This window comes from Pseudoflavonifractor sp. AF19-9AC, assembly GCF_003478995.1.
In the GTDB taxonomy this organism is placed as follows: Bacteria; Bacillota; Clostridia; order Oscillospirales; family Oscillospiraceae; genus Lawsonibacter.
This window is the reverse complement of the sequence record NZ_QUGI01000001.1, coordinates 294,207-467,851: the sequence shown is the minus strand read 5'-3', so window position 1 is coordinate 467,851 and position 173,645 is coordinate 294,207. Positions and strand designations below refer to the sequence as shown.

The 173,645-nt window shown below is 59.3% G+C and carries 144 protein-coding genes, 7 tRNA genes, 1 riboswitch and 1 other annotated feature; of the genes, 68 read left to right on the top strand and 83 right to left on the bottom strand.

Annotated features, from left to right (window positions below; genetic code table 11):
* The first annotated feature begins 211 nt into the window (after window positions 1-211).
* Complete coding sequence (locus DWX58_RS02230) at window positions 212-565, top strand: sporulation initiation factor Spo0A C-terminal domain-containing protein (RefSeq protein WP_243093216.1); 354 nt, start codon at window positions 212-214, stop codon at window positions 563-565.
* 92 nt (window positions 566-657) lie between these two features.
* On the opposite strand, the gene DWX58_RS02225 is transcribed toward DWX58_RS02230, so the two are convergent.
* The 3 genes from DWX58_RS02225 to DWX58_RS02215 are packed head-to-tail and all read right to left on the bottom strand — an operon-like array spanning window position 658 to window position 4,186.
* The gene (locus tag DWX58_RS02225) at window positions 658-2,940 is read right to left on the bottom strand and encodes a molybdopterin cofactor-binding domain-containing protein (protein WP_118641369.1); all 2,283 of its coding nucleotides are present in this window, start codon (window positions 2,938-2,940) and stop codon (window positions 658-660) included.
* Entirely contained in the window at window positions 2,937-3,404 is a 468-nt protein-coding gene (locus DWX58_RS02220; RefSeq protein WP_118641368.1) for a 2Fe-2S iron-sulfur cluster-binding protein, read from the bottom strand. The genes DWX58_RS02225 and DWX58_RS02220 overlap by 4 nt, the downstream gene beginning before the upstream one ends.
* Window positions 3,401-4,186, bottom strand: coding sequence for an FAD binding domain-containing protein (locus DWX58_RS02215; RefSeq protein WP_243093227.1), 786 nt, complete (start codon window positions 4,184-4,186; stop codon window positions 3,401-3,403). The genes DWX58_RS02220 and DWX58_RS02215 overlap by 4 nt, the downstream gene beginning before the upstream one ends.
* A 296-nt stretch (window positions 4,187-4,482) precedes the next feature.
* Here DWX58_RS02215 and bilQ point away from each other — a divergent pair, with 296 nt between their 5' ends.
* Genes bilQ through bilS form a run of 3 tightly spaced genes read left to right on the top strand, consistent with a single transcriptional unit; the run spans window position 4,483 to window position 6,493 of the window.
* Window positions 4,483-4,938: a bilirubin utilization transcriptional regulator BilQ gene (gene bilQ, locus DWX58_RS02210; protein ID WP_118641367.1), complete on the top strand. Its 456-nt coding sequence runs from the start codon at window positions 4,483-4,485 to the stop codon at window positions 4,936-4,938.
* Window positions 4,896-6,011, top strand: a complete 1,116-nt coding sequence (gene bilR / locus DWX58_RS02205) for a bilirubin reductase (RefSeq protein WP_118641366.1) — start codon at window positions 4,896-4,898, stop codon at window positions 6,009-6,011. The genes bilQ and bilR overlap by 43 nt, the downstream gene beginning before the upstream one ends.
* Entirely contained in the window at window positions 6,008-6,493 is a 486-nt protein-coding gene (gene bilS / locus DWX58_RS02200; RefSeq protein WP_118641365.1) for a flavodoxin family protein BilS, read from the top strand. Before bilR ends, bilS begins: the two co-directional genes overlap by 4 nt.
* A gap of 556 nt (window positions 6,494-7,049) precedes the next feature.
* On the opposite strand, the gene era is transcribed toward bilS, so the two are convergent.
* The 4 genes from era to nth all read right to left on the bottom strand — a co-directional run bounded on the left by era (window position 7,050) and on the right by nth (window position 10,486).
* Complete coding sequence (era, locus tag DWX58_RS02195) at window positions 7,050-7,949, bottom strand: GTPase Era (RefSeq protein WP_118641364.1); 900 nt, start codon at window positions 7,947-7,949, stop codon at window positions 7,050-7,052.
* A 75-nt stretch (window positions 7,950-8,024) separates the two neighbouring features.
* A complete protein-coding gene (gene ybeY, locus DWX58_RS02190; RefSeq protein ID WP_118641363.1) occupies window positions 8,025-8,519 on the bottom strand; it encodes an rRNA maturation RNase YbeY in 495 nt (164 codons plus the stop codon).
* Window positions 8,520-8,525: 6 nt separating this feature from the next.
* Window positions 8,526-9,803, bottom strand: a complete 1,278-nt coding sequence (locus DWX58_RS02185) for a replication-associated recombination protein A (protein WP_118641362.1) — start codon at window positions 9,801-9,803, stop codon at window positions 8,526-8,528.
* Between the two features lie 26 nt (window positions 9,804-9,829).
* On the bottom strand, window positions 9,830-10,486 hold the full coding sequence (nth, locus tag DWX58_RS02180) for an endonuclease III (protein ID WP_118641361.1): 657 nt from the start codon (window positions 10,484-10,486) through the stop codon (window positions 9,830-9,832).
* 206 nt (window positions 10,487-10,692) lie between these two features.
* Between nth and glyA the strand changes: the two genes are divergently transcribed.
* From glyA to DWX58_RS02165, 3 genes are all read left to right on the top strand, one after another.
* Window positions 10,693-11,943, top strand: a complete 1,251-nt coding sequence (gene glyA / locus DWX58_RS02175; RefSeq protein WP_118641360.1) for a serine hydroxymethyltransferase — start codon at window positions 10,693-10,695, stop codon at window positions 11,941-11,943.
* 111 nt (window positions 11,944-12,054) lie between these two features.
* Window positions 12,055-12,885, top strand: coding sequence for a putative RNA methyltransferase (locus tag DWX58_RS02170; RefSeq protein WP_118641359.1), 831 nt, complete (start codon window positions 12,055-12,057; stop codon window positions 12,883-12,885).
* A gap of 8 nt (window positions 12,886-12,893) precedes the next feature.
* Complete coding sequence (locus DWX58_RS02165; protein ID WP_118641358.1) at window positions 12,894-13,682, top strand: ZIP family metal transporter; 789 nt, start codon at window positions 12,894-12,896, stop codon at window positions 13,680-13,682.
* Between the two features lie 37 nt (window positions 13,683-13,719).
* Here the strand turns inward: DWX58_RS02165 and DWX58_RS02160 are convergent, their stop codons facing one another.
* From DWX58_RS02160 to DWX58_RS02085, 16 genes are all read right to left on the bottom strand, one after another.
* Window positions 13,720-15,048, bottom strand: coding sequence for a cytochrome c biogenesis protein/redoxin (locus DWX58_RS02160; protein WP_118641357.1), 1,329 nt, complete (start codon window positions 15,046-15,048; stop codon window positions 13,720-13,722).
* Window positions 15,049-15,117: 69 nt separating this feature from the next.
* Window positions 15,118-16,368, bottom strand: coding sequence for a peptidoglycan DD-metalloendopeptidase family protein (locus DWX58_RS02155; RefSeq protein WP_118641356.1), 1,251 nt, complete (start codon window positions 16,366-16,368; stop codon window positions 15,118-15,120).
* A 141-nt stretch (window positions 16,369-16,509) separates the two neighbouring features.
* Window positions 16,510-17,748, bottom strand: a complete 1,239-nt coding sequence (locus DWX58_RS02150) for a peptidoglycan DD-metalloendopeptidase family protein (protein WP_118641355.1) — start codon at window positions 17,746-17,748, stop codon at window positions 16,510-16,512.
* 147 nt (window positions 17,749-17,895) lie between these two features.
* Entirely contained in the window at window positions 17,896-18,786 is an 891-nt protein-coding gene (ftsX, locus tag DWX58_RS02145; protein WP_118641354.1) for a permease-like cell division protein FtsX, read from the bottom strand.
* On the bottom strand, window positions 18,770-19,459 hold the full coding sequence (ftsE, locus tag DWX58_RS02140; protein WP_118641353.1) for a cell division ATP-binding protein FtsE: 690 nt from the start codon (window positions 19,457-19,459) through the stop codon (window positions 18,770-18,772). The genes ftsX and ftsE overlap by 17 nt, the downstream gene beginning before the upstream one ends.
* 262 nt (window positions 19,460-19,721) lie before the next feature.
* The gene (locus tag DWX58_RS02135) at window positions 19,722-20,813 is read right to left on the bottom strand and encodes a helix-turn-helix domain-containing protein (RefSeq protein ID WP_118641508.1); all 1,092 of its coding nucleotides are present in this window, start codon (window positions 20,811-20,813) and stop codon (window positions 19,722-19,724) included.
* Window positions 20,814-20,918: 105 nt separating this feature from the next.
* Window positions 20,919-21,644, bottom strand: a complete 726-nt coding sequence (locus DWX58_RS02130) for a 16S rRNA pseudouridine(516) synthase (protein ID WP_118641352.1) — start codon at window positions 21,642-21,644, stop codon at window positions 20,919-20,921.
* Between the two features lie 65 nt (window positions 21,645-21,709).
* Entirely contained in the window at window positions 21,710-22,510 is an 801-nt protein-coding gene (locus DWX58_RS02125) for an ATP-binding cassette domain-containing protein (RefSeq protein WP_118641507.1), read from the bottom strand.
* Between the two features lie 7 nt (window positions 22,511-22,517).
* Window positions 22,518-23,426 (bottom strand): ABC transporter permease, encoded by a 909-nt coding sequence (locus DWX58_RS02120; RefSeq protein ID WP_118641351.1) that lies wholly within the window; start codon window positions 23,424-23,426, stop codon window positions 22,518-22,520.
* 83 nt (window positions 23,427-23,509) lie between these two features.
* Window positions 23,510-24,559 carry an ABC transporter substrate-binding protein gene (locus DWX58_RS02115; protein ID WP_199648636.1) on the bottom strand — a complete coding sequence of 350 codons (1,050 nt, stop codon included), beginning with the start codon at window positions 24,557-24,559 and terminating at the stop codon, window positions 23,510-23,512.
* A 110-nt stretch (window positions 24,560-24,669) separates the two neighbouring features.
* Window positions 24,670-24,912 (bottom strand) — a binding site (T-box leader).
* A gap of 115 nt (window positions 24,913-25,027) precedes the next feature.
* Window positions 25,028-25,723, bottom strand: a complete 696-nt coding sequence (locus tag DWX58_RS02110) for a hypothetical protein (RefSeq protein ID WP_118641350.1) — start codon at window positions 25,721-25,723, stop codon at window positions 25,028-25,030.
* Between the two features lie 303 nt (window positions 25,724-26,026).
* A complete protein-coding gene (tuf, locus tag DWX58_RS02105) occupies window positions 26,027-27,229 on the bottom strand; it encodes an elongation factor Tu (RefSeq protein ID WP_118641349.1) in 1,203 nt (400 codons plus the stop codon).
* Window positions 27,230-27,343: 114 nt separating this feature from the next.
* Complete coding sequence (fusA, locus tag DWX58_RS02100) at window positions 27,344-29,449, bottom strand: elongation factor G (RefSeq protein WP_118641348.1); 2,106 nt, start codon at window positions 29,447-29,449, stop codon at window positions 27,344-27,346.
* 18 nt (window positions 29,450-29,467) lie between these two features.
* On the bottom strand, window positions 29,468-29,938 hold the full coding sequence (rpsG, locus tag DWX58_RS02095; protein ID WP_118641347.1) for a 30S ribosomal protein S7: 471 nt from the start codon (window positions 29,936-29,938) through the stop codon (window positions 29,468-29,470).
* Window positions 29,939-30,135: 197 nt separating this feature from the next.
* Window positions 30,136-30,558, bottom strand: a complete 423-nt coding sequence (gene rpsL, locus DWX58_RS02090) for a 30S ribosomal protein S12 (RefSeq protein ID WP_118641346.1) — start codon at window positions 30,556-30,558, stop codon at window positions 30,136-30,138.
* 110 nt (window positions 30,559-30,668) lie between these two features.
* A complete protein-coding gene (locus DWX58_RS02085) occupies window positions 30,669-30,911 on the bottom strand; it encodes a ribosomal L7Ae/L30e/S12e/Gadd45 family protein (RefSeq protein WP_118641345.1) in 243 nt (80 codons plus the stop codon).
* A gap of 275 nt (window positions 30,912-31,186) precedes the next feature.
* Here DWX58_RS02085 and DWX58_RS02080 point away from each other — a divergent pair, with 275 nt between their 5' ends.
* Complete coding sequence (locus DWX58_RS02080; protein WP_118641344.1) at window positions 31,187-32,428, top strand: serpin family protein; 1,242 nt, start codon at window positions 31,187-31,189, stop codon at window positions 32,426-32,428.
* 875 nt (window positions 32,429-33,303) lie between these two features.
* The gene (locus tag DWX58_RS02075) at window positions 33,304-33,489 is read left to right on the top strand and encodes a ferredoxin (RefSeq protein ID WP_118641343.1); all 186 of its coding nucleotides are present in this window, start codon (window positions 33,304-33,306) and stop codon (window positions 33,487-33,489) included.
* Between the two features lie 65 nt (window positions 33,490-33,554).
* Here DWX58_RS02075 and rpoC read toward each other — a convergent pair whose 3' ends face one another.
* Together rpoC and rpoB are read right to left on the bottom strand one after the other, a co-directional pair.
* Window positions 33,555-37,235, bottom strand: a complete 3,681-nt coding sequence (rpoC, locus tag DWX58_RS02070; protein WP_118641342.1) for a DNA-directed RNA polymerase subunit beta' — start codon at window positions 37,233-37,235, stop codon at window positions 33,555-33,557.
* A 21-nt stretch (window positions 37,236-37,256) separates the two neighbouring features.
* Complete coding sequence (gene rpoB / locus DWX58_RS02065; RefSeq protein ID WP_118641341.1) at window positions 37,257-41,105, bottom strand: DNA-directed RNA polymerase subunit beta; 3,849 nt, start codon at window positions 41,103-41,105, stop codon at window positions 37,257-37,259.
* Between the two features lie 478 nt (window positions 41,106-41,583).
* Here rpoB and DWX58_RS02060 point away from each other — a divergent pair, with 478 nt between their 5' ends.
* Window positions 41,584-41,874 carry a hypothetical protein gene (locus DWX58_RS02060; protein ID WP_118641340.1) on the top strand — a complete coding sequence of 97 codons (291 nt, stop codon included), beginning with the start codon at window positions 41,584-41,586 and terminating at the stop codon, window positions 41,872-41,874.
* 73 nt (window positions 41,875-41,947) lie between these two features.
* Window positions 41,948-42,883 carry an SH3 domain-containing C40 family peptidase gene (locus DWX58_RS02055; protein WP_118641339.1) on the top strand — a complete coding sequence of 312 codons (936 nt, stop codon included), beginning with the start codon at window positions 41,948-41,950 and terminating at the stop codon, window positions 42,881-42,883.
* Between the two features lie 51 nt (window positions 42,884-42,934).
* Here the strand turns inward: DWX58_RS02055 and DWX58_RS02050 are convergent, their stop codons facing one another.
* The 4 genes from DWX58_RS02050 to DWX58_RS02035 all read right to left on the bottom strand — a co-directional run bounded on the left by DWX58_RS02050 (window position 42,935) and on the right by DWX58_RS02035 (window position 48,863).
* Window positions 42,935-44,353: an MATE family efflux transporter gene (locus DWX58_RS02050; protein ID WP_243093215.1), complete on the bottom strand. Its 1,419-nt coding sequence runs from the start codon at window positions 44,351-44,353 to the stop codon at window positions 42,935-42,937.
* A gap of 70 nt (window positions 44,354-44,423) precedes the next feature.
* A complete protein-coding gene (locus DWX58_RS02045; RefSeq protein WP_118641338.1) occupies window positions 44,424-45,752 on the bottom strand; it encodes a sodium-dependent transporter in 1,329 nt (442 codons plus the stop codon).
* 201 nt (window positions 45,753-45,953) lie between these two features.
* A complete protein-coding gene (gene rlmD, locus DWX58_RS02040; protein WP_118641337.1) occupies window positions 45,954-47,342 on the bottom strand; it encodes a 23S rRNA (uracil(1939)-C(5))-methyltransferase RlmD in 1,389 nt (462 codons plus the stop codon).
* Between the two features lie 114 nt (window positions 47,343-47,456).
* On the bottom strand, window positions 47,457-48,863 hold the full coding sequence (locus tag DWX58_RS02035; RefSeq protein ID WP_118641336.1) for a sodium:alanine symporter family protein: 1,407 nt from the start codon (window positions 48,861-48,863) through the stop codon (window positions 47,457-47,459).
* A 118-nt stretch (window positions 48,864-48,981) separates the two neighbouring features.
* A riboswitch (glycine riboswitch) is annotated at window positions 48,982-49,077 on the bottom strand.
* 330 nt (window positions 49,078-49,407) lie between these two features.
* Here DWX58_RS02035 and secA point away from each other — a divergent pair.
* Complete coding sequence (gene secA / locus DWX58_RS02030; RefSeq protein ID WP_118641335.1) at window positions 49,408-52,164, top strand: preprotein translocase subunit SecA; 2,757 nt, start codon at window positions 49,408-49,410, stop codon at window positions 52,162-52,164.
* Between the two features lie 61 nt (window positions 52,165-52,225).
* Here secA and DWX58_RS02025 read toward each other — a convergent pair whose 3' ends face one another.
* From DWX58_RS02025 to DWX58_RS02010, 4 genes are all read right to left on the bottom strand, one after another.
* Window positions 52,226-53,266 (bottom strand): acyltransferase family protein, encoded by a 1,041-nt coding sequence (locus DWX58_RS02025; RefSeq protein WP_118641334.1) that lies wholly within the window; start codon window positions 53,264-53,266, stop codon window positions 52,226-52,228.
* Entirely contained in the window at window positions 53,266-53,640 is a 375-nt protein-coding gene (locus DWX58_RS02020; protein ID WP_118641333.1) for a VOC family protein, read from the bottom strand. The genes DWX58_RS02025 and DWX58_RS02020 overlap by 1 nt, the downstream gene beginning before the upstream one ends.
* A 155-nt stretch (window positions 53,641-53,795) precedes the next feature.
* The gene (locus tag DWX58_RS02015; protein WP_118641332.1) at window positions 53,796-54,746 is read right to left on the bottom strand and encodes an agmatinase; all 951 of its coding nucleotides are present in this window, start codon (window positions 54,744-54,746) and stop codon (window positions 53,796-53,798) included.
* A 212-nt stretch (window positions 54,747-54,958) separates the two neighbouring features.
* Window positions 54,959-56,218, bottom strand: coding sequence for a chloride channel protein (locus DWX58_RS02010; protein WP_118641331.1), 1,260 nt, complete (start codon window positions 56,216-56,218; stop codon window positions 54,959-54,961).
* Window positions 56,219-56,534: 316 nt separating this feature from the next.
* Between DWX58_RS02010 and DWX58_RS02005 the strand changes: the two genes are divergently transcribed.
* Entirely contained in the window at window positions 56,535-58,268 is a 1,734-nt protein-coding gene (locus DWX58_RS02005) for a CvpA family protein (RefSeq protein ID WP_118641504.1), read from the top strand.
* A gap of 42 nt (window positions 58,269-58,310) precedes the next feature.
* On the opposite strand, the gene DWX58_RS02000 is transcribed toward DWX58_RS02005, so the two are convergent.
* Window positions 58,311-58,568 carry a GIY-YIG nuclease family protein gene (locus tag DWX58_RS02000; RefSeq protein ID WP_118641330.1) on the bottom strand — a complete coding sequence of 86 codons (258 nt, stop codon included), beginning with the start codon at window positions 58,566-58,568 and terminating at the stop codon, window positions 58,311-58,313.
* Window positions 58,569-58,723: 155 nt separating this feature from the next.
* Between DWX58_RS02000 and yaaA the strand changes: the two genes are divergently transcribed.
* The 7 genes from yaaA (at window position 58,724) to DWX58_RS15825 (ending at window position 63,389) form a co-directional block, all read left to right on the top strand.
* Window positions 58,724-59,473, top strand: a complete 750-nt coding sequence (gene yaaA / locus DWX58_RS01995; RefSeq protein ID WP_118641329.1) for a peroxide stress protein YaaA — start codon at window positions 58,724-58,726, stop codon at window positions 59,471-59,473.
* Window position 59,474: 1 nt separating this feature from the next.
* Window positions 59,475-59,939 (top strand): thioredoxin-dependent thiol peroxidase, encoded by a 465-nt coding sequence (bcp, locus tag DWX58_RS01990; protein WP_118641328.1) that lies wholly within the window; start codon window positions 59,475-59,477, stop codon window positions 59,937-59,939.
* A gap of 2 nt (window positions 59,940-59,941) precedes the next feature.
* Window positions 59,942-60,169 carry a hypothetical protein gene (locus tag DWX58_RS01985; RefSeq protein ID WP_118641327.1) on the top strand — a complete coding sequence of 76 codons (228 nt, stop codon included), beginning with the start codon at window positions 59,942-59,944 and terminating at the stop codon, window positions 60,167-60,169.
* On the top strand, window positions 60,169-60,507 hold the full coding sequence (locus DWX58_RS01980; protein WP_118641326.1) for a cytochrome C biogenesis protein: 339 nt from the start codon (window positions 60,169-60,171) through the stop codon (window positions 60,505-60,507). The genes DWX58_RS01985 and DWX58_RS01980 overlap by 1 nt, the downstream gene beginning before the upstream one ends.
* Window positions 60,508-60,524: 17 nt before the next feature.
* Window positions 60,525-61,565 (top strand): alcohol dehydrogenase, encoded by a 1,041-nt coding sequence (locus DWX58_RS01975; protein WP_118641325.1) that lies wholly within the window; start codon window positions 60,525-60,527, stop codon window positions 61,563-61,565.
* 148 nt (window positions 61,566-61,713) lie between these two features.
* Window positions 61,714-62,037, top strand: a complete 324-nt coding sequence (locus DWX58_RS01970) for a PadR family transcriptional regulator (RefSeq protein ID WP_118641324.1) — start codon at window positions 61,714-61,716, stop codon at window positions 62,035-62,037.
* A complete protein-coding gene (locus DWX58_RS15825; RefSeq protein WP_118641323.1) occupies window positions 62,034-63,389 on the top strand; it encodes a DUF2812 domain-containing protein in 1,356 nt (451 codons plus the stop codon). The genes DWX58_RS01970 and DWX58_RS15825 overlap by 4 nt, the downstream gene beginning before the upstream one ends.
* A gap of 6 nt (window positions 63,390-63,395) precedes the next feature.
* Here the strand turns inward: DWX58_RS15825 and DWX58_RS01960 are convergent, their stop codons facing one another.
* Window positions 63,396-64,064, bottom strand: a complete 669-nt coding sequence (locus tag DWX58_RS01960; protein WP_118641322.1) for a hypothetical protein — start codon at window positions 64,062-64,064, stop codon at window positions 63,396-63,398.
* Window positions 64,065-64,267: 203 nt separating this feature from the next.
* Here DWX58_RS01960 and DWX58_RS01955 point away from each other — a divergent pair, with 203 nt between their 5' ends.
* The 3 genes from DWX58_RS01955 to hslO are packed head-to-tail and all read left to right on the top strand — an operon-like array spanning window position 64,268 to window position 66,205.
* A complete protein-coding gene (locus DWX58_RS01955; protein ID WP_118641321.1) occupies window positions 64,268-64,564 on the top strand; it encodes a YerC/YecD family TrpR-related protein in 297 nt (98 codons plus the stop codon).
* A complete protein-coding gene (locus DWX58_RS01950) occupies window positions 64,561-65,313 on the top strand; it encodes a class I SAM-dependent methyltransferase (RefSeq protein ID WP_118641320.1) in 753 nt (250 codons plus the stop codon). The genes DWX58_RS01955 and DWX58_RS01950 overlap by 4 nt, the downstream gene beginning before the upstream one ends.
* Window positions 65,314-65,317: 4 nt before the next feature.
* Complete coding sequence (hslO, locus tag DWX58_RS01945) at window positions 65,318-66,205, top strand: Hsp33 family molecular chaperone HslO (RefSeq protein ID WP_118641319.1); 888 nt, start codon at window positions 65,318-65,320, stop codon at window positions 66,203-66,205.
* Window positions 66,206-66,260: 55 nt separating this feature from the next.
* On the opposite strand, the gene pfkA is transcribed toward hslO, so the two are convergent.
* Window positions 66,261-67,262, bottom strand: coding sequence for a 6-phosphofructokinase (pfkA, locus tag DWX58_RS01940; RefSeq protein ID WP_118641318.1), 1,002 nt, complete (start codon window positions 67,260-67,262; stop codon window positions 66,261-66,263).
* A 245-nt stretch (window positions 67,263-67,507) separates the two neighbouring features.
* On the opposite strand from pfkA, the gene DWX58_RS01935 reads away from it, so the two are divergent.
* From DWX58_RS01935 to DWX58_RS01915, 5 genes are all read left to right on the top strand, one after another.
* Window positions 67,508-67,583, top strand: a tRNA-Val gene (locus DWX58_RS01935).
* Window positions 67,584-67,602: 19 nt separating this feature from the next.
* Window positions 67,603-67,679: transfer RNA gene (locus tag DWX58_RS01930), tRNA-Asp, on the top strand.
* Window positions 67,680-67,682: 3 nt separating this feature from the next.
* Window positions 67,683-67,758: transfer RNA gene (locus tag DWX58_RS01925), tRNA-Phe, on the top strand.
* A 38-nt stretch (window positions 67,759-67,796) separates the two neighbouring features.
* Window positions 67,797-67,872, top strand: a tRNA-Gly gene (locus tag DWX58_RS01920).
* Between the two features lie 38 nt (window positions 67,873-67,910).
* Window positions 67,911-67,985 (top strand) — tRNA-Cys (locus tag DWX58_RS01915).
* Between the two features lie 468 nt (window positions 67,986-68,453).
* Here DWX58_RS01915 and DWX58_RS01910 read toward each other — a convergent pair.
* Both DWX58_RS01910 and gltX read right to left on the bottom strand, forming a co-directional pair.
* Window positions 68,454-70,211: an ABC transporter ATP-binding protein gene (locus DWX58_RS01910; RefSeq protein ID WP_118641317.1), complete on the bottom strand. Its 1,758-nt coding sequence runs from the start codon at window positions 70,209-70,211 to the stop codon at window positions 68,454-68,456.
* A 229-nt stretch (window positions 70,212-70,440) separates the two neighbouring features.
* Window positions 70,441-71,934 (bottom strand): glutamate--tRNA ligase, encoded by a 1,494-nt coding sequence (gene gltX, locus DWX58_RS01905; protein WP_118641316.1) that lies wholly within the window; start codon window positions 71,932-71,934, stop codon window positions 70,441-70,443.
* A gap of 245 nt (window positions 71,935-72,179) precedes the next feature.
* Between gltX and DWX58_RS01900 the strand changes: the two genes are divergently transcribed.
* Window positions 72,180-73,091: a hemolysin family protein gene (locus tag DWX58_RS01900; protein WP_243093214.1), complete on the top strand. Its 912-nt coding sequence runs from the start codon at window positions 72,180-72,182 to the stop codon at window positions 73,089-73,091.
* A 56-nt stretch (window positions 73,092-73,147) separates the two neighbouring features.
* Here the strand turns inward: DWX58_RS01900 and DWX58_RS01895 are convergent, their stop codons facing one another.
* On the bottom strand, window positions 73,148-73,849 hold the full coding sequence (locus tag DWX58_RS01895) for a 4Fe-4S binding protein (protein WP_118641314.1): 702 nt from the start codon (window positions 73,847-73,849) through the stop codon (window positions 73,148-73,150).
* A gap of 89 nt (window positions 73,850-73,938) precedes the next feature.
* Between DWX58_RS01895 and DWX58_RS01890 the strand changes: the two genes are divergently transcribed.
* The 4 genes from DWX58_RS01890 (at window position 73,939) to DWX58_RS01875 (ending at window position 76,314) form a co-directional block, all read left to right on the top strand.
* Window positions 73,939-74,616 (top strand): Crp/Fnr family transcriptional regulator, encoded by a 678-nt coding sequence (locus DWX58_RS01890; RefSeq protein ID WP_118641312.1) that lies wholly within the window; start codon window positions 73,939-73,941, stop codon window positions 74,614-74,616.
* Window positions 74,617-74,705: 89 nt separating this feature from the next.
* The gene (locus DWX58_RS01885; RefSeq protein ID WP_118641310.1) at window positions 74,706-75,020 is read left to right on the top strand and encodes a hypothetical protein; all 315 of its coding nucleotides are present in this window, start codon (window positions 74,706-74,708) and stop codon (window positions 75,018-75,020) included.
* Window positions 75,021-75,038: 18 nt separating this feature from the next.
* Window positions 75,039-75,515 carry a sigma-70 family RNA polymerase sigma factor gene (locus DWX58_RS01880; protein WP_118641308.1) on the top strand — a complete coding sequence of 159 codons (477 nt, stop codon included), beginning with the start codon at window positions 75,039-75,041 and terminating at the stop codon, window positions 75,513-75,515.
* Window positions 75,508-76,314, top strand: coding sequence for a hypothetical protein (locus DWX58_RS01875; RefSeq protein ID WP_118641306.1), 807 nt, complete (start codon window positions 75,508-75,510; stop codon window positions 76,312-76,314). The genes DWX58_RS01880 and DWX58_RS01875 overlap by 8 nt, the downstream gene beginning before the upstream one ends.
* A gap of 103 nt (window positions 76,315-76,417) precedes the next feature.
* Here DWX58_RS01875 and DWX58_RS01870 read toward each other — a convergent pair whose 3' ends face one another.
* Window positions 76,418-76,837, bottom strand: coding sequence for a MarR family transcriptional regulator (locus DWX58_RS01870; protein WP_243093226.1), 420 nt, complete (start codon window positions 76,835-76,837; stop codon window positions 76,418-76,420).
* 441 nt (window positions 76,838-77,278) lie between these two features.
* On the opposite strand from DWX58_RS01870, the gene DWX58_RS01865 reads away from it, so the two are divergent.
* Window positions 77,279-78,490 carry an aminotransferase class I/II-fold pyridoxal phosphate-dependent enzyme gene (locus DWX58_RS01865; RefSeq protein ID WP_118641302.1) on the top strand — a complete coding sequence of 404 codons (1,212 nt, stop codon included), beginning with the start codon at window positions 77,279-77,281 and terminating at the stop codon, window positions 78,488-78,490.
* Window positions 78,491-78,891: 401 nt separating this feature from the next.
* Here DWX58_RS01865 and eno read toward each other — a convergent pair whose 3' ends face one another.
* From eno to DWX58_RS01840, 5 genes are all read right to left on the bottom strand, one after another.
* Entirely contained in the window at window positions 78,892-80,193 is a 1,302-nt protein-coding gene (gene eno / locus DWX58_RS01860) for a phosphopyruvate hydratase (protein ID WP_118641300.1), read from the bottom strand.
* A gap of 102 nt (window positions 80,194-80,295) precedes the next feature.
* Window positions 80,296-81,810 carry a 2,3-bisphosphoglycerate-independent phosphoglycerate mutase gene (gpmI, locus tag DWX58_RS01855; protein ID WP_118641298.1) on the bottom strand — a complete coding sequence of 505 codons (1,515 nt, stop codon included), beginning with the start codon at window positions 81,808-81,810 and terminating at the stop codon, window positions 80,296-80,298.
* Window positions 81,811-82,155: 345 nt separating this feature from the next.
* Window positions 82,156-82,929 (bottom strand): triose-phosphate isomerase, encoded by a 774-nt coding sequence (gene tpiA / locus DWX58_RS01850; RefSeq protein ID WP_118641296.1) that lies wholly within the window; start codon window positions 82,927-82,929, stop codon window positions 82,156-82,158.
* 101 nt (window positions 82,930-83,030) lie between these two features.
* Window positions 83,031-84,227 carry a phosphoglycerate kinase gene (locus DWX58_RS01845; protein ID WP_118641294.1) on the bottom strand — a complete coding sequence of 399 codons (1,197 nt, stop codon included), beginning with the start codon at window positions 84,225-84,227 and terminating at the stop codon, window positions 83,031-83,033.
* A 56-nt stretch (window positions 84,228-84,283) separates the two neighbouring features.
* Entirely contained in the window at window positions 84,284-84,778 is a 495-nt protein-coding gene (locus tag DWX58_RS01840; RefSeq protein WP_118641292.1) for a tRNA (cytidine(34)-2'-O)-methyltransferase, read from the bottom strand.
* A 401-nt stretch (window positions 84,779-85,179) separates the two neighbouring features.
* Here DWX58_RS01840 and DWX58_RS01835 point away from each other — a divergent pair, with 401 nt between their 5' ends.
* Both DWX58_RS01835 and DWX58_RS01830 read left to right on the top strand, forming a co-directional pair.
* The gene (locus tag DWX58_RS01835; protein WP_118641290.1) at window positions 85,180-85,791 is read left to right on the top strand and encodes an MBL fold metallo-hydrolase; all 612 of its coding nucleotides are present in this window, start codon (window positions 85,180-85,182) and stop codon (window positions 85,789-85,791) included.
* Window positions 85,792-85,815: 24 nt separating this feature from the next.
* Window positions 85,816-87,084 carry a competence/damage-inducible protein A gene (locus DWX58_RS01830; RefSeq protein WP_118641288.1) on the top strand — a complete coding sequence of 423 codons (1,269 nt, stop codon included), beginning with the start codon at window positions 85,816-85,818 and terminating at the stop codon, window positions 87,082-87,084.
* Between the two features lie 70 nt (window positions 87,085-87,154).
* Here the strand turns inward: DWX58_RS01830 and DWX58_RS01825 are convergent, their stop codons facing one another.
* The 3 genes from DWX58_RS01825 to DWX58_RS01815 form a co-directional block, all read right to left on the bottom strand.
* A complete protein-coding gene (locus DWX58_RS01825) occupies window positions 87,155-88,969 on the bottom strand; it encodes a PepSY domain-containing protein (RefSeq protein WP_158579187.1) in 1,815 nt (604 codons plus the stop codon).
* A complete protein-coding gene (locus tag DWX58_RS01820; protein ID WP_243093213.1) occupies window positions 88,966-89,547 on the bottom strand; it encodes an RNA polymerase sigma factor in 582 nt (193 codons plus the stop codon). The genes DWX58_RS01825 and DWX58_RS01820 overlap by 4 nt, the downstream gene beginning before the upstream one ends.
* A gap of 226 nt (window positions 89,548-89,773) precedes the next feature.
* Window positions 89,774-90,352 carry a biotin transporter BioY gene (locus tag DWX58_RS01815; RefSeq protein WP_118641286.1) on the bottom strand — a complete coding sequence of 193 codons (579 nt, stop codon included), beginning with the start codon at window positions 90,350-90,352 and terminating at the stop codon, window positions 89,774-89,776.
* A gap of 231 nt (window positions 90,353-90,583) precedes the next feature.
* On the opposite strand from DWX58_RS01815, the gene DWX58_RS01810 reads away from it, so the two are divergent.
* The 7 genes from DWX58_RS01810 to DWX58_RS01780 all read left to right on the top strand — a co-directional run bounded on the left by DWX58_RS01810 (window position 90,584) and on the right by DWX58_RS01780 (window position 97,516).
* Window positions 90,584-91,732 (top strand): S-layer homology domain-containing protein, encoded by a 1,149-nt coding sequence (locus DWX58_RS01810; RefSeq protein ID WP_158579186.1) that lies wholly within the window; start codon window positions 90,584-90,586, stop codon window positions 91,730-91,732.
* A gap of 415 nt (window positions 91,733-92,147) precedes the next feature.
* A complete protein-coding gene (locus tag DWX58_RS01805; RefSeq protein WP_118641282.1) occupies window positions 92,148-92,387 on the top strand; it encodes a YaaL family protein in 240 nt (79 codons plus the stop codon).
* Complete coding sequence (locus DWX58_RS01800; protein WP_118641280.1) at window positions 92,384-92,650, top strand: pro-sigmaK processing inhibitor BofA family protein; 267 nt, start codon at window positions 92,384-92,386, stop codon at window positions 92,648-92,650. Before DWX58_RS01805 ends, DWX58_RS01800 begins: the two co-directional genes overlap by 4 nt.
* A gap of 165 nt (window positions 92,651-92,815) precedes the next feature.
* Window positions 92,816-94,321 carry a MerR family transcriptional regulator gene (locus DWX58_RS01795; protein ID WP_118641278.1) on the top strand — a complete coding sequence of 502 codons (1,506 nt, stop codon included), beginning with the start codon at window positions 92,816-92,818 and terminating at the stop codon, window positions 94,319-94,321.
* A gap of 108 nt (window positions 94,322-94,429) precedes the next feature.
* On the top strand, window positions 94,430-95,515 hold the full coding sequence (gene serC, locus DWX58_RS01790) for a 3-phosphoserine/phosphohydroxythreonine transaminase (RefSeq protein ID WP_118641276.1): 1,086 nt from the start codon (window positions 94,430-94,432) through the stop codon (window positions 95,513-95,515).
* Window positions 95,516-95,780: 265 nt separating this feature from the next.
* A complete protein-coding gene (locus DWX58_RS01785; RefSeq protein ID WP_118641274.1) occupies window positions 95,781-96,953 on the top strand; it encodes a phosphoglycerate dehydrogenase in 1,173 nt (390 codons plus the stop codon).
* Complete coding sequence (locus tag DWX58_RS01780) at window positions 96,953-97,516, top strand: rhomboid family intramembrane serine protease (protein ID WP_118641272.1); 564 nt, start codon at window positions 96,953-96,955, stop codon at window positions 97,514-97,516. The genes DWX58_RS01785 and DWX58_RS01780 overlap by 1 nt, the downstream gene beginning before the upstream one ends.
* Before the next feature lie 486 nt (window positions 97,517-98,002).
* Here the strand turns inward: DWX58_RS01780 and DWX58_RS01775 are convergent, their stop codons facing one another.
* Both DWX58_RS01775 and DWX58_RS01770 read right to left on the bottom strand, forming a co-directional pair.
* Entirely contained in the window at window positions 98,003-98,863 is an 861-nt protein-coding gene (locus DWX58_RS01775) for a carboxypeptidase regulatory-like domain-containing protein (RefSeq protein WP_118641270.1), read from the bottom strand.
* A 26-nt stretch (window positions 98,864-98,889) separates the two neighbouring features.
* Window positions 98,890-99,435 carry a hypothetical protein gene (locus DWX58_RS01770; protein WP_118641502.1) on the bottom strand — a complete coding sequence of 182 codons (546 nt, stop codon included), beginning with the start codon at window positions 99,433-99,435 and terminating at the stop codon, window positions 98,890-98,892.
* Between the two features lie 464 nt (window positions 99,436-99,899).
* Here DWX58_RS01770 and DWX58_RS01765 point away from each other — a divergent pair, with 464 nt between their 5' ends.
* From DWX58_RS01765 to DWX58_RS01720, 10 genes are all read left to right on the top strand, one after another.
* Window positions 99,900-100,160 carry a hypothetical protein gene (locus tag DWX58_RS01765; RefSeq protein ID WP_118641268.1) on the top strand — a complete coding sequence of 87 codons (261 nt, stop codon included), beginning with the start codon at window positions 99,900-99,902 and terminating at the stop codon, window positions 100,158-100,160.
* Between the two features lie 107 nt (window positions 100,161-100,267).
* A complete protein-coding gene (locus tag DWX58_RS01760) occupies window positions 100,268-101,479 on the top strand; it encodes an ABC transporter substrate-binding protein (protein WP_118641266.1) in 1,212 nt (403 codons plus the stop codon).
* Window positions 101,480-101,647: 168 nt separating this feature from the next.
* A complete protein-coding gene (locus DWX58_RS01755; protein ID WP_118641264.1) occupies window positions 101,648-102,538 on the top strand; it encodes a branched-chain amino acid ABC transporter permease in 891 nt (296 codons plus the stop codon).
* Between the two features lie 10 nt (window positions 102,539-102,548).
* Entirely contained in the window at window positions 102,549-103,625 is a 1,077-nt protein-coding gene (locus DWX58_RS01750) for a branched-chain amino acid ABC transporter permease (RefSeq protein WP_118641262.1), read from the top strand.
* Window positions 103,622-104,473, top strand: coding sequence for an ABC transporter ATP-binding protein (locus DWX58_RS01745; protein WP_118641260.1), 852 nt, complete (start codon window positions 103,622-103,624; stop codon window positions 104,471-104,473). Before DWX58_RS01750 ends, DWX58_RS01745 begins: the two co-directional genes overlap by 4 nt.
* Before the next feature lie 16 nt (window positions 104,474-104,489).
* A complete protein-coding gene (locus DWX58_RS01740) occupies window positions 104,490-105,191 on the top strand; it encodes an ABC transporter ATP-binding protein (RefSeq protein WP_199648653.1) in 702 nt (233 codons plus the stop codon).
* A 233-nt stretch (window positions 105,192-105,424) separates the two neighbouring features.
* Complete coding sequence (locus DWX58_RS01735) at window positions 105,425-106,717, top strand: adenylosuccinate synthase (protein WP_118641256.1); 1,293 nt, start codon at window positions 105,425-105,427, stop codon at window positions 106,715-106,717.
* Between the two features lie 83 nt (window positions 106,718-106,800).
* Window positions 106,801-108,672, top strand: coding sequence for a S41 family peptidase (locus DWX58_RS01730; RefSeq protein WP_118641254.1), 1,872 nt, complete (start codon window positions 106,801-106,803; stop codon window positions 108,670-108,672).
* A gap of 49 nt (window positions 108,673-108,721) precedes the next feature.
* Window positions 108,722-109,921 (top strand): CobW family GTP-binding protein, encoded by a 1,200-nt coding sequence (locus DWX58_RS01725; protein ID WP_118641252.1) that lies wholly within the window; start codon window positions 108,722-108,724, stop codon window positions 109,919-109,921.
* Between the two features lie 15 nt (window positions 109,922-109,936).
* A complete protein-coding gene (locus tag DWX58_RS01720; protein ID WP_118641250.1) occupies window positions 109,937-110,884 on the top strand; it encodes a GTP-binding protein in 948 nt (315 codons plus the stop codon).
* A 76-nt stretch (window positions 110,885-110,960) separates the two neighbouring features.
* On the opposite strand, the gene DWX58_RS01715 is transcribed toward DWX58_RS01720, so the two are convergent.
* The 12 genes from DWX58_RS01715 to DWX58_RS01660 all read right to left on the bottom strand — a co-directional run bounded on the left by DWX58_RS01715 (window position 110,961) and on the right by DWX58_RS01660 (window position 123,845).
* Window positions 110,961-111,485, bottom strand: coding sequence for a hypothetical protein (locus DWX58_RS01715; protein WP_147382221.1), 525 nt, complete (start codon window positions 111,483-111,485; stop codon window positions 110,961-110,963).
* Window positions 111,486-111,568: 83 nt separating this feature from the next.
* Window positions 111,569-111,934, bottom strand: a complete 366-nt coding sequence (locus DWX58_RS01710) for a type II toxin-antitoxin system PemK/MazF family toxin (RefSeq protein WP_118641246.1) — start codon at window positions 111,932-111,934, stop codon at window positions 111,569-111,571.
* Between the two features lie 257 nt (window positions 111,935-112,191).
* Window positions 112,192-113,334 (bottom strand): alanine racemase, encoded by a 1,143-nt coding sequence (gene alr / locus DWX58_RS01705; protein ID WP_118641244.1) that lies wholly within the window; start codon window positions 113,332-113,334, stop codon window positions 112,192-112,194.
* Window positions 113,294-113,899 (bottom strand): hypothetical protein, encoded by a 606-nt coding sequence (locus tag DWX58_RS01700; protein WP_199648635.1) that lies wholly within the window; start codon window positions 113,897-113,899, stop codon window positions 113,294-113,296. The genes alr and DWX58_RS01700 overlap by 41 nt, the downstream gene beginning before the upstream one ends.
* Window positions 113,900-113,952: 53 nt before the next feature.
* Entirely contained in the window at window positions 113,953-115,650 is a 1,698-nt protein-coding gene (locus DWX58_RS01695; protein ID WP_118641242.1) for an NAD(P)H-hydrate dehydratase, read from the bottom strand.
* A 161-nt stretch (window positions 115,651-115,811) separates the two neighbouring features.
* Window positions 115,812-116,489: a ribonuclease III gene (gene rnc, locus DWX58_RS01690; RefSeq protein WP_118641240.1), complete on the bottom strand. Its 678-nt coding sequence runs from the start codon at window positions 116,487-116,489 to the stop codon at window positions 115,812-115,814.
* Between the two features lie 55 nt (window positions 116,490-116,544).
* Window positions 116,545-116,778 (bottom strand): acyl carrier protein, encoded by a 234-nt coding sequence (gene acpP, locus DWX58_RS01685; RefSeq protein ID WP_118641238.1) that lies wholly within the window; start codon window positions 116,776-116,778, stop codon window positions 116,545-116,547.
* A 230-nt stretch (window positions 116,779-117,008) separates the two neighbouring features.
* Window positions 117,009-118,220 (bottom strand): RNA polymerase sigma factor RpoD, encoded by a 1,212-nt coding sequence (gene rpoD, locus DWX58_RS01680; protein ID WP_243093225.1) that lies wholly within the window; start codon window positions 118,218-118,220, stop codon window positions 117,009-117,011.
* Window positions 118,221-118,330: 110 nt separating this feature from the next.
* A complete protein-coding gene (gene dnaG, locus DWX58_RS01675; RefSeq protein ID WP_118641234.1) occupies window positions 118,331-120,097 on the bottom strand; it encodes a DNA primase in 1,767 nt (588 codons plus the stop codon).
* A gap of 743 nt (window positions 120,098-120,840) precedes the next feature.
* Window positions 120,841-121,842: a deoxyguanosinetriphosphate triphosphohydrolase gene (locus DWX58_RS01670; protein ID WP_118641232.1), complete on the bottom strand. Its 1,002-nt coding sequence runs from the start codon at window positions 121,840-121,842 to the stop codon at window positions 120,841-120,843.
* A gap of 160 nt (window positions 121,843-122,002) precedes the next feature.
* The gene (locus DWX58_RS01665; RefSeq protein ID WP_118641230.1) at window positions 122,003-123,337 is read right to left on the bottom strand and encodes a Na+/H+ antiporter NhaC family protein; all 1,335 of its coding nucleotides are present in this window, start codon (window positions 123,335-123,337) and stop codon (window positions 122,003-122,005) included.
* Window positions 123,338-123,476: 139 nt separating this feature from the next.
* Entirely contained in the window at window positions 123,477-123,845 is a 369-nt protein-coding gene (locus DWX58_RS01660) for a desulfoferrodoxin family protein (RefSeq protein ID WP_118641228.1), read from the bottom strand.
* Between the two features lie 166 nt (window positions 123,846-124,011).
* Here DWX58_RS01660 and DWX58_RS01655 point away from each other — a divergent pair.
* A tRNA-Gly gene (locus DWX58_RS01655) sits at window positions 124,012-124,085 on the top strand.
* Window positions 124,086-124,275: 190 nt separating this feature from the next.
* Here the strand turns inward: DWX58_RS01655 and DWX58_RS01650 are convergent.
* Both DWX58_RS01650 and DWX58_RS01645 read right to left on the bottom strand, forming a co-directional pair.
* Window positions 124,276-124,860, bottom strand: a complete 585-nt coding sequence (locus DWX58_RS01650; RefSeq protein WP_118641226.1) for a cytidylate kinase-like family protein — start codon at window positions 124,858-124,860, stop codon at window positions 124,276-124,278.
* Window positions 124,861-124,969: 109 nt separating this feature from the next.
* A complete protein-coding gene (locus tag DWX58_RS01645; RefSeq protein WP_118641224.1) occupies window positions 124,970-125,434 on the bottom strand; it encodes a low molecular weight protein-tyrosine-phosphatase in 465 nt (154 codons plus the stop codon).
* A gap of 798 nt (window positions 125,435-126,232) precedes the next feature.
* On the opposite strand from DWX58_RS01645, the gene DWX58_RS01635 reads away from it, so the two are divergent.
* Complete coding sequence (locus DWX58_RS01635; protein ID WP_118641220.1) at window positions 126,233-126,892, top strand: Crp/Fnr family transcriptional regulator; 660 nt, start codon at window positions 126,233-126,235, stop codon at window positions 126,890-126,892.
* Between the two features lie 9 nt (window positions 126,893-126,901).
* On the opposite strand, the gene DWX58_RS01630 is transcribed toward DWX58_RS01635, so the two are convergent.
* Both DWX58_RS01630 and DWX58_RS01625 read right to left on the bottom strand, forming a co-directional pair.
* Window positions 126,902-127,477 carry a 4Fe-4S binding protein gene (locus DWX58_RS01630; RefSeq protein ID WP_118641218.1) on the bottom strand — a complete coding sequence of 192 codons (576 nt, stop codon included), beginning with the start codon at window positions 127,475-127,477 and terminating at the stop codon, window positions 126,902-126,904.
* Window positions 127,474-127,686: a 4Fe-4S binding protein gene (locus tag DWX58_RS01625; protein WP_118641216.1), complete on the bottom strand. Its 213-nt coding sequence runs from the start codon at window positions 127,684-127,686 to the stop codon at window positions 127,474-127,476. The genes DWX58_RS01630 and DWX58_RS01625 overlap by 4 nt, the downstream gene beginning before the upstream one ends.
* A 300-nt stretch (window positions 127,687-127,986) precedes the next feature.
* Here DWX58_RS01625 and DWX58_RS01620 point away from each other — a divergent pair.
* A tRNA-Ser gene (locus DWX58_RS01620) sits at window positions 127,987-128,075 on the top strand.
* A 340-nt stretch (window positions 128,076-128,415) separates the two neighbouring features.
* Here the strand turns inward: DWX58_RS01620 and DWX58_RS01615 are convergent.
* Window positions 128,416-128,748 (bottom strand): tyrosine-type recombinase/integrase, encoded by a 333-nt coding sequence (locus tag DWX58_RS01615; RefSeq protein ID WP_158579185.1) that lies wholly within the window; start codon window positions 128,746-128,748, stop codon window positions 128,416-128,418.
* A 935-nt stretch (window positions 128,749-129,683) separates the two neighbouring features.
* Here DWX58_RS01615 and DWX58_RS01610 point away from each other — a divergent pair.
* The 4 genes from DWX58_RS01610 (at window position 129,684) to DWX58_RS01590 (ending at window position 135,265) form a co-directional block, all read left to right on the top strand.
* Window positions 129,684-130,106 (top strand): hypothetical protein, encoded by a 423-nt coding sequence (locus tag DWX58_RS01610; protein ID WP_147382219.1) that lies wholly within the window; start codon window positions 129,684-129,686, stop codon window positions 130,104-130,106.
* Window positions 130,106-130,252, top strand: coding sequence for a hypothetical protein (locus DWX58_RS15175; protein WP_158579184.1), 147 nt, complete (start codon window positions 130,106-130,108; stop codon window positions 130,250-130,252). The genes DWX58_RS01610 and DWX58_RS15175 overlap by 1 nt, the downstream gene beginning before the upstream one ends.
* Window positions 130,253-130,293: 41 nt before the next feature.
* Window positions 130,294-130,749: a hypothetical protein gene (locus DWX58_RS01605; RefSeq protein WP_118641210.1), complete on the top strand. Its 456-nt coding sequence runs from the start codon at window positions 130,294-130,296 to the stop codon at window positions 130,747-130,749.
* Window positions 130,750-131,602: 853 nt separating this feature from the next.
* Complete coding sequence (locus tag DWX58_RS01590; protein WP_118641204.1) at window positions 131,603-135,265, top strand: InlB B-repeat-containing protein; 3,663 nt, start codon at window positions 131,603-131,605, stop codon at window positions 135,263-135,265.
* Window positions 135,266-135,514: 249 nt separating this feature from the next.
* On the opposite strand, the gene DWX58_RS01585 is transcribed toward DWX58_RS01590, so the two are convergent.
* Complete coding sequence (locus DWX58_RS01585; protein WP_118641202.1) at window positions 135,515-143,260, bottom strand: S-layer homology domain-containing protein; 7,746 nt, start codon at window positions 143,258-143,260, stop codon at window positions 135,515-135,517.
* A 407-nt stretch (window positions 143,261-143,667) separates the two neighbouring features.
* Here DWX58_RS01585 and DWX58_RS01580 point away from each other — a divergent pair, with 407 nt between their 5' ends.
* Window positions 143,668-144,927 (top strand): GHKL domain-containing protein, encoded by a 1,260-nt coding sequence (locus DWX58_RS01580; RefSeq protein WP_147382217.1) that lies wholly within the window; start codon window positions 143,668-143,670, stop codon window positions 144,925-144,927.
* 1,622 nt (window positions 144,928-146,549) lie between these two features.
* A complete protein-coding gene (locus DWX58_RS15485) occupies window positions 146,550-146,951 on the top strand; it encodes a hypothetical protein (RefSeq protein ID WP_243093212.1) in 402 nt (133 codons plus the stop codon).
* A gap of 408 nt (window positions 146,952-147,359) precedes the next feature.
* On the opposite strand, the gene DWX58_RS01565 is transcribed toward DWX58_RS15485, so the two are convergent.
* The 3 genes from DWX58_RS01565 to DWX58_RS15065 all read right to left on the bottom strand — a co-directional run bounded on the left by DWX58_RS01565 (window position 147,360) and on the right by DWX58_RS15065 (window position 149,003).
* Window positions 147,360-148,031, bottom strand: a complete 672-nt coding sequence (locus tag DWX58_RS01565) for a metallophosphoesterase (protein ID WP_118641194.1) — start codon at window positions 148,029-148,031, stop codon at window positions 147,360-147,362.
* Complete coding sequence (locus tag DWX58_RS15070) at window positions 147,926-148,399, bottom strand: hypothetical protein (RefSeq protein WP_147382216.1); 474 nt, start codon at window positions 148,397-148,399, stop codon at window positions 147,926-147,928. Before DWX58_RS15070 ends, DWX58_RS01565 begins: the two co-directional genes overlap by 106 nt.
* A 334-nt stretch (window positions 148,400-148,733) precedes the next feature.
* Window positions 148,734-149,003 (bottom strand): hypothetical protein, encoded by a 270-nt coding sequence (locus DWX58_RS15065; protein WP_147382215.1) that lies wholly within the window; start codon window positions 149,001-149,003, stop codon window positions 148,734-148,736.
* Window positions 149,004-149,502: 499 nt separating this feature from the next.
* Between DWX58_RS15065 and DWX58_RS01550 the strand changes: the two genes are divergently transcribed.
* A complete protein-coding gene (locus DWX58_RS01550) occupies window positions 149,503-150,891 on the top strand; it encodes an S-layer homology domain-containing protein (RefSeq protein ID WP_118641188.1) in 1,389 nt (462 codons plus the stop codon).
* Between the two features lie 54 nt (window positions 150,892-150,945).
* Here the strand turns inward: DWX58_RS01550 and dapF are convergent, their stop codons facing one another.
* The 3 genes from dapF to glnA all read right to left on the bottom strand — a co-directional run bounded on the left by dapF (window position 150,946) and on the right by glnA (window position 153,794).
* Window positions 150,946-151,737, bottom strand: a complete 792-nt coding sequence (dapF, locus tag DWX58_RS01545; RefSeq protein WP_118641186.1) for a diaminopimelate epimerase — start codon at window positions 151,735-151,737, stop codon at window positions 150,946-150,948.
* Between the two features lie 147 nt (window positions 151,738-151,884).
* On the bottom strand, window positions 151,885-152,427 hold the full coding sequence (locus DWX58_RS01540) for an ANTAR domain-containing protein (protein ID WP_118641184.1): 543 nt from the start codon (window positions 152,425-152,427) through the stop codon (window positions 151,885-151,887).
* Window positions 152,428-152,462: 35 nt separating this feature from the next.
* Window positions 152,463-153,794: a type I glutamate--ammonia ligase gene (gene glnA, locus DWX58_RS01535; RefSeq protein ID WP_118641182.1), complete on the bottom strand. Its 1,332-nt coding sequence runs from the start codon at window positions 153,792-153,794 to the stop codon at window positions 152,463-152,465.
* Between the two features lie 362 nt (window positions 153,795-154,156).
* Between glnA and DWX58_RS01530 the strand changes: the two genes are divergently transcribed.
* Together DWX58_RS01530 and DWX58_RS01525 are read left to right on the top strand one after the other, a co-directional pair.
* Window positions 154,157-156,265, top strand: coding sequence for a glutamine synthetase III (locus tag DWX58_RS01530; RefSeq protein WP_118641180.1), 2,109 nt, complete (start codon window positions 154,157-154,159; stop codon window positions 156,263-156,265).
* A gap of 161 nt (window positions 156,266-156,426) precedes the next feature.
* Window positions 156,427-157,845, top strand: coding sequence for a glycoside hydrolase family 3 N-terminal domain-containing protein (locus DWX58_RS01525; protein WP_243093211.1), 1,419 nt, complete (start codon window positions 156,427-156,429; stop codon window positions 157,843-157,845).
* A 124-nt stretch (window positions 157,846-157,969) separates the two neighbouring features.
* On the opposite strand, the gene DWX58_RS01520 is transcribed toward DWX58_RS01525, so the two are convergent.
* Both DWX58_RS01520 and DWX58_RS01515 read right to left on the bottom strand, forming a co-directional pair.
* A complete protein-coding gene (locus DWX58_RS01520; protein WP_118641178.1) occupies window positions 157,970-158,887 on the bottom strand; it encodes a SufD family Fe-S cluster assembly protein in 918 nt (305 codons plus the stop codon).
* Between the two features lie 46 nt (window positions 158,888-158,933).
* Entirely contained in the window at window positions 158,934-159,662 is a 729-nt protein-coding gene (locus tag DWX58_RS01515; protein WP_118641176.1) for an ATP-binding cassette domain-containing protein, read from the bottom strand.
* Window positions 159,663-160,251: 589 nt separating this feature from the next.
* Between DWX58_RS01515 and DWX58_RS01510 the strand changes: the two genes are divergently transcribed.
* From DWX58_RS01510 to pheT, 3 genes are all read left to right on the top strand, one after another.
* On the top strand, window positions 160,252-161,259 hold the full coding sequence (locus DWX58_RS01510) for a polysaccharide deacetylase family protein (protein ID WP_199648634.1): 1,008 nt from the start codon (window positions 160,252-160,254) through the stop codon (window positions 161,257-161,259).
* 17 nt (window positions 161,260-161,276) lie between these two features.
* Complete coding sequence (pheS, locus tag DWX58_RS01505; protein WP_118641172.1) at window positions 161,277-162,302, top strand: phenylalanine--tRNA ligase subunit alpha; 1,026 nt, start codon at window positions 161,277-161,279, stop codon at window positions 162,300-162,302.
* Window positions 162,303-162,392: 90 nt separating this feature from the next.
* A complete protein-coding gene (pheT, locus tag DWX58_RS01500) occupies window positions 162,393-165,113 on the top strand; it encodes a phenylalanine--tRNA ligase subunit beta (RefSeq protein WP_118641170.1) in 2,721 nt (906 codons plus the stop codon).
* Window positions 165,114-165,196: 83 nt separating this feature from the next.
* Here the strand turns inward: pheT and argF are convergent, their stop codons facing one another.
* The 7 genes from argF to DWX58_RS01465 all read right to left on the bottom strand — a co-directional run bounded on the left by argF (window position 165,197) and on the right by DWX58_RS01465 (window position 173,379).
* Window positions 165,197-166,120, bottom strand: coding sequence for an ornithine carbamoyltransferase (argF, locus tag DWX58_RS01495; protein WP_118641168.1), 924 nt, complete (start codon window positions 166,118-166,120; stop codon window positions 165,197-165,199).
* 94 nt (window positions 166,121-166,214) lie between these two features.
* Window positions 166,215-167,393, bottom strand: coding sequence for an aspartate aminotransferase family protein (locus tag DWX58_RS01490; RefSeq protein WP_118641166.1), 1,179 nt, complete (start codon window positions 167,391-167,393; stop codon window positions 166,215-166,217).
* A 16-nt stretch (window positions 167,394-167,409) separates the two neighbouring features.
* Window positions 167,410-168,267, bottom strand: coding sequence for an acetylglutamate kinase (gene argB, locus DWX58_RS01485; RefSeq protein WP_118641164.1), 858 nt, complete (start codon window positions 168,265-168,267; stop codon window positions 167,410-167,412).
* A 98-nt stretch (window positions 168,268-168,365) separates the two neighbouring features.
* Window positions 168,366-169,586, bottom strand: a complete 1,221-nt coding sequence (gene argJ, locus DWX58_RS01480; protein ID WP_118641162.1) for a bifunctional ornithine acetyltransferase/N-acetylglutamate synthase — start codon at window positions 169,584-169,586, stop codon at window positions 168,366-168,368.
* Between the two features lie 37 nt (window positions 169,587-169,623).
* Window positions 169,624-170,565: an N-acetyl-gamma-glutamyl-phosphate reductase gene (argC, locus tag DWX58_RS01475; protein WP_118641160.1), complete on the bottom strand. Its 942-nt coding sequence runs from the start codon at window positions 170,563-170,565 to the stop codon at window positions 169,624-169,626.
* Window positions 170,566-170,683: 118 nt separating this feature from the next.
* Entirely contained in the window at window positions 170,684-172,063 is a 1,380-nt protein-coding gene (gene argH / locus DWX58_RS01470) for an argininosuccinate lyase (RefSeq protein ID WP_118641158.1), read from the bottom strand.
* A 98-nt stretch (window positions 172,064-172,161) separates the two neighbouring features.
* The gene (locus DWX58_RS01465; protein ID WP_118641156.1) at window positions 172,162-173,379 is read right to left on the bottom strand and encodes an argininosuccinate synthase; all 1,218 of its coding nucleotides are present in this window, start codon (window positions 173,377-173,379) and stop codon (window positions 172,162-172,164) included.
* Window positions 173,380-173,645 lie beyond the last annotated feature (266 nt).

The window sequence follows — 173,645 nt, the reverse complement described above, 5'->3', positions numbered from 1 at the left end:
GCACATTGTGCGGGGGGCCGTTTCCACGTCTTATGTACTGTCTGCCACGAAATTGCGCCGTCGCCCCCTCCGTTTCTCCGGCTGCTATCCCATTTTCTCCTATTTCCGGAATATCGGCCCATCTTTCCGCTTTTTCAGCCTTCCCTTTTATGGGACAATTGAGTATGATTTTTTTAGGGAACCCTGTCGACAGGAGGCATGACGGGTTCCTTTGATACACAAACTGGGAGTGGTTGTCATGACTGCTTACTATCCGCTGCTGATGAAGCTGGGTATTACGCCCAATTATGTGGCATTTTCTCAGACCGCCTGTGCCTTGAAGCTGATTCGGGGCAACCCGGACGCGCTGCAGCTGGTGACCAAGTGTTTGTACCCGGACGTTGCCAAGCAGTTCGGAACCAACTGGAAGGCGGTAGAGCGCAACATCCGCTCCGCCGCAGACATTGCTTGGCGCTGTAATCCCCAGCTGGTCACCAATCTGGCGGGCTATCCACTGATGGAGCGGCCCAAGGCTGCCCAGTTCATTGCTATTCTCTCCCGGGCAGATGTGTCCTCCCTCTCCTAAAATCCGGCCTATACGGAGCCGCTGCGATAAAAAAAGTGCCGTTCCCTTGTGTGGAACGGCACTTTCTTCTATCCTCGTCGGATGCAGCAGGATCAATGTTTCTCCCCGCCCAGCAGAATCTGCTCCGGGGTGATGGGCAGGCTGCGCACCCGCACGCCGGTGGCGTTGTAGATGGCCTGGGCCACCGCGGGGGCGGGGGTGTTGATGACCACCTCGCCGATGGACTTGGCGCCAAAAGGCCCGCTGGGCTCATGGCTCTCCTCAAAGTCCACCCGAATCTGAGGCAGATCGGTGCGGCAGGGAATCTTATACTGCATGAAGGAGTGGTTGAGCATCTGGCCCCGGCTGTCATACTGAATGTCCTCGTAGAGGGCCATGCCGATGCCCTGGGCGATGCCGCCCTCCGCCTGGACCCGGGCCAGGTTTTTGTTGACCACCGTGCCGCAGTCCACCACGCCCACGTAGTCCGTCACCTTGGCTTCTCCGGTCTCCAGGTCCACCTCCACCTCTGCAAAGCCCGCCATCAGAGGCGGGGGCGAGGTGGGGCTGCAGTGGCTGGCCGTGGCGGTAAGCCACTGGGTGCCCTCTCCCACCACCAGGGCCTGGGCCAGCTGGCTGAGGGTAGTGCTGCGGGAGGGCTCCGCACAGTCAAAGACCTGTTCGCCGTCAAATTCCGCCTGCTCCGCCGGAATGCCCAGGCGGATCGCTCCCTGGGCCGTAATGGCCTCTCTGAGCTGCGTGCAGGCTTTCACCACCGCGTTGCCGGTGACATAGGTGGTGCTGGAGGCGTAGGATCCGGTATCGAAGGGGGAGTGATCGGTGTCCACCCCGTCCACCGTGATGCGCTCCAGGGGGCAGTCCAATGTCTCCGCCGCCATCTGGGCCAGAATGGTGTCGCACCCCGTGCCCATATCGGTGGCTCCGATCATCAGGGTATAGTAGCCGTCGTCGTTGAGCTTGATGGTGGCGGTGGCGGTATCCAACGCGGAAATGCCAGAGCCCTGCATGGTGATGGACATGCCCAGGCCCCGGACCTTGTGGTCGGAGACCTGCACCCTGGGGTACTTCTCCTCCCAGCCGATGAGCTTCATGCCGGTGCGGATGCACTCCTCCAGCTTGGAGCTGCTGAGGGGCTCATTGTAGTAGGCGGGCATGGTCTCCCCGGGCTGAGGAATGTTCTGTAGGCGCAGCTGAGCAGGGTTCAGTCCCAGCTCCATCGCCAGCTCGTTGATGGCGGATTCCAGGGCAAAGCAGCCCTGGGTAGCTCCGTAGCCCCGGAAGGCTCCCGCCGCCATGGTGTTGGTATACACCACGTCCCAGGAGAAACGGAAGGCCTTGGCCTTGGCGTAGAGAGGGATGCTCTTGTGGCCCACCAGGCCCACGGTGGTGGAGGCGTGCTCCCCGTAGGCTCCGGCGTTGGACAGGGCGTGCATATCGATGGCCCGCACGGTGCCGTCCTTCATGGCACCCACCCGCACCCGCACCCGCATCTGGTGGCGGCTGTTGGAGGCCTGGAAGGACTCCGCACGGGTATAGACAATCTTGGCCGGACGGCCGGTGCGCAGGGTGACCAGGGCGGGGAAAAGCTCGCTGACCAGGGTCTGCTTTGCCCCAAAGCCGCCGCCAATCCGGGGCTTGATGACCCGTACGGCGGTCTTGGGCAGGTCCAGCGCCCGGGCAATGGTGCGCCGGCAGTGGAAGGGCACCTGGGTGGAGGTCACCATAGTGAGGCGGCCGTTATAGTCCAGATAGGTGTAGGTGCGGAAGGTCTCCATCATGGCCTGGGCGTTGGCCTTGGTGTAGTAGGTGCGGTCCAGCACCACGTCGCACTTCTCAAGCTCCGCCTCCACGTCCCCCTCCCCCTCGCAGCCGCTGGCCACCAGGTTGCGGGCGGGGTCGCCGCCGATGTCAAAGTTGTTGAAGTAGTCCTCCTCCTGGTGGACCTGCACCGGGTTGTCCAGGGCGTGCTCAAAGTCCAGCACCGGCTCCAGCACCTCGTAGTCCACCTTGAGGATCCGCATGGCCTTGTCTACGCAGGCCTCGTCCACGCCGGCCACAATGGCCACCGGGTCGCCCACATAGCGCACGGTCTGCTCCAGAATATATCGATCGTAGGGACTGGGCTCCGGGTAGGACTGCCCCGCCAGGGTGTAGCGGATTTTGGGCACATCCTCCCAGGTGAGCACGACCACCACACCCGGCACCTTACTGGCCGCGGTCTTTTTAATCTCCCGAATCCGGGCGTGGGCGTGAGGGCTGCGCAGCACCTTCACCACCAGGCAGTCGGCGGGGGCGATGTCATCGGTATAGACGCCCTTGCCGCCGGTCAGCGCCCCGCTGTCCAGCTTGGGAATTGCCTCATTGACCAGCTTCATGCCTGCTCCTCCCTCCGTCTCTCCTTCAGCCAGGCCTGAATGGCCCGCATCTGGCTCACATAGCCGGTGCAGCGGCACAGATTACCCGCCAGATAATGGGCAATCTCCTCCTCAGTGGGATCGGTGAGCTCCCGGGCCATGGCCAGCACGGTCATAATAAAGCCGGGGCTGCAGTAGCCGCACTGCTCTGCACCCTGCTGGGCCATGCACGCTCCAAAGGCCTCCGCCTCCTCCTGCACGCCCTCCAGGGTAGTCACACGCTTGCCGTCCGCCCGGACCGCAGGATAGGAGCAGGACAGCACCGGAGTGCCCTCCACCCAGACGGTGCAAAGTCCGCAGTTGCTGGTGTCACAGCCCCGCTTCACGCTGAGGCAGCCGCAGGAGCGCACAAAATCCAGCAGCATCAAATCCCCGGCAACCTCCCTGGTATAGGGGGTGCCGTTCAGTATTATGGTAACCTTCATCCTTGCTCCTCCTCCAGCTGCTGGGCCGCCCGGCGCACCAGCACCTCGGCCATACGGCGGCGGTATTCCTCGCTGCCACGCAGGTTGCTTCCAAAGCGCAGCTGAGCCGCCGCAGCTTCGCCTGCGGCCTGGGCTCCACGTCTCTGGGCCAGGCAGGCTTCCGCCTCAGAGGACCGCTGGGCCGCATAGGGCCGGGCGCCCACAGACACCCGCCAGTCATCTCCTTGGCGGCTCACCGCCACGGCCAGCACCGGGAAATCGGTGCTGCTGCGCCGCACGCTCTCATAGGCCGCCCGCCGGCCGTCGTCCGGGATACGAATCTCAACAAGCACATCTCCGGGGCAGCCGTCCGAGGACAAAAACGCCTCCAGGGACATCTCCCCCGCCCGATGGAACACCACCCGGGCGTCCAGGGCCAGCAGGGCGGTAATCACATCGGAAAATCCAAACCGGGCATACACCGACCCGCCCACGGTGGCCAGGTTCCGGAACTGCACCCCCACAATGGAGGACACCGCCCGGCCCAGCAGGCCGTCAAAGCGCCCGGTCACGGCCGGATGGATCTCCATCTGGCGCAGAGGGACACTCGCCCCCAGCACCAGCCAGCCTTCCTCTTCCCGAATGTAGTCCAGGCCCAGCCGGCTCAGATCCACCGCCTTGCGAATCCGACGGCTGCCCAGCCGAAGCCAGCAGCAGCCGCCCAGGGCCACATGATTTCTGGGGTCGCTGCTCAGCAGCTGGCACGCCTCCTCCAGAGAAGTGGGCATGCAGTACTCCTCCACGCGATACAAAAAAACGCCTCCCTATCTGCGCCCCCGCCGGGGGGCGGTCAAGCCCATTGCTTTCCAATTCATTCCAGTGAAAATCCCCTCCGGCATACACCGCGGGGATGGTCAATTTATTATATCGGAATTTTCCCCTTATGTATAGGGTTTTTCGCTATTTTTTGCAGCTCCGGGCCCGTTTCTTTTCCCATGCCGTTCCGATTTTCGGTTTAGGATCAAACTCTTATTTTTTACTTGACTTTGTCAAGTTTATCTGCTACACTTGACAAAGTCAAGTGATTGGAGGCGCCTGTATGTTCGGAACCTTTTCCTACTATTCCTCACTCTTCTACCGTGGCTTTACCGCCTATACCACCCGGCAGCTTCAAACGCTGGGTCTCAACTTCGGCTCGCTGTTTCCGGTCCTCTATGTGGGGAAGCACCCGGGCTGCAGCCCCAGCCGGCTCACCCAGACCCTGGGTCTGGACTGGGGGTACTCCCAGCGCAGCATTGCCAAGCTGGTGGAGGACGGCTTCCTCACCAAGGAGAAGTCTGGAAGGACCTACCGGCTTGATTTGACGGAGAAAGGGCAGCAGGCCTTCTCCGTCAGTCACCAGGTCTTCTTTGACTGGGACGAACAAGTCCTTGCTCCTCTCACAGGGGAGGAGCGCCAGCAGCTGCTGGCCCTTCTGTCCAAGGCTGCGCGGAACCATGAAAAGGAGCTTCTATGTACGAACACATCAACAGCCCCGTTAACTACGGCGGAGTAACTTTGAAGAACCCCATTGTCTTTGCCCCCACTTCCCTGGGCGTGTCCCAGGAGGAGATGACCCAGCGGCTGGTACGCATTGCCCATGGCGGCTGCGCCATGATCATTTTGGGGGATGTGCCGGTGGGGCGGCACGGCTTCGGCCCCAGCCTCTACACTAAAAAGGGCTTTGCATTTTACCGTTCTCTGGCTGAGGCGGTCCACAAGTACGACTGCAAGCTGTGCGCCCAGCTGCACCAGTCCGACTCCGACCTGAAAGCCATGCTGAAATACGTGCCCGGCGTGCTCACGAAGAAAATTACCCCTCAGGAGCTGCGCCCCCTCCTCAACGAGCAGGTGGGCCCGTACATCACCGGGCTTTCCCGTGAAAAAATCCATCACATCATCGACTCCTTCGGCCAGGCGGCCGTGCTGGCCCAAAAGGCCGGCTTTGATCTCATCCAGATCCACGGAGACCGGATGTGCGGCAGCTTCAGCTCCGCTCTCTTCAACCACCGCACCGACGAGTACGGCGGAAGCGCGGAAAACCGGGCCCGCTTTGCTGTTGAGGCGGTACAGGCGGTGCGCCGCCGTCTGCCCGACATCCCCATTGACTACAAGCTGCCCGTCCGCCAGGAGAACCCCGCCTACGGCAAGGCGGGGGTGGTGGAATCGGAGCTGTCCGTCTTTGTCCCCCTGCTGGAGCATGCCGGGGTGACCAGCTTCCACGTGACCCTGGCCAACCACTCCGACCTCAGCGACACCATTCCCCCGGCCAACCACCCGGAGTTTGGTCAGGAGGGTTGCTTTCTGAAGTTCTGCGACCAGGTGCGGCGCTACACCTCCCTCCCCATCTGCGGCGTCGGCGGACTGACCCGCCCGGATTTTGTGGAGGAGCAGCTGGCCTCCGGCCGCATCCAGTGCGCCGCCATGAGCCGCCAGCTGATTGCCGACCCGGACTGGCCCGAGAAGGTCCGTTCCGGCCGGGTGTCGGAGCTTCACCGCTGTGTCCGCTGCAACAAGGAGTGCCTGGGGGGTATGATGGCCCACCGGGGTGTCCACTGTATTTATGAAAAAAAGGAGAATGTGTCATGAAGTACGCCATCGTGTACAGCAGCAAGACCGGAAACACCAAACTGCTGGCCCAGGCCATCGGGTCTGCCCTCCCCCCGGAGGATTGCCTCTACTTTGGCCCGCCCAGTCCGGAGGCTCTGACGGCCCAGCGGGTGTATGTGGGCTTCTGGACGGACAAGGGCACCTGTGACGGGGAGACCCAGTCCTTCCTGTCTTCTCTCACGAATCAGGAGGTCTTTCTCTTCGGCACCGCCGGCTTCGGCGGCGCGCCGGCCTACTTCGAGAAGATTCTCTCCTCTGTTCAGGCCCATGTGCCCGCCTCCGCCCATGTTCTGGGCGGCTACATGTGCCAGGGCAAGATGCCCCAGGCCGTCCGCCAGCGCTATGAGGCCATGGAGGACAGTCCCCGCCGTACGGCCATGCTGGAAAATTTTGACCGGGCCCTCTCTCACCCGGACCATGAGGATTTGGATGGGGTCAAGAAGGCCGTCCAGGTACTGTAAAATCATTTTACTTTACAAAATAAGCTGTGGGACCGACCATCTGGTCGACCCCACAGCTTTCTTTTTCAATGGCTTGTCCGGTGCTCAGACACCCTTGTCGGCGCTGTTGTCCCAGTAACACGGAAAACCGTCACGCAGTCTCACGTATCCTGGCAGGGACGAAACAACACGCACCTGGCAGCCGTAGTAATATTTTACCCGGGAGCGCACCCGCACTCCGCGGTGTAATCCTATATCCATTTTCCCCTCTCCCTCTTCCCCTCGCACACCCCATCACCCTCACCCCAAACATGGAGCGTACCAGGGTGCGGCAACATTTGCTTCATATTCCGGCACAAATACTGCCGTTTTCCGCACATTTAGCGGCAAAATGGGCACGTACACCGGAGCAGGATTCCTGTCTCAGAATGGCCGTTCCAGAGGTCTGCGGCAAGAGTGGAATGGGTGTCAAGGGTACGAAAAAAGGGCCTCGGATTGCTCCAAGACCCTTAAAAATCCTATGCGATGCCGCCCACCTGTGCGTCAGGATTGGTGCGACAGGCGGGACGTTTTTCAACTAATTGTCACAGCTGTATCCGAAATTCTGGATGGCCGCCGGGTTGTCCCGCCAGTTCTCCTTCACCTTCACCCAGGTCTGGAGGTACACCTTGGTACCCATGAACCGCTCCATATCCTGCCGGGCCAGGGTGGACACCTTCTTCAGCATAGATCCGCCCTTACCGATGATGATGCCCTTGTGACTGCTCTTCTCGCAGTAGATGGTGGCCTCCACCTCGATGACCTCGTCATCCCGCTCGGCAAAGCGGGTGATCTCCACCGCGGTGCCGTGGGGGATTTCCTTGTCCAGGCACAGCAGCAGCTTTTCCCGCAGAATTTCCGCCATCATCTGCCGCTCCGGCTGGTCGGAGGTCATATCCTCCGGGAAGAGCTGGGGGCCTTCAGGCAGGTAGCCCTCCAGCACCTGCAGCAGTTCCTCCACACCTTCCTTGTTCCGGGCGGACATAGGAACCACTGCGTCGAAGGGGCAGGCCTGGCTGTAAAGGGAAATCACTTCCAGAAGCTGTTCTTTGTGTTCCAGCGTGTCCGTCTTGTTAATGACCAGCACGGCGGGGCATTGCAGGGTCTTGATGCGGTCCATCAGCTGCCGCTCCGGCTCCCCGATGTGGGCAATGGGCTCCACCAGCAGCACCACCGCATCCACATCGGACACTGACTCCCGCACCACATTGACCATATAATCTCCCAGGCGGGTACGGGCCTTATGGAGGCCCGGAGTGTCCACAAACACAAACTGGCTCTCACCCCGGGTGAGCACGCCGCAGATGCGGTTACGGGTGGTCTGGGGCTTATTGGTGACGATGGCCACCTTCTCCCCCACCAGGGCGTTGATGAGGGTAGACTTTCCCACGTTGGGACGGCCGCAGAGGGTAATGATTCCGGATTTTACAATGGACATAGAGATGATCCTCAACTTTCTTTGAGCATATGATAAGTTGCGGCTCCGCAGCCGCCGTTTTCAGATTAAATCTGCTTATTCCTTCTCCCGGGTGATTCCAAGCCCGCCCAGGATGGCCTCCTCCCGGGCCCGCATCTGGCGCTTCATGGGGCCTTCGTCCAGGTGGTCGTAGCCCAGCAGGTGGAGCACCGAATGGACAGCCAGGTAACACAGCTCCCGCTCCAGAGAATGGCCATACTCCTTAGCCTGCTCCTCGGCCCGCTCCAGGGAGATGCACATATCCCCCAGAGGGCACAGGCCGGTCTCCGGGTCCAGATAGTCCTCGTCCTCCGGCGGGACGCCCGGCTCCAGCTCGAACATGGGGAAGGACAGCACGTCGGTGGGGCGGTCTGTATCTCGCATTTCCCGATTCACTTCCTGAATCCCTGCATCATTGGTGAACAGCACATTTACTTCACAGGGCAGCTCCACGCCTTCTGCCTTCAGCGCCGCTTCAATGACCCGGGTCACCTGGCCGGCCAGTTCCGGCTGGGCCTCCACTTCCGATTCTACAATGATCTGGTGCTCCATGCTCCCTTATTCCTTTCCCGCGCCGCCCTTGATGGCATCCCAGTAATGCCGGGCGGCCTGCTCATTCTTATTGTCTCCGTACTGGTAGTAGTGTACGCCCTTCAGCTCATTGGGCAGGTACTGCTGCTCCACCCAGTGGTGGGCGAAATTATGGGGATACTTGTATCCCTGCTCCCGCTCCATCCCCTTGGAATCGGCATGCACATTCTGCAGCTCCCGGGGTATATCCCCCGCTTTCCCCGCCCGTACATCCGCCATGGCCCGGTCAATGGCCATGCAGGCAGAGTTGGACTTGGGGGAGGTGGCCAGAAGAATTACCGCCTGGGCCAGGGGCAGCTTGGCCTCCGGCAGACCCAGCTGGAGGGCGCTGTCCACGCAGGCCTTTACAATAAAAGCGGCCTGGGGGTAGGCAAGCCCCACGTCCTCGCTGGCGGAGCAGAGGATGCGGCGGATAGCGGTGATCATGTCCCCCGCCTCCAGCAGCCGGGCCAGATAGTGCAGCGCCGCGTCCGGGTCAGAGCCCCGCATGGACTTCATCAGTGCAGAGGCGATGTCAAAGTGAGCATCCCCCTCCCGGTCGTAGCGCATAGCAGAGCGCTGGGCCACCGTCTGGGCGTCCTCCAGGGTGACCCGCAGCTTGCCCTTGTCCCGCCGCCCGGCGTTGAGCAGCAGCTCCAGGGCGTTCATGGCCTTGCGGATGTCTCCGCCGCAGGCCCAGGCCAAATGCTCCCGCACCCCATCCTCACACTCCACCTGGACCGCCAGCCGCTTTTCCATAATGGCAATGCCCCGGTCGATGGCGGGCAAGGCGTCCTCGGCGGTAATCTGCTTGAACTCAAACACGGTGGACCGGGACAACACCGCTCCAAACACAGCGAAAAAGGGATTCTCCGTGGTGGAGGCAATGAGGGTAATCCGGCCATCCTCCATAAACTCCAGCAGGGACTGTTGCTGCTTCTTGTTAAAATACTGGATCTCATCCAGATAGAGCAGCACACCCTCCGGGGCCATCAGCGTTCCGATGTCCGCCATAATCTCCTTGATGTCGGCGATGGATGCGGTGGTGGCGTTGAGGCGGTGGAGGGGACGGTTGGTCTTCTTGGCGATGATGTTGGCCACCGTGGTCTTTCCGGTCCCCGATGGGCCATAGAAAATCAAATTTGGGATGGTTCCTCCCTCAATAATCCGGCGGAGCAGACCGTCTGGGCCCAGAATATGCTTCTGTCCCACCACCTCATCCAGGGTCTGAGGCCGGATTTCATCGGCCAGCGGCCGGTATGCCATACGAACACTTCCTTTGTCGAACCTGATTATGACTCCTTGTCCCCGTTTTTGGCAAAGTGGTCACACCAGGGACGCAGGGTACAGCTCTGGCACTGGGGCCGGCGGGCAATGCACACCGCCCGTCCGTGGAGGACCAGCCGGTGACAGAAGTCGTTGGACTCCTCGGGGGGCAGAATGGCCCGGAGCTGCTGCTCCACCTTCCCCGGGTCCTTGGTGCCGTCGGTGAGCCCCAGCAGGCCGGAAATTCGGATGCAGTGGGTATCCGCCACCACCACGCCGGGGGTGTGGTACACATCGCCTAAAATCAGGTTGGCCGTCTTCCGACCCACGCCGGGCAGGCGCAGCAGGTCCTCCATATTGTCCGGAACCTTTCCGCCATATTCCCGGAGCAGCATCTGGGAGGCCAGCACAATATCCCGGGCCTTGGCCCGGAAAAAGCCGGTGGAGTGAATGTACTGCTCCACCTCCGTCACGTCCGCCTGGGCCAGGGCCTCCAGGGTGGGGAACCGGGCATACAGCGCCGGAGTCACCTGATTGACCCGTTCATCGGTGCACTGAGCCGCCAAACGAACGGAGAACAGCAGCTCGTAGTCCTTTTGATACTCCAGGGAGCAGATCCCCTCCGGATAAATCCGCTTTAATTCTTCCACAATGGCCAGAACGGCTTCCCTTTGCTTTGCCATATTGTCTCACCTCTTGGTTGTTGATGCTTCGATAACTGATGTATTATAGCATATCTGTTCTATTATTTCGATGCCTTTTTCTGATTTGCACATTGTTTTTTCAAAAAATTCTGCTATAATGTGTACCAATACGCCGCTCTTTCTCTTCACTGAATTAAATCGTCAAATAGATGGAGCCGCTTTTGTGTCTGGAAAGGAGCTTTTACATGGTCAAAGAAGGTATGGATTTTCTTCAGTCTTATGACCCGGAGGTGGGCAATGCCATCCGGGCCGAATACGACCGGCAGCAGCAGAATATTGAGCTGATTGCCTCCGAAAATATTGTCAGTCCTGCGGTACTGGCGGCAGCCGGAACCGTTTTGACCAATAAATACGCCGAGGGGTACCCCGGCAAACGCTACTACGGCGGCTGTCAGTGCGTGGACGTGGTGGAGAACATTGCCATCGAGCGGGCCAAAAAGCTCTTTGGCGCCGCCTACGCCAACGTGCAGCCCCACTCCGGCGCTCAGGCCAACTACGCCGTCTACCAGGCTCTGTGCCAGCTGGGCGACACGGTCATGGGCATGAGCCTGGACAACGGCGGACATCTGACCCACGGTTCCCCGGTAAACTTCTCCGGCCGCAACTACCACATGGTGCCCTACGGAGTGGATGATAAGGGTTACATCGACTACGACCAGGTGCGGGATCTGGCCCGCAAGCACAAGCCCCGCATGATTCTGGCCGGCGCCTCCGCCTATCCCCGCACCATTGATTTCAAGGCCTTTGCCGACATTGCCCACGAGGTGGGGGCCTACCTCTTCGTGGACATGGCCCACATCGCCGGTCTGGTGGCCGCCGGTGAGCATCCCTCCCCCGTTCCCTACGCCGACGTGGTGTCCACCACCACCCACAAGACCCTCCGCGGGCCCCGGGGCGGCATGCTGCTGTGCAACGACCCGGAGATCGCCAAAAAGCTCAACTCCGCCATCTTCCCCGGCTCCCAGGGCGGCCCTCTGGAGCACATCATCGCCGCCAAGGCGGTGGCTCTGGGCGAGGCTCTGAAGCCGGAATTCAAGGAATATCAGCACCAGATCGTGAAGAACGCCAAGGTGCTGGCCCAGTCCATTCTGGAGGGCGGCCTGGATCTGGTGTCCGGTGGCACGGACAACCATTTGATGCTGGTGGACCTCCGTCCCGCCCGCCTCACCGGCAAGGAAATGGAACACCGGCTAGACGAGGTGTATATCACCGCCAACAAGAACGCCATTCCCAACGACCCGGAGAAGCCCTTTATTACCTCCGGCATCCGGGTGGGCACCCCTGCCATCACCGCCCGGGGCTTCCGGGAGGCGGAGTCCCAGCAGGTGGGCAAGCTCATCTGCCAGGTGGCTCGCGACGACTACGCCCAGCATGTGGAGGAACTGCGGGCCCAGGTCAAGGAGCTCACAGGACGCTTCCCCCTGTACGAAGGCTAATTCATTCCCTTTCGTTCCGGAGGCTGCATATGCGGCCTCCGGTTTTTTAGCGAAAATTTGCCTTGCTATTTTCCCGCCCCTTCGGCATAATGGGAGATGAGGTGAACCAATTTGTCCAGCTTATTCTGCTGTCCTCTGTGCGCCGCCCCCCTGGAGGTCCAGGAGGGCCGCTACGTATGTCCCTCCGGTCACAGCTTTGACCGGGCCGCGGCGGGTTATGTCCATCTGCTGCCCGCCAATCGAAAGCACTCCAAAAATCCCGGCGATGATAAGGAGATGGTGGCTGCCCGCTCTGCGTTCCTGGATCAGGGACACTACGCCCCCCTGCTGGAGGCATTGAGCCAGGCGGTCACCGAGTCCGTATCCCACCTGCCCCGCCCCGTCCTGCTGGACAGCGGCTGTGGCGAGGGCTACTACACCCAGGGGCTCTTCCGGGCTCTGGAGGCGTCCGGGCACCAGCCCCGGGCGGCGGGAGTGGATCTCTCCAAATTTGCCCTGCGCCGGGCGGCCAAGCGGCTGCCGGAGGGGGAGTTTGCCGTGGCCTCGGTGTACCATCTCCCGGTGGGAGATGAAAGCGTGGACGTGCTGACCAACGTCTTCTCCCCCCTGGCTGTGGAGGAATTTGCCCGTGTCCTGCGTCCGGGCGGACTGTTCGTCTATGTGGTGCCCTCCGCCCTCCACCTGTGGGAGATGAAGGAGGTCCTGTACCCCCAGCCCTATGAAAACCCGGTGAAGCGGGAGGACTATCCCGGCTTTGCGTGGCAGGAGGCCCGGCCGGTGCGCTACACCCTCTCCCTCACCGATTCCGCCGACATTATGGCCCTCTTCCACATGACCCCCTATGCCTGGAAGACCCCAAAAGAGGGGATTGCCCGGTTGGAGGCTTTGCCCGCCCTGGACTGTCAGATTGGCTTTGACCTGCACCTCTATCGAAAACTTTAGGAGGTTTTATGAATCACCCGATCCTTTGGGCCGCAGTAGGTACCGGCTTTACTTTTCTCATGACCGCCCTGGGTGCGGCCACCGTGCTGGTGTTCCGGGGCCGAACCACCCCCTCCCTGCAGCGCATCTTTCTGGGCTTTGCCGCCGGCGTGATGGTGGCCGCCTCGGTGTTCAGTTTGCTGCTCCCCGCCATTGAGGAGACGGAAGCTCTGGGCGGCATCGGCTGGCTGCCCGCCGCGGGCGGGTTCCTACTGGGAGTTCTCTTTCTGTGGGGCGTGGACAGTCTGCTGCCCCATCTGCATCCCGAGGCCGAAGCCCCGGAGGGTCTGCCCTCCTCCTGGCGGCGCACCACCCTGATGGTGCTGGCCGTCACCCTGCACAACATCCCCGAGGGAATGGCCGTGGGCCTCTCCTTCGCCCTGGCCGCCCAGCACAGCGGCGGCGGTCTGTCGGCCGCAATGGCCTTGGCCATCGGCATTGGCCTTCAGAACTTCCCTGAGGGTGCCGCCATCTCCCTGCCCCTGCGGCAGGAGGGGGTGAGCACCGGCCGCTCCTTTCTGTACGGAGCCCTGTCCGGACTGGTGGAGCCTATTTTCGGCATTCTGGTGGTGCTGGCTGCCGGAGCCATTGAGCCTTTCATGCCCTGGCTTTTGTCCTTCGCCGCAGGCACCATGATGTATGTGGTCACCGAGGAGCTGATCCCCGAGGCCCATCTGGGGGAGCACTCCAACGCGGGCACCCTGAGCGTCATGGCGGGCTTTGTAATCATGATGATTCTGGACGTGGCTCTGGGATAAAAAGAAGGCCGGATCTCGTATGAGATCCGGTCTTTGTTCATCCTTCTGCCCGCTGGCCGGTCATGGTCTGATGCACGATGCTCTCCATCATGTCCCGGGTGAGGGCACTGGCTACATAGCCGAAGACGTTGCCGTCCGTGTCAATCATAAAGGTGGTGGGGAAAGCCCAGATGCCGTACATGGCAAATACCTCGCCTGCAGAGTCCATAAGCACCGGGAAGGTGTAGCCGTTGTCGGTCAAGAACTGCTCCACTTCCTCCTGGCTCACGTCCTGGCTGGTGGGGTAGTCTGCCGACTTGGGGTTAGCCACCCCCAGCACCACCAGGTCCCCCTGATTCTCCCCGTAGTCCTCATACATGGCCTGGATCTCGGGCATCTCGCTCTGGCAGGGGCCGCACCAGGTGGCCCAGAAGTTCAGGAAGACGGTCTCGCCCTTATAGTCCGAGAGGGTGTGGGTGTTGCCGTACTGGTCGGTGAGGGTAAAGTCCGGGGCGGGAACCAAGTTGGTCTCCTCTCCCCCGGAGGAAGCACTTCCCTCGGTCTGGGAGGAATCGGTATTCTGCTCCTTCTCGTCCTCCTGACTCTGGCTTCCGCTCTGACTCGAAGTGTCTGTCTGGCTCTGGGTGGTGCCGCCGCCCACGGTGGAGAGGTAGCTGGTGATGCCGTTCATATAGCCGGTGATGGTCATGACACCCATGAGGATGAGCAGCACTGCCCCTACCTTCACCGTATAGCGCACTACCTTCTGGTGGCGCTTGAAGAAGCCCAGCACCGCCCCGGTAAAGAGGCCCACTGCCAGGAAGGGAATGACAAAGCCCAGGGTATATACCCCGATGAGAAGGAAGCCCGCTCCGGCGGTACCTGCCGACGAGGCCATGAGCAGCACGCTGCCCAGGGTGGGCCCCACACAGGGGGTCCAGGCAAAGCTGAAGGTAAAGCCCAGCACCAGGGCTGTGATGGGGGTCATGGCCCATTTGTCCAGGCGCAGGGGCAGGCGGTGCTCCTGTTCCACCGCCTTGGATTTGCCGAACACCCCCAGCTGGTAAAGTCCGAAGAGGATCATAATGGCGCCGCTCACCCGGGCAAACCACACCCGGTTTCCACTGAAGAACTGGCCCAGGGCGGTAAAGCCCAGGCCCAGTGCCACAAAGGTAAAGCTGACACCCAGGACAAAAAACAGAGTATTCACCATCACCTTGCCCCGGGGATAGCGGATGGTTCCGTCCTCCGCCACGGTGCGCGCACCTCCCGCCAGGTAGCTGACGTAGAGGGGCACCAAAGGCAGGACACAGGGGGAAAAGAAGCTGAGCAGGCCCTGCACAAAGACGGTGAGGACCGGGACGCTGGTTTCCAGGGAAAAGCCCATATCAATCATTCTCCTTTAGGGGACAAAAAACCGGCGCGGCAAAGCCGTGTCGGTTTTTTGAATTTTTCATCAATGTGGGAGCAGGACGGTCTTACCGCCCGAGCGGTAGTAGAGGGTCTTGTCTCCAAAGTAGTCCACAGGATCTTTCCGGGTTCCATGCACCCGCACCTCAAAGTGGAGGTGGTTGCCGGTGGACCGGCCTGTGGTACCCACATAGCCAACCACCTGCCCCTGGGAGACGGTCTCCCCCTTGGACACCGCCCGGCTGTTCATGTGGGCGTAGAGGGTGGAGGTTCCGTCGCTGTGGGAGACTACCACGTAGTTGCCATAGGACCAGGAGGATCCTGAGCCGTAGACCGAGGTAGTGACCACGCCGCTTTTAGCAGCGTAGATGGGGGTATTCTTGGGAGCGGGAACGTCAATTCCGGTGTGGTTGCCCGGCCTGCCGGTGAACGGGTCCTTCCGGGTCCCAAACAGGGAGGACAGGGTGTTCCGGCTGGAGGGCAGAGGCCAGAGGAAGCCCGATTCGCTGGGAACATTGCCGATCTGGTCGGCCATCTCCTGCTCCAGGCGCTTGATCTCATCGTCCACAGCGTTGGCCGCTGCCCTCAACTCCGCCTCCGCCTCCTTCACCAGTTCCTCCTGGCCGTTGATCTCTTCCAGGAGGGCGTCCACCTGGGACTCCTGGTCCTTCAAGGCCTCCTGGGCGGCTACCTGTTTGACCTTGGCCGCCTCCTGCTCCGCTTTGGAGTTCTCCAGGTCGGCCTTGTCTGCTTTGATCTGTTCCTGGAGCGCCAGAAGCTCCTCCATGACGCTGTTGTCGTAGTCGATGATCTCCTCCACCATCATGAAGTTATCCAGCAGGTCCGAAAAATCGCTGGAGGAAAAGAGAATAGACCAGTAGGAGACCTCTCCCTCCTCCTCCATGTACCGTACCCGCTGGCAGAATTCCTCATAAAGCTGCTGCTCCTGTTCCTCTGCCTGAGCCAGCTCCCCCTCTTTCTGGGTGATGAGCTCACTGTACTTCTGGATTTGGGTCTGAATGTTATTGATCTCCGCCTGAGTGGCGTTCATCTGCTGCTCCAACAGGCGTTTCTTTTCCAGCGCCTTGCTTTTGTCCGCCTGGATGGCCTTCAGCTGCTGCTGAAGCTCCGCCCGCTGACTGTCCAGATCCGCCGCCTGGTCCTTCAGGTCATCGATCTCCGCCTGAGTGACCGCGGAGGCGGGCATGACTGCCACCTCCCCCGCCAGTGGTACCAGCAAAGTCAGCACCACCAGAAGAGAAATTACCTTTCGCACCACGTTCATTCCAGTTTTCATGAAAGCCGCCCCTTCTCAGTCACAGAACAAATGCACGTTCGTACCGGAGACGGATCTGCGTCTCTGCCGCAGATAGCCGCTTCCCTCCAGTTTTGAAAAAACCGGCACAGCAGAGGCCGTGTCGGTTTTTCTGAGATTCGCTCAGTGCTCCAAAAGCACTTTCTTGCCTCCAGAGGTCACATATAGAGTCTTGTCTTTGAAGTAGTTCACCGGGTCGGTACGATTACCATTGACACGGACCTCGAAATGGAGGTGGTTACCGGTGGAAGAACCCGTGGTACCCACATAGCCAATGACCTGTCCCTGAGATACAGTCTGTCCCTTGGACACGGCCCGCTTATTCATGTGGGCGTACAGGGTGGAGGTTCCGTCGCTGTGGGAGATCACCACATAGTTGCCGTAAGAGCTGTTATACGTAGAGGTCGTGACCACGCCGCTCTTAGCTGCGTAGATGTTGGTATTCTTGGAGGCGGGGATGTCAATGCCGGTATGGTTGTTGGGCTTACCGGTAATGGGGTGGATTCGGCTTCCGTACAGGGAAGACAGGGTATTCCAACTGGAGGGCAGAGGCCAAAGGAACCCTGACTCACTGGGCACATTGGCAATCTGGTCGGCCATCTCCTTTTCCAGACGCTTGATCTCTGCGTCCATGGCGTTGGCGGCCGCCTTCAACTGAGCTTCCGCAGCCTCCAGCTGGTCTTCCTTGCCGCTGATCTCCTGAATCAGGGCATCCACCTGGGATTCCTGTTCCTTCAGGGCCGCCTTGGCCTCTTCCTGCTTGACCTTGGCCGCCTCCTGTTCCGACTTGGAGGTCTCCAGATCCGCCTTATCTGCTTCAATCTGTTCCTGCAGGGCCAGGAGTTCCTCCATGACGCTGTTGTCGTAGTCGATGATCTCTTCCACCATCATGAAGTTATCCAATAGGTCGGAAAAATCACTGGAGGAAAAGAGGATGGACCAGTAAGAGACCTCTCCCTCCTCCTCCATGTACCGCACCCGCTCGCAAAAGAGCTCATAGAGCTGCTGCTCCTGCTCCTCCGCCTGGGCCAGCTCGCTCTCTTTCTGGGTGATGAGCTCACTGTACTTCTGGATTTGAGACTGGATATTATTGATCTCCGCCTGAGTGGCATCAATCTGCTGCTCCAGCAAGCTCTTCTGCTCCAGAGCCTTGCTCTTGTCCGCCTGAATGGCCTTCAGCTGCTGCTGAAGCTCCGCCCGCTGGCTGTCCAGGTCTGCCGCCTGATCCTTCAAATCGTCAATCTCCGCCTGGGTGACGGCCGCAGCCGGCATCACAGAAACCTCTCCCGTAAGGGGTACCAGCAGCGCCAGCGCCACCAGCAGAGAAATTATTTTTCGGAATCCTTTCGCTGTGTATTTCATTGCTTGCTCCTCATCCGTCGCGATGGTCAGTGAATCATAATATTGGCCAGGATAGGCAGCAGCAGTACCACCACCATCAATCCGGCCAGAATAGCCATCATCATACGCTGTCTCTTTTGCCGCTTCATGGTATCTCTCCTTTTAGAATCAGACCTGAAGGAACTTCCGGATGGCCAGCAGAGAACCGCCCACACCGATGAGTGCACCCGTTCCGCAGAACACCATCAGAATGTTGGGGGCCATGGAGGTATAGCTGGTCACCGTGACCAGAGACAGGCCATTGCCCTGAATAATCAGCTTGGCCACCAGCTGATAAATGCCCCACTGGGCAAAAAAGGCAATGAGTGCGCCGGTCAGACCCAGCAGCATGCCCTCCACCACGAAGGGCCACTGAACAAAGGCGTTGGTGGCACCGCACATCTTCATGATGGCGATTTCCTCCCGGCGATAGAAGGTGGCCAGCTTAATGGTGTTGGCGATGATAAAGAGGGACACCACCAGCAGGATGCCGATGAGCACCGCCGCCACGCCGGTGGCAATGTTGCGCACCAGCACAAAGCCCTGAGCAATTTCCAGCGCCACACTGGTATCTGCCACTCCGCCAATCTGTTCCACCTGATCCACGGTCTGGCCCAGCTGTTCAATATCCGCCACATGAATGCGGTAACGGTCCCGAAGCACTTCCGGCTGAAGGGAATTCAGCAGATCGTTCTCTGCACGCCCTTCTTTCCAGTCCTCCAGCGCCTCTGCACGGGTAACAAAGGTCACATTGGACACATTGGGCACGGCCTCGATCTGACTTTGAAGGGCCCGGGCCTCCTCCTCCGTGTAATTCTCATCTATGTAGGCCAAAAACTCGTTTTCTGCCTCCAGATCTCCCAGCATGTGGTCCAAGTTCACCGCCAGCAGGGAAAAGGAGCCCATAATCAGAAGGCAGGCCACAATCATACACACAGCGGCAAAGGACATAAAGCCGTGGGTAAAAATGGAGTGGAAGCCTTCACTGAAATAATATCCTGCGTCAAATTTTCTCGCCATTGTAGTACCCACCTGTCTCGTCGCTGATGATCCGTCCGTTTTCAATGGCCACCACCCGCTTAGAAAAGCGGTTGACCAGATTTTTCTCGTGGGTGACCACCAGCATGGTGGTGCCCAGCTCGTTGATCCGCTCCAGCAGCATCATGATCTCCAGGGAACGCTGGGGGTCCAGGTTACCCGTAGGCTCGTCGGCAATGATCATGCTGGGGTTGTTCACCAGCGCCCGGGCAATGGCCACACGCTGCTGCTCGCCGCCGGACAGCTGTCCGGGATACCGGTCCGCCTTCTGCTCCAGCCCTACCAGCTGCAGCACATAGGGGATGCGCCGGCGAACCTCCCGGGGGGAGGCTCCGATGGCCCGCATGGCGAAGGACAGGTTTTCGTACACTGTCTTCTTCTCAATGAGCCGGAAATCCTGGAAGATAATGCCCAAAGTGCGCCGCATATAGGGGATCTGCCGGGGTGCAATGTTGTTCAGGCTGTAGCCGTTGACCATCAGTTTCCCCTCAGTGGCTGCAATCTCTCCGGTAATCAGCTTGATTACCGTGGACTTTCCCGATCCGGAAGGTCCCACCAGAAAGACGAACTCTCCGTCGTCGATACGCATATTGACCCCTTTCAGGGCCTTGGTTCCGTTGTCATATTCCTTATATACATCTATGAGCCGTATCATGTGCTCCTCCGTAAATCTCTTTCAATTTCAACCCTCGCGCTGAAAAGCGCTTATGGAAAGTGTACCACAGATCCTGCGTTATGTAAATGACTAAATCAGCTCCGTTCCCCCATTTTCCGTCTTTCCGAAAATAATGTTTTGTAATTATTTTGTCATTTTTGTTACTTTATTGTAACTCATAACCCAAGTGAATGCAAGCCCCATTTCCCTGCGTACAAACAAAAAAGCCGTCTGCAATAGCAGACGGCTTTTTCTTCTAAAATCAGGATTCAATTCCCCGGGAAATGAGGTACTTCTTTACCATCAAAGCAACCTTGAAGGTAATGGCATCGTCAAACTCCCGCAGATCGAGGCCGGTGAGCTTCTTGATTTTCTCCAGGCGGTACACCAGAGTGTTCCGGTGGACAAACAGCTTCCGGGCAGTCTCAGACACATTCAGATTGTTCTCAAAGAACTTATTGATGGTGAGCAGGGTCTCCTGATCCAGGGCATCAATGGGGTTCTTCTTAAACACTTCCTGGAGGAACATCTGGCACAGGATGGTGGGCAGCTGATAAATCAGACGGCCAATACCCAGGTTCTCATAGTTGATGACGGTCTTCTCCGTCTCAAACACCTTACCCACGTCAATGGCCACGCCGGCTTCCTTATAGGCCCGGGCCAGGTCGCGGATGTGGTTGACCACGGTACCAATGCCGATGACCACCTTGATGCCCAGCTCCTGGGAAACGGCGGTGGAGATCTGCTTGGCAATCTTTTGCAGCTCCTTGATATCCGCACCCTCGGACAGCTGCTTGATGAGGGCCACGTCGGTCTCATTGATGGAGATGACAAAGTCCGTCTGCTCATCCGGGAACAGGCCGCGGATCACATCAATGGTGCTCACGTCTGCGGGGCCCAGCTGGCGCACCAGGAAGGCGGCCCGGGGCGCCTCAGAGACAAAATGGAGCTCCTTGGCCTGGGTATAAATATCCCCCAGCAGAATGTTATCCGAAATAATATTCTTTACAAAGGTGGCCTTGTCATGCTTCTCCTCATAGTAGGTCTTGGCACCATTAAAGGCAACCACGGCCACCGCACAGAGGGACACGGCCAGCTCGTCCTCGCCCTTGACAAAGGCGGCATAGTCAAACTGAGCACCCCAGCCAGCCAGGGGCTTGAACACTTTTCCTTCAAAATAGGCCTCAGTATTTTCCGCCGCATTGATGGCAGAAACTGCACCGGCCCAATGCTCCCCAATACAGGTCAGCTCACTGCAAGCCACCACAATCCCGTCAGAATCAATCACGCCCACCATGCGGTTGACGCTGTCCTTCATCTGGAGGACGACTCCTTGGAACATCCTGCTAGACACATCCATCCCTCCTATTACGCTCAAAGCATATCCTTATTATAACGGGTCCCCCCCGCCTTTGGCAAGAGGTTTTCTCTATTTTTTTGTGGAAAACGACCAAAAACCTCAGGTGCGTGATACCGCCCTTTGAAGAGAAACCCGCTCATTTGGTGTCAAAAAGCGCCAATTTCCGGGATTTAAGCCGTCATCCAGCACCAATGGGCCCATGGATAACCGCTTCAAAGTCAGCACCGGTTTTCCTCGGGCGGCCAGCATTCGCTTCACCTGGTGATACTTTCCCTCCCGCAACGTGACCAGACAGCGGCTTCCATCCTCCAGAGGTTTCAGCCCTGCCGGGAGGCACCGGGTTCCATCCCCCAGCACCATTCCTTCTGCCAGAACGTCCACATCCTCCTGGTTTACCTGCCCCTCTACTTGCGCAAGGTACACCTTGTCCACATGCTTCTTGGGAGAGAGCAGCTCATGGGCCAGTGCCCCGTCATCAGTAATGAGCAGAAGCCCCGTGGTATCTTTGTCGAGCCTCCCCACCGGAAACAGCCCCCGCCGCCGCAGGTACTCCGGCAGCAGGCCCAGTACGGTCTTCTGACGCTTGTCCTCGGTGGCAGACAGAAGGCCCGCCGGCTTGTGGAGCATGATGTAGACAAAGGGAGCGCAGTCCACCAGTTCTCCGTCCACCTGAATGGCGGTGGTTTCCGGATCATATTTGTCCTCCGGCCGGGCCACGAGCACTTCATTGGCCCGCACCCGTCCATGGCGCACCAGCTCCTTGACCTCCTTCCGGGACCAGCGTCCCGTGGAGGAGAGCAGCTTATCCAAACGCTCCTGTGCCATACGGCATACCTCCTCAGAAAAGGACCGCCGCGCACTTGCCGCGGCGGCCCATGTGGATGTTTTGCTCAGGACAGCAGAATCCGGTCGTTGTCCAGTGCCTTTCCGGCTCCCGTACGGAACCGCTCCAGCAGACCGTCCACTGTCATACCGGCGCGCTCCTCCCCACGGATGTCCAGCACCACACTGCCCCCGTCCATCATCAGGGTCCGGTTGCCCAGCCCCAGGGCCTGATGCATGTTATGGGTCACCATCAGCGTGGTGATGTGGTGCTCTGCCACAATCTCCTTTGTCAGCTTCAGCACCTTTTCTGCGGTGCCTGGGTCCAGGGCCGCGGTGTGCTCGTCCAGCAGCAGCACCTTTGGGGGCACCAAAGTGGACATAAGCAGAGTCAGAGCCTGACGCTGACCGCCGGACAGCAACCCCACCGGCTGGCGCATCCGGTCCTCCAGGCCCATATCCAGCCGTGCCAGCTGCTCCCGGAAAAACGCCCGGTCCGCCTTGCTGGTGCGGCTGAAAAAGGCGTGCTGGTGCTTGGCCGTGCGGAGATAGGCCAAAGCCAGATTCTCCTCAATGGTCATGTTGGGGGCGGTCCCCCGCATAGGGTCCTGGAACAGGCGGCCCATCTCCCGGCTGCGCTTATACTCCGGTTTATAGGTGATGTCCTCCCCCGCCAGCACAATGGAGCCCTCGTCCACATAGAATACACCGGCAATGGCGTTGAAGAGGGTGGATTTGCCCGCCCCGTTGGAGCCTACAATGGTAATGAAATCCCCATCTTCCACCGTCAGATTCAGGTGAGACAGAGCGGTTTTCTCATTCACCGTCCCAGGGTTAAAGGTCTTGGAAAGGTTTCTTAATTCCAGCATTGCCATTTCACCTCTCCTCCTTTCTGGCCGCCAGGGCACGGCGCTTTTTCATCTGGAAGGCGGCCCAGCGGCGGACCGCCGGGGCAGCAATGGCCACGCCCACAATCACGGCGGACACCAACTTCATATAATCGGCCGGGATATTGAACCGCAGGGCGGCGGCATAGATGCAGCGGTAGATGATGCTGCCCACCACCACGCCCAGCACCCGCCGGACCATGGAGCCCTTGCCGATCAGGGTCTCGCCAATCACCAGGGCGGCCAGGGCCAGCACCACCATGCCGGTGCCGTTATTGACATCGGCCACTGTGGTGGACTGGGCGGCCAAAGCACCGGACAGGCCGGTCATGGCGTTGGATACACACAGGCCCACTGTGATGGTAAAGGTGGGATTGATAGAGGAGGCCCGGACCATATCCGCATTATCGCCGGTGGCCCGGATAGACAGGCCCAGCCGGGTGCCCAGAAACAGCACCAGCAGTGCGCACAGCACCAGCACAATGAGGACGGCCACAATTACCTTGCTCCAGCTCCCCCCAATTCCGGCCTCCTGAGCCAGGGTGTAGACGGTGGGCACCATAAACAGGGACTGGTTGCTCTTGCCCATCACCATCAGGTTGATGCTGTAAAGGCCGATGTTCGTGATAATGCCTGCCAGAATGGAAGGCACAGACAGTTTGGTCTGAAGAAAGGCCGTGATAAAACCGGCGGCCGCGGCGGCCAGCATTCCTGCGGGCAGAGCCAGAATGGGGTGGCCGGACAGGCACATCATGGCGGACACAGCGCTGCCCAGTACGAACGCCCCATCTGTGGTCATATCGGCAATATTCAAAATGGAAAAGCTGAGAAACAGAGCCAGCGCCACAGGGGCATAGAGAAAGCCTGTCTCCAGAGCCGTTTGAATGACATAAACCAAGGAAAATCGCTCCTCTCAATGGACAGGCCATCCCTCCGCTCAAGCGGAGGGATGGCTGTGATCCTGGGTTTTCGGTGCTTGGGTTAATCCTGGGTCGTCTGGACCTCCACCAGCTGGGCGCTCATGTCAGCGAACATGGAGTAGTCCGCGCCCAGAGCAGCGGCGGTCTCGGTGTTGACGGTGATGATATCGCCGGAGACGGTGATATAGTCGGGGAACTCGCCGGTCTGAAGCACCTGGAGGGCCAGGTCAGCGGTCTGAGTGCCCAAATCGGTGTAATTGACGCCGCAGGTGGCGAAGGCACCGTTGCGGACGAAGGAGTCGGCACCGGCGTAGTGGGGAATGCCCGCCTGAATCAGAGTGGGGGCAATGGCCAGCTCGGCAGCCTGAACCACGTTATCGGTGGGGGTGAATACCGCATCCACCTGGCCCACCAGGGAGCTGACGGCGGCGATGATCTCGTCGGAGGTGTTGCCGGTCTTCTCAATGTAGGAGATGTTCTTGCTGTCCAGATAGGCCTTGGCGTCCTCAATGGCGGGGGCGCTGTTGAGCTCAGAGGTGGAGTACAGAAGGCCAACGGTCTTCACGTCAGGGTTCTGCGCCAGCATCATATCCAGAATAAGCTCCACGTTCAGGGCGTCGCTGGTGCCGGTGACATAGGGAATTCCGGTGAGCTTGGCTACCTCGGGGTAGCTGACGGTGCCGTAGATGACAGGGGTCTGGGTCTGCTGGGCGGAAACGGCCATCTGCTGGGCAGCCAGGGTGCCGATGGGGATGATGGCGTCATAACCGCCGGCAATAATCTCCGCACCAATCTGCTGAAGAGCAGACGTATCATTGTTGCCGCTGAAGTCCCGGTATTCAATGCTCACACCCAGCTCATCCGCCTTGACATCCAGTTCGGCGGTGATGGCATCCCGGATTTCATTCATGGAAGGGTGGTCCAGCTGGCGGACCACAGCAATCTTATACCCATCGCCGGAGGCCCCGGAGGAAGATCCGCCGGAAGAAGGCGTTCCGGAAGAGGCAGAACCAGAAGAGGAGCTGCCGGACGAACAGGCCGCCAGAGTCATTGCCATGGCAAGGGACAGGGTCAGAGCAGTGAGTTTCTTTACGATGTTGTGCTTTTTCATAAGAAATACCTCCATAATTGGCCTTTGGGCCGATATTTGTTTGGGTGGGTGATGGAGGGGCCGGTGCCGGCGGCCTTTCTTGGGAGTATAAAAAAACGCCCCTGTCCCCCACATGGGACAAGAGCCTTACTCCTGCGATACCACCCAAATTGACGTAAACACGTCCGCTCGCTTCACGCGCCATCACGCGTGCCCGACGGATAACGGGTGGGTACCCGTCGGCATCTACTTGGTTGCCCGTTCAAGCCGCCCTCAAAAGTCCATTCACTCAGGCGCTCCCCGCCCTGATTCCACCACCCAGGGTTCTCTGAAGGTTTGCTGCACCGGCTACTAATCTTCTTCATAGGTTTTTGGGATTTACTTGTTGGTGCTATTATATGCATCCCATACTCACTTGTCAACCCCTTTTTTCACTTCCTACAAAAAGGGAGCAGCGGAACACCGCTGCTCCCTGGCTATGTACCAACACTACGCCTGCTCGTTATTCACAGAGAATACCATTTGCTCCAAGGCTCTCGCAGCCTGCCCTAGGTATCCTATATAGTCGATTGCGGCCACGATGCCCAGAATGGCAATCACCACCGCAAAAGCCAGAAAGGTAATGGTTACGGTGCCAAATTCCACTGGCACAGGAATAAAAATCAGGATTACACTGATCAGCTCTGACAGGACATACAGCTTCCACACTCTTTTACCCCGCCGCAGGACTGCCTCTTGCTCCAGGCCGTCCAACAAGCACCGCGTCCCCTGGAGCACCAACCAAAGGACCACCAACACCCCCAGGTTTCGGATTGCATCCACTGTCTCAGCCAGAACCCCCTCCTGGCCCAGCATATTGTAAACAATTCCCAGAATAAGTAAAACAATTTCAATCAGAAATGCCTTTTGATACTCCGGACGGACCCGGCCCATTCCATACAGTCCTACCAAATACATGATGCTGCCTACCGCCATAGCGACCACACCGATGATCATAAAGACCACCATCGTCCCTATGCCTCCCTGCACAAGTGCAATCGGATTGTTCCATGCAAGGACCAGGTTGAGAATTGCATTTGCCAAAATCGCTGCCAGAGAAATCAGAATTACAATGTTGCCTTTTTGCATCAGCCGGAGCTTCTGTGCAGAAAACATCGCCGTTTCGTGATCCAGTGTCATACTCATCCCAACCTTTCGTCCTTTTTATTATTTTATCGCAACGTTCTTAATCTATTCGGCCAATTCTGCTCATCCGAATGTCAGATCGAATTCAAGGATTTACTTCTTGCAGCAAACCGGCTTTCATGTCTCTTTTCGCTTCGCCAACATAAGTTCCTTTGGTTTATTCAATTAAACCTTTAATCTGTCTTGAGTTTATCACAATAAACCTATTGTGTCAAGAAAAATGCCGGTCAGCCCAGAGAAACCTGCAATAAAAAAGAGCGGGCTTCCTTAGAAGCCCGCTCTTTGAGAAACGGCAACGTAAAATTACTCGTCGATCTCGATAACCACGCCGGAACCCACGGTACGGCCACCCTCACGGATAGCGAAACGCAGGCCCTTCTCAATGGCGATGGGGGTGATCAGCTCGACCTTCATGTCGACGTTATCGCCAGGCATGCACATCTCGGTGCCCTCGGGCAGGGTGATGATGCCGGTCACGTCGGTGGTACGGAAGTAGAACTGAGGACGATAGTTGTTGAAGAAGGGGGTGTGACGGCCGCCCTCGTCCTTGGACAGGACGTACACCTGGCCCACGAACTTGGTGTGGGGGTGAATGGAGCCGGGCTTGCACAGAACCTGGCCGCGCTCGATGTCGGTCTTGGCAATACCACGGAGCAGAGCGCCCACGTTGTCGCCAGCCTCAGCGTAATCCAGGGTCTTGCGGAACATCTCCAGACCGGTCACGACGGTGGACTTCTTCTCGTCGGTCAGGCCAACGATCTCGACAGTCTCGCCAGTCTTGATCATGCCACGCTCCACACGGCCGGTAGCCACGGTGCCACGGCCAGAGATGGTGAACACGTCCTCGACGGGCATCAGGAAGGGCAGGTCGTCGTTACGGGCGGGAGTGGGGATATACTCGTCAACAGCGTCCATCAGCTCCTTGATGCAGGCATACTCGGGAGCGTTGGGATCCTGAGACTCGCAAACAAGAGCGTTCAGAGCGGAACCCTTGATGATGGGGATGTCGTCGCCGGGGAACTCGTAGTTGGACAGGGTCTCGCGGACCTCCATCTCCACCAGCTCCAGCAGCTCCTCGTCGTCAACCTGATCGCACTTGTTCAGGAAGACCACGATGGCGGGCACGCCCACCTGACGGGCCAGCAGGATGTGCTCCTTGGTCTGAGCCATGGGGCCGTCGGTAGCAGCGATAACCAGGATGGCGCCGTCCATCTGAGCAGCACCGGTGATCATGTTCTTGATATAGTCAGCGTGGCCCGGGCAGTCAACGTGGGCATAGTGACGCTTGTCGGTCTCATACTCCACGTGGGCGGTGTTGATGGTGATGCCGCGCTCGCGCTCCTCGGGAGCCTTGTCGATGGAGCTGTAGTCGGTGTAGTCGGCCTTGCCCTGCATAGCCAGATACTTGGTGATGGCGGCAGTCAGAGTGGTCTTGCCGTGGTCGACGTGACCGATGGTGCCGATGTTAACATGGGGCTTAGTACGCTCGAATTTTGCCTTAGCCATTGGGATTTCCTCCTTATATTACAATTATAAACCATTTTTGCCGGGATGCGTCATATCAGGAACATTTTATCCTATTCCCGATGGAATTGCAACCCTATTTTTCCGCAGGGAGTCTTACTCCTGATTGCGGCCACGCTGGGCGATGATCTTATCCGCAATGCTCTTGGGAATCTCCACATAGCTGTGGGGCTCCATGGAGTACTGGCCGCGGCCCTGGGTGCTGGAACGCAGGTCGGTGGCATAGCCAAACATGTTGGCCAGAGGCACCAGCGCGTCGATCTGGGTGGCACCAGGACGGCTCTCCTGACCCTGGATCTGTCCGCGGCGGCTGTTCAGGTCGCCGATGACGTTGCCCAGGTACTCGTCGGGAGCAATGACAGACACCTTCATCATGGGCTCCAGCAGGACGGGATCAGCCTTGCGCATAGCCTCCTTGAAGGCCATGGAACCGGCGATCTTAAAGGCCATCTCAGAGGAGTCAACCTCGTGGTAGGAACCGAAGGTCAGATGGACCTTCACGTCCACAACGGGGTAGCCAGCCAGAACACCGGCCTGCATGGCACCCTGAATACCGGCATCAACCGCAGGGATATACTCCTTGGGAATGACGCCGCCGGTGATCTCGTTGATGAACTCGTAGCCCTTGCCGGACTCGTTGGGCTCAACGGTGATGCGGCAGTGGCCGTACTGGCCCTTACCACCGGACTGACGGGCATACTTGGTATCCTGCTCAACGGACTTCTTGATGGTCTCCTTGTAAGCAACCTGGGGAGCGCCCACGTTGGCCTCCACCTTGTACTCACGGAGCAGACGGTCCACGATGATCTCCAGGTGCAGCTCGCCCATGCCGGCGATGATGGTCTGACCAGTCTCCTCATCGGTGTAGGTCTTGAAAGTGGGATCCTCCTCAGCCAGCTTCATCAGGGCGATGCCCATCTTCTCCTGGCCGGCCTTGGTCTTGGGCTCAATGGCCACGCGGATTACGGGCTCGGGGAAGTCCATGGACTCCAGAATGATGGGATGCTTCTCATCACACAGAGTGTCACCGGTGGTGGTGTTCTTCAGGCCGATGACGGCACAGATGTCACCGGAATAGCAGCACTCGATGTCCTCGCGGTGGTTGGCGTGCATCTGCAGAATACGGCCGATGCGCTCCTTCTGCTTCTTGGTGGAGTTGAGCACGGAGGTACCGGTGTTCAGAACACCGGAATACACACGCACGAAGGACAGACGGCCCACGAAGGGGTCGGTGGCAATCTTGAAGGCCAGAGCGGAGAAGGGACCCTCATCCTCTGAGTGACGCTCCTCCTCTTCCTCGGTATCGGGATTTACACCCTTGATGGCGGGAATATCAATGGGAGAGGGCATATAGTCCACGATGGCATCCAGCAGCTTCTGCACACCCTTGTTCTTGTAAGAGGTGCCGCAGGTCACGGGAACCATCAGGTTCTCGATGGTAGCCTTACGGATGGCGCGGCGGATCATATCCTGGGGAACTTCCTGCTCCTCCAGAACCAGCATCATGATCTCCTCGTCGATGTCAGCGCAGGCGTCCAGCAGCTTAGTGCGGTACTCCTGAGCCAGCTCCATCATGTCCTCGGGAATGGCTTCCACGCGCATGTCCTTGCCCAGGTCATCGTAGTAGATGTCCGCGTCCATCTCCACCAGGTCGATGATGCCCTTGAAGGTCTCTTCCTTGCCGATGGGCAACTGGATGGGCACCGCATTACACTTCAGACGGTCATGGATCATGTTCAGAACATTGTAGAAGTCAGCACCCATGATGTCCATCTTGTTGACGTAAATCATGCGGGGGACCTTGTAGTCATCAGCCTGACGCCACACGGTCTCGGACTGGGGCTCCACACCGCCCTTAGCGCACATGACGGTCACAGAGCCGTCCAGCACGCGCAGGGAACGCTGGACCTCAACGGTGAAGTCCACGTGGCCCGGGGTGTCGATGATGTTCAGACGGGTCTGGGGGAACTGGTTCTTGGTTCCCTGCCAGTAGCAGGTGGTAGCAGCGGAGGTGATGGTGATACCACGCTCCTGCTCCTGAGCCATCCAGTCCATGGTGGCGGTACCCTCGTGGGTCTCGCCGATCTTGTAGTTGACGCCGGTATAATAGAGGATACGCTCGGTAGTGGTGGTCTTACCCGCGTCGATGTGGGCCATGATACCAATGTTGCGCGTATTCTCCAAAGAAACTTTTCTTGCCATACTTCGTCTCCTTTTGGATTACCAGCGGTAGTGAGCGAAGGCCTTGTTGGACTCGGCCATCTTATGGGTGTCCTCGCGCTTCTTCACGGCAGAGCCGGTGTTATTGGCGGCATCCATAATCTCGCCGGCCAGGCGCTCCTTCATGGTCTTCTCGCCGCGGCTGCGGGCATAAGTGGTCAGCCAGCGCAGACCCAGGGTCTGACGCCGCTCGGGGCGGACCTCGATAGGCACCTGATAGGTGGCGCCGCCCACACGGCGGGCCTTAACCTCCAGGGAGGGCATGATGTTCTCAAGAGCCTGGGTGTAAACCTCCATGGGCTCCTTGCCGGTCTTCTCCTTGATGATGTCAAAGGCGCCGTAGACAACCTTCTGCGCCACGCCCTTCTTGCCATCCAGCATGATGCTGTTGGTGAGCTTGGTAACCAGGACGGAGTTGTAAAGCGGATCGGGCAGAACCTCCCGCTTGGGTACATTTCCTCTTCTGGGCACTTTGCTTCCCTCCTTCTTATAAAATTAGAAATCATAGGTACTCGAAGCAACTGCTTGCTCCGTGTAATGCCTGTCCGAGGTTTACCCATATATATGGAATAAACGCTCGGCAAGGCGGGGCTGCCTTGCGCAAACGCACAATGCAATTCAGAGTTCAGACATTTTGTCTGAGTGCCGGGAGAAATAACTTCGAAAAATTACTTCTTGCCAGCCTTGGGCCGCTTGGCGCCGTACTTGGAACGAGCCTGCATACGGCCGTTGACGCCCTGGGTATCCAGAGTGCCGCGGATGATGTGGTAACGAACGCCGGGCAGGTCCTTAACACGGCCGCCACGAATCATGACCACAGAGTGCTCCTGCAGGTTGTGTCCGACACCGGGGATATAGGCGGTGACCTCGTAGCCGTTGGTCAGACGAACACGGGCGATCTTACGCAGAGCGGAGTTCGGCTTCTTAGGAGTGGAAGTACGAACGGCGGTGCACACACCTCTCTTCTGGGGAGAGGGCAGATCGGTGTTCTTGTTCTTCAGGGTGTTCAGACCGTGCTGGAGGGCGGGAGAGGTGGACTTGTAGGTCACCTGCTGACGACCTTTGCGGACCAGCTGATTAAAAGTAGGCATGGTTTTCCTCCTTTCCGAAAAGCTGCCCCAAGTGGGGCATGATCTATATTTTAACAGAATCAGGCATGCCTTATTCTGCTAAAACCAAAATTGAGCAGCGATTTGTGGGGTTATCCCACCAGAGCAGCCACTGCGCTGCCCACGGCGATGCCGCAGGCCGCACCCAGCTCCTTCATGGAGGGGACCTCTTCCACCGAGGCACCTGCCTCCTGGGCCAGTCGGGCCAGAGGCTCAGTCACACGGGGATCTGCATCGGCGGCCAGAAAGACCTTTGTGGCGCGGCCGTCGCTGAGGGCACGCTTGGTCTGCTTGGCTCCGACCACCTTGCTTGCTGTGTTCAGTTCTGAAAGCATTTCGGTGCCCTCCTCTCCCCGGTTCCGGGGTGTTTCATCGGGTAAAAGGACAGACTTGCCCCTACCACCGCAATTTGGAATTATATCATTTTGTCAAGCCCTCGTCAAGCATGAATCACTCAGAAATCCACAAAGTTTTCCACGTTCTCCTCTCCCCTTTCCACAAAAACAAAAAATCAGAACGATGCGCAACCGGACACGCGTCTTTGCGTCTGGATCATTAGAGAAACATTCCTTGGTTCCGCTTCACACTTTATATAAAGGAGGACTGCTTTATGAAACGTATGCTTGCTCTGCTGCTTTGTGTCTGTCTGCCTCTTCTTCCTGGCTGCACCGCCGCCTCCGCAGCCAAAGAGCTCACCGCCCAGAACGTCTATGCCACCAACTATGACGGCCCGCCGGAGTTGGCAGAAAACGTGGACACGGCTCTATCCGCCTTCGGGCTGGAACTGCTCCGGGACACCCGGGCGGCTCAGGATGGAAGTGTCCTTCTCTCCCCTCTGTCTGTGGCTCTGGCTCTGTCCATGGCGGCCAACGGAGCAGAGGGTGAGACATTGGCTCAGTTTGAGGCCCTGCTCTCCGGCGGGAGCGGCCTGGACGTACTCAACGCCCGGTGCGCCCAGCTGATGGAGGAATACCAGAGCCTGGACGGTTCCACCCAGTGTTCCATCGCCAACAGCATCTGGGTGGACCCGGAGGGACAGATCCGGGAGGACTTTATTGGCAAATGCTCCGGCATCTTTGGCGCTCAAGTGTTCCAGGGCGACCTGTCCGCCCCGGGCATCGTGGGCGATCTCAACGGCTGGGTGTCCAGACACACTAACAAGATGATTCCTCAGATTATTTCCGAGCCCTTTGACGGGAACACCGCCGCCCTGTTGATCAACGCCCTGTACCTGAAAAACACCTGGGCCAGCGAATTTGACCCCAACAACACCTATAAACGTGAGTTTTCCCACGCCAGCGGCAACACCGAGTCCATGGACTTTTTAAACAAAGGCTCCTGCACCCTCTCCTACCTCCAGGGTGACGGGGTGCATGGCGTGGTGCTGCCCTACGACGACGGACGGCTGGGCTTTTTCGCTCTCCTTCCCGACGGAGATCTGGACAGCTGGCTGGCCGGACTGGAAGGGAATGAACTGTCTGAACTCCTGACCGGGCGGGAGGACACGCTGTTTCTCCGTCTGGCTCTGCCAAAGTTTGAGGCGGAGTGGAAGGGAGAATTGAAGGATATTCTAGCCGTCCTGGGCCTGGAGGATGCCTTTACCCCGGGCGCGGCAGACTTCTCCCCGCTGGGGGACAATCCGGAGGGTTACTACCTCTCCCAGGTCATCCATGCGGCCAAGATCAAAGTAAATGAGAAGGGCACCGAGGCTGCCGCCGCCACCGTGGTTGCCGCCAATGGCGCCGGTGCTCCGCCTGAGGATGGCATCACACTGGTATTTGACCGGCCCTTCCTCTATGGCATCGTGGACTTGGAGACGGGCATTCCCTTATTCCTGGGCACGTTTGAATAAATAGTGTCCGAGCCGTCGCGAACCGCGCGGATGGACCGGAGCGAGGGCGAGAAACCAAGGGAAAATTCCCTGTTTCGAGCACGAGTCGGAGGGAAGCCGCGCGTCGTGAGCAGGCGAGGCATTGATTCAAATGATGTCCGAGCCGTCGCGAGCAGCGCGGATGGACCGGAGCGAGGGCGAGAAACCAAGGGAAAATTCCCTGTTTCGAGCACGAGTCGGAGGGAAGCCGCGCGTCGTGAGCAGGCGAGGCATTGATTCAAATGATGTCCGAGCCGTCGCGAGCAGCGCGGATGGACCGGAGCGAGGGCGAGAAACCAAGGGAAAATTCCCTGTTTCGAGCACGAGTCGGAGGGAAGCCGCGCGTCGTGAGCAGGCGAGGCATTGATTCAAATGATGTCCGAGCCGTCGCGAGCAGCGCGGATGGACCGGAGCGAGGGCGAGAAACCAAGGGAAAATTCCCTGTTTCGAGCACGAGTCGGAGGGAAGCCGCGCGTCGTGAGCAGGCGAGGCATTGATTCAAATGATGTCCGAGCCGTCGCGAGCAGCGCGGATGGACCGGAGCGAGGGCGAGAAACCAAGGGAAAATTCCCTGTTTCGAGCACGAGTCGGAGGGAAGCCGCGCGTCGTGAGCAGGCGAGGCATTGATTCAAATGATGTCCGAGCCGTCGCGAGCAGCGCGGATGGACCGGAGCGAGGGCGAGAAACCAAGGGAAAATTCCCTGTTTCGAGCACGAGTCGGAGGGAAGCCGCGCGTCGTGAGCAGGCGAGGCATTGATTCAAACGGTGTCCGAGCCGCCGCGAACGAAGCGGGCAAGTGTATAAATTGGCCCAAAAGGACCATGCTACCTCCATCCATAGAAGGAGGAGAAGCATTCATGACCATTCATGTCAATGAGTCCTGCGTGGGCTGCGGCCTGTGCGTCAGCATGTGCCCCGGGGTGTTTACCATGACCGACGAGGGGGTAGCCGCCGCCCGGGACGAAATTTTCCCAGAGCAGGAGGCCCAGGCCCGGGAAGCCGCGGAAAGCTGTCCGGCGAACGCCATTGAAGTTACCCTTTGACCGCAAAAAGGCGGCCGTCCCAATGGGACGGCCGCTTTTTTATTCAGATGGTTGAAGGGGGTTCCTTACAGAGGAGCATCCTCCGTGGAAGCCTGGGCGGGAGTATCCAGCTCAATGGTGCCGGTCTCCAGGAAGAGATCGTCCTCCTCCACACTCTCCTCAGGCTCAGCCAGGGCATCGGCCACAATGGCGCCACCCTCATTGGCCGTGGGCATATTGCCCTCGTCATCAATGGGGTCCTCCTTGCGGTACTGAGCCAGGCCGGAACCGGCGGGGATCAGCTTACCGATGATGACGTTCTCCTTCAGGCCCAGCAGGTGGTCTACCTTACCCTTGATGGCCGCCTCGGTAAGCACCTTGGTGGTCTCCTGGAAGGAGGCGGCGGACAGGAAGGACTCGGTGGCCAGAGAGGCCTTGGTGATACCCATGAGCAGACGGGTGCAGGTGGGCAGGCGCAGCTCCTCGCCCATCTCGTTCTTCTCCCCGGCGTCGATGCGGGCCTTCACAGCCTCCTCGGCGTCCAGGAACTCCACGATGTCGATGGTGGAACCGGACAGCAGGTCGGAATCGCCGGCGTCCTCCACACGGACCTTCCGCATCATCTGACGGACAATAACCTCGATGTGCTTATCGTTGGTATCAACGCCCTGCTGACGGTACACCTTCTGCACCTCGCGGATGAGGTAGTTGTGACAGTCGGACAGGCCGCGGATGCGCAGCACCTCGTGGGGAGACAGAGCACCCTCGGTGAGCTCAAGGCCCTTGGGCACAATGTCGCCGTCCTTCACCTTGATGCCGGCGGAGTAAGGCAGGGCGTAGGTCACGACCTCGCCGTCGTCGGCGGTGATGGTCAGGTTGCACATGACGTTGCGCTTGGTCTCCTCGATGCTTACCCGGCCGCCAATCTCAGCCAGCTGGGCCATCTTCTTGGGCTTGCGGGCCTCGAACAATTCCTCAACTCGGGGAAGACCCTGGGTGATGTCGCCGCCGGCTACGCCGCCGGTGTGGAAGGTACGCATAGTCAGCTGGGTGCCGGGCTCGCCGATGGACTGAGCGGCAATGATACCAACGGCCTCGCCGGCGCCCACAGGCTCGCCGATGGCCAGGTTGATGCCGTAGCACTTGGAACACACACCGCTGCGGGCGCGGCAGGTCAGCACGGAACGGATCTTGACGGAGTGGATGCCGTGCTCCTCCAGGACTGCCGCGTCATCCTTGCGCAGCATGGTGTCCCGGGTAAAGAGCAGCTCGCCGGTAGTGGGATCCACAATGTCCTCGGCGGGATAGCGGCCGTGGACACGCTCGGCGAAGGTCTCGATGACCTGGCCGTACTCTTCGATCTCGCTGACCTCGATGCCGTCGGTGGTGCCGCAGTCGTCCTCACGGATGATGACCTCCTGGGACACGTCCACCAGACGACGGGTCAGGTAACCAGAGTCGGCGGTACGCAGAGCGGTATCGGCCATGCCCTTTCGAGCGCCTCTGGAGGAGATGAAGTACTCCAATACGGAAAGGCCTTCACGGAAGTTGGCCTTGATGGGGATTTCGATGGTACGGCCGGCGGTATCGGCCATCAGGCCACGCATACCGGCCAGCTGACGGATCTGAGCCATAGAACCACGGGCGCCGGAGTCGGCCATCATGAAGATGGGGTTGTAGCGGTCCATGGAGGCCTGGAGGGCCTGGGTCACGTCGGCGGTGGTCTTCTCCCAGGCGGCCACGGTGAGGCGGTAGCGCTCGTCGTTGGTGATCAAACCGCGGCGGTACTGCCGGTCGATCTTCACGATCTCCTTCTCGGTCTCGGCAATGAGCTCATACTTCTTCTGGGGGACGGTCATGTCCGCAATGGCTACGGTCAGAGATCCCACAGTGGAGTAGTGATAGCCCAGGTCCTTGATGGCGTCCAGAACACCGGCGGAGACGGTGAAGCCGTGCTTGGTGATGCACTTGTCGATGATCTTGCCCAGCTGCTTCTTGCCAACCACGAAGTTGATCTCGGGCTCGAACATGTTCTCGGGGTTGCTGCGGTCCACAAAGCCCAGGTCCTGAGGCACGGCCTCGTTGTAGATGAGGCGGCCCACGGTGGTCTCCACCAGCTTGTGGCGCATCTCGCCGTCGATCTCCCGGTACATACGCACCTTGATGGGAGAGTGGAGGGTGACCACGCCGGCGTCGTAGGCCAGCATGGCCTCGTCCTTGTCGGCGAAGATGTGGCCGGTACCCTCCTCGTCCCGGGTGTAGGTCAGGTAGTAGGAACCCAGCACCATGTCCTGAGTGGGGATGGTGACGGGGCCGCCGTCCTGAGGACGGAGCAGGTTGTTGGCGGAAAGCATCAGGATGCGGGCCTCCGTCTGGGCCTCGGCGGACAGGGGGACGTGAACGGCCATCTGGTCGCCGTCGAAGTCGGCGTTAAAGGCGGTACACACCAGGGGGTGCAGCTTGATGGCGCGGCCCTCCACCAGCACGGGCTCGAAGGCCTGGATGCCCAGACGGTGCAGCGTAGGTGCACGGTTCAGCATGACGGGATGGTCCTTGATGACGAACTCCAGGGCGTCCCAAACGGCGCCCTCGCCCTTCTCCACCATCTTCTTGGCGGCCTTGATGTTGTTGGCCAGGCCGTCGTCCACCAGCTTCTTCATGACGAAGGGGCGGAACAGCTCGATGGCCATCTCCTTGGGCAGGCCGCACTGATAGATCTTCAGGCTGGGGCCGACCACGATAACGGAACGGCCGGAGTAGTCGACACGCTTACCCAGCAGGTTCTGACGGAAACGGCCCTGCTTACCCTTCAGCATGTCGGACAGAGACTTCAGGGCGCGGTTGTTGGCGCCGGTGACGGCGCGACCGCGGCGGCCGTTGTCGATCAGAGCGTCCACCGCCTCCTGGAGCATGCGCTTCTCGTTGCGGACAATGATGTCGGGGGCGTTGAGCTGGATGAGCCGCTTCAGGCGGTTATTGCGGTTGATGACCCGGCGATAGAGGTCGTTCAGGTCGGAGGAGGCGTAACGGCCGCCGTCCAGGGGAACCATGGGCCGGATCTCGGGGGGAATGACAGGCAGGACGTCGATGATCATCCACTCGGGCTTGTTGCCGGAGAGACGGAAGGCGTCCACAACCTCCAGACGCTTGACGATGCGGGCCTTCTTCTGGCCGGAGGCGTCCTTCAGCTCGGCACGCAGCTGGACGGAGAGCTCCTCCAGGTCGATCTGCTGCAGCAGCTTCTTCACGGCCTCGGCGCCCATGCCGGCGTCAAAGTCGTCCTCATACTTCTCCCGCATGTCCCGGTATTCCTTCTCGGAGAGAATCTGGTTCTTGGACAGAGGGGAGAAACCGGGGTCAATAACAATATAGGCGGCGAAGTACAGCACCTTCTCCAGGATACGGGGGCTGATATCCAGCAGCAGGCCCATCCGGGAGGGGATGCCCTTGAAATACCAGATGTGGGAGACAGGGGCGGCCAGCTCAATGTGGCCCATGCGCTCACGGCGGACCTTGGCCTTGGTGATCTCCACGCCGCAGCGGTCGCAGATCTTGCCCTTGTAGCGGATCTTCTTATACTTGCCGCAGTTACACTCCCAGTCCTTGGTGGGGCCAAAAATCTTCTCGCAGAACAGTCCGTCCTTCTCCGGCTTCAGGGTGCGGTAGTTGATGGTCTCAGGGCGCTTGACCTCGCCGTAGGACCACTCACGGATCTGCTCGGGGGAGGCGATGCCAATGCGGATGGCGTCAAATTCAGCGTAACTCATGTTTCAATCTCCTCCCGTTCCTTAAAATTCCTCGTCGGAGAACAGGCCCTCGTCGGAACCCTCCTCCTCGCTGTCAGCGGCTTCCAGGGTCAGATCGTCGTCGTCGCTGTCACCCTTGAAGGTGAAGCCGCCGGCGGAGGCGAAATCGGCATCCTTCTGGTAGCCGAAGTCGTCGTCCCGATCATAGTAGTCGTCCCGGACAGGCTGGTAGTTGTCCTCGTCGTCGTCCTTGAGCTCAATCTCGTTGCCGTCAGCGTCCAGCACCCGCATATCGAGACACAGGGACTGTAGCTCCTTGATCAGAACCTTGAAGGACTCGGGCACGCCGGGCTTGGGCACGTTCATACCCTTGACAATGGCCTCGTAGGTCTTCACACGGCCGGTGACGTCGTCGGACTTGACGGTCAGAATTTCCTGCAGGGTGTAGGCGGCGCCGTAAGCCTCCAGAGCCCACACCTCCATCTCGCCGAAGCGCTGGCCGCCGAACTGGGCCTTGCCGCCCAGAGGCTGCTGGGTGACCAGGGAGTAGGGGCCGGTGGCACGGGCGTGAATCTTATCGTCCACCAGGTGGTGCAGCTTCAGGAAGTAGACGTAGCCGACGGTGACCGGGTTATCAAAGCGCCGGCCGGTACGGCCGTCATAGAGCCAGTTCTTGCCGTCCACCAGGCGCAGCTTACCGGCCTTCTGCCAGATGCGCACCTGCTCGGCGTTGGCCATCTCCTCGGCGGTGAGCTCCCGCATGCCGTCGCCCTCCTCGTCAGCCAGGTAGAGCTGCTTGCCGATGAGGGGCTCGTCGTAGCCCACCTGACGGGCCAGGCCGGCCATTTTCAGGCACTCCTGGATGTCCGCCTCGGTGGCGCCGTTAAAGATGGGGGTGGCGACCTTCCAGCCCAGGGTCTTGGCGGCGTAGCCCAGATGGACCTCCAGCACCTGACCGATGTTCATACGGGAAGGCACGCCCAGGGGGTTCAGCACGATGTCCAGAGGGGTGCCGTCAGGCAGGAAGGGCATATCCTCCTGAGGCATGATGCGGGACACAACACCCTTGTTACCGTGACGACCGGCCATCTTATCGCCCACAGAGATCTTACGCTTCTGGGCGATGTAGACTCGGACCACCTGGTTGACACCGGGGGACAGCTCGTCGCCGTTCTCGCGGGTGAAGATCTTTACATCCACCACGATACCGGCCTCGCCGTGGGGCACCTTCAGGGAGGTGTCACGGACCTCACGGGCCTTCTCGCCGAAGATGGCCCGCAGCAGCTTCTCCTCCGCGGTGGCCTCGGCCTCGCCCTTGGGGGTAACCTTACCCACCAGATAGTCGCCGGCCCGGATCTCCGCGCCCACGCGGATGATGCCGTGCTCGTCCAGGTCCTTCAGGGCGTCCTCGCCCACGTTGGGAATGTCGCGGGTGATGGTCTCGGGACCCAACTTGGTGTCACGGGCCTCGGTCTCATACTCCTCGATGTGAATGGAGGTGAACACGTCGTCCTTCACCATGCGCTCGTTGAGCAGGATGGCGTCCTCGTAGTTGTAACCTTCCCAGGTCATGAAGCCCATGAGAATGTTCCGGCCCAGAGCGATCTCGCCGTGGTCGGTGGAGGGGCCGTCCGCCAGCACGTCGTGGTACTCCACCCGCTGGCCCGCGTCCACGATGGGCCGCTGGTTGATACAGGTGGTGTGGTTGGAGCGCAGGTACTTGGTCAGGCGGTACTCCTTGGTCTCACCGTTGTCGTAGGCCACGGTGATGTACCGGGCGGACACGCGGGTGACGGTACCGGGGCCCTCCGCCAGGATGGCCACCTCGGAGTCGATGCAGTTCTTGTGCTCCTGGCCGGTGGCCACAATGGGGGCCTCGGGCCGCAGCAGAGGCACGGCCTGCCGCTGCATGTTAGCGCCCATCAGGGCGCGGTTGGCGTCGTCGTTCTGGAGGAAGGGGATCATGGCGGTAGCCACGGACACCATCATCTTGGGGGACACGTCCACGTAGTCCACCTGATGCTTATCCACGGAGATGGTCTCGTTGCGGTGGCGGCAGGTGATACGCTCGTTGATGAAGCAGCCGTTCTCGTCCAGAGGCTCGGTGGCCTGGCCCACGGTGTACTCGTCCTCCACGTCGGCGGTCATATACTCGATCTCGTCGGTAACCCGGCCGCTCTCCTTGTCCACCTTGCGGTAGGGGGCCTCAATGAAGCCGAAGCGGTTGATGCGGGCGTAGGAGGCCAGGTAGGAAATCAGGCCGATGTTGGGACCTTCGGGAGTCTCAATGGGGCACAGACGGCCGTAGTGGGAGTAGTGAACGTCACGGACGTCGAAGGAGGCGCGGTCACGGGACAGACCGCCGGGGCCCAGAGCGGACAGACGGCGCTTGTGGGTCAGCTCGGCCAGGGGATTGGTCTGGTCCATGAACTGGCTCAGAGGGCTGCTGCCGAAGAACTCCTTGATGGCGGCGGTGACCGGGCGGATATTGATCAGGCTCTGGGGGGTGACCACGTCCAGGTCCTGGGTGGTCATGCGCTCCCGGATGACACGCTCCATACGGCTGAAGCCGATGCGGAACTGGTTCTGAATCAGCTCGCCCACGCAGCGCAGGCGGCGGTTGCCCAGATGGTCGATGTCATCGGGAGTACCCACGCCGTGAGCCAGGCAGTTGAGGTAGTTGATGGAGGCCATGATGTCCTCCACGGTGATGTGCTTGGGAATGAGGTCATCCAGGTGCTCCCGGATGGCGTCCTTCAGATCCTCGCCGGAGAACTGGTCCAGCAGTTGGCACAGGGCGGGGAAGAACACCATCTCGTCCACGCCAACCTCGGCGGGATCGAAGTCCACGAAGTCCTCCAGGTGAACCATGTTGTTGGAGAACACCTTCACCAGCTTGCCGTCCATGTCCAGAATGGCCTCGTTCACGCCGCGGTTGTCCAACTCCTTGGCGCGTTCCCGGCTGAGCACCTCGCCGGCCTCGGCAATGATCTCGCCGGTGCGGGGGTCGGCCACGGGCAGGGCCAGCTTGTGGCCGGACAGACGGGTCCACAGGGCCATCTTCTTGTTAAACTTGTAGCGGCCCACGGTGGACAGGTCATAGCGGCGGGGATCAAAGAAGGTGGCGGAGAGCAGGCTCTCGGCGGAGTCCAGCGTGGGGGGCTCGCCGGGACGCAGCTTGCGGTAGATCTCCAGCATGGCCTCCTCGTAGGTCTTGCAGGCGTCCTTCTCCATGGTGGCCTTGATGCGCTCGTCCTCGCCAAAGAGCTCCAGGATCTCCGCATCGGTCTTGATGCCCAGGGCGCGGATGAGGCAGGTGATGGGCAGCTTGCGGTTCTTATCGATGCGGACATAGAAGATGTCGGAGAGGTCGGTCTCGTACTCCAGCCAGGCGCCGCGGTAGGGGATCACGGTGGTGGTAAAGGTCAGGTTATCGGCCTTGTCCGCCGTGCGGGTGTAGTACATGCCGGGGGAACGGACGATCTGGGAGACGATGACACGCTCGGCACCATTGATAACAAAGGTACCGGCCTGAGTCATGATGGGGAAGTCCCCCATGAAAATCTCCTGCTCGTTGATCTGGTTGTTCTGGGTGTTGCGCAGGTGAACCTTCACCTTGATGGGGGCGGCATAGGTGGCGTCCCGGGCCTTACACTCCTCCACGTCGTACTTGGGAGCCTCGTCCATGGAGTAATCCACGAAGCTCAGCTCCAGGTTGCCGGCGTAGTCGGTGATGGCACCCACGTCCTTGAACACTTCCCGCAGGCCGGTGTCCAGGAACCACTGATAGGAGGTCTTCTGCACCTCCAACAGGTTGGGCATCTCCAGGATCTCTTCGTACCGGGCAAAGCTCTTGCGCAGGGTCTTGCCGTATTGCACGTCCTTAACCATTCTAAAAAATCAACTCGCTTTCTTTTGACTCAACGGTTGGTTCTCACGGGTTTCTGCCCCGGATGCAGGGAAAAACGGTTCTTTTGCCGTCATGTTGCACAATTTCGGCCCCGCCCCGCTTTTCCGCGCACCCGGATGCGTTGTTTGTTTCCTGCCCCTCTCCCTTGTCTTTTCTCCCGCGGTGTGGTACACTACGGTCAGAGCATGGGGAACCAGGCTCTTTTTATTTTGGGATATAGAAGCATTTTATTGTACCATGAAGAAAGCCGGACTGTCAAGCCCTGCTTTCTTTTTTTATTTTCCACGCCCCAATCCCACAAGCAATACAAAGACAGATTTCTGGTCCTTCTTTTTCCTGCCTTTTGTGAAATTTTCTTTTTTCCCCGGATTTTTCCTGAAAAAAGCCCGCCAAAGGATTTGACAGACGGTAACAAATATGTTACAATTCGGTTACAAGTTTTCATTCAGGAGGATTTTCATGGAACAGCAATCCATTCCTCTTTCCTATAAAGGGCATCCCCTGCGTCGGAAAGACAACTTAATTTACTATGGAACCATGGCCGAAAAGTATATCATCATGCTGCAGATCCTCTCCACCAAAAATGTGGACGGTCTGGACATGGCGGACCGGGTATCGGTTCAGCTTCAGCTTACTGACCCCGACCTGAAGAGCCGGGACCGTGTGGTCAAGAAGAGTGAAAAGGACAGCCTGTACGCCGCCATGGACGTGGCCAGCGTGTGGCTGGAGCGGGCGCTGAGCTCCAAGTGAGCCTCTGCCCCGCCGCCCCTTCCCCGTTTCATCCGCTGCAATTACAGAAATAGAAAATAGGAGGACATCAGCCATGCACTTCAGAAACCAAGCTGCCGTTCGACTCACTGCCGGACTTTTGCTGGTCAGCACCTGCGTCGTTCCCGCTTTGGCCGTTACCGGCACCGTCAATACCGGCAGCAGTACGCTGCGTGTCCGTTCCGAGGCCAACACCAGCAGCACTGTGCTGGACAAGCTGTCTCACGGAACCAAGGTCGATGTCATCTCCACCGCCAACGGCTGGTACAAGATTAGCTATGAGGATCTCACCGGCTACGTCTCCAGCGACTATCTGATTCTGGACGACGCTCAGGATGCCGTCTCCGCCGTAGCGGCCAGCTCTCCCGCTGATGCCGCTGCCGCTCAGTCCACTCCCCAGCCTGTAACGGAGGCCACCTACGGCAAGGTGACCGCCAGCGCCCTCAATGTCCGCTCTGAGCCCAACACCGACAGCGCCAAGGTTGGCAGCCTGAAGTGCGGCAAGATTGTGGAAATTCTGGGCAAGACCCAGAGCGGCTGGTATCAGATCGAGAACGGCTATATCAGCGCCGAGTATGTGGTTCTGGTGGACGCCGCTGAGGCCCAGAAGTCCAGCAAGGGCCAGGAGATTGCCGATTACGCGCTGCAGTTCGTCGGTTACCCCTACGTGTATGGCGGCAGCTCCCCCAGCGGTTTTGACTGCTCCGGCTTTACCAGCTATGTCTACCGCCAGTTTGGCTACTCCCTCAACCGCTCCGCCGCTGGCCAGCTGAGCAACGGCACTCCCGTTTCCATGAGTGAGCTGCAGCCCGGCGACCTGGTGCTCTTCAAGAAATCCGGTACCGGCAGCAAAGCCGCTTCCCATGTGGGTCTCTACATCGGCAACAACCAGTTTGTGCATGCCTCCACCTCTACGGTCGGCGTCATCGTCAGCAGTCTGAGCGAAGCCTACTACACCACCGGTTTTGTGGGCGGCCGCCGCATCGTGTAAGTAAAAATTGATTACATAAAAAATCCCGGACCGAAAGGTCCGGGATTTTTGTTATGCACTTTTCGTTTTTACCGGAGGATGTCTGCCCTCGGACTGTCTCAGATAATCACTGCCCTGAACCTTGGCATAGGCCCGCTTCCGAACCACAAAGAAGAAGATAATCTGCACCGCGCCAGTGATGGTCCAGGTCACCGGATAAGAGAGATACAGCGTCGCCGGTGTCCGGTAAAGGGGAAATACGGTAGCCACCCACACAAGGCGCAGGCCGCAGGCTCCCACCAGGGAAACGAGCATGGGGATAATGGAATAGCCGATTCCCCGCAGCATACCCACCGTGACATCCATGATGCCGCACAGGAAATACGGGCAGCAGATCAGGCTCATACGAACAATGGCCTGTGCAATCACGTCCGGCTCACCCGGCGCATAGATTCCAGCCAAGGTCTGTCCAAATAAGTACGCCAGATTTCCCAACACAAGTCCTGTGATCACGGTAAAGGACTCACACCAGAGCATCACCCGGTCCACCCGGTGACATTTTCCGGCGCCGTAATTCTGCCCGGTAAAGGTCATGGCCGTCTGATAGAAGGAGTTCATGCCTGCATAGACAAATCCTTCGATATTAGCTGCGGCGGAAGAGCCGGCTACAATCACAGCATCATCAAAGGAATTCAGAGAGGACTGAATCACCACGTTGGACAGGGCGAACACCACGCCCTGGAACCCGGCGGGCAGGCCCACCTGAAGGATACGCTTGACCACGCTCCACTCCATCCTCAGCTTCTTCAGATCCAGGCGGAGCGCCCCCTCCTCCCGCATCAGGCATCGCATGACCAACGCAGCGGAGATATACTGGGCTGTAATGGTAGCCAGCGCCACGCCGGCCACGCCCAGGCCGAACACAATCACCAGCAACAGGTTCAAAATTACATTGACCACACCGGCCACGGTCAGATAGTACAGCGGCCGCTGGGTATCGCCCTGCGCTCTCAGGATGGCCGCGCCGAAGTTGTACAAAAGGTTGGCCGGCATACCAAGGAAATAAATCCGGAGATAGACCGTAGCCAGGTCAATCACGTCCGTGGGTGAGGACATCCACACCAGCAGCTGCCGGGCCATGATCACACCGAACACCAGCATGATGACACCGCTGACCAGGGAGAGGGCCACCGAAGTATGGATGCTGCGGCTGACGTTGTCATGTCGGCCGGCGCCCAGGTCCCGCGCCACCACCACATTGGTACCTACGGACAATCCTACGAACAGATTGACCATCAGATTGATGAGAGAGGTGTTGGAACCTACGGCTGCCAGTGCTTCTTTTCCTACAAACTGTCCTACCACCACTACGTCAGCAGCATTGAACAGCAGCTGCAGAATGCTGGAGGCCATCAGAGGCAGGGCAAACAACAGGATCTTACTCCACAGAGGTCCGCTGCACATGTCGATTTGATACTGCCGCTTCTGCACGTAAAAACACCACCCCTTCTCAATCACACATTTTCAAACAAATCAGAGACGAACTGCCCTTCTCTCACACTCAGCCAATTCCGCCATACGCGATGCCCAGCACCACCACCAGGATGGTCAGAGGCACATAGATATAGCGGCCTACCACGCCGAAGATCTCCGAAACCGGCTTCTCCCGGCCCAGCTGCAGCTCCTGCTTCAGCCTGGGCCAGCCCAGGACGTAGTAAATGGAGATAGCACCCAGCACCGCGCCAATGGGTACCACGTCGATGGTGATAAAGTCCATCCACTTGCCCACCCGGGCCTCGCTCTCCATAAACAGACCCACGCCTAGAGTCAGAGCAGAGCAGATGAGCACCGCCGCCTTGCGGCTGAGCTTGAAGTAGCGCTGCCAGCTCTCGGTCACGGCCTCGAACATGTTGATAAGGGAGGTGATGCCGGCAAAGAAGACCGACACAAAGAAGAAGACAGCAAACAGCTGGCCCATGGGCATCTTCTGGAACACGGTGGGTACCGTGATAAACATCAGAGAGGGGCCGCTGGCCACGTCCAGACCGTAGGCAAACACCGCAGGCATGATGGCCAGAGCGGACAGCAGCGCCGCCATGGTGTCAAAAAGGGCCGTACGCAGGGAGGCCTTGGGAATGTCCGCCTTCTTGTCCAGATAGGCGCCGTACACAATCATGCCAGAACCGGTGATGGACAGAGAGAAGAAGGCCTGTCCCATGGCCATGACCCAGGTGTCCCGCTCCAGTAGCTTGGACCAGTCAGGGACAAAGAGGAAGCGGTAGCCCTCCCCTGCCCCGGGCTGCATGGCAACCCAAATAGCCAGAGCCAGGAACAGAACATAGAACAAAGGCATGAGCACCCGGCTCACCCGCTCGATGCCCGTAGTCACGCCGAACAGCAGGACCAGGCAGGCCACGACCACCACCACGGAGTGCCACAGGGGGTTGCCGAAGTCCACAGCGGCCTGCTGGAAAAACTCCGCGGGCTGAGCCGTCATCAGGGTGCCGGTGAGGGCCCCGAACAGGCTGTTCAGCACCCAGCCCATGATGACTGCGTAGCCAATGGCAATGCCCAGGGAGCCCATCAGGGGGATCCAGCCCAGCACCTTGCCCAAAGTTCCCTTTTCCCGGGTACGGAAGCAATACTCGTAAGCACCGATGGTGCCCGTCCCGGCCAGTCGGCCAATGCCGAACTCAGCGGAGAGGCCCACCCATCCAAACAGAATAATAAAGAAAATATAGGGAATCAGGAAGGCAGCCCCTCCATACTGTCCCAGACGGTAGGGGAACAGCCAGATGTTTCCCAGTCCCACAGCCGATCCTACGCAGGCAATTACAAAGCCCAGCGAAGAACTAAAGCCCCCATTGCGGTGGCCGTTATCTCCCGGCATATTGTCGCGCTCCTTTCAAAACAAACAATACAAAATACATGCCATGCTCCTGCAAAGCATACCCTCCGGCGTTTCCGTCTCAGTGGACGTTCTCCCCGTTCTCCCAACAGGCAGCTGGCAAAAGGGCAGAGTTTATTATAACATCCTTACCTTTAAATACAAGCATAAACCCGGGATTTCCCCAGGGTATTTTCCGTTTCCTTATATTTCTCCAAGTCCGGCCGTTTCCTTCCCCTGGCGGACAAGCAAAACGACTGTCTCCACATGGGCGGTCCGTGGGAAGAGATCCACGCTCTGGGCCCTCTGGGCGCAATAGCCCAGCTCCTCCAGCCGCTTTACATCCCGGGCCAGGGTAGCCGGGTCACAGGAGACATAGACGATGCGCTCCGGCGCCATACCGGCCAAAATGGCGGGCACCTCCGGCCCCAGTCCCTTCCGGGGCGGGTCCACGCAGATCACATCCGGACGGACACCCTCCTCCGCCAGACGGGCAGCCACCGCCCCAGCGTCTCCGCAGAAAAACTCCGCGTTCTCCACGCCGCTGCGTGCAGCGTTGGCCCGGGCATCCTCCACCGCCTGAGGCACGATCTCCGCTCCAATCACCCGTCCGGCCCGGCGAGCCAGGCACAGGGAGATGGTTCCGATGCCGCAGTACAAATCCAGCACGGTCTCCCGGCCGGTGAGGCCGGCAAAATCCAGGGCAAGGCCGTAAAGCCGCTGAGTCTGGGCCCGGTTCACCTGGAAAAAGGAAGGAATGGACAGACGGAAGGTATGTCCGCACAGCTCCTCCTCCAAATAGTCCTGCCCCCACAGCAGCTTATAGTCCGGTCCAAGGATCACATTGGTATCCCGGGTATTGACATTCAGCACCACACCCATCAGCTTGGGCTCACAGCTCCGCAGGGCCTCCACCATCCGGTCTGCCTCGGGCAGATCTGTCCCGTTGGCCACAATGCAGCACAGGGCTTCTCCCCTGTGGTTGGTTCGGATGTAGAAGTGGCGCAGAAGCCCTTCGCCCGTCCCTTCGTTATAGGCGGTGAGCCCCAGCTCCACTGCCGACTGGACAAATGCCCGGCGGAGCCTCGTCACCGTCTCCGGCTGAAGGAGGCAGTCCTCCACCGGAAAAACCTGGTGGCTCCTGGCGCGGTAGTAGCCCACCGCAGCGCCGCCCTCGGGGGCAGGCGCAATGGGAAACTGCACCTTGTTGCGGTAGCGCTCCGGCGCCTCCGCTCCCAGCACAGGGGGCAGCTCCAGGTGAACGCCGCCCACCCGTTCCAGGGCGTCCGCCACCCGCTGACGCTTGGCCCGCAGCTCCTCAGCATAGGTCATATGCCGGAACTGACAGCCCCCGCACTTTCCAAACAGGGGGCAATCGGGTTCCACCCGCTCCGGCGAGGCCTCCAGCAGCTCTACCCCCCTGCCCCAGGCCATCTTTTTATTTACCTTCTCCAGCCGCACCTTCCAACGCTCTCCCGCAATGGTCCGGGGTACAAAGACCACCCGTCCCTCCAGGCGGGCTACGCCCAAGCCTTCCGCCGTATAGCCGGTAATATCCAGCGTATGCACGCTGTTCTTCTTCCACGCCTCCATGCATCTTCCTCGCATTTCCAGTTTCCTTGCCCTTATCATAGCATGCCCCGCTGTCTCCGTAAAGATAAAATGCCCGGTCCCTGAGAAAGAGACCGGGCATTTCAGCATCTGTACTTACTTTTTCTTTCCCATGCCGTGGGTGGAAGCCACCACGACACTGGTAAGAGCAAAGAGGCCGATGGCGTTGGGAATCACCATGAGGTTATTGAACATGTCGGTCATCTCCCACACCAGATCGTTGGACATCAGGGTGCCCAGGAAGATGAACACCAGAGCAAGGGCGGAGTAAACAGGCACAGACTTCTTGCCGAAGAGGTAAATCACATTGATCTTACCAAACAGGTTCCAGCCGAGGATGGTGGAGAAAGCAAAGAAGAACAGGCACACCGCCACAAACATGGCACCGGCATCGGCTCCCATGACGCTGCCGAAAGCGGTCTGGGCCAGATTGGTCTTGTTGAGGGTGGTGCTGGCTGCCGCCGCGCCGCAACCGGCCAGAGGTCCGTCGGGGGTGTACAGGGTGGAGATGATCACCAGCGCATTGAGGGTCAGCACCACGAAGGTGTCCATGAACACACCAACCATGGCTACCACACCCTGGTCGTGGGGATCGGTGACGTTGGCCTGAGCGTGAGCGTGGGGGGTGGAGCCCATACCGGCCTCATTGGAGAAGAGGCCGCGCTTGGCACCCTGGCTGATAGCCTCCTTCAGGGCGTAGCCGAAGCTGCCGCCGATGATGGCCTGGGGCTGGAAGGCATACTTGAAGATCATGGCGAAGGTAGCGGGGATATAGGAGGCCCGCATCACCAGCACCACCAGGCCGCCGGCCAGGAAGATGACAGCCATGATGGGAACAATCTTCTCGGTGACGGCTGCCAGACGCTGCACGCCGCCCAGGAAGATGAAGCCGCAGATAATGACCAGCACGATGCCCACAATCCAGGAGGGGACACCAAAGGCGGTCTGGAAGGTGGAGCCGATGGAGTTGGACTGCACCATGCAGCCCATGAAGCCCAGAGCCAGGATGATGGCCACAGCGAAGAAGCCGGCCAGGAACTTACCGAAAGCACCCTTGAAGGCAGTGGTGATGTAATAGACGGGGCCGCCGTGGTAGGAGCCGTCAGGATCCTTGCGGCGGGTCTTGATGGCCAGGGTGGCCTCGGCGTAGATAGTGGCCATGCCAAAGAAGGCAATGATCCACATCCAGAAGATAGCACCGGGGCCGCCGGCCAGAATGGCGCCGGAGGAGCCCACGATATTGCCGGTGCCCACCTGGGCGGCGATGGCGGTGGCCAGAGCCTGGAAGGAGCTCATACCGTGCTCCTGCTTTCCGCCCCGAAGAGACAGGTTGCCGAACACCTTCTTCATACCCTCACCGAAGCAGCGAACCTGCACGAAGTGGGTGCGGATGGAGTACCACAGGCCCACGCCGATGAGCAGGAAGACCAGAATATAGTTGGATAAGTAGACGTTAATCTTGGATACAATGGGATAGAGTACTGCTTCCAGATCTGCTAACATGACGTATTTCTCCTCTCTCCTTGAAACAAAAATCGGACCGCGGAGAAGTTCCGCGATCCGAAAAACATGGCGACAAAATACCGCCCTCCCTGCACGCAAAAGCGCACCCATGGGGCGTTTGTCCTCCTCTGTCCTTTTGCCTGAGAGATTGGCGGCCTAAAAAAACCGCGTTGCACCTTCGGCACTCGAATCGAGCTTCTCCAGAGTTACATCCGCGCACAGTCCTCGTCCCGGATGGGACACCTGAGAGTGTTACTCCTTCGGTAAGCCGGATGGCTGTTTTCCTGCACGCTTCGTCTGTCCTATTCAGTTGCGAGAGATACCTTACCACACCTCCGCCCCTTTGTCAATCCCTGGCGGACATTAATTCGCCAGAGACGGATTTTTAGGGAATATTCCCCATTCCCTACCGCTCACAACCATGAAATGTTTACAATTTGCTCTTTTTTCTTGGTATGGAGTATGATATACTGCATAGGATGACTGATTATAGGGGGGAAGTATGCCTTGACGGTCCCCCACAGCCAAGAGGTGTTTTACTGCTATGAGTTTGTTTACCAAAATTTTCGGCACCTCCTCCCAGCGGGAACTGAAGTCCATCTATCCCATCGCGGACAAGGTGGACGCCCTGGAGGAGGAGTACAAGGCCCTGACTGACCAGCAGCTTCAGGCCAAGACCCCGGAGTTCAAAGAGCGCCTTCAGAACGGCGAGACTCTGGACGACATTCTCCCCGAGGCCTTCGCCGCCTGCCGCGAGGCCGCCTGGCGTGTGCTGGGCATGCGCCCCTACCGGGTTCAGGTGGTGGGCGGCATCGTACTGCACCAGGGCCGCATCGCCGAGATGAAGACCGGCGAAGGCAAGACCCTGGTGGCCACCCTCCCCGCCTACCTCAACGCCCTGGCGGGCAAGGGCGTGCACATCGTCACCGTCAACGACTACCTGGCCAAGCGCGACAGCGAGTGGATGGGCAAGGTCTACCGCTTCATGGGCCTCACCGTGGGCCTAGTGATCCACGGGGTCACCGGCCAGGACAAGAAGGACGCCTATGCCGCCGACATTACCTACGGCACCAACAACGAGTTCGGCTTTGACTACCTGCGGGACAACATGGCCATCTACTCCTCCGAGCTGGTGCAGCGGGGCCATGCCTTCGCCATCGTGGATGAGGTGGACTCCATCCTCATCGACGAGGCCAGAACCCCTCTGATCATTTCCGGCCAGGGCGAGAAATCCACCCAGCTCTACACCATCGTGGACCAGTTCGTCTCCCGCCTGCGCTGCCAGCGCATTGCCAAGGTGGACGAGAAGGAAGAGGAGGATGTGGACATCGACGCCGACTACATCGTCGACGAGAAGGCCCGCACCGCCACCCTCACCGCCCCCGGCATCAAGAAGGCCGAGCAGTTCTTCAACATTGAGAACCTGGCCGACCCGGAGAACACCACTCTCTCCCACCACATCAACCAGGCCATCAAGGCCCGTGGCGTGATGAAGCGGGACATCGACTACGTGGTGAAGGACGGACAGGTCATCATCGTGGACGAGTTCACCGGCCGTCTCATGTTCGGCCGCCGCTATAACGAGGGCCTCCACCAGGCCATCGAGGCCAAGGAGCACGTGGAAGTGGCCAACGAGTCCAAGACCCTGGCTACCATCACCTTCCAGAACTACTTCCGTCTCTACGACAAGCTCTCCGGCATGACCGGTACCGCCATGACCGAGCAGGAGGAGTTCGGCACCATCTACGAGCTGGACATCGTGGAGATCCCCACCAACAAGCCCCTGGCCCGAATCGACCGCCCCGACGTGGTGTACAAGAACACCAACGGCAAGCTGCGGGCCATCGTCAGCCAGATCGAGGAGTGCCACGCCAAGGGCCAGCCCGTACTGGTAGGCACCATCTCCATCGAGAAGTCGGAGGAGCTGTCCGCCATCCTCAAGCGCAAGGGCATCCCCCACAACGTTCTGAACGCCAAGAACCACGAGAAGGAAGCCGAAATCGTGGCCCAGGCCGGTAAGTTCGGCGCCGTCACCGTGGCCACCAACATGGCCGGCCGTGGTACCGATATTATGCTGGGCGGCAACGCAGAGTATCTGGCCAAGGCCGACCTGCGCAAGGCTGGGCTCACCGATGAGCTCATCGCTGAGGCCACCGGCTTTGCCGAGACCGACAATGAGGAAATCCTCAACGCCCGGAAGATGTTTACCGAGGCGGAGGCCAAGTACAAGGAGGCCATCCGCGAGGAGGCGGACAAGGTCCGCGACGTGGGCGGCCTGTTCATCCTGGGCACCGAGCGCCACGAGTCCCGCCGCATCGATAACCAGCTGCGCGGCCGTGCCGGCCGTCAGGGCGACCCCGGCGAGACCCGCTTCTACCTGTCCCTGGAGGACGACATCATGCGTCTCTTCGGCTCTGAGCGAGTCATGGGCATGATGGAGAAGCTGGGCGTGGACGAGGACACCCCCATCGACGCCAAGATGCTTTCCGGCGCCATCGAGAACGCCCAGAAGCAGGTGGAGTCCCGGAACTTCCAGGCCCGGAAGAACGTGCTGCAGTACGACGACGTGATGAACACCCAGCGTGAGGTCATCTACAAGCAGCGCCGCCAGGTGCTGGACGGCGAGGACCTCCAGGGTTCCATCCAGAACATGCTCCACTCCATGGTGGAGAGCGCCATCCTCGGCCACATGGGTGAGCAGAAGCACATGGATGCCGAGTCCTTCCGGGAGGCCGTGGCTCCCTTCCGCACCATGTTCCTGGCCCCCGACGAGTTGAATCTCACCGACGAGGAGCTGCAGCAATATGATACCGAGGCTCTGGTGGAGATGGTCAGCAGCAAGGCCAAGGAGATCTACGCCAAGAAGGAAGAGGAGTTTGGCTCTCCCCTCATGCGGGAGCTGGAGCGCGTGATCATGCTCCGGGTGGTGGACGAGTACTGGATGGACCAGATCGACGCCATGAACGACCTGAAGCAGGGCATCGGCCTGCGGGCTTACGCCCAGACCGACCCCGTGGTGGCCTACAAGAAGGAAGGCTACGAGATGTTCGAGCAGATGGTGGCCGCCATTCAGGAGGAGACCCTGCGCCGGCTGTTCCTGGTTCGTCTGAAGAAGAACGAGGAGGTCAAGCGGGAGCGCGTGGCCAAGATCACCTCCGAGTCCGGCGCCAGCGACGGCACCGTCCAAAAGCAGCCGGTGAAAAAGGTCATCAAGATCGGCCGCAACGACCCCTGCCCCTGCGGCTCTGGCCTGAAGTGGAAAAAATGTACCTGCAAGCAGTACCATCCTGATTTGAAGTAAATGGCATGAAAAAAGCCCCGGAACCTCAGGTTCCGGGGCTTTTTCTTATATTCTGAGTTCTTTAAGTGAGATAATTCCCAACGCCTGGGATTTTGAACAGCAGCCAGGCAAAGGGAGCGGAGAGCAGGAAAAAGACCAGGGCAAAAAAGGGCACGGACAGGACGGGAGAAAAGGCCGTCATGGACACTCCCAGCCACTGGAAGATCAGCACCCACAGCTGGTGGATGAGGTAGATTCCAAAGGCAAAGCTCCCCAGGGAATAGACGGAGCGGCGGCGGGAGCGCTCCTCACTGATGCCCAGCACATAGCGGAACAGCACGCACAGGGCCACCGCTGTCAGTACCACGTTGGGAGAGGTGTACTGGTACCAAAGTGCCCTTCCACCGCCCATCAGCCGGTCTCCCATGAGGGTAAGTACCAGCCCCAGGATGCCCAGGATGTACAAAACAAACTCCGAAACACGGCTGATGGTGTAATGGCGCAGGTACCACCCGGCCACATAGCAGCCCACCCAGCCCAGCACCAGATGGACCCGCAGCCGCTCCAGCAGTGCGGCCACCACGCTCTCCGGATGAAACACACTCCACATGGGCAGCAGGCTGGCAAACAGCAGGCACAGAAGAAGGAAATAGCGCACCTCCCCCCGGCTGGCGGAGAAAGTGAAGCGGTGGATCACCGGATGGACCAGATAAAGCCCGATGAGGGGATAGAGCACCCACAGATGGAAGTAGGTGTTGCCCTTGGCGGCAGACACCAGAGCGTTCCAGATGCCGCCCCAGCTCAAAGCCCCGCCCCCCAGCAGATGGGCCGCCACAGCGTACACCGCGCCCCAGAACACCAGCAGGCAGAAGGCCGGCAGAGCCAGCCCCAGCAGGGATGAGGAGACGTTGGGCTTCCCCTCCTCCAGGGCAAACATGCCCCACAGGAGGAAGAGGGCGGGCACCGTCCATGAGGTCAGCCCCTCATACACCGACAGGACCTGCCAGTCTCCGCCGGAGGCAGAGGCCTGTCCGCTCTGAGCCAGCAGCAGAATAATGGCACACAGCACGGTGAAGGCCCGGAAAAAGCCGTGCCAGCCCGGATTTCGGTCACCTTTAGCCATCAGTCATGCTCCGGCACAATCTCAATCCAGTAGCCGTCCGGGTCAGTGATAAAGTAGACGCCCATCTCCAGATTTTCAAAGCAGATGCAGCCCATCTCCTTGTGCCGGGCGTGGAGGGCATCAAACTCATCGGTGCGGAAGGCCAGGTGGAATTCGCACTCGCCCAGGTTGTAGGGCTTGTCCCCCCGGTCCCGCAGCCAGGTCAGCTCCAGCTGGAAGTCACTGCCCGTCTCATCCCCCAGAAACACCAGCTTGAAGGAGCCGTCTTCCGCCTCCTTGGTGCGCACGGGAGAGAGGTTCAGGGCCTTGTGGTAGAACTCCAGGCTCCGGTCCAGATCCACCACGTTAAAATTAAAGTGATAAAACTTTGTCATGCGTATGATTCTCCTTTCCGCGAAGGCCCACTCCCAATGTGGAGAAGGCTCACGGAGTTATTATATCGACAAAGTGCCCTTTTTTCAACAAGAAACCCCGGCCCCGGCGGATTTTCTCCGCTGGGGCCGGGGTCCGATGTTCCGTCAAAGACCACTCAGTCCTTCTCGTGGAGCTTCTTGCCCACATGGGCAATGACCTGGAGCATGGTCAGGGCCGCCAGGCGGGCGGTGCAGCCGGTGGGATCATAGGCGGGGGCCACCTCCACCAGGTCCATAGCCACCACCTTGCCGGTCTCGCAGATGGCCTTCAGCATGTCCATGCTCTCATCGTAGGTGATGCCGCCGGGCAGCGGGGAGGCCGCGCCGGGGGCCAGGGGCATGTCATAGCCGTCAATGTCAAAGGTGATATAGTAGGCCTCGGCGTCGGGAATCTGGTCCAGAACGTACTGGACACCCTTGTCGTGGAGCTCCCGGGCAGAGATGAGGCGGCTGCCGTAGGCCCGGGCATCGTCGTAGTCGGACTTCTTGCCGCTGCCCATGCCGCGCAGGCCGATCTGCACCATGTCGCCGATGTGGTCCATCTCAGACATGCGGCGCATGGGGCTGCCGTTGCCCTGAACCAGGGGACCCACGTTGCTGGTCCAGTCCAGGTGGGCGTCAAACTGGATGACGCAGATCTTCTTACCATACTCCTCCAGGGCCCGGCCCACGGGGATGCTGATGGAGTGGTCACCGCCCATGACGATGGGAATGGCGCCCGCCCGGATGATGCGGCGGACGGCCCGCTCAATGCACTTGAAGGAGTAGTCCCGGTCGCCCTGGAGCACGTCGGCATCGCCGCAGTCGGAGATGGTGATGGGGGCGGCCAGCATCTGCTCATCCGCCTCGTAGTCGTAGTAGCCCACCTCGCCCCGGCCATACTGGGTGGAAGCCTCACGAATACGGCGAGGGCCCATGCGGGACCCGCTCAAGAAGCCCACATCCATGTCAAAGGGGACACCCAGCACGCCGAAGTCGGTCTTCAGCTCATCCAGGTCCAGACAGATGGGGTACCGGCCAAAGGAACAAATGCCCGTAATGGGCTGGCTAATCAATTCAGGACGCATAAACACTCACCTTTCTTTACGTTCTGGTTTTCTTGCGTACAACTGGTTGTTTTTATCCCGCAGCGGGCAGGCATGGGGGCACTCTCCCGCTGACAGTCCACATTATAAGCAGGGCGGCTTTCTTTTTCAACGGTGCAAAAAAAGCCTCTTCTCCCTCCCGGCAAATAAAGGAAAGCGCTAAGGGGCAATGAGCCCTGTTTTGAAAAGAGGGGTCATTTGGCCTTCTTGTCAATCCACTCGGTGCGGAATTTGGAGTAGACAATTTTCTGTTCGCTGTACAGCCCGTAGTAGCCCGAGAGCATATAGGCTACCCCGCAGCACAGGGCGTACAACGGAAGCCCCGCTCCACCAAAGAGCTCATAGGCCAGGAGAATGGAGGTCAACGGACAGTTAGTGGCCCCGCAGAACACCGCCGCCATCCCCAGCGCCCCGGAGAAGGCGTGGGGCAGCCCCAGCATGGGCCCCACCCAGGTGCCAAAGGCGCAGCCGGTAAAGAGCACGGGGACAATTTCGCCGCCCCGGAAGCCCGCGCCTAGGGTGAGGGCGGTAAAGAGGATCTTCAGCAGGAAGGCCTCCGGAATGGTCTCCCCCGCCAGCATGCGGCGGATGACCGCGTCCCCTGCCCCATTGTAATCCTGGGTCCCCACCGCCAGGGTCAGGGCCAGCACCAGCACTCCCCCCACGGCCGCCCGCACCAAGGTGCTGGGGATGTATTTCTCATAGAGGTGGGGCGCGGCGTGCATGACTTTACAAAACAAAATGGACACCAGGGCGCACAGCACCCCCAGGGCGGCCGCCTGGACCATGGACAGCGGCGTCAGCCCGGCCGCCTCCGTCACCGGATACCCGTCCTCCACATGGAGGCCGCAGGCCCGGGCCAGCTGCAGCGCGGTGAGAGAGGCCACCAGGCAGGGCACCATGGCCGCATAGTACATGACCCCCACGCTCACCACTTCCATGGCAAAGACAGCGGCGGTGAGCGGGGTACCAAAGAGGGCGGAAAAGGCGGCCGCCATGCCGCACATGACCAGCATCCGGCTGTCCTTGGCGTCCAGCCGGATGCGCTGGCCCATGTAGGCGGACAGGGCTCCCCCCAGCTGGAGGGCCGCCCCCTCCCGTCCTGCAGAGCCCCCCACCAGGTGGGTAATGACGGTGGCCAGGAAGATCAAGGGCGCCGTGCGCAGCTTCAAAGGCAGTGCCTCCCGCACCGCCACCAGCACCAGGTTGGTGCCCCGGTCCCCCTCCATATGGCAGATGCGGTAGAGCAGCACAATCACCACGCCGCCCACCGGCAGCAGGAGAAGAAGCCGTGGATGGACCGACCGCACATGGGAGGCCCATTCAATGCCCCCGTGGAAAGCCACGCCTACCGCCCCCACCAGCAATCCTGTCACGCAGGCATACAGCAGCCACTTGGTAAAGGCCAGCCCCTCCAGGGCATGCTCCTGCCAACGCCGCTTTGGCTGTTCCATCCTGTTCTCCCCTTCCGGCCGTCCTCTCCTTTGGTTTACACACAACGTATGTGGTTTCATTATAGCATACCGTTTTCTCCTTTGCACCCTGCCCGTTCTGCGGCCCGGAGAAAATTTCAACCACAGTGCGCGTGCTGCTCCGGTCCGCAGTTCCCTACCTCGCCCCTGCCTTTCATCCAACTTTAATCTTTCCACCGTTGATTTTTTGTGCAAAATAGGATATGCTGATGGGTAACCCCGGTTCCTCAAAACACTTTGACCGATGAGAAAAAGGAGAATAACCTTGAACCCAAACAAACCGACCAAACAATCCAAAATGCCCAAAGGACGTCTGAGCCGCACACTGCTCAGCATTGTGATTACGGCCATCGTCGGCTTCCTCTATTTCTACGTTTCCCTGCCTGCCCTGAATTTCCAGGCCAGCGAATTTTACGGTTTCCTTGCCTTCCTCTGCATCGTCTATGTGATCTGCATTTTTGTGCTCTCCGGCGGAAACCCCGATAATGTGGTCCGCACCCCCAAGGAGAAGGCACGGGAGTGGCTGCGCTTTGTAAAGAGCCGCTGCCTGCCGGTAGGGGTACTGTTTGTGGCTATTGTAGTGGTTGCCATTGTGGGACAGATCATCTCCCTGCCTATCTTCCGGGCCGGCTCCTACCGGAATCTGCTGACGGTGGAAGAAGGCAACTTCACCCAGGACATCGCCCAGATCTCCTTCGACAAGATTCCCACCCTGGACCGGGACAGCGCCGAGTACCTGGGCGACCGGCAGATGGGTACCCTCAGCGACATGGTGAGCCAGTTTGAGTATTCCAACGACTCCACCCAGATCAACTACCAGGGCCGGCCTGTGCGGGTGGCTCCCATTGACTACGCCGACCTCATTAAGTGGTTCACCAACCGGGGCGAGGGTCTGCCTGCCTATGTGGTGGTGGACATGGTCACCCAGGAAGCCAACGTGGTGCGCCTTACCGAGGGGATGAAGTACTCCTTCTCCGAGCCTCTCAACCGCAACGTCATGCGCCACCTCCGCTTCCAGTACCCCACTTATATGTTTGATACCCCCCAGTTCGAGATCAACGAGGAGGGCCACCCCTTCTGGATTGCCCCCCGCGTGGTCAAGACCATCGGCCTGTTCGGCGGCCGTGACATCCAGGGCGCGGTGCTCATGGACGCCATCACCGGTGAGAGCACCTACTACGACATTGCCGATGTGCCCTCCTGGGTGGACAATGTGTACACCCCCGCTCTCATCATGGAGCAGTACGACTACTACGGCACGCTCATCAACGGCTTCCTTAACTCCATTCTGGGCCAGCGGGACGTGAGGGTGACCACCGACGGGTACAACTACATCGCCCTCAACGACGATGTGTACATGTACACCGGCGTCACCTCCGCCAATGCCGACCAGTCCAACCTGGGCTTCCTGCTCTCCAACCAGCGCACCAAGGAGACCAAGTTCTACACCGCCCCCGGCGCCACGGAAAATGCCGCCAAGGGCTCCGCCCAGGGCGAGGTGCAGGACCTGGGCTACACCGCCACCTTCCCTTTGCTTCTGAACATTGCCGGGGAGCCCACCTATTTCATCCCCCTGAAGGACGCCAACAACCTGGTGAAGAGCTACGCCATGGTAAACGTGGCCCAGTATCAGGTGGTTACCGTGGCCTCCACCGTGTCCCAGTGTGAGCAGGAGTATATCCGCCAGCTCGCCGACAAGGGCATCACCCAGACTGAGGAGCTGCCCCAGACTCAGGCCAGCGGCACCGTGGCGGAAATCCGCTCCGCTGTGCTGGAGGGCAACACCTACTACTTTATCCGCCTGGAGGGCGAGGAGATCTTCTATTCCCTCTCCGCCGCCCAGAACCGGGAAGTGGTCACCCTGAACGTGGGCGACCGGATCACCGTGGACCACGCCGTGGCCGCGGAGGGGAGCACCTCCTCCATTCTGGACGCCTACTCCCTTACCGTGGACGGGCGGGCACCCCAGAACCAGACCGACCAGGTCCCTCAGACGACCCAGCCTGAGCCCCAGCCGGACTCTGCCGCCTGACACCAAAAAGCCATCCGCGTTATAGGAAACGCGGATGGCTTTTTACTTGCTTGGCTCCCAGCCCTGACAGAGGGCCAGCTTCTTCTGCCGGGACAGCCTCTTGATCTGAACTTCCCGGCGGAGGGCGGAGGATTTGTCCGGCTGCTCCTCCCGGTAGACCAGCTCCAGAGGGCCCCGCCCCCGGGTGTACTTGGCCCCCCGGCCCGCCCGGTGGGCCGCCAGCCGGCGCTCCACGTCGTCGGTAATTCCGGTGTACAGGGTATCGTCCCCGCACCGGAGGATATAGACATACCAGGCCATGGCCCCGCCTCCTTTTTCCCCAGTATAACCCGCCCAGGCCCCGGCTGGCAAGGGGTGCTTTTTCCGGGAGAAGCATTTGAATCTGTGGTTCCTTTGTGGTATTCTGGGAGGGAACCGGCCGCGCAAGCGCGCGGCAGAACAGGGAGGCGCTGCCCATGCGTATGATCATTTCACCGGCCAAGAAAATGCGGGAGGACCCGGACAGCTTTGCCCCGGAAGGGCTGCCCCCCTTTCTCCCGGAGGCGGAGCGCTTGAAACAGCAGCTGCAGGCCATGTCCTACGATCAGCTCAAGGCCCTGTGGCGGTGCAGCGACGCCATCGCCCAGCAGAATGTGGAGCGGCTGGAGGGCATGGACCTGAACAAGCGCCTCACCCCTGCCCTTCTGGCCTACGAGGGCATCCAGTACCGGTATATGGCCCCCGGCGTCTTCGAGAGAGAACAGCTCGACTACATCCGGGAGCACCTGCGCATTCTCTCCGGCTTTTATGGGCTGCTGCGCCCCTTTGACGGGGTAGTACCCTACCGTCTGGAGATGCAGGCCCCCCTGGCGGTAGACGACTGCCGGGACCTGTACGCCTTCTGGGGGGACAAGCTGGCCAAGGCCCTGGCGGAGGAGACGGACACGGTGCTGAACCTGGCCTCCCGGGAGTATAGCCGTGCCGTGGAGCCCCATCTCCCCGCCTCCGCCTCCTTTGTCACCTGCACCTTCGGGGAATTGCAGGGCGGCAAGGTGGTGGAGAAGGGCACCCTGTGCAAGATGGCCCGGGGCGAGATGGTGCGGTGGATGGCGGTCCACCAAATTGAGCGCACCGGGGATCTCACCGCCTTCCAGGCCCTGGGCTACCGCTTCTCCCCCGCCCACTCCAACCAAACCCATCTGGTCTTTTTGAAAGGAGAATTTTAATATGCTGGAAATCGGCACCAAGGCCCCTGACTTTACCCTGTCCGACAAGGACGGAAACCAAGTCTCCCTGTCCCAGTTTCTGGGGAAAAAGGTGATTCTCTACTTCTACCCCAAGGACAGCACCCCCGGCTGCACCCGGCAGGCCTGCGCCTTTGCCGCCCTCTATGGCCAGTTTGAGGCTCTGGGCGCGGTGGTCATCGGCGTGAGCAAGGACTCCGCCGCCTCCCACCAGCGCTTTGCCCAGAAGAACGACCTCCCCTTCCTGCTCCTCTCCGACCCGGAGCTCCAGGCCATTCAGGCCTACGGAGTGTGGCAGGAGAAGAAGCTTTACGGCAAGGTAAGCATGGGCGTGGTGCGCACCACCTACGTCATTGACGAACAGGGCATGATTGAGAAGGTCATGCCCAAGGTAAAGCCGGACACCAACGCCGGGGAGTTGCTGGCCTACCTGCGCGGGGAGGGCTGAGCATGGACAGTGACCTGTTTACCGCCTTCCTGGCCCGGCAGCCCGACCTGGGTGCCATGGGCCGGGAGGAGCTGGAGGACTATCTGGACACCGTCCGGGGTTGGATTGACCGCCTGGACGAGGAGGAACCGGAGGACATGGAGAGCGAGGAATACGAGGCCTGGGGCGACCGCCACGAGGCCCTGGAGGACCTGGCCGACGACATTGTGGACCGGCTGGAGGAGCTGTGATGGAGTTTCCCTTCTGCAAGCTGGAAATCTTTCTGCCCCAAACCCATCTGGACGTCCTGCGTGAGGCCCTCCGGAAGGTGGATGCCGGACACATCGGACGGTATGACAGCTGTCTGTCCTATTCTCCGGTCACCAGCTGCTGGCGGCCCCTGGATGGGGCCGAGCCCTATTTGGGGGAGGTTGGGGCACTGTGCACCCAGCCGGAGCTGAAGGTGGAGGTCACCTGCTCCACCGCCCGGCTGGAGGAGACCTTAGCCGCCGTGAAGGCGGTCCACCCCTACGAAGAGCCGGTGATCAACGTCATTCCCCTCTGGCGCACCGGACTGCAATTTGAGTGATTTGGGAGGAATCATCTATGCTGGCCTATACCTATGTGTCCAAAGGTATGTTTGAGCTGCGGGAGAAGCCCCGTCCCGTGCTCCAGGACCCCCGGGACGCCATTGTCCGGGTGACTCTCTCCAGCATCTGCACCAGCGACCTGCACATCAAGCACGGCTCCGTACCCCGGGCGGTGCCCGGCATCACCGTGGGCCATGAGATGGTAGGCGTGGTGGAGGATCTGGGCTCTGACGTCCACGGGCTCCGCCCCGGCGACCGGGTGGCGGTGAATGTGGAGACCTTCTGCGGCCACTGCTACTTCTGCCGCCACGGCTGGGTGAACAACTGCACCGCCCCCAACGGCGGCTGGGCTCTAGGCTGCCGCATCGACGGCGGCCAGGCGGAATATGTGCGGGTGCCCTACGCTGACCAGGGACTGAGCAAAATCCCGGAAGCGGTCACTGACCGGCAGGCCCTCTTTGTGGGGGACATTCTGGCCACCGGCTACTGGGCGGCGGACATCTCAGAGATCTCCCCGGAGGACACGGTACTTATCCTGGGCGCGGGTCCCACGGGCATCTGCACTCTCCAGTGCGTGCTGCTGAAGAACCCCCGCCAGGTGGTGGTGTGCGAGCGGGACCCGGTCCGTCTGGACTTCGTCCGCCGGCATTATCCCCAGGTGCTTACCCTCCGCCCGGAGGAGGCCTCCGCCTTCCTGGCGGCCCACAGCCCTCACGGCGGAGCCGACCGGGTACTGGAGGTGGCGGGGGGCGAGGACACCTTCTCCCTGGCCTGGCAGTGCGCCCGGCCCAACGCCATCGTCACCGTGGTGGCCCTGTACGACGCTCCCCAGGTGCTCCCTCTGCCCGATATGTACGGTAAAAATCTTACCTTCAAGACCGGAGGCGTGGACGGCTGCAAATGCGGCGAGATTCTGGATCTCATTGCTGCTGGAAAGCTGGACACCACCCCTCTCATCACCCACACCTATCCCCTCTCCCGCATTGAGGAGGCTTACGACCTCTTTGAGCACCGCCGGGACAACGTCATCAAGGTGGCCATTGAGAATCATGCGTGATCCTTTGCCTCCATTCTCCCATACCGATACGCACCCCCTTCGGCTCTGCCGGAGGGGGCTTTTTTCTGTTCCCCTCTTGACAATATCGATATTCGAGATTATACTGCAAGTAGAAATATCGATATTCGAGATTAAGGAGGTGTTGACTGTGCCCCGGGCAAAATTTCAGACGCTGACCGAACAGATGTTCTACATCCTCCTGTGCCTGAGCCAGGAGTGCTGCGGCATCGACATCATGGACCAGGTGCCTGCTATGACGAGGGGCCGGGTCCGGGTGGGCTCGGGCACCCTCTATAACCTGTTGGAACAGTTCGTCCAGGCGGAGATGATCCGGGAAACCCGGGCGGAGGGCCGGAAACGCAGCTACATCCTCACCGAAAAGGGGCGGGAAGCCCTGGAGGAGGAGTACCGCCGCCTGTGCACCCAGACCGCTGACTACCGCCGGATCTTTGGAGAGGAGGCTCCCCAATGAAAGATAGCAAGCGCGATTTCATCCCCTTTTCCCTCTATGACCGCACCGGTATGGCGGCCCACCTGGAAAAACGGGCGGCCCAGGGCTGGCTTTTGGACCGGGTGTCCCCCTGGGGCTGGCGCTACCGCCGGATTCAGCCCCAAAGGCTTCACTATGCGGTCACCTACTACCCCAAAAACTCTGAGTATGCTCCGGCGCCCTCGGAGGAGCAGCTCACCTTCCAGGACTTCTGCGCCCACACCGGCTGGAAGCTGGCCGCCGCCTTCGGGCCTCATCAGTTCTACTACAATGCCGAAGAGGACCCCGTCCCCATTCAGACGGATCCGGGGATCGAGCTGGTCCAAATTGGGAAGGCCTTCCGCCGGGCGCTGCCCATCTACATTGTCTTCCTGCTGCTGGGCCTCTATATGGGGTGCTCCTGGCTGTGGACCCTGGTAAACCGGCCCATCGATCTGTTGTCCAGTACCGGGAACCTCTTCACCGGCGTTTGCTGGCTGCTCCTGTTTGTCTACTTCGCTGCCGATCTTACCGCCTATTTGCTGTGGCGTCGAAAGGCCAAGGCAGCAGCCCAGCTGGGAGAATTTGTCCCCACCTGTGGCTGCCACCGGGTAATGCAGGTGGGAGTGGTTTTAATGCTGCTGTCCCTTGCAGGCTGGCTGCTTACCGACCGGACCCCGGTCCTGTGGTATGTCCTGGTACCCTTTGTACTGGTTACGCTACTGCTGTATGTGGTAGCAGACCGGACCAAGGAACTGCTCAAGCGGCGGAAGACCCCGGCGGGACTCAATCTCTCGGTCACTTGGGCGCTCACCCTGGTACTCTCCTTCCTTCTTATGGGAACCGTCATGTACGGCATGGTCCGGGGGGTGCGCAGCGGTGCCTTCTCCCTGGACGACGGCCCGCCGCCGGTCACGCTCTCCGACCTGGACGCCATTCCGGCGGAGGACTGCCAGGTGACCTCCAGCGTCTCCCGCTCCGCTTTTCTCTCCCACGCCCAGTACTGGATGCACACCCAGCCTGCCACGGAGGATTACAGCTCCCTGACCTACACCGTGGTGGACGTGCACCTCCCCTGGCTCTATGATGCCTGCCTCAACCAGCTGCTCCATGAGAAGGACGATCTGGGCGTCTTTGAAGAGGACGAGGAGCCGGTCTCCCGCTATGGCTACCGCGCCGCCGATCCCGCTTCCTGGGGCGCGGAACAGGCCTGGCAGCTATATACCCCCGAGGGCCGGGCGCTGGAGAACTACATCCTCTGCTGGGACAACCGACTGGTGGTCTTTGAGTCCAACCCGGACGGCCTGACGGCGGAGCAGATGGTCCTGGTGGGGGAACTGCTGGCCCCGACGTAACGGGTTCTAAGCTCCCTCCGCCCTGCCCGGCCGGGGTACCCATAGAACGGGAGTGCCCTCCACCGCCGGAGCCAGGGTACACTGTGGGAAAGGAAACTCCACACGGTCCTCATAGAGACAGTACTCCTCTGTTGGCAGAAGGGCCTTAAGCCTGCTCTGCCAGTTGGAATCCAGAACGCATCCCCCGGCCCTCTGCAGCTGCTCGCCCTGCTCTGCGAGCTGATGGCAGAGGGCCTTTTTCCATCCCCGCTTCCGGGGCAGTACCTCCCCCAGGGGCAGAGGGGTTCCCTCCTTTACCTTCCACACATCTCCCCAGCACACCCGGAAGGGCCGCCCATCTCCCCAGGTCTCCCACGCCTGCAGCTTCAGTCCCAGGCAGTTCTCCTCCTCCAGGGTCACTTCCCCCTCCAGAGCGCACCGCCAGGGCGTAAAGGGCCGGGCCTGCGCCCGGCATTCGGCCAGCTGCAGGCAGGCCCGGCAGTACACCTCCCGCCGCCACCGCTCCCGCCAGCGCTCGGCCATGGCACCGTAGCCCCGGCTCAGCCTCCTGCCTCCCGCTCCGCCCCCCTCCACCTGCGGCCAGCGGAGGCTATATTCCAGCACCGGCTCACCGTCCAGGGTCAGTGTCTTCTCCTCCTCCCGCCAAACAACCGTCCAAGCGCCTGTTTCTCCCATGAAACTGCCCCCTCCTCTTCGTTTTTCCAGCCTATGCCTCCTGGCGCTCTCAGGTGCCGCCGTCTCCCGCGCCTTCAAAATTTCAACTGAATTTTTTAATTTTTTATGTATTTCTCCTTTTCTGTTTACTTTCGTATTTTAGTCTGTTAAAATAAGGAAAACGGGGCCGCTGCGCCGCCCCAAACGTACGGAAGGAGACTACTATGTCTAAATTTTTGGATAAGCCGTCCAGCGATACTCTGTATCGCGCCATTGTTTCCCTGCAGGATGAGGACGAGTGCCGCAAGTTTCTTCAGGATCTGTGCACCGTTTCCGAGCTGAAGGCCATGGAACAGCGGATGGAAGTAGCGATGCTGCTGGATGACGGGCTGATTTACAGCGAGATTCTGGAGCGCACCGGAGCCTCCAGCGCCACCATCAGCCGCGTCAACCGCTGCCTTCATTACGGCGCCGACGGTTATCGCACGATCATTCCCCGCCTGAAGGAGGAGGGCCAGTGAGCAGCTACGGCTTTTTGGCCGGCTGCTATGACGAGCTGACCTACGACGTGGACTACGCCGCCTGGGCAGACTATGTGGAAAAGCACTTTACCCGCCATGGTCTGCCCGGACAGACGGTGCTGGACCTGGCCTGCGGCACCGGCTCCCTCACCTGGGAGCTGGCAAAACGGGGCTACGAGATGATCGGTGTGGACCGCTCTCCTGAGATGCTGGCCCAGGCCGCAGAAAAGGACGGGACCGACGTCCCCATCGCCCCCATGTTCCTGTGCCAGAGCATGGAGGACTTGGACTTATACGGCACCATTGACGCCTGCGTCTGCTGTCTGGACAGCGTCAATTATGTTACCGACCCCAAGAAACTGCGTCGGGCCTTTCAGCGGGTCCACTTGTTCCTCATGCCCGGGGGGCTGTTCCTCTTTGACATCAACACGCCAGAAAAGCTGATGGGCCTGGACGGCCAGGTGTTTCTGGATGAGACAGAGGACAGCTACTGTGTCTGGCGGGCTGAGTACTCCAAGCGCAGCCGGCTGTGCTCCTACTTTATGGACATTTTCCGGCTGGATCCGGACTCGGGGCAGTGGGATCGGGGCGAGGAGCTCCATCAGGAGCGCGCCTACTCGGTGGAGGAGCTCACAGAGTTCCTGCGCCAGGCTGGGTTTGGCCAAATTCAGGTCTACGGAAATTTAAGACTGCGCCCCCCGCGCCCCGGGGAGGAGCGGATCTTCTTTGTTGCACGAAAGGATTCTTAACCCTATGCAGGATGAAATTGTCAGAGCAATGACACGGGACGGCCTTGTAAAGGCCGTCTCTGTCACGGGCACCGCCCTGGTGGAGCGGGCCCGTCAGATTCACACCACCCTTCCCACCGCCACCGCCGCCCTGGGCCGTGCCCTTCTGGGCGCCTCTATGATGGGAGACATGCTGAAGGAGGAACAGGGTGCCCTCACCCTTCAGATCAAGGGCGGCGGCCCCCTGGGCACCGTGCTGGCCGTCTCCGACTGTGAGGGCAACGTGCGGGGCTATGTCCAGAATCCCCATGTGGAGCTGATGGAAAAACGACCGGGCAAACTGGACGTGGGCGCGGCCGTGGGCACCGACGGAACCCTGACCGTCATCAAGGACATCGGTCTCAAGGAGCCCTACGTGGGGTCCATCGGCCTGTTCTCCGGGGAAATTGCCGACGATCTGGCCATGTATTTCGTGGAGAGCGAGCAGATTCCCACTGCCTGCGCCCTGGGCGTGCTCATCGGTACCGACCAGAGCGTCACGGCTGCCGGCGGCTATCTCATTCAGCTGCTGCCCGGCGCCGGAGAGGACATTATCTCCCGCATTGAGGCGGGCGTGCAGCGGGTGGGCTCCGTAAGCCACATACTGGCGGAGGGGACCGACGGCCAGGGTCTTCTGGAGGCAGTGCTCTCTGACTTCGATCTGGAGATTCTGGAGAAGCACCCGGTGGAGTACCGCTGCTACTGTTCCCGGGATCGGGTGACCCGTGCCCTCATCAGTATGGGCCGGGAGGAGCTGTCCTCCCTCATCGCAGAGCAGGGTCAGGCCGATCTGACCTGCCAGTTCTGTGACAAGGTCTACCACTACACCAAAGAAGAGCTGGAGGCACTGCTGGAAGGCATGGGCCCAGCGTGATCGTTCTTCACAACAAAAAACCGGGAGGCCCTCAAGCCTCCCGGTCTTTTTTTCGTTACCGCTCGCTGTTGGTCAGTGCCTCCAGCACCGCGTAGCGCTCCATTTCAAACTGCTTGCTCATGGCCAGCGCCGCCTCCATGTCCAGATCCACAATCCGTCCATCCTGGGTGGCAATGATGCGGTTGCCACGGCCTTCCTCCAGGGAAATGACCGCCTCGTAGCCCATGCGGCTGGCCGTCTCACGGTCCCGGGCCGTGGGGGAACCGCCGCGCTGGATATGGCCCAGCACAGTGACCCGGGGATCGATGCCCGTCTCCTCATGAATGCGCTTGGCAATGTCAAAGGCGCTGCCGGCACCCTCAGCCACCACCACCATATAGTGGGTGGTGCCCGCCAGACGGGCCCGGCGAATCTTCTCCACCACGTCCTGCTCAAAATCCACAGGCCGCTCCGGAATGAGGACCGCCGTGGCACCCACCGCAATGCCCACATACAGGGCCAGATAGCCGGCGTGACGGCCCATCACCTCCACCACGGAGCAGCGCTCGTGGGACTGCATGGTGTCTCTCAGCTTATCGATACACTCCACAGCTGTGTTGCAGGCGGTATCAAAGCCGATGGTATAATGGGAGCAGCCGATGTCGTTGTCGATGGTGGCGGGGATTCCCACCACCTCCAGCTTGTGCCCGGTCTCGGCCACCTGACGGGACAGAGCCAGGGCGCCCCGGAAAGTACCGTCGCCGCCAATGGCCACAATACCGTCCAGTCCCAGCAGCTTGCAGGTCGCGATCGCCTTTTCCCGGCCTTCAGGCTGCATGAACTCCTTGCTTCGGGCAGTATAGAGGATGGTTCCTCCCTTATTGATGATATGACTGACGCTGGAGGCATTCATCGGAACAAAGTCGCTGTTGATGAGTCCGCTCCAGCCCCTTCGGATGCCGACACATTCGATTCCCCGGCTCACCGCCGTACGGACCACTGCACGTACCGCAGCATTCATGCCGGGGGCGTCACCGCCGCTGGTCAGGACTCCCAGTCGTTTTACCTTGCTTTCCATGGTTTGGAACCCTCCTTTATATGCCTGGCACTGCCAGGGCCTTTGGAAACGTTTTATCGCCTTATTATGTCATTACACGGGTCGATTGTCAAGAAATCTCACGCGCTTCCAATGTCCCATTTAGCCTTCCCAGACCCCAGCCGATACCGCCGGAAATTTTTTTGGAAATTTTTCGTTTTCCTGTTGACAACTCCCTCATGGTTTAGTATAATAACGAAGCCGTCGCGAGAGCAGGCAACTTTCCCGGGAGCATAGCTCAGCTGGTAGAGCACATGCCTTACAAGCATGGGGTCACAGGTTCGAGCCCTGTTGTTCCCACCACTTCCCCCCATGACTACCTGGCTCGGTAGTTCAGTTGGTTAGAACGCCGGCCTGTCACGCCGGAGGTCGAGGGTTCAAGTCCCTTCCGAGTCGCCATTTGCCTCTGTAGCTCAGTTGGTAGAGCAGAGGACTGAAAATCCTCGTGTCGTTGGTTCGATTCCGACCGGAGGCACCATCCCCTGCAAGGGAAACCTTGCGGGGGACCCCAAAAATGCGAGTGTAGCTCATCTGGTAGAGCGCCACCTTGCCAAGGTGGAGGTAGCGAGTTCGAGCCTCGTCACTCGCTCCAATTACGGAGCAAAGAATCCTTTGCTCCGTCTTTAATAAGGTGCCATAGCCAAGTGGTAAGGCAGAGCTCTGCAAAAGCTCCACTCCCCAGTTCAAATCTGGGTGGCACCTCCAAAAAGAAACACCAGCCTGTTGGCTGGTGTTTCTTTTTGGATTCCTGAAGATTTTAAAATGCTCGGGGTCGGCAAAGCCGCCCCTGCGCAATTCTTCGCTACACTCCGAATTTGCGCCGCACTCGCGGCGCGGCCCAGAAGGGCCGTTTGATGATTGGGCAGCGGCATCTAAATTGTTCGGACAAGACAAAAAGAAAGACACGCTGAAAAGCGTGTCTTTCTTTTTGTCTTTCAGCATCCAAGGCCGTCTTCCCTCTTCGGAGATTGAACTGCTCGGAGTCGACGAAGCTGCCTCTGCGTTCTGAATTTATGCCGCACTCGCGTCGTGCCCCAGGAGGGCCCTTCGATGATTTAGCAGCGGCATCTAACGTATTCAGACAAGGCAAAAGAAACACCAGCCGACAGGCTGGTGTTTCTTTTTGTCTTCCGGGAAACTTTAAACCACGTGTGGGTCACTCGGGGCTGGCATCTAAACGGACGCCAGTTGTTGGGCCTGATATAACTTCGCATATTCGCCGTCCTTTGCCATTAACTCCGCGTGGGTGCCCTCCTCGGCGATACCGCAGCCGTCGATGACCACGATACGCCCGGCAGATCGTATGGTGGACAGCCGGTGAGCAATGATGAGGGTAGTACGGCCCTGGGCAAGAGCATCAAAGGCAGACTGGATGCGGGCCTCAGTGACGGTATCCAGGGCGGAGGTGGCCTCGTCCAGGATCAGGATGGGCGGGTTTTTCAGGAAGATGCGGGCAATGGACACCCGCTGTTTCTGGCCGCCGGAAAGCATGGCCCCCCGCTCCCCCACCTGGGTCTGGAAGCCGTCTGGCATCTCCAGGATGTCGTCATAGATCTCAGCCTTCTTGGCCGCCTCGATGATCTCAGCCTCTGTGGCATCGGGCCGGCCGTAACGGATGTTATCGTAGATGGTGCCGGCAAAGAGGAACACGTCCTGCTGGACGATGCCGATGTGCTCCCGCAGGTCGTGCTGCTTCAGTTCCCGCACATCCTGACCATCGATCAGCACCCGGCCTTCGGTGACATCGTAGAATCGAGGGATCAGCTGGCACAGGGTGGACTTTCCGCTGCCGGAAGGTCCCACCACCGCTACCGTCTCCCCGGGGCGGACGTGAAGGGTGATATGCTCCAGTACCGGTTCGGCGGAGGCCTCGTACCGGAACGTCACATCGTCCACCAGGATATCGCCCTGCACGTCGGTGAGGGCGCAGGCATCCGGTGCATCCTGAATGTCGGGTTCCACCCGCATCAGCTCGGTGAACCGTTTGAAGCCCGCCATGCCCTGCATAAACTGCTCCACGAAGGCGGACAGCTTGCGGATGGGGGTAATAAAGGTGGTGACATACAGGGTAAAGGTAGTGAGATCGATAAAGTTCATCTTCTCCTTCATGATGAGAAAACCACCGAAGGCAATGACCACCACCGACAGGATGCCCATAAAGAACTCCATGCCTGACTGATAGAAGGCCATGGTCCGGTAGTAATCCCGCTTAGCACCCCGGAACTGGTCGTTGGCCGCGTTGAACTTGGCACTCTCAGCGTCCTCGTTGGCAAAGGCCTTGGCGGTGCGCATGCCGGAGATGGAGGATTCCACCTCCCCGTTGATGCCGGCCAGCTTGGCCTTGACCTCGATGGATGCTTTCATCATCTTTTTCCGGGCCAGCGCGGTAAAAAGAACGAAGACGGGGATGACGGTGAACACCACCAGGGCCAGCTGCCACTGGATGGTAAGCATGATGCAGAACGCACCCAAAATGGTCACCGAGGAGATGAACAGATCTTCCGGACCGTGGTGGGCAAGCTCAGTAATCTCGAAGAGGTCGCCGGTGACCCGGCTCATCAGCTGGCCGGTGCGGTTCTTGTCGTAGAAGGAAAAGGACAGATCCTGCATGTGGGAGAACAGGTCCCGGCGGATGTCAGCCTCCATCCGCGCCCCCAGCAGGTGGCCCCAGTTGGTAACGACAAAGTAAAACACGCCCTTGAGGACGTAGGCCAGGGCCAGGGCGGCCATGACAGCAAAGAATGCGGTGAAGAGCTGATTGGGCAGAAGGGTCTGCATGGACCAGCGGGAGACCATTGGAAAGAGCAGGTCCACGATACAGATCAGCAGGGCGCACACCATATCCAGCAGAAACAGCTTCCAGTGAGGCTTATAATAGGAGACAAATATCCGCAGATAGCCCCAGTTTTTAAAATCTTTTTGGTCAGCCATAACGCTCTCCTCTCAAAAATCCACTGTTTTACAGTATAATCCGCTGTTATTGGCTTTGTCAACGGAAGGAGCAGAGTGAACCCCGGCCTATGCTTGATACATGGGCCAATTTTCTCAATAAACTAAGAGGCACCTGCAAAGCAGGTGCCTCTTTTGATTCGATTCCAGCGTTCAATACGAAAATCCGCCGCTATCAGACAAGCTCAAGGGATATTTGATTGCGTATGATTTACTGAATGTTCAGCTTATCCAGGCCCATACGGAGCCGCCGCAGCGTCTCCTCCCGGCCCAGAATCTGACAGATCTCCACGGCGCCGCCGGGCGTGACCGCCTTACCGGCCGCCGCAATCCGCACCGGCCACATGAGGGTGGCGTTCTTGACCTCCAGCTGCTCCGCCAGAGCCACCAGCCCGTCATGAATCTGCTCGGTGGTCCAGTCTTCCAGCCCCTCCAGCATGGGAATGGCCGCCTGCAGCATCCGGGCGGACACCTCGGGGTTGGTCTTGGACTTCTTGTTGGTGAAGAGCTCGGCGTCATAGTCAGGCAGGCTCTGGAAAAAGTCCACCTTCTCCGGAATATCCGTCAGCTTCTCGCACCGGGCCTGGAGCAGCCCTGCAATGGCCTCCACAGAAATGGCGGGGTTCTGGACGCTCTGGCGGATATAGGGCTCGGCCACCTTGGCAAAGTCCTCGGGCGCCATGGCACGGAGATAGAGGGCATTGAAGTGGGTCAGCTTCTCAATGTCAAAGATGGCAGGAGACTTGGACATGCCCACCAGGTCAAAGGCACGGGCCAGCTCCTCCAGCGAGAAGACCTCCTGCTCCGCCAGCTCTCCTCTGGGCGACCAGCCCAGCAGGGCCACATAGTTCAAAATCGCCTCCGTCAGGAAGCCCTGGGCCTTCAGATCCTCATAGGAGGGATCGCCGTGGCGCTTGGACATCTTGTTCTGAGCGTCCCGCATCACCGGGGAGCAGTGGACGTAGGTGGGCACCTCCCAGCCGAAGGCCTGGTAGAGAAGGTTATACTTGGGGGCGGAGGAGAGATACTCACTGCCCCGGACCACGTGGGTAATGCCCATCAGGTGATCGTCCACCACGTTGGCAAAGTTATAGGTGGGCAGACCGTCACGCTTCATCAGCACCTGGTCGTCCAGAGTATCGTTCTCCACGGTGATGTCGCCAAAAATGGCGTCGTGGAAGGTGGTGGTGCCGCCGTGGGGGATCTTCTGGCGGATGACGTAGGGCTCCCCGGCATCCACCCGGGCCTGGGCCTCCTCCAGAGTCAGGCTGCGGCAGGGATCATCTCCCCGGTTAAACTCGCCGGACTCCTCCTCGGACTCCGTCTTCTCGCAGAAGCAGTAGTAGGCATGTCCCTTCTCCACCAGCAGCTGGGCATACTTTCCATAGGTATCCCGGCGCTGGGACTGGATGTAAGGCGCCACAGGGCCCCCTACGTCGGGACCCTCGTCGTGGTCCAGATGGCACTCGGCCAGGGTGCGGTAAATGACCTCCGTGGCTCCCTTGACCTCCCGCACCTGGTCGGTATCCTCGATGCGCAGAATAAAGGTGCCCCCCGCGTTGCGGGCAATGAGCCAGGTGTACAGGGCGGTGCGCAGGTTGCCCACATGCATATAACCCGTGGGAGAGGGGGCAAAGCGGGTTCGTACCTTCCCCTTGGGGATTTTGGCCTCCATCTCCTCAAAATACTTCATGTCCAGTGCCATGTTATTCCCTCCGTTGCTGCCGCAGGAGCCGTTGGAAGGTCCGCCCTCCCTTTGGCCGCGGCTGTCGTTCGCAGAGCCTATTATATTGAATTTCCGTTGATTTGGCAAGGAAAATCTCCCTTTTCCTCTCTTCCCTGCCCTCTCGCTCTTTTCTCCCCCCGCTTTTCTCTCTCCCCCTTGCAGAAACATTCGTTTCGTGCTATCATGCAAGATGTATTGTTCTACATGATTAAGGGGGAATTTCCGTGTCTGGGGACCAAATATGGCCCATTCTGTTTTGTGCCAGCCTGGCGGGCAACATCGCTCTGCTGCGGCGTCCGGTGCTCAAGCTGCTGCGCCGGGAAAAAGAAGTGTCGGAAGACAACATCATGGCTATGGTGGAGGAGGGCGAGGAGTCCGGCACCATCCAGAGCAATGAGAAGGAACTCATTGAGAACGTCTTTGAGTTTGATACCATGACCGCCAAGGACGTGATGGTCCACCGCACTGATATGGTGACCCTGGCTCTGGACGAGGACGAGGAGACCATTGTGGACACCATCCGCCAGTCCGGCCTGTCCCGTTTCCCGGTGTACCAGGAGGATGTGGATGACATCATCGGCATTCTGTCCACCCGGGAGTATCTGCTCAATTTCCGTCTGCCTGATCCAAAGCCCATCAAAGAGCTGCTGCGTCCGGCCTACTTCGTGCCGGAGACCGTGCCCGCCGACGTGCTGTTCCGGGATATGCAGGGCAAGAAAACCCACATGGCCCTGGTGGTGGACGAGTACGGCGGCACCAGCGGTCTGGTCACTCTGGAGGACCTGCTGGAGGAGCTGGTGGGCAACATCTATGACGAGTTTGATCCCCAGGAGGAGCAGGACATCATCCGCCTGGAGGACAACAAGTGGCGGGTGTCCGGCTCTGCCGACCTGGAGGAGCTGGCCGAGGCTATGGAATTGGAACTGCCCGAGGACGAGGAACGGGATTATGACACCCTGGGCGGTCTGGTGTTCTCCCAGTTGTCCGTCATTCCCAAGGACGGCAGCCGTCCGGTGGTGGAGGCCATGGGCCTGCGCATCCGGGTGGAGGAGCTGTGTGACCGCCGGGTGGAGTGGGCACTGGTGGAGAAGCTCTCTCCTGTCACCCAGGAGGCCAAGTCCGACGTACACGCATAACGATCAACCCGGCGCATCCCAACAAAGGGACGCGCCGGGTTTTGTTTTTTACGAGATTACTCCTCCAGAATACGGCCATCGGTGGACAGGGTGACAACCTGCCAGGGGATCATCTTCCCGCTGTTCTGCAGCGCGGTCATGACCGCCCGCTCCAGTCCGCCGCAGCAAGGCACCTCCATGCGGACCACCGTGACGCTCTTGATGGCGTTCCGCTTCAGGATCTCCGTGAGCTTTTCGCTGTAATCCACACCGTCCAGCTTGGGACAGCCGATGAGGGTTACCTTGCCCCGGATGAAATCCTGGTGGAAGGAGCCGTAGGCGTAGGCCGCACAGTCCGCCGCCACCAGCAGCCTGGCCCCGTCAAAGTAGGGGGCATTGATCGGGGCCAACTTGATCTGCACCGGCCACTGGCGAAGCTGGGAAGAGACCGGAGCGGCGACAGAAGCCGGAGCCTCACAGGCCTCCCGGGCCAGGGAACGGGACTGGCTGCCCGGACAGCCGCAGGGCAGCACGGTTTCCTCTGCCGCTTTTTTCGCCTTGACCGCGGCCTCATCGTAGGCCGCCGCCTCCCGCTCCACAAAAGTGATGGCTCCCGTGGGACAGACCGGCAGGCAGTCCCCCAGCCCGTCGCAGTAGTCGTCCCGCAGCAGCCGGGCCTTTCCGTCCACCATGCCGATGGCCCCTTCATGACAGGCCTGGGCACACAGCCCGCAGCCGTTGCACTTCTCCTGATCAATTTCAATCACTCTGCGAATCATAGCAGTACCTCCGTGTTCTTGACGTTGTGGCATCAGTATAGTACAATAGCTCACACTTGTATGTTGTTATTCCAACAAACGGAGGATTTATGGACATCCAATTTTTAGCCGCCACCCCCCTGTTCCACGGCGCCTCCCCGGAGGAAATTCAGCTTCTGCTGTCCGCTCTGGACGCGCGGTGCAGCCGATACGCCCGGGGAGACGTGATTCTGGCGGCCGGCACCCACACCAGCCGGCTCTGGGTGGTGCTCTCCGGAGGCGTCACCATTGAGAATCACGACGCCTGGGGCAACCGCTCCATTCTGGGGCACGTGGCTCCGGGGGAGGTCTTTGCCGAGACCTACGCCTGTCTCCCCCTGCAGCCCCTGCTGGTCAGCGCAGCGGCCTCTGAGGATGCACAGCTGCTTTCGTTGGATTTGAGCGGACTGTTTACCCGCAGCTGCCCCCACTCCGACATTCTGCTGCGCAATCTGCTGGCCATCACTGCCGGGAAAAATCTGGCCCTGTCCCGGCGCATCTTTTATACCTCCTCCAAAACCATCCGGGGGCGGCTGCTGTCCTACCTGTCCGACCAGGCCATGCTCCAGGGGAGCCGTACCTTCACCATTCCCTTCGACCGTCAGCAGCTGGCCGACTACCTGGGAGTGGACCGCAGCGCCCTGTCCAACGAGCTGAGCAAGCTGCGCCGGGAGGGGGTACTCACCGCCCGGAAGAATCGCTTTTCCCTCCTGGGCGGACAAGCGGATGCAGATGTCTCCCTCTGGTAAAATTTTTCTGTCCGGGTGAATGGTTTCCCCGTGGCCGCTCGTATTATAGATGAAACCACAATGGGAACACCAACAAGGAGGAATACCAAATGAATCAATGGCTGAAGAGAGGCGCTGCCGCTGTACTGGCACTGGGTCTGCTCACCATCGGCGCAGGCGCGGTTGGAATGGGTCCGGGCACCGGAGAAGGAAAGGGGCTTCGTTGCTCCGCCCAGTCCTGCCGCTGCACCAATGTCGGCGTATGCGACCCTTTGGGCCGGGGCACGGGTTTTGTAGACACCGACGGTGACGGAGTATGCGACAACCGCGCCCAGGGCACAGGCTTTATGGATGCCGACGGCGACGGGGTGTGCGACAACCGTACCGGTACCGGAGGCGGCTGGCGGGGAGGCCGCTGGAAGTAACTCAGATGGGGGTTGGCCATGCGCAGCGAGGAAGAGGTAAACGCGGCCATTGAACGCTACGGGGACACCGTGCGCAGGCTCTGCATGGTACATTTGAAGAACGAGGCAGACACCCAGGACATTTTTCAGACTGTGTTTCTGAAGTATGTCCTCAGCTCGGTGCGCTTTGAAAGTCCGGAGCACGAAAAGGCCTGGCTCATTCGGGTCACCATCAACGCCTGCCGAGACCTGCTGAAAAGCTTTTTCCACAGCCGCGTGGTCCCTCTGGAGGCGGCCGCCGCATGTACCTCGGACCCGGAGGACAGCGGCGTCCTCCAGGCTGTCCTCGCTCTGCCCCCCAAATACAAGGACGTCATTTACCTTCATTACTACGAAGATTACACCGCCCCGGAGATTGGACAGATTTTGGGGAAGAACCTAAACACCGTCTATACCCTTCTCAACCGTGCCAAGAAGCTGCTCCGGGAAACGCTGGGAGGTGAGGCCGATGCGTGAACAGCTGAAACGGGCTCTGGACAACGTCCATGCGGAGGAAGCTCTGAAGGAACAGACCCGGGACTTTCTGGCCCGGAAGACCAGGGGCTATACCGTCCGGGACGGCGTCCGTCCGGGACGGCTGGCCGCTGCGGCCGCCTGTATCTTGCTCCTGCTCACCGGCGCAGGAGGCTGGGCCTGCTTCACTCCAACCTCCACGGTGAGCATTGACGTCAATCCCTCGCTGGAGCTGAACGTGAACCGCTTTGACCGGGTGGTTTCGGTCACCGGGGTCAACCATGAGGGACAGGCGCTGGCCGAAACTCTGAATCTCACCTTCCTCCCCTGCACCAGCGCGGTGGAACAGGTGCTGGACAGTCCCGGCCTGGCCGACTATCTGGGGGATGATCCGGCCGTGGCCATCACGGTGGTGGGAGATAACGAAGTCCAGCGGGATCGGCTGCTGTCCGGGGTTGAGAATGCCACCGCCCAGCGGCAGGGCGCCTACTGCTGCGCTCTGGACATCGGCGAGGCAGAGCAGGCCAACGCCCTGGGGCTCTCCTACGGAAAATACCGCGCTTATCTGGATCTCTGTGAGCTGGGCTCCGGCCTGCCCCCGGAGGAGGTGAAACAGATGAGCATGCGGGAAATCCGCACCCTGCTAGCCAGCCTCTCCCAGTCCGATGTGGATGCTCAAAGCGGGAATGTCAGCGGCTCCGGGAAGGGCAATGGGAACGGAGCGGGCAACGGCTTTGGAAGCAGCGGAGGTTCAGGCACCGGAAATGGACAGGGCCACCGCCATGGGCAGAGTGCATCTTAAATACAATGAAGCGATGAAACGGCGCCGCCTGGTGGGCGGTGCCGTTTCATTGCTTTCCTATGATGTTCTCCTATACACCGCGGCGATTCCGCAGCATTTCCTTTCACTCGGTTACACTAACCTTGCTGCGATCAATATCGCCCCGATACGCCTGATTGATTCTCTCCTGAACCGCGATATGATGAGCAATTTCTTCGTCGGAAAATTCCTGAAGCATTCGAAACAGAATATTCTGGCACTCAAGATTCAAGCTCAACCGGTCCAAATAGATCTGCTTTCCCGCGTCTGTCAGCCGCAGATTCAGCTGCCGGTTGTTGCTCTCGTTTCGAACCTGTTCCACCAACCCTTTACTTTTCAGTTTCCGCACGATCTGGGAACAGGCACTGGCCGTCTTTTTCAAAATACTCCCCAACTCGGTAATGGTAATATCGCTATGCTCACCAATCAAATTTACCACGAGGGCTTCTGCCTGATATAAAACTACACTTCCATATGTGTGAGGCAGCGAATCATACTCCGCCATCAATTCATAGGCCTCGTCTTGTGCTGCCCACAGTTTCTGCAGCAGTTCTTTTCTCCCGTGCTCCATGGATCTTGTCTCCTTATACAAATAACCGTTAACCGCTGTCGTTATCCCCAATTATATTTCTGTGGAAAATTCCCTGCAGCGTCGGTCACAAAACATCATACCTGGCAACAACTGCTTTGTTCGTGTAAAATTATATCATCTTTTCCAGGAAAATGAAAGTTCATCCGCATATCGTATTCCCATTTCTCCAAATTAACTTTCCATATACAAGTTGTATGCCAGAATCTTTAACCTCGTTTTATAGGTGTTTTTATGATTTTCTGTTGACATTTTTCTCCTCACCTTATATATTAAAGATGCTTAATATTGAAGCACCTAAATAATTATTGAATGAAATATTGTACACACATTTCACTTTCGAGAGGAGTTCCAAGCATGAAATATGATTTTACAAGCATCATGGAACGGAAGGGTATGGATGCCTTTGCGGTAGATTCTCTGGGCCGGGCACCCGGTCTGGCCCCTGAGGCACCGGAAAATGGAATGGATGTCATCCCCATGTGGGTGGCGGATATGAATTTCCCCGCCTGCCCCACAATCCCCCAAGCCATTATGAATCGGGTAAAAGAGCCCCACTACGGATACTTTGAACCACGGAAGGAGTATTATGACTCCATCATTCGCTGGCAAGAAACGCGAAACGGTGTAACCGGCCTGAAGAAAGAACACATCCGGTATGAGAACGGCGTATTGGGCGGCGTGATCAGCGCACTGAATGTATTTTGCTCCAAAGGCGACAAGGTGCTGGTCCACTCCCCCACCTATATCGGTTTTACAAAATCACTGAGCAATAACGGCTATCACATTGTCCACAGCCAGCTGGTACAGGATGACGCCGGGATCTGGCGGATGAATTTTGCCGATATGGAACAAAAGTTGAAAGAGGAACGAATTCACGCCGCAATCTTCTGTTCCCCCCACAACCCGTGTGGCCGGGTGTGGGAACGCTGGGAAATTGAGCAGTTCATGGAACTGTGCAAAAAATATGATGTATTTGTGGTTTCAGATGAGATCTGGTCGGATATCATTCTGACCGGACATAAGCACATCCCTACCCAGTCCGTCAGCGAGGATGCCCGGATGCGGACGGCAGCCTTTTACGCCCCCTCAAAAACCTTTAATCTGGCTGGCTTGGTTGGGAGCTACCATATCGTATACAACAAGTGGATTCAGGATCGAATGGATAAGGAATCTTCTCTCTCTCACTATAACGATATGAATCTGTTGTCCATGTACGGACTGATCGGCGCATACCAGCCCGAAGGCTATGAGTGGGCGGATGAGCTGTGTCAGGTTCTCACAGAGAATGTAAACTATGCCTGTCAGTATATCTCAGAGCATTTCCGGGGCGTTTCTGTCGCACAGCCCCAGGGAACCTACTTGCTCTTCCTTGACTGCTCCCAGTGGTGCAAGCTTCATGAATGTGATATTGAACATGTAGAGCGGGCAGCTTGGAAGGTCGGTGTTGCGGTTCAGGATGGAAGGATGTTCCATGGCCCCTGTCATCTGCGTATGAATCTGGCCTTGCCGCTCAGTCGTGTCCAGGAGGCAATGCATCGACTGGATCAATATGTATTCAATGCCTGAGGCTCTGTTTATATCCCTGCACTTCCAAGTGCCCATTTTTAATACGATATCTTAAACACAACACGGCGCTGCTTGATATGCAGCGCCGTGTTGTATTTTTTGGTACGTCAAAAAACAAAGCCGCCCCGAAGGGCGGCTTTGTCATAGAAGCTTCAACTTAGCACAGGTTGAAGAAGGCCTTCATGCCTCGTCGGAGCAAAGTCCGCTCCATTCGGAACGGTCTTGCGACCATTCTTCACTCCGCTCCCTTGCTCCTCCTCTCCAGGTCACAACCGCTTCGCTGGGTTGTGACCTGGTACGGCGGCTTCGCCGCCGGGATAGCCGACAACGTGCCTGCGAGGAGCTGGGCGCTGGAAAAACAAAGCCGCCCCGAAGGGCGGCTTTGTCACAGAAGCTTTAACTTAGCGCAGGTTGAAGAAAGCCTTCATGCCGGGATACTCGGCGATGTCGCCCAGCTCCTCCTCGATGCGGAGCAGCTGGTTGTACTTGGCCACACGGTCAGTACGGCTGGGAGCACCAGTCTTGATCTGGCCGGCGTTGAGGGCCACAGCGATGTCGGCAATGGTGGCATCCTCAGTCTCGCCGGAGCGGTGAGACACGATGGCGGTGTAGCCGGCGCGGTTGGCCATCTGGATGGCGTCCAGAGTCTCAGTCAGGGTGCCGATCTGGTTGACCTTGATGAGGATGGCGTTGGCAACCTTCTTCTCAATACCAGTGGACAGACGCTCCACGTTGGTGACGAACAGGTCGTCGCCAACCAGCTGGACGCGGTCGCCGATGGCCTTGGTCAGCATAGCCCAGCCTTCCCAGTCGGTCTCGGCCATGCCGTCCTCCAGGGAGATGATGGGGTAGTTGTCGGCGAACTTCTTCCACATGTTCACCAGCTGCTGCTGGGTCAGCTTCTTGCCGGACTTGGGCTGGACATAGATCTTCTGCTCCTCGTCCCACCACTCGGAGGAAGCGGCGTCGATGGCGATCTTGAAGTCCTCGCCGGGCTTGTAGCCGGCCTTCTCGATGGCGGCCACGATGACCTTCAGGGCGTCCTCATCCTTCTTCAGGTTGGGAGCATAGCCGCCCTCGTCGCCCACGCCGGCGGCGGGAGTGCCGTTCTCCTTCAGGACGGTCTTCAGGGTGTGGAAGACCTCAGCGCAGCGGCGCAGAGCCTCGCGGAAGGAGGGAGCGGAGACAGGCATAATCATGAACTCCTGGATCTCCACGTTGTTGGTGGCGTGAGCGCCGCCGTTCAGGATGTTCATCATGGGCACGGGCAGCTGCTTGGCGTTGACACCGCCAATGTAGTTGTAGAGGCTGGTGCCCAGGCTCTCGGCAGCGGCCTTGGCGCAGGCCAGGGAAGCGCCCAGAATGGCGTTGGCGCCCAGGCGGCTCTTGTTGGGAGTGCCGTCCAGGTCGATGAGCATCTTGTCGATGGCCACCTGGTCCAGAACGTTGGTGCCGATGAGGGCCTCAGCGATCTCGGTGTTCACGTTCTTCACGGCGTTCTCCACGCCCTTGCCCATATAGCGGCTCTTGTCGCCGTCGCGCAGCTCGCAAGCCTCATAGATACCAGTGGAAGCGCCGGAGGGAACGGCGGCACGGCCCATGGTGCCGTCCTCCAGGTACACCTCGACCTCAACGGTGGGGTTGCCGCGGCTGTCCAGGATCTCGCGGCCGACGACATCAACAATCTCGATCATCTGCTTCATAGGATTTCAAACTCCTTTCAATATTATGGCGGAACCCGCTCCGCCCTTCAGGGGTATATGGTCTGCACGGTGCGCATCCGCGAAGCCGTACCAGAACGCAAATCAGTTGGTAATCAGGGTCTGGCCATCCATCTCGGCGGGCTTCTCAATGCCCATCAGATCCAGCATGGTGGGGGCAATGTCAGCCAGACGGCCGTCCCGCAGCTTGACGTTGGCGCCCACAATATAGAAGGGCACCAGGTTGGTGGTGTGGGCGGTGAAGGGCTCACCGTCGGTGTCCACCATGCGCTCGGCGTTGCCGTGGTCGGCGGTGATGAGGGACACGCCGCCCATCTTGGAGGTGGCCTCCACCACCTTGCCCACGCACTCGTCCACGGTGGTCACAGCCTTGCAGGCCGCCTCATACACGCCGGTATGACCCACCATGTCGCAGTTGGCAAAGTTCAGGATGATGACGTCATAGGCGCCGCTGAGGATGCGCTTGACCGCCTCCTCGGTGACGGCATAGGCGGACATCTCAGGCTGCAGGTCGTAGGTGGCCACCTTGGGGGAAGGAATCAGGCAGCGGTCCTCACCGGGGAACACCTGCTCCACGCCGCCGTTGAAGAAGAAGGTCACATGGGCGTACTTCTCGGTCTCGGCGATGCGCAGCTGGGTCATGCCCAGCTTGGAGATATACTCACCAAAGATGTTCTCCAGCTTCTGCCGGGGATAGGCCACAGTGACGTTGGGCATGGTGGCATCATACTCGGTGGTGCACACGAAGAACACGGGCACAAAGCCGGTGGGACGCTTGATGTCCTTCAGGTCCTCATCCACCAGGCAGCGGGTGATCTCGCGGGCCCGGTCAGGACGGAAGTTGAAGAAAATCACAGAGTCGTTGTCCTGAACCTGCACGTTCTTCAGGCAGGTCACAGGCTCCACAAACTCGTCGGTCACGCCCTTGTCATAGGACTCCTGCACGGCCTGGGCCGCGTCCTCCACATAGGGGGCCTGGCCGCAGACAATGGCGTCATAGGCACGCTGCACACGGTCCCAGCGCTTGTCCCGGTCCATGGCGTAGTAGCGGCCCATAACGGTGGCAATCTTACCCACGCCCAGCTGCTGCATCTTGGCCTGCAGCTGCTCCACATAGTGCTTGCCGGAGCTGGGGGGCACGTCACGGCCGTCCAGGAAGCAGTGGACATAGACCTTCTCAATGCCCTGGTCCTTGGCCATCTTCAGCAGAGCAAACAGGTGGGTGATATGGCTGTGGACACCGCCGTCGGACAGAAGGCCCATCAGGTGCAGGGCGGAGCCCCACTCCCGGCAGTTGGCCATAGCCTCCACATAGGCGGGGTTCTCAAAGAACGCACCGGTGTCAATGTCGCGGCTGATGTGGGGCAGGTCCTGGAACACCACACGGCCGGCGCCGATGTTGGTGTGGCCCACCTCACTGTTGCCCATCTGGCCCTCGGGCAGGCCCACGTCCAGTCCGGAGGCGGACAGGCGGCAGCCGGGGCACTCGGCAAAAATTTTATCCAGATTGGGGGTAGGAGCATTGGCGACAGCGTTGCCAGGGGCATCCGCTGCCATGCCGAAGCCATCCATAATAATCAAAGTGGTTGGTGTCTTCATAGAAACCCTTTCTTATCAAAACAAAATAAAGGGATTTGCGGAATATTCTCCGCGCCTCAGGCTGTCACGCTGTGGATTGGACGCGCGGCCGGGTCGCTTTCGCTGCGACTTCCGACACAAACAGTCGGACGATGGTCCGCCTTGGTTTGTGTCGGCTGCTCCGCTCCAAGCTCTCCCTGCGCGTCTATCCTTCACGCTTCTAGCTGTCACGCTGTGGGCTGGGCGCATGGACGGGTTGACAACTCCTCCGACTTCGGGCAGACCCGGTTCAGCCCTTGGCTGCCCCTGGGCTCTGCCCATCCGCTCCGGAGTCTGTCACCCCTATGCGCCCGCCCTTCGCGCTTCTTACTCCTGGTTGGCGGCGTTGATGATCTGGACAAAGTCCGCGGGCTTCAGGCTGGCGCCGCCGATGAGGCCGCCGTCCACGTCGGGCTGAGCCAGCAGCTCAGCGGCGTTCTTGGCGTTCATGGAGCCACCGTACTGGATGGTGACGGAGCGGGCCACATGGGCACCATACAGCTTGCGGATGACGGTACGGATGGCCTGGCACACCTCGCCGGCCTGCTCGGCAGTGGCGGTCTTGCCGGTGCCGATGGCCCACAGGGGCTCGTAGGCGATGACGATGTGACGCATCTTCTCAGCGGGCACGTTGGCCAGGGCGCACTTCACCTGATAGGCAATGAGCTCCATGGTGACGCCCAGCTCACGCTGCTCCAGGCTCTCGCCCACGCAGATGATGGGAATGAGGCCGGCGTTGATGGCGGCGTGGACCTTCTTGTTGACGGTGAAGTCGGTCTCGTTGTAGTACTGACGGCGCTCAGAGTGGCCGATGATCACGTACTTGGCACCGGCCTCCTTGATCATCTCAGCGGTGATCTCGCCGGTGTAGGCGCCGTGGTCCTCGTAGTGGCAGGTCTCGGCGCCGATGGCGATGTGGCAGTCCTTAAAGAGACGCACGGCGGACTGGATGTTGGTGGCGGGCACACACAGCACCACACTGCACCACTTGCCCTTGGGCATGATGGGCTTGAGCTCCTCGGCAAAAGCCTTGGTCTGGGACAGGGTGTTGTTCATCTTCCAGTTGCCGGCGATGATGGTCTTGCGATAGCGACGGTTCATTGTTAATCTCTCCCTAAAACTTGTTTATATTTCTCATTCTCCGCGCCGGTCCATATCGTCCCGGCGCAAGCAGGGTATCAAAATTGATCGTTCAAATCCAATCAGGCGTCCAGCAGGCAGGCCACGCCGGGCAGCTCCTTGCCCTCCATAAACTCCAGGCTGGCGCCGCCGCCGGTGGAGATGTGGGTCATCTTGTCGGCATAGCCCAGCTGCTGCACGGCAGCCGCGCTGTCGCCGCCGCCGATGATGGTGATGGCCTCCGTCTTGCTCAGGGCCTCGGCCACAGCCTCGGTGCCCTTGGCGAAGGCGGGGAACTCAAAGACGCCCATGGGGCCGTTCCAAATGACGGTGCCGGCATCCTTCACGGCATCGCAGTAAAGCTTCACGGTCTCGGGACCGATGTCCAGGCCCTCCCAGCCGTCGGGAATCTCACCGGTCTTGACGATCTGGATGTTGGCATCGGGAGCAAACTTGTCGCCGCACACGGTGTCCACGGGCAGGAGCAGCTTCACGCCCTTCTCCTGGGCCTTCTTCACCATGTCGTTGGCGTAGTCCATCCAATCCGCCTCCAGCAGGCTGTCGCCCACCTTGCCGCCCTGAGCAGCAGAGAAGGTATAGGCCATACCGCCGCCGATGATAATGGTATCGGCAATCTCCAGCAGGTTGTTGATGACGCCGATCTTGGAGGAGACCTTAGATCCGCCCAGGATGGCCACCAGGGGACGCTTGGGGTTGGCCAGAGCGCCGCCGATGAAGTCCAGCTCCTTCTGGATCAGGAAGCCGCTGACGGCGGGCAGGTAATCAGCCACACCGGCGGTGGAAGCGTGGGCGCGGTGAACGGCGCCGAAAGCATCGGAGACGTAGATCTCCGCCATATCAGCCATGGCCTTGGCCAGAGCGGGATCATTCTTGGTCTCGCCGGGCTCAAAACGGGTGTTCTCCAGCAGCATGATCTGGCCGGGCTGCAGAGCCTTGGCCTTGGCCTGAGCGTCGGGGCCCACCACGTCCTCAGCCATGATGACCTCCTTGCCCAGCAACTCGCTCAGACGCTGAGCCACCGGCTTCAGGGACAGTTCGGGCTTTACCTCACCCTTGGGCTTGCCCATGTGGGAGCAGGCAATGACCGCGGCGCCCTGGTCCAGCAGATACTGGATGGTGGGCAGAGCCGCGCGGATGCGCTTGTCATCGGTGATCACGCCGCTGCCGTCCTTGGCCATGGGGACGTTGAAGTCGCAGCGCAGCAGGACCTTCTTGCCCTTGACGTCCACGTCCTTGACGGTTTTCTTATGATAGTTCATACTCTACGAACTCCTCTCTGTGTGAAATCGGTTCAAGCGGGAACAAACGGCTTTTGCTATGGGTGCTGGATTCCGCCCATCTCTCCCACGCCGGAGAGTTCCGGAAACCCCTGCTGCCGCAGGGCCTCATAGGTCAGAATGGCCACGGAATTTGCCAGATTCAGACTGCGGGCGTCCGCCCGCATGGGGATTCGGATGCACCGGTCAAAATAGCGCCGGCGCAGCTGCTCCGGAAGACCGGCCGTCTCCTTGCCGAACATCAGCCAGCAGTCCGGCTGAAACCGGACCTGGGAATAGTCCCGGGGGGCTTTGGTGGTGGCCAGCCACAGATCCGGGTCCGGATTCTGGGTGAAGAAATCATCCAGTCCCTCATAAACCCGCAAATCCACCATGGGCCAGTAATCCAGTCCCGCCCGCTTTACCGCCTTGTCGCTGATGTCAAAGCCCAGGGGCTTGACCAGATGCAGACGACTGCGCGTTGCGGCACAGGTTCTGGCAATGTTACCGGTATTCATAGGGATTTCCGGCTCCACCAGTACAATGTTCAGCACGACCGTTCCTCCTTGTTTGCGCGGCTATCATTGTATTCCAAATCGGGAAGAATTTCAACTATAAAATGGTCGAAATATTGCAAAAAAATTATAAAACAAGCCAAAACGGCAATCTGCTGTCCCTTTTTTTGGCATTTTTCATGTCTGAGTGGCAGTTAAACCCCGTTTTTTCGGCGTTGTGACTGACTTAAACCTTTTTCCCGGGGCGCTGCTGCAGCTTTTGTTGCTTGCTCCCCCGCAGTCAAAGGGTTTATTCTTCCCTTGCTGTCGGTGTGCCTTCGTCTTTTTTCCAAATTTCCCGCTGCGGTCGGCTTTTCTTCCCTCCAGTCCCATGCTATAATATGCATATTCACCAAAAACATGAGATTTCCGGCCCATCTGACCGGGAAAGGAGTCTTTCTATGAAGCTGATCTGGCACGGACATTCCTGCTTCACCCTGGAAACCAGTCAGGGTACCGTGGTCTTTGATCCCTATGCCGACGGCTCGGTGCCCGGGCTGCCCCCTCTGGCCCTTCAGGCCGATCTGGTCCTGTGCAGCCACGAGCATCACGACCACAACGCCCGAAGCAACGTACATCTCAGCGGCCGCGCCCCCTCGTTCCAGGTGGAACGTCTGAACACCTTCCATGACCCGGAGCAGGGCGCCCTCCGTGGACCCAATACCATTCATATGATTTCTGCCGACGGGCTGCGGGTGGCCCACCTGGGCGACCTGGGCTGCGCCCTCACCCCGGAGCAGCTGGAGTGCCTCCAGGGACTGGACGCCGTCCTGATTCCGGTGGGCGGCTACTACACCATTGACGCCGCCCAGGCCGATGAGATCGCCCGGCAGCTCCAGGCCCGGGTGGTGGTGCCCATGCACTACCGGGGCGAGGGGTTCGGCTACGACGTCATCGCCCCCCTGGACCGCTTCCTCGCCCTGCGGACGGACGTGGTCCGCTATCCCGGCTCTTCCCTTACCCTGGAAGCAAACATGCCGGTCCAGACCGCGGTTCTGGACCGCTTTGACTGATAGTTTAGTTTGGAGGTCCTTCCCATGTCCCACACTGTGGAAATTCTGTCCGTTGGCACCGAGCTGCTGCTGGGAAATATTGCCAACACCGACGCCCAAATTCTCTCCCAGGGGCTCAGCGAGCTGGGCCTGAATGTCTACTACCATACGGTGGTGGGCGACAACCCCCAGCGTGCCCGCCAGGCCGTGGCCATTGCCAAGGAGCGGGCTGACATTATTATTACCACCGGCGGTCTCGGTCCCACCTGCGACGATCTGACCAAAAACGTACTGGCCGAGGCCTTTGGCAAGAAGCTGGTTTTTGACGAGCCCTCCGCCCAGCGCATCCGCAGCTACTTCACCCGCACCGGCCGGCCCATGACGGAAAACAACCTGCAACAGGCCATGCTCCCGGAGGGCTGCACCATCCTGGACAACGACTGGGGCACCGCCCCCGGCTGCGCCTTCTTCGCCGACGGGGTCCACGTCATTATGCTCCCCGGTCCCCCCAGCGAGTGCCGCCCCATGTTCCAGTACCGGGCCAAGCCCTATCTGCTCAGCCTGTCCGAGGGCGTGATTGCCTCCCACACGCTGAAGCTCTTCGGCATCGGGGAGTCCTCCATGGAGGCCCAGCTGCGGGAGCAGATGAACACCATGTCCAATCCCACCCTGGCCCCCTACGCCAAGGAGGGAGAGTGCGAGCTGCGGGTCACCGCCAAGGCTCCCACCGACCAGGAGGCCCAGGCCCTGCTCCAGCCCACGGTGGAACAGGTAAAAGCTCTCTTCGGCTCCAAGGTCTACGGCGTGGACGTGTCCTCTCTGGAAGAGGTTGTGGAGCGGCTGCTGGGAGAGCAAGGGCTCACCCTTGGTGTAGCCGAGAGCTGCACCGGCGGCCTGATGGCCAAGCGGCTGACCGACGTACCCGGAGCCTCCAAGGTGTTCAAGGGCGGCATCGTGTCCTACACCAACGAGATCAAGGCAGGCGTTCTTGGGGTGCCCCAGGAGCTGCTGGACCAGTACGGCGCCGTCTCCTCCCAGGTGGCACAGGCCATGGCGGAGGGTGCCCGCCGGGTGCTGGGCTGCGACATCGCCCTCTCCTCCACCGGTGTGGCCGGCCCGGACAAGGACGACCGCGGCAACGAAGTGGGCACCATGTTTGTGGGCATCGCCACCCCGAAGGGTTCCTTTGTCCGCTCCCTCTCCCTGGGCAACCGCCCCGTGCGGGAGCGGCTGCGCATCCAGACTGCCAGCCATGCCTTCGACCTGGCCCGGCGGTATCTCTCCGGACTGCCCTACTCCGATTCCAAAGCATAAATGAAAAAACACCGGGCGGCGCCTGTTGCGCCGCCCGGTGTTTTGCTTGGTTCTATTTCCTTATTTTAACTCAGTCGTCCCGGTCGGACTCATGGGAGAGGATGGTACCGTCGGAGGCCAGGATGGTGTACTCATACTCCAAGCCGTTGGCCCTGAACTCCACCTCATACTCCAGACGGCCATCGTCGTAGTCCTGCTGGACCTTCAGCCCGGAGGTGCTGGACTCACTGACTCCGGCATGGTTCAGGGCAATGCTTTTTGCCTTGTCACCGCCGATATCAGAGGAGGTGCTGCTGCCGGTGCTGCCGTGGCGCTCGGTGTCCCGCTTCAGGATGGCGCCGGTGGTGCCGTCCACGGTGTAGTCATACTCGGTGCTGTCCACCCAGAACTCAATCTCGTATTCCAGGCGGCCGTCGTCCCAGTCCCGCTCCACCTTCATGCCGGTGGCAGAGGAAGCGGAGACACCCGCGTCCTTCAGGGCCGCGCTCTTGGCCGCCTCACTGCCGATGTCGGAGGAGGTGCCGCCGCCGTTGCCGGCCTGAGTTCCGGTGGTGCTGCCGCCGGAGGCGGGCTGGGAGTAGGTCTTGACCTCGTGCTTGATGACGCTGCCGCTGGTCAGGGCGATCTCATACTCATAGCGGCTGGAGCCCACCATGAACTCCACCTCGTAGCACTCGGCCCGTCCGTCGTCGTACTCCAGCCAGGCGTTGCAGTAGGTGGTGTCGCTCTCCTTCACCCCTGCATGGCTGAGGGCGGCCGTTTTAGCGGCGCTCTCTCCGATGTAGGAGGAAGTGTTGGCAGAACCGGTGCTGGGAGCCGTGCCAGTGGCCTCCGTCTCGTACTTCACCACCTGACCGTTGGAGGCGTCAATCTCATACTCATACTTCTTGCTGTTTGCGTGGAAATCCACCTCATAGATCATACGGCCGTCGTCGTAGTCGAACTCCGCCTTCAGGAAGGTGACCTGGTTGGGGGAGAGACCGGCGTGCTTCAGCGCCGCGCTCTTGGCGGCATCTGCGCCGATGTAGGCGCTCTGGCTGGCCGTTCCCGAGGTCTGGATGGTGTTGGAAACCAGGATCTCCGTGGGGCCGTCGGCTCCGCCGATGACGGTGCTCCCCTCCTGCGCCTGGGTACCGGTGGTATTCTGGGCGGAGTAGAGCAGGTTCAGCTCATTGACGGTCAGACCCACCAGACTTTCAAAGGTCTTGGTGTTGTTGCTGCCCTCCACGATGGCCTGAATGAGGGCGGCCTTACCGGCGGAAATGCCGTATTCCTCGGCCTTCCGGCTCAGCTCCTCATTATACTGGAGGGTCTGGGAAAGGATGGCGCCGTTGATCTGGGCGCTGGCCAGGGCGGCATCCGCCTGGGCGGTGAGCTCCTGCTGGAGCTTCTCGCCCCGCTGTACGTCATCGTCCTCCACGGTGATGAGAATGGAGTTGGCCAGCTCATCCACATAGCCGTGCTGGAGCAGAGAGCCGATGACCGCGTTCATTGCCACATCCACCGGCACACCCTTCAGATCCAGCCCTTCCAGAATTACCTTGCCGTCCTCGTTCTGAGGCGTGGCGGAGATGACCTTCTCATTCTTGTTGACCTTCAGCTCCACACTGGGATTGACGTCCAGGGAGACCACCGAGGCCACTGCGTTGTTGCTCTGGTAATAATAGCCGGCTCCGCCGCCCACCACCACCAGGGCCAGACAGGCAGCCACAGCCAGGGACATCCACTTTTTCTTGCCGGTGCTCTGCTTGGAAGAATTCTTTTCCGTCATGGGAATCACAATTCCTTTCTGTGTCTCACAGCGGGCAAGGATTCCCTCTAAGTCATTGGGCGCGGCATGGGACACTGCCTGCTCCAGGCGCCGCTCCAGCTCCTTGTCGTTCATCGAGGGTCATCTCCTTCCAGCTGGACTCGTAATTTTTTCAGTGCGCGATGATACTTGGACAGGACGGTAGCCAGAGGCATCTCCAGCAAATGGGCGATTTCCCGGTGCTTCAGGCCGGTGACTGCGTGGAGCATCACCACCTGCCGCTCCTCGTCCGTGAGGGCGGCCATGGCCTGCTGCAGGACCTGCCGGTCCTCCGGGGTGACAGAGGGGCTGTCCGCGGGAATGGCGTCCCATTCCTCGTCTTCCAGCTGTTCCTGCCGGGAACTCTGGCGCAGCTTCATCAGCGCCAGGCTCCGGGCCACCGCCAGCAGCCACCCCATGGGCGAGCCCTGGGGCTTATACTGGTATGCGCTGTCCCACACCCGAACAAAGGTATCCTGGGTCACATCCTGAGCATCGTGGGCGTTTTTGACATAGGACAAGGCCAGTCCGTAAACCGCCGTACGGGTGCGGCGGTACAGCTGGGCCAGAGCCTCCCGGTTCCCGGCAGCCACCCCCGAAAGCAGCTCGTCCAGTTCCCTTCGTTCCTCCACGCCGTGTTGCTGTGTTGTCTGCGCGGTCAATAGCATCAGCATGTGCCATTTCTCCTGTCATCCAAGTAATGCGCGGGTTCCTTCTTTTATTGCACAGAAAAGAAAAAAATTTTTCCCGCTGCCGGTTACTTTGTTTTCCGCCCCTTATTATAAAGAGCAGAGGGCGAAAAAACAAGAGCAGAGAAAGAGAGCGCCAGGCCAAGCGCATGACGCGCTCAGCCCGGCGCTTTCATTTTCAGCCGGATGGTTTCCGTGATGTAAGCCTTTCTCACAGTTCGCTGCGGGAAGCCGCACTGACCTGTTCCAGCAGTCCCGCCTGGACCAGCCGTTCCCGAAGCACAGGGCCCACCACCATGGCGGCCACCATTTTTCCAAGGTCAAAGGGAATAAAAGGAATCACGCAGGTCCACAAGGCCGCCTGAAGGGTGCTCCGGGTGATAAAGCAGAACCAGGCCGTCCCCAGGGCGTAGCACAGGGCGGTGCCCACAATCATACCGCCCAGCTGAAGCACCCGGCTCCGGGTGTGGTCGATCACCCAGCCCGAAACCAAGGCAATGACCAAAAAGCCCAGAATATACCCTCCTGTGGGCCCGGCCAGCTTGCCCAGTCCGCCGGAGAATCCGGAAAAGACCGGCAGTCCCATCATACCAATTAAAATATAGACCAGCACGCTGAGACTTCCCCGCTTCCACCCCAGCAGATACAGGGAAAAGTACACCACCAAGTTGGTCAGCGTGATGGGGACCGCCCCAATGGCGATGGACATGGGGGCCAGCACACAGGTGACGGCCGTCATCACAGCCACCATAGCCATCATATAGGTACGGGATTTTGTTTTGGTTTCCATTGCTGTCGCTCCTTTGCATGACAGGGCTCCGTCTCAGACGTAAACCTTTTTCTGATGTATAGTTTACAATCCTTTTCTTCAATTGTCAACCTTTAATTTTTTTAGTTTACATTCCATTCTGCCGCCACATTTGTCCAATTCGCGGAATATGACCGCTTTCCCTTGCCATTTCCTCGTTTTTTTAGTATAATAGCCTGCGTATTCATGAACGTCCAGCGAAAGGAGACAAACATGACACCCTTAAAACGATGGTTTTGTCTGGCTCTGAGCCTGGCTTTGGCCGTCACTCTGGCTCTCCCGGCCCACGCCGTGGAGGCTGCGGCGGACAGCTTTGCCTCGTTCCTCATTGACGCCGACACTGCAGATTTCCCCGAAAAGTCCCTCAACGTGGTTTTGTACCGGCGCAACGGCTCAGGAGCCTTTGTTTCTGACGATTCCGTGCGCTACTCCTGCCAGATTAACCGGGTGGCAGGGGACGCCACCTTTTATATCCAGCCCCGTACCGAGGGCGTGTGGGTAGAGGTGGACTACCTCAGCGACCTGAACGGCGACGGCACCTACGAGATGTTGGATGGCGAGTCCGCTCCCGTATGCGACAGCATGACCTCCGCTGGAACCCTGGAGGCCTGGAACGGCACCGACCACCCCCTGTCCAATGGCCAGATCTACCTGCTCTCCGCCCAGACTCTCCGTGAGCGGGCTCAGGCCATTCTCCAGGAGCGGGTATCTTCCGGCAGCAGCCAGTATCTGGGTCTGGGCAGCACCACGCCCAATCTGGATTCCATGCTGTACTTTGTGACCCTCCACTATGTCTCTCCCACCACTAAGGAGGAGTACTCCCTTTCCTATTACCTGCAGCTGTTTGATTCCGTGATCGTTCCCTCCGACGTTCCCTTCAATGCCTGGTACTACAGCTCGGTGGAATATGCTCTGGAGAACGGTCTCTTCTCCGGAACCGGCAAAGACAGCTTTTCCCCCAACAGCGCCATGACCCGCTCCATGCTGTGGGTGGTGCTGGCCAATGTGGAGGGAGCCACCCTCACCCCCGGCGAGTACTGGTACAGCGGCGCTCAGAGCTGGGTGGCCCAGGAGGGCATCTCCGACGGCAGCGACCCCAACGGCGCCATCACCCGGGAACAGCTGGCTCTGATGCTCTATAACCTGGCCGGCATCCGGGAGACCGACCCCATCGATCACCTGTCCGGTTTCTCTGATCGAAGCTCCATCTCCCCCTGGGCCGAGCACGCTCTCAACTGGGCTGTGGGACAGGGACTGTTCTCCGGCGGCGACGGCGGAATCCTGAACCCCAGAGGCACCGCAACCCGCGCCGAGGTTGCCACCGTTCTGCGTCAGTATGAACAGCTAGTTGTGGAAAAGTAAACTTCCATAAATAACACAACGGGCCGCCCCAGATGGGGCGGCCCGTTTGCGTGGGTGCGTAAACCCAAAGGGCACAAGTGCCCTTGCCTTGGACAGCTGGGCCGGAAAGCCTTTCCCGTTCGAAAGCGCTGCTTCCCTGTCCGGGCTCCATCCCTGCATAGGCGGACCTTGCTGCGTCCTTCCGCTGCATCGCTTCCGGCCAGCTGTACCCCGGCACCGGCTTAGAGGGGGATTGTCCCCGCTCCGCCTTTCGCCAAAGGGGTTGTGCCTTTCGCGTATGGATGAAACCTTCTCTTGCCGTCCGAGGGTAGTTTGTCCCGCTGCACTGGTTCTATTCCTGTTTAAAGGCTGGAATATTTGTCCAAACTAACCATACAATGGTTGCAGAAAAACAGCCGCGAAAGGAGCCACGACTATGCCAGAATCCGCCCGCATCTTTTTCCCACGCCGCTCCCCCGGCCCCCGCGAGGCCGAACGCCGGGAGCTGATGGCCGCCCTGGCCCAGACCCGTGGCCTCATCAGCCAGGCCTATGGCAGCTTCAACAGCGTCAGCGACAGCGACCTCATTGAATCCTATGTCTTTGAAATCAATTCTCTCCAGGCCCGGTACAATTACCTGCTGCGCCGGGTGAAGGAACTGGAGGCGGATTCATGAATCTATTGCCTGACTATGCGGCCTGGGCGCTGGCCGGTCTTTTGCTGTGCGCAGCCCTGTTTCTGCTGCGCTGGCCCCTGGTGCAGCTGGTGCGGCTCATTGTGCGCTCCTCCGTGGGACTGGCCGCCCTGGCCCTCTTTTCCCAGGTGGGGCAGGCGATTGGAGTGTCTCTGGGCGTCAACCTGGTCAACGCCCTGGTGCTTGGTCTGCTGGGTGTGCCGGGCTTTGGGCTGCTGCTGATGCTCCAGTGGGTGCTGCGCTGATCTGTCCCCACACACGCTTCCGTCTGGCTTTGCCGGGCGGTTTTTTCTTGTCTTTTTCTCCCCTCACATTTATGATAAAATTAAAAATATTCAAATTTCTCTTGACTGTGCAGTCACTTTACCCCTTACACTGAGCCTAGGATCCTTTGGAAAGGGGGCCCTTTTATGACCATTAAGGAAATCGAAGCTGCCACCGGACTGCCCCGGGCCAACATCCGCTATTATGAATCGGAGGGTTTTCTCCACCCAGAGCGGGGAGAGAACGGCTATCGCAATTTCACGCAGAGCGACGTGGACACCCTGTTGAAAATCAAGCTGCTGCGGCAGCTTGGCTTTTCCCTGGAGGACATTCGCGCCTGTCAGAAGGGTGAGGAGGAGCTGTCCGCCGCCCTCACCCGGCGGCTCGCTGAGTTGGAGCAGACCCGGGGTGCCCTGGAAGAGACGGTGGAGCTGTGCCGGGCTATGCTCCATGACAGCGTCCGCTTCCAGAGTCTGGACGCGAACCGATATCTGCAGCGCGCATCCTCCTCTGTCTCCATTCCCGCGCCCATTCAAGCCCCCTGGGAAAAGGACACCGCCGCGCCCCCCTCCCCCTGGCGGCGCTTTCTGGCCCGGACTTTGGACCTGGCCCTGTATCTCTTCCTCTGCCGCGCCTTTTTGCAGGTGGTTTTCCGGGTGAACCTCTCCCATCATGAGGGGCCGGTGGAGATCCTGGACCTGCTGGCTGCCATGGGGCTGATGCTGGTGCTGGAGCCTTTGTGCATCCACTTCTGGGGTGCCACGCCGGGCAAGGCCCTGTTCGGTCTGCGTCTCACCCAGCGCGACGGAAGCCCCCTAGGCTATCTGGACGCTCTCCGGCGCACCTTCCTGGCCATGGCCGTGGGTACGGGCTTCTGGGGGCTGGGGATTCAAATTCCCCTTCTCTCCCTGGTATCCCTGGGGCTTATGGCCTACTCCTTCTGGCGGGTCGTCAAGGGCCGGAGCCTGTACTGGGAGACAGACTGGAACGAGCGCTACACCGACGGGAACCGCCCGGGCAGTCGGTATTGGAGCCGCCCCTTCAGCTATGTGCGTCTGGGGGGTGCAGCGGCGCTGGTTGCCGCCATTCTGCTGCTACCCGGTCTCCTGCATATCTGGGCCATGTCCCCCCGGTATCAGGGGGAAGGGCTGACGACGGAGCAGTTTGTCCAAAACTACAATCAGTTCAGCCGTTTTCTGTCCTGGCCTGGAACGCCCATCAACCAGCTCACCCCGGACGGCACCTTCCAGGAGTCTCAGAACTCTTCCAACGTTATCTCCATCTCCCTTTTTGACAGTGCTCCGGTGGAACTGGAGTTTACCCAGGAAGAAGGAGTCCTCACCGCCGTGTCCTGCGCCTATCGCTTTGAAGACAGCGTCGGTACCACCGCCGCTCTTCCCACCCAGGTACTCACCAAGACACTGTGGAGCTTTCTCTACGGCCGCCCCGGTCTGTCCCGGGACGAGCTGGTAAACCTGATTACTCAGCTGGAGGAGCACCCGGCCGAGCCTCTCTCCTGGTCCCAGGACGGGATGCAGGTGAGTTATCAGCCTGCTCTCCAGGGATATCAAAGCTACGGCTCCTCCGCGCTGGTCGCGGAAGGCAGTGGTCCCCACCGGGTCCAGGTGGATTTTACCGTTTTAGTGGGATAATCTGGAGAAACTGAGGATTGACACTTCATTTTGCCAACACTATAATTAGAGAATGCCCCGGTCCATTCTGGAGCGGGGCAATTTTTTGTTTGAAAGGGGTTCTCCCAAATGAGCGACCAGCGTGTTTACAACTTCTCCGCCGGCCCTTCCATGCTCCCTCTGCCTGTTCTGGAGCGTGCCGGGTCAGAAATCACCAACTACCGGGGCTCCGGCATGTCAGTGATGGAGATGAGTCACCGCTCAAAGGTCTTTCTTCAGATCTTCCAGGAGACCCAGGATAAGCTGCGCCGGATTATGCGTGTCCCTGAGGGCTATAAGATTCTTCTCCTTCAGACCGGCGCCTCCGGCCAGTTCTCTATGATTCCCCTCAACCTCATCGGCAAGACCGGAAAGGCCGACTATGCGGTAACGGGTAATTTCTCCAACCTGGCCTATAAGGAGGCTTGCAAATTCGGCCAGATCAACCTGGTCGCCTCCTCTGAGGACCGCAACCACTCCTACATCCCCGCCCAGGACCAGCTGAAGCTGGATCTCCAGGCCAGCTACTTCTATTACTGCGCCAACAACACCATCTACGGCACCGAGTGGCAGTACATCCCCGAGACGGGCGATGTGCCCCTGGTGTGCGACATGTCCTCCGACATTCTGTCCATGCCCGTGGATGTGTCCAAGTTCGGCATCATCTACGCCGGAGCCCAGAAGAACATGGCCCCCGCCGGCCTGACGGTGGTCATCATCCGGGAGGATCTGGCCGGCCACGAGCTGCCCTACACCCCCCTCATGATGAACTACAAGACCATGATCGACAAGGACTCCATGTACAATACTCCTCCCTGCTGGTGCATCTACATGCTGGGCCTCAACCTGGACTGGGTGGAGGAGCAGGGCGGCGTGGAAGGCATGGAAAAGCTGAAAAAGCTGCGCTCCTCCATGCTGTACGACACCATCGACAATTCCCGCCTGTTCCACTGCCACGCCGAGCCCGGCTCCCGCTCCGGCATGAACGTCACCTTCCGCACCGGCAACGAGGAGCTGGACGCCAAGTTTATCGCGGAGGCCACCCAGGCCGGATTCGTCAACCTGAAGGGCCACCGGAAGACCGGCGGCATGCGGGCTTCTATCTACAACGCCATGCCTGTGGAGGGCGTTGAGAAGCTGTGTGACTTCATCAAGGCATTTGATAAGGCCAACTGACGTTTCCCCCATGTGAGCCCAGCGAAGCGGGTCACATGGGGAGAGGAGACGCAAGGGAGCGCAGTCCGGAATACCCGCCAGGGTGTTTCGGACAAAGCGGACTTTGCGTCGACGACAATGCGATGCCCGTGGAGGGTGTGGAGAAGCTGTGTGACTTCATCCGCGCCTTTGACAAAAACAACTGATTTGCCCCCGCGCTCCGTCGCCGGGCTTCCATAACCTGCAGATCCTGCAGATGAGTTTTGAGTTTAAAGAGGGAATTATTATGTACCGCATCAAAACCATGAATAAAATTTCCGCCGCCGGCCTGGCCCATCTGGACAAGAGCCGCTTTCAGGTCAGCGACGAGGTAGAAAATGAGGACGGTATCCTGGTGCGCTCCGCCCCCATGCATGACTATGTCTTCCCTGACGCCCTGCGGGCCATCGCCCGGGCCGGCGCCGGCACCAACAACATCCCCATTGACCGCTGCTCGGAAAGCGGCATCGTGGTCTTCAACACCCCCGGTGCCAACGCCAACGCCGTGAAGGAGCTGGTCCTGGCCGCCATGCTCATCGCCTCCCGTGACATTCTGGGCGGCGCTGAGTGGGTGCAGGAGCAGGCCCACACCCCCAACGTAGACCTGGCCCCCGCCGTGGAGAAGGGCAAGTCCGCCTTCGCCGGCCCCGAGCTCTACCGCAAGACGGTGGGCGTCATCGGCCTGGGTGCTATCGGCGCTCTGGTGTGCAACGCCGCCCTGGAGCTGGGCATGGATGTCTACGGCTTTGACCCCTTCCTGTCCGTGGACGCCGCTCTCCGTCTGGACCGCCACGTCCACGTGGTCCACGACGTCAACGAGCTCTACAAGGTGGCCGACTACGTCACCATCCACGTTCCCTACAACAGCTCCACCAAGGACTTCATCAACGCTGAGGCCATCTCCAAGATGAAGGGCCAGGTGCGGGTGCTGAATCTGGCCCGGGGCGAGCTGGTCAACGATGACGATATGATCGCCGCTCTGGAGTCCGGCCGTGTGGCCCGCTACGTCACCGACTTCCCCAATGAGAAGATCGCCTGCATCCCCCACGTCATCGCCCTGCCCCACCTGGGCGCCTCCACCCCCGAGAGCGAGGAGAACTGCGCCGTCATGGCCGTCCGCCAGCTGCAGGACTACCTGGTCAACGGCAACATTATCAATTCCGTCAACATGCCCAACGTAGCCCAGGACTGGAGCGGCATCTCCCGCCTGTGCCTCATCCACCGCAACGTCCCCGCCATGCTGACCAAAATCATGACCACCCTGTCTGACGACGGCATCAACGTGGAGAACATGACCAACAAGTCCAAGAAGGACTACGCCTACACCATCGTGGACGTGAACACCCGCATCACCGATCAGGTGGCCGGCGAGCTGCGGGCCATTGACGGCGTCATCCGGGTACGGGTGCTCAACCACTGATGCGTCTTCGGATTCAGTACAACTCCCCCGTGGTGCTCACCTTCGCGCTGATCTCCCTGGGGGTGTTGGGGCTGGATGTCCTCACCAACGGCTGGACCACCATGCACCTCTTCTGCGTCTACCGAGCCCCTCTCTCTGACCCGCTGACCTATGTGCGTATGGTGGGACATGTGCTGGGGCACTCCGGTTACGCCCATTATATGGGCAACATGATGCTTCTGCTGGTAGTTGGGCCTCCTTTGGAGGAGAAGTACGGCTCCAAACGGCTTTTGTCCTGCATCCTGATTACCGCCCTGGTCTCCGGACTAGTGCAGTTTCTCTTCTTTCCCGGCGTTGCCCTGCTGGGGGCCAGCGGCATCGTATTCATGATGATCGTGCTCTCCTCCCTGGCGGGAATGCGCAATGGTGCCATCCCCCTTACCCTGATTCTGGTGGCAGTGCTCTACCTGGGCGGCGAGGTGGTCACCGCAGTGACCGCCCAGGACGATGTGTCCCAGCTGACTCACGTGGTGGGCGGGCTGTGCGGCGGCGCACTGGGCTTTGCCATGAGCCGCTCCCACTGAATAACACGTTTTTTCTGCTGCAAAGGGCGGCGGAGCTCCGGAACGATTTCCTGGAACTCCGCCGCCCTCTCCGTTTTTATCCGATTCCACCGAAATGCGGACGGCAGCCCGTTCAGCCGACATGGCACAGGCTGCGCGCCTGCCGCCACGCATAGCTGCGGTGCTCTGGATCCAACCACACATCCACACGGCTTCCCGGTACAAGCCGCACCAACAGGCGGCACAGACTTCGTCCGCATCGGCACAGCGTCAGCCGGTACTCTCCGGCGTTCAGAAAGGCAAATACCGCCTTCCCGGTACTGCGGGGGATTCGTCCCCAACAGCTATATCCGCATTGTGGCTGCAGAAACAGGCAATCTGTATCTTGAATACCCGTTACCTCCACGCGCAGGACACAGAAAAACTGGTCGGGAACACCCCGCAGTCTGCAGTCCGCCTCCTCCCCCGTGCAGAGGCAAAAGGGGGCAGACTGGGTCAAGCTGGCACTTACCGCTCCAGTTTCGCCTTTACCATATACTGGCCGCCGGTGACTCCGCCGAACAGATACTTTCCCTCTCCATTGGTCTTCGTAGTGGCCACCAGGGTCTCTACCTTGGTTTCCCCTGCTTTGGTAATCCGATACAGGCCCACAAAGCATCCGGCCACAGCGGCCCCGCCGGCATTGCGGATCACACCGCTGACCGTTCCGTTGTAGGTCCGGGCATCCACTTCCATGGACATGGTGACGTTGGCAATGGCCCCGTTTGCAATGGTAACGGCCGTGGGTCCGCCTGTGAGATAACCATCCGCCGTGGCCAGCAGGGAGTAGGCACCGTCGGCCACATCGTAGAACAGGAACTCACCGTCACCGGCGGTGTAGGTGGTGGCTACCACCTCACCTGCGGAATCCCGAAGGGTAATTTTTGCCCCCGACAGAGGCACAGTACCCTCTGCCGTCACGGTGGTGAGCACACCGGCAATGGCCCCCAGAGCCAGTGTGGTATCCGCGGTGCATACCAGTCCGGCCTGAACACTGCTGCCCTCCGTCAGGGTGACGCTCACTGCGGCACTCATGGAGTAGCCGGGCAATACGGCACCCAGGCTGTAGGTGCCCGCGGGCACATCACTGAAGGAATAGGTGCCCTCCCCATCGGTCAGCGTGTGTCGGAAGGGTACACCCATGCTGTCAAAGAGCTTGACGGTGGCATTGGGCAGCGGTTTGGTGCCGTCTGTGACGGTGCCAAACACTGTGGCAGCGGGCGGCAGGGCAGGCGCCAGACTCAGGTTAATGTCCGCCTCCTGCATCCCCTGCAGCTCAAACCCGGTACTATAATTCAGGCTGAGCAGATCCTGCTTCATATCGGCCATAACAATCTCCTCCTAAACGATCATGGTTAAACGGAATCGTCCTTCCGTGTGGGGCTGCCAATTAAAAATCCCACACAGCCGGACACAAAATCCCGGAACTGCGCCGCGGTGGCGGTAGCAGCTGGGTCCTCCGGCATTCCCTTCCAGCGCAGCAGCAGCAGAACAATAAGGCTGAACAGACCGATACCCGCTGCAGTTAGAATCTGCAGACTGTCCCCGGTGTCCCCTTCGCTGGGAGGGGAAACGGACGGAGTCTCCGCTCTTTGGAGCGTTTCCTCCCCGCCATCCGAGGCCTGAAACCCAATCTGCGCCACCGGCCCCTCTCCCGTCCAGGATGCCACCTCCTGCTGGGGCAGGCTGGTCTGACCGGTCCCGGGGGCTGCCGTGCGGCGGTTAAAGTTCCCGCTGAGGAAATAGCCAAAAATGGCAGCCAGGGAGGTGCGCACGATAATATCGATGCTGCCGCTTTCACCTGCCCCCTCACTCTGCAGGAAGAGGCTGCAGGCCGACTGGACCAGCAGCACAAGCATGAACAGCAGCAGGCACCGATCCACCAGATAAATACTCGCCATCGGCTTTTTGGTCCTGGAATCCCGCGGGTGTTTCTGCAACAGTGGTTTTCTCTCCTTTCCCGGCCGGTTTTCTGCCCCGCAAGCGCCGGGGCTGGGCTGGGAGGGGCCGGCCGCCTCCCAATCCCATTTCAGTGTATGCACCCGGCTGCTCCTCGGTGACCGTCGGGGGCTCTCCGTCCCTCTATGCACGTCCCAAACCAGAATTTTGCAAAATGTGGCCGCAGGCGCTCTCCTGATCCCCGCATGTTCCCGGGTTTTACCCGCCTTTTCCTCCTTTACCGGCATTCCAGGACCGGACCCCCTGGCAACAGCTTCGATTTTTCGTGAATATCCCCAAATAATTCGAAAAATAATCCCATTTCTTCTGTGATTCTCGTGCGGAACAGGCCTTGACTTTTCCTACACATTCTCTTAGAATGGTTGCATGTATCTTCTGGTACGCTTGCAAGGAGGAGGGGTTTGAAATGAGCAGCATGGCCTGTTTTCAGACTCAGAACAATATGCCGCAAGCGCCCTTCGCCGTCCAGCGGGAGAAGGGCAAGGATTTCTGCGCGCATTTTGCTTCTTCTTGCAATCACAATGTATTCGCTATTATTATGGACACCATTCTGATGGTGTCCATTTTTGTCATTCTGGCATTTGCCTTGCTGCACACGGTACTGTGCCTGGCCCTGCTAGCCGTCATTTTAACCTCCCTGATGATTCTTGTACCCATAGTTTCATAATGCCAAAGGAACAACCGTAATTTCCCCGTTTTCGATACAAAAGCGGCTTCGTTCTTTTGGAACCGAAGCCGCTTTTTTGTATAAGTATTTGTAAAGGAGCAATCAGAATGAAAAAGAAGTTACTCTCTCTTGCGCTGGCTCTGGCCATGACCCTGAGCCTGGCCGCCTGCGGCAGCAGCGGCGGCGACAACACCAGCGGAAGCGGCAGCCAGGCCTCCTCCGACGGCAGCATCACCATCCGCATCGGCGGCATCGGCCCCCTGACCGGCGGCAATGCTACCTACGGCCTGGCCACCGAGTATGGCGCCCAGATCGCCGTGGATGAGATCAACGCCCTGGGCGGCAACATCAAGCTGGAGTACCGCTTTGAGGACGACACCGGCGTCAACGAGACCGCCGTTTCCGCCTACAGCATCCTGAAGGACTGGGACGTGGACGTCATCTACGGTTGCACCACCACCGGTCCCTGCGTGGCTGTGGCCGCCGAGACCTTCGCCGATCGCTACTTCCAGATCACTCCCTCTGCTTCCTCCACCGACGTCACCGACGGTAAGGACAACGTCTTCCAGATGTGCTTCACTGACCCCAACCAGGGTATTACCGCCGCCAACTATGTGAAGGACAACAACCTGGCCACCAAGGTTGCCGTTATCTACAACAACGGTGACTCCTACTCCACCGGCATTGCCCAGGGCTTCATCGCTGCGGCCAAGGAGCTGGGCCTGGAGGTTGTGGCGGAGCAGACCTTCCCCGCCGACACCAACACCGACTTTAACGTTCAGCTCACCGCCTGCAAGAACGGCGGCGCCGAGCTGGTGTTCATGCCCATCTACTACGGCCCCGCCTCCCTGGTGCTGACTCAGGCCAACCAGATGGGTTATGATCCCATCTTCTTCGGCGGCGACGGCATGGACGGCATCCTCACCAGCATCGAGGGCTTTGACGCCTCTCTGGCCGAGGGCCTGATGCTCATGACCCCCTTCAACGCCGCTTCCGAGGACGAGCGCACCGCCGCCTTCGTGGAGAAGTATCAGTCCGCCTACAAGGACATCCCCAACCAGTTCGCCGCTGACGGCTATGACTGTGTCTACGCCATCTACGACGCCCTGCAGAAGATCGACAACCTCTCCGAGATTGCTGCCATGGAGCCCGCTGAGCGCCATGAGGCCCTGTGTGACGCCCTCATCGGTGTGTTCACCTCCTCCGACTTTAAGGTGGACGGCCTCACCGGCTCCGGCATGACCTGGCAGGCCAACGGCGAAGTCTCCAAGGACCCCATGGTGGTGGTCATTGAGAACGGCGCTTATGTGACCCAGTAAGCACTCCAGTTCGCCTTGCCCGCCGAAGGGGCTGCCGGCATCGTCCGGCGGCCCCCCGGCTTCGGCGGAAAAGCCCACAGCCCAGGCTGCGGGCTTTTCCGCCGAAGCTGACCTCCCGGTCCCCCGGCAGACCGGACCATTCCAATGAGAGAAAGAAGTGGGAATAATATGACCTTTCTCAGCCATCTGATTACCGGCCTGAGCCTGGGCAGCATCTACGCCATTATCGCCCTGGGCTACACTATGGTTTACGGTATCGCGAAAATGCTGAACTTTGCCCATGGCGACGTCATCATGGTAGGCGCCTACGTCTGCTTTTTTGCCGTCACCAGCTACCAGCTCCCCGCCATCCTGGCGGTGCCCCTGGCCATGGTTGTGTGTACCATCCTGGGCATCGTCATCGAGCGGCTGGCCTATAAGCCTCTGCGGCAGGCTCCCTCTCTGGCGGTGCTGATTACCGCCATCGGCGTAAGCTATTTCCTGCAGAACAGCGCCCAGATCCTCTGGACCGCCTCCCCCAAGTCCTTCCCCAACCTGTTTGTCTTCGGGGGGCAGAACAGCTTCAGCCTCTTCGGCGGCCAGCTAAACATCTCCTACGTGGCCATCGCCACGGTGCTGGCCTGCATTGTGATCATGCTGGCCCTCACCTGGTTCACCAAGAGCACCAAGCTGGGCAAGGCCATGCGGGCCTGCTCTGAGGACAAGGCCGCCGCTCAGCTCATGGGCATCAACGTGAACTTCACCATCTCCATGACCTTCGCCATCGGCTCTGCCCTGGCGGCGGTGGCAGGCGTGCTGATGTGCTCGGCCTACTCCTACCTGCTGCCCACCACCGGCTCCCTGCCCGGCATCAAGGCCTTTACCGCTGCCGTCTTCGGCGGCATCGGCTCCATCCCCGGTGCCTTCCTGGGCGGCGTGCTGCTGGGTCTCATTGAGACCTTCACCAAGGCTTACATCTCCACCGACCTGTCCGACGCAGTGGTCTTTGCCGTACTGATCGTGGTGCTGCTGGCCAAGCCCGCCGGTCTGCTGGGCCGGTATGTGCCTGAGAAAGTGTGAGGTGGGAACGATGAGCAAGTTATCTTTGGGCTCCATGAAGGGCCGCAGCGCCCTCAGCCCCTTCCTCAATTACGCCATTGTCATTGTGGCCTTTATCGCCCTTCAGGTGGCCATCGGCATGGACGCCATGAGCAACTCCATGCAGTCCCTGCTGGTGCCGGTGTGCTGCTACATTGTCATGGCCATCTCCCTGAACCTGACCGTTGGCGTACTGGGTGAGCTGTCCCTGGGCCACGGCGGCTTTATGAGTCTTGGTGCCTTCTCCGGCATCATTGTCTCCATCGCCCTGAAAAACCTGGTACCCCTCTCTCCCCTGCGCCTGGCCATCGCCCTGGTGGTGGGTGCCATCTTCGGGGCCATCGGCGGCGTCATCGTGGGCGTCCCCGTTCTTCGTCTGCGGGGCGACTATCTGGCCATCGTCACCCTGGCCTTCGGCGAGATCATCAAGAACGTCATGCAGGTGCTGTACATCGGCGTGGACGAGCACGGCCTGCACATGTCCACCTCTGAGGCCGGCCTGCTGCTCTCTGAGAACGGCACCGCCATTGTCAAGGGTCCCATGGGTGCCGTGGGTGTGACCAAGCTGGCTTCCTTCACCGCCGGGTTCATTCTGATCCTCATCACTCTGGTGATTGTCCAGAACCTGGTGCACAGCCGGGCCGGCCGGGCCATCCAGGCCCTGCGGGACAACCGCATCGCTGCGGAAAGCATCGGCATCTCCGCCACCAAGTATAAACTCATGGCCTTCGTCACCTCCGCCGCTCTGGCCGGTGCCGCAGGTGCTCTGTACGGCCTGAACTACTCCTCCACCCTGGCCTCCAAGTTTGACTTCAACACCTCCATTCTGGTCCTGGTGTTTGTAGTTCTGGGCGGTCTGGGCAGCATCCGCGGCTCTATCATTGCCGCCGCCGTGCTTACCGTCCTGCCTGAGCTGCTGCGCAACTTCGACGTGAAAGAATACCGCATGCTCATCTACGCCATCGTGCTGATTCTGGTCATGCTGGTCACCAACAATCCCACCATCTGGGGCTGGATTTCCCGGTTCCAGAGAAGAAAGGCTGAGGAGAAGGGAGAGGCGGAACAATGAGCAAATTTCAGAAAGATCCGGTGAAGCTGGTCCCGGTGCCCAGCACCAACAAGATTCCCGAGCGCGACATTGATAAGAGCCCCATTCTGGAGTGCCGTCACCTGGGCATCGATTTCGGCGGCCTGTCCGCCGTGAAGGACTTCAACATGGCCATTGGCCGCACCGAAATTGCCGGCCTCATCGGCCCCAACGGTGCAGGCAAGACCACGGTCTTCAACCTTCTCACCAAGGTGTATCAGCCCACCCGGGGCACCATCCTGCTGGACGGCATGGACACCAACAGCATGTCCACCGTCCAGGTCAACAAGGCGGGCATCGCCCGTACCTTCCAGAACATCCGTCTTTTTAACAACCTGACGGTGGAGGACAACGTAAAGCTGGGCCTTCACAACCAGGTGCGCTACAATATGTGGAGCGGTATTCTCCGTCTGCCCCAGTACTGGAAGTCGGAGAAGCAGTCCCACGAGCGGGCCATGGAGCTGCTGTCCCTCTTTGACATGGGCTATCTGGCCCAGTTCAAGGCGGGCAACCTGCCCTACGGCGCTCAGCGCCGGCTGGAGATCGTCCGGGCCCTGGCTACCAACCCCAGCCTGCTGCTGCTGGACGAGCCGGCCGCCGGCATGAACCCCTCGGAGACTGCCGAGCTGATGGAAACCATCGTGAAAATCCGGGACACCTTCGGCATCGCCATTCTGCTCATCGAGCACGACATGAATCTGGTCATGGGCATCTGCGAGGGCATCGCGGTGCTCAACTTCGGCCAGATCATTGCCAAGGGCACCCCCGACGAAATCAAGAACGACCCGGTGGTCATCGAGGCCTACCTGGGCAAGAAGAAGGAGGCGTAAGGGCGTGGCAACGACACTGCTGAATGTGGAAAATATCAACGTCTACTATGGCGCCATCCACGCCATCAAGGACGTATCCTTCCACGTGGACGAGGGGGAGATCGTCACCCTCATCGGTGCCAACGGCGCCGGCAAAACCACCACCCTCCAGACCGTCTCCGGCCTGCTGCGCTCCAAAACGGGCAGCATCACCTTTGAGGGCAAGAACATCAGCGCCATCAGCCCCGACAAGCTGGTCTCCCACGGCCTGGCCCAGGTACCCGAGGGACGGCGCATCTTCCTGCAGATGTCCGTGGAGGAAAATCTGGAGATGGGCGCTTACACCCAGTCCCCTGCTGGAATCCCCAAGGACCTGGAAATGGTGTTTGAGCTGTTCCCCCGACTGAAGGAGCGCCGCCGCCAGGTGGCGGGCACCCTCTCCGGCGGCGAGCAGCAGATGCTGGCCATGGGACGGGCCCTCATGTCCCACCCCAAGCTGCTGATGCTGGACGAGCCCTCCATGGGTCTGGCCCCCATTCTGGTGGAGCAGATCTTTGAGATCATCCAGAACCTGAACCACCACGGTTCCACCATTCTTCTGGTGGAGCAGAACGCTCAGATGGCCCTGTCCATTGCCCACCGCGGCTACGTACTGGAGACGGGTAAGATCGTCACCACCGGTACCGGCACGGAGCTCATCGAGAGCCCGGAGATCAAGCGCGCCTATCTGGGCGGCTGAGCGCCTCAATTTTCCCTGTTTTTTCCACCGCGGCCGTCTGTCTCCCAGACGGCCGCGGCTTTGTTTTTGTCTCTTTCCTGCCGCCTGCGTTTTTCCGGGAAAATGTTCCCCTCTCCGCTGCTTTTCCCCTTGCCAGAGGCAAAAAAAAGAAGTATAATGTTTTTGTTGCGTTATGAGTCGGATAAGGCAAATCCGCACCGCGGTTGCGAATCCCGACCCACGGAGGTAACACTATGGTAAAAGCAATTGTAGGCGCCAACTGGGGCGACGAGGGCAAGGGCAAAATCACCGACATGCTGGCTGAGCAGTCCGATGTGGTCATCCGCTTTCAGGGCGGTGCCAACGCCGGACACACCATCATCAACGATTACGGCCGGTTTGCTCTGCACATTCTCCCCTCCGGCACATTCTATCCCCACATCACCAACATCATCGGCAACGGTGTGGCTCTGGATGCCAAGAAGCTGGTCAACGAGGTGAAAAGCATCACCGACCAGGGCGTCCCCGCCCCCAACCTCATTGTCTCGGAGCGGGCTCAGCTTCTGATGCCCTACCACGTGCTTCAGGACACCTATGAGGAAGAGCGGCTGGGCGGCAAGGCCTTTGGCTCCACCAAGAGCGGCATCGCCCCCTTCTATTCCGACAAGTATGCCAAGATCGGCATTCAGGTGTGCGACCTCTTTGATGAGGACCGCCTCCGCGAGCGGCTCACTGCCGCCCTGTCCATCAAGAACGTGCTCTTTGAGCACCTCTACCACAAGCCCGCTCTGGATGTGGACGAGCTGATGGCCCAGCTTCTGGAGCTCCGTGAGGACATCCGCCCCTACGTCGGCGACGCGGTGGGCTTTGTTCACGACGCCCTGAAGGCCGGCAAGACCGTCCTGCTGGAGGGTCAGCTGGGCTCCATGAAGGACCCCGACCTGGGTATCTTCCCCCTGACCACCTCCTCCCACACTCTGGCCGGCTTCGGCTGTGTGGGCGGCGCGGTGCCTCCCACCGCCATCGAGGACGTCATCTGCGTCACCAAGGCCTACTCCTCCTCCGTGGGTTCCAGCAAGGAGCCCTTCGTCAGCGAGGTCACCGGCGAGGCCGGAGACGAGCTGCGCCGCCGCGGCGGTGACAAGGGTGAGTTCGGCGCCACCACCGGCCGTCCCCGCCGTGTGGGCTGGTTCGACGCCGTGGCCACCAAGTACGGCTGCATGGTCCAGGGCGCCACTCAGGTGGCTCTGACCTGTCTGGACGTGCTGGGCTATCTGGACGAGATCAAGGTGTGCACCGGCTATGAGATTGACGGTCAGATCACCGACCGCTTCCCCACCACTCCCGCCCTCATGAAGGCCAAGCCCGTCTTCACCACTCTCCCCGGCTGGAAGTGCGACATCCGGGGCTGCACCGATTACGAGGCGCTCCCGGACAACGCCAAGGCCTATGTGGACTTCCTGGAGGCCCACATCGATGCCCCCATCACCCTGGTGTCCACCGGCCCCAAGCGCCATGAGATTACCCACCGCACCCCCAAGCTGTAATCTTATCTTTTTTCACGCCGGATGCCACCTGGTGGCATCCGGCGTGTGTACACCCCAACCGATTCCGGTACAAGGAGAACACCATGAGAAAAGTACTTGCTTCCCTGCTGGCTCTGTGCCTGTCCCTCTCCCTGTGCGTGGCCCCCGCGGCCGCTCTGGAGCTGGAGGACGCCAAGGAGCTGCTGAAAACCTACTACGTGGACCCCATCTCCGATGATGTGCTGGCCAAGGAGTCTCTGGATGAGATGCTGGAGGCCCTGGGCGACCCCTACACCGTCTACCTCACCGCTGAGGATTACCAGAAATTCCTCTCCTCCGTCAACGGAGACACCGTGGTGGGCATCGGCGTGTCCATCCAGAACGTGTACGAGGACGGCTTCCAGATCATGTCCATCCTCCCCTCCTCCCCCGCCCTGGAGGCCGGTCTGGAGGCCGGAGACCGGATCATTGCGGTCAATGGGGAGACCCTGACCGCCTCCTCCAACATCAGTGCCCTCATTACCGGCGAGGAGGGCACTCAGGTGACCATTACCGTCATCCGCCTCTCCGACGGCCAGCAGGTGGACTACACTCTCACCCGCCGCTCGGTCCAGATTCCCATCGTCACCTATGAGCAGGTGGGGGATGCCGGGTACATCGACTGCACCAGCTTCGGCGGGAGCACCGTGTCCACCGTGGAGGAGGCCCTCACGGAGCTGAACGACGACGTCTCGGTGTGGATCATGGACCTGCGCAGCAATCCCGGTGGCACCACCGAGGCCGCGGCCGGCTCCGCCGGCCTCTTCGTGGGCAGCGACATCATGGTTTATTTCCGGGACGCCCAGGGAAACTATACTTACACCTACACCACTGAGGCCTGCCCCGACCTGACGGACAAGCCCCTCATCATACTCACCAGCCCCTACTCCGCCAGCGGCTCGGAACTCTTTGCCTCCGACGCCCGGGACCACGGCTTCGGCATTGCCATCGGTCAGCGCACCTTCGGCAAGGGCATTGCCCAGTCGGTCTTTGACGAGAACAACCGCCCCGACCTCTTTGACGGGGACGCTTTGAAGGTCACCACCTACCGCTTCTACTCCCCCGACGGCGCCACCAACCATGTTGTGGGCATTCTCCCCACGCTGCTCATCTCCATGGAAAACACCCCCGCCGCGTCCCTGCTACTCTCCACCCCCAAGCCCACTCGTGCAGAGGGACACCTGAAGCTGGAGCTGGCCGGCTTTACCTTCTACCTGGACCAGGAGGAGGCCGTGAGCGAGACCTACAAGGACGCCTTTACCGAGCTTCTGGAGGCCCTGCCTCCCTCCGCCGTGCTCTATCAGGGCTCCGGCTCCTCCACCTGGAAGGAGATCGAGCCTGCTGACCTGGCCGCGAAGCTGGAGCTGGACTACACCGGCCGCACCTTCCCCGACATCGCGGACAGCCCCTTCCGGGAGGAAATTGAGACCCTGACCGCCTATCAGCTGCTCAGCGGCTATGAGGACGGCGGCTTCCACCCGGAAAACACCGTCACCCGGGCGGAGTTCTGCGCCATGATCGCCACTGCGCTGCACCTGTCTCCCACCGGCTCCGCGCCCACCTTCACCGACGTCAGCTCCTCCGCCTGGTACGCCCAGAGTGTGGCGGCCATGGCCTCCCGGGGCTTCGTAGCCGGCTGCGGAAACGGCACCTTCCTGCCCAACGCCACCATCACCTATCAGGAGATGGTCACCATTCTCTCCGCCGTGGCCGCCTGGTGCAGCATGGAGGGTTACTCCCTGAACCAGACCGAGCTGAGTGCCCCGGAATGGGCCGAATACCACGAGTATGCCGACTGGGCCCAGGTGCCTGCCCGCAACCTCAACGAGCTGGGCGCCCTGGTGGGCGACCTGGCCCCCACCGATCTGGGCACCCGCGAGGTGGCTGCCGGTATGCTGTGCTCCCTCATGGAGGGCATCCACCTGCTGTGGAACTAATCTGTTTTCCCGCATTTATGCTTAATTTTTGAAAGGATCTGACCACTGTATGACCAAGATTGACATTATCTCCGGCTTCCTGGGGGCCGGCAAGACCACCCTCATCAAGAAGCTGCTGGACGAGGCCTTCAAGGGCGAAAAGATTGTCCTCATCGAGAACGAGTTCGGCGAGATCGGCATCGACGGCGGCTTTCTGAAGGACGCCGGGGTGGAGATCACCGAGATGAACTCCGGCTGCATCTGCTGCTCCCTGGTAGGTGATTTCGGCGCCGCCTTGAAGAAGGTTTTGACCGACTACGCCCCCGACCGCATCATCATTGAGCCCTCCGGCGTGGGCAAGCTCTCCGACGTCATTGCCGCCGTGGAGCGTGTTCAGCAGGAGGAGCCCAACCTCCACCTCAACAGCTTTGTCACCGTGGTGGACGCCACCAAAGCCAAGGTGTATATGAAGAACTTCGGCGAATTCTTCAACAACCAGGTGGAGCACGCCTGCGCCATCCTCCTCTCCCGCACCCAGAAGATGGACGAGGGCAAGCTGAACGCCGCCCTCCACCTGCTGCGGGAAAAGAACCCCAAGGCCGCCATCCTCACCACCCCCTGGGACCAGCTCACCGGCGCCCAGATTCTCTCCGCCATGGAGGGCGGACACTCCCTGGCCGAGGAGCTGATGGAGGAGATTGAGCACGAGCATCACCACGATCACGACCACGATGACCACTGTGACTGCGGCTGCCACGACCACGACCACCATCATCACGATCATGACCATGAGCATGAGCACGAGCATCATCACCATGATCACGATCACGAGCATCACCACGACCACGAGGGCTGCTCCTGCGGCCACCACCACACCCAGGAGGAGCTGGACGCCATCCACGCCGAGCTGGGCTGCGAAGGCGCCTGCAACAGCTGCGACCTGTGCGACAGCTGCATCCACTCCACCGCCCACCATCACCATCACGCCGACGAGGTATTCACCTCCTGGGGCCGTGAGACGCCCCGGAAGTACAGCCGCGAGGAGCTGCAGGACGCCCTGGCCTCTCTGGCCATGAGCGAGGACTACGGCTATGTTCTCCGTGCCAAGGGCATGGTCCCCTGCGACGATGGGCAGACCTGGCTCCACTTCGACCTGGTGCCCGAGGAGTTCCAGATCCGTGAGGGTGCGGCCGACTACACCGGCCGGCTGTGCGTCATCGGCTCCGATTTGAAGGAGGACCAGCTGGAGAAGCTGTTCCTGCTGGCCTGATGGGAGGACGTTTCCATGCCTGATTCCCGTATTCCCCTTTATGTCATCACCGGCTTTCTGGACAGCGGAAAGACCACCCTGCTCACCGACACCCTGAACATGGACTACTTCAACGACGGCCAGCGCACCGTCCTGCTCATGTGCGAGGACGGCGAGGAGGAGTATGACCAGCAGCAGCTGTCCCACCGCAACTGCCGTCTCATTCCTGTGGAGGACCAGGAGCAGTTGACCACCTCCTTCCTCCAGGAGATCGACCGGCGCTACCAGCCTGAGCGGGTGCTGCTGGAGTTCAATGGCATGTGGCCCATGGACATCCTGCGGGATCTGAAGCTGCCCAAGGGCTGGGGTCTCTATCAGTCCATCCACGTCATTGACGGTACCACTTTTGAGATGTACCTCAACAACATGCAGTCCATGATCATTGACCAGGTCTCCGAGGCTGACATAGTTCTGTTCAACCGCTGCACCCCGGACATGCCCATGTCCGGCTGGAAGCGCTCCATCCGGGCTGTGAACCGCATGTGTGAAATCGTCTTTGAAGACGAGAAGGGAGAGGAGCTGGAGGTGGAGGATATCCTCCCCTACTCCCTGGAAGAGCCCCACATCACCCTGGAGGACCCGGACTATGGCATCTGGTACCTGGACATCCAGGAGCACCCGGAGCGCTATGTGGGCAAGACCATCACCTACAAGGCCCAGGCCATGACCGGCATGCGTCTGCCCAAGGGTACCTTTGTGCCCGGGCGCAACGCCATGACCTGCTGTGAAGAGGACATCCGTTTCTTCGGCTTCCTGTGTAAGTATGATAAATCCCGCTCCCTGAAAAAGGGGGAGTGGATCACCGTCACCGCTGAAATCCGCTGGGAGGAGGCCTCTGTCTACGACGGCGAGGGAGTTGTGCTCTACGCTCAGAGCGTGGAGAAGGCCTCCCGACCGGAGGACCCCCTGGTTTACTTCCGCTAAGCTGAGACAAACAAAAAAGAAGGACTGTGCTGATTGCACAGTCCTTCTTTTTTATTGTTCATATAATCTCCCGGAATCAGGAGACCTTATATCCGCCCCGCACCAACAGCTTGACCGTATCCGCCGTAGGCTTAATGGTCCGGTCGGCGATGGTGGCCATATAGAGGTGGTTTTTGGTCAGGGACGCGCCATTATTGATGGTTCCGCCCGTGGACACGTCAATAAGAGCAGGGCTGGTGCCGGCAGTCACCGTGGCGGTGCCCACCCGCAGCATCACTTCGCAGCCCACCTCCAGGGCCATGGTCTGACCTTTGCTCAGGGTGACCAGGGTGTAGGAAGCGCTGCTCCCGCCGCCCGTTCCCATGGCGGCAATGTCCTTTTTGTACTGTTCGATCTGGGCGGAGAAGGTGTTTTTCAGCTCATTCTGCCGGGCAGCGGCCTTGGTCTCCACCTGGCTCACCACGTCGGGGATAACGGTCTGGTCCAGATAGCTCTTGGTCACCAGAGGATCGCTCTGATCTCCCGCCGCGGCCAGGGCCGCGCCTCCGCACAGGGTGGTCAGGGCCAGGGCCGCGCACAGAGCGGTCCACTTCTTGCTCATTTTCATCATATGTACTCCTTTGCTCCGGGCTTGGCCCTGATTCTCCTATGTAGGAGCCGCCCTGGGGCGGCTCCCTGACTCTGCTACACCATGGTTTCCGGGTGCAGTCCAAAACTGACGGCAATGGCGGTGTCCACCTGCTTCATCACGGCTTCGTCCACACGCCCCATTTTCTCCCGCAGCCGGCGCTTATCCAGGGTCCGCACCTGCTCCAGCAGGATAATGGACTCCTTGGGCAGGCCGCAGTTCATCGGGGAGATGGAGATGTGAGTGGGCAGGCGGGCTTTCCCCGTCTGGGAGGTGATGGCTGCGGCGATGACCGTGGGACTGTGGCGGTTTCCGGTGTCGTTCTGCACGATGAGCACCGGCCGCACGCCCCCCTGCTCGCTGCCCACCACCGGGCTTAAATCGGCGTAGAAGATGTCGCCTCGTTTCACACTGTTGTCCACGTACGTTCACACTCCGCTGGAAGATAGTACGCGTTACAGGCCGAAGAAGGGTCTATGTAACGCTGTACTATGAGTCTCCCACGCGGCGGCGGGGTTTATACCTGCTTTTCCAAAAACCCGCCGCCTCTTCGCCCCCGGAGAAGGGCACTTCTCCGCGGCTCCGACTTATCCTATGTAGGACGGCGGCGGTCGGTCACGGCCATGGACGGGCTTCCGGCGGTCTTGTCCCCGGCTTTTGGGGGCGCGGAGCCGCCCATTCAACCCTGGTTTTCCAGATAGACCCGGGAAACTCTGGGTGAGACGTCGCACAACAATTCGTACACAATGGTCCCGCACAGCTTGGCGGCTTGCTCGGTGAGGCCGGGACCGTACACCGTGGCCACATCCCCCGCCTCCACCTGGGGCAGGTCGGTGACATCCACCATGCACATATCCATGCAGATGCGGCCCACAATGGGACACTGCGTTCCGCGGATCTCCATGACCATCTGGTTGGACAGCTGCCGGGGATAACCGTCCCCGTAGCCGATGGGCACCACGGCCAGGCGGCTGTCCCGGGCCAGAGTTGCGGTGCAGCCATAGCTGACGCAGGTGCCGGCCGGCAGGCTGCGCACGGCGGCGATGCGGCTTTTTACCGTCATCACCGGCTGCAGGCCCGGCCCGTCCAGCCCCTCTAGCTCCGGGGCGGGATAGTAGCCGTAAAGCACGATACCGGGACGGATCATGTCCATATGGGTACAGGGGTATTGTAACACAGCAGCGCTGGCGCCACAATGGCAAATTTTAAAGGCCACGCCCCGGGCCTCCAGAGCCGCCTTGGCGTCCAGAAACTTCTCCAGCTGGGCCATGGTGTAGCCTTCGTTTCCATCGGCATCGGCGAAGTGGGTGAACATCCCCTCCGCCTCCAGTCCGGGCAGAGCACACAGGGTCTGAATGTCATCCAGAAGGGTGGCATTGTCCTCCCCTGCTCTCCAGAGAAAGCCCAGACGGCTCATGCCTGTATCCAGCTTGACATGGATCTTCAGGGTCTTTCCCGCCTTCTGGGCTGCCTCAGACAGGGCCCGGCCGGTGGCCAGGTCCTCCACCATCTGGGTGATGTCCCACTCCAGAAGCTCCCCGGCCATCTGGGGCGGGGTCTGCCCCAGGCACAGGATGGGCAGGGTGATGCCCGCCCGGCGCAGCTCCTCTCCCTCGTCCACGGTAGCCACCGCCAGCATATCTGCTCCCAGGGCCTGGAGCTTCCGGGCCACCGGCACCGCTCCATGGCCATAGGCGTTGGCCTTTACCAGACCCAGAAATTTACACCCCGCCGGGGCCATGGCCCGCAGGGTATGGTAGTTGTGGGCCAGAGCGTCCAGATCAATCTCCGCCCAAGTTCTCCACAGATTCTTCTCCTCCATGGGTATCCCTCGATTCCTTTGTAAAATCGGTAAATTCACATTGTATCACCCGGAACCCGTCCAGGCTGATCTCCCCCTGTACCAGAGCGTGGCTGTCCGCGTCAAACCACAGGGAGGTCTCAGTTCCTTCCCCCGGTTCTCCCTCCGGGTCACTGCAGTCCACACGCAGCATGCCCTCTTCCTGATCCAGGAAGACGGCGGTGATATAGCCGCTGCGGACTGTCTCCAGCAGCACCGGGATGGCGGACACAGGGGTCAGGCCGTCCCCATTGAGAGGGCCAGTCTCCAGCATCACGCCGTCGTACTCCAGCAGGCTCTCCCCGTCCTGCAGCCGGGCCGTCACGCCCGCCACCGTCTCCGGGGCAGTGAGGGTCAGGGTCGTCTCAGCGCCGTCCCAGGCGGCCTCCAGCTCATACTGGTACACCCGCTGCCCGTAGTCGGCAGTGATGACAGCTGATGTGCTCCAGGGCGCTTTCTCCAGGTATTCCCCCCGGATGACCAGGGCCAGTTCCTCTCCCTCGCTTGACTGTGCCGGGCCGCAGCCCGAAAGCAGCAGGATCATCATTGGTACGCAAAGCAGCAGCCTGCGCACAACACATACCTCCGTATTCCTTTGGTTCAGGGTTCCTTCATCTGGTTTTCCTTCAACACTTCCGGAAGGGTTTCCACCAGGTCACCGGGCAGCATGGCGTACTCCCCCAGCCGCTGGGCGCACCGGTCCCCCGTTTTTCCGTGGAACCACACCGCCCAGGCAGTCATCTCCGGGATGCCCTCCGGCTCCGGCCCCACCAGGTGCTTCTGGCCCAGTATAGCGGCAATCATGCCGGCGAGTACATCCCCCGAGCCTCCCTTGGCCATGCCGGGGTTGCCCGTTCCGCAAATCCAGCACCGGCCGTCCGGCCCGGCGGTCACTGTTCCCCGACCCTTCAGTACCAACGTACAGCCGTGGGCCCCGGCAAAGTCCCGGGCGGCAGCCAGCCGATCCCGCACCGGCAGGGAACCCCCCGTCAACCGGGCAAACTCCCCAGCGTGGGGGGTAAGAATGGTGGGAGCACGCCGTTTGTCCAAAACATCTATATGCCCGCACAGGGCATTTATGCCATCGGCATCCAGCACCACCGGAATATCCAGATCCTCCAGCAGCCGAAGCACCCGTTCTTTGGCCTCCGGTGCCTGACCCAGACCGGGACCGACGAGGGCCACATCACAAGAGGCGGCTTTGGTAAGAATGTCTTCATAGCGCTCCGGCAGCGGGAAGGGCATGGCCTCGTCACACTTGACGGCCACAATGGGGTAGATGCTCCGGGGCACCCCCAGGAACACCAGCCCCGCCCCAGTGCGCAGGGCAGCCCGGGCGGCCAGCACCGGCGCACCGGTATAGCCCTCGCTGCCGGCCAGCAGAAACAGCTTTCCAAAATCTCCCTTGTGGGCGGCGGCCGGGCGGTGGGGCAGCATGCAGTGCATGTAGTCGGGCATGATCGCCGTCACGCTAAGCCGGTTTCCCACTGTAGACCACACCAACTCATCGGGAATGCCAATGTCCTCCACCCAGATCTTCCCGGCCAGGGCGGCTCCCTCTCCCATATAGAGCCCGGGCTTGGGGCAGGTGAAGGTAACGGTGGCTGTGGCCCGGACCGCCGCGCCCAGTACCTCTCCCGTATCCCCGTCCACCCCGGAGGGAAGGTCGCAGGCCACCACAGGGTGTCCGCCCCGGTTCATCCACTCCACGGCAGTGCGGAAGATCCCCTCCAGGGGGCGCTTCAGCCCCACGCCGAACAGAGCATCCACCAGGCAGTCGCAGGTGGACAGCCAGAAGTTTATCCTCTGGTCCTCCGGCTCAAAGGTCTCCAGACTGCCTCCCGCAGCCAGCAGCTTCTCCTCCATGGCCCGCTCGTCCGGGGTCATCTTGGCCCGGTCCCCCACCAGGAAGGCCCGCACCCGGTAGCCCGCCTCCAGCAAAATGCGGGCGGCAGCTACGCCGTCACCCCCGTTGTTGCCGGGGCCGCAGAACACGCCGATGCGCTGGGTGGGGTCGGTGTTTCGGGACTCCACAATCTGCCGCAGTTTCTCCGCCTCCTGCTGCTCCTCCGAAGTAAGCTCCTCGCCCTCCGCTTTCAGCACACAGCAGGAAACGGCACCGCCAATGGCGCCTGCCGCTCCCTGTTGGGACTTCTTTGGCAGGCCCACCCGGTTGACCACTTCCTGGGCCACCGCCCGGGCGGCGTTCTCCATCAGCTCCAGAGAGGGGATTCCCCGCTCCTGGATGGCAATGCGGTCCAGTTCCTTCATCTCTGCCGTTGTTGCGGCGTAATGCACAGCACTCACCCTCCCGTTCCGGCCATTTGTTTTCTGCTATTGTACCACTTGCCGCGCCATTCTTGTACCCCTGAAACGCAAAAAATAATGTTCCGCCGCGGCCCTTTCCCGGGAAAAGAGAAACGCCCCTCAGGCCGCAGCCTGAGGGGCGCCATTGCCCGTTATCCCTTGTTTTTCAGCAGTTCAATGGCCGCCTTGGCTGCCATCTGCTCGGCTTCCTTCTTGCTTCTACCGGAACCAGAGCCCACGGCCTTGCCGTTCAGGTCCACTTCCACAAAGAAGCGCTTGTCGTGGTCGGGACCGGACTCACCGGTGAGGCGGTAGCCAAGCACCTGTCCGCTCTCCCGCTGGACCAGCTCCTGAAGGGCGGTCTTGTAGTCCCGGGGCTTGGTCAGTCCGGCGACCTCCCGGCTGAGAATATACTTCTGGATGATCTTTCGGGCCGATCCAATGCCGCCGTCCAGATACACCGCCGCCAGCACGGCCTCCACCGCGTCAGCCCGGATGGAGGGACGGTTTCGGCCGCCGCCGGCCTCCTCCCCTTTTCCAAGGCGCAGGTACTCTCCCAGGTTCAGCTCCTGGGCCACTTCCACCAGGCTCTCCTCACAGACCAGAGCCGCACGGGTGCGGGTCAGCTCCCCTTCCGGCAGGTCCGGGTGGTTGCGATAGAGGTGGTCGGCCACTACCATACCCAGGACGGCGTCACCCAAAAACTCCAGCCGCTCATTGCTCTGCAGTCTGCCCTGGCTCTCGTTGGCGCAGGAGCTGTGGGTCAGTGCATTTTCCAACAGGCTGATGTCCGCAAAGGTATAGCCCAGTTTGCTTTCCAATGTTTTCATTCGTATCTCCCTCGGGCAAGGCAAAGCTCCGCTCAAGGCGGAGCTTTCCGTGTAATCAGTCAATTTTATTCTGAAGGAAACGAACCAGGTCACCCACCGTGGAAATGGAGGACGCCTCTTCCTCGCTCAGCTCGTCGATATCGAATTCCTCCTCCAAGGCCATGGACAGGTCAACAATATCAACCGAATCGGCATTCAGGTCATCGGTAAAGGAGGTCTCCATGGTGATGGAATCCTCATCCACGTTGAATTGCTCTGCGATGAGCTCTTTCAATTTCTCAAAGATCATACCTCGCTGCTCCTTTTGCTTGTGCTGTAGTAGACTTCTTTCCTTACTATATGCAGAAACTCTCTGACTGTCAATAGGATTTTCCATTTTTTACGCTTTGACAAATGGTCACTTTCCCGCCTCAAAGCAAAACGTCCCGTTCACCTCGCAGGCGGCCTGTTTTCCGGTTTTCCTTTGCCTATAGCCCAAACCGCACAGGGCTTCCCGACCATTTAGCAGGCCCGGCGATATCAGTTCAAAAAGTCCTTCAGCTTTTTGCTCCGGCTGGGATGTCTCAGCTTGCGGAGGGCCTTGGCCTCGATCTGACGGATACGCTCCCGGGTAACGTTGAATTCCTTGCCCACTTCCTCCAGGGTACGGGTGCGGCCATCCTCGATGCCGAAACGCAGCTTGAGCACCTTCTCCTCCCGGGGGGTCAGGGTGGACAGCACCTCCACCAGCTGCTCCTTGAGCAAGGTGAAGGAGGCGGCCTCCGCAGGCTCGGAGGCGTCCTCGTCGGGGATGAAGTCGCCCAGATGGCTGTCCTCCTCCTCGCCGATGGGGGTCTCCAGAGAGACGGGCTCCTGGGCGATCTTCAGAATCTCCCGCACCCGCTCCACAGGCATGGACATCTCGGCGGCAATTTCCTCGGGGGTGGGGTCGTGGCCCAGTTCCTGAAGGAGCTGACGGGAGACTCGGATCACCTTATTGATGGTCTCCACCATGTGTACAGGGATGCGGATGGTACGGGCCTGGTCGGCAATGGCACGGGTAATGGCCTGACGGATCCACCAAGTGGCGTAGGTGGAGAACTTATAGCCCTTGGTGTAGTCGAACTTCTCCACCGCCTTGATAAGGCCCAGGTTGCCCTCCTGGATGAGGTCCAAAAACTGCATGCCGCGGCCCACATACCGCTTGGCAATGGACACCACCAGACGCAGGTTGGCCTCGGCCAGGCGCTGCTTGGCCCGCTCGCCCCGCTTGATGGCGCGGTTCAGCTCCGTGCGCACCTCGTCGGGGATCTCCTCGCCGGACTTCTCCAGCTCCTCCATCTGCTCCTTGGCAGCCGCGCCGGAGACCATGTCCTGGGCCAGCTGAATCTCCTCATCGGAGGAGAGCAGGTTCACCTTGCCGATCTCCTTGAGGTACATGCGCACCGGGTCGTCGGTGCCGAAGGAGTCCACCATGGAGTTGGGGTCCACGATCTCCTCCTCGGAGATCTCCTCCATGGCCTCCAGAGGGGGCTCCACATCGTCGGGCAGCTCGGGCATATAGTCCTCGCCCACGGTGTCGATGCCCAGATTCTCCAGGGTGTCGTAGATCTTGTCCATCTGCTCGGCGCCCAGGTCCATATCCTCCAGCACATCCAGCAGCTCAGAGGAGGAGAGGTTCCCCTTCTTCTTGCCCCGCTCGATGAGTTCAGCCAGCTTTTCCGCACCGGCCACACCCTCGACCACCTTCATAATCTCGACCTTACCGGTCTCCATCCGGGCCTGCATCTCCGCCTGCTTGTCCATTTTTTCCTTCTGTTCGGCGGTGATGGTGTGTACAACTCCGGTTTTCTTTGTCGTGCTCATGGTTTTTCCTCCATATATGCTTTCTTCTCTTGATATCGTCTTTGTGCAGCCCGAAGCAGGTCATCTCCGCTCCCCGCGCTACTGCGCAGGAGCGCCTCTCGGCGGATGACGGCTATGTAGTCCGCCATGGCCTGCCGGGCGTTGGCTGCCGATTCCGGCTGGGCGGCCACCTGGGCCAGATGGTCCATCTCGTCGCCGGTGAATTCCTCCGCCAGCGCCGCCAGATGGAGGGACAATCCCTCCTCCGCCCGGGCTTTCAGCCGGTCATAGGCCCTGCCCAGCAGAGGCGAGGAAAATTCCGCCCCGGTCAGCCCCTGGGCCTCCCTCAGAAGGTCCGGGTCCAGCAGAAGCAGCCGCAAAACGCCCTCCTCCGCCCGGGCAGAACGGATATTTTCATAGCGCAGACCTCTGGAGCGAGGCTGCATCTGGCTGGCGGGAGACAGGTCCCGCCGTTCCTGCTGTTTTTTCTCCCTGCGCAGGCGGACCTTCAGGGCGCGGTTAATTTCCTGGGCCATGGTCTCCGGGGAAACCCCTGCCGTCTGGGCCGCATGGCCGCCGTAGATTTCCCGCTCCACTGCGCTGTGCAGCCCCGCCAGCATCTGGGCGGCCTCCTGGAGAAAGGCCACTTTCTGGGTGTCATCCTCCAGGTCAAATTTCTGCCGCAGCTGGTCCAGACGGTAATCCACCTGGTTTTCACTCTTGTCCAGCAGACGTGCAAAGGCATCCCGGCCATATTTTTTAATAAACTCGTCCGGGTCCTTGGCCCCTGTCACCCGCAGCACCCGTACCTTCAGCCCGGCCTTCTCCAAAATGGGAATGGCCCGCTGAGCGGCTGCCACACCGGCTCCATCCCCGTCGTAGGAGATGATAGCCTGTTTGAAGTACCGGGAGAGGAGCTGGGCGTGCTCCTCGGTGAGTGCAGTCCCCAGGGAGGCCACCGCACTGTCAAAGCCCGCCTGGTGAAGGGAAATGGTATCCATATACCCCTCCGTCAGGATGACCCGGTCTGCCTTGGTCTTCTTGGCAATGTTCAGGGCAAAGATGTTCCGGCTTTTGTTGTACACCGGCGTATCGGGGGAGTTGAGGTACTTGGGGGTGGAATCATCCATCACCCGCCCGCCAAATCCAATCACATTGCCCCGCACATCGATAATGGGGAACATCACCCGATTTCGGAAACGGTCGTAAATCCGGCCGTCCTTATTGTTCACCGCCAGACCCGCATCCAGCAGGTCCCGCTTGTCATATCCCTGCTTGCCTAGCTCCCGAATGAGGGCATCCCAGCTGTTGGGCGCAAACCCCAGCCCGAACCGGGTCAGGGTAGCCTTGGACAGCCCCCGCTTTTGCAGGTAGGAAAGTCCCTGGGCCCCCTCCGGGGAATAGAGCCAGCTGTGGAAGGCCCGGGCCGCCTGGCGGTTGAGCTCCAGCAGCTTCTCCCTCCGCTGCCGGGCATCGGCAGAGGGACCCACCGACTCGGGCATCTGCATCCCCGCCCGCTTGGCCAGCACCTCCACTGCCTCCCGGAAGGAGAGGTTCTCCAGCTCCATCACAAAGTTGATGGCGCCGCCGCCCTTTCCGCAGCCGAAACACTTGTAAATCTGTCGATCCGGAACCACATGGAAGGAGGGAGTCTTTTCACTGTGGAAGGGACAGCAGCCCCAATAGCTGCTCCCCTTTTTGGTCAAGCGCACCGACTCGGACACCAGGTCCACCAGGTCCGTGCGGGCAATCACTTCATCCAAAAACCGCTCAGGTATGGCCAAAAAGCCTCCTCCTCTCCCCAAAAACAGGGTTTACCTCCCTATTTTTAGCCATTTTTTCCGGAAATTATCCGACTCTCTCCCTATTTCACCGTTCAGCCCATGGGGATAAACAGCTCCTTGAACCGCTCCACAGCAAAGGGATCGGTCATGCCGTATCCCACGGGGCGCAGGCCCCGCGGGGGCCCTTTTGATTTTAATCCTCGGGGCGGAGTGAATCCGCCCCTCCGGAATCCGCGCCTGAGGCGCGGATTTCCGGCGCTTATCGCGCCGCCCCACTGTGTGGGGGCCCACATCGCCGGCCTTACTTCACCGTCCAGCCCATGGGGATAAACAGCTCCTTGAACCGCTCCACAGCAAAGGGATCGGTCATGCCGTATCCCACGGGGCGCAGGCCCCGCGGGAGCCCTTTTGATTTTAATCCTCGGGGCGGAGTGAATCCGCCCCTCCGGAATCCGCGCCTGAGGCGCGGATTTACGGCGCTTATCGCGCCGCCCCACTGTGTGGGGCCCCACATCGCCGGCCTTACTTCACCGTCCAGCCCATGGGGATAAACAGCTCCTTGAACCGCTCCACAGCAAAGGGATCGGTCATGCCGTATCCCACGGGGCGCAGGCCCCGCGGGAGCCCTTTTGATTTTAATCCTCGGGGCGGAGTGAACCCGCCCCTCCGGAATCCGCGCCTGAGGCGCGGATTTACGGCGCTTATCGCGCCGCCCCACTGTGTGGGGCCCCACATCGCCGGCCTTACTTCACCGTCCAGCCCATGGGGATAAACAGCTCCTTGAACCGCTCCACGGCAAAGGGATCGGTCATGCCGGCGATGTAGTCACACACCGCACGGTCCACGCCCTCCTCCGCCCGGATGAACTGGAAATCGTCGGGCAGCTCATCGGGATTGTTTCGATAATACTCAAAGAGCATCCGAAGCATGTCCTGAGCCTTGCCCTCCTCCCCCTTGGCCAGGGGATTGGTGTACACGCTTTCAAACATGAAATCCTTCAGAGTCTGCATGGCCTCGCCCACCTGGGGGGACTGACGGATTTCCTTCTGTCCCATACTGGCCTGGATGGCGTCCTGGACCAGGGTGTCGATGCGTACACCGTGGGTGAAGCCCAGGATATTGGAGGCCTCCAGGGGGATGTCAATAGGGTAAATGATTCCCCCCCGCAGGGCGTCCTCAATGTCGTGATTGATGTATGCGATGTGGTCCGCCAGCCGGACCACCTGTCCTTCCAGGGTAGCGGCGGGCGTTCCCTTGGTATGGCAGAGGATGCCGTTGCGCACCTCCCAGGTGAGGTTCAGTCCCTCGCCGTTCTTCTCCAGGCGCTCCACCACCCGCACCGACTGCTGATAGTGGGCAAAGCCACCGGGCATGAGGCTGTTCAGCGCCCGCTCTCCCGCGTGGCCGAAGGGGGTGTGGCCCAGGTCGTGCCCCAGGGCGATGGCCTCGGTCAGGTCCTCGTTGAGCTCCAGCGCCCGGGCAATGGTCCGGGCAATGCGGGTGACCTCCAGGGTATGGGTCATACGGGTGCGGTAGTGGTCCCCCTCCGGCTGAAGAAAAACCTGAGTCTTGTGCTTCAGCCGCCGGAAGGCCTTGGAGTAGACAATGCGGTCCACGTCCCGCTGAAAGGGGGTCCGAACCGGGCATTCCTCCTCTGGGCGCTGCCTTCCCTTGGTCTGTGCCGACCGGCAGGCGTACGGAGACAACTGCTCCTCCCGTTTTTGAATCTGTTCGCGCAGTGTCATGTCCGCGTCCTCCTTTCCCGCAGTACAAGCTATTTATCTTATACGCAATCGAGGGGGGAATTCCTTCTTTTACAGAAAATTTTTTTTCTGTTTTCCACGCAAAAGGACTGCCGCGGAACAGGGACCGCGGCAGTCCTGTGGATTTGCTTCAGCGGATCGCTTACTTTCCCTTCTTACGGCTGCCCAGCAACACGATGTACACCAGAGAGCTGACGGCCAGCAGGAAGGGATAAAACAGATTGGGGATGATCTCAAAGGCGGACACGCCGCTGCCCAGCTCGGTAGCGGTGGACACCGCAATGAGCATCTGAGCACCGTAGGGGATAATCCCCTGGAAGACGCAGGAGAAGGTATCCAGCAGAGAGGCCGACTCCTTGGGAGTGATGCCATACTCCTGGCTGATCTCCTTGGCGATGGGACCGGCCATCACGATGGCCACCGTATTGTTGGCAGTGGCGATGTCCATGGCGCCCACCAGCAGGCCCACGCCCAGCCGTCCGCCCACACCGCCCTTGAACACCCGGCGGATAAAGGCCAGCAGAGCGGCAAAGCCGCCGTTCTCCCGGATGAGACCGCACATGGCAGAGACCAGGACGGTAACCATAATAGTCTCAAACATGCCGGAGGCGCCGGAGCCCATGCTGCTCAGCAGGCTCATGGCGTCCACGGTCCCGGTGGACAGAGTGATGAGCACCCCGGAAATCACGCCCACCAGCAGCACCACAAACACGTTCAGTCCGAAAACGCCGCCCACCAGCACCAGCACATAGGGAATGAGCAACAGCAAGTTATACTCGGGAATTTCCAAATGGCCCACACCTGCGTTGAAGGAGACAGCCAGAATCAGCACCAGCGTCACCAGAGCCGCCGGGAGGGCGATCTTGAAGTTGGCACGGAACTTGTCCCGCATCTCACAGCCCTGGGTGTTGCAGGCGGCAATGGTGGTGTCGGAAATAAAGGACAGGTTGTCGCCGAACATGGCGCCGCCCATCACCGAGCCGATGCACAGAGGCAGGGAAAAGCCGGAAACGTTGGCCACAGCCACGGCAATGGGAGTAATCAGGGTGATGGTACCCACCGAGGTACCCATAGCCACCGACACAAAGCAGGCCGCCACAAACAGCACCGCCACCGAGGCCCAGGCCGGGGTAATGGACAGCAGGAAATAGGCCACCGCCTCGGCGCTGTCCCGGCCAGTCACGCCCACGAACACGCCGGCCACCAGGAAGATGAGAATCATGGTCATGATGTTTTTGTCGCCTACGCCCCGGGCCATCACAGCCAGCTTATCATCAAAGCTCAGCTTCCAGTTCTGCAGGCAGGCCACCAGCAGAGCCACCATAAACACAACGACAATGGGAATGCTGTAAAAGCCCATCCCGATCTTCAATACATATTCAAATACAATACCCATCCCTAAATACAACACCAAAAATACCAGGATGGGCAGCAAAGCTGCGGGATTGCTGCGCTTTGCACTTCCCTTGGAATCCATAACAGGACCTCCCCTTTCTTTTTAACACGTGGTCTATTGTAGGGACATTTCTCCTCCGTGTCAATGTATCTTTCCGCGAAAAAGCGAAAAAAAGGCCGGCTTTTTTCCAAAGCCGGCCTTTTTCGTTATTTCCTGGCGCTCAGGCTTTCCAAAGCCCATGGAGGTTGCAGTACTCATACACTGCCTTGACCTCCTCGCCCTCCGCCAGCGCAAAGCTGGCCTGGGGCGCCTGTCCGGGCTGCAGATATTTGATCTGGCTTCCCTGATTGGTCTCTAGGGCAATCCACTGGATATAGTGCTCCGCCATCATGGGGTGCTCCACAGAGCCCACCTTCACCAGCACAGTGCTGCCGGTACGCTCCACCACAGGGACGTGCTTCTCCAGCGCGGCATCCACCGTGCCGGGTACCAGCTCGGTCATCTTCTGGCCGCAGCACATCACAGGCACACCGGTATTCTTAATCATGGTAATAATATTTCCGCAATGCTCACATACATAGAATTTCATATTATCAGTAACTCCTCTCATTACTTTTATTTTATTATACTACATCTCTACCGCAAGTGCAAGCCATTTCTTTTCAATTTCATGGGTTTTCTTCCCCTTTTTTCCTGTTATTTTTTGCTTGCAAAGGCATTTGGTTTATGGTATAGTATAAAAGCTAATTTGATTTGCAGGTGTAGTTCAATGGCAGAATGTCAGCTTCCCAAGCTGAACACGGGGGTTCGATTCCCCTCACCTGCTCCACGTCGGAGTAAGCGTCGCATCGCTTGCTCCGACTTATTTTGTCTTTCAGCGCACACTGACAATCAAAACTCCCCGGGAATCTCGAACACAAGGATTTCCGGGGAGCTTTTTTCGTTCATCGCGACGCCCGTCTTAAAAAATAAGCAAACTGTTGTTGACAATCTTTATGCCCGCGCCAGCTTATTTCCGCTTAATATACCTTCTCAATCAAATCCACACAGGTCTCAATGCCCAGCACACCGCTGTCCAGTGCCAGATGGTAATTGCGCACATCGCCCCACTCACAGTCGGTATAGCATTTATAATAGGCCGCCCGGCGCTTATCCTTATCCTTCAGGCGCTTTACCGGCGCCTCGTCCGTCTCTCCGTAGAGACGAACAATGCGTTCCGCCCGCTTCTCCATATCCGCATGAACAAAAACCTTCAGGCAGTCGGCCGCATCCTTTAAAATATAGTCTGCACAACGCCCCACAATGACACACGGCCCCTGCTTCGCCAGATCTAAAATGATCTCTCTCTGACACATCCAGAGATAGTCCTGGGTGGACATGCCTTTGGCCGATCGGTCCGCAAAAGCATTGAAGAACCAGCTCCCGTGGGCCGTGTACTCCCCCTTCTCCTGAATGAACTCTTTGGTGAAGCCGCTCTGTTCGGCAATTTTTTCCACCAGAGTCTGGTCATAGCAGGGGATATTCAGCCGCTGAGCCACTTGCTTTCCAATGGTTCTTCCCCCGCTGCCAAATTCCCGGCTGATGGTAATAATGCGATTCTTCATTTCCAGCCCTCCCTTACACCTTCCTGTAATATGGAAATCGGTACGCGTCTGTGGTCCGCCAAACCAGCCGCAGGCCGCGCACGAAGCAGCGCATACTGCCAAGTTTCTCTTATGATCGGCACCGGGTCAGGTAGGACAGCAGTCCCTCGCAGCCCTCCAACACATCCCGATAAGTGGTCTCAAAATCTCCCGTGTACCAGGGGTCGGCAACCTCTCGCCCGGGATGCTGGGAATAGTCCATGAGCAGGTGGATTTTTTCCTCCGGGTCTCCCCCCAGCATCCGCTTCATGTTCTGCAGATTCCACCGGTCCATGCCCAGAAGGAGATCGTAGTCCGCGTAATCCTCCCTTTTCAACCGAACGGAGCGCTTTCCCTCACAGGAAATGCCATGGCGGGCAAGCTCCCGCCGGGCCGGCGAGTAAACCGGATTGCCGATCTCCTCCGTGCTAGTAGCCGCAGAGGCAATCTGAAACTGCCCCTCCAGCCCTGCTTCCCGCACCAGATTTTTCATCACAAACTCCGCCATGGGAGAGCGGCAGATATTGCCGTGACATACAAACAGCAGTTTTGGCATCCGCAGAAAACCCCTTAAATTCATACATTTTGTCTGTTACATTCATGATAACGTCCCACCAAGTTTTTGTCAACGCGCCCCCAGCAGTTGCCTGCTTTCCTGTTCTCTCTTGCTGCCTGAACGGAGGTCTATGTTGTAAACGTGGTTCCGCCACCGTCCAGGCAAAAGAACATAACGTGTTCCCCCAAGCAACCGACTTTTTTCAGAATCCCTTTACAAGGACATAGTCCTCATCCCGAGCCACCCAGACCAACCTCCCTCGGGTCTCCAGATCCCCCGGTCCGCTCTGTTCCGTTTGTCTGAGGTATTTTTCCCGGTTCAGTTTCACCCAGCACCGCTTCCACATGCTCCAGCACTTGCTCCGGTGGGGAGCATCTCTCCGCATCCCGCAGAAGGCATCGGCGAATGAATTGAAAAAACGTAATGTATGACATGTATAGGACCTCCTCTCACTGCGGCTTACATAAATATAGTGCCAAAGAGAGTCCGTTTGGTTTTATAAAATGATTCTTTCTAAAATCCCGCTCTCCACTGAGGTGTATTCATGAGACGCGTTTAGCTCTGTATTGCTTTTCCATCCCAACCATAGGTGTCTCCTTTATCATGTATCCAAATCCATCTTTGGGGCGTCCCTTCCAGCGATCCTTTGATTCTGTTTTCATAGCGAAAGAGGCACCGTAGAAACGATGCCTCTCCCCGAACTTTATCACGCTATATAATCTGCTCCGCCTGAAATTGACAGTGGAAACAAATCCATTTATACTCAAACATGAATCACAAGGAAGGGAGGACATAAGAATGTCTGTTTCCGATTACATCCCGTTTTGGAATAAGCTGACTCCGTCTCAGCAGGATCGCCTTACCGCAGCGGCGATCAAGCGCCAGGTCCGGGCAGATACAGTGGTGCACAACGGCTCGGCCGACTGTCTGGGCCTTCTGCTCCTGGAATCCGGTCAGCTGAGAGTCTTCATTCTCTCCCCCGAGGGGCGGGAGATCACCCTCTATCGTCTTTTTGAACGGGATATGTGCCTGTTCTCCTCTTCCTGCATGATGTCCAGCATCCAGTTCGACGTCACCATCCAGGCGGAAAAGGACACCAGCTTCTGGGTCATCCCCCCCGATGTGTACAAGGCCCTGATGGAGGAATCTGCCCCCGTGGCCAACTACACCAATGAGCTGATCAGCAGCCGCTTTTCCGACGTCATGTGGCTGATGGAGCAGATTCTATGGAAGAGCTTTGACCGGCGCCTGGCGGGATTCCTGCTGGAAGAAAGTGTCCTGGAACAGTCGGATCTGCTCCATCTGACCCACGAGAAGATTGCAAACCATCTGGGTACTGCCCGGGAGGTGGTCACCCGCATGCTCCGCTATTTTCAGAGCGAGGGCATGGTCACCCTGTCCCGGGGGACCGTGGAGCTGACCGACAAAAAGCGTCTCATGCAGCTGAGCAACCCTTAAAGTGCCCGCTCACTCTTTTCCGCTGTTTCTCGCCTTGCAGATCAGCCGCGTCATGGTGCCCATGGGACAGAACACGCACCAGGCCCTGGGCTTAAAGAGGACCATAACCAACAGGCCAAGCACCGTGGAGGTCAGCATGACGCTGTAAAAGCCCAGCGCAAACTGAGCCACCCACGGGGTGACAGCGGCAGGCACCGCCCAGTGCCAGGGCAGCTTGAAGGTCCACAGCAGAGTTACTGCGCCGCCCAGTTCCCTGGCTCCCGAGAATACCAGCCAGGTAACCCACAGCATCTGGAAAAACATCACGAAAAAGAACACCAAAAAGCCGTAGCGGAACCACTTTTGCTTCATCCAACGGGGGATATCCCGCTTCCGAGACAGCCCAAAGCGGCCGCCCAGAAGAGAAAACAGCTGTCCCCGTCCGCAGTATCGGTTGCAGTAGGCCTTATTGCCCCCCACCACCGCAATAATCAGAGGGATGAAGAAACACAGCAGCCCCAGCCAGGCAAAGAGGATGTTGAAAAAGCCGAGGGTCAGATAGAGCGCGGATGCAATCCACAAATAATCATACCAGCGTTTCTTCATTGTTCCGCCTCCCTCAATTCAATGATCGATGCGGGGCATCCCTTTACACATCGGCCGCAGCCCACGCACTTTGCCTCGTCTACCCGGGCCGCGATTCCCCGGAACACCTGAATCGCTCCCAGGGGACAGGCCTTGACACAGCATCCGCAGGCCACACAGTATGACGGATCTACATAGGCCTTTGGCCGTGCTCTCCGTACCACTTCCATGTTCGTTCCCTCCTGATACCATAGTGCGCTCATCTTACCACACTTCCCCCTCCCTTACTGTAACCTTGTCACACAACGCCACGGCTGGACGCGGAAAAGAAAATACGGAAATCTTGCGGAGAAATCTTGATTTTCACCCCGGTGTCTGGTATTCTTAATTTTAGCCGCTTTCCGTACACCGGTTATCGGAAGCGGAAGGGTTCTCTCGCGCAAACCATATGGAGCGGCATCGAAGTGGTCATAACGGGGCTGACTCGAAATCGTGTGACATTCTCCCCAATCACCCCAACAATTTTATATGGAAGCGTATCGAAGTGGTCGTAACGAGCCGCACTCGAAATGCGGTTGTCCGCAAGGGCACGTGGGTTCGAATCCCACCGCTTCCGCCAGAAAAGCCCCAGAAACGGTTGTTTTTGGGGCTTTTTTCTATCCTTTTGCACGGGGTACCGCTGGTGTGTTGCCCGGCTGCTTTGTTGCCCGGTGCAGGAAGTTATGCCCCAGATCGCGACTGGTTTTTGACCCTGAAAACGCCGTTTGTTGCCTGAATTGTTGCCCGGTTGTGCTAAAACCGGGTGAAAACGAATGGGAACTTATAAAAAGTTACGGGGAATTCGGGTCGGGATTTTCTGAGACCTCGGCAGGCAACAGCACTGTTTCGTGGTACAATTTCAGCACCGCCAGCTTGCGTTCCCGGCGTACCTCCACATAACGGGCGGTAACAATGTTGACCTATGTGGTAAAGCCCAGACTTTTTGCGATTCCTTCCAGCGTGTGGCCCAGAATCTCACTGACGGTATAGTAATCGCCGGTGAGCTGGTGCATATTGGTTGCCGCTGCGTGTCTGAGATCGTGGAAACGGTTGTGGGGCAGCCCGGAACGACGCACCACCTGTCCGAACTCATTGGACAGCTTGTCCCGCCGGTAGGGGCTTCCGTCCGGCTTGGCATACACCAGATCGTTGTTATAGTAAGGGGTGCCGCTGCTGCGGCACGGGGCCTTCTGCTGCTCCTGTATCTCCTTCTGACGCAGGAAGAACCGCAGAGAGACCTCCGTAATGGGCAATGTGCGGCCCTGGCTCGCCTCCTTGGATTTTCCCCAAACCTCGTGTACCCCCTTCTCCAGCCCATATGGATACAGTGGGTGATCGGCTGCGGAAAATACGCAAAGCCAGGGGCTATACGCAAAAATATGTCGCAAAGCAAGCATGAATGCACGAGGCACTCTATCGCCGTTACGCGCATGGAGATCGAAATTCAAAGGAATCTACACTGATAAAAATTGCTCAAGTGCTAGAGGTTGATCCAATGGTTTTTCAAAATGTTTCAACTAGCATTTTCGACTCTCTACCAGCACTTCTGTATAATTTTTCCGATCAATGCAGAGAAAATCTTTAAATCATAGAATCAGATAGCTCTTACCATATTGTAATTAAAAGTGGTGGGCCATATGCAGATAAAAGGAATGACACCTTGAAGGTAATAAAAAACAAGCAGAAAACACTTCCACCAGAAGAATTTCAGACATGGTTGTTGTTGAGCACGCAGGTTTCTATTTTCTTTCAAGCAATCAAGGAAAGGCGGAAATCAGCGAAGCAAGACGGCAACTAGTTTCCAGTTGTTGTCTCAGTCACTATGTAAAATAAAACAGCAGAGATAGTATACCCTTTTTGCCTAGGAAAAGCACGAGGGCCCCTGGGGCAGGGATGCAGCCCACTCCCGATCCTTTTGAGAACACCGTGTAGGCCCGCCCTGCACAGTGTTTTATTTTCCCAATACAGAGCCAACAGCCCTAAAGAAAGGATCTGTACTTATGAAAGAAAACCAGTTTGCCATCCACAATAACCCCAAGGGTCAGGAACTCTGTCGTTCCATCTCCGGCAACTTCCAGCGCTTCCCCGAGATCATCAATAAGTTTGTAGACGACGCCCTCTCCAACTTCCAGGCCACCAGGCCTGAACAACGCCGAGTGGAGATCCGGCTACGTCAGTGGGAGGATTTGTGGATGTCTCGGTGGTGGACATGGGCACTGGCATCCGGGACATCCACGCCGCCCTCATCCTGGGCAGCCGCTCGGGCGGCGAGACGGCCCTGAACGAGCTTAAGCACGCCTTGGCCAGCGTCTGTGAGGACGGCAGCTGGAGCATCCAGACCCGCACGCCGGAGGACAACGCCCAGGACCGCCACCTGGTAGTACAGGGTCCCTACCGCCTGAGAGATGCCCCCATAACTGGCCGTTATCTGTCGGGATACGGAATCCTGATGGGCCCTACCGGCACCGTCGTTTTTCTTACCTGCACCCGGGACTTCTTTGCTACCATCCGCGCCGCCGGCGACCGGACGTGCAAGACTTTTGAGGCCCTGGTGGACATTCTTCTGGAGGAACTGGGACATACTTATGCCCTATTCTGGATGACGGCGTGATGGAAGTGGCTGTGGTGGTTGGGGACCAAGTTTCCCCTGTAGAGCCCGTCTTCCCTTACTGGGAGCTGAACAGCATCCACGATATCCTGCCCACCGACCTGGACCTGAACAGTGGACCGGTGAGCGTTCGCGCTGCTGGGGCCTAATCCATCCGGTCAAGGACAACCATCTCTACTACCGGGACAACATGGAATTCAGCGGTGTGGAGATCCGGTGCAACGGCCGGTTGATGGAGCGCGGCCTGGACAAGCGCATTTGGAGCAAGCAGCTCCACCTCAGCCGCAACCACTTCCTGATGGTGGTGGAGCTGACGGCGGATCAGCCCAGATCCCTTCCCCCCACCTGGCCCACCAAGACCGGTTTCCGGGATGGAGATCCCCGGCTGGAAAAGCTCTTTGCCTGGCTGCGGGCCAATGTGACCCCGATGGCTCCCAGGGAGAGCGTGGAGAAGCGGCTGACCCGTGCCTTGGCACAGCAGAAGCAGGCGGAGCCCGATGTGCTCCGGGTGGCGTTGGAGGAGAGCACCTATTGCTCTCTCGACCTGCGGGTAAAGATCTGTTTGTCAGCCGGGATCAGACGAAGGTGTATGAGTCCAAGAAGGGGCCCGGCAAGACCGCGGCCGGACTCAGGCAGTTCTGGCTGAGCGGACTCGACTGTCTGCCACCTACCTTAGTCATATAGAACATGGGCGCAAGCAGATAAGCCTGGAAGCCCTGGTTCAGATTGCGACAGCTTTGGATCTTCCGCTAAACCAGCTTCTGGAGCTTCCTGACAGTAGGAAAGGCGCATTGGCACAACAGAAAGCAATTTTCCGGATCGGCGCTGTCGTCCGGCAGATTCTGAACGAAAACGGTTGGCAATCAGGAAAAAGATGGGAGAGCGCCACAACAACGCCAATACATTGACCATAGGGCCAGAAATGATTAACCTCAATTGGGACGAGCGCACTGTGCAGGTTTTCCTGACCACGGATTTTGACGGCCAATCTGATTACTAAACACTAGTGAAATAACTATGGACACTTGTCCTTTCGCCGTCGTGCCCGGCACATACTCTGTTTTCAGATTGAATATTTTCACCCTTTTCAAAAAATCCAGCAAAATTCTTTTGCTCCGTCCAAATTACAAGGGAGTGCAGAAATTCAGATCGTAAATGAGCAAAACGTTTATGACGTGAGTTGTGCCATTCAAAAAAATGGAAACTCCTTGTTTTTTTTGTGGGCGATTGCTATAATTCTACTATGCAATGATCTAGCAAGGACAGCTTTTAGGTCCACATGTTAATTCTGTGACATGGCCTATTTCTACAACACAGAGGCAATCATACCATACCGCAACAATCTCCTCTGGGTTTTGCGCATAGACAGATGAGATGCAGCTGCCTGTTTGACTGGTGCGACGTCAGAACAGCCCTGGTCAGACTATTGCTTCGTTGAGGCAGCCTTTTGAGCATCAAGGTAAAATACATGGTCAAAGACCAGTTTAGGAGGAAGAGAAATGCAAAGTAACTTACGAAAACGTATTGGGAGCGCGCTGCTTGCGGTTGTGCTGCTTCTGGGCCTTCTTCCGGCAACGGCGTGGGCGGAAGATCCCTGGCAAGAAGTCTCAGACAGCACAGCTCTGACTCTGACCGAGGCGTTGAAGAACGGCGGAAACATCCGGGTAACTGCATCTACCAATGTGGCCACTACGGAGACAGTGAACATTACTAAACCCGTTGTGTTGGACCTCAATGGCCAGACCGTGACTTGGAAAAGTTCCGCAAAGGAAATCATCAAGATCCAGAATGGCGGTAGTCTGATTATTCAAGATAGTAAAACCAACGGTACCCTAAACTTTACGAACACCTATGATGGCACATCCAACAGCGGAATTTATCTCTATACAGGCGGAAGTCTGACAATCAACAGCGGAACGGTTACTTACTGTCACGACAGCAAATCCGGCCGTGCGATTTATACGCTGGGTTCCGGTGCCTTTGCTATGAACGGCGGCACAGTAAAGATTTCCGGTGCAACCAGCCACGCTCTGTATTTGAGCGGTACAGCTCCCAGTGAAATCACCGGCGGCAGGATTGTGCTTGACGGTCAGCTGTCTGCCTCTATGGTCTACGGCCTTTGCGCGTATGGGAGTGGTGCCGTAAATATCACAGGCCTTGAAGTAGATGGAAGCAATGTACCTGAAATAAAAACCGTTTACTGCGTATACGGAGCCAATAATCATATTTCGGGTGGTACATACAAAACCAATAGCCGAAACACAAGCTACGCTGTAAGCGGCCCTTCTTCCAAAAACACTTCTTCTATCTCCGGCGGTACCTTTAACGGCGCGGTTAAGGCGGCCGCCGGTAAGATTACCGGCGGTATGTTCTCCAAACAGCCTTCCGTGGACTATCTGTCTGAGGGCAAGATCTATGAGAGGAAGGATGACGGCTACTACCATGTGGTGGACGGCACCTACGTGGCCTGCATCGACGGAGTAGGCTATACATCCTGGGACGATCTCTTTTTCGATGTTCCCGCTAACAGCAGTTCCGCAAAAATCGTGGATGTCATGTCTGATTCAGATATGATAACAATTCCCGCAGAGAAAAATGTTACGTTCCGCAGCACTGCTGACTATAAGATCGGCAAGGTTGTAAACAACGGAAGCCTTCGCGTGATCTCCCAAATGACTGACACGGTCATCGAAAACCATGGAACACTTTCGCTTGCGCATGAAGTCGGTTCTATTGTAAATGCGGAAAATGCCAGCGTAACCGTCACTGATAGCAACGCCAAGGTTACGGATTCGATTGTAAACAGCGGTACCCTGAATATTGCCAGTGGTACCTACCCTTGTGACATCCAGAACTCCGGCGCTCTGAATATCACCGGCGGCACGTTCCAGGGCAGCGTTACCAGCACAACCGAAACAAACATCACCGGCGGAACCTTCTCGGCGGATATAAAAGATCTTTGCGCCAGCGGCTATACTACCAGGAAGAACCGAGAGGGCACCTGGGAAGTTGTGACAGATGATCGAGTTGCCCAGAATGGTGAATACTGGTACAGCTCCCTGGCCGATGCGCTGAAAGATGTAAGAACTGGTGAGACTGTAACATTGCTGAAAGATGCCTCCCTCAAAAATGAAATTACGATCACTGATAAAAATATTACGATCGATACCAATGGCCGTACTATAACCTATACGGGGGAGAGATTTTACAGATACGCGGTCATCAATCTCTCGGGTACATCTAATGTGGTTGTAACCGGAAACGGAACATTTACGTTTGATCCGGATTATGTTACATATAACACAATCGGTTACATCTTTAGTTTGGCCGGCAATTCCAGGTTGACGATCGAAAACGGCACCTATCATGCCGGTTTTACATGTGTCCAGCTGGAAGAAAGTGCTGTTGCTTACATTAAGGATGGCATATTCAGCACGGATTCGGATCTGGGGCTGTATGACGAAAAATACTGGGCGTTAAACCGAGTTGATAACTCCGATACAAAGTTCTATGTTTACGGCGGCACTTTTGAAAATTACGACCCATCGAACAGTGTCACTGAAAGCCCGGCTGAAAACTTCTGCGCCGATGGATACAAGGTGACCAGCCGGGAAGAGGGCGGTAAGACCTACTATACCGTAGAGCCAGACGAAACTGCAACATTTGCAGCAGAAGTAGATGGCCTGAAATATATCTCTATTTCCGCCGCCATGGACGCTGCTGCGGACGGCGATACCGTGACCCTGCTGTCCAAATATGAAGGCGAAGAAGTTGTCACGGTTTCCAAGGCTATTACCGTTGATCTGGCTGAAACCGGCACATCCTTCGACAAATTTGTGCCTGCAGAAGCCTATCAAATGACCACTGACGGCACAAAGCTTGTCTTTGCGCTGAAGACATTTACAGTCACATTCAACAGCAACGGCGGCAGTGCTGTGGCGTCCCAGACCGTGACCTACAACACCGTGGCTACAGAGCCCGCCGCACCCACCCGCAGCGGTTACACCTTTGACGGCTGGTACAGCGATGAAGGACTGACCACTGTCTATGACTTCAGCGCGCCTGTCACCAGCGACATTACCCTGTATGCCAAGTGGACCTATATCGGCGGCGGCTCCTCCAGCGGCGGCTCCGGCTCCTCCGGCAACAAGACCGAGACCGTCACCAATCCTGACGGTTCCACCACCACTACCGTAACCAAGCCCGACGGTACCGTCACCGAGACCACCACTGACAAGGCCGGCAACAAAACCGAGGTCGTGGAGAAGCCCGACGGCTCCAGCAAGACCACCGTTACCAACAAGGACGGCTCCTCCTCCACCACCACCGTCTCCAAGGACGGCCAGGTCGAGGCCGAGGTCAAGCTGCCCACCACCGTCGTGGACAACGCCCAGGAAGAGGGCGAGTCCGTGGTCCTGCCCATGCCCGAGGTTCCCGTGACCACCGACGAGGACGACGCCCCCACCGTTACCGTAGACCTGCCCGCCGGCCGCTCCGCCCGCGTGCTGATTCCTGTAGATGACGTCACCCCCGGCACCGTGGCCATTCTGGTCCATGAGAACGGCACCAAGGAGATCGCCAAGACCTCCATCACCACCGAGGAGGGCGTAGTCGTCACCCTCAGCGACGGCGACACCGTGAAGATCATGGACAACTCCATTGATTTTGTGGACGTGCCCGACAGCTACTGGGGCTCCGCCTTCGTGGACTTCGTCACCAGCCGCGGCCTCTTCGCCGGCACCAGCGCCACCACCTTCTCCCCCGATCTGCCCATGACCCGGGCCATGATCGTCACCGTTCTGGCCGCCTATGACGGCGTGGACACCACCGCCCCTGTGGGCGACCACTGGTACTCCGCCGGCCAGCAGTGGGCTATGAAGAAGGGCGTGTCTGACGGCACCAACATGGAGGGTGTCCTCACCCGTGAGCAGCTGGCAGTCATGCTGTGGAGCTACGCCAGCCGGCCCGAGGCCTCCATCAGCCTCAACGGCTACTCCGACGCCGGCTCCGTCAGCGCCTGGGCCGTGGATGCCATGACCTGGGCCGTGGAGAACGGCCTGATCTCCGGCAGCGACAAGGGTGAGCTGCTGCCCCGGGGTCAGGCCACCCGCGTTCAGGTTGCCACCATTCTCATGCACTTCGTGGAAGTCATCAACCGCTAAAAGCCCGAAGCGAAAGGCAGGCAGTACGCCTTTTTGAGAACGGAACGGTTTTAACAAAAGGAACAAAGAACACAAGCGCCCCCTGCACGAAAAAACTGTGCAGGGGGCGCTTGTGTGTTCCGAAGATCTGCAATCGGGCCGTCTACTTTAAATATACTAAAACACGAAAAAAGTCACCGGGAAGCTCCGAGGCAGGAGCCTCCCGGTGACTTTTGGTTGTATTTGGACCGGGTTCTGAGCGAAGAGAGATTATGACGCCATGGCCTGGGCAAATCGCATCAGAATGGTGGCGGCCTGGGCTCTGGAAGCCTCTCCGCCCGGCCACAGTTGGTTATCCCCAATTCCGGAGATCAAACCTTGCTTTACCGCCCAAGACATAGCAGGCCTTGCCCAATCACTGGTCTGGGCCTCGTCTGCGAAGGACGAGAGGCTATCCTCCACGTCGGGGCTTCCCGCATAGCGCCACAGCATGACAGCCATCTGCTCCCGGGTGATGGGGTCATTGGGACCAAATTGATGGTTGCCGTAGCCGGTGACCACGCCTGCGCCTTCCGCCCAGCGGACTGCTGCTTCATACCAATCACCCGGCTTTACATCGCTATAGTGTACAGAACCGTCCACCACCGGGCTGCCTTCCAGCCGCCAGAGAATGGTGACGATCATGCCGCGGGTGGTGGCAATGTCAGGGGAGAAGGCGGCTTCGCCGGTACCTGTCATCAGGCCATGCTCCAGGCAGTAGTGGATGCCGTCATGGTACCAAGCGTTTCGATTTACGTCGGTGAAAGCAGCCATAGGGCAGCTTTCATCCCGGGGACAGTCGGCTGCGCCTGTGTCCTTCCGGAAGGTGACCGTGATGGTCACGCTGCCGCTGGGCTGGGTGAAGGTATAGGTGCCGTTGGCGTTGGGAGTGACCGTTACATCCTTGCCGCTCTTGTCGGTAACGGTGACGCGGTCCACCACATAGCCCTCGTCCGGCTTGGGGGTGATGGTTACCTTCTGACCGGAGGAAGGAGTGCTGGGACTGACGGTGAAGCTGCCATTTTCGCTCTCATGTTTCACCGGCGGATAGGTGGGTCTGGACGGGGAAGGGGCGTTGCGATAGCCCACGGCGTAGGTGGAGAAGTTCTTGACATGGAGAATGAGAGCGGTCTTGTCCTCGCTGACGGTAAAATACTCCCCGTCGGCGTTTTTGCTGCCCTCCCCCTGGGGCACGGTTTGGGCCTCACCCTCATGGATCCGGGAGATGGTGTAGGTGTACTTGCCCTGGAGCTCCGTGGGCAGGGGCAGCAGGATCTCCAGCAGGACACTGGACTGGGTGAGGCTGCTTGTGGTTGTGCTGTTTCCAGATGTGACGGTTTTGGTGAGCGTGCAGTCAAGGAACAGGGAGAGGTTGCTTTCTCCAGCACTCTGGAGCTTTTTCACGGTTTCATCTCCCACCTCATCCTCCTGCTGCTCATCGACTTTGAAGGTGATCTCCACTTTGCTGCCGTTTTGTTGTACATTCTGAGCGTCTTCTTCGGTGTAATCCTCGCCGTTGGGTTCATCAAACACCTCGTCCAGATTACCCACCACGATGTCCGGGCTGCCGGGGGTTATGTCCACGACGGAGTTGGTCACGTACTGGGGCAGAAGAGCGTTGCAGGTCCGGTCGGCCGTGGTGATCTCCACCATGCTGGTGACGGTGCGCTGGTCCTTGCTTACCACCAGATTGTAGATGCCGGGAAGCAGGTCACCAAAGTTGTAGCTGCCGTTCGAATCCGTGTTCGTCTCGGCGATCTTGTTGGCACCCAGCCACAGGCTGACCACGGCGTTTGCTACGTTTTGTTCAACGCTGCCTGTTTCCTCCTTGATGGTGCCGCGCACCTCGAACACCGCCTGCCACTGTGCCGTGAAGGTCACGTCGGTATAGGGCGTGGTGAAGCTGTTGCCGGGCTTGTAGATCCTGCCGTCGTACAGCCAGCCGGTGAATTGGGAGCCAGTCTTGGCGTAGCCGCAGTCGGGCAGAGTCAGGATACTGCCGCCGGCCAGCTCCAGATTGGTCATGGTGCCGCTGGTTTTTCCGTTCCCATCAAAGGTTACGGTGTACAGGGCGGGCTGCCCGTTGGCAATGGTGAAGGTGCCCACCTGCTTGCTCGTGCTGCCGTCGGGGTGACGGTAGTTGGGGTCTGTGAATTCCACCCAGACTTCATAGGCGCCCGGCTGGGTGGGGTTTTCCACCACGTTGCCGTTCTTGTCCTTGTAGACCACCTCGCAAAGTGCCTCGACCTCTGCGTCGCTCAGTCCGGGAATCTGGATCTCCGGTTCCTGGGCAGTGCCGTCAGCCTGCACCGCGTTGTCCGTCACCGTCACGGTGACGGGCTTCTTTTCGATGACCAGAGTGGCCGTGTTGTTAGTAATGGTGTAATTGTCCATGGTGGCGGTCACGGTGTAGGTGCCCGCTACCTCAGGGGGCGTATCGCTGTCATAGGCCGTGCCAACAGCGGTGGTTCCGGTGTAATGATAGTGAATATCATCGGCGCTGTCCCCGGCTTCCAGATCATCCGGCAGGATGGCGGCGCTGTCGTCATCGTCATAGACCTGCTTGATGTCCGTCCAGGTGCCGGTGATGGTCTTTTTGCCGATGGTCAGCTGCCCCACAACCTTGGAGGCATCACCACCCTCAAAGCAGAAATTGGGATCGCTGATAGTGACGGTAATATCGTAGGTATCGGCTTCGGTCTGGCTGTTCTCACCACCGTATTTGATGGTGTAGCCGTTGACAGGGATCGGCGTCTGGCCTTCCGACTGAGTGACCACGGCGGTTTTGGCGTTGCCGTCGTAGGTGTGGGTATTGCCGGTGACAGTGAAGCTGATGACGGCTTTGCTGATCGTCCAACGATGAGTCAGGCCGGTGCCGCCGTCCAGCGTATAGTTGGGGTTGCCCAGAGCGGTGACCTTAGCCTCGTAGCTGTCACCGGCCGCAGTTTGGGTGTTGCCGGTGTATTCCAAATGGAATGTATCGGTCTGTACTGCCGCATTGGTCACCGTAGCCGTGACAGTCTTTTTGCTGTCGTCATAGGTGAAACTGTCCTCGTCCCAACTGAGCGTCACCGGGCACGGGGTGATGGTGTACTCCTGTGTGGTGCCGGTGGTGGGGAGCACATAGTTGTCATTGCCCAGTCCAATGGCCTTGGCGGTGTAGGTGCCCACGTCCGTCTTGCCGCCGTTCTCGACTGTGACGGTGCAGGTATCGCCTCCAATCAGGCCGGTGGCCTCGGCGGTAACGCTGACAGCTTCGCCGTCGTAGACGAGGCCCTCATAGCCGCTCCATGTGAGGCCGACGGTTTTAGGCGTGATGTCCGCTTCGGCAGTGAGCGAATCAGCGGCGAGGACGTAATTGTTGCCCCATGTGCCGTTGAGAGTGACGGTGATATTTACGGTTTTGTTGGTCCCGGCGTTGGCGTTCTCAAATGTGAACACGCCGCCGGCGGTGGGCTTGTCGCCCAGCACCGCGCCGGTGAGCTCTATCGTGCCGGTGGTGGCCGTGTCGCCGTCGTAGACCTTGTTTTCCACGGTATTGACGGAGGCTGTCAGCTTCTTTTGTGCCACATACACGGCGACAGGCTGCTCGACGACATTGTAGTTTGCCTTGTCATCGGGCGTGAACACCACGGTGTACTCACGGCTGCCGCTCGCGGGATTGACGCTGCCGTCCTCCCATGCAAAATCTCCGGAAACGGCGCTGCCGCCGGTGAGCTTGCTCTTGCTGAGATTGTCGCCATAGGTGATGTCCGAAGCGATGGGCCAGACCGTCACCGGGTTTGCCCTGTTGATGGTGACGGCGACGGCGCTGCTCTGCGCGGGATTGCTGGTGAGCGTTCCGTCCGAGGCGGTGACCTTGACGGTATAGCTGCCGCTGTCGTCCACATAGGTGAGGGTAAGGTTCTTAAAGGCATCGCCAATGCCTTCCTTGATCGGTGTGTTCTTCCCGGCTTTGTACCATGTGTAGGTGTAAGAGATCGTATCGCTTGCTGTGTGGCTGGCCTCGGCGGTGAGGGTAATCTTCTCACCGTAGGTAGCCTCGGTTTTATTGGCGGTCAGGCTGACCGTGGGCGCGTCCAGCGTCCACTTGGCGGTGAGGGTGATGTTCTCGGTGACGCCGCTGCTGAAATCCCACTGTACATCGCCGTTGTACCAGCCGTCCAGCGTGTAGCCCGTGCGGGTGATCTCCGGCGCGGGGACGGTCGCGTTATACGAGAGGCCGGAGACGTCGGCGACCTCGCTGCCGCCGTTCTCGTCGAAGGTGACGGTGAGCGTTTTCTCGCTGGCGGGTACGGTGTAGGTCTGCTCCTCGCCGTGGGGCGCGGCGGCGGTGGCCTGCTCGCGGACGACGACCTGCGTACCCGCCGGGCGCTGCGTGAGCGTCGCGGGGCCGGGCGTCCAGTTTTTTCCGCCGTCGGTGCTGTACTCCATGCCGGCGGGCACGGTGATTGTGCCGTCGCCCTTGTCCTGGACGGTCTCGCCGGTGACGGCGACCTTATCGCCGGGCTGCGCGGGGCGGGACGGGGCGGTGAAGTGCACACTGTCAGAGGCGGGGATACCGTTCTGCGCCTGCACGCGTACTTCATAAGTTTTGCCGGGTTCAAGGGAAATGCTGCCGCTCTGCCAGCTCTGTCCGCCGTCACTGCTGATCTCATAGCCGGGATTTACGGTGATAATCTCGTCTGCGTAATCGATGCTCATGCCGTCGGCGTAGCTGTCTGGCGTCTTGGCCGCGGTGGTGACGCCGCTCTGCGACGGCTGAGACGGCATGGCGCTGTCCGTCTCCTCGCTGCGCGTCCAGACGGTGTACTCCGTGCCGGGGGTAAGGCCGTCGAAGGTCAGGCTTTCGCCGCTGCCGCTCTGGGCGCTTGTCCAGTCGGATTCATCGGGGGTTTTATCTTTCGGCAGGACGATGTACTCCTGTCCGCTCACGCTGCCGGTGATTGTGATGCTGCCGTCGGTGACAGTGATGGCGGAGCTGTCGGTACCCGGCTCGGCGGGCGGCTTCACCGGGGCGGTCTTGGTGGTGACGGAAGCAGAGGCGCTCTCCGAGACCGGGGCGCTTTCCGTCGCTGCCACGCGGACGCTGATGGTGTAGTCCGTGCCGGGCATCAGGTTTTCAAATGTATAGCTGCCTGTGGCGCTGACCCAGCTGCCGCCGTTAATCGAATACTCGCATTCGGGATTTGTGCTGATGGTGATGCTGGTGTCCGTCCTGTCCGTCACCTCGGGCGCTGCCGGGGTCGCGGGGCGCGCGGTGACGGTGAAGGCCGTGAAATCGGAGGGGTTATGGGTCGTGGTTCCGGCCTTGCGGATGTAATAGGTCGTGCCGGGGGTGACGTTGCCGCTCTCGATTTTTGTGCCGCCGTCCGCCGCGGTATAGACCTCGTAGCCGCTGTCTACAGTGATAGTCTCTTCGGCATAGTCGATTTCATAGCCCTCGCCCTTGTCGGGCGCGGTCTGCGAGGCTCTGGTGATTTGGAAGGTCACGCTGGCCGTGGCGTTTTCTTTAGTAATCTTTGCCGTTGCGGGGCCGACATCGGTGTTGTTCTCGTAGGCCGGCGTCAGGTCGCCGCCCTGCCAGCCGTTGCTGCAATCCACCTCGGCGGGCGTAATGGGGCTGCCGGTGTAGATGAGGTCAGCGCCGGACGGGATGTAAACTCTCGCCGTCTCGCTGTGGCCGCAGGTGCAGCTCTCGGTGATGGTATTGCTGTCGGCGGTGTATGTATAGCTGTGCTGGTGCAGCATGGCCTCGCCGTCGCTGGTGCGCGCCACGAGATAGGAGCTGTCCTCGGAGCTAAAGTAGCCGCTCGGGGCGGCATCGCCCATTATAGTGTTCCAGCCGCTGGTGAACGTGCCGGGCTTTGCCATCTTCACGCCGATTTTGCCGCCGGTCAGTTTGCCGCCGATGGTGATGACGGCGTCAGTGTCCAGATAGACGTTGCAGTTGCTCCCGCGCGACGTGTTGCCCGTGATGCTGGCGTCGCCGGAGATGGTGAAGCTGCCGTTTACATGCACACCTCCGCCGTATTCGTCCCAGTAGGCCGTATTGCCGGAAATCTCTCCGCCGTACATGGTGAAGCTGCCGTTTACTTGCACGCCTCCGCTGCCGCTGGTGCCGGTGGCATGGTTATTGGTGATGGAGCCGTCATACATGGTGAAGCTGCCGCCTCTGGCCACATTTACGCCGGCACTGCCGTAGGTGGACTCATTGCCCGAGATTGTGCCGCCGCACATGGTGAAGCTGCCACCGCCGCTCACAGCAACGCCGCTGCCGAGCTGGGCGGTGTTTCTGGTGATGGAGCCGCCGTACATGGTGAACCTGCCGCCGTTGCTCACAGTAACACCGCCGCCGGAGTACGCTTTGTTGCCGGAGATGGAGCCGCTGTACATGGTGAAGCTGCCGCCTTGCACATAAACGCTGCCATAGCCGTTACTATTGGCATCGGTATAGTTCTGCCCGGTGATTTTGCCGCTGCCGCAGTCGCAGAGGGTGAGGCTGGCGTCGGTGGGCACTATGATGTGCTTGCCGTTCAAATCCAGCGTCTTGCCGTTGAGGCAGAGAATCACGTTGCCGCTCACGGTGATGTGGCCGCCGGTGTTGTTGGTCAAATCCTTTGTCAGGTAGTAATTGCCCGGCCCCAGCGTAGCCTCCAGGCTGCTGAGCGGGTCGAAGGTCGTATTCTCCATGCCGTTGTCGATGGGATGGACGTGGGGCGCAAGCAGCACGCTGGAGTCAAACATGGTGTTGTTGGAGGAGACGGTGATGCCGTTCCCGGTATCCGTGCCGCCCACATAGACGTCGTATTGCCCCGCCGGGACGCTGCCTATGTAGCCACCGGCGCTCTCGCTGTAATCCAACGTCACGCTTGGATCCAACGTCACGCTTGGATCCAGCGTCACGTCCAGAGAGCTGTCGTCAGATTTGATGGTGATGGGGATATAGGCTTCGCTTTCCGTGGCTGTTATGAAAATCTGATTGTTGTCGTCTGACAGGCCGAAATAGCAGCCCTTGTTTTTGATGGACAGGCGGGCCATATCCTGAGCGGTCACAGTATGGACGCTGCCCTGGACGACCACTCTGCCCTCGACTGCCTCGCCGCAGGTGACGGCGAGGGGATGCTGCAGCGCGCTGGTCAGGTAGACGAATTTGCTCGCACTGGTGTTATCCAGATAGATGTCGCCCTGGATGTCTGCCGCGCCGCCCAGGTACAGCTGGCCATCTACGCCATCCTTTGAGCTGTGGAACACGCTGTTGCCGTACGGGAGGCCGCTGCCATTCTTTGTGGCGGTGTTGCCGTAAATCTTGCCGCCGTTGATGGTGAGCTTTCCATATGAGGCGTTGTAAATCGCGCCGCCGCATGTGGCGCTGTTGCCGGTAAAGATGCCGCCATTGATGGTGGCGGTGCCGAGATTGTAGAGGCCGGCTCCGCCGTAGTCGCTGGTGGCGCTGGTCATGGTATTATTTTGGATGGTGCCGCCCTCCATGGTAAATGAGGACGAGGACGACACATAAATCGCCGCGCCATACGTTTCCTGTTTGCAGTTCTGTATGGTACCGCTTTTCATGAGGCAGCTGCCCGACCCCTCTATCCTGACTACGTTGGATTTGGTTGTAGCCCCTGTTATCGCGATCGTCTCTCCGTTTCCGTCAATGGTAACGCCGTCTATAACCAGCTCGCCGCCATTGACATAGAACATGCCGTTCTTGCCCTCATAATTTCTCAAAAAAGTTCCGCCGCCCTGAAGCGTCAGTGTAGCCCCGGAGCGAATGGTAATCGTGCCGCTGACAGTCACGGTCACGCCATCCTCCACTGTCCAGACGGTGTCGGTGCTGATAGCTGTTGTTGAAAGCTCCTTATCCGCTGAGAATGTCGTGTTCGCCGCGGCGGCTGTGCCCGGCAGCATCCCCAGCACCACACAAATTGTCAGCAGCAGGCTGAGCCATTTTCTTCCTGTTCCTCTCACACGCATAGTGATCCTCCCATTCTTCCAACGCCGCGGTCTGGCCCGCGGCAAGATACACCTCTGGGCTGCGGTCAGTTCCTGGATTCCATAAAAACACGCCCAGGCAATCCCTTGACGGAAACTGCCTCAAATGATATTTTAAGTGCAATCTATTTTATCGTTTTCAGGAAGAAAACGTGGCCTGTGCGTAAAATCTGTGCATTTTTGCGTAAAATTTGCAGATGGGCCAAATGGCGCCGGAAACCGGCCGGCTGACGCTTTGCACTCGGTGGCATCCGTGTTGTGCTGCCCGTTCAGAGAGCCGGTACAGGGCCGTCTCACGGGGCGGAGCATGGCCGGAAGGTGCGCCTAGCCTTGCGCTGCGGCGGCGGTCAAAGGTGTCTGGGCAGCTGCGGTTCAGAGGGGAGGAACGTATGATGGAACTATTTGTCATGGAATATATGACGGCGCTTGGCATGACCATGGTGATGCTGTTTTTGGACAGCCGGTATTCCAGACGGCGCACCGTTTTGATCGGCTGCGGCGCCATCGCTCTGGTCATGGCTCTGGTGGCCGTCCTGTACCGGGAGGCGGGGGCGGACGTCACCCTTCACATGTACACCCTGGTGGCCCATGTTCCTTCTCTGCTGCTCTCCTTTTTTCTCAGCCGCTTTTGTGGCTGGCGGCTGGTGTTCCAGCTCCTCTCCGCCGTCCTGTTCTGCACGCTGATTCAGCACGGAGCGGGGCTGGTCTACTATCTGTCCGGCGGCTATTTCTGGGTGCTGGTTCTGGCCTATGTCGTGCTCAGCGCCGTGGTGATCTGGTTTCTGATTCGCTTTCTGCGGCCGCTGTTTCTGCAGGCCCTTCTGGAGCTGCGCCGGGGCTGGTGGCTTATGTGTCTGGTGCTGGCGCTGTACTATGTTATTTTGGTCTATTTGATTCCCGGCTATGTGGGGAACGAATGGAGCAGCACGGTGGTCAAGCCTGCCATTTCTCTGATGATGGTGGGAGTTTATTCCATTTTGATGCTTCTCTTTTCCCGTGTCCGGAACGAGGCGGAGGCCCGGCACAGCGCACAGATAACTGCGCTGCAGCTGTCCGCCCTGCGCAGCCGGATGAAGGCGGTGAACGTATCGGAGGACATCATCCGCATGGAGCGTCACGACCTGCGTCACCGGCTCCAGGTGGTGGCAGAGCTGGTGGCGCGGGAGGACCGCAGCGAGGCGCTGGCCTTCCTGGAGGCCGCCCAGAAGCGGCTGGATGAGCAAAAGACGATCCGCTGGTGCCGCCCGCCGGTGCTGGATGCGGTCTTTGCCTCCTACTTTGACCAGGCCAGAAATCAGGGAATCCCGGTGGAGGCAAAGATCGCCCTGTCCGACGCCTTCCCGGTGGACGAGGGAGAAATGGCCATTGTCCTGGCCAACGCGCTGGAAAATGCCATCCATGCCAATCTGGCCCTGCCCCGGGAGCGGCGTGACATCCGCTGTAAAATGATGGAGACGCCCAGCGTCATGCTGGAAATCTCCAATCCCTGTGTGGGTGGCATTTCCTTTGACAAAAACGGGCTGCCCGTGGCGCAGCAGGAGGGACACGGTCTGGGCGTGCAGTCCATCTTGGCGTTCTGCAAAAAATACGGGGCTGTTTGTCAGTTTGGACTGACAAACGGCCGGTTCCGGCTGCGGCTGGTGCTGTGAACCGCGCCGTCTGGTGACGGCCGGGCACATACCGCGTTTGTCTTCCTGAGGAAACGGTCAATCAGCCATAAAGCAGTAGCCGTTCCCGCAGGGAAATTGTTTTCCTGTTGAAAATATAAAGAACGCTGTCGCAAGTATCCCGAAAACGGTGACTACTTCGCGGACAGAATATGAGGAATTGAAACTCCCGAACTAATGACTTCTGGCGCGGCATGGCCTTGTAAAAAAATGAAATGACTTTTATTTTCTGTGCCGGCTTCCGTTGTGAGTCGCTCCCGATATGGGGAACGTGGATTGAAATTTGCTCACTATAGACAAATATAGTGCCTGTTGAACAGGCAAAGAAATCCTGTAAGCTGCAGGAAGCGCCAAAGTTGTAGGTAGGATTGGGATGTGCCGACACAAAAACTTTGAACATCTGAAATAAATTTGTGTGCTCCCTTTACATGTCCAGGGGATGGCAATTGTACCGATATCGGAACAATTATTCGTATTTTACCAGCATTTTTCCGTTTAAATATAAAATCGAAAAACTTTTTTGAGTAATTTTATGCAGAAATGTATTGACGCAGCATGGGAAACATGGTATAGTTTGTCTTGTAAAAGTCTCTCTTTGTTGTGCCTGGTCATCCAGCACATCGCGTCACTCCTGTCCTGCCTATCAGGACTTGTCCCTCTTACAAAACACCTCAGAGGCTATGTTTTTATCTGAGGCCTTATATGCTAGAAGTCATTTTATCGACTGAACCAAGAGTATTTACCACGAGGTAAATGCTCTTTTTGTTTATCCAAAATCCAGGGCATCAGTGTATTTGATCCATACGCTGGTGTCCTTTTTTACATATATGTTCTTCTTTTCCACAGCGCTTTGTCGACGTCAACACAAGCAATTACCAAGGCCCATGGCACGGAGGACAACAAATCCGTACCGAACCCCAGCAACTAGCCGCATAACGCGACCCGCTTGGAGCCCCCGGAGACTGGCTCCCACCCCTGGCACGGCGACCAGGGGTGTCCCCGGCATAGCCGTACTCGCCTCGGATGGGGCGTGGGGAAACCGTCCCTGGATGTGGGGGCATCTCCTGTGTGGTGATCTGCTGTATGAGCCAGCTCTATTACACGCAAACCTGCCCGTTACATGGGGGGTGAACTGGTTATTTTGCAACATTGTTGGAAAATAACCAGTGAGGGGGGCGATACCGTGGCGGGTATCGACTCTGATAGGGGTCACCATATCCCTCTGTAGCAAAGATATGTGCCACTTTTAACTGCCCACCTGAACTATTGGGCTGGGGTGTCTGCCGTCACCTAGTACAGCAGGAATTTGTCTGTGGAAAAGGAGAATCCATATGGCCAGTTTAAAATACTTGATTTCACATATGCATGAGAACCTTTGCAAGCTAAAGGATCCCTCAACACAAATTGAGGACGGGTCAGCGAAGATGTACAAGAATCACGCCGTTAAATTTGGAGAGTGGTGCAAGGTAGAACATCGATGCAGAACTCCGGAAGAACGTCGCCCTCATATGTAGGGCTATGCGGATTGGCTGATTGCGCATGGAAAAAGCCCCAACGCCATCCACACCTACTTAGCTGGCGTATACAGGTGGTTTGATATCCCTTTGGAGTACATCGACAAGCCCGCCGACAACACCCACAGTCGGGGCGTAAAGGCCGTAGATGACCGCAGCTTCTTTGACGACTCTAAAGATGATGGTGCGCTCCGCCGGGATGTTTTCTTCAAAGTGCAGATGGGAAAAATCCTGTTCCGATTTCAGGACCACTTGCTCTCCCCTCTTTTCCAAAGACATGGCCTGCTCAAACTGTGCCAGGGAGATGGTACTGTTCAGAAACGCGGAGGCGAAGTAGGAATCGTCGGCACGATAGCCTATGATGACATTGTAGTCCTTATAGGGGGGCAGGAAGGTGCTGACAAGATACTCCTTGCCCCGGGTAGCAATATCGGAGCTGAGATTAATTTGCGGTTCATGAGAAGGATAGAGATCCAGTGCAGGATGTTGTAATTGTAATTGCCATCTGTGAGATTCAAAATGGACAGCCCGTCAGTTCGGAAGGAATATCGATTGGCAAAGCCGTCCTGCGCCATGGAACAGGCCCACTCTTTTGCCAGTTCTAAAGTCTCCGTGCAGTGGAAGCCAGGGCCGTAATCATTGAACGGATTGCCCTTTCTAAATTCAGGACGTTCAATGATCGAAGACGAACCGTGGTACAGTGTCAGCGTCCTGTCCGTGGGGACCCTCCTTGTTAAAAGACTGGCAAAGCAATACTATCGCTAACCAATAGTCAGTGTATCGCTGAAAAAATACTTGTTCAACCACAACGAGTCAACACGATTGGTCCTCACAAAACAATAACAGGATACTCATACATTTCCCAAAATCTTAGTTGACAGGAATATTTCGATTTAGAACTCAAGTGATATCCTCAAGTCCTGTTCCGCCTACATAGAACTCAGCCATGTCATCCAGACACAGGCAGGCCAGGCGGCGGTGTGGGGCATTCAAGTGGCCGCAGCCACAGTCGATGTCGATGATCCCGTTTCCGTGCCAGACGGAAGAATTCTCTTCCATCCTGCCAGTGAGAAAGACTGTGGGCGTATGGCCGACGATACAGGCAGTGTCCTCGTAGGGGCTTACGCTGTCTGGTTCCACCCAACCCCAGATGCGGGTGTCGTGATCATATCCAGGAAAGCCGTGGACAAGATGAAAGTTCTGCTTGCCCACCGTGAGATCCAAGCTGTCCGGCAAGCCGGAGAGAAAACGCAGGATACGGTCTCGTTTTTTGGGGGTGCTGTGGTAGAGCAGTTCCTGGTAGGTAGTCATTCCTCCGTTCTGCCGCCACAGATTCCGGGCGCCGACTTCATTATTGGGGCCCAGGGTGCTGAGACACATCTGTTCATGGTTACCCAGGAGCATAGTCATATTGGGAGCCTCCATTATTTGCTCCAGTATGTCCACACCGCCTGTGCCCCGATCAATCACATCACCAAGAATGTATAAATGGTCTGTATCGGAAAACCGGATCTGCTCCAGATCAAAGACTTGGTATATTTGCGGATGTCGGTGATTTCGGTGTGCTCGCAAGCGTGCAGAAAGTCGTCCATGGTCTGTTCAAGAAACTCGGACAGACCGCCCTCGGTGCAGCGGTCGGAGTTGCGGTTGATGGCGTCGATCACATTGGCATAGGAGATCAGAGCGCCCCGATCGTTGGCCTGCTGGCGGGCACAGGCCATTTCAATCAGACACTCAATGCAGAACTTGAAGGCATTCATTCGGCGGTCATCCACAAAGCCTCTGGTGGTGAGGAAGGGATGCTTGCAGCGGAACTCCCATTCGGTGAGGTAGTGGATGGCGCACTCCATCATCTTGGGATCACTGGCATACTGGTAGGGAATGGCCTGCTGGATCGTCAGCTCCTCCATAACCTTATCCTGGATCTCTTCTTCACTCATTCCTTCACTCTCCTGCTGAATGAATGAGTGATTATCCTGAGTATTATTTTTAGTCTTACAAGGAAGTATTATATTGTTCCCCCCATTACCGTTGGTACGTTCACCGTATGTACGGTTACCGTTGGTACGGAAATGTAGGGTACGGGGCGCGTCCCCTACATTTTGTGGGGTACGGGAATCTGCCTGCTGTTCCGGGGCGGGTTCAGCGTTGTCCCGCTGGGCCTTTCGGGTGAGGTTGGTTGCGGTAACTTCCCCGGCCAGATTGTAATAGTAGGTGTGTACCCCATCGGCAGGGTCGGCCACATCCAGGAGCTCATACTCCACGCACCAGCGGTTATTCTCGCCGGACGGGGTGAAGTGCACTTTCAGGTAGCCGCGGTTTTTCAGTTTGTCCCTGGCGCTGTTGAAGACGCGTTCTTTCTCCAGGCAATGCGCCATCGGAAAAGCCTTGGTTAGAGTCAGGGCAAGAGGACATAATCAGCGTGTAGAGTCTCTTGGCTTTCAGAGAGAGTTTGGGATCATGGATGGCAGCATTGCCGGCCATAGTGATGCTCTGACGTTTGCGGAAGATACTATTTTCGGCAGTCTTATTGTTCAGCGACATGTCATACAGTCCTCTCGTTTGTTAAAGTGAGAAAAGAAAAAAGCATCTGGGCCAAATCCACCCAAATCCTTTCAGACTGTACAGTTATATGGTATAATAGTAATGTTTACGGTGTTGCAGTTGCAGAGGGAAAATTTGTTGCCCTGTTGCCGGAATGTTGCCCTGTGATGAAAAAAGATGATGTAAAGCAATATGAAACACTTTACGGAGTGTTTTAAAAAACATGGTGTTTGGTAGAGAAAATACACGGCGTTACACGGACTTATACGGGAGTTTGTACGGGGCACATTACTCGAAATCAGTTTGGGAGCAATCCCACGAGGGTTCGAATCCCTCCCGCTGCGCCATGCTGCCGTGAACGTGAAGCGTTCACGGCAGCTTTTTATTGTTTTACCTTATTGGTCTATACCGTCGTACTGCTGCTCAATGATTCCCGTGCCGTCTCCCCCGTCGACGTCAGTGTCCCCACAGGCCTCCAAATCAAAAGAAAGGAACTTCCATGATCAAAAAATCCCGTTTTCTTCGTCCCATTCTCCCATTTCTCTGCGCCGCAGCGCTCTTTTTCACTCCCGTTCGTGCCGTGGAGACCGACGTATCCTTCCAGGATGTCCCCCAGGACGCCTGGTACGCCTCCTTTGTCTACTACGTACAGGCCCAGGGTCTGATGTCCGGAACAGGCGCAGGCACCTTCTCCCCCAACCTCCCCATGACCCGGGGCATGCTGCTTACGGTTCTTTACCGGGTGGCGGGATCTCCCCTGCAGGATGAGTCCGGCGTGGGGACACTGTTTTCTGACGTCCCGCTGGATGCCTGGTACGCGCCCGGAATCTACTGGGCCCGGTCAGAAGGGATCGCCAGCGGCTACAGCGAGGAGACCTTTGGCCCCGACGACCCCATCACCCGGGAGCAGCTGGTCACCATGCTGTGGCGCTACTCCGGCAGTCCCTCCGCGCAAATAGATTCCGCCTTCGCCGATGAGGACGCCATCTCCCTGTGGGCAGACACCGCCGTCAGCTGGGCAAGCGCCGAGGGTCTGGTCAGCGGAACATCAGGCAATCGGTTTGAGCCCATCGGACTGGCTACCCGCGCTCAGGCAGCTGTCATTTTAACTAACTATGACCAGCAAAACCCCCAGGAGCAGCCGGATCCCGACCCGGAACCGGACCCGACGCCAGAGGTCCCGGAGGAGACGCTCCCTCCCCTTCTGCCCAATTCCTACGACAGCAGCGCCTTTGTGGTGGAAAACGGATTTTTGACCTATCAGGGCGGCACGCCCAGCTATGTGGGCATTGACGTCTCTGCCCATCAGAAGCTTATTGACTGGGAAAAAGTTGCGGCATCCGGGGTGGATTTTGTCATGATCCGGGCCGGTTATCGGGGCTACACCCAGGGGTTGATCTACCAGGATGACTACTTTACATACAACATCAATGAGGCCCTCCGTGTGGGGCTGGATGTGGGGATCTATTTCTTCTCCCAGGCTACCAGCGTGGAGGAGGCCCGGGAGGAGGCCCTCCAGACCCTGGAGTGGATCGAGGACTACGATATCACCTACCCTGTGGTCTTTGACTGGGAACGGGTCAGTCAATCCAATTCCCGCACCAAGGACACCACAGGGGACATGATCACCGCCTGTGCCCGGGAATTCTGCGGCATCATAGCCGATGCCGGCTACACCCCCATGACCTACGGCAGCCCCTCCAAGGTGGGCAAGGACCTACAGCTGGACCAGCTCTCCGACTTTCCTTTCTGGCTGGCCCATTACACCATTGACTGGTGCCCCACCAGCTTCCAGTACCACTATGACATGTGGCAGTACAGCAGCAGCGGCATGGTGGACGGAATTGACGTCCGGGTGGATTTAAACATCTGTCTGCGGGATTGGTAACTCTGCCTCTCGCAGAGAAACTGGCAGCGCCGAAAAACGGTGCTGCCAGTTTTTTCACTCAGGCTCCAGCTCCCCCTCAAAGACGGTACGGGCCGGGCCACCCAGGTAGAGGGTCCTCTCCTCCCGCTCCAGGGTCAGCGCCCCGCCCGGCAGCTGAACCCGAACCCGGCTTTCGCACAGTCCCCGCCTCCACGCCGCCGCAAAGGCCGCGCAGGCACCTGTCCCGCAGGCCAGAGTGACTCCGCTGCCCCGCTCCCACACCCGCACCGACAGGGTCCTGGCATCCTCCACGGCTGTAAATTCCACATTACTGCGCTCCGGCAGCCCGGGATGCTGCTCCAGCAGCGGACCCAGCCGCTCCAGCTCCACCGTCTCCACCGAAGGGCTGAAGATTACTGCGTGGGGATTTCCCACGTCCACCGGAACGGCCCGGAAACACATGCCTCCGGCCTCCAGTTCCCGCTCTTCCCCCACCTTTGCCTCTCCCATGTCCACCCGAATCCACGTGGCTTTGCCTGCCGAGACGGTCAGCTCCAGCCGGCGGGGTCCGGCGTCGGTGTCGATGGTCAGGCACCGCTTGCGCGTGAGTCCTTTGTCATAGACATACTTGCCCACACACCGGATTCCGTTGCCGCACATGGCGCCCCGGGAGCCGTCGGCGTTGTACATCTCCATGGTAAAATCCCCCGTCCGACCCGGCTTGATGCAGATGATTCCGTCCCCTCCCACGCCAAAGTGGCGGTCGGACAGGCGCACTGCCAGTTCAGGCAAATTGGGCGGACTTTTCTCCAGACAGTTGAGATAGATGTAGTCGTTGCCCAGGCCCTCCATCTTGGTAAAACGCATAGACCCTCGCCCCTTTCCGGGCGCAGAGGCGGCGTTCTTCCCCAGCTGCAGACAAAGCGGACCGCCGCAGGCCATCAAGCCCGCGGCGGTCCGCCGCTCTCTTCGCCCATGTAAGACTATGCAGGACCGGTGCTGTCCCATGCCTGTTCAGAGGCGCTCATATTCCCGAATCATCCGGCGGGCCGTCTGAACCAGACGGGCGCCGGTATCCATGCTTCGCTTTTGCAGCAGGCGGTGGGCCTCCTCCTCACTGAGGCCCTTCCGCTCCATCAAAAGGCGCTTGGCACGCTCGATCGTCTCCTGATCCGAGCTGCTGCGGTGAGAGCGGAGCAGTCCCTCTGTGCGGTGACCGAACTGAAGCAGGAGGCGGACTGTGGACACCGCCTCCTCCCGGCGGATGGGGGTTGCCAGTTTGTACACCTGGTCGCTGCCGCAGTGGTCCAGCACATGCTGAGCTCCCACCAGCAGCAGGGAGCAAAAGGAAGGCAGATCCTCACTGAGCCACTCCGCCGGGCCGTCCGCCAGATGGGGAGAACAGACCACACAGTAGGTGGTCTGGCTGGCCAGCAGGCGGCGCACCTCATCCCCCGAACGACAGGTCAGGCAGCGGGCTGTCCCGGTGCTCTCCAGCAGGTCGCTGAAGCTCCGGCACATGGCCGTATTTTCAAAGGCCACAATGACAGTTTCCACAGTTCCTCACTCCCTTCCCTCGTTCTCTTTGCCGCTCAATAGGTCACCAGGTACTTTTCCACTTCCCAGCTGGACACCCTGGTCTGATACTCCTTCCACTCCTTCATTTTTCCACGGAGGTAGTGCTGGGCCACGTGCTCACCCAGCACATCCATCATCAGCTCATCCTGCTCCAGCTCCCGGAGGGCCTCCTCCAGGGTCTCCGGCAGGGCGTCAATGTTCTTGGCTATCCGGTCGCTCTCGTCCATGTCGTAGACGTTGTCCGTCACCTCCGGCGGCGGAGTCAGGCCCCGGGCGATGCCGTCCAGACCGGCGGCCAGACAGGCCGCCACCGCCAGATAGGGGTTGCAGGAGGGATCGGGGCTGCGCAGTTCCACCCGGGTGGACTGCCCTCGCACGGCGGGAATCCGAATGAGGGTGGACCGGTTGGACGCCGACCAGGAGCGGTAGCGGGGGGCCTCATACCCGGCGCTGAGCCGCTTATAGGAGTTGACCAGGGGGTTTGTCAGAGCGGTAAAGCCCCGGGCATGCTCCAGAAGGCCGGCAATGAAGGCATAGGCCGTCTTGGACAGCTGGCGCGGGCTCCCCTCGTCATAAAATACGTTCTTTCCATTCTTGAACAGGGACATGTTGAGGTGCATGCCGGAACCGGCCACACCGAAAATGGGCTTGGGCATGAAGGTGGCGTGGAGTCCGTTTTTCTGGGCCAGCGTTTTTACCGCCAGCTTCAGGGTCATGATCTTGTCCGCCCCGTCCATGGCGTCCACATAGCGGAAGTCAATCTCGTGCTGGCCGTTGGCGCACTCGTGGTGGCTGGCCTCGATCTCAAAGCCCATGGCCTCCAGATTCATACACACTTCCCGCCGGGTGGATTCCCCGTGGTCCAGAGGGCCCAGGTCAAAGTAGCCCGCCTCGTCCCGGGTCCGGGTGGTGGCCCGCCCCTGCTCATCGGTCTCAAAGAGGAAAAATTCCAGCTCCGGCCCGATGTTGAAGGTATCAAAGCCCATATCCTGACAGCGTTTCAGCACCCGGCGGAGCACTCCCCGGGGATCGCCCACAAAGGGGGTGCCGTCCGGGTTATACACGTCGCAGATCAGCCGGGCCACCTTGCCCTGAGCGGGCCGCCAGGGGAAAATGGCAAAGCTGTTCAAATCGGGGTAGAGACACTGGTCCGACTCGTTGATGCGGGTAAAGCCCTCGATAGAGGAGCCGTCAAACATGATCTGGTTGTTGACCGCCTTTTCAATCTGGGAGGCGGTGATGGCCACGTTTTTCAGCTGGCCGAAAATATCCACAAACTGCATGCGGATAAATTCGATTTCCTCTTCCTCCACAATGCGGATGATTTCCTCCTTGGTGTAGCCCATGCAAATCGCGCTCCTTTCCTCCCTGAACGACCGGTTCCCACAGGGATTTGAATAATTCAGTATTGCATTTTCCCGGGAGTCCTGTCAAGATTTTTCTCCGGCCTGTCCCTTCTTCTCCGCCTCATCTGCCGCCCTTGTGGACATTTCCCACATTCCGGGGAATACCTTCCAACCACTTTCGTCAGAATTGATTCTTGCAAATCCACCGGAGATGGAGTATGTTAATGACAAGAAGATTTTCCTGCCCAAGGGGCACGGCAATCGGTTTGTTTGCGTGAGACAATGGTGTCGTCGGGCATCATTGTCTCCTTTTTTGTATCCAGACCGAAGCTGAACATTCCAGGAAAGGGTTGAAGGAACGAATGAGCATCAACATCTCTGAAATCTTTGGCACCAATGTATTCAGCATGTCCGTCATGCGGGAGCGCCTGCCCAAAAAGGCCTATGCCGAGGTAGTGGACGTGATGGAGCACGGCGGCAACATCAGCATGGCCACCGCCGACATCGTGGCCAACGCCATGAAGGACTGGGCGGTGGAAAAGGGTGCCACCCACTACACCCACTGGTTCCAGCCCCTCACCGGCATCACCGCCGAAAAGCACGACTCCTTCCTTACCGCCCCCAACGACAGCAAGACCCTGCTGCAGCTCACCGGCAAGCAGCTCATCATGGGCGAGCCGGACGCTTCCTCTTTCCCCTCCGGCGGGCTGCGCTCCACCCACTACGCCCGGGGCTACACCGCCTGGGACATGACCTCCCCCGCCTTTGTGAAGGAGATGTCCTGCGGCACCATTCTTTGCATCCCCACCATCTTCGTCTCCTACAACGGCGAGGCTCTGGACAAGAAAACGCCCCTGCTGCGCTCCATGGAGGCCATCAACATTCAGGCCCTCCGCATTCTCCGCCTCTTCGGTAACCAGGAGGCCAAGAAGGTCACCCCCCTGGTGGGTCCGGAGCAGGAGTACTTCCTGGTGGATCGTGAGAAATATCTGAAGCGTCGGGACCTCATCTACACCGGCCGCACCCTCTTCGGCGCTCCCGCCCCCAAGGGCCAGGAGCTGGACGACCAGTACTTCGGCGTCATCCGGGAACGGGTAGGCGCTTTCATGTCTGACCTCAACGAGGAGCTGTGGAAGCTGGGCATTCCCGCCACCACCCAGCATAACGAGGTGGCCCCCGCTCAGCATGAGCTGGCCCCCATCTACACCATGTGCAACCTGGCCGTGGACCAGAACCAGCTGACCATGGAGACCATGAAGCGGGTAGCCACCCGCCACGGTCTGGTGTGCCTGCTCCATGAGAAGCCCTACGCCGGCGTCAACGGCTCGGGCAAGCATAACAACTGGTCTCTGGGCACCGACACCGGTGAGAACCTGCTGGATCCCGGTGACACCCCCAATGAGAACCTCCAGTTCCTGCTGGTACTCTCCTGCATCATGAAGGCGGTGGACCGGCACGCCGATTTGCTGCGCTGCTCCGCCTCCAACGCTGGCAACGAGCACCGTCTGGGCGCTCAGGAGGCCCCTCCCGCCATCATCTCCATCTTCCTGGGGGATCAGCTGGACAATGTGGTCAGCCAGATCATCTCCAATGCCGACTCCGTCAAGCTGCTGGCCGCCAGCAAGCTGGACACCGGCGTGTCCACCGTCCCTGTCATCAAGAAGGACGCCACGGATCGCAACCGCACCTCCCCCTTCGCCTTCACCGGCAACAAGTTTGAGTTCCGCATGGTAGGCTCCTCCGATTCCATTGCCGACGCCAACACCACCCTGAACGCCATCGTGGCCGAAGCCTTCTGTGAGGCCGCCGACGTGCTGGAAAAGGCAGAGGATTTCAACAGCGCCTGCAGCAAGCTCATCCACGACACCATGCTGCAGCATCAGCGCATTATCTTCAATGGCAACGGCTACTCCGAAGAGTGGGTAGAGGAGGCGGCCCGCCGGGGTCTGCCCAACCTGCCCTCCATGGTGGATGCCATCCCCTCTCTCACCACCGCCAAGGCAGAGGCTCTGTTCACCAAGTTCGGCATCTACACCAAGTCTGAGCTGGAGTCCCGCGGGGAGATCATGTACGAGACCTATGCCAAGGTACTGAAGATCGAGGCCCAGACCATGATTCACATGGCGGGCAAGCACTACATTCCCGCCGCCATTCATTACATTACCCGCCTGGGACAGTCCGTCTCCTCGGTGGCCGCCGCTGTGCCTGAAGCGGACGTCTCGGTGCAGAAGGACCTGCTGGTCCGGTGCAGCGCGCTGCTGTCCAGCGCCTCCAAGGCGCTGGAGGAACTGAAGACCCTGCTCCCCCAGGTGGATTCCATGACCGATGTGGCCGCGATGGCCACCGCCTACCACACCCGCATTGTCCCCGCCATGGCCGCTCTGCGCCAGCCGGTGGATGAACTGGAGCTGCTGGTGGACAAGGACATCTGGCCGGTCCATACTTACGGCGATCTGATGTTCGAGGTCTGATTTCTAAGGTTTGCTTACTCCTTCCATTCCATTCCAGCAGAAATCCGTCTCCCGGTTTCGGGAGGCGGATTTCTGCTTTTTGGGTTGTAGCCGGTCCTTTCCTGTGTTATGCTGTCCATAAAAGGGGCCTGGTTGCCCCATTGGGAGAGGAGGCGTTTCCATTGCTGTTACAGCGGCGCGGCCGGACCGGGTACCGGCGGCTTCTTCTTTGGCTCGCCCTCCTTTTGGCAGCAGGCGGAGTGCTGGCTCTGGTCTGGCGTTTGTCCTCTCCGCCACAGGAAAATGCTCCGCCATCCCCCATTTCCTGGGAAAGTCCCTCCTGGCCTCTGGGTGTTCTGGAGGGCACGGTGGCAGAGGGGACCATGAACACCCTCTTGGTCCAGGACCCGTCAGGCGCAGCCCATTCCTTTGACAAAACCGACGCCCCGGTGCTGGAATCGGAAGGCGGTCTTCTCATCGGCAGCATGGTACGGATCACCTATCTGGGCGATCTTACGGACAGCCGTCCTGAGCAGGTCCTTTTTCTCTCCGTGACCGACTCTCCCCAGGAGGAGGCTCCTCCTACCCTCCGGGAACTGGCCCAGGCCTATCTGGAGAACATGACTCTGGAGGAAAAGGTGGGACAGATGTTCATGGCCCGCCGTCCCAAGGAGAACGCTCCCCAGGACGCCGCAGACTACGCCTTGGGCGGCTATCTGCTTTTTACCCGTGATATCCGGGACCGTACGGCGGAAGAGGTGGCTCAGGAAGTGGAAGACTGTCAGCAGGCGGCCTCCATCCCTCTGTTCATCGGCGTAGACGAGGAGGGGGGCAGCGTGGTGCGCATCAGCAAGTTCCCCGTCTTCCGGGACGAGCCCTTCCCCTCCCCCCAGGAGCTGTGGCAGCAGGGCGGCCTGTCGGCGGTCCGGGCGGACGCAGAGGAAAAGTGTGCCCTTCTGCGCTCCCTCGGCATCAACGTCAACTTTGCTCCGGTGTGCGACGTATCCCAAAATCCGGAGGATTACATCTACAACCGCACGCTTGGGCTGGATGGAGTGCAGACCGCCCAATATGTCCAGGCCGTGGTGGAGGAAATGGCAGACCAGAACATGGGCAGTGTGCTCAAGCACTTCCCGGGCTACGGCGGAAGCCACGACACCCACACCTCCATCGCCCGGGACGACCGGCCCTACGAGGCCTTTGTGCAGTCGGATTTTCTGCCCTTCCAAGCTGGAATTGAGGCTGGGGCCAGCATGGTTCTGGTGAGCCACAACATTGTCTCCTCCATGGACGATCAGCTTCCCGCCTCCCTCTCCCCCAAGGTGCACCAGATTCTCCGGGAGGAGCTGGGCTTTGACGGCGTGATCATCACCGACGACCTGGACATGGCCGGGGCCAAGGACTTCGCCGGAACGGAGCAGGCCGCCGTACTGGCGGTACAGGCAGGCAACGACCTGCTGTGCGTCACCGATTACCAGGTGCAGATCCCAGCGGTGCTCCGGGCTGTGGAGGAGGGGACCATTTCCCTTTCCCGCATTGACCAATCCGTCCTGCGGATTCTGGAACTGAAGCTGTCCCTGGGCATTCTTCCCCCGGCGTGACCGGAACACACGAAACATAAAAATACGGGGTTGGGCCTCTCGATGCCCAACCCCGTATTCTTCCACACAGTTCTTACAAACAGCCGGGGAGCGCACTCTGCGCTCCCCGGCTACATTTCTCTGTTTACTTCAAAAATCCGTTGACGATCTGCTCCTCGGCCTCTTTCTCGGTGAGGCCCAGGGTCATCAGCTTGATGAGCTGCTCCCCGGCAATCTTGCCGATGGCCGCCTCGTGAATGAGCTCGGCGTCCACACAGTTGGCCGTGACCTCGGGAATGGCAGCCACCACACCGTTATCCATGATGATGGCGTCGCACTCGGAGTGACCGTGGCACTTGGCATTGCCGTTGATGCGGGCCAGGAACACCTGCTTGGAGTTGTCCCGGGCCACCGAGCGGGAGATGACGTTGGTATGGCAGCCCTCGCCGTCCAGATCCACGGTAAAGTCGGACTTGGCCAGCTGCTTTCCGTGGGTCATGACCTTCTCCTTGATGATGAGGGTGGCGGCAGGGCCCAGCTTGGCACGGGTGGTGCGGACGGTGGAGTCCACGCCCTTGATCTGGGTGGTCTCCATCTCCATGTAGCTGCCCTCTTCCATCTCCACCACAGTGGTGGGGTTCATGATGTTCTCGCCCATGCCGTCGCCCTCGCCGTAGTGCCGCTCCACGTAGCGCACCTTGGCGTTCTTGCCCACATAGAAGGTGTGGATACCGGAATGCTCGGAGTTCTGCACGCCGCAGTTGTGGATGCCGCAGCCGGCCACGATGATGACGTCGCAATCTTCTCCGATGAAGAAGTCGTTGTACACCGTCTCCTGCAGGCCGCTCTCGCTGAGGACCACGGGGATGTGGACGGACTGATTCTTGGTGCCGGGCTTGATGATAATATCAATGCCGTCCTTGTCCTCCTTGGACACGATGTCAATGTTGGCGGTGGTGTTCCGGGCGGCAGCCTTGCCGTTGGCCCGGATGTTATAGGCGCCCTCGGGCACCTCATGAAGATCAGCTACCTGCTCCAGCAGGCTGCGCTGAATTGCGTCCATAGTGTTTCCCTCCTTGAAACTGGGGCGCGGCATCACGCCCCGCTGTTCAGCGCACCTTATCGGTCAGGGCGCTGCATACGCTGGGCACATCTCCCAGCAGCTTGGGGAGCACCTGCTCCCGGGCACCGTCATCCTGCACTCGGCCATTGGCCAGGACAATGATGCGGTCGGCAATGTTCAAAATCCGCTCCTGGTGGGAGATGATGAGAATGGAACCGTTGATCTTCTCATGCAGGTGCTCAAAGACCTGGATGAGGTTGGAGAAGGACCACAGATCGATGCCCGCCTCCGGCTCGTCAAAGACGGAGAGCTTGGTGCCCCGGGCCATGATCATGGCGATCTCAATGCGCTTGAGCTCGCCGCCGGACAGGGAACCGTCCACCTCCCGGTCAATGTAGTCCTTGGCGCACAGGCCCACCTCAGAGAGGTAGTTGCAGGCCTCGGGCACGCCGATGTTCTTGCCGCTGGCCAGGGTGATGAGATCCTTCACCGTCAGGCCCTTAAAGCGCACCGGCTGCTGGAAGGCGAAGCTGATGCCCCGCTGGGCCCGCTCCGTCACCCCAAGACCGGTGATATCCTCCCCGTCCAGAAGGATCTTTCCCTCTGTGGGCACCAGAATGCCCGCAATCACCTTGGCCAGGGTGGACTTTCCGCCCCCGTTGGGGCCGGTGATCGCCACAAAATGCTCATCAATGGTGAGATTGATGTCCCGCAGGATGTTCTTGTCCTCGCCGTCCTGCTCCACACCAAAGCTGATATGCTGTAACTCTAACATGGGGGCTCCTCCGTACCTATTCCACCGGCTGTGCCGGCTTTTTCTGTCATTCTGCCCCAAAATTCAGGCGGCCAATCCAAAAACGGACCGCTCTCCTTTTGGAACGCCCTTATTTTACCACCCCGGCCGCCATTTGTCTAACGGTATTTTCACCAAAATCCTACTAAATTTGAGGGTTTTTAAAAATCACTGATTTGGCGGGTGCTTTTTCTTCCCCTTTCCCGGCCAAACTGTCTTTTCAGCCCGGAAGTTTCCCATTTTGCTCTTGCAAACGGAGGGGGTTTATGGTATAAGTAAGGGTAGTTTACATGCGAAGAACGGGAAAATAGCGGATCCCCACTCGTCAGAGAGAGGCGGTCACCGGCTGAAAGCCGCCTTGGAGTACATCCGCTTGGTTCGCCCGGGAGCGGCCCGCGAGAACGGGACGGCAATCTCCTCCGTTATCGGGAGAACAAGTGCGTACTGCGGCTCTGCCGGGTGCGAATGCGGGTGGTACCGCGGAAGGTTGGCCTTTCGTCCCTGATTATCAGGAGGCGGAGGGTCTTTTTGTTGCGCTCGACACAATGTTCAATGAGGTGATTTTATGGGAATGATGCGCAAAGTTACCCTTTTCCTGTCTCTATTTTCCCTTCTTTTTCTATTAGCGGCCTGCCAGTCTGCGGGCAGCTCCGTCAGCGGGGCGGTCAGTTCCGGAAATACGTCTTCCGGCACGACTTCCTCCCCCTCCACATCCGGCAGTTCCTCCTCCAACGGTTCCGCCTCCTCCGGCGGCAGTTCTGCTCCTTCCGGCAGCGGCTCTGCCTCCTCCGGAACGGACAGCTCCCAGCCTCCGGCCCAGAGCGGAGATGCCTCTCAGAGCTCCTCACAGTCTGAGCCTGAGCCCCAGCCTGAGCCAGTGAAACCCTCCAACAACCACACTCTTTACATTCTCATGTATCACTCCGTGGTGGACGGAGACGGCTCCAACTGCAACGACTGGATGACCACCACTCAGCGCTTCCGGGAGGATCTCCAGTGGCTGAAGGACCACGGTTACACCACGCTGCTGCCCAGCGAACTGGAAAACGGCGCATCCCTGCCGGAAAAGGCCGTACTCATTACTTTTGACGACGGCTACGCCAACAACTACACCCAGGCCTTCCCCGTGCTGAAGGAATTCCAGGCCAAGGCAGTCATCTCCATGATTGTCCGGCGCACGGTGGACGGAAAACCCGACTTCCTCACCTGGGACATGTGCCGGGAGATGGCCAATTCCGGTCTGGTGGAGATCGGCTCCCACACTTATGACCACCACGCCAACGACCCCCGGGGCATTAAGCGCATGAACGGCGAGAGCCGCAAGGACTACGAGGCCCGCATCTTCTCCGATCTGGAAAAGAGCATCTCTCTGATCGAGGAAAACGTGGGCAAGCCGGTCACCTTCTTTGCCTATCCCCACGGCCAGACCGAGCCCTGGGCCAGCGACTTCTTAAAGGAGCACTTTGCCATGACCGTTACCACCCAGCACGGTCCTGCCAACGTCTCCCACGGGCTTTATGATCTATCCCGTCACAACATCAATTTCAAAGAGCCTCTGAGCAAATATCTACCTGCATAAAAAAGGAGTTTATCGCTATGAAAGAACAGTTAGCAGCAATCCGCCAGCAGGCCCTGGAGGCCTTTCAGGCCGCCCAGGACTCCGCCGCTCTGGACGCCCTGCGGGTGCAGTACCTGGGCAAAAAGGGTGAACTCACTGCCGTTTTGAAGCAGATGGGCAAGCTTAGCGCGGAGGAGCGCCCCGTCATGGGTCAGCTGGCCAACGAGGTGCGCGCCGCCCTGGAGCAGGCCCTGGAGACCCGAGGCAAGGAGCTGGAGGCCAAGGCCCTGGAGGACCGTCTCAAGGCTGAGGCTCTGGACGTCACCGTCCCCGGCAAGCCCATCAAGCTGGGCCGCCGCCACCCCATGTACACCGCTCTGGACGAGATCAAAGAGATCTTCATCGGCATGGGCTTCACCGTGCTGGACGGCCCGGAGATCGAGCTGGCCTCCTATAACTTCGACAAGCTCAACGCCGAGGAGGGCCACCCCTCCCGGGACTGGTCGGACACCTTCTACTTTGATGAGGACAGCCGGGTGATGCTCCGCTCCCAGACCTCCCCCATGCAGGTCCGGGCCATGGAGACCATGCCCCTGCCCATCCGCATCATCGCCCCCGGCCGCGTCTACCGCAAGGACGAGGTGGACGCCACCCACTCCCCCATGTTCCACCAGGTGGAGGGCATGGTCATTGACAAGAACGTCACCATGGCCGACCTGAAGGGCACCCTGAACACCGTGGTGGAGCAGCTCTACGGCAAGGGCACCAAGACCCGCTTCCGTCCCCACCACTTCCCCTTCACCGAGCCCTCCTGCGAGATGGACGTACAGTGCCACAAGTGCGGCGGCGTGGGCTGCCCCACCTGTAAGGGCGAAGGCTGGATCGAGCTGCTGGGCGCCGGCATGATTCACCCCAAGGTGCTGAAGATGAGCGGCATCGACCCGGAGGAATACTCCGGCTGGGCCTTCGGCATCGGCCTGGAGCGTACCGCCATGCGTCGGTTCAAGATCGCCGACCTGCGTTTGATCTTTGAAAACGACGTGCGCTTCCTGGAGCAGTTCTGAGGCACAGTCCCGGAACCGCAGGCGCGGCTGACAGCCGCCCGCCGACGCATGGTATGCGTCCCTACAAAACAGATTAAGGGAGTTTTCAATATGAACTTATCTCGTAAATGGCTCAGCGAGTTTGTGAAGGTGGAGGCCGACGACAAGGAGTTTGCCGAGGCCATGACCCTGTCCGGCTCCAAGGTGGAGCTGACCCACGATCTGGGCGCTGAGATCTCCAACGTGGTGGTGGGCCAGATTCTGTCCATGGAGCGCCACCCCGACTCCGACCATATGTGGATCTGCCAGATTGAGGTGGGTCAGGCCGAGCCCATCCAGATCGTCACCGGCGCCTGGAACATCCACCCTGGCGACCTGGTGCCCGTGGCTCTGCACAAGTCCACCCTTCCCGGCGGCAAGAAGATCGAAAAGGGCAAGCTGCGCGGCGTGGTGTCCAACGGCATGATGTGCGGCCTCTCCGAGCTGGGTCTGGACGAGCGTGACTTCCCCTACGCTGTCATCACCCCCGCCGCCCTTCTGAACGACTACAAGCCCCTTGACCCGGAGAAGCCCTCCATCCCCGCCGACATTCAGCCCGGCCACAAGATCTACGGCAGCGTGGTCTGCGCCCGGGTGACCGCCGTGCGCACTGACGGCATCAACCAGTTTACCGCCGCCTGTGAGGTGGACAGCGGATCCGTCTCCGTTTCCACCACCTGCCCCAACCTCCATGCCGGGGACCTGGTGGCTCTGGACACCAAGAAGGAGCATATCTGCACCCTGGCGGACCTCCACGCCCAGCAGGCGGAGTTCCCCCACTGCATCCCGGACGGCATCTTCGTCCTCCACGAGGAGGGTGTGAAGCCCGGTGACGACATCAAGCCCATCATCGGCGCCGACGACCACGTGGTGGAGTTTGAAATCACCCCCAACCGTCCCGACTGCCTGTCCGTCATCGGTCTGGCCCGAGAGGTGTCCGCCACCTTTGACGTGCCCATGTCCCTCCACGAGCCCGTGGTGAAGGGCGGCGGCGACGGCAACCTGATGGAGCTTCTGGATGTGGAGACCCCCGCCGCCGATCTGTGCCAGCGCTACACCGCCCGTATGGTCCGCAACGTGAAGATCGGCCCCTCCCCCAAGTGGATGCGGGAGCGGCTGCGCGCCAGCGGCGTACGTCCCATCAACAACATCGTGGACATCACCAACTACGTCATGCTGGAGTACGGCCAGCCCATGCACGCCTTTGACTACCGCTACGTGAAGGGCGGCAAGATCATCGTCCGCCGGGCTGAGGAGGGCGAGGAACTCACCACTCTGGACGGTCAGGTGCGCAAGCTCACCGCCAATCACCTGGTCATCGCCGACGAGCACCGGGCCGTGGGCCTGGCCGGCATCATGGGCGGCGAGAACAGCGAAATCGTCTCCGACACCGTGGACGTGGTCTTTGAGTCCGCCTGCTTCGACGGCACCTGCATCCGCAAGGGCGCTCTGGCGCTGGGTATGCGCACCGAGGCCAGCGCCAAGTTTGAGAAGGGTCTGGATCCCCTGAACACCCTCCCCGCCGTCAACCGCGCCTGCGAGCTGGTGGAGATGCTGGGGGCCGGCGAGGTGCTGGACGGCACCATCGACATCCTCAACTATGTGCCCCAGCCCCACACCATCCGCATGGACCCCGACCGGGTCAATGCCCTGCTGGGCACCGACATCGATCCGGTGGATCAGTACTGCTACCTGGAGCGGGTCAACATTCTCACCGAGAACCACGACTTCCCCAACGGCCCCGCCGAGGTCACCATTCCCTCCTGGCGCGGCGACGTCGAAGGCATCGCCGACCTGGCCGAGGAGGTAGCCCGCTTCTACGGCTACAACAAGATCCCCGTCACCCTCATGCGCGGGCAGACCACCCTGGGCGGCTACTCCGCCGAGGAGCAGCTGGAGCGTCAGCTGAGCAGCGTGTGCCGCAGCGCGGGCTGTGACGAGATCATCACCTACTCCTTCATCTCCCCCACCTGCTACGACAAGATCCTCTGGCCGGCGGACTACGCTCAGCGCCAGAGCTTCAAGATCCTGAACCCCCTGGGCGAGGATACTTCCATCATGCGCACCACCACCCTGCCCTCCATGCTGGAGATCCTGACCCGGAACTACAACTTCCGCAACCAGGACGTGAAGCTGTATGAGGTGGGCCGCATCTACCTGCCCGGCGGCGAGGACGGCCTGGCCAAGGAGTCCAAGGTGCTCACCCTGGGCGCCTATGGCAGCGACATGGATTTCTACGCCATGAAGGGCATCGTCGAGGCCCTCATGAAGGATATCCGGGCCAAGGACGTCCACTTTGAGGGTCCCACCGGCGCCCCCAGCGATGCCTCCTACCACCCCGGCCGCGTGGCCACTGTGTGGGCCGGCGACAACTGCATCGGCATCTTCGGTCAGGTGCATCTCCTGGTGGCCCAGAACTACGGCGTGGACGCCGAGCTCTACTGCGCCGAGCTGAGCCTGGACAAGCTGGCCCAGGTCAAGGGTGCCGACCCCGAGTATGTGCCCCTGCCCAAGTTCCCCTCCGTCACCCGTGACATCGCCGTGGTGTGTGACGAGGCGGTCACTGTGGGTCAGCTGGAGAACTGCATCCGCAAGGGGGCCAAGGGCCTTCTGAAGGAGTGCACCCTGTTTGACATCTACCGCGGCAAGGGCATTGCCGAGGGCAAGAAGTCTGTGGCCTTCAATCTGGTCCTGCGGGCGGACGACCGCTCCCTCACCGGCGAGGAAGCCGACGCCGACGTCAAGTCCATCCTGGAGGCTCTGTCCCAGGAGTGCGGCGCCGTTCTGCGCTGAGCAGATTGGTTCTAAAAAGCAACAAAAAAATCCCTGGAGCAAGTGCTCCAGGGATTTTTTATGCTTCATCACATCAGACGAAATCAGGCCTTTTCTCCGCCCATCAGCAGATACATGACTGCCTTCTGGGCGTGGAGGCGGTTCTCTGCCTCGTCAAAGATCTCGTTGGCGTGGGCCTCAAAGACCTCGGCGGTGATCTCCTCACCCCGGTGGGCGGGCAGGCAGTGCTGCACCATACACTCGGGGTTGGTGAGGGCCATCAGTTCCTCGTTGATCTGGTAGCCGGCGAAGGCCTTTTCACGGATGGCCTTCTCCTGCTCCTGACCCATGGAGGCCCACACGTCGGTGAACACCACGTCGGCGCCCACGGCGGCCTCCTGGGGCGTGCGCACCAGGGAGAACTTGTAGCTGGGATCGCTCTTGGCAAAATCCAGCACCCGCTGGTCGGGGTCATAGCCCTCCGGGCAGGCCACCGACACCTCCATGCCGCACTTCAGGCCGCCCACGATGAGGGAGTTGGCCATGTTGTTGCCGTCGCCGATGTAGCACATCTTCAGCCCCTCCAGAATGGCCTTGTGCTCCCGAACGGTCATGAGGTCGGCCAGCACCTGGCAGGGGTGGCAGAAATCGGTGAGGCCGTTGATGATGGGAATGGTGGTGTAGCGGGCCAGGTTCTCCACTTCCTCCTGGGCGAAGGTGCGGATCATAATGCCGTCACAGTACCGGTCCAGCACCCGGGCGGTGTCCTCCACCGGCTCGCCCCGGCCGATCTGGCTCTCCTTGCCGGAGAGGAACAGGGCGTGGCCGCCCAGCTGGAACATGCCTGCCTCAAAGGAGACACGGGTACGGGTGGAATTCTTCTCAAAAATCATGGCCAGGGTCTTGCCCTTCAGGTAGTCGTGGACAATCCCGTGCTTCTGATTATACTTCAGCTGGTCCGCCGTGTTGAGGATTTTGATGATATCCTCCTTGGACAGATCCAGCAGCTTCAGCAGATCTTTTTTCATGGTGAATTTCCCTCTCTTACAACCGGGAACAGAGTATTTACACCTCCGGCGTCCATCCCGCCGGCCGCTCAATTCCCGGTTCCTAATTCCGAATTCAAGAAAGCGCCGCTTTCATGATGGCCAGGCCCTTGTCCATCTCCTCCTTGGTAATGACCAGAGGGGGCAGCAGGCGCAGGCCGGGGCCGGCAGTGAGGCACAGAAGGCCGTTCTGAATGAGGCGGTTGGCCAGCTCCAGATTGGTGTGCTCGCCCTTAACCTCGATGCCGATCATCATGCCCAGGCCCCGGGTGGCACCCAGACAGGGGAGGTTCATGGCCTCGATCTGCTCCCGGAGGTAGGCTCCCTTCTCCTTCAGCTCATCCAGCAGCTTCTGGTCCACGGTGTCCAACACATAGCAGGCCGCAGCGGCCGCCACCGGGTTTCCGCCGAAGGTAGTGCCGTGGGTGCCGGCAGTGAAAACATTCCGGCACTTCTCATTGGCCATCACGCCGCCGAAGGGAAGGCCGCCGGCAATGCCCTTGGCAAAGGAGATGGCATCGGGCTGGATGTCGTACTGCTGGAAGGCAAACAGGGAGCCAGTACGGCCCACGCCGGTCTGCACCTCGTCAATAAGCAGCAGCCAATCCCGCTTGGCACACAGGTCGGCCACGCCCTGGACGAATGCCTTGTCCAGAGGCAGCACACCGCCCTCGCCCTGAACCAGCTCAAACATCACCGCGCACACGTCGTGGCCGGCCACCGCCTCCACGCTGTCCAGGTCGTTGGCGTCGGCGTAGCGGAAGCCCTCGGTGAAGGGGAAGAAATAGTTGTGGAACTTGTCCTGACCGGTGGCCGACAGGGTGGTGATGGTGCGGCCGTGGAAGGAGTTGTGCAGGGTGATCACGGTGCCCCGTCCCTTGCCGTATTTGTCAAAGGAGTACTTCCGGGCCAGCTTGATCATGGCCTCGTTGCCCTCCGCTCCGGAGTTGGCAAACATTACATTGGCCATACCCGCCCGGGTGCACAGCTCCCGGGCCAGCCGGGCGTAGGGCTCAGAGTAAAAGAGGTTGGAGATGTGCCCCAGCTTGGAGGCCTGGGCGGTAATGGCGGACACCCAGCCCTCGTTTCCATAGCCCAGAGAGCACACGCCGATGCCGGAGGTGAAGTCAATGTACTCCTTCCCCGCCGTATCCCACACGGTAGCTCCCTTGCCGTGGTCAATGGCCACGGGGAAGCGGCTGTAGGAGTGCATCACATACTGCTCGTCCAGGGCCTTCAGTTCTTCAAACGTCATGGCTCGTTCCTCCTCTTCAGCGCACCAGCATGGTGCCGATGCCCGCGTCCGACAACAGCTCAATAAGCAGGGAGTGCTCCACGCGGCCGTCCAGAATGACCGCCGAATCCACACCGGAGCGCACCGCCTCCACGCAGCAGTCGATCTTGGGGATCATGCCGCCGGAGATGACACCCTCCCGCACCAGGGCGGGGACGGAGGAGAGCTGCAGCTCGGGGATCAGGGTGGACTCATCCTTGGGGTCCCGGAGCAGGCCGCGCACGTCGGTGAGGAGAATAAGCTTCTCCGCTCCCAGGGCGGTGGCCAGCTTGGCGGCCGCGGTGTCAGCGTTCACGTTGTAGGAGGTCTCCGCGTCCTCCCCCTGGGCCACAGTGGACACCACAGGGATGTAGCCCTTTTCCAGGGCGTCAGTGACCGGGCGGGGATCCACATGGGTGATGTCGCCCACCAGGCCGTACTTCTCCTCCAGCTTCTTGGCGGAGAAGAGCCCGCCGTCTAGGCCGCACAGGCCCAGGGCCCGGCCGCCCAGGCGGTTCAGGGTGGCCACCAGGTTCTTGTTCACCCGGCCGCACAGCACCTGCTGCACCACGTCCATGGTCTCCTCGTCGGTGTAGCGCAGGCCGTCCACAAACTGGGACTGCTTGCCGATTTTCTTCAGCATCTCGCTGATCTCCGGCCCGCCGCCGTGGACCACTACCACCTGAATGCCTACCAGATGGAGCAGGATGATGTCGGAGATGACGGCGTGGCGCAGCTGGTCAGATACCATGGCATTGCCGCCGTACTTGACCACAATGGTCTTACCGGAAAATTTCTGGATATAGGGCAGGGCCTCAGCCAGTACCTGGGCCCGATCCACTTCATTGAATGACACGGGAATTCCCCCTTCAAAATAAGAGTGAAGAGTTCAGAGTGGAGAGTGGAGACAGAGCTTCTCTCAACTCTTCACTCCCCGCTCTTCACTCTGAAACATCAGGTGCGGTAGTCGCCGTTGATCTTTACGTAGTCATAGGTGAGGTCGCAGCCCCAGCACTCGGCGCTCTCATCGCCCTCGTGGAGATCCACCGCAATGATGATCTCCTTCTGGGAGAGGATCTCCTTGGCCTTGTCCTCGTCAAAGGGCAGGCCGTCGCCCTGCTTGCAGACCATGATCTCGCCGGCGCAGGACTGGAAGGACACGTCCACATGCTCAGGACGGAAGGGTGCCTTGGAATAGCCCATGGCGCACAGCACCCGGCCCCAGTTGGCGTCGGAGCCGAACATGGCCGCTTTCACCAGGGAGGAGCCCACCACGGCCTTGCTGAGCCGCTCGGCACTCTCCTCGCTGCGGGCGCCGTTCATGATGCAGGTGACCAGCTTGCTGGCGCCCTCGCCGTCGCCGGCAATGGCACGGGCCAGATGGCGGCAGACGTACATCAGCGCGTCCCGGAAGGTCTCATAGTCCTCGTCCTTCCACTCCACCAGGGTATTGCCCGCCATGCCGTTGGCCAGCACCACGCACATGTCGTTGGTGGAGGTGTCTCCGTCCACGGTCACCCGGTTGAAGGTCTTGGCAATCACCTCGTGGAGGGCGTCCCCCAGCATCTCATGGGTGATGGCGCAGTCGGTGGTAATGAAGACCAGCATGGTACCCATGTTGGGGTGAATCATGCCGGAACCCTTGGCAATGGCGCCCAGCTTGACCTCCTTGCCGCCCACGGTGAAGGAGAGCGCGATTTCCTTCTTCACGGTGTCGGTGGTCATGATAGCCTTGGCAGCGGCATCGGAGCCCTCCGGAGACAGCAGCGCAGCCACCTTGGGCATACCCGCCTCGATGGCGGCGATGTTGATGGTCTGGCCGATGACGCCGGTGGAGGCCACCACAAAGTCCTCGGGCTCACGGCCGGTGGCGGCAGCGGCAGCCTCGGTCATTTTCTGGGCATTTTCATGGCTCTGAGGGCAGCAGGCGTTGGCGTTGCCGCTGTTGGCCACGATGCCCCAGGCCACCCCGTTCTCCAGGTGGTCCATGGTGACATAGATGGGGGCCGCCTTCACCCGGTTGAGGGTATAGACCGCAGCGGCGGTACACTCCTTCTGGGAGAGGATCAGAGCCAGGTCATCTTTTTCCGGGCTGCTGCCCGCCTTGACGCCGCAGTGGACAGCGGCGGCGGTAAAGCCCTGGGCGGCACACACGCCGCCGGTAATTTCCTTCATCGTCATGGTATCCTGACGCTCCTTTTATGAAATGGGATTACAGGGTAAGGCCAGTGATCTCCGGGAAGCCCAGCATGATGTTCATGTTCTGAACCGCCGCGCCCGAAGCACCCTTGCCCAGATTGTCAAACTGGGCGGTCAGCATGGTCTGGTCCCCGTGGCCGGAGACGGTGATCTCCAGCACGTCCCGACCGGCCATGGCGTTGGCCGCCAGGCGGGGAGCCCTTCCACCGAAGGGGGCAATGGTTACCATGCTCTGGCCCTCGTAGTAGGACATCAGCAGCTCCCAGATGTCCTGGGCGGAGGGATTTCCCTTCAGCAGGCGGTTCTGGAGCAGAATGGAGGTGGCCATGCCCTTGTAAATATCGCCCAGAATGGGGGCAAACACAGGAGGCTGGTCCAGTCCGGCCAGCTTCTGCATCTCAGGCAGGTGCTTGTGCTGAAGACCGGTGGCATAGATGCTGGGGGCGTCCAGCAGAACGCTGCGGTCCGGCGCCTCGTACTCGGCAATCATTTTCTTTCCCCCGCCGGAGTAGCCCGTGAGAGAAAAGCAGGTGAGGGGGTAATCCGTGGGCAGCAGGCCCAGCTTCACCAGCGGGGCCGCCGTGGACAAAAAGCCGGTGGCGTGGCAGCCGGGATTGGCCACCCGACTGGCAAACTTGATCCGCTGGCGCTGGCCGGGCAGCAGCTCAGGGAAGCCGTACACCCAGCCCTCCGCCGTGCGGTGGGCGGTGGAGGCGTCAATCACCCGGGTTGCGGGATTTTCAATCATGGACACCGCCTCCACAGCGGCGGCGTCAGGCAGGCACAGGAAGACCAGATCGGCGGCGTTCAAAAACTTCTTCCGCTCATCCGGGTCCTTGCGCTTGTCCTCGTCGATGAGCAGAAGCTCAATGTCTTCCCGCTCCCCCAGCCGCTGATAAATCTGCAGGCCGGTGGTGCCTTCCTTACCGTCAATATATACCTTGGGTTTCTTCACTACATCCACCTGGTTTCTTTATGGTCTGGGCGGTCCCACAGCGGTCCATCCCGCCTGGGGACCGCCCTTATTCCTATTATGAAGCGGTACAGGCCAACTTGCAACGGTTTTCTTCCCGTTATGCCCGGGCCTGGACAAACTCCTCGATGAGCTCGATCTGCTTCTGGACACTCTCCTTGGCGGGGCCACCATAAACTTTTCTTTCATTGACGCAGGTCTTCAGCGCCAGAGCCTCGTACACGTCCTCGTCAAAGAGGGAGGAAATGGCCCGGAAGTCCTTCAGGGTCAGGGTATCCAGGGTGTCCCCGGACTTGATGCACAGGTTGACCAGCCGGCCCACGATCATGTAGGCCTCCCGGAAGGGCAGACCCTTCTTGGTCAGGTAATCAGCGCAGTCGGTGGCGTTGATGAAGCCGCCGGCAGCTGCCTTGGCCATATTTTTGGGCCGCACCGTCAGGGTGTCCACCATGGCGCTGAACACGGGCAGGCACAGCTCCACCGTATCGATAGCGTCAAAGATGGCCTCCTTGTCCTCCTGCATGTCCTTATTATAGGCCAGAGGCAGGGACTTCATGATGGTGAGCAGGGTGACCAGAGAGCCGTACACCCGTCCGGTCTTGCCCCGGACCAGCTCGGCCACGTCGGGGTTCTTCTTCTGGGGCATGATGGAGGAGCCGGTGGAGTAGGCGTCGTCCAGGTCCACATACTTAAACTCCCAGGAACACCACAGCACGATCTCCTCCGAGAACCGGGACAGGTGCATCATCAGGATGGACAGGGCGGACAAGAGCTCGATGGCATAGTCCCGGTCGGAGACGGAGTCCATGGAGTTGTCTGTGGGCTTCTTGAAGCCCAGGGCCTGAGCCGTGGCAAAGCGGTCCACGGGATAGGTGGAAGTGGCCAGGGCGCCGGCGCCCAGGGGGCACTCGTCCAGACGCTCCAGACAGTCTTCCAGCCGGGTCACGTCCCGCTTGAACATGTTGGCGTAGGCCATCATGTAGTGGGCGAAGGTGGTGGGCTGGGCCCGCTGCAGGTGGGTGTAGCCGGGCATCACGGTATCCAGGTTGCCCTTGGCCTTCTTGATGAGCACCTTCTCCAGCTCCAGCACCTGGCCAATGATGGTGGGGATCTCCTCCCGCACATACATACGGGTGTCCAGGGCCACCTGGTCATTCCGAGACCGGGCGGTGTGCAGCCGCTTGCCCGCATCGCCGATGCGCTGGGTGAGCAGGGCCTCGATGTTCATATGGATGTCCTCGTTGTCCAGAGAGAACTCCACCTTGTCAGCCTCGATGTCGGCCAGGATGGCCTTCAGACCCTCGATGATCTTCTCGGCCTCGTGCTCCTCAATGATCCCCTGCTGGCCCAGCATGGTGGCATGGGCGATGGACCCGGTGATGTCCTGCTTGTAAAGCCGGGCGTCAAAGCCGATGGAGGAGTTAAAATCATTTACTAAGGTATCGGTTTCCTTCTGAAACCGGCCAGCCCAAAGTTTCATAGCTCGCTACCTCACGTTCTATCAGAATAAAGAGGATTGAATTTAAGAGCGGAGAGTGAAGATATGGCGCTATCTTCACTCTCCGGATGATACGTAAATTACTTCAGCTTTCCCTGCTCCCGCAGCGCCTGAACGGTGTCGGGCAGGCCCCAGAGGTTGATGAATCCGGTGGCGTCATCCTGGTTGTAGTCGCTCTCCTCAAAGGTGACCAGATTCTCGGAATACAGAGTGTCGGGAGAGGTGACAGAGGAGGTGATGATGTTGCCCTTGTAGAGCTTCAGCTTCACGGTACCGGTAACGTGCTTCTGGGTGTCCACGGCGAAGGCGGTGAGAGCCTCCCGCAGGGGGGTGAACCACTTGCCGTTATACACCAGGTCGGCGAAGTCCACGGCCAGCTTCTGCTTCATGTGCTTGGTATCCTTGTCCAGGGTGATCATCTCCAGCACCTCATGCGCCCGGTAGAGGATGGTGCCGCCGGGAGTCTCGTAGACGCCCCGGTCCTTCATGCCCACCAGCCGGTTCTCCACGATATCCAGAAGGCCGATGCCGTTGGCGCCGCCCAGCTCGTTGAGCTTGCGGATGATGTCGCTGGCCTTCATCTTCTCACCGTCGATGGCCACGGGCCAGCCCTTCTCAAAGTCCAGGGTCACATAGGTGGCCTTGTCAGGGGCCATGGCGGGGGACACGCCCATCTCCAGGAAGCCGGGCTTGTCGTACTGGGGCTCGTTGGCGGGATCCTCCAGGTCCAGGCCCTCGTGGGAGAGGTGCCACAGGTTCTTATCCTTGGAGTAGTTGGTCTCCCGGGAAATCTTCAGGGGCACGTTGTGAGCCTCGGCGTAGTCGATCTCCTCGTCACGGCCCTTGATGTCCCACTCACGCCAGGGAGCGATGATCTTCATCTCGGGGGCAAAGCGCTTGATGGCCAGCTCGAACCGGACCTGGTCGTTGCCCTTACCGGTGCAGCCGTGGCAGATGGCGTCGGCGCCCTCGGCCTTGGCGATCTCAACCAGCCGCTTGGCAATGATGGGCCGGGCGAAGGCGGTGCCCAGCAGGTATTCCTCATACTTGGCGCCCATCATCATGGAGGGGATGATCACCTCATCCACCATCTCGTCGGTCAGATCCTCCACATAGAGCTTGGAGGAGCCGGTCTTGATGGCCTTCTCCTCCAGGCCGTCCAGCTCAGTGCCCTGTCCCACGTCGCCGGAGACGGCGATGATCTCGGGGTTATTGTAGTTCTCCTTCAGCCAGGGGATGATGATGGATGTATCCAGGCCGCCGGAATAGGCCAGCACAACTTTCTTAATCTCAGACATTGTTCCATTCCTCCATAAAACATTCATGCAAGGGCAAGGTTCCGAAGTCCCGTACGGAGCGTTTTCCTCCGTCTGCTCTCCCCTGCCTGTCTTTCGAGCAACAGTCTACCACGCAAGCCGGCAAATTGCAAGCTTCGTTTCGCATTATTATTCACTAATATCCAATTTTTTTCCGTGTATTTTTCACAAAAATGAATATTTTATGAATATTCATATCTTTTATTCATTGCATATTCATCCTATAGCAGAAAGCGGCGGCCCGCTTG

Bases quoted from the DNA above. Each gene is read 5' to 3' on its own strand.
- DWX58_RS02225 (WP_118641369.1), bottom strand. From the start codon at position 2,940: ATGAAGCTGGTCAATGAGGCAATTCCCAAGCTGGACAGCGGGGCGCTG.
- DWX58_RS02220 (WP_118641368.1), bottom strand. From the start codon at position 3,404: ATGAAGGTTACCATAATACTGAACGGCACCCCCTATACCAGGGAGGTT.
- bilQ (WP_118641367.1), top strand. From the start codon at position 4,483: ATGTTCGGAACCTTTTCCTACTATTCCTCACTCTTCTACCGTGGCTTT.
- bilR (WP_118641366.1), top strand. From the start codon at position 4,896: ATGTACGAACACATCAACAGCCCCGTTAACTACGGCGGAGTAACTTTG.
- bilS (WP_118641365.1), top strand. From the start codon at position 6,008: ATGAAGTACGCCATCGTGTACAGCAGCAAGACCGGAAACACCAAACTG.
- era (WP_118641364.1), bottom strand. From the start codon at position 7,949: ATGTCCATTGTAAAATCCGGAATCATTACCCTCTGCGGCCGTCCCAAC.
- ybeY (WP_118641363.1), bottom strand. From the start codon at position 8,519: ATGGAGCACCAGATCATTGTAGAATCGGAAGTGGAGGCCCAGCCGGAA.
- DWX58_RS02185 (WP_118641362.1), bottom strand. From the start codon at position 9,803: ATGGCATACCGGCCGCTGGCCGATGAAATCCGGCCTCAGACCCTGGAT.
- nth (WP_118641361.1), bottom strand. From the start codon at position 10,486: ATGGCAAAGCAAAGGGAAGCCGTTCTGGCCATTGTGGAAGAATTAAAG.
- glyA (WP_118641360.1), top strand. From the start codon at position 10,693: ATGGTCAAAGAAGGTATGGATTTTCTTCAGTCTTATGACCCGGAGGTG.
- DWX58_RS02165 (WP_118641358.1), top strand. From the start codon at position 12,894: ATGAATCACCCGATCCTTTGGGCCGCAGTAGGTACCGGCTTTACTTTT.
- DWX58_RS02160 (WP_118641357.1), bottom strand. From the start codon at position 15,048: ATGGGCTTTTCCCTGGAAACCAGCGTCCCGGTCCTCACCGTCTTTGTG.
- DWX58_RS02155 (WP_118641356.1), bottom strand. From the start codon at position 16,368: ATGAAAACTGGAATGAACGTGGTGCGAAAGGTAATTTCTCTTCTGGTG.
- DWX58_RS02150 (WP_118641355.1), bottom strand. From the start codon at position 17,748: ATGAAATACACAGCGAAAGGATTCCGAAAAATAATTTCTCTGCTGGTG.
- ftsX (WP_118641354.1), bottom strand. From the start codon at position 18,786: ATGGCGAGAAAATTTGACGCAGGATATTATTTCAGTGAAGGCTTCCAC.
- ftsE (WP_118641353.1), bottom strand. From the start codon at position 19,459: ATGATACGGCTCATAGATGTATATAAGGAATATGACAACGGAACCAAG.
- DWX58_RS02130 (WP_118641352.1), bottom strand. From the start codon at position 21,644: ATGGCACAGGAGCGTTTGGATAAGCTGCTCTCCTCCACGGGACGCTGG.
- DWX58_RS02125 (WP_118641507.1), bottom strand. From the start codon at position 22,510: ATGCTGGAATTAAGAAACCTTTCCAAGACCTTTAACCCTGGGACGGTG.
- DWX58_RS02115 (WP_199648636.1), bottom strand. From the start codon at position 24,559: ATGAAAAAGCACAACATCGTAAAGAAACTCACTGCTCTGACCCTGTCC.
- DWX58_RS02110 (WP_118641350.1), bottom strand. From the start codon at position 25,723: ATGAGTATGACACTGGATCACGAAACGGCGATGTTTTCTGCACAGAAG.
- tuf (WP_118641349.1), bottom strand. From the start codon at position 27,229: ATGGCTAAGGCAAAATTCGAGCGTACTAAGCCCCATGTTAACATCGGC.
- fusA (WP_118641348.1), bottom strand. From the start codon at position 29,449: ATGGCAAGAAAAGTTTCTTTGGAGAATACGCGCAACATTGGTATCATG.
- rpsL (WP_118641346.1), bottom strand. From the start codon at position 30,558: ATGCCTACTTTTAATCAGCTGGTCCGCAAAGGTCGTCAGCAGGTGACC.
- DWX58_RS02085 (WP_118641345.1), bottom strand. From the start codon at position 30,911: ATGCTTTCAGAACTGAACACAGCAAGCAAGGTGGTCGGAGCCAAGCAG.
- DWX58_RS02080 (WP_118641344.1), top strand. From the start codon at position 31,187: ATGAAACGTATGCTTGCTCTGCTGCTTTGTGTCTGTCTGCCTCTTCTT.
- DWX58_RS02075 (WP_118641343.1), top strand. From the start codon at position 33,304: ATGACCATTCATGTCAATGAGTCCTGCGTGGGCTGCGGCCTGTGCGTC.
- rpoC (WP_118641342.1), bottom strand. From the start codon at position 37,235: ATGAGTTACGCTGAATTTGACGCCATCCGCATTGGCATCGCCTCCCCC.
- rpoB (WP_118641341.1), bottom strand. From the start codon at position 41,105: ATGGTTAAGGACGTGCAATACGGCAAGACCCTGCGCAAGAGCTTTGCC.
- DWX58_RS02060 (WP_118641340.1), top strand. From the start codon at position 41,584: ATGGAACAGCAATCCATTCCTCTTTCCTATAAAGGGCATCCCCTGCGT.
- DWX58_RS02055 (WP_118641339.1), top strand. From the start codon at position 41,948: ATGCACTTCAGAAACCAAGCTGCCGTTCGACTCACTGCCGGACTTTTG.
- DWX58_RS02045 (WP_118641338.1), bottom strand. From the start codon at position 45,752: ATGCCGGGAGATAACGGCCACCGCAATGGGGGCTTTAGTTCTTCGCTG.
- rlmD (WP_118641337.1), bottom strand. From the start codon at position 47,342: ATGGAGGCGTGGAAGAAGAACAGCGTGCATACGCTGGATATTACCGGC.
- DWX58_RS02035 (WP_118641336.1), bottom strand. From the start codon at position 48,863: ATGTTAGCAGATCTGGAAGCAGTACTCTATCCCATTGTATCCAAGATT.
- secA (WP_118641335.1), top strand. From the start codon at position 49,408: ATGAGTTTGTTTACCAAAATTTTCGGCACCTCCTCCCAGCGGGAACTG.
- DWX58_RS02025 (WP_118641334.1), bottom strand. From the start codon at position 53,266: ATGGCTAAAGGTGACCGAAATCCGGGCTGGCACGGCTTTTTCCGGGCC.
- DWX58_RS02020 (WP_118641333.1), bottom strand. From the start codon at position 53,640: ATGACAAAGTTTTATCACTTTAATTTTAACGTGGTGGATCTGGACCGG.
- DWX58_RS02015 (WP_118641332.1), bottom strand. From the start codon at position 54,746: ATGCGTCCTGAATTGATTAGCCAGCCCATTACGGGCATTTGTTCCTTT.
- DWX58_RS02010 (WP_118641331.1), bottom strand. From the start codon at position 56,218: ATGGAACAGCCAAAGCGGCGTTGGCAGGAGCATGCCCTGGAGGGGCTG.
- DWX58_RS02005 (WP_118641504.1), top strand. From the start codon at position 56,535: ATGCCCAAAGGACGTCTGAGCCGCACACTGCTCAGCATTGTGATTACG.
- DWX58_RS02000 (WP_118641330.1), bottom strand. From the start codon at position 58,568: ATGGCCTGGTATGTCTATATCCTCCGGTGCGGGGACGATACCCTGTAC.
- yaaA (WP_118641329.1), top strand. From the start codon at position 58,724: ATGCGTATGATCATTTCACCGGCCAAGAAAATGCGGGAGGACCCGGAC.
- bcp (WP_118641328.1), top strand. From the start codon at position 59,475: ATGCTGGAAATCGGCACCAAGGCCCCTGACTTTACCCTGTCCGACAAG.
- DWX58_RS01985 (WP_118641327.1), top strand. From the start codon at position 59,942: ATGGACAGTGACCTGTTTACCGCCTTCCTGGCCCGGCAGCCCGACCTG.
- DWX58_RS01980 (WP_118641326.1), top strand. From the start codon at position 60,169: ATGGAGTTTCCCTTCTGCAAGCTGGAAATCTTTCTGCCCCAAACCCAT.
- DWX58_RS01975 (WP_118641325.1), top strand. From the start codon at position 60,525: ATGCTGGCCTATACCTATGTGTCCAAAGGTATGTTTGAGCTGCGGGAG.
- DWX58_RS15825 (WP_118641323.1), top strand. From the start codon at position 62,034: ATGAAAGATAGCAAGCGCGATTTCATCCCCTTTTCCCTCTATGACCGC.
- DWX58_RS01960 (WP_118641322.1), bottom strand. From the start codon at position 64,064: ATGGGAGAAACAGGCGCTTGGACGGTTGTTTGGCGGGAGGAGGAGAAG.
- DWX58_RS01955 (WP_118641321.1), top strand. From the start codon at position 64,268: ATGTCTAAATTTTTGGATAAGCCGTCCAGCGATACTCTGTATCGCGCC.
- hslO (WP_118641319.1), top strand. From the start codon at position 65,318: ATGCAGGATGAAATTGTCAGAGCAATGACACGGGACGGCCTTGTAAAG.
- pfkA (WP_118641318.1), bottom strand. From the start codon at position 67,262: ATGGAAAGCAAGGTAAAACGACTGGGAGTCCTGACCAGCGGCGGTGAC.
- DWX58_RS01910 (WP_118641317.1), bottom strand. From the start codon at position 70,211: ATGGCTGACCAAAAAGATTTTAAAAACTGGGGCTATCTGCGGATATTT.
- gltX (WP_118641316.1), bottom strand. From the start codon at position 71,934: ATGGCACTGGACATGAAGTATTTTGAGGAGATGGAGGCCAAAATCCCC.
- DWX58_RS01895 (WP_118641314.1), bottom strand. From the start codon at position 73,849: ATGATTCGCAGAGTGATTGAAATTGATCAGGAGAAGTGCAACGGCTGC.
- DWX58_RS01890 (WP_118641312.1), top strand. From the start codon at position 73,939: ATGGACATCCAATTTTTAGCCGCCACCCCCCTGTTCCACGGCGCCTCC.
- DWX58_RS01885 (WP_118641310.1), top strand. From the start codon at position 74,706: ATGAATCAATGGCTGAAGAGAGGCGCTGCCGCTGTACTGGCACTGGGT.
- DWX58_RS01880 (WP_118641308.1), top strand. From the start codon at position 75,039: ATGCGCAGCGAGGAAGAGGTAAACGCGGCCATTGAACGCTACGGGGAC.
- DWX58_RS01875 (WP_118641306.1), top strand. From the start codon at position 75,508: ATGCGTGAACAGCTGAAACGGGCTCTGGACAACGTCCATGCGGAGGAA.
- DWX58_RS01870 (WP_243093226.1), bottom strand. From the start codon at position 76,837: ATGGCGGAGTATGATTCGCTGCCTCACACATATGGAAGTGTAGTTTTA.
- DWX58_RS01865 (WP_118641302.1), top strand. From the start codon at position 77,279: ATGAAATATGATTTTACAAGCATCATGGAACGGAAGGGTATGGATGCC.
- eno (WP_118641300.1), bottom strand. From the start codon at position 80,193: ATGAAGCAGATGATCGAGATTGTTGATGTCGTCGGCCGCGAGATCCTG.
- gpmI (WP_118641298.1), bottom strand. From the start codon at position 81,810: ATGAAGACACCAACCACTTTGATTATTATGGATGGCTTCGGCATGGCA.
- tpiA (WP_118641296.1), bottom strand. From the start codon at position 82,929: ATGAACCGTCGCTATCGCAAGACCATCATCGCCGGCAACTGGAAGATG.
- DWX58_RS01845 (WP_118641294.1), bottom strand. From the start codon at position 84,227: ATGAACTATCATAAGAAAACCGTCAAGGACGTGGACGTCAAGGGCAAG.
- DWX58_RS01835 (WP_118641290.1), top strand. From the start codon at position 85,180: ATGAAGCTGATCTGGCACGGACATTCCTGCTTCACCCTGGAAACCAGT.
- DWX58_RS01830 (WP_118641288.1), top strand. From the start codon at position 85,816: ATGTCCCACACTGTGGAAATTCTGTCCGTTGGCACCGAGCTGCTGCTG.
- DWX58_RS01825 (WP_158579187.1), bottom strand. From the start codon at position 88,969: ATGAACGACAAGGAGCTGGAGCGGCGCCTGGAGCAGGCAGTGTCCCAT.
- DWX58_RS01820 (WP_243093213.1), bottom strand. From the start codon at position 89,547: ATGCTGATGCTATTGACCGCGCAGACAACACAGCAACACGGCGTGGAG.
- DWX58_RS01815 (WP_118641286.1), bottom strand. From the start codon at position 90,352: ATGGAAACCAAAACAAAATCCCGTACCTATATGATGGCTATGGTGGCT.
- DWX58_RS01810 (WP_158579186.1), top strand. From the start codon at position 90,584: ATGACACCCTTAAAACGATGGTTTTGTCTGGCTCTGAGCCTGGCTTTG.
- DWX58_RS01805 (WP_118641282.1), top strand. From the start codon at position 92,148: ATGCCAGAATCCGCCCGCATCTTTTTCCCACGCCGCTCCCCCGGCCCC.
- DWX58_RS01800 (WP_118641280.1), top strand. From the start codon at position 92,384: ATGAATCTATTGCCTGACTATGCGGCCTGGGCGCTGGCCGGTCTTTTG.
- DWX58_RS01795 (WP_118641278.1), top strand. From the start codon at position 92,816: ATGACCATTAAGGAAATCGAAGCTGCCACCGGACTGCCCCGGGCCAAC.
- serC (WP_118641276.1), top strand. From the start codon at position 94,430: ATGAGCGACCAGCGTGTTTACAACTTCTCCGCCGGCCCTTCCATGCTC.
- DWX58_RS01785 (WP_118641274.1), top strand. From the start codon at position 95,781: ATGTACCGCATCAAAACCATGAATAAAATTTCCGCCGCCGGCCTGGCC.
- DWX58_RS01780 (WP_118641272.1), top strand. From the start codon at position 96,953: ATGCGTCTTCGGATTCAGTACAACTCCCCCGTGGTGCTCACCTTCGCG.
- DWX58_RS01775 (WP_118641270.1), bottom strand. From the start codon at position 98,863: ATGGCCGATATGAAGCAGGATCTGCTCAGCCTGAATTATAGTACCGGG.
- DWX58_RS01770 (WP_118641502.1), bottom strand. From the start codon at position 99,435: ATGGCGAGTATTTATCTGGTGGATCGGTGCCTGCTGCTGTTCATGCTT.
- DWX58_RS01765 (WP_118641268.1), top strand. From the start codon at position 99,900: ATGAGCAGCATGGCCTGTTTTCAGACTCAGAACAATATGCCGCAAGCG.
- DWX58_RS01760 (WP_118641266.1), top strand. From the start codon at position 100,268: ATGAAAAAGAAGTTACTCTCTCTTGCGCTGGCTCTGGCCATGACCCTG.
- DWX58_RS01755 (WP_118641264.1), top strand. From the start codon at position 101,648: ATGACCTTTCTCAGCCATCTGATTACCGGCCTGAGCCTGGGCAGCATC.
- DWX58_RS01750 (WP_118641262.1), top strand. From the start codon at position 102,549: ATGAGCAAGTTATCTTTGGGCTCCATGAAGGGCCGCAGCGCCCTCAGC.
- DWX58_RS01745 (WP_118641260.1), top strand. From the start codon at position 103,622: ATGAGCAAATTTCAGAAAGATCCGGTGAAGCTGGTCCCGGTGCCCAGC.
- DWX58_RS01735 (WP_118641256.1), top strand. From the start codon at position 105,425: ATGGTAAAAGCAATTGTAGGCGCCAACTGGGGCGACGAGGGCAAGGGC.
- DWX58_RS01730 (WP_118641254.1), top strand. From the start codon at position 106,801: ATGAGAAAAGTACTTGCTTCCCTGCTGGCTCTGTGCCTGTCCCTCTCC.
- DWX58_RS01725 (WP_118641252.1), top strand. From the start codon at position 108,722: ATGACCAAGATTGACATTATCTCCGGCTTCCTGGGGGCCGGCAAGACC.
- DWX58_RS01720 (WP_118641250.1), top strand. From the start codon at position 109,937: ATGCCTGATTCCCGTATTCCCCTTTATGTCATCACCGGCTTTCTGGAC.
- DWX58_RS01715 (WP_147382221.1), bottom strand. From the start codon at position 111,485: ATGAGCAAGAAGTGGACCGCTCTGTGCGCGGCCCTGGCCCTGACCACC.
- alr (WP_118641244.1), bottom strand. From the start codon at position 113,334: ATGGAGGAGAAGAATCTGTGGAGAACTTGGGCGGAGATTGATCTGGAC.
- DWX58_RS01700 (WP_199648635.1), bottom strand. From the start codon at position 113,899: ATGATGATCCTGCTGCTTTCGGGCTGCGGCCCGGCACAGTCAAGCGAG.
- rnc (WP_118641240.1), bottom strand. From the start codon at position 116,489: ATGAAAACATTGGAAAGCAAACTGGGCTATACCTTTGCGGACATCAGC.
- acpP (WP_118641238.1), bottom strand. From the start codon at position 116,778: ATGATCTTTGAGAAATTGAAAGAGCTCATCGCAGAGCAATTCAACGTG.
- rpoD (WP_243093225.1), bottom strand. From the start codon at position 118,220: ATGAAGGTGGTCGAGGGTGTGGCCGGTGCGGAAAAGCTGGCTGAACTC.
- DWX58_RS01670 (WP_118641232.1), bottom strand. From the start codon at position 121,842: ATGACACTGCGCGAACAGATTCAAAAACGGGAGGAGCAGTTGTCTCCG.
- DWX58_RS01665 (WP_118641230.1), bottom strand. From the start codon at position 123,337: ATGGATTCCAAGGGAAGTGCAAAGCGCAGCAATCCCGCAGCTTTGCTG.
- DWX58_RS01660 (WP_118641228.1), bottom strand. From the start codon at position 123,845: ATGAAATTCTATGTATGTGAGCATTGCGGAAATATTATTACCATGATT.
- DWX58_RS01650 (WP_118641226.1), bottom strand. From the start codon at position 124,860: ATGAAGAATCGCATTATTACCATCAGCCGGGAATTTGGCAGCGGGGGA.
- DWX58_RS01645 (WP_118641224.1), bottom strand. From the start codon at position 125,434: ATGCCAAAACTGCTGTTTGTATGTCACGGCAATATCTGCCGCTCTCCC.
- DWX58_RS01635 (WP_118641220.1), top strand. From the start codon at position 126,233: ATGTCTGTTTCCGATTACATCCCGTTTTGGAATAAGCTGACTCCGTCT.
- DWX58_RS01630 (WP_118641218.1), bottom strand. From the start codon at position 127,477: ATGAAGAAACGCTGGTATGATTATTTGTGGATTGCATCCGCGCTCTAT.
- DWX58_RS01625 (WP_118641216.1), bottom strand. From the start codon at position 127,686: ATGGAAGTGGTACGGAGAGCACGGCCAAAGGCCTATGTAGATCCGTCA.
- DWX58_RS15175 (WP_158579184.1), top strand. From the start codon at position 130,106: ATGGAAGTGGCTGTGGTGGTTGGGGACCAAGTTTCCCCTGTAGAGCCC.
- DWX58_RS01605 (WP_118641210.1), top strand. From the start codon at position 130,294: ATGGAATTCAGCGGTGTGGAGATCCGGTGCAACGGCCGGTTGATGGAG.
- DWX58_RS01590 (WP_118641204.1), top strand. From the start codon at position 131,603: ATGCAAAGTAACTTACGAAAACGTATTGGGAGCGCGCTGCTTGCGGTT.
- DWX58_RS01585 (WP_118641202.1), bottom strand. From the start codon at position 143,260: ATGCGTGTGAGAGGAACAGGAAGAAAATGGCTCAGCCTGCTGCTGACA.
- DWX58_RS01580 (WP_147382217.1), top strand. From the start codon at position 143,668: ATGATGGAACTATTTGTCATGGAATATATGACGGCGCTTGGCATGACC.
- DWX58_RS15070 (WP_147382216.1), bottom strand. From the start codon at position 148,399: ATGAGTGAAGAAGAGATCCAGGATAAGGTTATGGAGGAGCTGACGATC.
- DWX58_RS15065 (WP_147382215.1), bottom strand. From the start codon at position 149,003: ATGTCGCTGAACAATAAGACTGCCGAAAATAGTATCTTCCGCAAACGT.
- DWX58_RS01550 (WP_118641188.1), top strand. From the start codon at position 149,503: ATGATCAAAAAATCCCGTTTTCTTCGTCCCATTCTCCCATTTCTCTGC.
- dapF (WP_118641186.1), bottom strand. From the start codon at position 151,737: ATGCGTTTTACCAAGATGGAGGGCCTGGGCAACGACTACATCTATCTC.
- glnA (WP_118641182.1), bottom strand. From the start codon at position 153,794: ATGGGCTACACCAAGGAGGAAATCATCCGCATTGTGGAGGAAGAGGAA.
- DWX58_RS01530 (WP_118641180.1), top strand. From the start codon at position 154,157: ATGAGCATCAACATCTCTGAAATCTTTGGCACCAATGTATTCAGCATG.
- DWX58_RS01520 (WP_118641178.1), bottom strand. From the start codon at position 158,887: ATGGACGCAATTCAGCGCAGCCTGCTGGAGCAGGTAGCTGATCTTCAT.
- DWX58_RS01515 (WP_118641176.1), bottom strand. From the start codon at position 159,662: ATGTTAGAGTTACAGCATATCAGCTTTGGTGTGGAGCAGGACGGCGAG.
- DWX58_RS01510 (WP_199648634.1), top strand. From the start codon at position 160,252: ATGATGCGCAAAGTTACCCTTTTCCTGTCTCTATTTTCCCTTCTTTTT.
- pheS (WP_118641172.1), top strand. From the start codon at position 161,277: ATGAAAGAACAGTTAGCAGCAATCCGCCAGCAGGCCCTGGAGGCCTTT.
- pheT (WP_118641170.1), top strand. From the start codon at position 162,393: ATGAACTTATCTCGTAAATGGCTCAGCGAGTTTGTGAAGGTGGAGGCC.
- argF (WP_118641168.1), bottom strand. From the start codon at position 166,120: ATGAAAAAAGATCTGCTGAAGCTGCTGGATCTGTCCAAGGAGGATATC.
- DWX58_RS01490 (WP_118641166.1), bottom strand. From the start codon at position 167,393: ATGACGTTTGAAGAACTGAAGGCCCTGGACGAGCAGTATGTGATGCAC.
- argJ (WP_118641162.1), bottom strand. From the start codon at position 169,586: ATGAAGGAAATTACCGGCGGCGTGTGTGCCGCCCAGGGCTTTACCGCC.
- argH (WP_118641158.1), bottom strand. From the start codon at position 172,063: ATGAAACTTTGGGCTGGCCGGTTTCAGAAGGAAACCGATACCTTAGTA.
- DWX58_RS01465 (WP_118641156.1), bottom strand. From the start codon at position 173,379: ATGTCTGAGATTAAGAAAGTTGTGCTGGCCTATTCCGGCGGCCTGGAT.